The sequence below is a fragment of the Acidaminococcus hominis genome (genome assembly GCF_022484025.1).
Classification (GTDB): domain Bacteria; phylum Bacillota; class Negativicutes; order Acidaminococcales; family Acidaminococcaceae; genus Acidaminococcus; species Acidaminococcus hominis.
This window is the reverse complement of record NZ_JAKVMG010000001.1, coordinates 225,618-456,303: the sequence shown is the minus strand read 5'-3', so window position 1 is coordinate 456,303 and position 230,686 is coordinate 225,618. Positions and strand designations below refer to the sequence as shown.

219 protein-coding genes, 1 tRNA gene, 3 rRNA genes, 2 other RNA genes, 2 pseudogenes, 1 riboswitch and 1 other annotated feature (2 of these 229 only partly in view) are annotated in these 230,686 nt (G+C 52.3%); of the genes and pseudogenes, 58 read left to right on the top strand and 169 right to left on the bottom strand.

Annotated elements, in window-relative coordinates; all coding sequences use genetic code 11:
• The 4 genes in view from LKE88_RS02195 to LKE88_RS02180 are tightly spaced (at most 34 nt apart) and all read right to left on the bottom strand, a layout consistent with a single transcriptional unit that may run on beyond the window.
• Nucleotides 1-75: the 5' end (the start) of a helix-turn-helix domain-containing protein gene (locus LKE88_RS02195; RefSeq protein ID WP_276802578.1), read on the bottom strand. 135 nt of this gene lie to the left of the window's left edge; the window shows 75 of its 210 coding nt (coding positions 1-75); it begins with the start codon at nt 73-75; the stop codon falls past the left edge of the window.
• Nucleotides 76-109: 34 nt separating this feature from the next.
• Nucleotides 110-1,936: an AAA family ATPase gene (locus LKE88_RS02190; RefSeq protein ID WP_276802577.1), complete on the bottom strand. Its 1,827-nt coding sequence runs from the start codon at nt 1,934-1,936 to the stop codon at nt 110-112.
• A gap of 4 nt (nt 1,937-1,940) precedes the next feature.
• Nucleotides 1,941-2,384 (bottom strand): ABC-three component system middle component 2, encoded by a 444-nt coding sequence (locus tag LKE88_RS02185; protein ID WP_276802575.1) that lies wholly within the window; start codon nt 2,382-2,384, stop codon nt 1,941-1,943.
• Nucleotides 2,377-3,381, bottom strand: a complete 1,005-nt coding sequence (locus LKE88_RS02180; protein WP_276802574.1) for an ABC-three component system protein — start codon at nt 3,379-3,381, stop codon at nt 2,377-2,379. The genes LKE88_RS02185 and LKE88_RS02180 overlap by 8 nt, the downstream gene beginning before the upstream one ends.
• Before the next feature lie 442 nt (nt 3,382-3,823).
• Between LKE88_RS02180 and LKE88_RS02175 the strand changes: the two genes are divergently transcribed.
• From LKE88_RS02175 to LKE88_RS02050, 27 genes and pseudogenes are all read left to right on the top strand, one after another.
• Entirely contained in the window at nt 3,824-4,342 is a 519-nt protein-coding gene (locus tag LKE88_RS02175) for a helix-turn-helix transcriptional regulator (RefSeq protein WP_276802572.1), read from the top strand.
• A 148-nt stretch (nt 4,343-4,490) separates the two neighbouring features.
• Complete coding sequence (locus LKE88_RS02170) at nt 4,491-4,700, top strand: hypothetical protein (RefSeq protein ID WP_276802570.1); 210 nt, start codon at nt 4,491-4,493, stop codon at nt 4,698-4,700.
• The gene (locus LKE88_RS02165) at nt 4,636-4,947 is read left to right on the top strand and encodes an rRNA biogenesis protein rrp5 (RefSeq protein ID WP_276802569.1); all 312 of its coding nucleotides are present in this window, start codon (nt 4,636-4,638) and stop codon (nt 4,945-4,947) included. The genes LKE88_RS02170 and LKE88_RS02165 overlap by 65 nt, the downstream gene beginning before the upstream one ends.
• Nucleotides 4,937-6,064 (top strand): DUF2800 domain-containing protein, encoded by a 1,128-nt coding sequence (locus LKE88_RS02160; protein WP_276802568.1) that lies wholly within the window; start codon nt 4,937-4,939, stop codon nt 6,062-6,064. Before LKE88_RS02165 ends, LKE88_RS02160 begins: the two co-directional genes overlap by 11 nt.
• 13 nt (nt 6,065-6,077) lie before the next feature.
• Entirely contained in the window at nt 6,078-6,653 is a 576-nt protein-coding gene (locus LKE88_RS02155; protein WP_276802566.1) for a DUF2815 family protein, read from the top strand.
• Nucleotides 6,654-6,667: 14 nt separating this feature from the next.
• Complete coding sequence (locus LKE88_RS02150; RefSeq protein ID WP_168099475.1) at nt 6,668-6,907, top strand: hypothetical protein; 240 nt, start codon at nt 6,668-6,670, stop codon at nt 6,905-6,907.
• A 63-nt stretch (nt 6,908-6,970) separates the two neighbouring features.
• Nucleotides 6,971-7,498, top strand: a complete 528-nt coding sequence (locus LKE88_RS02145) for an NUMOD4 motif-containing HNH endonuclease (protein ID WP_276802564.1) — start codon at nt 6,971-6,973, stop codon at nt 7,496-7,498.
• The gene (locus tag LKE88_RS02140; RefSeq protein ID WP_338076937.1) at nt 7,495-9,435 is read left to right on the top strand and encodes a DNA polymerase; all 1,941 of its coding nucleotides are present in this window, start codon (nt 7,495-7,497) and stop codon (nt 9,433-9,435) included. The genes LKE88_RS02145 and LKE88_RS02140 overlap by 4 nt, the downstream gene beginning before the upstream one ends.
• Before the next feature lie 82 nt (nt 9,436-9,517).
• Complete coding sequence (locus LKE88_RS02135) at nt 9,518-9,955, top strand: DUF7768 domain-containing protein (protein ID WP_276802562.1); 438 nt, start codon at nt 9,518-9,520, stop codon at nt 9,953-9,955.
• Nucleotides 9,939-10,265, top strand: coding sequence for a hypothetical protein (locus LKE88_RS02130; protein ID WP_276802561.1), 327 nt, complete (start codon nt 9,939-9,941; stop codon nt 10,263-10,265). The genes LKE88_RS02135 and LKE88_RS02130 overlap by 17 nt, the downstream gene beginning before the upstream one ends.
• Complete coding sequence (locus tag LKE88_RS02125; protein WP_276802559.1) at nt 10,265-12,532, top strand: phage/plasmid primase, P4 family; 2,268 nt, start codon at nt 10,265-10,267, stop codon at nt 12,530-12,532. Before LKE88_RS02130 ends, LKE88_RS02125 begins: the two co-directional genes overlap by 1 nt.
• Nucleotides 12,533-12,668: 136 nt before the next feature.
• Nucleotides 12,669-12,950 (top strand): VRR-NUC domain-containing protein, encoded by a 282-nt coding sequence (locus tag LKE88_RS02120; protein ID WP_276802557.1) that lies wholly within the window; start codon nt 12,669-12,671, stop codon nt 12,948-12,950.
• Nucleotides 12,931-14,286, top strand: coding sequence for an SNF2-related protein (locus LKE88_RS02115; RefSeq protein ID WP_276802556.1), 1,356 nt, complete (start codon nt 12,931-12,933; stop codon nt 14,284-14,286). The genes LKE88_RS02120 and LKE88_RS02115 overlap by 20 nt, the downstream gene beginning before the upstream one ends.
• Complete coding sequence (locus LKE88_RS02110) at nt 14,283-14,741, top strand: hypothetical protein (RefSeq protein WP_276802554.1); 459 nt, start codon at nt 14,283-14,285, stop codon at nt 14,739-14,741. Before LKE88_RS02115 ends, LKE88_RS02110 begins: the two co-directional genes overlap by 4 nt.
• A gap of 121 nt (nt 14,742-14,862) precedes the next feature.
• Entirely contained in the window at nt 14,863-15,243 is a 381-nt protein-coding gene (locus LKE88_RS02105) for an HNH endonuclease (protein WP_276802553.1), read from the top strand.
• A gap of 129 nt (nt 15,244-15,372) precedes the next feature.
• Nucleotides 15,373-15,939: a P27 family phage terminase small subunit gene (locus tag LKE88_RS02100; RefSeq protein ID WP_048514392.1), complete on the top strand. Its 567-nt coding sequence runs from the start codon at nt 15,373-15,375 to the stop codon at nt 15,937-15,939.
• Between the two features lie 2 nt (nt 15,940-15,941).
• Nucleotides 15,942-17,171, top strand: coding sequence for a site-specific DNA-methyltransferase (locus LKE88_RS02095; RefSeq protein WP_276802548.1), 1,230 nt, complete (start codon nt 15,942-15,944; stop codon nt 17,169-17,171).
• A complete protein-coding gene (locus LKE88_RS02090) occupies nt 17,171-17,716 on the top strand; it encodes an N-acetylmuramoyl-L-alanine amidase family protein (protein WP_276802546.1) in 546 nt (181 codons plus the stop codon). The genes LKE88_RS02095 and LKE88_RS02090 overlap by 1 nt, the downstream gene beginning before the upstream one ends.
• A gap of 5 nt (nt 17,717-17,721) precedes the next feature.
• Entirely contained in the window at nt 17,722-17,997 is a 276-nt protein-coding gene (locus tag LKE88_RS02085; protein ID WP_276802544.1) for a hypothetical protein, read from the top strand.
• A gap of 89 nt (nt 17,998-18,086) precedes the next feature.
• The gene (locus LKE88_RS02080; protein ID WP_276802542.1) at nt 18,087-18,791 is read left to right on the top strand and encodes a virulence protein; all 705 of its coding nucleotides are present in this window, start codon (nt 18,087-18,089) and stop codon (nt 18,789-18,791) included.
• Nucleotides 18,775-19,002: a DUF4314 domain-containing protein gene (locus tag LKE88_RS02075; protein ID WP_276802540.1), complete on the top strand. Its 228-nt coding sequence runs from the start codon at nt 18,775-18,777 to the stop codon at nt 19,000-19,002. Before LKE88_RS02080 ends, LKE88_RS02075 begins: the two co-directional genes overlap by 17 nt.
• A gap of 69 nt (nt 19,003-19,071) precedes the next feature.
• A pseudogene (locus LKE88_RS02070) lies at nt 19,072-20,358 on the top strand (terminase large subunit); the annotation flags it as partial.
• Nucleotides 20,339-20,869: an N-acetylmuramoyl-L-alanine amidase gene (locus tag LKE88_RS02065; protein WP_276802538.1), complete on the top strand. Its 531-nt coding sequence runs from the start codon at nt 20,339-20,341 to the stop codon at nt 20,867-20,869. The pseudogene LKE88_RS02070 and the gene LKE88_RS02065, both read left to right, overlap by 20 nt.
• Before the next feature lie 140 nt (nt 20,870-21,009).
• Complete coding sequence (locus LKE88_RS02060; protein ID WP_276802536.1) at nt 21,010-21,429, top strand: RNA polymerase subunit sigma-70; 420 nt, start codon at nt 21,010-21,012, stop codon at nt 21,427-21,429.
• Complete coding sequence (locus LKE88_RS13115; RefSeq protein WP_338076929.1) at nt 21,426-21,602, top strand: SHOCT domain-containing protein; 177 nt, start codon at nt 21,426-21,428, stop codon at nt 21,600-21,602. The genes LKE88_RS02060 and LKE88_RS13115 overlap by 4 nt, the downstream gene beginning before the upstream one ends.
• A 46-nt stretch (nt 21,603-21,648) precedes the next feature.
• Nucleotides 21,649-23,943, top strand: coding sequence for a recombinase family protein (locus LKE88_RS02055; protein ID WP_276802534.1), 2,295 nt, complete (start codon nt 21,649-21,651; stop codon nt 23,941-23,943).
• A complete protein-coding gene (locus tag LKE88_RS02050; protein ID WP_105325363.1) occupies nt 23,940-24,857 on the top strand; it encodes an IS3 family transposase in 918 nt (305 codons plus the stop codon). Before LKE88_RS02055 ends, LKE88_RS02050 begins: the two co-directional genes overlap by 4 nt.
• A 685-nt stretch (nt 24,858-25,542) precedes the next feature.
• Here the strand turns inward: LKE88_RS02050 and rrf are convergent.
• The 19 genes from rrf to LKE88_RS01960 all read right to left on the bottom strand — a co-directional run bounded on the left by rrf (nt 25,543) and on the right by LKE88_RS01960 (nt 54,928).
• Nucleotides 25,543-25,659, bottom strand: a 5S ribosomal RNA gene (gene rrf, locus LKE88_RS02045).
• Between the two features lie 67 nt (nt 25,660-25,726).
• Nucleotides 25,727-28,632 (bottom strand): 23S ribosomal RNA (locus LKE88_RS02040).
• A gap of 391 nt (nt 28,633-29,023) precedes the next feature.
• Nucleotides 29,024-30,579, bottom strand: a 16S ribosomal RNA gene (locus LKE88_RS02035).
• The 16S, 23S and 5S rRNA genes sit together here, the layout of an rRNA operon.
• A gap of 948 nt (nt 30,580-31,527) precedes the next feature.
• Nucleotides 31,528-31,965: a DUF559 domain-containing protein gene (locus LKE88_RS02030; RefSeq protein WP_158572292.1), complete on the bottom strand. Its 438-nt coding sequence runs from the start codon at nt 31,963-31,965 to the stop codon at nt 31,528-31,530.
• 238 nt (nt 31,966-32,203) lie between these two features.
• Complete coding sequence (locus LKE88_RS13140) at nt 32,204-32,392, bottom strand: MBL fold metallo-hydrolase (protein ID WP_420837389.1); 189 nt, start codon at nt 32,390-32,392, stop codon at nt 32,204-32,206.
• 121 nt (nt 32,393-32,513) lie between these two features.
• On the bottom strand, nt 32,514-33,107 hold the full coding sequence (locus LKE88_RS02025) for a plasmid pRiA4b ORF-3 family protein (RefSeq protein ID WP_105325522.1): 594 nt from the start codon (nt 33,105-33,107) through the stop codon (nt 32,514-32,516).
• An 83-nt stretch (nt 33,108-33,190) separates the two neighbouring features.
• Nucleotides 33,191-33,757, bottom strand: a complete 567-nt coding sequence (locus LKE88_RS02020; RefSeq protein ID WP_276802532.1) for a hypothetical protein — start codon at nt 33,755-33,757, stop codon at nt 33,191-33,193.
• Between the two features lie 344 nt (nt 33,758-34,101).
• Entirely contained in the window at nt 34,102-34,722 is a 621-nt protein-coding gene (locus LKE88_RS02015; protein ID WP_158572295.1) for a plasmid pRiA4b ORF-3 family protein, read from the bottom strand.
• 200 nt (nt 34,723-34,922) lie between these two features.
• Nucleotides 34,923-35,129 (bottom strand): hypothetical protein, encoded by a 207-nt coding sequence (locus LKE88_RS02010; protein ID WP_276802531.1) that lies wholly within the window; start codon nt 35,127-35,129, stop codon nt 34,923-34,925.
• A 2,024-nt stretch (nt 35,130-37,153) separates the two neighbouring features.
• Nucleotides 37,154-41,791 carry a hypothetical protein gene (locus tag LKE88_RS02005; RefSeq protein ID WP_118286658.1) on the bottom strand — a complete coding sequence of 1,546 codons (4,638 nt, stop codon included), beginning with the start codon at nt 41,789-41,791 and terminating at the stop codon, nt 37,154-37,156.
• Between the two features lie 453 nt (nt 41,792-42,244).
• Nucleotides 42,245-43,348, bottom strand: a complete 1,104-nt coding sequence (locus tag LKE88_RS02000) for a tetratricopeptide repeat protein (protein ID WP_105325546.1) — start codon at nt 43,346-43,348, stop codon at nt 42,245-42,247.
• Between the two features lie 105 nt (nt 43,349-43,453).
• Nucleotides 43,454-43,864 carry an SEL1-like repeat protein gene (locus LKE88_RS01995; RefSeq protein ID WP_105325547.1) on the bottom strand — a complete coding sequence of 137 codons (411 nt, stop codon included), beginning with the start codon at nt 43,862-43,864 and terminating at the stop codon, nt 43,454-43,456.
• 160 nt (nt 43,865-44,024) lie between these two features.
• Nucleotides 44,025-48,350, bottom strand: coding sequence for a hypothetical protein (locus LKE88_RS01990; RefSeq protein WP_276802529.1), 4,326 nt, complete (start codon nt 48,348-48,350; stop codon nt 44,025-44,027).
• 278 nt (nt 48,351-48,628) lie between these two features.
• A complete protein-coding gene (locus tag LKE88_RS01985) occupies nt 48,629-49,075 on the bottom strand; it encodes a flavodoxin (protein WP_105325550.1) in 447 nt (148 codons plus the stop codon).
• 97 nt (nt 49,076-49,172) lie between these two features.
• Nucleotides 49,173-49,715: a flavin reductase family protein gene (locus LKE88_RS01980; RefSeq protein ID WP_105325551.1), complete on the bottom strand. Its 543-nt coding sequence runs from the start codon at nt 49,713-49,715 to the stop codon at nt 49,173-49,175.
• A gap of 13 nt (nt 49,716-49,728) precedes the next feature.
• Nucleotides 49,729-50,352, bottom strand: coding sequence for a TetR/AcrR family transcriptional regulator (locus tag LKE88_RS01975; protein ID WP_105325552.1), 624 nt, complete (start codon nt 50,350-50,352; stop codon nt 49,729-49,731).
• A gap of 648 nt (nt 50,353-51,000) precedes the next feature.
• A complete protein-coding gene (ygeX, locus tag LKE88_RS01970) occupies nt 51,001-52,203 on the bottom strand; it encodes a diaminopropionate ammonia-lyase (protein ID WP_105325553.1) in 1,203 nt (400 codons plus the stop codon).
• Nucleotides 52,204-52,215: 12 nt separating this feature from the next.
• Nucleotides 52,216-53,379 carry an amidohydrolase gene (locus LKE88_RS01965; RefSeq protein ID WP_276802526.1) on the bottom strand — a complete coding sequence of 388 codons (1,164 nt, stop codon included), beginning with the start codon at nt 53,377-53,379 and terminating at the stop codon, nt 52,216-52,218.
• 142 nt (nt 53,380-53,521) lie between these two features.
• The gene (locus LKE88_RS01960; protein ID WP_105325554.1) at nt 53,522-54,928 is read right to left on the bottom strand and encodes an alanine/glycine:cation symporter family protein; all 1,407 of its coding nucleotides are present in this window, start codon (nt 54,926-54,928) and stop codon (nt 53,522-53,524) included.
• 262 nt (nt 54,929-55,190) lie between these two features.
• On the opposite strand from LKE88_RS01960, the gene LKE88_RS01955 reads away from it, so the two are divergent.
• A complete protein-coding gene (locus LKE88_RS01955) occupies nt 55,191-56,156 on the top strand; it encodes an AraC family transcriptional regulator (RefSeq protein WP_105325555.1) in 966 nt (321 codons plus the stop codon).
• A gap of 80 nt (nt 56,157-56,236) precedes the next feature.
• Here the strand turns inward: LKE88_RS01955 and LKE88_RS01950 are convergent, their stop codons facing one another.
• The 4 genes from LKE88_RS01950 to LKE88_RS01935 form a co-directional block, all read right to left on the bottom strand.
• Nucleotides 56,237-56,524, bottom strand: coding sequence for a thioredoxin family protein (locus tag LKE88_RS01950; RefSeq protein ID WP_105325556.1), 288 nt, complete (start codon nt 56,522-56,524; stop codon nt 56,237-56,239).
• Between the two features lie 26 nt (nt 56,525-56,550).
• Nucleotides 56,551-57,549 (bottom strand): permease, encoded by a 999-nt coding sequence (locus LKE88_RS01945; protein ID WP_231085841.1) that lies wholly within the window; start codon nt 57,547-57,549, stop codon nt 56,551-56,553.
• Nucleotides 57,550-57,552: 3 nt separating this feature from the next.
• Entirely contained in the window at nt 57,553-57,852 is a 300-nt protein-coding gene (locus LKE88_RS01940; protein ID WP_105325558.1) for an ArsR/SmtB family transcription factor, read from the bottom strand.
• Nucleotides 57,853-58,691: 839 nt separating this feature from the next.
• Nucleotides 58,692-59,909: a Zn-dependent hydrolase gene (locus LKE88_RS01935; protein ID WP_105325560.1), complete on the bottom strand. Its 1,218-nt coding sequence runs from the start codon at nt 59,907-59,909 to the stop codon at nt 58,692-58,694.
• A 237-nt stretch (nt 59,910-60,146) separates the two neighbouring features.
• Between LKE88_RS01935 and LKE88_RS01930 the strand changes: the two genes are divergently transcribed.
• From LKE88_RS01930 to LKE88_RS01920, 3 genes are all read left to right on the top strand, one after another.
• Nucleotides 60,147-61,145, top strand: a complete 999-nt coding sequence (locus tag LKE88_RS01930) for an AraC family transcriptional regulator (RefSeq protein WP_105325561.1) — start codon at nt 60,147-60,149, stop codon at nt 61,143-61,145.
• The gene (locus LKE88_RS01925; protein ID WP_105325562.1) at nt 61,142-62,068 is read left to right on the top strand and encodes a DUF1848 domain-containing protein; all 927 of its coding nucleotides are present in this window, start codon (nt 61,142-61,144) and stop codon (nt 62,066-62,068) included. Before LKE88_RS01930 ends, LKE88_RS01925 begins: the two co-directional genes overlap by 4 nt.
• A 238-nt stretch (nt 62,069-62,306) precedes the next feature.
• A complete protein-coding gene (locus tag LKE88_RS01920; protein ID WP_105325563.1) occupies nt 62,307-63,050 on the top strand; it encodes a DUF554 domain-containing protein in 744 nt (247 codons plus the stop codon).
• Nucleotides 63,051-64,138: 1,088 nt separating this feature from the next.
• On the opposite strand, the gene LKE88_RS01915 is transcribed toward LKE88_RS01920, so the two are convergent.
• Both LKE88_RS01915 and LKE88_RS01910 read right to left on the bottom strand, forming a co-directional pair.
• Nucleotides 64,139-64,993, bottom strand: coding sequence for an aldo/keto reductase (locus LKE88_RS01915; protein WP_105325564.1), 855 nt, complete (start codon nt 64,991-64,993; stop codon nt 64,139-64,141).
• A gap of 68 nt (nt 64,994-65,061) precedes the next feature.
• Nucleotides 65,062-65,619 carry an HD domain-containing protein gene (locus LKE88_RS01910; RefSeq protein WP_105325565.1) on the bottom strand — a complete coding sequence of 186 codons (558 nt, stop codon included), beginning with the start codon at nt 65,617-65,619 and terminating at the stop codon, nt 65,062-65,064.
• Nucleotides 65,620-66,017: 398 nt separating this feature from the next.
• On the opposite strand from LKE88_RS01910, the gene LKE88_RS01905 reads away from it, so the two are divergent.
• Nucleotides 66,018-66,488: an Rrf2 family transcriptional regulator gene (locus LKE88_RS01905; protein ID WP_105325566.1), complete on the top strand. Its 471-nt coding sequence runs from the start codon at nt 66,018-66,020 to the stop codon at nt 66,486-66,488.
• 63 nt (nt 66,489-66,551) lie between these two features.
• Here the strand turns inward: LKE88_RS01905 and LKE88_RS01900 are convergent, their stop codons facing one another.
• A complete protein-coding gene (locus LKE88_RS01900; protein ID WP_105325567.1) occupies nt 66,552-67,385 on the bottom strand; it encodes an SIR2 family NAD-dependent protein deacylase in 834 nt (277 codons plus the stop codon).
• A gap of 126 nt (nt 67,386-67,511) precedes the next feature.
• On the opposite strand from LKE88_RS01900, the gene LKE88_RS01895 reads away from it, so the two are divergent.
• Complete coding sequence (locus tag LKE88_RS01895) at nt 67,512-67,820, top strand: MGMT family protein (RefSeq protein ID WP_105325568.1); 309 nt, start codon at nt 67,512-67,514, stop codon at nt 67,818-67,820.
• A 950-nt stretch (nt 67,821-68,770) separates the two neighbouring features.
• On the opposite strand, the gene tyrS is transcribed toward LKE88_RS01895, so the two are convergent.
• The 24 genes from tyrS to LKE88_RS01775 form a co-directional block, all read right to left on the bottom strand.
• The gene (gene tyrS / locus LKE88_RS01890; RefSeq protein ID WP_160101771.1) at nt 68,771-70,000 is read right to left on the bottom strand and encodes a tyrosine--tRNA ligase; all 1,230 of its coding nucleotides are present in this window, start codon (nt 69,998-70,000) and stop codon (nt 68,771-68,773) included.
• Between the two features lie 39 nt (nt 70,001-70,039).
• On the bottom strand, nt 70,040-70,486 hold the full coding sequence (gene mscL, locus LKE88_RS01885; RefSeq protein WP_105325570.1) for a large-conductance mechanosensitive channel protein MscL: 447 nt from the start codon (nt 70,484-70,486) through the stop codon (nt 70,040-70,042).
• Between the two features lie 209 nt (nt 70,487-70,695).
• Nucleotides 70,696-71,061 (bottom strand): VOC family protein, encoded by a 366-nt coding sequence (locus tag LKE88_RS01880; protein WP_105325571.1) that lies wholly within the window; start codon nt 71,059-71,061, stop codon nt 70,696-70,698.
• Between the two features lies 1 nt (nt 71,062).
• On the bottom strand, nt 71,063-72,031 hold the full coding sequence (locus LKE88_RS01875) for a DMT family transporter (RefSeq protein ID WP_105325572.1): 969 nt from the start codon (nt 72,029-72,031) through the stop codon (nt 71,063-71,065).
• Nucleotides 72,032-72,065: 34 nt separating this feature from the next.
• Nucleotides 72,066-72,983: a UDP-N-acetylmuramate dehydrogenase gene (murB, locus tag LKE88_RS01870; RefSeq protein WP_199614427.1), complete on the bottom strand. Its 918-nt coding sequence runs from the start codon at nt 72,981-72,983 to the stop codon at nt 72,066-72,068.
• Nucleotides 72,983-73,318, bottom strand: a complete 336-nt coding sequence (locus LKE88_RS01865) for a YlbF/YmcA family competence regulator (RefSeq protein ID WP_105325574.1) — start codon at nt 73,316-73,318, stop codon at nt 72,983-72,985. Before LKE88_RS01865 ends, murB begins: the two co-directional genes overlap by 1 nt.
• A gap of 91 nt (nt 73,319-73,409) precedes the next feature.
• Nucleotides 73,410-74,450, bottom strand: a complete 1,041-nt coding sequence (locus LKE88_RS01860; RefSeq protein WP_158572297.1) for a M15 family metallopeptidase — start codon at nt 74,448-74,450, stop codon at nt 73,410-73,412.
• A 13-nt stretch (nt 74,451-74,463) separates the two neighbouring features.
• A complete protein-coding gene (locus LKE88_RS01855) occupies nt 74,464-76,056 on the bottom strand; it encodes a sensor histidine kinase (RefSeq protein WP_276802516.1) in 1,593 nt (530 codons plus the stop codon).
• Nucleotides 76,057-76,079: 23 nt separating this feature from the next.
• The gene (locus LKE88_RS01850; protein WP_105325577.1) at nt 76,080-76,778 is read right to left on the bottom strand and encodes a response regulator transcription factor; all 699 of its coding nucleotides are present in this window, start codon (nt 76,776-76,778) and stop codon (nt 76,080-76,082) included.
• Between the two features lie 153 nt (nt 76,779-76,931).
• Complete coding sequence (locus LKE88_RS01845) at nt 76,932-77,348, bottom strand: GNAT family N-acetyltransferase (RefSeq protein WP_105325578.1); 417 nt, start codon at nt 77,346-77,348, stop codon at nt 76,932-76,934.
• Nucleotides 77,349-77,820: 472 nt separating this feature from the next.
• Complete coding sequence (locus LKE88_RS01840; protein ID WP_105325579.1) at nt 77,821-78,198, bottom strand: metal-dependent transcriptional regulator; 378 nt, start codon at nt 78,196-78,198, stop codon at nt 77,821-77,823.
• A 194-nt stretch (nt 78,199-78,392) separates the two neighbouring features.
• Complete coding sequence (locus tag LKE88_RS01835; protein WP_199614429.1) at nt 78,393-79,091, bottom strand: C40 family peptidase; 699 nt, start codon at nt 79,089-79,091, stop codon at nt 78,393-78,395.
• Between the two features lie 22 nt (nt 79,092-79,113).
• Nucleotides 79,114-79,235: riboswitch (cyclic di-AMP (ydaO/yuaA leader) on the bottom strand.
• 48 nt (nt 79,236-79,283) lie between these two features.
• Nucleotides 79,284-80,225: a glycosyltransferase family 2 protein gene (locus LKE88_RS01830; RefSeq protein WP_105325581.1), complete on the bottom strand. Its 942-nt coding sequence runs from the start codon at nt 80,223-80,225 to the stop codon at nt 79,284-79,286.
• Nucleotides 80,226-80,286: 61 nt separating this feature from the next.
• Complete coding sequence (gene trxA, locus LKE88_RS01825) at nt 80,287-80,604, bottom strand: thioredoxin (protein WP_118286667.1); 318 nt, start codon at nt 80,602-80,604, stop codon at nt 80,287-80,289.
• A 22-nt stretch (nt 80,605-80,626) separates the two neighbouring features.
• Nucleotides 80,627-80,965: RNase P RNA component class A (rnpB, locus tag LKE88_RS01820), an RNA gene on the bottom strand.
• Nucleotides 80,966-80,999: 34 nt separating this feature from the next.
• On the bottom strand, nt 81,000-81,923 hold the full coding sequence (locus LKE88_RS01815; protein WP_105325583.1) for a 3'-5' exoribonuclease YhaM family protein: 924 nt from the start codon (nt 81,921-81,923) through the stop codon (nt 81,000-81,002).
• Between the two features lie 11 nt (nt 81,924-81,934).
• Nucleotides 81,935-82,729, bottom strand: a complete 795-nt coding sequence (locus LKE88_RS01810; RefSeq protein ID WP_105325584.1) for a Nif3-like dinuclear metal center hexameric protein — start codon at nt 82,727-82,729, stop codon at nt 81,935-81,937.
• Nucleotides 82,710-83,414 (bottom strand): tRNA (adenine(22)-N(1))-methyltransferase, encoded by a 705-nt coding sequence (locus LKE88_RS01805; RefSeq protein ID WP_105325585.1) that lies wholly within the window; start codon nt 83,412-83,414, stop codon nt 82,710-82,712. The genes LKE88_RS01810 and LKE88_RS01805 overlap by 20 nt, the downstream gene beginning before the upstream one ends.
• A 19-nt stretch (nt 83,415-83,433) precedes the next feature.
• The gene (locus tag LKE88_RS01800) at nt 83,434-84,162 is read right to left on the bottom strand and encodes a BUD32 family EKC/KEOPS complex subunit (protein WP_270440807.1); all 729 of its coding nucleotides are present in this window, start codon (nt 84,160-84,162) and stop codon (nt 83,434-83,436) included.
• 11 nt (nt 84,163-84,173) lie between these two features.
• Nucleotides 84,174-85,757, bottom strand: a complete 1,584-nt coding sequence (gene ptsP, locus LKE88_RS01795) for a phosphoenolpyruvate--protein phosphotransferase (RefSeq protein ID WP_276802512.1) — start codon at nt 85,755-85,757, stop codon at nt 84,174-84,176.
• Between the two features lie 13 nt (nt 85,758-85,770).
• Entirely contained in the window at nt 85,771-86,028 is a 258-nt protein-coding gene (locus LKE88_RS01790; RefSeq protein WP_105325587.1) for an HPr family phosphocarrier protein, read from the bottom strand.
• Nucleotides 86,029-86,106: 78 nt separating this feature from the next.
• Nucleotides 86,107-88,038 (bottom strand): PTS fructose transporter subunit IIABC, encoded by a 1,932-nt coding sequence (locus LKE88_RS01785; RefSeq protein WP_118286670.1) that lies wholly within the window; start codon nt 88,036-88,038, stop codon nt 86,107-86,109.
• A 15-nt stretch (nt 88,039-88,053) separates the two neighbouring features.
• Entirely contained in the window at nt 88,054-88,959 is a 906-nt protein-coding gene (gene pfkB, locus LKE88_RS01780; RefSeq protein ID WP_105325589.1) for a 1-phosphofructokinase, read from the bottom strand.
• A 17-nt stretch (nt 88,960-88,976) separates the two neighbouring features.
• Complete coding sequence (locus tag LKE88_RS01775) at nt 88,977-89,828, bottom strand: ChbG/HpnK family deacetylase (RefSeq protein ID WP_105325590.1); 852 nt, start codon at nt 89,826-89,828, stop codon at nt 88,977-88,979.
• 495 nt (nt 89,829-90,323) lie between these two features.
• Between LKE88_RS01775 and LKE88_RS01770 the strand changes: the two genes are divergently transcribed.
• Complete coding sequence (locus LKE88_RS01770; RefSeq protein WP_105325591.1) at nt 90,324-90,935, top strand: ECF transporter S component; 612 nt, start codon at nt 90,324-90,326, stop codon at nt 90,933-90,935.
• Nucleotides 90,936-90,979: 44 nt separating this feature from the next.
• The gene (locus tag LKE88_RS01765) at nt 90,980-91,345 is read left to right on the top strand and encodes an ACT domain-containing protein (protein ID WP_105325752.1); all 366 of its coding nucleotides are present in this window, start codon (nt 90,980-90,982) and stop codon (nt 91,343-91,345) included.
• Between the two features lie 87 nt (nt 91,346-91,432).
• Here LKE88_RS01765 and LKE88_RS01760 read toward each other — a convergent pair whose 3' ends face one another.
• The 9 genes from LKE88_RS01760 to LKE88_RS01720 all read right to left on the bottom strand — a co-directional run bounded on the left by LKE88_RS01760 (nt 91,433) and on the right by LKE88_RS01720 (nt 97,406).
• Nucleotides 91,433-92,302: an aldo/keto reductase gene (locus tag LKE88_RS01760; protein ID WP_118286673.1), complete on the bottom strand. Its 870-nt coding sequence runs from the start codon at nt 92,300-92,302 to the stop codon at nt 91,433-91,435.
• Between the two features lie 15 nt (nt 92,303-92,317).
• The gene (locus LKE88_RS01755) at nt 92,318-92,836 is read right to left on the bottom strand and encodes a flavodoxin family protein (RefSeq protein WP_105325593.1); all 519 of its coding nucleotides are present in this window, start codon (nt 92,834-92,836) and stop codon (nt 92,318-92,320) included.
• Nucleotides 92,833-93,153: a carboxymuconolactone decarboxylase family protein gene (locus tag LKE88_RS01750; protein ID WP_105325594.1), complete on the bottom strand. Its 321-nt coding sequence runs from the start codon at nt 93,151-93,153 to the stop codon at nt 92,833-92,835. The genes LKE88_RS01755 and LKE88_RS01750 overlap by 4 nt, the downstream gene beginning before the upstream one ends.
• A gap of 12 nt (nt 93,154-93,165) precedes the next feature.
• On the bottom strand, nt 93,166-93,570 hold the full coding sequence (locus LKE88_RS01745; protein WP_105325595.1) for a cupin domain-containing protein: 405 nt from the start codon (nt 93,568-93,570) through the stop codon (nt 93,166-93,168).
• Between the two features lie 2 nt (nt 93,571-93,572).
• Nucleotides 93,573-93,941 carry a cyclophilin-like fold protein gene (locus tag LKE88_RS01740; RefSeq protein ID WP_105325596.1) on the bottom strand — a complete coding sequence of 123 codons (369 nt, stop codon included), beginning with the start codon at nt 93,939-93,941 and terminating at the stop codon, nt 93,573-93,575.
• Nucleotides 93,942-94,198: 257 nt separating this feature from the next.
• On the bottom strand, nt 94,199-94,663 hold the full coding sequence (locus tag LKE88_RS01735) for a pyridoxamine 5'-phosphate oxidase family protein (protein ID WP_118286674.1): 465 nt from the start codon (nt 94,661-94,663) through the stop codon (nt 94,199-94,201).
• Nucleotides 94,664-94,760: 97 nt separating this feature from the next.
• Complete coding sequence (locus LKE88_RS01730; RefSeq protein ID WP_105325597.1) at nt 94,761-95,243, bottom strand: methylated-DNA--[protein]-cysteine S-methyltransferase; 483 nt, start codon at nt 95,241-95,243, stop codon at nt 94,761-94,763.
• Nucleotides 95,243-95,896 carry a DNA-3-methyladenine glycosylase family protein gene (locus tag LKE88_RS01725; protein ID WP_105325598.1) on the bottom strand — a complete coding sequence of 218 codons (654 nt, stop codon included), beginning with the start codon at nt 95,894-95,896 and terminating at the stop codon, nt 95,243-95,245. The genes LKE88_RS01730 and LKE88_RS01725 overlap by 1 nt, the downstream gene beginning before the upstream one ends.
• A gap of 229 nt (nt 95,897-96,125) precedes the next feature.
• On the bottom strand, nt 96,126-97,406 hold the full coding sequence (locus LKE88_RS01720) for a M18 family aminopeptidase (protein ID WP_105325599.1): 1,281 nt from the start codon (nt 97,404-97,406) through the stop codon (nt 96,126-96,128).
• A gap of 161 nt (nt 97,407-97,567) precedes the next feature.
• On the opposite strand from LKE88_RS01720, the gene LKE88_RS01715 reads away from it, so the two are divergent.
• Nucleotides 97,568-99,022 (top strand): amino acid permease, encoded by a 1,455-nt coding sequence (locus tag LKE88_RS01715; RefSeq protein ID WP_231085822.1) that lies wholly within the window; start codon nt 97,568-97,570, stop codon nt 99,020-99,022.
• A 201-nt stretch (nt 99,023-99,223) separates the two neighbouring features.
• Here LKE88_RS01715 and LKE88_RS01710 read toward each other — a convergent pair whose 3' ends face one another.
• The 3 genes from LKE88_RS01710 to LKE88_RS01700 all read right to left on the bottom strand — a co-directional run bounded on the left by LKE88_RS01710 (nt 99,224) and on the right by LKE88_RS01700 (nt 104,151).
• Nucleotides 99,224-100,870, bottom strand: coding sequence for an ABC transporter ATP-binding protein (locus LKE88_RS01710; protein ID WP_105325600.1), 1,647 nt, complete (start codon nt 100,868-100,870; stop codon nt 99,224-99,226).
• Entirely contained in the window at nt 100,860-102,620 is a 1,761-nt protein-coding gene (locus tag LKE88_RS01705) for an ABC transporter ATP-binding protein (RefSeq protein ID WP_231085820.1), read from the bottom strand. Before LKE88_RS01705 ends, LKE88_RS01710 begins: the two co-directional genes overlap by 11 nt.
• Before the next feature lie 154 nt (nt 102,621-102,774).
• Complete coding sequence (locus LKE88_RS01700) at nt 102,775-104,151, bottom strand: MATE family efflux transporter (protein WP_420839279.1); 1,377 nt, start codon at nt 104,149-104,151, stop codon at nt 102,775-102,777.
• Between the two features lie 365 nt (nt 104,152-104,516).
• Here LKE88_RS01700 and LKE88_RS01695 point away from each other — a divergent pair, with 365 nt between their 5' ends.
• The 3 genes from LKE88_RS01695 to LKE88_RS01685 are packed head-to-tail and all read left to right on the top strand — an operon-like array spanning nt 104,517 to nt 108,575.
• On the top strand, nt 104,517-105,014 hold the full coding sequence (locus LKE88_RS01695; protein ID WP_105325602.1) for a MarR family winged helix-turn-helix transcriptional regulator: 498 nt from the start codon (nt 104,517-104,519) through the stop codon (nt 105,012-105,014).
• Complete coding sequence (locus tag LKE88_RS01690; protein WP_105325603.1) at nt 105,011-106,756, top strand: ABC transporter ATP-binding protein; 1,746 nt, start codon at nt 105,011-105,013, stop codon at nt 106,754-106,756. Before LKE88_RS01695 ends, LKE88_RS01690 begins: the two co-directional genes overlap by 4 nt.
• A complete protein-coding gene (locus LKE88_RS01685; RefSeq protein WP_231085816.1) occupies nt 106,731-108,575 on the top strand; it encodes an ABC transporter ATP-binding protein in 1,845 nt (614 codons plus the stop codon). The genes LKE88_RS01690 and LKE88_RS01685 overlap by 26 nt, the downstream gene beginning before the upstream one ends.
• Before the next feature lie 103 nt (nt 108,576-108,678).
• Here LKE88_RS01685 and LKE88_RS01680 read toward each other — a convergent pair whose 3' ends face one another.
• Together LKE88_RS01680 and LKE88_RS01675 are read right to left on the bottom strand one after the other, a co-directional pair.
• Nucleotides 108,679-109,179, bottom strand: a complete 501-nt coding sequence (locus LKE88_RS01680) for a DUF805 domain-containing protein (protein WP_105325605.1) — start codon at nt 109,177-109,179, stop codon at nt 108,679-108,681.
• A gap of 202 nt (nt 109,180-109,381) precedes the next feature.
• On the bottom strand, nt 109,382-109,882 hold the full coding sequence (locus LKE88_RS01675) for a nitroreductase family protein (protein WP_105325606.1): 501 nt from the start codon (nt 109,880-109,882) through the stop codon (nt 109,382-109,384).
• 245 nt (nt 109,883-110,127) lie between these two features.
• Here LKE88_RS01675 and bioD point away from each other — a divergent pair, with 245 nt between their 5' ends.
• The 3 genes from bioD to LKE88_RS01660 all read left to right on the top strand — a co-directional run bounded on the left by bioD (nt 110,128) and on the right by LKE88_RS01660 (nt 113,139).
• Nucleotides 110,128-110,814 carry a dethiobiotin synthase gene (bioD, locus tag LKE88_RS01670; RefSeq protein WP_105325607.1) on the top strand — a complete coding sequence of 229 codons (687 nt, stop codon included), beginning with the start codon at nt 110,128-110,130 and terminating at the stop codon, nt 110,812-110,814.
• A complete protein-coding gene (gene bioA, locus LKE88_RS01665) occupies nt 110,814-112,166 on the top strand; it encodes an adenosylmethionine--8-amino-7-oxononanoate transaminase (RefSeq protein WP_105325608.1) in 1,353 nt (450 codons plus the stop codon). Before bioD ends, bioA begins: the two co-directional genes overlap by 1 nt.
• A 67-nt stretch (nt 112,167-112,233) precedes the next feature.
• Complete coding sequence (locus tag LKE88_RS01660) at nt 112,234-113,139, top strand: radical SAM protein (RefSeq protein ID WP_105325609.1); 906 nt, start codon at nt 112,234-112,236, stop codon at nt 113,137-113,139.
• A 67-nt stretch (nt 113,140-113,206) separates the two neighbouring features.
• Here the strand turns inward: LKE88_RS01660 and LKE88_RS01655 are convergent, their stop codons facing one another.
• Nucleotides 113,207-113,503, bottom strand: a complete 297-nt coding sequence (locus LKE88_RS01655; protein WP_276802500.1) for a hypothetical protein — start codon at nt 113,501-113,503, stop codon at nt 113,207-113,209.
• A gap of 47 nt (nt 113,504-113,550) precedes the next feature.
• On the opposite strand from LKE88_RS01655, the gene LKE88_RS01650 reads away from it, so the two are divergent.
• A complete protein-coding gene (locus LKE88_RS01650) occupies nt 113,551-114,312 on the top strand; it encodes a helix-turn-helix domain-containing protein (RefSeq protein ID WP_105325742.1) in 762 nt (253 codons plus the stop codon).
• Complete coding sequence (locus tag LKE88_RS01645; protein ID WP_105325363.1) at nt 114,309-115,226, top strand: IS3 family transposase; 918 nt, start codon at nt 114,309-114,311, stop codon at nt 115,224-115,226. The genes LKE88_RS01650 and LKE88_RS01645 overlap by 4 nt, the downstream gene beginning before the upstream one ends.
• Before the next feature lie 4 nt (nt 115,227-115,230).
• On the opposite strand, the gene LKE88_RS01640 is transcribed toward LKE88_RS01645, so the two are convergent.
• On the bottom strand, nt 115,231-116,151 hold the full coding sequence (locus LKE88_RS01640; RefSeq protein ID WP_276802498.1) for a type III PLP-dependent enzyme domain-containing protein: 921 nt from the start codon (nt 116,149-116,151) through the stop codon (nt 115,231-115,233).
• A 181-nt stretch (nt 116,152-116,332) separates the two neighbouring features.
• On the opposite strand from LKE88_RS01640, the gene LKE88_RS01635 reads away from it, so the two are divergent.
• The gene (locus LKE88_RS01635) at nt 116,333-117,535 is read left to right on the top strand and encodes an MFS transporter (protein WP_105325611.1); all 1,203 of its coding nucleotides are present in this window, start codon (nt 116,333-116,335) and stop codon (nt 117,533-117,535) included.
• A gap of 69 nt (nt 117,536-117,604) precedes the next feature.
• On the opposite strand, the gene LKE88_RS01630 is transcribed toward LKE88_RS01635, so the two are convergent.
• From LKE88_RS01630 to LKE88_RS01620, 3 genes are all read right to left on the bottom strand, one after another.
• Nucleotides 117,605-118,792, bottom strand: a complete 1,188-nt coding sequence (locus LKE88_RS01630) for a MalY/PatB family protein (RefSeq protein WP_105325612.1) — start codon at nt 118,790-118,792, stop codon at nt 117,605-117,607.
• A 107-nt stretch (nt 118,793-118,899) separates the two neighbouring features.
• Nucleotides 118,900-119,565 carry a 3'-5' exonuclease gene (locus LKE88_RS01625; RefSeq protein WP_105325613.1) on the bottom strand — a complete coding sequence of 222 codons (666 nt, stop codon included), beginning with the start codon at nt 119,563-119,565 and terminating at the stop codon, nt 118,900-118,902.
• A gap of 38 nt (nt 119,566-119,603) precedes the next feature.
• The gene (locus tag LKE88_RS01620; protein ID WP_105325614.1) at nt 119,604-119,864 is read right to left on the bottom strand and encodes a heavy-metal-associated domain-containing protein; all 261 of its coding nucleotides are present in this window, start codon (nt 119,862-119,864) and stop codon (nt 119,604-119,606) included.
• A gap of 210 nt (nt 119,865-120,074) precedes the next feature.
• Here LKE88_RS01620 and LKE88_RS01615 point away from each other — a divergent pair, with 210 nt between their 5' ends.
• The 6 genes from LKE88_RS01615 (at nt 120,075) to LKE88_RS01590 (ending at nt 125,695) form a co-directional block, all read left to right on the top strand.
• Entirely contained in the window at nt 120,075-120,662 is a 588-nt protein-coding gene (locus LKE88_RS01615) for an HD domain-containing protein (protein ID WP_105325615.1), read from the top strand.
• Between the two features lie 278 nt (nt 120,663-120,940).
• Nucleotides 120,941-121,792 carry a pantoate--beta-alanine ligase gene (gene panC / locus LKE88_RS01610; protein WP_105325616.1) on the top strand — a complete coding sequence of 284 codons (852 nt, stop codon included), beginning with the start codon at nt 120,941-120,943 and terminating at the stop codon, nt 121,790-121,792.
• Between the two features lie 3 nt (nt 121,793-121,795).
• Nucleotides 121,796-122,179 carry an aspartate 1-decarboxylase gene (panD, locus tag LKE88_RS01605; protein ID WP_105325617.1) on the top strand — a complete coding sequence of 128 codons (384 nt, stop codon included), beginning with the start codon at nt 121,796-121,798 and terminating at the stop codon, nt 122,177-122,179.
• Between the two features lie 19 nt (nt 122,180-122,198).
• Nucleotides 122,199-123,164, top strand: coding sequence for a bile acid:sodium symporter family protein (locus tag LKE88_RS01600; RefSeq protein WP_105325618.1), 966 nt, complete (start codon nt 122,199-122,201; stop codon nt 123,162-123,164).
• 223 nt (nt 123,165-123,387) lie between these two features.
• Nucleotides 123,388-124,968: an SGNH/GDSL hydrolase family protein gene (locus tag LKE88_RS01595; protein ID WP_105325619.1), complete on the top strand. Its 1,581-nt coding sequence runs from the start codon at nt 123,388-123,390 to the stop codon at nt 124,966-124,968.
• A gap of 133 nt (nt 124,969-125,101) precedes the next feature.
• Nucleotides 125,102-125,695 (top strand): nitroreductase family protein, encoded by a 594-nt coding sequence (locus LKE88_RS01590; protein ID WP_276802493.1) that lies wholly within the window; start codon nt 125,102-125,104, stop codon nt 125,693-125,695.
• A 146-nt stretch (nt 125,696-125,841) separates the two neighbouring features.
• On the opposite strand, the gene rplT is transcribed toward LKE88_RS01590, so the two are convergent.
• The 4 genes from rplT to thrS all read right to left on the bottom strand — a co-directional run bounded on the left by rplT (nt 125,842) and on the right by thrS (nt 129,059).
• Nucleotides 125,842-126,195, bottom strand: a complete 354-nt coding sequence (gene rplT / locus LKE88_RS01585; protein ID WP_105325621.1) for a 50S ribosomal protein L20 — start codon at nt 126,193-126,195, stop codon at nt 125,842-125,844.
• Nucleotides 126,196-126,226: 31 nt separating this feature from the next.
• On the bottom strand, nt 126,227-126,424 hold the full coding sequence (gene rpmI / locus LKE88_RS01580; RefSeq protein ID WP_105325622.1) for a 50S ribosomal protein L35: 198 nt from the start codon (nt 126,422-126,424) through the stop codon (nt 126,227-126,229).
• Between the two features lie 18 nt (nt 126,425-126,442).
• Nucleotides 126,443-126,946, bottom strand: a complete 504-nt coding sequence (gene infC / locus LKE88_RS01575; protein WP_199614478.1) for a translation initiation factor IF-3 — start codon at nt 126,944-126,946, stop codon at nt 126,443-126,445.
• Nucleotides 126,947-127,154: 208 nt separating this feature from the next.
• Nucleotides 127,155-129,059, bottom strand: coding sequence for a threonine--tRNA ligase (thrS, locus tag LKE88_RS01570; protein ID WP_369125318.1), 1,905 nt, complete (start codon nt 129,057-129,059; stop codon nt 127,155-127,157).
• 57 nt (nt 129,060-129,116) lie between these two features.
• Nucleotides 129,117-129,327 (bottom strand) — a binding site (T-box leader).
• Nucleotides 129,328-129,545: 218 nt separating this feature from the next.
• Here thrS and LKE88_RS01565 point away from each other — a divergent pair.
• The gene (locus tag LKE88_RS01565; protein WP_105325625.1) at nt 129,546-130,190 is read left to right on the top strand and encodes a lactate utilization protein; all 645 of its coding nucleotides are present in this window, start codon (nt 129,546-129,548) and stop codon (nt 130,188-130,190) included.
• 129 nt (nt 130,191-130,319) lie between these two features.
• Here the strand turns inward: LKE88_RS01565 and LKE88_RS01560 are convergent, their stop codons facing one another.
• The 31 genes from LKE88_RS01560 to LKE88_RS01410 form a co-directional block, all read right to left on the bottom strand.
• Complete coding sequence (locus tag LKE88_RS01560; protein ID WP_105325626.1) at nt 130,320-130,589, bottom strand: hypothetical protein; 270 nt, start codon at nt 130,587-130,589, stop codon at nt 130,320-130,322.
• 155 nt (nt 130,590-130,744) lie between these two features.
• Entirely contained in the window at nt 130,745-131,617 is an 873-nt protein-coding gene (locus LKE88_RS01555; RefSeq protein ID WP_231085844.1) for an ATP-grasp domain-containing protein, read from the bottom strand.
• Between the two features lie 663 nt (nt 131,618-132,280).
• Nucleotides 132,281-132,478 (bottom strand): helix-turn-helix domain-containing protein, encoded by a 198-nt coding sequence (locus LKE88_RS01550; RefSeq protein WP_105325628.1) that lies wholly within the window; start codon nt 132,476-132,478, stop codon nt 132,281-132,283.
• A gap of 120 nt (nt 132,479-132,598) precedes the next feature.
• Nucleotides 132,599-132,982, bottom strand: a complete 384-nt coding sequence (locus LKE88_RS01545) for a hypothetical protein (RefSeq protein WP_105325629.1) — start codon at nt 132,980-132,982, stop codon at nt 132,599-132,601.
• Nucleotides 132,983-133,029: 47 nt separating this feature from the next.
• Complete coding sequence (locus tag LKE88_RS01540) at nt 133,030-133,338, bottom strand: hypothetical protein (RefSeq protein WP_270440619.1); 309 nt, start codon at nt 133,336-133,338, stop codon at nt 133,030-133,032.
• Between the two features lie 249 nt (nt 133,339-133,587).
• Entirely contained in the window at nt 133,588-133,851 is a 264-nt protein-coding gene (locus LKE88_RS01535; RefSeq protein ID WP_105325631.1) for a hypothetical protein, read from the bottom strand.
• A 127-nt stretch (nt 133,852-133,978) separates the two neighbouring features.
• Entirely contained in the window at nt 133,979-134,242 is a 264-nt protein-coding gene (locus LKE88_RS01530; protein ID WP_105325632.1) for a hypothetical protein, read from the bottom strand.
• A 361-nt stretch (nt 134,243-134,603) separates the two neighbouring features.
• Nucleotides 134,604-134,834: a hypothetical protein gene (locus tag LKE88_RS01525; RefSeq protein WP_105325633.1), complete on the bottom strand. Its 231-nt coding sequence runs from the start codon at nt 134,832-134,834 to the stop codon at nt 134,604-134,606.
• Between the two features lie 579 nt (nt 134,835-135,413).
• Nucleotides 135,414-135,760: a transfer-messenger RNA gene (gene ssrA / locus LKE88_RS01520) on the bottom strand.
• 121 nt (nt 135,761-135,881) lie between these two features.
• Entirely contained in the window at nt 135,882-138,266 is a 2,385-nt protein-coding gene (locus LKE88_RS01515) for a ribonucleoside triphosphate reductase (protein ID WP_118286684.1), read from the bottom strand.
• 384 nt (nt 138,267-138,650) lie between these two features.
• Nucleotides 138,651-139,361, bottom strand: coding sequence for an anaerobic ribonucleoside-triphosphate reductase activating protein (locus LKE88_RS01510; protein WP_270440612.1), 711 nt, complete (start codon nt 139,359-139,361; stop codon nt 138,651-138,653).
• Nucleotides 139,362-139,950: 589 nt separating this feature from the next.
• Entirely contained in the window at nt 139,951-141,171 is a 1,221-nt protein-coding gene (locus LKE88_RS01505) for a sodium/glutamate symporter (protein WP_276802489.1), read from the bottom strand.
• Nucleotides 141,172-141,344: 173 nt separating this feature from the next.
• Nucleotides 141,345-142,205 carry a zinc metalloprotease HtpX gene (gene htpX, locus LKE88_RS01500; RefSeq protein WP_276802488.1) on the bottom strand — a complete coding sequence of 287 codons (861 nt, stop codon included), beginning with the start codon at nt 142,203-142,205 and terminating at the stop codon, nt 141,345-141,347.
• A gap of 12 nt (nt 142,206-142,217) precedes the next feature.
• Complete coding sequence (locus LKE88_RS01495; RefSeq protein ID WP_105325638.1) at nt 142,218-143,189, bottom strand: divergent polysaccharide deacetylase family protein; 972 nt, start codon at nt 143,187-143,189, stop codon at nt 142,218-142,220.
• 10 nt (nt 143,190-143,199) lie between these two features.
• Nucleotides 143,200-144,105, bottom strand: coding sequence for a site-specific tyrosine recombinase XerD (xerD, locus tag LKE88_RS01490; protein WP_199614435.1), 906 nt, complete (start codon nt 144,103-144,105; stop codon nt 143,200-143,202).
• A complete protein-coding gene (gene hfq, locus LKE88_RS01485; RefSeq protein WP_105325640.1) occupies nt 144,098-144,349 on the bottom strand; it encodes an RNA chaperone Hfq in 252 nt (83 codons plus the stop codon). The genes xerD and hfq overlap by 8 nt, the downstream gene beginning before the upstream one ends.
• Nucleotides 144,350-144,364: 15 nt before the next feature.
• The gene (gene miaA / locus LKE88_RS01480) at nt 144,365-145,297 is read right to left on the bottom strand and encodes a tRNA (adenosine(37)-N6)-dimethylallyltransferase MiaA (RefSeq protein WP_270440601.1); all 933 of its coding nucleotides are present in this window, start codon (nt 145,295-145,297) and stop codon (nt 144,365-144,367) included.
• The gene (locus tag LKE88_RS01475; protein ID WP_276802485.1) at nt 145,287-146,069 is read right to left on the bottom strand and encodes a class I SAM-dependent methyltransferase; all 783 of its coding nucleotides are present in this window, start codon (nt 146,067-146,069) and stop codon (nt 145,287-145,289) included. Before LKE88_RS01475 ends, miaA begins: the two co-directional genes overlap by 11 nt.
• Nucleotides 146,070-146,079: 10 nt before the next feature.
• The gene (mutL, locus tag LKE88_RS01470) at nt 146,080-148,020 is read right to left on the bottom strand and encodes a DNA mismatch repair endonuclease MutL (protein WP_276802483.1); all 1,941 of its coding nucleotides are present in this window, start codon (nt 148,018-148,020) and stop codon (nt 146,080-146,082) included.
• On the bottom strand, nt 148,017-150,626 hold the full coding sequence (gene mutS, locus LKE88_RS01465) for a DNA mismatch repair protein MutS (protein WP_276802482.1): 2,610 nt from the start codon (nt 150,624-150,626) through the stop codon (nt 148,017-148,019). The genes mutL and mutS overlap by 4 nt, the downstream gene beginning before the upstream one ends.
• Nucleotides 150,623-151,951, bottom strand: coding sequence for a tRNA (N6-isopentenyl adenosine(37)-C2)-methylthiotransferase MiaB (gene miaB / locus LKE88_RS01460; protein WP_423767617.1), 1,329 nt, complete (start codon nt 151,949-151,951; stop codon nt 150,623-150,625). The genes mutS and miaB overlap by 4 nt, the downstream gene beginning before the upstream one ends.
• Before the next feature lie 160 nt (nt 151,952-152,111).
• A complete protein-coding gene (locus tag LKE88_RS01455; RefSeq protein ID WP_105325645.1) occupies nt 152,112-152,444 on the bottom strand; it encodes a 7(1) septoil knot domain-containing protein in 333 nt (110 codons plus the stop codon).
• Nucleotides 152,445-152,491: 47 nt separating this feature from the next.
• Nucleotides 152,492-153,721 carry a glycosyltransferase family 2 protein gene (locus tag LKE88_RS01450; RefSeq protein WP_105325646.1) on the bottom strand — a complete coding sequence of 410 codons (1,230 nt, stop codon included), beginning with the start codon at nt 153,719-153,721 and terminating at the stop codon, nt 152,492-152,494.
• Nucleotides 153,722-153,734: 13 nt separating this feature from the next.
• Entirely contained in the window at nt 153,735-154,460 is a 726-nt protein-coding gene (locus LKE88_RS01445; protein WP_105325647.1) for a hypothetical protein, read from the bottom strand.
• Nucleotides 154,445-154,966, bottom strand: coding sequence for a 2-amino-4-hydroxy-6-hydroxymethyldihydropteridine diphosphokinase (gene folK / locus LKE88_RS01440; protein WP_105325648.1), 522 nt, complete (start codon nt 154,964-154,966; stop codon nt 154,445-154,447). Before folK ends, LKE88_RS01445 begins: the two co-directional genes overlap by 16 nt.
• Nucleotides 154,957-156,153, bottom strand: coding sequence for a dihydropteroate synthase (folP, locus tag LKE88_RS01435; protein ID WP_105325649.1), 1,197 nt, complete (start codon nt 156,151-156,153; stop codon nt 154,957-154,959). Before folP ends, folK begins: the two co-directional genes overlap by 10 nt.
• Before the next feature lies 1 nt (nt 156,154).
• Nucleotides 156,155-156,925 carry a GTP cyclohydrolase FolE2 gene (gene folE2, locus LKE88_RS01430; protein ID WP_105325650.1) on the bottom strand — a complete coding sequence of 257 codons (771 nt, stop codon included), beginning with the start codon at nt 156,923-156,925 and terminating at the stop codon, nt 156,155-156,157.
• Nucleotides 156,919-157,281 carry a 6-carboxytetrahydropterin synthase QueD gene (gene queD, locus LKE88_RS01425; protein WP_118286693.1) on the bottom strand — a complete coding sequence of 121 codons (363 nt, stop codon included), beginning with the start codon at nt 157,279-157,281 and terminating at the stop codon, nt 156,919-156,921. Before queD ends, folE2 begins: the two co-directional genes overlap by 7 nt.
• Nucleotides 157,278-157,745: a tRNA (uridine(34)/cytosine(34)/5-carboxymethylaminomethyluridine(34)-2'-O)-methyltransferase TrmL gene (trmL, locus tag LKE88_RS01420; protein ID WP_105325756.1), complete on the bottom strand. Its 468-nt coding sequence runs from the start codon at nt 157,743-157,745 to the stop codon at nt 157,278-157,280. Before trmL ends, queD begins: the two co-directional genes overlap by 4 nt.
• Before the next feature lie 11 nt (nt 157,746-157,756).
• Nucleotides 157,757-158,944, bottom strand: a complete 1,188-nt coding sequence (locus tag LKE88_RS01415) for a glucosaminidase domain-containing protein (RefSeq protein WP_231085809.1) — start codon at nt 158,942-158,944, stop codon at nt 157,757-157,759.
• A 28-nt stretch (nt 158,945-158,972) separates the two neighbouring features.
• Entirely contained in the window at nt 158,973-160,394 is a 1,422-nt protein-coding gene (locus LKE88_RS01410) for a sodium:solute symporter family protein (protein WP_105325652.1), read from the bottom strand.
• A 246-nt stretch (nt 160,395-160,640) separates the two neighbouring features.
• Between LKE88_RS01410 and LKE88_RS01405 the strand changes: the two genes are divergently transcribed.
• The gene (locus LKE88_RS01405) at nt 160,641-161,315 is read left to right on the top strand and encodes a metal-dependent hydrolase (protein ID WP_276802474.1); all 675 of its coding nucleotides are present in this window, start codon (nt 160,641-160,643) and stop codon (nt 161,313-161,315) included.
• An 85-nt stretch (nt 161,316-161,400) separates the two neighbouring features.
• On the opposite strand, the gene LKE88_RS01400 is transcribed toward LKE88_RS01405, so the two are convergent.
• Nucleotides 161,401-164,739: a UvrD-helicase domain-containing protein gene (locus LKE88_RS01400; protein ID WP_276802472.1), complete on the bottom strand. Its 3,339-nt coding sequence runs from the start codon at nt 164,737-164,739 to the stop codon at nt 161,401-161,403.
• A gap of 5 nt (nt 164,740-164,744) precedes the next feature.
• Nucleotides 164,745-167,750, bottom strand: coding sequence for a PD-(D/E)XK nuclease family protein (locus tag LKE88_RS01395; protein WP_105325655.1), 3,006 nt, complete (start codon nt 167,748-167,750; stop codon nt 164,745-164,747).
• 221 nt (nt 167,751-167,971) lie between these two features.
• Between LKE88_RS01395 and LKE88_RS01390 the strand changes: the two genes are divergently transcribed.
• Nucleotides 167,972-169,492: a WG repeat-containing protein gene (locus LKE88_RS01390; protein ID WP_118286696.1), complete on the top strand. Its 1,521-nt coding sequence runs from the start codon at nt 167,972-167,974 to the stop codon at nt 169,490-169,492.
• 74 nt (nt 169,493-169,566) lie between these two features.
• On the opposite strand, the gene LKE88_RS01385 is transcribed toward LKE88_RS01390, so the two are convergent.
• The 3 genes from LKE88_RS01385 to LKE88_RS01375 all read right to left on the bottom strand — a co-directional run bounded on the left by LKE88_RS01385 (nt 169,567) and on the right by LKE88_RS01375 (nt 170,463).
• Complete coding sequence (locus tag LKE88_RS01385; protein WP_255419926.1) at nt 169,567-169,698, bottom strand: hypothetical protein; 132 nt, start codon at nt 169,696-169,698, stop codon at nt 169,567-169,569.
• Between the two features lie 82 nt (nt 169,699-169,780).
• Nucleotides 169,781-169,975 carry a hypothetical protein gene (locus LKE88_RS01380; protein WP_105325657.1) on the bottom strand — a complete coding sequence of 65 codons (195 nt, stop codon included), beginning with the start codon at nt 169,973-169,975 and terminating at the stop codon, nt 169,781-169,783.
• 74 nt (nt 169,976-170,049) lie between these two features.
• Nucleotides 170,050-170,463, bottom strand: coding sequence for a peptide deformylase (locus tag LKE88_RS01375; RefSeq protein WP_105325658.1), 414 nt, complete (start codon nt 170,461-170,463; stop codon nt 170,050-170,052).
• Nucleotides 170,464-170,581: 118 nt separating this feature from the next.
• Here LKE88_RS01375 and LKE88_RS01370 point away from each other — a divergent pair, with 118 nt between their 5' ends.
• Complete coding sequence (locus LKE88_RS01370; protein ID WP_105325659.1) at nt 170,582-171,136, top strand: NAD(P)H-dependent oxidoreductase; 555 nt, start codon at nt 170,582-170,584, stop codon at nt 171,134-171,136.
• Between the two features lie 228 nt (nt 171,137-171,364).
• On the top strand, nt 171,365-172,324 hold the full coding sequence (locus LKE88_RS01365) for a lactate/malate family dehydrogenase (protein ID WP_276802467.1): 960 nt from the start codon (nt 171,365-171,367) through the stop codon (nt 172,322-172,324).
• A 107-nt stretch (nt 172,325-172,431) separates the two neighbouring features.
• Here the strand turns inward: LKE88_RS01365 and LKE88_RS01355 are convergent.
• The 3 genes and pseudogenes from LKE88_RS01355 to LKE88_RS01345 all read right to left on the bottom strand — a co-directional run bounded on the left by LKE88_RS01355 (nt 172,432) and on the right by LKE88_RS01345 (nt 175,389).
• Nucleotides 172,432-173,225: pseudogene (locus LKE88_RS01355) on the bottom strand (SDR family oxidoreductase).
• A 43-nt stretch (nt 173,226-173,268) separates the two neighbouring features.
• The gene (locus LKE88_RS01350; protein WP_105325662.1) at nt 173,269-174,195 is read right to left on the bottom strand and encodes a fumarylacetoacetate hydrolase family protein; all 927 of its coding nucleotides are present in this window, start codon (nt 174,193-174,195) and stop codon (nt 173,269-173,271) included.
• A 12-nt stretch (nt 174,196-174,207) separates the two neighbouring features.
• Complete coding sequence (locus LKE88_RS01345; RefSeq protein ID WP_105325663.1) at nt 174,208-175,389, bottom strand: pyridoxal phosphate-dependent aminotransferase; 1,182 nt, start codon at nt 175,387-175,389, stop codon at nt 174,208-174,210.
• Nucleotides 175,390-175,539: 150 nt separating this feature from the next.
• Between LKE88_RS01345 and LKE88_RS01340 the strand changes: the two genes are divergently transcribed.
• Complete coding sequence (locus LKE88_RS01340) at nt 175,540-176,490, top strand: LysR family transcriptional regulator (RefSeq protein ID WP_105325664.1); 951 nt, start codon at nt 175,540-175,542, stop codon at nt 176,488-176,490.
• A gap of 93 nt (nt 176,491-176,583) precedes the next feature.
• Here LKE88_RS01340 and LKE88_RS01335 read toward each other — a convergent pair whose 3' ends face one another.
• From LKE88_RS01335 to LKE88_RS01140, 40 genes are all read right to left on the bottom strand, one after another.
• Nucleotides 176,584-177,513 (bottom strand): M14 family metallopeptidase, encoded by a 930-nt coding sequence (locus LKE88_RS01335; RefSeq protein WP_105325665.1) that lies wholly within the window; start codon nt 177,511-177,513, stop codon nt 176,584-176,586.
• Nucleotides 177,510-178,313 carry an ABC transporter ATP-binding protein gene (locus LKE88_RS01330; protein ID WP_105325666.1) on the bottom strand — a complete coding sequence of 268 codons (804 nt, stop codon included), beginning with the start codon at nt 178,311-178,313 and terminating at the stop codon, nt 177,510-177,512. Before LKE88_RS01330 ends, LKE88_RS01335 begins: the two co-directional genes overlap by 4 nt.
• The gene (locus LKE88_RS01325) at nt 178,306-179,145 is read right to left on the bottom strand and encodes an ABC transporter ATP-binding protein (RefSeq protein ID WP_105325667.1); all 840 of its coding nucleotides are present in this window, start codon (nt 179,143-179,145) and stop codon (nt 178,306-178,308) included. Before LKE88_RS01325 ends, LKE88_RS01330 begins: the two co-directional genes overlap by 8 nt.
• Nucleotides 179,142-179,966 (bottom strand): nickel/cobalt ABC transporter permease, encoded by an 825-nt coding sequence (gene opp1C, locus LKE88_RS01320; protein ID WP_105325668.1) that lies wholly within the window; start codon nt 179,964-179,966, stop codon nt 179,142-179,144. The genes LKE88_RS01325 and opp1C overlap by 4 nt, the downstream gene beginning before the upstream one ends.
• A gap of 2 nt (nt 179,967-179,968) precedes the next feature.
• Nucleotides 179,969-180,907, bottom strand: a complete 939-nt coding sequence (gene opp1B, locus LKE88_RS01315) for a nickel/cobalt ABC transporter permease (RefSeq protein ID WP_105325669.1) — start codon at nt 180,905-180,907, stop codon at nt 179,969-179,971.
• Between the two features lie 66 nt (nt 180,908-180,973).
• Entirely contained in the window at nt 180,974-182,563 is a 1,590-nt protein-coding gene (gene nikA, locus LKE88_RS01310; RefSeq protein ID WP_118286697.1) for a nickel ABC transporter substrate-binding protein, read from the bottom strand.
• Between the two features lie 113 nt (nt 182,564-182,676).
• Nucleotides 182,677-183,579 carry a LysR family transcriptional regulator gene (locus LKE88_RS01305; protein WP_105325670.1) on the bottom strand — a complete coding sequence of 301 codons (903 nt, stop codon included), beginning with the start codon at nt 183,577-183,579 and terminating at the stop codon, nt 182,677-182,679.
• A 448-nt stretch (nt 183,580-184,027) separates the two neighbouring features.
• On the bottom strand, nt 184,028-185,635 hold the full coding sequence (locus tag LKE88_RS01300; RefSeq protein WP_158572301.1) for a DUF4153 domain-containing protein: 1,608 nt from the start codon (nt 185,633-185,635) through the stop codon (nt 184,028-184,030).
• 61 nt (nt 185,636-185,696) lie between these two features.
• Entirely contained in the window at nt 185,697-185,936 is a 240-nt protein-coding gene (locus tag LKE88_RS01295; RefSeq protein WP_105325672.1) for a YdbC family protein, read from the bottom strand.
• A 99-nt stretch (nt 185,937-186,035) separates the two neighbouring features.
• Complete coding sequence (locus LKE88_RS01290) at nt 186,036-186,476, bottom strand: hypothetical protein (RefSeq protein ID WP_105325673.1); 441 nt, start codon at nt 186,474-186,476, stop codon at nt 186,036-186,038.
• Nucleotides 186,473-187,444: a DinB/UmuC family translesion DNA polymerase gene (locus tag LKE88_RS01285; RefSeq protein WP_276802461.1), complete on the bottom strand. Its 972-nt coding sequence runs from the start codon at nt 187,442-187,444 to the stop codon at nt 186,473-186,475. The genes LKE88_RS01290 and LKE88_RS01285 overlap by 4 nt, the downstream gene beginning before the upstream one ends.
• A 24-nt stretch (nt 187,445-187,468) precedes the next feature.
• Nucleotides 187,469-187,954, bottom strand: coding sequence for a Y-family DNA polymerase (locus LKE88_RS01280; protein WP_255419928.1), 486 nt, complete (start codon nt 187,952-187,954; stop codon nt 187,469-187,471).
• 174 nt (nt 187,955-188,128) lie between these two features.
• Nucleotides 188,129-188,578, bottom strand: a complete 450-nt coding sequence (locus LKE88_RS01275; protein WP_105325674.1) for a GatB/YqeY domain-containing protein — start codon at nt 188,576-188,578, stop codon at nt 188,129-188,131.
• 26 nt (nt 188,579-188,604) lie between these two features.
• Entirely contained in the window at nt 188,605-188,781 is a 177-nt protein-coding gene (gene rpsU, locus LKE88_RS01270; RefSeq protein ID WP_105325675.1) for a 30S ribosomal protein S21, read from the bottom strand.
• A gap of 92 nt (nt 188,782-188,873) precedes the next feature.
• Complete coding sequence (locus LKE88_RS01265; protein ID WP_105325676.1) at nt 188,874-189,209, bottom strand: histidine triad nucleotide-binding protein; 336 nt, start codon at nt 189,207-189,209, stop codon at nt 188,874-188,876.
• A gap of 34 nt (nt 189,210-189,243) precedes the next feature.
• Nucleotides 189,244-190,557, bottom strand: coding sequence for a tRNA (N(6)-L-threonylcarbamoyladenosine(37)-C(2))-methylthiotransferase MtaB (mtaB, locus tag LKE88_RS01260; RefSeq protein WP_105325677.1), 1,314 nt, complete (start codon nt 190,555-190,557; stop codon nt 189,244-189,246).
• A 5-nt stretch (nt 190,558-190,562) separates the two neighbouring features.
• On the bottom strand, nt 190,563-191,297 hold the full coding sequence (locus tag LKE88_RS01255; protein ID WP_105325678.1) for a 16S rRNA (uracil(1498)-N(3))-methyltransferase: 735 nt from the start codon (nt 191,295-191,297) through the stop codon (nt 190,563-190,565).
• Between the two features lie 4 nt (nt 191,298-191,301).
• A complete protein-coding gene (gene prmA, locus LKE88_RS01250; protein WP_105325679.1) occupies nt 191,302-192,243 on the bottom strand; it encodes a 50S ribosomal protein L11 methyltransferase in 942 nt (313 codons plus the stop codon).
• Nucleotides 192,244-192,427: 184 nt separating this feature from the next.
• Nucleotides 192,428-192,838 carry a hypothetical protein gene (locus LKE88_RS01245; RefSeq protein WP_105325680.1) on the bottom strand — a complete coding sequence of 137 codons (411 nt, stop codon included), beginning with the start codon at nt 192,836-192,838 and terminating at the stop codon, nt 192,428-192,430.
• 341 nt (nt 192,839-193,179) lie between these two features.
• A complete protein-coding gene (locus tag LKE88_RS01240; protein WP_105325681.1) occupies nt 193,180-193,665 on the bottom strand; it encodes an Asp23/Gls24 family envelope stress response protein in 486 nt (161 codons plus the stop codon).
• A gap of 78 nt (nt 193,666-193,743) precedes the next feature.
• Complete coding sequence (locus tag LKE88_RS01235; protein WP_231086251.1) at nt 193,744-194,577, bottom strand: nitroreductase family protein; 834 nt, start codon at nt 194,575-194,577, stop codon at nt 193,744-193,746.
• Between the two features lie 119 nt (nt 194,578-194,696).
• A tRNA-Asn gene (locus LKE88_RS01230) sits at nt 194,697-194,771 on the bottom strand.
• Between the two features lie 46 nt (nt 194,772-194,817).
• Complete coding sequence (locus LKE88_RS01225; RefSeq protein ID WP_118286699.1) at nt 194,818-195,480, bottom strand: histidine phosphatase family protein; 663 nt, start codon at nt 195,478-195,480, stop codon at nt 194,818-194,820.
• A 25-nt stretch (nt 195,481-195,505) separates the two neighbouring features.
• Nucleotides 195,506-196,291 (bottom strand): YlmH family RNA-binding protein, encoded by a 786-nt coding sequence (locus LKE88_RS01220; protein ID WP_105325684.1) that lies wholly within the window; start codon nt 196,289-196,291, stop codon nt 195,506-195,508.
• A 1-nt stretch (nt 196,292) separates the two neighbouring features.
• Nucleotides 196,293-197,114: a pyrroline-5-carboxylate reductase gene (gene proC, locus LKE88_RS01215; protein WP_105325685.1), complete on the bottom strand. Its 822-nt coding sequence runs from the start codon at nt 197,112-197,114 to the stop codon at nt 196,293-196,295.
• Entirely contained in the window at nt 197,102-197,605 is a 504-nt protein-coding gene (locus LKE88_RS01210) for a cell division protein SepF (protein WP_105325758.1), read from the bottom strand. The genes proC and LKE88_RS01210 overlap by 13 nt, the downstream gene beginning before the upstream one ends.
• Before the next feature lie 33 nt (nt 197,606-197,638).
• The gene (locus LKE88_RS01205) at nt 197,639-198,343 is read right to left on the bottom strand and encodes a YggS family pyridoxal phosphate-dependent enzyme (protein ID WP_105325686.1); all 705 of its coding nucleotides are present in this window, start codon (nt 198,341-198,343) and stop codon (nt 197,639-197,641) included.
• 17 nt (nt 198,344-198,360) lie between these two features.
• The gene (gene pgeF / locus LKE88_RS01200) at nt 198,361-199,164 is read right to left on the bottom strand and encodes a peptidoglycan editing factor PgeF (protein WP_105325687.1); all 804 of its coding nucleotides are present in this window, start codon (nt 199,162-199,164) and stop codon (nt 198,361-198,363) included.
• Nucleotides 199,165-199,312: 148 nt separating this feature from the next.
• Nucleotides 199,313-200,803, bottom strand: coding sequence for a polyphosphate:AMP phosphotransferase (gene pap / locus LKE88_RS01195; protein ID WP_105325688.1), 1,491 nt, complete (start codon nt 200,801-200,803; stop codon nt 199,313-199,315).
• Between the two features lie 249 nt (nt 200,804-201,052).
• Nucleotides 201,053-202,048 (bottom strand): 2-hydroxyacid dehydrogenase, encoded by a 996-nt coding sequence (locus tag LKE88_RS01190; protein ID WP_105325689.1) that lies wholly within the window; start codon nt 202,046-202,048, stop codon nt 201,053-201,055.
• 270 nt (nt 202,049-202,318) lie between these two features.
• On the bottom strand, nt 202,319-202,693 hold the full coding sequence (locus LKE88_RS01185; protein WP_105325690.1) for a desulfoferrodoxin family protein: 375 nt from the start codon (nt 202,691-202,693) through the stop codon (nt 202,319-202,321).
• Between the two features lie 147 nt (nt 202,694-202,840).
• Nucleotides 202,841-203,305 (bottom strand): SsrA-binding protein SmpB, encoded by a 465-nt coding sequence (smpB, locus tag LKE88_RS01180; protein WP_105325691.1) that lies wholly within the window; start codon nt 203,303-203,305, stop codon nt 202,841-202,843.
• A complete protein-coding gene (rnr, locus tag LKE88_RS01175) occupies nt 203,256-205,706 on the bottom strand; it encodes a ribonuclease R (RefSeq protein WP_105325692.1) in 2,451 nt (816 codons plus the stop codon). The genes smpB and rnr overlap by 50 nt, the downstream gene beginning before the upstream one ends.
• A complete protein-coding gene (locus LKE88_RS01170) occupies nt 205,699-206,115 on the bottom strand; it encodes a PaaI family thioesterase (RefSeq protein ID WP_105325693.1) in 417 nt (138 codons plus the stop codon). The genes rnr and LKE88_RS01170 overlap by 8 nt, the downstream gene beginning before the upstream one ends.
• Entirely contained in the window at nt 206,087-206,848 is a 762-nt protein-coding gene (locus LKE88_RS01165; RefSeq protein ID WP_231086255.1) for an alpha/beta hydrolase, read from the bottom strand. The genes LKE88_RS01170 and LKE88_RS01165 overlap by 29 nt, the downstream gene beginning before the upstream one ends.
• Nucleotides 206,849-206,950: 102 nt before the next feature.
• A complete protein-coding gene (gene secG, locus LKE88_RS01160; protein WP_231086256.1) occupies nt 206,951-207,175 on the bottom strand; it encodes a preprotein translocase subunit SecG in 225 nt (74 codons plus the stop codon).
• Nucleotides 207,176-207,280: 105 nt separating this feature from the next.
• Nucleotides 207,281-208,555, bottom strand: a complete 1,275-nt coding sequence (locus LKE88_RS01155) for a sensor histidine kinase (protein WP_105325694.1) — start codon at nt 208,553-208,555, stop codon at nt 207,281-207,283.
• 12 nt (nt 208,556-208,567) lie between these two features.
• The gene (locus tag LKE88_RS01150; RefSeq protein WP_105325695.1) at nt 208,568-209,251 is read right to left on the bottom strand and encodes a response regulator transcription factor; all 684 of its coding nucleotides are present in this window, start codon (nt 209,249-209,251) and stop codon (nt 208,568-208,570) included.
• Nucleotides 209,248-209,892 carry a GTP pyrophosphokinase gene (locus LKE88_RS01145; RefSeq protein WP_199614484.1) on the bottom strand — a complete coding sequence of 215 codons (645 nt, stop codon included), beginning with the start codon at nt 209,890-209,892 and terminating at the stop codon, nt 209,248-209,250. Before LKE88_RS01145 ends, LKE88_RS01150 begins: the two co-directional genes overlap by 4 nt.
• Nucleotides 209,893-210,130: 238 nt before the next feature.
• Entirely contained in the window at nt 210,131-215,170 is a 5,040-nt protein-coding gene (locus LKE88_RS01140) for a hypothetical protein (protein ID WP_276802450.1), read from the bottom strand.
• Nucleotides 215,171-215,753: 583 nt separating this feature from the next.
• On the opposite strand from LKE88_RS01140, the gene LKE88_RS01135 reads away from it, so the two are divergent.
• Complete coding sequence (locus LKE88_RS01135) at nt 215,754-216,464, top strand: LytR/AlgR family response regulator transcription factor (protein ID WP_158572303.1); 711 nt, start codon at nt 215,754-215,756, stop codon at nt 216,462-216,464.
• A gap of 700 nt (nt 216,465-217,164) precedes the next feature.
• On the opposite strand, the gene LKE88_RS01130 is transcribed toward LKE88_RS01135, so the two are convergent.
• The 13 genes from LKE88_RS01130 to LKE88_RS01070 all read right to left on the bottom strand — a co-directional run.
• A complete protein-coding gene (locus tag LKE88_RS01130) occupies nt 217,165-217,974 on the bottom strand; it encodes a hypothetical protein (protein WP_105325698.1) in 810 nt (269 codons plus the stop codon).
• Nucleotides 217,975-218,217: 243 nt separating this feature from the next.
• A complete protein-coding gene (gene rpsO / locus LKE88_RS01125; RefSeq protein WP_105325699.1) occupies nt 218,218-218,484 on the bottom strand; it encodes a 30S ribosomal protein S15 in 267 nt (88 codons plus the stop codon).
• 189 nt (nt 218,485-218,673) lie between these two features.
• Complete coding sequence (locus tag LKE88_RS01120) at nt 218,674-219,594, bottom strand: bifunctional riboflavin kinase/FAD synthetase (RefSeq protein WP_105325700.1); 921 nt, start codon at nt 219,592-219,594, stop codon at nt 218,674-218,676.
• Nucleotides 219,595-219,596: 2 nt separating this feature from the next.
• Nucleotides 219,597-220,484, bottom strand: coding sequence for a tRNA pseudouridine(55) synthase TruB (gene truB / locus LKE88_RS01115; protein ID WP_105325701.1), 888 nt, complete (start codon nt 220,482-220,484; stop codon nt 219,597-219,599).
• Complete coding sequence (locus tag LKE88_RS01110) at nt 220,484-221,440, bottom strand: DHH family phosphoesterase (RefSeq protein ID WP_105325702.1); 957 nt, start codon at nt 221,438-221,440, stop codon at nt 220,484-220,486. Before LKE88_RS01110 ends, truB begins: the two co-directional genes overlap by 1 nt.
• Nucleotides 221,433-221,792, bottom strand: coding sequence for a 30S ribosome-binding factor RbfA (gene rbfA, locus LKE88_RS01105; protein ID WP_105325703.1), 360 nt, complete (start codon nt 221,790-221,792; stop codon nt 221,433-221,435). The genes LKE88_RS01110 and rbfA overlap by 8 nt, the downstream gene beginning before the upstream one ends.
• 9 nt (nt 221,793-221,801) lie before the next feature.
• A complete protein-coding gene (gene infB, locus LKE88_RS01100) occupies nt 221,802-224,411 on the bottom strand; it encodes a translation initiation factor IF-2 (RefSeq protein WP_105325704.1) in 2,610 nt (869 codons plus the stop codon).
• Between the two features lie 18 nt (nt 224,412-224,429).
• Nucleotides 224,430-224,723 carry a L7Ae/L30e/S12e/Gadd45 family ribosomal protein gene (locus LKE88_RS01095; RefSeq protein ID WP_105325705.1) on the bottom strand — a complete coding sequence of 98 codons (294 nt, stop codon included), beginning with the start codon at nt 224,721-224,723 and terminating at the stop codon, nt 224,430-224,432.
• Nucleotides 224,710-224,982 (bottom strand): RNase P modulator RnpM, encoded by a 273-nt coding sequence (rnpM, locus tag LKE88_RS01090; RefSeq protein WP_105325706.1) that lies wholly within the window; start codon nt 224,980-224,982, stop codon nt 224,710-224,712. The genes LKE88_RS01095 and rnpM overlap by 14 nt, the downstream gene beginning before the upstream one ends.
• Before the next feature lie 2 nt (nt 224,983-224,984).
• The gene (nusA, locus tag LKE88_RS01085) at nt 224,985-226,061 is read right to left on the bottom strand and encodes a transcription termination factor NusA (RefSeq protein WP_105325707.1); all 1,077 of its coding nucleotides are present in this window, start codon (nt 226,059-226,061) and stop codon (nt 224,985-224,987) included.
• A 23-nt stretch (nt 226,062-226,084) separates the two neighbouring features.
• Nucleotides 226,085-226,546 carry a ribosome maturation factor RimP gene (gene rimP, locus LKE88_RS01080; RefSeq protein WP_105325708.1) on the bottom strand — a complete coding sequence of 154 codons (462 nt, stop codon included), beginning with the start codon at nt 226,544-226,546 and terminating at the stop codon, nt 226,085-226,087.
• A gap of 174 nt (nt 226,547-226,720) precedes the next feature.
• Nucleotides 226,721-230,341 (bottom strand): PolC-type DNA polymerase III, encoded by a 3,621-nt coding sequence (locus LKE88_RS01075; protein ID WP_105325709.1) that lies wholly within the window; start codon nt 230,339-230,341, stop codon nt 226,721-226,723.
• A 9-nt stretch (nt 230,342-230,350) separates the two neighbouring features.
• Nucleotides 230,351-230,686, bottom strand: partial view of an MgtC/SapB family protein gene (locus LKE88_RS01070; protein WP_231086261.1) — the 3' end only. 345 nt of this gene lie beyond the right edge of the window; the window shows 336 of its 681 coding nt (coding positions 346-681); its start codon lies beyond the right edge, outside the window — the gene reads right to left on this strand; its stop codon occupies nt 230,351-230,353.

Below are 230,686 nucleotides of genomic sequence, written 5' to 3'. Positions count from 1 at the left end.
CATTTCACGCAGGCTTTTTTTGTTGATACCTTTATCAATCATAAGTTTCCAAAGCTTGTTATAACTAAATTTCATGGGTTCGCCTCCTGCTTTGCTGTTGCTCACAAATTCATTTAACATCATTTAAAAAACCATACCTACCTGGTTCGCGTCCTTTTACAAATTTTGTTACTGTCGCGCCGGATTTTTCATACGGCAAATGGGGAATGTGATCCAAGTTTTCAATCACTATCAATTGTCCCTCATCCTGATGATTAATAAAGTACTGGAAAAGAGCTGTTCGCATACTTTCTGGTGCTGTTTCATCGATGCCCTCGTCGAAGCCATGTAGCGGGGTATCAATAATAAACATTCTTGGGTCGAACTTCGCGTATTTATAAAGATACTTTCTGAACATTAAGATTACGACTGAGTTCAAATATGCTCTATAGCCTTTTCCATTACTATTTTCCTTGCTTTCGCCATTGACTTCAATATCAAAAATACTCATATCGAAACGAGCGCTCGTAAGATTTTCGTAATTGCATTCACGGAGGATTTGCATGGCGTACTCAGTCATCACGCTTTGAAAGTCATCGTCAAAATACTCCCTGGGGTGATATTCAATCTCATTTTCATCTTCATCAGTAGAGTAGGTGTTGATATCAACAGCGAAATCCTGTGCAAAAGACGACACCAATTTTATTTCGTTAGAAATTTGTATATAAGCCTTATAAGATGCAATAGATTCGCTCAACTGGCTCGCCTTGGGTTGCAATTCCTCTTTTATTAATGCTTCAATATTATCGCGTTTCTGCCGAAGCTCCTTTAGTTTCTCTTCAATTTCCGACTTTTCAGCCAGAACATCCTGCTCAGAACTAATAAGTCCTTCCAGTTGTGCCGCAATTCTCTTTAGTTCTGCTTTAGAAGCATCTATATATGATTTTCTTCCGCGAGGTGCAATCTTACCATCGCAGAAAGGACAATTGGCAGGCTTGGGTACGTTGCTAAGCTCGTTTTCCCCATCTGCGATAAATGAAAGCCGCTTGATATCTGCCGAATACTGCCCCTTAAGTTGTTTAAACCTTGAAAGCAAAATATCACATTCAGCTTCGCGTTCTTCTGTCTCCATGATTGTACTTAATAATGTTTTACTCTCATTTAGAGCGGAGGAAATACCTTCCTCGGCAGTTTCCAAAGATTGCACCAACTCGGCGATCTTTTGCTCAACGTCAATTCCATCAAACAGTTCCAATTGTTTGCTAAGCAGCTCACGACGTTTTGTCGCTTCTTGTATCTTGCCGTTTGCATACTCCGTGATTGCCTTTTTTCGTGCTTGACGTATTTCCTTTTTTGCTTTTGCATCTGTTTCAGAAAAGTCGCGCCCGGTCAACAGATAAAGCAGAGCAGATAAAAAATATGTATTCTCATAATATCTGTGTTGAGGCACAATTATCGATTCTGAATCTCCGACCCGGTCCTCGTCCAAATAGAAGAGCCGGAGGAGACTCTTCCAAGTGAGCCTTTTCTTTTCAAACCGTGAATTAATAACTACCTGCGGCTCAGGATCGCAATTGATGCCCATGAGCATCAGCCAAATGGTGTTCAAGACAGGATGCTTCTGATTCTTCTTGGGTTCAAGATCATATGTATCGCTGCTGATGCCATCTATTTCACTTGTGACCATGGCCTGATTTTTACCAACGGTTCTATCTATAACGAGTTCTTTCCCATCGTAAGTTGAAACAGTCATGCACACCCGGTTAAACCCGGATGATTCTTTAAATGGATTCTTCGTTGACCCGCCGAATGCAAAATCTATGCACTTTGCAACGCAGGTCTTACCCGTATTGGAATGGCCCTCAATAATGTTTAACTTGGGGCAGAATTCGATTGTAGAGTCGCTTTTGGTAGAGCTCTTTGCTACGATTTGTTTAATATAGAATCCTTTTGCCATAGCGCTACCTCCTTAGCGATTGAGTTGACTCATGCGTAATTAAAGTCAACAGATCTACATCACTTTTGGTTTTTGTGCTTCTCACTGTAATTGCCGCAAGTTTACTATATTCTTTTGCATACTCGCTATTTAAGCTGCTGCAAAATTTTCTTCCAGATGGACTGAGCGAATATTGAAACCCCAACTCGTCTCTGCGAACAGCCATCAAGCCGTCAATAACCATGCTCTTTAGAGCTTTATTAACGAGTTCCCGGCGTGTAGCAAATTCGCTGAATCCGAAATCATTCTCGCCATTGATTGACTGTTGAGATAAATGGAATGCGCTGCTGTATACAGTTATAAAATCCAAGGCCGCCGCGCGATCCGCCGTTATGGCATTATCGCACGCAGAAAGCAGTAATACCATCCTGAGCGAAATCTCAAAAGGTGTATTAAAGACTTCATTCATCGGTATTTACCCAGGACTTGATGCGCCCATCATTCACCAAAACATGGCAAATGCCCTTTCTAACCATATTCCTGATCAAATTTGTAGTGCGTGCTAATGTAGACGCGCTAAGCGGCATGGTCAGCATTTTATCAATTACTGCTTGAAGGCGTTTATAGCCGTTCTCATAATCCTGAAGATATGTGTTTTCAACGCCGTCATATGCTTCTTTTTTTAAATTGTTGAATTGATCTTCCCCATCTGAATATACTTCGCGCACAGACCGCTGCAGACTTTCAGCCGCAAAATATGCCTCACGTTGTGAAACAAAATCCTTATGGTAGCGATTCGGCAATTTATCAATATCATCCGGCGTAATTATCATTGACAATGCATCGGCGTAAGCATCACATAAAGCATTGATATATGGCAACTCATATGGTGCAAACTCCTCTTCTGGCGTGAGCTGGATCGGGAGTTCTATTTTTTCGTCCGCGATATGAATAACTCCATCCTCGACATAGACAGAAGTCAAAGGAGCCTCTGCCAGACGCTGACCATATCTATCAACATGAGGAATGTCGCTGGAAGAAATATAATTTCTGCCGGTGGCCATTGCTTCAATTAGTCTGTAGAAAATTTCGGCGCATACCTCATCAACAGTTTCTGCCGTTGATGTAATTTCATGTTTTTTTAGAGCCCCCACCAGGTTCTCCCTGGCTTCCATGTCTACGCTTATAAATTCATCTACAAATTTTGTTTTGGAAAAAAGACTTAGCAGGCGACGGGCATCGTTGACTGCAATCTTTCTGTTACTCTCGCCGTTGTATATCTTGCTTAACAGGTTCGGCGATTTTCCTGACATCGGATTATAATTATCGGCTTCGTCTGCAGCCTCCTCAGATTCGCTTGATGGCTCCCGAATGATTAGGTTGGTGATATACAAGACATAGTCTTGCTGAGTAACGCCGCATCCAATATATGAATGCATCAGCTTTAAAAACTCACTGAATGTCATTACCGCGCCTCCTCTATTTGTACATCACTTGTACATTCATGTCCACGGACGTCAAGTTCGTGGACATTCTATTTTTGTACAATACAAGTGTAAAAGAAGCCGTAAGAGAGCCACCAAGGTGCTTGTTACGAGCCGCTTTTATACATTATACCACCAAATTTCGCAAAGAACAACATTATTTTGTGAACGCGAAAGGAGTTTCTTCAAAGCACACGATATTTTGCGAAATTGATGTGGTCGTCGCCTCAAAGTACATCCGCCGATCACGGATGGTTCAGTGCGATGAGGTGGACAACAGAATAACGTACAGCTGACTACTGAGCAGGAAGCTGCAATCCGAAACGGAGTAATCCGTTAGGACTGCGGACGGCATACTATTGCCATTTTTAGGTCAGCTCTGCAGATTCCTCCGTTTCGAGAAACGACAAACGGAGGAATCTCTATGAAAATCAATGACAACGAATCTACAGAACGCAAAATCTACCTCAAGGACTTGCATCAGTGGGTGCCGGTCAGCAAAACAGATTTTGATAATTACTACCGCGATATCAATGCCTATCGCCGCAGGCAACAGGAACACGGCCGTTGTGTCTGTCCGGCCAGCAAGCGCTATCTCTGCGATATGGACTGCTGCACCTGCCGTTTTCACAAGGGCGGCGATGAGCTTTCCCTTGATTACACTGTCACCGACGAGGATAGCAACGAAAAAAGCTGGCTTGAAGATCTTCCGGATGACAGGCCCAGCGCTCAATTCGTGATGGAGGACCGCGAACTGCTGGACACACTTCTTCATAAGTTGGACGAGCTTGATCCAGAAGGTCGCCGAATCTGTGAGCTTGTGATGGAGGGCCGCTCCGAACGCGACTGCGGCAAGGAAATGGGGATGGCCCGGAATACTTTCGTCTATAAAAGGGACAAGCTGTTTGCCGCACTTGCCGATTATCTGAAGGATTTCATCTAAACTTCAACGCCTCTCTCTGGTTTCTGCTGGAGAGAGGCATCTTTTTTTCAAAAACTTTCTGAGCTTTTCGGCCAAACGGCACTTTGACCTCCATTGGGTAGTGGAAAGAGCAAAAACGACAACCGCTCCTTCCAAGGAGGTGAACGAAATGTACGAAACCAATACCCGGACCAGTGCTGCAGACGAGGAGCTCATTGAAGTTCTGACCACGATCAGCGTCGTGTCCAAACGTCTGGCAAGAAAACTGACCGTACTTGCCAACCAGAGTCAACACAAGGAAGGAGGAAATTCCGATGAGCAAAATGGGCGATATGGCTACTATCATCGAAGAACTGCGGAATGCCGCTGCCGCTATTAACAGCGTGGCAGACTGGCTGAACGGGGCGTTTAGCGCCGCAGAGCCTTCCGAAGAAACACCGGTGACGGAGCCGGCACTAACGCTTGAAGAAGTGAGAGCCGTTCTCGCGGAGAAATCCCGCAAGGGTCATACCGTTGAGATTCGCTCGCTGCTTCAAAAGTACGGTGCAGATAAACTTTCGAAGATTGATCCCGCGAACTACAAGGCGCTGCTTGCTGATGCGGAGGTACTGGACGATGCCACCTAAAGGACATGCAGTGCTCTCAGCATCAAGCTCCGACCGCTGGCTCCACTGCCCGCCGTCCGCACGGCTGTGCGAGAGTTACGAGGACAAGGGCAGTGATTACGCCGCCGAAGGGACCGACGCCCACGCACTTTGCGAATACAAACTTCGTAAGGCGCTGGGGCTGGAAGCTGAGGACCCGACCGAAAACCTGACCTGGTTCAATAAGGAAATGAATGACTGTGCCACTGGCTACGCCGCTTATGTACTCGAACAGGTCGAGGCCGCCAAGCATGTCTGCGCCGATCCGGTAGTGCTCATCGAACAGCGCGTCGACTTCTCCCGCTGGGTGGAGGGTGGCTTCGGAACGGCGGATGCCCTCATCATCGCAGACGGCACCCTCAAAATCTGCGATTACAAGCATGGACTCGGCGTGCTCGTCCGGGCGGAGGAAAATCCGCAGCTCATGTGTTACGCGCTCGGCGCGCTGGAACTCTTCGACAAAATCTACGACATTGAAACGGTCAGCATGACCATCTACCAGCCGCGCCGGGACAACGTCAGCACCTACGAGGTTTCCAAAGATGACCTGTACCGCTGGGCAGATGAAGTTCTGAAGCCTACCGCCGAACTCGCGTTTGCCGGTGACGGTAATTTCCTCTGCGGCGAATGGTGCGGTTTCTGCAAGGCGAAGAACGACTGCCGTGCCCGTGCCGAAGCGAATCTCGCTCTGGCTCAGTATGAGTTCAAACTTCCACCGCTGCTCACGGATGAGGATATCGAAGATATTCTCGCCAAGGTGGATGAGCTTGTCGCATGGGCATCCGACATAAAGAAATACGCCCTGCAGCAGGCGATCAGCGGCAAGTCGTGGAGCGGCTGGAAGTTAGTCGAAGGTAGGTCCAATCGGAAGTACGTCAATGACTCGGTTGTCGCCGACGTTGTTGAGCACGCGGGCTTTGACCCGTATGAACGCAAGGTGCTTGGCATCACCGCCATGCAAAAAATGCTCGGCAAATCCCGCTTTGACGAACTTCTGAGCCCTTACATCGAAAAACCGCAAGGCAAACCAACGCTCGTGCCGGAGAGCGATAAACGACCGGCGATGTCTACGGCAACAGCCGATTTTAATGAAAATTAAGGAGGACAATCTTATGTCTAATAATACGAACAAAGTCAAAAACCCCATGAAGGTCATCACCGGTCCCGACACCCGTTGGAGCTACGCAAACGTCTGGGAGCCCAAAAGCATCAACGGCGGCACTCCGAAATACAGTGTCAGCCTGATTATCCCAAAATCTGATACCAAGACTGTCGCCAAGCTGAAGGCCGCCATTGAAGCTGCCTACCACGAGGGCGAATCCAAACTCAAGGGCAACGGCAAGACCGTACCGCCGTTGGCCGCAATCAAGAATCCACTGCGCAATGGTGATGCCGAGCGTCCGGACGATCCCGCTTATGCCAATGCCTACTTCATCAATGCCAACTCCGCTACGGCACCCGGCATCGTGGATGCAGACCTCAATCCGGTCCTGACCCGTTCTGAGGTCTACTCCGGTGTCTACGGCCGCGCCAGCATCAACCTGTATGCCTTCAACAGCAACGGCAACAAGGGTATCGCCTGCGGCCTCAACAATCTGCAACTTATCCGCGCTGGGGAACCTCTCGGCGGCAAAATGAGCGCAGAGGACGACTTTGCTACTGACAACGATGACGACTTTTTGAACTAAGGAGGGAAACAACTATGACTACATTGCAGACAATTTTGGTAACCGTGCTTATCGCCATTTGGCTTATCTTCAGCGTTGTGTTCCTGATCACCGCAATTCAGAGCTGGATCTACGACCGCAAGCGTGAAAAGCGTGAGCAGGAATCCGCCGCCCGCGATATCGAGTACCGTAAGGAACGCGACAAACGTGAGCAGGAACAGGCTGCCCGTGATGAGGAATACCACCAGAAGCGTATGGAGCAGTTAAATAAGTAAGGTCTGACCCGTGGGTGGTGGGAGCAATCTTGCCACCCTTTCGAGTTATGAAAGGACGATTATATGAAAAACGAAATATGGAAAGACATACCCGGCTATGAGGGTGAATATCAGGCAAGCACTATGGGCCGCATTAAAAGCCTTAAGCGCATGGCCGTCAGCAAGAATTGGTATACAGGAAAGCCATTCTACCGTACTATTCCAGAACGAATTCTAAAACCCGGTCGCTATTGTAAGTGTGGTCATGTTTCTGTAATTCTTCGCAAAGGCACCAATGGTAAACCTGTACACCAGCTCGTTATGAAAACTTTTGTTGGAGAGCCTCCAAAGCGTATGGAGGTTCTTCATTTAAATGGTATACCGACTGATAATCGTTTATCTAATCTTCGCTATGGTACCAGAACCGACAACATCCTTGATGTTTATAGACAAGGGAAGCTATGGAGAAAGCTGTCTGTTGATGATGTTGGAGCGATTCGATTTGGAATTTGGTGTGGCATACGCGGCTCGGACCTTGCTGCCATGTATGGTGTGTCACAGTCGATTATCAGCGCCATAAAACACGGGAGGATATTTTCATGGCTACCATAACATCATTGTCCGTGGACTTGGAGACTTTCAGTAGCATCAACCTCTCAAAATCAGGCGTTTACCGCTATGTGGAGGCTCCTGACTTTGAGATTCTGCTCTTTGGCTACAGCGCCGACAACGGCCCTGTACAAACCATCGACCTTGCCTGCGGTGAAAAGCTGCCGGATGAAATCAGAGCCGCACTCACGGATGAATCCGTAACGAAGTGGGCCTTCAACGCCAGCTTTGAACGGATCTGCCTATCCCGGTATCTTGGCTTACCGACCGGCGAATATCTCGAGCCCGCCCAATGGCACTGCTCCATGATATGGGCTGCCACAATGGGCCTGCCGCTTTCGCTGGAAGGCGTCGGCACGGTCCTCGGTCTTGAAAAGCAGAAGCTGACGGAAGGAAAAGACCTCGTCAAGTTTTTCTGTCGGCCCTGCGCACCGACAAAAGTGAACGGCCAGCGTATCCGAAACTACCCGTACCATGCACCGGAGAAATGGTCCATGTTCAAAAAATACAACGTTCGGGATGTCGAAACGGAAATGGCGATTCAGGCCAAGCTCGCAAACTTCCCGGTGCCGGAATCCGTGTGGGATGAATACCATCTGGATCAGGAAATCAATGACCATGGCGTTGCCTTGGATATGACACTGGTCAGACAGGCAATCGACATGGACGGCCGGTCCCGCGAAAAGCTCACTGCCGCGATGAAAAAACTGACGAAGCTGGATAATCCGAACTCAGTGCAGCAGATGAAGCAATGGCTCTCCGACAATGGGCTGGAAACCGATACGCTCGGCAAAAAAGCCGTCGCCGAACTTCTGAAGATCGCGCCGGAGCCGCTCGGCGAGGCGCTTTCCCTCCGGCAGCAGCTTGCCAAATCGTCCGTGAAAAAATACCAGACGATGGAGACTGCTGTTTGCGCCGATGGCCGCGCCCGTGGGATGTTCCAGTTTTATGGCGCGAATCGGACCGGCCGCTGGGCAGGCAGGCTGATTCAGATGCAAAACCTGCCTCAGAACCATCTTCCCGATCTGAAACAGGCCCGTGCCCTTGTGCGTTGCGGAGATTTTGACGCGCTGGAACTTCTCTATGAAGATATCCCGGACACGCTTTCGCAGCTCATCCGCACAGCCTTTGTGCCGAGAGTCGGTACAAAGTTCATTGTATCGGACTTTAGCGCCATCGAAGCCCGCGTGATCGCGTGGCTGGCCGGAGAAAACTGGCGAACCGAAGTATTCAAGAAAGGCGGCGACATCTACTGCGCCAGCGCCAGTCAGATGTTCAAGATCCCTGTCGAAAAGCACGGCATCAACGGTCACCTGCGGCAAAAAGGAAAAATCGCGGAATTGGCGCTCGGCTACGGCGGCTCGGTCGGGGCGCTCAAAGCGATGGGAGCTTTGGAAATGGGACTCACAGAGGAGGAACTTCCTCCGTTGGTTGACGCATGGCGGCAGTCCAATCCAAACATCGTAAAACTCTGGTGGGATGTGGACCGTGCCGCAATGGAGGCTGTTCGCAATAAACATACCAATACAACGCACGGCATTATCTTCTCCTGCCAGAGCGGCATGCTTTTTATCACGCTGCCCTCCGGCCGAAAGCTCGTCTACGTCAAACCGCATATCGGCGAGAACAAATTCGGCGGCAGTTGCATCACCTACGAAGGTGTCGGCGGCACAAAGAAATGGGAACGACTCGATTCCTATGGTCCAAAATTTGTGGAAAATATCGTGCAGGCGACCAGCCGGGATATCCTGTGCTATGCCATGCAGACGCTTCGGAACTGCTCCATTGTCATGCATATCCACGATGAACTGGTCATTGAGGCTGATCCGCGTATGTCTCTGCAGGCGGTCTGCGATCAGATGGGTCGGACGCCGCCGTGGGCAAAGGGCCTTCTGCTACGGGCGGATGGCTATGAAACGGATTTTTATAAAAAAGACTGAGAAATTTTCGGCCAAGGCGGGTTTTCGGCTCCATTGGGTAACAGAGGTGGACTAAAAGCCTGCCCGGAAAGGAGGCTCATAAATGAGTATCGATAAACGTAACGCTGAGGGCTACCATGACCCAACTGCCTATGAAGCCCTTACGCTGATTGAAAAAGAGAAACACGCGCTCCGCGCTTTCCGGCCAATCGTATATATCTGTTCTCCCTATGCGGGAGTCATCGAAAAGAACGTAAAGGCTGCGCGAGGTTACAGCCGGTTTGCTGTGGACAAGGGTTTCATCCCGATCGCGCCGCATCTGCTGTTTCCGCAGTTTCTGAATGACGCCGATCCGAACGAACGTGAACTTGGGCTGTTCTTCGGAAATGCGCTCATGAGCAAATGTTCAGAGGTCTGGGTGTTCGGCAGCAATATCTCGGCTGGCATGCAGGCAGAGATCAAACGAGCCAGGTGGAAAGACTACCGCCTGCGTTATTTCACAGAAGAATTGGAGGAGGTACAAGATGTTTGCAATCACTGAAGGTACGCGCCGCATAGGCGGCATTGAAATTCCTACTTATAAGCGCGAGGTCGTGAGCGCCAATATTCTCGAAGTAGAGGCGGGCACAAATGGTTATCAGGGTGGCGACGGTGGACACGGCAGCCGCACCTATTTTCGCATCAAAGATCTGGCCTCCACAGAGATGGATGTCCATGTGACGCGGGACAAGTTTGGCAGCGAGGGTTTCGAAGTTACCCTCGGCGGCGACTGTGAGCTTGAAACGATCATCACGGCGCTCAAATTCATCACCAAGGTTCTGGAGGACGGTTCGAAAGAGGTGCATGACTGATGTTCACCCTGTATAGTTCCGACATCATCGGCAATCCCGGCAACTGCTCCTATCCCAATAAGACCGTGATTACGGATGAAGACAGCCTGCGGGCGGCGGTCTGCCACGACTACGTCTGCGCTGAGTACAAAAACAGCTACCGAAGCGGTGACAATTTTCTCGGCGCGGATTGTCTCCCGGTCGACTGTGACAACGACCACTCTGAAAACCCGGAGGATTGGGTACTGCCTGCGGACGTCGCCGCTGCCTTTCCAGACGTCTGCTTTGCGGTCCACTACAGCCGCTACAATATGCGCGAGAAAAACGGAAAGTCCGCCCGGCCGAAGTTTCATATCCTTTTTGCGATCACACGCATGACAGACGCGGCCGCTTACGGCGGCATGAAGAAGCTGGTCAACTCTATCTTTCCATATTTTGATATACAGGCGCTGGATGCCGCACGTTTCTTCTTTGGCACGGCTTCGACCGACGTTGAAATTTTCCCCGGCAGCATAAATTTGACCGAGTTTCTGGAGGATGACGACTTTGATGCAAATATGGCAGGAGGCCATCAAGCCAGTCTGGTTATACCGGAAGGCAGCCGCAACGCAACCATGTCCCGTTTTGCCGGGCGGGTCATCAAGAAATACGGCGACAGCGAAGAAGCTTACCAGTGCTTCCTCGACGAGGCTGCGAAATGCATACCCCCTCTGGAAGATTCCGAGCTTTCGACCATCTGGCACAGCGCCCAGCGGTTTTACGCCAGAGTCCAGCAACAGTCCGGGTACGTTTCACCGGAGGTTTACAACGACGACACCTCCTATAAACCGGCAGATTTCTCCGACGTCGGACAGGCCGAGGTGCTTGCCAAGCATTTCTCTGGTGAACTGCGATACTCGCCAGCCACCCATTTCATCCGGTACACAGAACACTACTGGAAGGAAACTGAACCCGGAGCACAGGCCGTCGCTCATGAACTGACCCGCCGCCAATTGGAGGAAGCCGCGAAGGATATGCACGAGGCGATGAAAGCCCTGACGGACTGCGGCGCTCAGGGAATCCTCGATACAACTTCAAAGGCCAAGGCCCTGTTCAATGATACGCAGACTGAAGCCTACACTGCCTTCCTCGCAGCAAAGGCATATCAGTCCTTTGCAATCCGCCGCCGTGATTCCAAGAATATTACCGCGACGCTGAAGGAAGCGCACCCCATGTTGGAGATTTCGCCTCGTGATCTGGATGCGGACTGCTTTGCCCTCTGTACCCCGACCGCAACCTATGATCTCCGCAAAGGTATCGCTGGAGCGAGGGAACATTCCCCGGAGGACTATATCACCAAGATCACGTCCGTTTCACCCAGCAGTAAAGGCGAACAGCTCTGGCATGACAGCCTGAACCTAATCTTCTGCAAGAATCAAGAGCTCATCAACTATGTCCAAATGATCTGCGGACTGGCCGCTATCGGGAAGGTCTTTGTGGAAGCTCTCATCATCTCTTACGGCTGCGGGCGGAACGGCAAATCGACCTTTTGGAATGCTGTCTCCCGTGTGCTGGGCCTTTACAGCGGCAACATCTCTGCCGATACGCTGACGGTCGGCTGCCGAAGGAATATCAAGCCAGAAATGGCGGAGGTCAAAGGCAAGCGTCTGCTGATCGCGGCGGAAATGCAGGAAGGCGCAAGGCTCAACGACTCTACCGTCAAACAGCTCTGCTCCACCGACGATGTATTTGCGGAGAAAAAGTACAAGGACCCGTTCAGCTTCACGCCCTGCCATACATTGGTGCTCTACACCAACCATCTGCCGAAGGTCAGCGCTTCCGATGACGGTATCTGGCGCAGGCTGATCGTCATCCCGTTCGACGCCAAGATCGAAGGTACCAGCGACATCAAGAATTACGGCGAGTATCTTTACAACAACGCCGGTGAAAGTATCCTCACTTGGATCATCGAAGGTGCCCGGAAGGTCATCGCACTTGACTACAAAATCCCAGTCCCGGCATGCGTGAAGAAAGCGATTGCAGAGTACCGGGCGCAGAACGACTGGTTTGGCCATTTTCTTGAAGACAAATGCGAGCTTGATGCTGGTTTCCGTGAAAGCTCCGGTGCCTTATATCAGGCATACCGTAATTACAGCATTGACACAAACGAATATGTCCGCAGCACTGCAGATTTCTATTTTGCACTGGAGAATGCAGGCTTTAAGAGAACTAACCCCAGAGGGAAGCGATTTTTTATTGGTTTGCGGCTAAAAACGGATGATGGAGATTTTGAAGATTTTCTGAAATAACTACCAAATGTTGACCTCGACGACCTCTTTTACAGGAACTTTTCTTAGGGACATAAAAATTGATATAAAAAAAGTCTGTATATCGAGGTCGTCGAGGTCAACACCCCAGTTAAAAATCCTGATGGAGGACCTGAAAATGAGAGAAAAACAGATTGAAGCAAAATTAACACAGGCGGCAAAGATGTTGGGCGGTATTGCGCCAAAGTTCGTAAGTCCCGGGTGTGATGGCATGCCGGACCGGATTGTGCTTCTCCCCGGAGGCCACATGGCCTTCGTGGAAGTCAAGGCTCCAGGCAAGGTGCCGCACCCGCTACAGACAGCAAGACACGAACTGCTTCGTCGGCTGGACTTCAAAGTCTATGTGCTTGACCGACCAGAGCAGATTGGAGGGATGCTGGATGAAATACAAACCTCATGAATACCAGCGATATGCCATCGACTACATCGAAACGCATCCGATATCCGCCGTTCTGCTTGATATGGGCTTGGGCAAAACATCCATTGCCCTGATGGCCATGAACGATCTGCTGTTTGACAGCTTCAAGGCACACCGCGTTCTGGTCATCGCGCCTCTCCGGGTAGCACGGGACACATGGCCAGCAGAAATCCAGAAATGGGACCATCTGCATAACTTAACGTATGCCGTTGCTATTGGTACGGCTACGGAACGAAAAGCCGCACTCTTGCAGCAGGTCAATATCCACATTATCAATCGCGAGAATGTGCCTTGGTTGATAGAAGATTCCGGCATCCCCTTTCATTATGACATGCTGGTAATTGATGAACTCTCCTCTTTTAAATCATATCAAGCAAAACGGTTTCGGAGTCTATTAAAAGTTCGTCCCAAGGTAAAACGCATCGTAGGACTGACAGGTACGCCTTCTTCAAATGGCCTGATGGATCTATGGGCAGAGTTTCGCCTGTTGGATATGGGACAGCGACTTGGTCGTTTTATCACCCATTACCGGAGTGAATTTTTCCAACCGGATAAACGGAACCAACAGATGATCTTTTCTTATAAGCCAAAACCCGGTGCGGAAGAAGAAATCTATCGGCGTATCGCAGACATCACCATTTCCATGAAAAGCAAGGAGTATCTGACTATGCCAGCAGTAGTACGAAATGAAATCAGTGTACAACTCTCGAAGCGGGAACGAAACATGTATGATACCTTGTGTTCCCAGCTTGTGCTTTCACTAGATGGGAAAGAAATTGATGCCGTAAACGCGGCTGCCTTATCAAACAAGCTATGCCAGATGGCAAATGGTGCCGTCTACGATGCGGAAAAGCGAATCATTCCCATTCATGACCGAAAGCTCGATGCCCTGGAGGATATTCTTGAAGGTGCCAATGGCAAACCCGTATTGATTGCGTATTGGTTCAAGCATGATCTGATACGGATTCAGCAACGGTTTACGGTGCGAGAAATCAAGACTTCACAAGATATAACAGATTGGAACGCTGGTGTTATTCCTGTTGCTATTCTCCACCCCGCCTCTGCCGGACATGGTCTAAACCTGCAACAAGGCGGATCCACTCTCGTCTGGTTTGGACTAACCTGGAGCTTGGAATTATACCAACAAACGAATGCCAGACTCTGGCGGCAAGGACAAACGGATACGGTCGTCATTCATCACATTCTGACTGCCGGAACCATAGATGAAACCATTATGAAATCATTGAAAGAAAAAAACAAAACCCAGGCTGCACTGATTGATGCAGTCCGGGCCAGCTTGCAAGGAGGCAGCCTATGAGTGTTATCTGGAAGTATCTGAATAAACGAAGCGGTGCTATTGATGCCATCCGGGATTACGACAGCACGCAGTTCATCATCGAAAATACCAGCGAGGATATCAAGCAGGCATATGCTGCCATGACCAGCCTGCATCCGTCCGGTTTCGATGGGATGCCGCACTCCAGCAACCCGCATGCCGTAGAAGATCATATCATCTCCGGTCTGGCAGACATCGATATCCTGAAGGAACGTTACCGGCAGGCGTTGGAGTACATGGCATGGTTTCAGCCCGCATGGGAGAAACTAAGCAGTGACGAGCAATATGTACTGCAAACCTTCTATGCTGATGAGGATGCACAAACGAGCGCTGTCTATGCCATCGCTGATCATTTCCACATCGAACGGTCGTCTGCCTACAAAAGGAAGAATCGTGCATTAGCTAAGTTTGCTATTCTTTTATTTGGAAAGACATGATGTCCAAAATCGCGGACGCATTTATTCATTTGACGTGGCATACTAATAGCATGAAAGTGTGAGAGAGGCCTTCGAGGGAGCGATCCTTTGAAGGCTTTTGCTATGTCTGGAGATGAACATTGTGCCTTGGAAACCAAAGAAACCGTGTGCCTACCCTGGTTGCAGGGAGCTGACCGTGAACCGGTACTGCGAGCAGCACCAAAAATTAATGGACAAACGTTATGACGCGTACGAGCGCAGTCCTGTCAGCAAGAAACGGTACGGCAGAGCGTGGAAGCGCATCCGGGACCGGTACATCGGAAAACATCCTCTGTGTGAGATGTGCCTGAAGAACCACAAAACCACAGCGGCAACGGAGGTGCACCATATCCGTCCCCTCTCCCGCGGCGGCACTCACGACGAGGATAACCTTATGGCGCTGTGCAAGCCGTGCCACTCAATGATAACCGCCGAGATGGATGACCGTTGGCATCATGCCAGAAAGGAATACCGTTACGAATGACTACGCTTCGCCAGGAGGGGCGGTCCAAATCTCTGGCGCGCCCAAATGCTAGACCGGTGCTGGGGTCACACGCACAAAAATTGCAGTTCAAACGGGGGATTTACCGCATGGGAAAGGAGTTGAACAACCATGGCCAAGGACGGAACCAATCGCGGCGGCAGACGGATCCGCGCCGGGGACAAGCCGGAGGCGCTGGCCGATAAAATCGACAAGGGAAAAGCAGCCACCATTATCGACCTGCCGACGCCTGCCTTAGAAGGTGCCGAGTTAAACGATGCCGCAGATCTCACCGGCGAGGATATGCCGAATCCCAGTGACTATTTGTCTGCCCGGCAGCGGGACGGCAAGCCGCTCGGTGCGGACGACTTGTTCCGTCAGACCTGGCAATGGCTGAAGGACCGCGGCTGCGAACGGCTCGTCAATCCCCGGCTGCTGGAAGCCTATGCCCAGGCATTCGCCCGGTATATCCAGTGCGAAGAAGCCATCAGCACCTATGGACTGCTCGGCAAGCACCCCACGACCGGCGGTGCGATTACCAGTCCATTTGTGCAGATGAGCCAGTCATTCCAGAAGCAGGCGAACCTGCTCTGGTATGAGATTTTCGATATCGTCAAGCAAAACTGTACCACAGCATTTGTAGGAAGTCCGCAGGATACGATGATGGAACACCTGTTGCAGGCACGGAAAGGAAAATAATTATGGAACTGATCAAAAAGAACATACAAGACCTCGTCCCGGCAGCCTATAACCCGAGAAAGGATTTGCAGCCGGGAGATCCGGAGTACGAAAAACTGAAACGCTCGCTGGATGAGTTCGGCTACGTCGAGCCTGTCATTTGGAACAAGCACACCGGCAACGTGGTCGGCGGGCACCAGCGCTTGAAGGTGCTCCAGCAGGAGGGCATCTCGGAAATCGACTGCATCGTCATCGACATGGACACCGAAAAGGAAAAAGCCCTAAACATCGCCCTTAATAAAATCAGCGGCGATTGGGATACGGATAAATTAGCGCTGCTCATTACCGACCTGCAGGGCAGCGACTTTGATGTATCGCTTACCGGGTTTGATCCGGCGGAACTGGACGACCTGTTCAAGGACGATATAAAGGATGGTGTACATGATGATGATTTTGATGTGGATGCCGAGCTTCAAAAACCGGTATTCTCCAAGACCGGTGATGTGTGGCAGTTGGGAATCCATCGCCTGCTCTGCGGCGACAGCACCCAGCCGGAAACATACCAGCGATTACTGCAGGGAACACCGGTCAATCTGGTGGTCACTGATCCGCCATATAATGTCAACTACGAAGGCCGGGCCGGAAAAATCAAGAATGACCATCTGCAGGACGACAAATTCTACCAATTCTTATATGATGCGTTCACCTGCATGCACACCGTCATGGCAGACGATGCCAGTATCTATGTATTCCACGCCGACACCGAGGGACTTAACTTTAGAAAAGCCTTCTCGGATGCCGGTTTTTATTTGTCCGGCTGCTGCATCTGGAAGAAGCAGTCGCTGGTGCTGGGACGCTCTCCCTACCAGTGGCAGCACGAGCCGGTGCTTTACGGCTGGAAGAAGAAAGGAAAGCATGAATGGTACACCGGACGGAAGGAATCCACTATATGGGAGTTTGACAAGCCTAGGAAAAATGCGGACCATCCCACCATGAAACCAATACCGCTTTTAGCCTATCCCCTCCTAAATTCCAGCATGACCGGCTGCACCGTGCTGGATCCATTTGGCGGCAGCGGCTCAACGCTGCTGGCTTGCGAGCAGACGAAACGATGCTGCTATATGATAGAACTCGATGAAAAGTTCTGTGATGTGATTGTAAAACGGTATATCGAGCAGATCGGCTCAAGCGAACAGGTAACTGTAACGCGGAATGGAAAAACGTATACCTATACTGAAATGGAGGCAACATAATGCGTGTATGTATCAACCCCGGGCATGACCGGGAACGGGACAGCGGCGCGGTGAACCCAAACACCGGACTGCGGGAATGTGATGTGGCTGCTACGATTGGCAGTCTCGTCCAAACATATTTGGAGACGGCAGGCTGCGAGGTGCAGCTCCTGCAAAGTGATAATCTGGCTGGGGAAACACCGGATCTGCCCTGTGTGGTGGATACAGCAAATACATGGCCTGCTGATGTATTCGTCAGTTTGCATTGCAATGCCGACAGCGGCTGCGCCAGCGGTACAGAAACGCTTATCTATGCCAACAACAGCGGTTCGTCCCCGCAGCTTGCCGCCTGCATCCAGTCGCAGATTGTGCAGAGCCTCGGCACGGTAGATCGCGGCCTAAAGGAACGGCCCAACCTCATCGTGTTGAAAGATACCACGATGCCCGCCGTTCTGGTGGAAACAGCTTTTATTGATAACGAGGATGATGCCGCGCTGCTTACGAATAACGCGGATGATTTCGCCCGGGCCATTGCCCGCGGCATAACAGATTTTGAAGGGAGATAGAAAAAATGGATATTGAAACGATTAAAAATGAAATTAAGGAACATATTTTGGATTCAGTGCAGGAGGATGCCAAGAACGCCACTATTTCCTGGCTCCATACAACGGTGCTTCCGGCAGCCAAGGAAGTAGCGGATGCCTACACCGCTGCGTTGCAGGCATCCGCTGACAAGGAAACCGGTTGGAACAAGTTCCGCGACCAATGCTTCCTGCCGACACTGATTGACGGTGGCCTGTGGCTAATCGGAAAGCTGCTCGGTAAAATGGTGGCAGTACAAGAATAATCTGTACAAATTATGGTACAAACCCCTTGCTATAATTGCCGGTTAGAGTGATATATGTACATGACAAAAAACGAAAGGGGTTTACTACCATGAAGATTATGTACCATGCACAAGGAAAAACACGTAAGGAACTGGCGAATGCCATCAGCACCATTACCGGAGCCGCCAAAGTATATCAGGGGATTCCCAGCTATGCCTATGAGATTGACTGCTTCACGGTCGACCGCGACGGCAATCTTAATTTTGATGACAGTACAGACATTAAGAATTTACTCGAGAAACTCGACAGCATGGGATTCCATGTCGATCCAGCCGAACCAATAGAGAAAGAACCTGACGATTCGGCGTCTAAGCAGGAGAATATAGACGACTTGGTGATTGCCATGCCGCGCTCTTTCTTCACCGATACGGCACTGGAAAATCTCAAGAAACTGATTCAGGCCAAGAGCAATCTCATGTTAAAAGTTTTCCAAACTGATGTGCTGTGTATGCAGGTAACAGAGGATAAAGTGTTATTCCCCTGGTTCACCGGCTGCCCGGATGCCGATACGGTCAAAACCTGCACCCATTTCATTACGGCGCTCTGCCATCTGGCAAAGAAGCAGAAACGGGTGCTGGCAACGGAGCACCCATCCACCAACGAGAAATACGACTTCCGCTGCTTTCTGCTTCGCCTTGGCTTTATCGGTACGAAATACAAGGACGAACGGAAGCTGCTCCTGCAGCACCTTTCCGGCTCCTCGGCCTTTAAAAATGGCAGAAAGGAAGAACACCCTGATGAGATATCCGAATAAGGAAAGGCTGGAGCAACTGCGCAGCACATATCCCGCCGGGACGCGGATTGTACTGGTGCAAATGGACGACGCCCAGGCTCCGCCGATCGGCACCAAGGGAACAGTCGTCGGTGTGGATGACACCGGCAGTCTGCTGGTGCATTGGGATAACGGCAGTACGTTGACTGTGCTGTACGGCATAGACCGCTGCCTTACAATCAGAAAGAAATAATCCATATCATCATTACCAAGACTGCCCACTTCGGCGGTCTTTTTGTTGCCGCAAAGGAGGTGACGCTGCTTGCGAAAATTGAAACGCTATCGATCTACAAAATTCAAGGCCAAGGATTCCAAATACAACAAAACCATGGCGGACTATGCCGTGTCCTTTATCGAATGCCTCTGCCATACCAAGGGAACCTGGGCCGGAAAGCCGTTTGAGCTGATCGACTGGCAGGAGCAGATTATCCGCGATGTGTTCGGCATCTTAAAGCCGAACGGCTATCGGCAGTTCAATACCGCCTACATCGAGATTCCCAAAAAGCAGGGCAAGTCGGAACTGGCGGCAGCGGTAGCACTCCTCTTATGCTGCGGCGACGGAGAACAGCGTGCCGAAGTGTATGGCTGCGCTGCCGACCGCCAGCAGGCATCCATTGTCTTTGAAGTGGCGGCGGATATGGTGCGGATGTGTCCGGCCTTATCCAAACGGGTGAAACTGCTGGCTTCGCAGAAGCGGATCATCTACCTTCCCACGCACAGCTTTTATCAGGTCTTGTCTGCTGATGCCTATAGCAAGCATGGCTTTAATGTAAGCGGCGTGATCTTTGACGAACTGCACACGCAGCCGAACCGGAAGCTGTTTGATGTCATGACTAAAGGCTCCGGCGATGCCCGGACGCAGCCGTTGTATTTCCTTATTACGACAGCCGGAACGGACACCCATTCCATTTGCTATGAAACCCATCAAAAGGCACTGGATATTATCGCAGGCCGGAAGATAGATGCCACCTTCTATCCGGTGATATATGGTGCCAAGGATACCGACGACTGGACAGATGTCAAGGTGTGGAAGAAAGCCAATCCGTCGCTCGGCATTACGGTCGGCATGGATAAGGTCAAGGCGGCCTGCGAATCTGCCAGACAGAATCCCGCCGAGGAGAATGCCTTCCGGCAGCTTCGCCTGAACCAATGGGTCAAGCAGGCGATCCGCTGGATGCCGATGGAAAAGTGGGATGCCTGCGCCTTTCCCGTACAGCCGGATGAACTGAAGGGGCGCGTCTGCTACGGCGGCCTGGACTTATCTTCCACGACGGATATTACGGCTTTTGTGCTGGTGTTTCCGCCGCAGGATGAAACAGACAACTATGTTGTGCTGCCCTATTTCTGGATACCGGAGGAAAACGTATCACTGCGTGTCCGGCGGGATCATGTCCCTTATGACGTATGGCAGAAGCAGGGATTCCTGCACACGACGGAAGGGAACGTCGTCCATTACGGCTACATCGAAAAGTTCATCGAAACCATGGGCGAGCAGTACAACATCCGGGAGATCGCCTTCGACCGTTGGGGTGCGGTGCAGATGGTGCAGTTCCAACAGCGCCAATGACAACCGCGCCGTCACCATCGAGGTCGCAAATGACGAGGTCGGCGGGGACTGGCACGTCAGCGATACGGCGCTTGCCAAGCTCATCACGCTCTGCTCGGATATCTGCAAGCGCAACAACATCGCAAAGCTCAACTACACCAGCGACAAGTCCGGCAACCTCACCATGCACAAGTGGTTCGCTGCGACCGCCTGTCCCGGCCCATATCTGGAGAGTAAGTTCCCATACATCGCGGAGCAGGTCAACGCTCTGCTCGGTTCGTCTTCTGATACCGCCGAGACACCGACCACATTTCAGCCTTACCGGGTGCGGGTGACGATCCCAAACTTGAACATCCGCAAAGGCCCTGGCACCAACTATGGTACGATTGGACATTACACCGGCAAGGGTGTGTTCACCATTGTCGAGGAAGCCAGCGGCGAGGGTGCTTCCAAGTGGGGCAGGCTCAAAAGCAATGCCGGATGGATATCGCTCGACTATGCGGCAAAGCTCTGACACATCGTTTTAAGGCTCGGCGGGAAAAATCCTGCCGGGCCTTATTTTTTGTTTCTATTTTTTCTCTCATTTTTCGGCCAAACGGCACTTTGACCTCCATTGGGTAATGAGGACAGATGTTCTCAGACTGGAGGAAAAAGATGACGACTGAACAGAAGCAACGGATAACCGCCATGCGGCAGGATGGTTGTGGGTATACGACCATCGCCAAGACGGTCGGTCTGACAAAAGATAGTGTAAAGGCTTACTGCCGTGTGCACGACCTTGGAGGAATAAAAGCAGAAAGCAATGCCCGCGTCGCACCGGAGCAGGGCTTCTGCCTGTGCTGTGGAAAGCCGCTGCAACAGGCTCCGGGCAAGAAAAAAGTAAAGTTCTGCTCCGCTGAATGCCGCCAGCGCTGGTGGAACGCCCACCCGGAGGCGGTGCGACAGAAAGCTGTTTATACATTCACCTGTGCCCATTGCGGACGCTCTTTTACAGCCTACGGCAATTCCCGCAGAAAATATTGCTCCCACGCCTGCTATATCGCGGCCCGTTTCAAAGACGGTGATCCGGCATGAGCAAAGAACAATTCGAGGCCGAGAAGGACTATCAGGCTTCTATTCATCTGGCAAAAATACTCCTTCAAAAGGGCCTTCTGACTGCGGAGGAATATGCCATAATTGATACAAAACTGCAGGAGAAATATCGACCGTTATTCGGCACATTATTGTCCGAGAATTGCTTGCTATAAAGCCGTTTTAGAGTGATGTATGTGTACTGGAAAGGAGTGATTTCTCTTGAAAACAGTAACAAAAATTGAGCCTACAGTACCTCAAATGCCGGAACGCAAGAAAGTCGCTGCCTACGCCAGAGTTTCTATGGAAACCGAGCGGCTGCAGCATTCCTTGTCAGCTCAGATCAGCTACTACAGCGAGTTGATTCAAAAGCATCCTGATTGGCAATACGCCGGTGTTTATGCGGACGACGGCATCAGCGGTACTGGCACCAGCAAGCGTGACGAGTTCCGGCGCATGGTTGAGGATTGCGAGGCTGGGAAAATTGACATTGTTCTTACAAAGTCGATTTCTCGTTTCGCCAGAAATACGGTGGACCTGCTGAAAACGGTCCGCCACCTGAAGGAGCTCGGCATTTCCGTCCGCTTTGAACAGGAGCATATTGATTCGCTCTCTGAGGATGGCGAACTGATGCTTACGCTGCTGGCTTCCTTCGCACAGGAGGAAAGCCGCAGCATTTCGGATAACGTCAAATGGGGTACGATCAAGCGCTTCCAGCAGGGTATCCCCAACGGGCAGATGCGTGTGTTCGGTTATAAATGGGTTGACGGGCGGCTCACAATTCTCCCAGAGGAAGCCGAAATTGTCCGGTACATGTACCAAGAATACATGAACGGCGCATCGCGGATCGAGATTGGCCGGTCGCTTAACGAAAAAGGCATCTACACACGTCAAGGCAAAGAATGGGTGGATTCCAACGTCAAGGTTGTCCTCACCAACGTCACCTATACCGGGAATATGCTTTTCCAGAAGGAATATGTTGCAGACCCGATTGCCAAGCATCGTAAAAAGAATCACGGTGAGCTTCCCCAGTATTTTGTTGAGGACACGCACGAAGCCATCATCCCGATGGATGAATTTCAGGCTGTCCAAGGCGAATTCAAGCGCAGGCGTGACCTTGGGCCTTTCGGAAATAAGTCCCTGCATCTGACGGCTTTTTCCACGAAGATCACCTGCGGCATCTGCGGCAAACATTATCGCCGGAGCGGAAAGCGGAATACAGCCGGTGAGGTTTACTACATCTGGACCTGCCAGACAAAAAGCCAAAAAGGCGCTGGTGCCTGCGGCTCTAAGAATATCCCTGAAAAGACGCTTCAGAATGTTGCCGCCGAGGTTATGGGCCTTGAGGAATTTGATGAAGCGGCCTTTGCCGAGCAGGTCGAAGAAATACTTGTAGTTTCCGAGGACACGTTGCGCTTCCAGTTTTACGATGGACGCGAGGTCACAACTACATGGGAATCCACTGCCAAGACGGACTGGTGGACACCGGAGCGCAGACGCCTTTGGGGCGAGCGCCACAAGCGGAAGGATACCAACCCAAACAAGTCCACGTACTACGAATTCACAGGCTTCATCAAATGTGGCTGCTGCGGTGCAAATTACCGCTGCCAGTCCAACGTTCGCAAGGACGGCACACGCACACGTTCCTGGTATTGCACCGGGCCAAAGGACAAGTGCCAGAATACAGCAATTCGGGATGAAACCATGAAAGCTCTGGTTACCGAGGCACTTGACCTCCCAGCTTTCTGGTATGCTATGAATAAAGTAGACTGGCATATAGTTAAACCTCCTGGATTCGTTGAAAGGAGAGTATGTAAAATGTCTATATCGAAAGTCAGTGCAGAGGATAAATTAAAGGCTGTCAAAGCTGTTCTTGCTCATGAAGAATCACCAATGGTTTCTGCAAAAAGGTTAGGGGTTCACTGGAAAGCAGTACAGTATTGGGTAGATGAATATATAGGAAATGGTCCTGAGGTATTTAACAAAAGACAGGTTAAAAGTTATTCTGCTGATCTTAAGATCCAATGCGTAGAGGAATATCTTAAGGGCGAAACGACTATGTCCCAGCTGGTACAAAAATACGGATTAAAAAGTTCTCGTCAAATCAGAGACTGGTTAAAGAAGTATAATAGTCATGAGGAACTAAAAAGTTCGGGTACTGGAGGTGCCAAGATCATGACTAAAGCTAGACAAACGACCTTTGACGAGCGCGTTGAAATCGTAAAATACTGCATTGAAAACGGGAATGCTTACCATGAAACCGCTGAAAAGTTTAAGGTTTCCTACCAGCAAGTCAGAAATTACGTCTTAAAATATAATAAGTACAATACCGAAGGACTCATAGATGGGCGCGGACACAGGAAGCCAGTAGAAGTCCCTGAAGAAGCCCCTACAGAATATGAGTGTATGAAAGCTGAACTCAAACTGGCTAATGCAAAACTCAAAGCCAAGGATATGGAGATTGATTTCCTAAAAAAACTCGATATTGTGGAAAGGAGGCGGGATTCACACAAATAAGATATGGAGCCATTTATGAAGCCATTAAAGAACTGCACGCTGAAAAGAATTACCCTATTCTTGGCCTGTGCAAATTGGGAAAAGTGTCCCGGGCCGGCTACTACAAATGGCTTCATAGAGAGCCTTCAGCACGCGAAATTGACGACAAGGAAATTGCTAAAAGAATAGAAGAGATATACAAGGCTGACCCAGCTAAAGGGTACAGACGAATAGCTGATGACTTACGAGCCCCAAATAAGAAGATCTATCCTGACACGAAACCAATAGCAATTGGTGACGGTCGCGTTCTTCATCTTTGTCGAGTGATAAATATAAAGTCTACGATTAAATATGCCCCTAAGGGCTGCACCCAGCGTGCAATAGATCCTGCATACATTGCAGAAAATATCTTGAATAGGGAATTTAAAGCCGATGCCCCTAACCAGAAATGGTGTACTGACGTCTCAGAATTTCACTACTATGAGGGGGTAGTTGTGCATAAGGTATATCTGAGCGCGATTATTGACCTGTATGACAGACGAATTGTTTCCTATGTGATAAGCAACCGGAACGATAAAAATTTGGTATTCAATACCTTCAATAAGGCATTGTTGAAAAACCCTGGCGCGCATCCCCTGTTTCACTCTGACCGGGGATTCCAATACACCTGCAGGGATTTCCGCAAGATGATTCTAGATGCTGGTATGACGCAGAGTATGTCACGGATAGGAAAATGCATTGATAATGGCCCGATGGAAGGCTTCTGGGGCATGCTGAAAAGAGAACGGTACTATACTCGTGACTTCGACAGCCGTAAAGCTTTGGTAACGATGATTAATAACTACATGGAGTATTACAACAGTGGCCGTTTGCAGCGGAATTTGGGCCGTTTGACCCCTATGCAAAAACATAATAGCTACCAAATGGCGGCGTAGAGGTTTATATTATTAGGAACTGTCTACTTGACGGGGAGCACACCACCTTGCACCACTGTGGGGCGGAGAAGGCAAGCGGCCGGTGGCCGCTAAAATCCGCTGAAAAGAATTAGTAACTGGTTTAAACCAGGCGTTATGACCTGAATCTGTACTGACCAATTGATAATCATAATACCTGAATAAGAAACGCAAAAGCAAATATCAAGCGGACCTCTCCCTGGATTTCGGCCGAAGGCCGCTGCCTTCCACTTAACAGTGCGCTGCTTGGCACGCACTGTAGAAGGGGAAGGAACGTTCCGCCCCCCAGTGCAAAAGCGGAACAAGGTTGGGGTTCAACACCAGGATTAGATGCAAACTGAGAAATGTAAAACGCTTGGCTGGCCCCAACCGCCTTCCCTTGAACACGCCCCATCTGCGCCTTTGGAATTCTTATGCTAGGCGCATCTTCCCCATTTCAGCTGTTCCACAGCTGAAACGGAGAAGACAATGGGTGGAGAAGGCAAGCGGGCGGTGGCCGCAGCATCCCATTTGGCCGCACCTTCAGTGAATCGCTAGCAGTACGTTTAACCACCGCCCCCAGATAATAGACAACCCAGCCCCATCCCCGGGCTCTCTCCGGGAAGGGCTGGGTTATTGTTTTTCAAATAAGAAAAGACCCGAGTGAATCATCACTCGGGTCTTGCCTAACCGGCAGCGTCCTATCCTCCCGGACCGTTTCCAGTCGAGTACTTTCGGCGTATGAAGGCTTAACTACTGTGTTCGGCATGGGAACAGGTGGATCCCTTCAGCCATAACCACCGGATTTTCAATTGAAGGCATGAGCCTTCAAAACTTCATGAAGAGACGTTTTACTTCTTGGACTTGCGGTTTAAGTCAAGCCCTCGACATATTAGTACAGGTCAGCTGAACACATTGCTGTGCTTACACATCCTGCCTATCAACCTTGTGTTCTTCAAGGTGTCTTACCGGATTACTCCGTGAGAGATCTCATCTTAAGGATGGCTTCACGCTTAGATGCTTTCAGCGTTTATCCGTTCCAGACGTAGCTACCCAACTATACCCTTGGCAGGATAATTGGTACACCAGCGGTCTGTCCACTCCGGTCCTCTCGTACTAGGAGCAGCCCCCTTCAAATCTCTTACGCCCGCGATGGATAGGGACCGAACTGTCTCACGACGTTCTGAACCCAGCTCACGTACCACTTTAATGGGCGAACAGCCCAGCCCTTGGGACCGACTTCAGCCCCAGGATGTGATGAGCCGACATCGAGGTGCCAAACCTCCCCGTCGATATGGACTCTTGGGAGAGATTAGCCTGTTATCCCCAGGGTAGCTTTTATCCGTTGAGCGATGGCCCTTCCACTTGGATGCCACCGGATCACTAAGCCCTACTTTCGTACCTGCTCGCCGTGTTTGGCTCGCAGTCAAGCTCCCTTCTGCCTTTACACTCCGCGCGCGGTTTCCGTCCGCGCTGAGGGAACCTTTGGGCGCCTCCGTTACTCTTTAGGAGGCGACCGCCCCAGTCAAACTGCCCGCCTAACAATGTCCCGGCGATCGTTACTCGCTCGGTTAGAATCCCGATAGTTGAAGGGTGGTATCCCAACGGCGGCTCCGGTAATCCCAAAGGACTACCATCTCTGCCTCCCACCTATCCTGTGCATCAAATATCAGAACCCAATATTAGGTTACAGTAAAGCTCCATGGGGTCTTTCTGTCCAGTCGCGGGTAACCTGCATCTTCACAGGTATTTCAATTTCACCGGGTCCCTCGTTGAGACAGTGCCCAAATCGTTACACCTTTCGTGCGGGTCGGAACTTACCCGACAAGGAATTTCGCTACCTTAGGACCGTTATAGTTACGGCCGCCGTTCACTGGGGCTTCAGTCGAATGCTTTGGGTCGAACCCGGACATCCTTCTTTAACCTTCCAGCACTGGGCAGGTGTCAGCACCTATACATCAGATTTCTCTTTCGCAGGCACCTGTGTTTCTGGTTAACAGTCGCTTGGGCCTCTTCTCTGCGACCATCCTAGGCTCCAGGAGCTAGTCCCTTCACCACGATGGCTACCCTTATCCCGAAGTTACGGGTACATTTTGCCGAGTTCCTTAACGAGGGTTCTCCCGCGCACCTTAGGATTCTCTCCCCGCATACCTGTGTCGGTTTACGGTACGGGCGGCAGCTTTCTCACTAGAAGCTTTTCTCGGCAGCGTAGGCTCAATCCCTTCGGGAACAAGTTCCCTCCGCGTCACACCTCAGCCTCAGTGTACGGATTTGCCTGTACACCAGCCTGCATGCTTGCACACGAACTTCCAATCTCGTGCGGACCTGCCTTCCTGCGTCACTCCATTGTTCAAACGATTGCTGCCGGTACTGGAATATCAACCAGTTGTCCATCTCCTACGCTCTTTGCCTCGGATTAGGTCCCGACTTACCCTGAGACGACGATCGTTGCTCAGGAATCCTTATGCTTTCGGTGGAAAGGATTCTCACCTTTCTTTTCGCTACTCATGCCAACATTCTCACTTCCCACCAGTCCACCGTACCTTACAGTACGACTTCAACCCGATGGGAACGCTCCTCTACCACGCAAGCCTAAGCTTGCATCCATAGCTTCGGTTCCATACTTTAGCCCCGGGAATCTTCGGCGCAGGGCCTCTCGACCAGTGAGCTATTACGCACTCTTTAAATGGTGGCTGCTTCTGAGCCAACATCCTGGTTGTTTATGAGACCCCACATCCTTTTCCACTTAGTATGGCATTGGGGACCTTAGCTGATGGTCTGGGCTGTTTCCCTTTTGACAACGGGACTTATCTCTCGTAGTCTGACTCCCAAGCTCTGCAGCATAACCATTCGTAGTTTGACAGGGTTCGGTAACCATTACGGTCCCTATCCCGATCAGTGCTCTACCGCCTATGCTTACTGCTTGAGGCTAGCCCTAAAGCTATTTCGAGGAGAACCAGCTATCTCTGCGTTCGATTGGAATTTCACCGCTACCCACGATTCATCCGAAAGTTTTTCAACACTCACCGGTTCGGTCCTCCACACAATTTTACCTGTGCTTCAACCTGATCATGGGTAGATCACTACAGTTTCGGGTCTGCGAACACTAACTCATCGCCCTTTTCAGACTCGGTTTCCCTACGGCTTCGCATTTCCTGCTTAACCTCGCTAGTGCCCGCAACTCGTTGGCTCATTCTTCAATAGGCACGCCGTCGCTTGCGCTCCGACTGCTTGTAGACATACGGTTTCAGGTTCTCTTTCACTCCGCTCCCGCGGTTCTTTTCACCTTTCCCTCACGGTACTATGCGCTATCGGTCACTAAGTAGTGTTTAGCCTTGGAGGGTGGTCCCCCCGACTTCCCACAAAATTCCTCGTGCTTCGTGGTACTCTGGATACTCACCATCTCGCTCGTCCTTTAACCTACGCAGCTTTTATGCTCTGTGGCTTACCTTTCCAGGTAATTCGGCTAGGATAAACTTGAATTATGTGAGTCCGTAACCCCGGAAAGCCGAAGCTTCCCGGTTTAGGCTCTGCCCTCTTCGCTCGCCGCTACTGTGGGCATCTCGTTTGATTTCTCTTCCTCCGGCTACTTAGATGTTTCAGTTCACCGGGTTCCCTTCCCTAAGGATACCAGCCCATTACGGCTGGTGGGTTTCCCCATTCGGACATCTACGGATCAAAACCTGCTTGCGGTTCCCCGTAGCTTTTCGCAGCTTACCGCGTCCTTCATCGGCTCTTAGTGCCTAGGCATTCGCCGTATGCCCTTAGTAGCTTGACTTATAAGTTTTCGCCGATAATCGTTTTCTTCTGCGTCACTCGTCGTGTTTTGTCCTCGATATACCTTGTAGTATTATCTGCGGCAAAACACTCCTCGTTCCTTGAATAAAATCGATTCTTGACGAAAACAACTAGTTCTACTAAGGAACTAACGTTCCTAGTTTTCTCGTTACTCGTCTCTAAATTCGCATTTAGATTAGAGGTTTGTATATGTTCATCACAACATACACATTTTTTAATCTCGATATAATCGAAATTAAATTTTTGTCTCTTCTATGAAGTTTTCAAGGTTCATGGTTCAGGGACGAGCCCTGAAAACCAAATATTGATTATGACAGATGTGCGTCGACGAGAATAGTTGATGTACCGTAGTACCCAACGGTTCTCCATAGAAAGGAGGTGATCCAGCCGCTCGTTCTCGAACGGCTACCTTGTTACGACTTCACCCCAATCATCGGCCCCACCTTAGACAGCTGACTCCTTACGGTTATCTCACCGGCTTCGGGTGTTACCAACTTTCGTGGTGTGACGGGCGGTGTGTACAAGGCCCGGGAACGTATTCACCGCAGTATGCTGACCTGCGATTACTAGCGATTCCAACTTCACGCAGGCGGGTTGCAGCCTGCGATCCGAACTGGGGTCGGGTTTATGGGATTTGCTCTGCCTCGCGGCTTTGCTGCCCTTTGTTGCCGACCATTGTAGTACGTGTGTAGCCCAAGACATAAGGGGCATGATGACTTGACGTCATCCCCGCCTTCCTCCAGGTTATCCCTGGCAGTCTCCTATGAGTCCCCGCCATTACGCGCTGGTAACATAGGATAAGGGTTGCGCTCGTTGCGGGACTTAACCCAACATCTCACGACACGAGCTGACGACAGCCATGCACCACCTGTTTTCGTGCCTCCGAAGAGGGGGACCTATCTCTAGGTCTTTCACTCAATGTCAAGCCTTGGTAAGGTTCTTCGCGTTGCGTCGAATTAAACCACATACTCCACCGCTTGTGCGGGCCCCCGTCAATTCCTTTGAGTTTCAATCTTGCGATCGTAGTCCCCAGGCGGGGTACTTATTGCGTTAACTCCGGCACAGAAGGGGTCGATACCTCCTACACCTAGTACCCATCGTTTACGGCCAGGACTACCGGGGTATCTAATCCCGTTTGCTACCCTGGCTTTCGCATCTCAGCGTCAGACACAGTCCAGAAAGGCGCCTTCGCCACTGGTGTTCCTCCCAATATCTACGCATTTCACCGCTACACTGGGAATTCCCCTTTCCTCTCCTGCACTCAAGACTTCCAGTATCCAACGCCATACGGGGTTAAGCCCCGCATTTTCACGTCGGACTTAAAAGCCCGCCTACATGCTCTTTACGCCCAATAATTCCGGACAACGCTTGCCACCTACGTATTACCGCGGCTGCTGGCACGTAGTTAGCCGTGGCTTCCTCGTCAGGTACCGTCAATACAAACGCTTATTCAACATTCGCACATTCGTCCCTGACAACAGAGTTTTACAATCCGAAGACCTTCATCACTCACGCGGCGTTGCTCCGTCAGACTTTCGTCCATTGCGGAAGATTCCCCACTGCTGCCTCCCGTAGGAGTTTGGGCCGTGTCTCAGTCCCAATGTGGCCGTTCATCCTCTCAGACCGGCTACTGATCATCGCCTTGGTGAGCCGTTACCCCACCAACTAGCTAATCAGACGCAGGCCCATCTTCCAGCGATAGCTTATAAATAGAGGCCATCTTTCATCCCTTCTCCATGCGGAAAAGGGATCACATTCGGTATTAGCATTCCTTTCGGAATGTTGTCCCCAACTGGAGGGCAGGTTGCCTACGCGTTACTCACCCGTTCGCCACTAAGAATTTACCGAAATAAATTCTCCGTTCGACTTGCATGTGTTAAGCACGCCGCCAGCGTTCGTCCTGAGCCAGGATCAAACTCTCCAAAATAGAATTATTTTGAAAAGCCGCTTGGCTCTTGAAAATACTAGCTTCGATTTTTTTACTTCGTTGTCTCGAAGTGACTCGATCTCATCACCGTAAAGGTGACTTGACCCGCACATCTGTCAATCAATATTCAGTTTTCAAAGTTCGTCGGCTGCCTCAATGACAGCTCATTTATAATAACAAACTTTAGGAGAGTTGTCAATACTTTTTTTATTTTGGAAAGTTGAGGACTTACTACAGTTTTCTGCGAAAACTGTAGAGGTGTTTTTTAGAATATATTAAAACCGAGGTTCGCTTGGTGCAGCATTGCTGCTGTTCGCGGAAGGTTGGTTTCAATATCATTCTTTGGCCTTGCTAAAAAGCTAAGCCAGACACCTGTCATTTGCTTCCCTAAATTGCATTGGGTGAAGGCTAATTCAATAGCTCATCCAAGGCGATTGAAGTACTTGACTTTCTGCCTGCTGTTAGCTGCTCGTTTGTTTCCGTACGAGACAGCTTGTATATAATAGCACAGGAAGTTATGGTCGTCAACACATTTATCGAAAAAAGTTTTGAAAAGGCAAATGCTCACATCTAGGTGGCTGCAGCAGCTAGGCTGCTGGCCGTTTTAGAGGTTAAGCAAATATGCTTATATCAGTATTGATTATGTAAAATAGCTGGCTTAAATGATTCGGGCACACTTAGGCCTTGTTTACAGTACTGGCAAGCAAGATAATGGAGCAGGACATCAGGTACGGCGTATTCAATTATCCAAACGCAGTTTTTACCACTTCACCGATAAGCTGCGAGCGTTTTGAAAACGCCCAAATTAATTTTCGGGGACGAGAAATTCCCAGTGGAATCACAGGTCCCAGTTCTATTGTACCTAATGTCCTGCTCCTAAAAGCAAACAATGGTTCAGACTTTTGTACATCGAGAAATGTTGGATACTATTTTTGCCTAGTTTTAAATTCAGGGCCACGGAATCGTGGAATAGATACAATAATCTGCGTGGTATTGGGACCTTCTGGCAGGATTTTCCTGGATCCGGCTTTGTACCTTATTGTCGATTTCATAGCAGATGGTATCAAAGTACTGAAGAACATCTTTCTCGGAAAAACGCACTTCTTCCAGGCCCCATTGTTTGAGGAATTCGGTCCGTGCCTGGATATAAGCCAAGGTTTCTTCATCCGCTTCCTGCCCGTCAATCACATTGATGACCAATTGGGCTTTGACGCAGTAAAAGGTGACGATATAATCGTCAAAGACCTTGAATCTGCGCCACTTGACGGAATGGTGACGAAGGAAGGCGAACCAGAGTCGTTTTTCCGCTCTGGACATGTTCTTGCGAAGTTCTTTTGCCTTTTGCTGTAATTTTTGGTGTTTTACGTAGGGATTGGATTCGTTCATCATGATCTTTCCTTTGCTGCAGATAGTTGGTGGAATAAAGTCATTGTAAGTGGATAGCGAAAACTAGGCCCTGAAAATATGTAATTGTATCCGTGGTATTTCTCGTTAGAAAAAGTATATCATGCGAACATGTGTTTCTCAATATGCAAATTTAATAAAATATAGTTCTTGTTAAATGGATTCAGTGAAATTATGTTTGATGCAGGAAATGGGCATCCGTATTTCTTTTCCTGCACCTTCAGCTTAGTTCCAATCCTACCCGGAGCTTTTCCTGTCCCACAGTGGTGGGACCAGTATGGCCAGGATACAGCACGGTTTCTTCCGGGAGGCGGAAAAGCTGATACAAAATGCTGTGAAGCAGGGCGCGGGCATTTCCGCCATAGTACTCCGTGTTGCCAAAACTGCCGTCAAAGATGGTGTCACCCACAAAAGCGGCGTGAGCAGCAGCGCTGTAGTAGGCAACTACAAATAGGCGTCATGATGACAAACCCTCAGCCAAGTGATCTCACAGATCACCCGACTGAGGGTTTCTTGTCGCTTACTGTAGTTTACCAGCGGCTGTCTTTAGTGTGCTCGTAGGCAGCCTTTACCCATCGTACATCCCAGGTCAGTCCATAATTTATATGCTCCAAATCAAAATTTTTATAGGACCGTTGGTATTCCTGGCCGAGTGCGTTTACTAAAGTTTCCGGTTTCCACGTTTGATCTTCCTTTTGGATGTATTCCAGGTATTCCTGCGGGAACATATTTTCCTTAATGCCAATCCCTGCACCAGCTGTCACATTGGGATAATGGTTTCCTTTGCCTTTTTCCATGGGCCGCGAACCCTGGAAGGTAATCCTGAATTCCCATTCAGAACCATAATCATAGATCATGGTCAGCTCGTCCCCTGGTTCAAGCTTCATTTTTTCCAGGTGTACCCGATTGGGTCGGATTGACTTGGGTGCATCCGGATCAAAGCGAAGCTCATACCTTTTTCCCTTATAGTACAAGCAGAATAGATGATTATACTCTGTGTTGAAGACTACCAGGATTGCGTACGACAGTTGGGCCAGTGTGGACTTAGAAGAAATATCGATATCCCGCCAAATCTTATTCTCCATTTCTTTCACGGCAACGTGAAAAGTATAGACTTCTGCCATTTCAAATACACCTCCAGATATACAAAGACTTTACCACGCAAAAGCAGCGTCTGTAACCCCCGCCGAATTGTTGCTTAAAAAGCTTAATTGGGCCAAATGGCATAAAACAGCTTTTCATCCATGGACCCAGGCAAAATGGGAATCACCTCATTAGGGAAAGCTTCTGTATCGATATATTCATGGCCTGCAGAGCCTCGAAGGGTATACGATTTCCAAATCGTCAGCGTTTTTTCATTTCTTCTGATGATGCGGTATTGTATGGAATAATGGCCGTTGGGGTCATTCTCTTTCGTCCATACCCGGGCCGTCTGAGCATCTTTCCTAACGCTCAAGTTATCTACAAAGAAAGTGGCTCCGTCCGACCACTTTCCCAAATAATACCAACGATTGGCCGTGCCTGCAGCCGCAGGCCAAAGCCAGTTATAAATTTCTTCCATAAAGGATTCCGGAACAATGGCCTCGTACTTCCACTCCGACCGGGGTTTATTAGAATACGTCTTCTTGTAGTCCCCATATTTGTCAAGCAAATACGAGGCTGCCACCGCTACGGTCCGGTCATAGCGGTTAAAGGCCAATTTCTTCAGGTAGCTGTCTCCCTTTGGTCCTGTGTTTTTCCACCAAACAATAGCCTGGTAATCATTTTTCTCCAAGGAAGCAGTATCTACAAATCTGGAGTTATAAGAATCTGACCCCAACCAATACCACTCCGCCGCATACGCTGGAGCCACTGCAAGGCAGGCCAAAAGGGCCAAGCTTACTATTTTCTTTTTGATGCGCAAAACTTTCATCCCCTAATCACCAAATTAAGCTTCCTTAAATGCCGGTTTCCAGTTGTTCTAGGCTTCCCCCAGAGTGTCAAGCATTCCTTTCAGCAGGCCATCATTTCCAAGATAAATTCCCGCCAGGCCCTTCAATTATCGAATAGGGAACAAAGAAAGCTTACTCCAGCCGCTTTTCCCTCTGGTCCTGAGGTTTGACACTATCCTCTTTCTGCCTATTCCGAGAAATCCGGTTCAAAATCATCCTCAAAAGGAATTTCGTACAACGCCCTGAGATACCGGGCTTTTTCTTTGAGCACTAGATTCTCCGAAGCCAAATCGAACCGGGTATAATCCCAATACATCGGTATGCCCTGAAATTCACTAATGATATAGTCCTCGCCTTTTTCGTCCTTGTTCTGGACAATTTCTTCAAGACCATCTCTGCCGATATCTTCTATGATACCTTGTCCGGCACCGTCCGTTATCAGGGGATAACGGGGCCAGGTATTGCGCTCCATAGGCGCCTTTCCCTGATATTCCAGTTGGAAGGTCCATTCGTCACCGTAGTCATAAACCACCGTCAGTGTATCCCCAGGAGCCAGTTTCAACTGCCGCAGTTTCACCGCAGAAGGGTCTACGGAAGGCGGTAGTTCATCATCAAAATCATCAATAGGAAATTCGTAATGGACTCCTTTACAGTCTACGCAAAATAAGTGTTCTCCCTGGGCTTGATAGGATCCCAACACTGTATAGGCCAAAAAGGCCACAGTAGCATTAGAAGAAATTTGAAAATCCCGCCAAAATTTGCTTTCAAATTCCTGCAGAGCTACGTGGAAAGAGTATACATCCGTCATAGAATTCTCCTTAGTAAAATTGTTAATCACCTTGGTATTGGCAGCACAGACCCCGCCGGGCTTAGGCTGTTCCGTACACCTTTCCTTGAACAATAGCAAGTGGGATTTCATCAGTGGATTGATTCACGTTTGAGGGTTTTAGCATTCCAAGTGAATACGCCTAGGTTTTCTGCTCCCATAGCATACACTTATTATAATAATTATAGCAACCTCAAACTCGGAAAGCTATAAGACAAGCCCAAGAACAAGCAGAAAAAAGCACATAGCTGCCGCTTGCCGCAAATATTGCTGCAAACAAAAAAATCCCCAGCATAGAAGGAATCTTCCATGGTGAGGTTTTTTACATTAACCGGGGCTTCAGCATTAACCGGGGCTTCAGCATTAACCGGGGCTTCAGCATTAGCCAAGGACACACTCCTACAGCAAAACTTCTTGGCAGAAAAAACGTCCGATATCCGAAACCCCATCAGGCCTTTTTACCAAGTTCCAGTGCCAGCTTCACTTACAGCAAAGAGTTTAATAAGGCTGAGCCAATGCCGGTATGGCGCTCGTTTTTTTACCGCAAATCCGCAATTTTTGGCAGGGCTGAAGAGGAATGTACTTGTTTTGCATTGCAGTTAGTCCTTATGGTGCGGACATTTTAAGACTTGTGGATATTTTGCAACAGTTCGCAGTTATCCACAGGATGCGGCGTAACCCCCTAGTAAGTTACTTTGGCAATAGTAAATTTTTAGTACTAAGAAGAACTATCGCTATGGGAACTATAGGGTACTACTTCGATCCATGGCTAACTGGGGTTTTTGTTCGATCAGGGGCTAATACTGTGATCACAAACCATACCGGTTTTTTGGATTTTTCTGGTTTGGTCTAGCCTATACTTACCTACCCTATTCTGCCCTTACCTTCGCATACAGACCGGCAAAAGGGCGCACTTATACAAGGACCTGTAAAACCCTGAAAAATTTGAGGTCTGGCAGCTCCCGGAAAGCTGACCAAGGCCTGTTTCGTCCGCGGTACAGGTACTATTATACAGAAAAAACAGAGAATGTAAAGTGTCACTTGTGACCACTTTATTCGTGCGGTCTGCGGAGTGTGGTGCAGGCATCCTACTTTTGAACTCCATCCCGGCTGCGTTTTACTCTTGGGCGCAATACGTTAATAAACTTCCTCAGTCAGTCCTGCGGACTGACGGCCCCTTCACGCTTTGCGCTCATATCCAATTCTCAAGGCTATATGCCGCAGAGAGTTGGTTAATATGAGCCATGTGATAGCGGGATTGGTCTGGCCCCTTCAAACGTGAAGGGGCTGTCAGCTCTATGAGCTGACTGGGGAAGTTCCAAGGTGAAACTGCGCAGCGAGCCGCGAACCACTCTGGATAGCAGCGAACCAATGTAGGAAGTGGCGCCGCAGGCGTCGATAGAAGTTTGGTTCTTGCATATGCGGTGCTAGCGCCGCAGAAAACAATATTTTTTTCGAATGTAATATAACAATTTCGCTATTTAATCATTAATCAAACTCTCTTCGTCGCCTACCGGCGCCACTTCCCTCATTCTTGATGAAAGTCAACAGTTATGCACCACCACGTTTCTAAAATTACTTATTTTTGGAAACAATGTGGGGGTAGCTAAGCAGGATAAAGTACATTATTATTGCGAATTTTCTCTAGAAGCTGACCTCGCGCGCACGCGGGCGCAGGTGTCGCCGTCCCTTCCCGTCGCACGTTGTGTGACACCCTCCCCGTGAACGTTGAGGGTTATAAGACGGAGAGTGCTCCTACTGCGGCCAAGGGCCGCGAATAATTGATTAAAAGACGATACCTGGATTAAACTTCTATCGTAGCCAGATTCCTGGAAAAACTTCTTCCGTCAGCCTATCGGCTGCCACCCCCTTCACGCTTGAAGGGGGCTTTAAAGGAAAATGCGACACTTCCTGAGCGGTTCGCCGTATTCCAAGCAGCTGCGTCCTGACGGACTTGCTCCTTGGACGGCTATCGCATGGGCCTTATTAACCAAACATCCTCTGGGATATTTTTGGGGATGTTTGGATGCGGCCGCAACGCTTGCAGGAAGCATTCTATAACCACTACTGGTCAATTGTTAATCGTTAATATAGCATTACCACTACATTCACTATCAAAAATACCTACAGAACCGGCCAGCACGTCCTCTGCCCTCCCCGCCTTTAGGAAGGGGAGGGACGGGCCACACCAAGAATCCAAGGGCCCTGGGTGGGGAAAGCTCCTTCTGCGGTGCTGGTGCCGCCATATATTCTGAAAAACACCTCTACAGTTTCGTAGAAACTGTAGCACGTCGTCAGCTTTCTTCAGCACTACCTGTTAGTCCCCTACCCATTCCCCCGATTTCACACAAAAAAGCATTCCTACAGAAAATCTGTGCTTCCGTAGGAATGCTTTTTTTACCTTAGTTCACATTTACATACGTCTTGTTATCGTTACACCATATGTGAAGCCCTGCTTCACGCCGTGCCAGCCGGTGATTCTTACGTCGGCGCCCCAAGGGTTCTCTTTGGTTACTTTGCTCTGCCAGCCCAGTTCCAAAAATTCGCTGGAGCCTTTCATGCTGGCGTCAGGGGTTGTATAGTCTCTATAGCGTGCAGTGGCTTTACCGTCAAATTCGTAATCCCAGCCCAGGCCGGCGTAGAAACTGGTGGTGTCTTCATCCAAGTGTTTGGTCCACCGGAAGCCCAGACGGGTCCAGTAGGAATTTACGCTGCTCAAGCTGTAGTCAGCGCTGCCCAAACTGCTGCGTAAGGTAACGCTGTCGCCGCCCAGGTGGGAATAGAAGAACTTCCCATAGAGATTATAATCGTTGCTGTCCTGACGGAAAATCTTACCCAAGCCAGCATGGGCGGCAAAGTAGTTGGCACTGGAGTTATAGGTAGTGCGATAGCCACCGATGCTGCCGGCGTAGTCGCCCATAAGGCGGCCAACCCGGACCAAGCCTTCGTAATGAAGGCCGTTATCGTGATCTCTGCGAAGGAGAATGCCTGCGCCTACGTAGCGCTGGCTGCCGTCACCTCTGCTGCCGTTCTTATAGCTGGTATAGCTGCCAGTGCCGTATTCGATGAAGGGCATGATGGTGTCAGCATAGTCTTTCTTAAAAACCCGCTTTACAAAGCCCAGTTCGCCGTTAAAGCCATTGGTATCTACGGTGGAACTGCTGTTGTACCGGAGGTTGTGCCCACCCAGCATGACATAAGGGGTAAACTTGGCTTCCACTTCCCGTTCTTCCCGGGCTGCCAGGTCTTCTTCCTGGCTCAGGGTAACGTTGGCGTTCTTGGCGTCTGCTGCATCAAGGGGCGAAGAAGCCGCCATAACAGGGCCCTGTCTCAGGCTCATGCCTGCGGGGCTGGAAATGTAGGGACTGCCGACCATACTCAGAGCCCCATGGGCATCTTCCCGCAGCGGAGCAGCTTCGTGGCTTTCAGCCCAGGCGGTCAGGGCTGCCTGGAGGCCATCGGTAACAGCTGCATCGGAGCCGTTGGACACTACAGCGGCAGCATTGGTCTGGCCATCTGCAATGACTTCCGTACCCGGGTTCAAATCGGGTTTGCTCTCTCCCGGCAGGTACAATACGATGGTATTGGGATCCTGCTTTTTAATCAGGACAGTCCGCTGTACAAAGCCAGCATCGGTAACCTTGTCCAAACCGTCCATGACGCTATAGGTGGTAGCAGCGTTGGTAGTAACGCCTTTGGGGGCATAAATCAGGTTGATGACCTGCCCCGCGGAGAGCTTGGTGGTATCCTGTACCCCGGCGTTGATGGCTGCGCCGCTGACGTCGGCCTGATCCGTTACGGTCAGCATGGTCTCGCCGGCCCCGGTACCTTCAGGGACGTAGAAATTCAAAGTCTGGAAGTAGCCCAGGTTCTTAACGGTATTGTCTTTGGCATAAAGGTTCAGGGTATTGCCCGTGCTTTCGGTGGTACTGCGGCCGCCGTACAGGCTCATCATGGAGCCCAGGTGCCCTGCGTACACGTTGACGGTGTTATCATTGGCCGCACCGTTATCCGTATAGCCGCCAGCAATCAGGTTGCTGTCTGCGGCACTATTTGCGGTGGTGCCAAGGGTTCCGCCGTTAATGTCCAGGGTGTTGCCGGAAGCGCTTCCTGCAGCTGCTTTACCAGCTGCCACAGAGGTGGTAATGGTGCCGGCGTTAATGATAAGAATGTTATTATCCGCAGCTCCTGCTGTGCTGTTGCCGCCGATCAAGGTACCCACTTGGCCCTGGTTCATTTCTACAACATTGCTGGAAGCACTGGTGCTGCCGCTGCCGGCAACAGCCGCAGCAACGGTACCGCCAGAAATGGTCAGCTGGTTGCCATCTGCTGCGCCGGCAGGTGCATAGCCAGCGTACAGGGTGTTTGCCGAGCCGCTGGTAACTTCCACCAGGTTGGTATTGGCCGCGCCAGCTTCTGCATAACCGGCATAGCCGGTTCCGGTCAGCGTCCCGCCGCTTACGTACAGTTTGTTGCCCGAAGCCCCAGCCTCAGTGGACTGCCCAGCCATAGCCGTTTGCACGGTGCCCTGGGTCAGGGTAATGGTATTTTCGTTGGCAGCGCCATTGGCTGCCCCAGCAATCAGGGTTCCCACTGCGGCGGCTGCGCTATTCACGGTAATCTTGTTTCCCGCTGCGGTTCCGTCCGCCGTTTTTCCAGCGTACAGGATATTCTCCTGGGAAGCTTCCGTCCCCCCGTTCAGGGTAATGGTATTCTCATTGGCATTGCCGCTTTCCGTATACCCGGCAATCACTGTTGCTCCCAGAGTACCTTCCGTTACGGTAACCCCGTTGCCGGAAGCTTCACCCTTCTTAGTGTAGCCCGCATAGCCTTGGATGCCGGTACCTTTTGTAATAATCAGCTGGTTGCTGTTAGCCGTGCCAGTTTCAGAATACCCTGCATACAAAAGTTCCCGGGTATCCGCATTATTCTGCACGGTAATGGTGTTTTCATTGGCATTGCCCGTAGCGGTATAGCCGCCGTACACCGAAGCAAAAGTAGCCTTATCTTTACCGTCCAGGATAACCTGGTTATTTATTGCATCGCCGCTATTGGTGTAACCGCCTGTGACCTTACTGTAGCTGCTATTCCCGGCCAACGTTACAACATTGCCTAGGAAACCCCAGGTATTGGTCAAAGCCCTGGCATTGCCCTGATAAGTATAACCGCCAACAATTACAAGACCGCTCTGCCCTGCCATACTATCCACTGTCACCGTGTTACCGTCTACATTGCCCAGATTTGTATAGCCCCCTACAATATTTCCCAGAGATGCCTTGTTGGTATTTTCCACCTTGGCTTCCCCCGTTACGGTTACTTTGTTGCCAGAAGCCATTTCTCTAGTAACGTCCGATTCTCTATTCTTTGCGAGACCGCCGTAAACAGTCTGTTTTACATCTGTACTACCATCCAGGATAATCTTATTCCCGCTGGTTGAACCATCATTTAGTGTATATCCGCCGTAAACACTATACTTTATATCAGCATCCGTAATATGGATGCTGTTCCCACTAGCACTACCAGAATTCATCTGGGTATAGCCGCCATATACTGAGCCATTTACCGCAGTGCGGGTTGTGCCGTCCCACTTGCTGCTAGTAGCTTCGCCACTAAGAAGTGCGCTACCGCTTTCATCCTTGGCAACACCCGAAGCAATGATAAGGGTGTTATACGAGGCACTGCCCTGGTAGTTCATGCTGCCGTAAATGCTCTTAGCTGAGCTGCCTTTTTCCAGAATTACTGTATTATATTCCGCATTGGGACTGCGGTTATAGCTGCCGTAAATTTCACTGCCTGTAACTTGGGAATTACTCAGTGTCACCAGATTGTGGTTGGTAGTTACGCCGGCTCCCGACAGAGCGCCGTACAAATTAGCAGAAGAAGTAGAATCCACCATGGTTATCGTATTATAGTTGGCATTGGCACTACGGTTCGAAACCCAGCCATTCGCATAACCGCCATACACATTTTCACCGATAGAGGAACCATTGAGAATCTTTACCGTATTATGATCGGCCCCGCCATTTTCTCCATAACCGCCATACACGAAGGAGCGGAACGGTTCTCCACTGTAGTAATGTTTCAGCGTACTGGCATCAAAAGTAATGGTATTGTAGCTCGCATTACCCTTAGTGGCGTAACCCCCATAGACCTTGCCGTCTGTAACACTACCAGATTTCAAGTTGACTACATTGTAAGTGGCGTCACCCTTGGCGTTATAGCCCCCATAGGTATTACCTGCTTTATAGGACGAACTTCCCTCTTTGTTAACGTAATTGTATTGGGTAACGCTACTGGCATTTTGCATTGTCACTGTATTCGTTGTTACCGTGCCCCCCGCTGCATAGCCACCATAGTAGCTTCCGCCCTTACTGGTCGTACCATCTACAATAATACTGTTACCGCTGACCGTGCCAGTTGTACCGGCAGAATAACCACCATACACATCACTGCGGCTTTCATAAGTACCGTTCACAATGGCACTGTTTGTTAAATTCACTGTGTTGTTAGTGGCATCCCCAGAACCGGTATAGCCGCTGTAAATGGCAGAATTTATGGTAGTTCCTGTTACTGTTACCTGGTTATTGCTTGCCACTCCGCTACCCGTATAGCCGCCGTATACGCTAACCGCATCTGATTTAGCTCCCGGTCCGAAGGTCAGACCACTGTCAACTACTTTAGTGCCTTCTGTACCAATCATCACCGTATTTTTAGAAACATTACCAGATGTTGTATAGCCGCCATAACCGTAAATGGTGCTGCCGCCGGTAATGGACAGGGTATTGTTTTGGGCGTTGCCGCCCTTCACCGCATAGCCGCCATAGGCATGTTCCAAGGCTGCTGTGCCCGAAATCTGCAAAATTCCGCCTTCTGCAGCAGTTCCATCTGTAGTCTGTACCGCATAGGCATCACCAGTGCCTTCCGTGATGCTCTTTGCCTGGACAGGTGCTGCGTACAGTCCCATGCCCAAGATGCTGCTAAGCACCAATACCGTTAAAAGCTGTTTCTGTTGTCCGTTTTTGTTCTGCATCGTATGATTGCGTTTCCCCATAATTTGCGCCAGTGCCCCCTAGGCACCGGCATTCCCCCTTTCGTAAGGCGGCAGATAGATTCCCCCTGGAATATTAGCAATGGGATCAATAGAAGTTAGGTTCTTGTAACTGTAATAATTACTTTTTACAATTTTCATTATAATATTGTTATTAAAAAAAGTCTAAGTGTTATTGAGTTCTTTACCTAACGTAAAATTGTTTATGCAGAATACTGTTAAAAACAATACGAAATATATTTCGCTATCGTTTTTTTAATTTTGTAAATCTAAATTTCTTTCGCTTGGACAGATGTACATTTCCATTGTATAAACGCATTGTACAATGAACAAGCATGAATGCCCCGCTGCTGGAGACCTGGCGTTGGGCAGACCAAAAGGCCGGCGGCAATCTCTGTGAGATTACCACCAGCCTTTTTGCTCTTTCTTCAATTTTTCCCTAAGTGAAAAGTGGTTTTAGGCTTTGCCGCCTTTTTGATACCACTTTTCGGCTTCTTCCAGTTGGCCCATTTTCCAATACCAATTGCCGATGAGTTCGGCAGCCTGGGCTTGGGTTTCACCCCCTTGGGCGTAAATTTCCTGGCATATGGCTAGGGCTTTTTTTGGGTCTTTCGTGATGCCGCAGCCTTCTTGGAGGTTTCTCGCCAGGGCCAGGGCTGCCCAGGGGCTTCCGGCCTCCTGGCCTTTTTGGAACCACCCATTGGCCTGGGACAGGCGGTCTTCCTGGGCATAGCAGAGACCCAGAAAATATGCGGCATCGGCAGCTGCTTCGCCGCCTTGGTTGTAAAGGTCTTTATAAATCCGGCAGGCTTCCTGAGGATTGGCCTTACAGCCTTTGCCGTCCTGAAGGTTGACGGCCAGGTTGAACCAGCCCCAGTCGTACCCGGCTTTGCCGGAGCGTTTCAGCCAAAGGTTGGCCATTTTATATTCTTCCTGGAGGTTATAGATAAGGCCAAGCTGATTGGCAGAGGGGCCTGCGGCCTCTCCGTTCAAGTTATAGGCTTTGACGAAATACGTCAAGGCGTTGTTCAGATTGGGGACCGTGTGTTCTTCCAGCCAATAGGTTTGGCCCAGGTTGTGCCAACCCCAGTCAAAGCCAGCTTCTCCGGACTTTTGGTACCAGCTGCGGGCTTCTTTTACAGCTCCCTGCCGGGCATACAGGAGCCCCAATTGGTTGGCAGCTTCTCCTGCTGCATAATCCTGGAGGGCAAAGGCTTTCAGGTAGCATTTCTTGGCCTTCTTCAGGTCCACGGGAACGCCTTCTCCCAGGCGATAGGCATCGCCCAGATTGTGCCAGCCCCAATCACAGCCGGCTTCGCCGGCCAGACGGCTCCATTTGACGGCCTCCTGGTAATTGCCGCGTTTGGCCTGAATCCGGCCGATGGCATTGGCAGACCCACCGGCGGCGGGACCGGCCAGGGCGTAGGATTTGGTGTAGCACTCCAGGGCTTTGTCAATATCCACCGGGGTTCCCCGTCCGTTTTCCAGGTCATCTCCCAGGTTGTCCCAGCCCCAATCACAGCCGGCTTCGCCGGCCTTTTGGTACCAGCGATTGGCCAAGGGATACCTTTTCTCCCGGTAATAAAGATTTCCCTGGGCATTCAGGGCCTGGGCAAAGTCCGGGGTCAGGGCTTTGCTGAGCCAGTATTCCGCTGCCTGGTGGTCCTAGTTTTCTTCCCAGTTGTACAGAAAGAGGCAGCCCAGTTCGTAGGCAGCAAAAATATCTCCCTTTTGGGCCAATTTAGCCATGCCTGGAAACAGACTCCGCAGCTTTTTTTGCAGGGTCTTGGGCGGCAGGTCCTGGATTTGGACCAGATTAAATTGGCAAAGCAGGTCGCCGGCTTGGGCACCTTTTTCGTACCAAGCGGCACCTTTTGTTTTGTCGGGCCACTGGGGCTTGGTCCCCTGGGAATAGATTTCTCCCAGAAAGTACATAGCCCGGGGGTTGACAGCAGCAGCGGAAAGGAACAGAGGTTCGGCTTTGGCATATTGGCAGTGTTTGAAATAGGTCACCGCTTCAGAAAAAACGGCAGTCTGGGTGTCTGCGGCTTTAGGAGTAGGTTTTGCTTTGGGCATCTGTATCGTTCCTCCACATAGGGAATTGTTGCGTGTGCAGCTAGGTTATAGTATAGCATTCAACTGGAAAAACTAAAACCACACACAAAACAGCCCTCCAGAGGTTCCAGGCTCCTGGAGGACTGCTTTTGCTGTATTTGCTGTATTTGCTGTATTTTCTTTACAGTCTTCTGGTAACAGTAGCGTTAAATACCACGCCTCTCTGCTTGCCGGCCCAACCGGTGAGCCGCAGGTCTGCGCCCCAGGGATTATCCTTAGTGGAGTCGCTCTTCCAGCCCAGTTCCAGCAGGGCACTGGAGCCTTTGCTCTCAGGCGACGGGGTGCTGAAGGTCAGGTAGGTGGCCCTGGCGGTGCTGTCGAACTCGTAATCCCAGCCCAGGCCTGCGTAGTAGGACTGGTTCTCCTGGTAATTATGGGTCCAGCGGGCACCCAATCTGGTGCGGTAGGAATCGGCGGCGTCCAGATTAAAGACGGCATCGCCGATGGTGTTGTGCAGGGTAACGGTATCGCTGGCTAAATGGGTATAGTTGAAGCGGCCGTACACGTCCAGGCTGTCTTTATCGGTTTGCTGGTAGATCCGGCCCAGCCACAGGCTGGCCCCGGCGTACCGGGCGTTGGTATCGTAGGTAGAGCGATAGCCTTCCAATACACCCCGGAAGTCTCCGTCCAGGACACCCACTCTGGCGCTGGCCTGGTAGTACACGCCGTTGTTCAGGTCTCTGCGCAGCAGCAGGCCCACGCCGCCATAGTGCTGGGTGCCGTCGCCTCTGGCGCCGTTCTCCAGATGGCTGGTGTAGTTGCCTTTGCCATATTCTGCAAAGGGAATGATGGTGTCAATGGAATTGGCGTTGGGGATTCTCCGTACTAAGCCCAGGTTCCCTGCCCAGCCATTGCTGTCTACGTAGGAACCTGTGTCAAAGCGCAAATTCTGCCCGCCAACGGTCACGTAGGGAGTAAAGCTCTTTTTGCTTTCGCTGTCTGCAGCAGCCTGGGTGGCAGCCCTAAAGCCGGCGTCCAGGGTGGTGTCGGCCCCTGCGGCAATAAAGTTCAGGGCTGCAGCACGGGCTTCGGGAATGAGTTTGGTATCCTGGGAAATGGTACCGATTTTGGCGTCCACAGGGGTCACCACCAAAGAAGTGGTGCCTTGCTGCTTCACTTCCGCTGGCCGGGTAACCAAGCCAGCATCAATGGTCTGGGCAGTGTCAGCCGCCATACCATAGGTGGTGCCACTCAGCTGAAGGCCGTTGGGATTGGTAACCAGGGTGATGAATTCTCCTGGATTCAAAGGGGTACGGGCCAGGAGTTTGGCGGTGACGGGAACGTTGGTCAGGTTGGCCGTGCCGGTGACCGTCAGCAGAGTATCCCCTTTCACGCTGCCCTCTGGCACGTTGTAGTTCATGACCTGGAAGTAGTCCAGATTTCCTACGCGGTTGTCCAGGCTGGAAACGTTCAGGGTATTTCCGGTGCTGGTCTGCCCCAGACCGCCGAACAGGCTGTAGGTAGTTTGCAGGGGGCTGCCTTCCAGGTTCACCGTATTATTGGAAGCCTCGCCCGTTACCGCAGAACCGCCGGCAAGGTAATTGGACAGGGTGGTTAAATCCGTGGCCGTACCTTGGCTCAGGGCACTTGCTGCAGCAGAGGCCGCGCCAAATTTGCCGCCGGAAAGAATCAAGGTGTTGCCGTTGGCATTGCCGGCCGCAGAATACCCGCTGGCTACATAGGCGGTAGTGCCGCTGACGGCGGCGATTTCACCCCCGGAGATGGTCAGGGTATTCTCATTGGCATCGCCGCCCTTGGCGGTATAGCCGCCAGCCACGTAGGTCGTGCCGCCGGTTAGGCTGCCCAGGCTGCCGCCGGAAATGGCGGCGCGGTTGCCTGAGGCATTGCCGCTTTCCGTATGTCCGCCAGTTATATAGGCAATGCCGCTGGGCTCTTCTTCATCTTCTTCATCACCGGGAGCTGTGGCAATACTGCCTCCGGCAAGATTCAACGTATTGCCAGTGGCATCGCCTTTTTTGGTATAGCCGCCGGCCACATAGGGCTGGCTGTCAGCAACCATGCCGACAGTGCCGCTGAGGAAATTCAGCGTGTTGCCGCTGGCAGTTCCGCTCTTATCTGCCCAGCCGCCCGCTATGTAAGCTTTGGCGCCGCTGGCTCCAGCCATAGTGTTGGCGGAGAACGTTAACGTATTGTCCGTAACATTACCCTGACTGGCGAATCCGCCGGCCACATAGGCCTTGTTACCGGTGCCAAATTTCGTACCGGAGAGTGTCAGGGTATTGCCCTCAGCATTGCCTTTTTTATCCGAGTACCCGCCGGCTACGTAGACTTTGGCGCCCTCATCCGTGCCAAGGGTGGCCCCGGTAATGGTGGCGGTATTTTGCGATGCATTGCCTGTTACAGCATAACCACCAGCAACGTAAGTTTTGCTGCCGCCTAAGGTGCCAATGGTGACAGCTGAAATGGTCAGGGTATTGGAATCGGCATTGCCTTTTTCTATAGACATGCCGCCAGTTACGTAGGATTTGTTGCCCTCGATGGTACCGCCGGTTATGGTCAGGGTATTGGACTCCGCATCGCCGTCCACGGTAACCATACCGCCGGCGACATAGTTATTGTCAGCTGTGTTGGTGCCAATGGTGTTATTGGTAAGGGTGGCTGTATTGCCGGTAGCTTTGACGGGGACGAGGGTCTTATCATTGTCATCAGCCTGACCTACAGCAATGCCACCGGCGATGTAGTTTTTGGAGCCTGTTTCATCGTCTGCATCTGCCACTGTGCCCACTGTATTTCCAGTCATCGTCAAGGTGTTGCTGTCTGCGTTTTTCGTCCCATACCAGGCCTTACCGTATGACGCATTGATGCCGCCTGCCAGGATGATTTGCCCGCCATAGTTCGTCACAATCTTGTTATTCTGCAGATTCGCCGTATTACCAGAGACAATTCCTGAAAGTGATTCATCTACGTAATCATATAGGGCATTGGCCCCAGCCATCGCAATGGTAGAGACGGACCCGTCTGTTGGGATTTCGCTATTCGATACGGTTAAGGTATTATTTTGCAGGGCATAATAATCGGAACGGCCCCCTAGCAGTTCCACATAATCCACGATGGAACTGCCTAATGTACTATCGTCAATCGTAACGGTATTATTTTTTACGGTAACGTTGTTGCCTTCTCCCCCGTTCGCATAGCCACCATAGACATGGACCGCATCAGCATAGGTGCTTCCACTCAAGGTACCCTTCGTCAGGGTAACGCTGTTGTTGGCTACAGTGCCTGTGCCGGTGTACGTACCTGATGAGACACTCAAGTACGCGCCATATACAGAATCCCCTATAGTCCCACCATCTACGGTGACGCTGTTATTTTCCAGGTCCGCGACAGTGGTGCCGTTTATGGCATAGTACCCGCCGGCGACAACCTCACCATAGCCGCCATCTAAAATATCCACATGGTTATAGGTTACCGAACCCATTTGGAGCGCATCACCGTTTTCGCTGCTGGACGTTATAAACGCGCCGCCATAGACCTTGTTAGCCATGCCTGTGCCGGAGATGGTTACGGTGTTATCATACACGTTGCCAAACTTTGTAGTATTTCCAGCAGTGGGGAGATTTGCCTCAATGAGGCCGCCATAAACCGTGCCGTTGTTGCCAAATTGTGACTGATTGCCGCCAGCCGTGATAAAGACTTTATTATTCTTTACATCGCCGGTGGATGTAAACGAAAGGCCTTCTGCATACTGTGAGAAATAATCGTTCATAGATTGCGGTAAGTTATATTGATTATTCAACACCCCTTGGGCTCCGCCATAAATGGTACCGCCAAACTTGCCTCCATTTATATTTACCGTATTGTCAGAGACAGTACCCGTATAGGAATAACCGCCGTAAAAATTTTGTGCGACATGGTCATCATTGTCTCCCCCAAGGCTCGAAACTCCCGTAAGGGTAGCAATATTGTTCGTGGCATCCCCTGTAACGGTAAAGCCGCCAAAAACATCGTTTGTAATTCCTACCGGATAGGAAACCCTCTGAGCATTGGGCAGGTTAACATTCACCTGGTTTTGGTTCACTGTTTTGGTCATGGCTAACCCGCCTGCAAGCCAATTTGAAACAAGCGGACTGCTTCCTTCCTTTGTATTATTCAAGGTCAGAGTATTGCCTGTCACGGTTCCTGTCGTACCCGTTTCGATGGTTTCAGCATCTGAACTGGTAATGGCTGTACCCGCACTGAGCATTTCCTCAGGAATGGTAGAGCCTGCTACGGCGCCGCCTGCGACACTGTTATTGATAGTCAGGGTATTGCCGCTGGCAGTTTTCGTTTTATTCCCTACATAGATAGCGGTGGTATTCGTCTTATCGCTTACCACTTCTTCTGCCCTGGCCGGCTGGGCCGGCAGACACAGAGCCAGCAGGGCGGACAGGCCCCACAGGGTGACGCAGCCATAGCGCAGTTTTTTGCCGACGTTTCTCCTTTTCATTATTGCAGCCTCCTCTGTATGATCCCACTTCCGCTGCCCCTTGCAGTAAGTGAACTCCCCGTTGAAGCCCGGTGAAAAGGGCAGAAAACAACATATATATTGTATTATATCATGTTAGGATTGTTTAATTAGAACAGTTTATATACACTATTTAATGATACAGTTAAATGGTGCAGTGCCTGTTTTGCCGCCGCTTCCCTGGCAAGGCCTTTCCTCCATACAAAAAGACCCTGGACCGAGGTTTTTCCTTGGTTCAGGGTGTTTCGTTTCTATTTGCCTTAGGCCAGGTCGGTAACTTTGCCGTTGAGCATTTTGCCGCCCACAATGTTTAGGTTTTTGTACTGGGCCTTCAAATCTTTAATGGATTTGTCGATGCCGCTGCCGCCGGAGGTGGCAAACAGGTAGATTTTCTTGCCGGTCAGGTTGGCTGCCTCGATAAAGGTGTTGATGATTTTCGGGGCGGTGTACCACCAGATGGGGAAGCCGATATAGACAGTATCGTATTTGTCCAGGTTGGGTTTCTTGTCGGCCAGTGCAGGACGGGAGCTGGGGTCCTGGGATTCCAGGGTGCTTCTGCTCTTTTTGTCCATCCAGTTCAGGTCGGCACTGGTGTAGGCCACGGCGGGCTTGATTTCATACAGGTCGGCTTTGGCCACTTTGGCCAGTTGCTGAGCCTTATTGCGGGTAACACCGCTGGCAGAAAAATAGGTTACTACAGTACTCATGCTAAAATCTCCTTCCAATGACTAAGAATGTAGGACACAAATTGAGAAATAGATTCAAGGGAAGCCGGCGCTGGCTGGCTCCCCCGCTCCAGGCGGTCTACTGATTCATTTTGCGGCAGTGGCCCACCACTTTGCCGGTGGACAAGTACTGGTAGTTGGGGAACTCAAAGAGTACGGGGCTGATTTTGGCGTAATCAGGCTTGCCGTTTTCGTTCAGCATATCTTCTTCCACGTAGGTGTGGAGGATTTTCAGGATAAAGGTTTCAAAATTGGGGGTGTTGTACACGTCGTCCACCTGACATTCCAGCACCAGGGGGGAAGCGTCAATGACGGGGGCACCGGCCTGGCCCTTGCTCCAGGCAAAGACCTGGGATTTATCCGTATCTTTGCCGCTGACGGTGCCTACGTAGTCAGCTTTTTGCAGCAGGTCCTGGTTTACCAGGTTCAGGGTGCAAAGGCCAGCTGCATGGATACCCTTGTTGGTATAGTGGCTGGTGACGCAGGAAATGGTTACCCGGTCGTGGCCGATGATGCCCACGTGGGCCACTTCCATCCAGTTGGGTTTGCCGTCCACCAGGGCGCCGACAATGGTCACGGGAGTGGGATACAGGGCCAAGAGATTGCCTAAATCTTTTTTCATGGAAAGTTCCTCCTTAATTGGGAAGCAGTTTCAGCAGGCACAGCGCAGCCAAATCCGATACTTTCTGGGGAGAGAGCTGGATGTGGGCGCGTTCCATGGCTTCTTGCTGCTGGGTTGTAGGATACACATAGGGATACAGGCCGTATAAGAACGGAAAGAACAGATACAGGAAGTTCTCCCGGTCCTGAGGAGTCATGGCAGGAAAGAATTTTTCCAGGCTCTTCTCTACCGTGCTCAGGGTATGCTGATAGGATTTTTTGAATTCCACCAGGCATTCCAACCGGCTGTGCTCCTCGATTTCGTACAGATTCATGCACTGGATTTTAAGCAGGGTAATGCGCTTTTCCAGGGATTGGCCTACCAGTGCGGCGTATTCCTGGGCTGTCAAAGCAGGGTGCTTGGCAAAGCTTTGGGTAAGATCTGCGGTCCACAATTCATATTCTTCCTGGAGCAGGGCCAGGAAAATTTCTTCTTTGGAATGGAAATAGTTGTAGATAGAAGGCCGGGAGATGCTGGTCTCCTTGCTGATTTCTCCCAGGGTGATTTCTTGGAAGCTCAGCCGCTGGTATAGTTTCCGGCAGGCTGCTACGATTTCCTGGGGCCGCTGTTCACAGATGCTGCGGGGCATCCTGGCCATGGTACTCGCCTCCTTGAAGTTTATTTGACGTTTTGTCAGTATGAGTATAATACCATATTGACATCTTGTCAATATAAGAATAAGTGAAAACTTTAAACTAGATCAGGTAATGAAGGCTTGCTAAAAAAGTAAGGGAGAAGTTGCTGAATAAGGAAGAATTACCACACTTTTCGTTGAAAAGTGTGGAGGTGTTTTTGGTAATATATGCCCCTGCGGGGAAACCGGTGAAGTGCTTTTGGGAATATCCAGGCTCCCTTCGAATAAATTGTAGTGGTGTTTTGGGGAATATATGCCCCTTCGGGGGAAACCATGGAGATGCTTTTGGAATATCCGGGCCCTCTTCGAATAAATTGTAGTGGTGTCTTGGGGAGGAATATCTGAGCCCTTCGGGGAAACTTGGGAAGGCCTGCTGCCAGGCTTTTCGACAGCGTTCAGCAGGGCCTGGGGGCCAGAGAATTCTTTTCTCCCAACAAAAAACGGCTTGTTCAGCCTGGCTGGGTGAACAAGTCGTTTTTTGGACTTTATAGCCTTTTGTATGAGGGTGTATTTGGGGGAAAGTCACGAGAAGCTGCTGCGGGCAGGGTTCCGGCTGGCTTTCCCCCGGTTTGGCTAATAAAATTTGCGTCTGGGGCAACACAAGAATTGCTTTTAGAAGCTGGGGTGTGTGCCGTCCCAGACAATGCGGCGATAGTTTTCTTTGTCGGTATCCCCTTCTGTGGAGAAGCACAGGATGCGGGAGTCTTTGGTGATGCCCAATTTGTCCCGAAGTTCATTAAGAGACGCGTTATCCAAAAGTTCAAAAACGAAGCCGCTGGTGGCAGCGCCGCTTTCGCCGGAGATGACTTTTTCGTCCCCGGGCAGAGGATTCCCCAGGATACGCATGCCTTTGGCAGCCACGTAGTCGGGCATGGAGATAAAGTGTTCGGCGTGGGCTTCCAGTTCGGCCCAGCCAATGCCGCAGGGTTCTCCGCAGGCCAGGCCAGCCATAATGGTGCTGAGACTGCCGGTCACGTTATGGAGCTTGCCGTCGTGGGCCAAAGCGGTGCGATAGATGCAGTCGGCTTTATTGGGCTCCACGATGGTGATGATGGGTTTCTGGCCCTTGTAGTAGTCGGCAAAGAAGCCGGTCAGGGCGCCGGACATGGCCCCTACCCCTGCTTGCAGGAAGATATGGGTAGGTGCCTGGGGCAGGGCTTCGGCAGCTTCCAAAGCCATGGTCAGGTATCCCTGCATGATCCAGGTGGGAATGGTTTCGTAGCCGGGCCAGGAGGTGTCCTGGACCAGGGGCCAGCCATGTTCTTCCGCCACTTTGGAAGCGTGGCGCACTGTATCGTCGTAATTCATATCGGTAATGGAAGCATCGCTGCCCAGGGCCTGGATATTATGGAGGCGTTCGGGAGCGCTGCCCTTGGGCATAAAGACTAGGCTTTTGACGCCCAGGGCGTGGGCGGTCCAAGCGATACCCCGGCCGTGGTTGCCGTCGGTAGCGGTCACAAAGGTTAAGTCCTTGATTTTGTCATGAATAGCAGGCTGCTGCAGGGTCTCGAAGGTAAGTTCTTCAATATTCAGGCCCAGTTTGTCCGCCAGGTAGCTGGCAATGCAGAAGCTGCCGCCCAGGCCCTTAAAGGCGTTGAGGCCAAAGCGTTTGCTTTCGTCCTTGACATAAAGGGCGGCGATGCCAAAATGCTGGGCTGCGGCCTTGAGCTCCACCAGGGGCGTGGGGGCGTAGCCGGGAATGCTTTGGTGAAAGTGCCGGGAGATTCTGGCCTTGTCAGCTGCGAAGGCGGCGTCATAGGCACCGGTTTCCTTGCCAGTATGGAGCAGGGTTGTTTCTTTGATGGTTTCTTGCATGGGTGGTCCTCCTTATTTAGCCAGGCGTTCCTTGACCAGTTCAGCCCAAAATTCGGCGCCGGTGGTCAGGATATCGTCGTTATAATCGAAGATGTTTTGGTGCAGGGATACATTGCCCGCGGCATTTTTACCGCTGCCCAGAAGCAGGAAGCAGCCGGGAACCTTCTTCAAAAAAGCGGCAAAGTCTTCACTGGCCATCCAGGGGTCGCAATTGCCGTTGACCTTGTCCTCCCCTACAGCAGCTTGAGCAGCCTTTACGGCGGCAGCTACGCAGGCCGGGTCATTGACCACAGGGTAGAATTCGTGGGTATAGAGAAATTCGCAGCCGGCGTGGTTCATGGCGCAGACGCCTTCCACGATTTCCCGCATCCGGCGTTCCACCAGGGCCTGGTCCTCGGGCGTGGTGGTCCGGGCATCACCGCGGACTTCAACGTGGGTGGGAATGGCGTTGTGGGCACCGTCGGTTTCGATTTCCGTGCAGGAAACCACCACGGGCCGCACAGGTGTGGCATTCCGGGACACGATGGTCTGAAGCGCCAGGTAAATTTCTGCAAAGGAGGCCAGGGGGTCATTGCCCTCGTGGGGGCTGGAAGCGTGTCCGCCCTTGCCGGTAATCTTGAAGGTGAAATCATCTTCGCTGGCGGCCATACCCCCTACCCGGGTATGCAGGGTACCGGCAGGCAGGAACGGAGCGTTGTGGAGACCGTAGATTTCTTGGATGGGAAAACGCTCGAACAGCCCGTCGTCAAGCATGGCCTGGGCGCCGTGCCCCGGTTCTTCAGCAGGCTGGAAAATGAAACGGACGGCGCCGTTGAAATTTTTCCGTTCACTGAGGAGCTTGGCGGCTCCCAGGAGAGTGACGGTGTGGCCATCGTGGCCGCAGCCGTGCATTTTGCCAGGATTCTGGGACACGTGGTCGTGCTGGCTGCACTCCTGGATGTTCAGGGCGTCCATATCGGCCCGGATGCCGATGCAGCCGGTGCCGTCCCCTACTTTCAGGGTACCTACCACGCCGGTGCCGCCAATGCCCTCTGCTACGTCAATGCCCATTCCCCGCATTTCCTCGGCCACCAGTTTGGAGGCGGTCTTTTCCTCAAAGGCGGTTTCCGGATGCTGATGGAGGTAATGCCGCCAGGCAATCAGTTGATCACGAAAAGAAAGCTTGTTGTTTGGCATAGAATCAAGTCCTTTCATTCACGTTATAAGACACAATTTTCCTCATTTTTTCTGCGAGGCTCAGCGGTGTTTAGCTAGTTGATCCACTGGGATAACCAGTGTATTCTCCTCCACTCTTCGGCTAAAATGCTTTTTATTCCTGCTATTGCTCGTCAGAACTTCTGGTCAGGTCCATTTGGGAGATGTCCCGGTCTGGCTGCCAGTAGGGTTTCTTGCCCTTGGCCCACTGGGCAGCGTAGTCCTTCAGGATATAAACCACGTACTTGGACAAGCCAATCAGAGCGATGACGTTAAAGAAAACCAGGAAGGCGCTGACAAAGTCCACCAGTTCCCAAACTACAGGCACGGGAGCTACGGCGCCTACGATAATCAGAACGCAGCACAGGAGGCGGTAGGCTTGGATGGCTTTGGGAGATTTGATCAGGTGCATCAGGTTCACTTCACCGTAGTAGATGTCGGCCAAAAGGGTGGTAAAGCCAAACAGGAACATGGCCAGGAACACAATCCAGCGGCCCACGGTGCCCAGATTGCTTTCAAAGGCTACCTGGGTCAGGGCGATACCGGTTTCGCCGGTGCCCAATTGCCCGGACAGGAGAATGCAGAAAGCAGTGCAGCTGCAAATGATGATGGTGGTGATAAAGGTGCCCAGCATGGCGGCAAAGCCCTGGTTCACAGGATGGGGCACCACGGCGGTGGCGTGCATACTGGGAGCGGTGCCGTTGCCGGCGTCATTGGAGAACAGTCCCCGGGCTACGCCATAGCGGAAGGCTTCTTTCATGGTATAGCCGGCCACGCCGCCTGCTGCAGAGTGCAGGCTGAAGGCGGATTTAAATATAGTTTCAAGCATGCCGGGCAGCATGGAAAAGTGGGTCAATACTACGTACAGGGCCATGGCCAAATAGCCCAGGGCCATAAAAGGTACAATCAGGGAAGCCACTTCGGCCAGGCGTTTGATGCCGCCAAAGATAACCAAGGCTACCAGAATCAGGAGGCAGACGCCGGCAAAAAACGGGGATACGTCCACCACGCCGGTAAGGGCTGCGGAGATGGAGTTGCTCTGGATCATGCAGTAGAAAATGCCGATGCCTATCAGGATGCTGATGGAAAACAGCACGGACAGCAGGTGATTGTGCAAACCCTTTTCCATATAATAGGCGGGACCGCCCCGGTAGGTGCCGTCGGGATTCTTTTCCCGGAACAGCTGAGCCAGTACCGCTTCGGTAAAGCTGATGGGCATACCCAGGACGGCGGTCATCCACATCCAGAAAATGGCGCCGGGACCGCCGGAAGCCAGGGCTGTGGCTACGCCTACCAGGGAACCGGTGCCCACCTGGCCGCCTACCGCTGCGCACAGGGCGCTGAAGCCGGTGACGCTGCCAGGTTCTTTGGACCCACTGGTCATGCTTTCCTTCAGATTTCCGAACAATCTAGTAAAATAACGAACTTGTGGAAAGTGAAGCTTCAAGGTGAAAAATACTCCGGTGCAAAGCAGGATGCCGGCCACCAGCCAGCCCCAGAAAATGCTGTTCAAGAAACGAATAAATTCCATAATGCTCTCTCCCCTTGCTTTTAAATAGGTTTAGCTTGGTACAAAGCGATTCTTGACTAATGCCGTATTTCACAAAACTCTTCCGGAAGTTTTCTTACAGCTTGATTATAGCCAATTATCAGAAAAAGATATACCAATCCATTGTGGCAAAATATCATTGTATTGTGCTCAAGCAGATATCATTTCCGCTATTCAATTTTAGAACATTATGTAGTATAATCATTTAAACGTTCGTTAATATAACTTGCAGGAGGTCATCTCTATGGAAGAAGATTGGTTGGTTCAGCAGCAGATTGTGGATGTGGCAGTGGATCACTCCCAACGGGAGCTGACGTCCCACGGCAGTTTTTCGTTTCCTTTTGCAGCCTACTATGACATCCTGCACAAAAAGACCCTGGGCTTTGTGAACTGGCATTGGCACAACGAATTGCAGTACTGCCTGGTGCTGGAGGGGCCAGTGACCTTTTCAGTGGATCACAGTGAGTACACTCTGGCAGCGGGCAGCGGCATTCTTATCAACGCCCGTCGTCTGCATATGGCAAGATCCCGCCGCCCGGGAAAAGGGGTTTATCTTTGTTTTGACTTCTCTCCCCGGCTGTTGAGCCTATTTAGGGGTTCGCAGCTGGAGAAAAAATACGTAAAGCCGCTGCTAGAGAATCCGGATTTTACAGCTCTGCCCCTGGAGCCAGAAATACCCTGGCAGAAGGCTATCTTGGACAAACTGCGGGTGCTGTATGCTGCCTACCGGGACCAACGCTCGGGCTATGAGCTGTCAGTGGTAAGCCTGCTGCTCCAGTGCTGGTCGCAGCTGGTAGAAAATACCCAAACTCCGGCAGTGCAAAAAACGTCCGTGCAGCGGCACCAGCTGGTAGTACGGGAAATCCTGGATTATATTGCGAAGCATTATAGCGAAAACTTCACCATGGACGATATTGGGGCAGCAGTAAACTACAGCGGGGCGGAATGCTGCCGGATGTTTAAAAGTGCCCTGAACGAAACCATTTACCAGTATTTGAATGTGTACCGGCTGGAACGAGCAGCAGAACTGCTGCGCCAAGGGAACCACAGCATCAGCCAGGTGGCCTATGAAACCGGGTTCTGCTCGGCCAGCTATTTTATCAAGTGCTTCAAAAGTCTGCTGGGGCAGACGCCTTTGCAGTACCGAAAAAACTGGGAACTGGGCGCCAGCAAGGACGGCTGCCCTCAAGAATTGGAAAAAGCGGTATAGGAAGAACAAAAAGAAGACTTACGGGCTCCTAAAGGGGAGTTCGCAAGTCTTCTTTATTTTATGACCTATTTTCCTGAATTTTATTTTTGCAGAAGTTTCTTCACTTCATCAGTGGTAAGAACCCGGCCGCTGCTGACGACTTTTTCATCCACCACCAGGGCGGGGGTGCTCATTACCCCGTAGCTGGCAATCTTGGCAAAATCGGTCACGTGCTCTACCCCATCTTGGATATGCAGGGCGTTCAGGGCTTCTTGGGTATGGTCTGCCAGTTCATGGCATTTGGCGCAGCCGCTGCCCAGAACCTTGATGCGCCCTGATGCGGGGCTAGCTGCCTTAGTTTCAGTCTTTTTTCTGGAAAATAATCCCATGGTATTGCCTCCTCCAATTTCTTTATTTATAAAATCCAGCCGTGCAGGAAGTTGAAGATGTACCCTACGGCGATGATGCCAGTGGTGCAGATGGCGGTAAAGACGCCCAGGAGCTTGGGCTTTACGGCTTTGCGCAAGAGAATCAGGGACGGCACGGACAAGGTGGTAACGCCCATCATGAAACTCAGGACGGCCCCCAGTCTGGCGCCTTTGGACAGCAGGGCTTCAGCGATGGGTATGGTGCCAAAGATGTCCGCATACATGGGGACGCCCACCAGGGTGGACAGGACCACGCCAAAGGGGTTGTCGCTGCCCAGGACGCCGGCCACCAGGTGGGCAGGAATCCAGTTGTGGATCACTGCACCGATGCCCACGCCCACTAGAATATAGGGAAAGACTTTGCGAAAGGTGCCGCTGACCTGTTCCTGTGCGTACTGGAGACGGTCCCGGGTGGTCAAGGCGGGTGCGTCTGCACCGACGCCCAGTTGGGCCTGACGGATAAAGTCTTCCACCTGGTCCTCCAGGTGCAGCCGTTCTATCAGGCTGCCGCCCAGTACGGCCACCACCAATCCCAGACCCACGTAGATTACGGCTACTTTAGGACCAAAGATGCTCGTCAGAAGCACCAGACTGCCCAGATCCACCATGGGAGAGGAAATCAGGAAGGAAAAGGTCACGCCCAGAGGCAAGCCTGCGCTGGTAAAGCCCATGAACAATGGAATGGACGAGCAGGAACAAAAGGGTGTGACGGTACCCAAAAGAGCGGCGGCGCAGTTGGCCCAGACACCGTGGAACCGGGTCATGATGTTCCGGCTGCGTTCAGGGGGAAAGAAGCTCTGAATGTAGGAAATACTGAAAATCAGTACGCACAGCAGAAGGGTGATTTTGGTTACATCAAACAGAAAGAACAATAGGCTGCCGCCCAGTCGACTGTCCACCGGAACGCCGGCCTGCACCAAAAGGAGTTTGTACAGCTCCTGGAGCCAAGCCATGCCCAGGACTTGATTTTGCAGAAAAGCCCACATGGTCTACCCCTCCGTGGGTTCAGTGCCGCAAGTACAGCAGGATAACTGGGCAATGAAGGCCTGGAAATTGCGCAGGGTGGCGCAGTTCAGGGAATAGTGCTGCCACTTCCCTTCTTTCCTGGCCTGGACCAAGCCGCATTCGCACAAGATGCGCATATGGTGGGACAGGGTGGGCTGGGTAATGGAAAAGGCTTCCAGCAGCTTGCAGCCGCATTTTTCGCCGTCGGCCAGCATTTGGACAATTTGGAGCCGGTTGCTGTCGGACAGGGCTTTGCAGATTAGTGCTACGTCTATGGAATTCATAATAGTCTCCTTATACAGATTGATGATTATCTATGTGTAGGATACAGCATAGATTGATGAATGTCAATGTGTAATTAGGGCAGCGTAAGGAGCATATACGGACCCGTGTTGGAATTCGTGACCAATTTTAGGCGGAGTTTTTCGGAAGACTTGGTGCATATAAAAAACGAGGTTGTGAAAAAATAAAACTTCTATCGTCGCCTTTGGCGACACTTCCTGAGCGGTTCGCTGTTAGCCAGTCATTTTCGCCTTGCAGGCTCAATTCCTGGGCAGCTATCGCATGGGCCTTATTGACCAAACAGCCACTTGCAGAATTTGTCGGGCTGTTTGGATGCGGCCGCAAAGCGTTGAAGGAGCTGTCAGTCCGCAGGCCTGACTGAGGAAGTTTGTTAAAATGTAGCCGTAAATGTGGGGTTTAAACCTCATCCGTCGCCTTCCGGCGACACCTTCTCCACGCTTGCAGAAGGCTTTCGAACCGCTACTGGTCAGCTACTAACTAATCTGTAGCATTAGTATTGGGGAGAAGTGAAACCGCTTGGACATGACCGACCCCTTCAAAGCGTTGCGCTCACATCCAAGAGCATGTCCGTGGTTCAAAATGCTCTTGGTTCATGTGAGCCATGTGATAGCATTCCAAGAAGCGAGCTCAAGGAGCGAAGCTGATTGGCACAATGCGAACCACTAAGGGGCTGTCAGCACGTAGGGCTGACTGAGGAAGTTTTGAGACATAGATACAGCTATACCGAACAATAAAAATGGCTTACGAACTAGTTTGAATTCGCAAGCCATTTTTTCACAGCCGTTTTTGCTGCTGGTTTTCCAGCGTTTGGGAGGACAGGTTATTTGGTATACTGTTCGATGACGTCCAGGAAGACGTTGGCACCGTTTTCCACGTCCTGGTCCGGCGTATATTCTTTGGGGTTATGACTAATACCATTGATGCTGGGGACGAAAATCATGGCGGTAGGACAGATTCTGGCCATCATTTGGGCGTCTTGGCCAGCGCCGGAGGTCATGCGTTTAACGGTAAGGCCGCGTTTTTTGGCTGCGGCTTCGATGGTATTGCAGATTTCTTTATCGAAGGGCACCGGGTCAAAGCAGGTCATGCGGCGGGTGGTAATTTTCACGCCGTCAGTTTGTTCCAGTTCTTTCAGATAGTTAGCCAGGGTGATTTCATCCTGATCCAGTTTGGCTTTATCGGGGTTGCGCAGGTCAACGGTGAAAACAGCCTTGGAGGGAATGACGTTTACGGCGTTGGGGCTGAAGGCAATGGTGCCTACAGTGCACACACCACCGGATTTCTCTACCAGCTGCCGGGCAAAGACGTTGACTTTGGCGGCTGCCAGGCCTGCATCCTTCCGCAGTTTGGTAGGTGTAGTACCGGCATGGTTGGCAGCACCTTCAATGGTGACCTGCTGCCAATGGATACCCTGAAGGTTTTCTACGGCGCCAATGTTGATGCCTTCTACGTCCAGAATGGGTCCTTGTTCAATGTGGAGTTCCACAAAAGCACAGGGGGTAACGAAACCGGGTTCAACGGTGCCGGCATAGCCAATGCGTTTCAGTTCGTCCCCCAGGATGGTGCCGTCAGTGCCTACGGCAGCCAGGGCTTCTTTGGCGCTCATGCCACCGGCGTACACCAAAGATCCCATCATATCCGGGGTATAGCGGACACCTTCTTCGTTGGTGAAGACGCCTACAATCAGGGGGCGTTTGGTCTTTACATTATTTTCTTTCAGGGTACGGATGGCTTCCAGGCCGGAGAGTACGCCCAGGCAGCCGTCATATTGGCCGGCGTTGATGACGGTATCAATATGGGAGCCTACCATAAAGGGCTGCTCTGTTTTGTTTTCGGGGGTTTCCCAAATGCCAAAGATGTTCCCGATGTGGTCCACCACTACTTTCAGGTCCAGTTCCTTCATCAGGGAAACCACATAGTCCCTGCCTGCTTTGTTGGTGTCCGAGGCTGCCAGGCGGGTACGCTTGCCTTCCGCATCGATGCCGATCTTGCCCAGGGTGAAAATTGTGTCTAAAAGCCGTTTGCCATTGATATTCATAGTATTTTCCTCCTTGTACTGCAAGCTTGTTTGTTGCCTTTATTATAGGTTTTCGGCGGGGTTAGAGATACCCGGATTTCAGCGAAAAATATCGCTATTTTGCGTTATGCCCTGTACAGGCAGGCGATGGTTTGTTATACTGAAAGCAAGCAGACAGCGAATTAATGCTGTAAAGTACTGCGCAATGGTTCATAAATTATCAAAATATACAGTCTGCAATGCCTTGGAGGTGATCCCATGCAGATTTATGATATCCCTTTGGATGCCGGGCAGCGGGAGATAACGCGGCCGGGTACTCCGGATTTTCCCCTGGCCATCTACTATTCGGTGCTGAGCCAGAATGTGCTTGGCTACACGCCTCTCCACTGGAACGAGGAACTTCAGTTCTGTCTGGTGGTACGGGGTCAGGTATTGTTTTTTGTCAATGAAGAACGGTTTGTACTGAGCAAGGGGGAAGGCCTTTTCATCAACTCGGGCTATCTGCACATGGCCCGGCCGGTGAAGGACCCGGACAGTTCCTACATTTGCCTGGATATTGCGCCCCAGCTGCTCAGCGGTTTTGCCGGCTCGGTGATGGAGCAGAAATACCTGCTGCCTGCGCTGGCCGACCCCACACTGGTTTACCAGGTGCTGCAGCGGCAGGTGCCCTGGGAACGGGAACTGCTGGACCAGATTGAGCAGGTGTATCAGCTCAGCGAGGAAAAGCCCGAAGCCTATGAGCTGCTGATTTTGTCCCGGCTGTACGTTCTGGTGGCGGGGATTTTGGCACACCGGACGGCACGACAGAATGGGCTGCGCCGCACCCACGCCAATGGGGCCATCCAGAAGATGCTCAGCTACATGGCAGCCCACTACGGGGAAAAGGTGACACTGGCGGAGCTGTCGGATTATGCATCCTATACGGAAAGTGAGTGCTGCCGGATTTTCAAGCGCTTCACCGGAGAATCGATTTTCTCCTACCTGCGCAATTTCCGGCTGGAACAAAGCATTCCCCGACTGCTGAATACGGATGAACCCATCAGCGATATTGCCTATGGCTGCGGTTTCAGTTCCACCAGCTACTATATTGATATATTCAAGAAGCAGTTTGGCATCACGCCCCTGCAATACCGGAAAAATCCTCCGGAGGCGCAGCTGGTAACAGTGTCCGGTCACAAGGAAAATCCGGGCAAAGGACCTGGAACCGGCGAGAAAGCCCCCTCCCCTGCCGCAGCTGCCCCTAAGGAGGAGGTATGATTCTCAATACGGGCAGCCGGACTGATATTCCAGCATTCTACAGCAATTGGTTCTACAACCGGCTGGAAGCAGGCTATGTGCTGGCCCGAAATCCCTACAATCCCAGCCAGATTACCCGGTACGAACTGCGGCCGGAGCTGATTGACTGTATTGTGTTCTGCACCAAGAATCCTCGGCCCATGTTTGAGCGCTGGAAGGAACTAGAAGCGTACAAGACCTTTTGGCACGTGACGCTGACTCCCTATGGCCGGGAAATAGAGCCTCGGCTGCCGGACAAGAAGCAGATTATGCTGAGCTTCCGGGAATTGTCCAAGCGGGTAGGACCGGACTGCATTGGCTGGCGGTATGATCCGATTTTCCTTTTGGGGCGTTACACCCCAGAGTTCCATCTGAAGGCGTTCAAGTTTATGGCAGAGCGTTTCAAGGGGTATACCCACCAGGTGGTAATCAGTTTTATCGACCTATATGAAAAGACCAAGCGGAACTTTCCCCAGGTCCAGGCAGTGCCTGCGGCCCAGCAGCAAGAGCTGACCCGGGCCCTGGCGGCCATTGCCAAGGATAATGGAATGAAGCTGTACCTGTGTCTGGAGTCCCCTGCCCTGGCTGGAGACAATGTGGACACCACTGGCTGTTTGTCCCAGGCAGTGCTGGAGCGAGCCCTGGGCTGCCGGTTAAATGTACCCAAGGGCAAGCCGGCCCGGGAAGGGTGCAATTGTCTTTTGGGTGCCGATATTGGGGCGTACAACACCTGCCCCCATTGCTGCATCTATTGTTATGCCAATTACGACCGGGAAGGCGTGCTGCGAAATTGGAAGCGGCACGACCCCTACTCTGCCCTGCTGATTGGTCACAAGGAGGAAGGGGACCGGGTGCACCAGGCGGAACAGAAAAGCTGGCTGGATACAGAAATCAGTTTGTTTTAAGCAAAGAAATTGGAAAAGGCAGTCCCCCAGTGGAGAATTTGCACTGGGGGGCTGCCTTTTTGCCAGAAAGCTTTCTGAAAATATCTAAACTGCTGTATTTGTATGCTAATTTGTATTCATAAATAAACTTAAATATGGTAAAATTAAGTATTGTCTGTTTTCAAGTCGGTATCCGTAAAAAAGCGGCAGGAACAGGCATTGATTTATCTATATTTTACGGTAGAGGGGAAATGTTGTTATGCCAATTGGAGTTATTATCAATGCGCTGGCGGTGGTCATCGGGGGCCTTTTGGGCAATGTGGCGGGCCAGCGGCTCAGCGACACGTTCAAGGAAAAGCTGACCACGATTTTTGGTGCCTGTGCCATGACCATGGGCATCGGTTCCATGATGAAGATGCAGAATATGCCGGTGGTAATCCTGGCGGTAATTGCCGGAACCATTATTGGCCTGAATATCCGGCTGGACGGAAAAATTACGGCAGGAGCCCGGCAGCTGGAGAAGATGATTACGAAAATTACGGGACCTCGGACCCAGGACAGCGACAGTGACCTGAGCCGCAGCGATTATGAAAGTATGCTGATTACCATGATTGTACTGTTTTGTGCCAGCGGAACGGGCATCTACGGCAGCATGGTATCCGGGATGACCGGGGACCACAGCATTCTCATTGCCAAATCCATTATGGACCTGCCCACGTCCATGCTGTTTGCCTGTGAACTGGGAATTATCGTCAGCTTTATCGCCATTCCCCAGTGCTTGATTTTTCTTTGCCTGTTCTTTATGGCCAACGCCATTTTCCCCTACTGTACACCTACCATGATTGGGGATTTTACCGCCTGCGGCGGAGTGCTGCTACTGGCAACAGGCTTTAGAATGATCAACGTAAAACAGTTCCCCATTGCGGATATGATTCCGGCAATGGTAGTGGTAATGCCCATTTCGGCCTTTTGGACCAGTGTGGTGCTGCAATACGTGAAATAAAAACGAATTAAAAAACGGAACTGTAAAAAAACGGCTTGCGAGCTCAAAAGAGTTCGCAAGCCGTTTTTGATTGTTATGGCCGTATCCAAGGCTCAAAACTTCCTCAGTCAGTCCTGCGGACTGACAGCCCCTCCACGCTTGGATGGGCCGGTCTTAGGCCTATACTGGTCATGTGCAAAACGGGTTTTGAGATGAAATCACGGTATGTAAAGACTAGCATTACCCTTCTCTGTCACTTTGACCAGTAGAGGCATAGAATGCTTCCTGAGTGGTTCGCCGTACCCCGTTCCCCTTCACCCTGCGGGTTCGGCTCACGGACGGCTATCACATAGGTCGCATATACCAAATGTCCTCGGGGAACTGCATTGACATTTGGATGCGACCGTAAAGCGTGTAGGAAGTGTCGCCGCAGGCGACGATAGAAGTTTCATTTTTTTCATACCCCCGCAAACAAACTTTCCCAGCACAATCGCCAAGTCACGCTGCACCTGCCAAGTCGCCCAAAGGGTTCGTATATTCTAAAAAAGCACCGCACATTTTCGCAGAAAGTGTAGGACGTCCTCAAATTTCATTAGCACCTACAGTTTCTGCCCCGCCTACAGCAGCTTTTCATTTCTAGAGAAATTCTCCCAGCCCAATTATTCGCTGTCTTTCGCAGAAAGTGTAGGATGCACTTGTGCCTTTCGCAGTACTAACTCCAGTTTGCAGAGTGACTCTTTTGGCGGCTTGGCCGCCCTTCTATTCCCAAAAACACCCCTACACTTTCGTAGAAAGTGTAGGACGTTCCCAAATTTCGTTAACACCTACAGTTTTTGCCTCTCCTGCGGCAGCTGTTCATTTCTAGAGAAATTCTCACAGCCCAATTATTCGCTGTCTTTCGCAGAAAGTGTAGGGTGCACTTGTGCCTTTCGCAGTACTAACTCCAGTTTGCAGAGTGACTCTTTTGGCGGCTTGGCCGCCCATATATTCTTAAAAACACCTCTACACTTTCGTAGAAAGTGTAGGAAGTCATCAATTCCCATTAACAACTACAGTTTCTGCCTTGCCTACAGCAGCTTTTCATTTCTATGGAAAAGTCTACTCTACAGTTATTCACTGAAGTGTGCTACCCAGGTCTTACAGGAATGCAGGACTTTATTGGGGTCATCGGGGGTGCCGATCATGGGATGGTTTTTGTCCAGAGCTCTCAGGCTTTCCATTTCTTCCGGGGTAAGGGCAAAGTCAAAGAGGGCAAAGTTCTCCCGGATGCGCTCTGCGTGGGTGGATTTGGGGATAACAATGACGTCATTTTGGATCAGGTACCGGAGGGCAATCTGGGCGGGGCTTTTATGGTATTTGGCGGCCAGGGCTGCAACAGCAGGCTCGGTGAACATTTCCTTGGCCCGCTGCTGGCCCAGGGGTGCGTAGGCCATATGGGCTACACCGTACTGGTCTTCCCATTTATGGTGCTCCTGGCGCTGGCAGTACAGGTGGGTTTCAATCTGGTTCACGGCGGGGACTACCTTGTTGTAGGAAATCAGGTCCACCAGTCGGTCAGGGTTAAAATTGGAAACGCCAATGGCCCGGATTACGCCAACCTGATACAGTTTTTCCAGATCCTGCCAGGCTTTGTAGTAGTTGGCAAAGGGCCAGTGCAGCAGCACCAGGTCCAGGTAATCGGTGCCCAATTTCTTCAGGGAAGCAGCTACGGAGTCCACGGTGTGTTCGTAGTCTTTGAAACTGATTTTGGTCACCAGGAAAATCTCCTGCCGATTCACCCCGCTTTTGCGGATGGCCTCTCCCACCTGGTCTTCATTTTCGTAAAGGGTAGCGGTATCGATGAGCCGATAGCCGCACTGGAGAGCAGTTTCTACGGAACGGGCACATTCGTCCCCAGCGGTTTGATAAGTGCCAAAGCCCAACAGAGGCATTTCAACGCCATTATTTAATGTACATGTTTTCATTATAATCACCTGTCTTGGCATAACACTGAAACTTTTGTAATATAATTTAATCTATATATACTTTATTTTCATACCCGCCCATTCATGCGCTTGGCCAAGGGGACCAAGCTGGGAGATACGGTGGTCCGGAGGTACTTGACATCCAAACCGTGGGGAGCCAGCCGGTACCGATCCAAGCCATCGGCATCTTTGAAAATTTGGTACAGCAGCACGGCATTTTTCAGGCCGCTTTTTTTCGCCTGGGCAATGCCTTCTGCATCGGGATGGTCATGATAGGCCATTACGAGAGCTGTCCTAGGGTCGTAGTCCAGGTGATGTTCCTGGCAGAATTCTTTATAATGAACTGCTGCCCGTCCACCGTGGCCTACGTCGTAGGAATCATCGTGACGCCGGGTATCATGAAAAATAGCAGCATGGCACAGGGCTTCCCGGTCCTTTTTATCCAGGCCCAGTTTGTGGGCCATAAGCAGGGCAAAGAGAAGCACCCTTTCGGCATGCTCTTTGGTATGTATAACGCTGGTGGTCAGGGCAAAGTCTACATGATCCCACATATATTTTTCCCAAACCGTAAATTCTGGCTCAATGGCGGGCCAGTCTTTCAGATTTCTTACCCATTTTCTATCCATGCAAAATCCACCTTCATTCAAATTCTATTGAATCAACGGTCTTTCCGGTAAAATTTTACCATAGCCGCTGCGTGCTATGCACTTTTTTATTGTACCGCAGGGAATATTCTAGTGCAAGCTTAGGGGGCAGTACCACTAGATATTCTGTATTTCACCATTTTATGTTAACTTAGCACTAACATTTAGGTGTGTCTAATCTTTTAGCACCTTTCAAGTTTTGCATACAAATTAATATATGTTTAATGACTGAATCCCCTTCTCCGGGCTTGTATCAGCGATTTTACTATGCCAAACTTGTTATTATCTCAGATAAAATTTACACAAAAGGTTAAATTGGTGCTAAGATACACATAAGGAATTGGAATCAATACAAGTTCTAAGAAAGAAGGGTTCTTACCATGAAATACTCTACTCGTCTAAGTGATGCAATCCACATTTTAGCCTTTATCGTAATCCACAGAGAACAATTACCTGGCAACATGGGTATGCGCCTTGCCAGCAGCGACATTGCGGCAAGCATTCACACTAACCCATCCTTCGTACGGCAATTGATGATGAAATTGAAACACGGCGGCCTGCTGCTGGGTGAACAAGGGGTTGCCAACCCCAGATTGACCCGTGCTCCCCAAGACATTACCCTGCATGACATTTACAAAGCAGTGGAAGGCGAAAAGCCCCTGCTCCACCTGAACAAGGACATCAATGCAGAATGCCAAGTGGGTACCAAGATTCAGATGGCTCTCCAAGATGCTTACGATGAAGTGCAAAACGCAGCTGAAGCCAAGATGAAAAACATTTCCTTGCAGGATATTTTGGACAGCTACAGTATGTATGCTACCAATTCTGAATCCAAGGAAATGATTTCCTGAGACTGACCCCACCGTAACCAAATAAACTGTACCAATCAGGGAGAAGTTCTTCCCCACCTGCAATTATAGGGCGAAACAGAGCTGGGACAAAATGTCACCCAGCGCGCCATCCAGACCGATAGACTTATCGGCCAAGGCAGGGGGCAGGAAGATTTCTCCCTGATTTATTGCTATGTAAACGGCTTTGTCCTCGTTTTGGGCCAGCTGCATCAGGGGACCTTTCAGCAGCTGATCCTGCCAGCCGATACCCAGCTCTAAGATGACCAGCCGGGTGCCGCTGAAATTGTGGATAAAGCGGCTGAGGCCCAGGGACCCGCTGGTGTTGGGAATAAAGTATTCGTCCCTATTCATATGTACCTGCATAGGAGCGCCGCACCGGGGACACCGAGGCAGCAGTTCCTGGGGCAGGGTACCATCCGGAGAACTGGCGGCCAGCAGCTTGTCCACCAGGGGCGGCGTGGGGTATAATTCCTCATGACAGGCCCGGGAGCACTGCATGGTCAGCCAGTTCCCTTCTATTTCGTCAAGATTCTTGGGGAAAAAGCCGGCTTTTTCCAGGTGTCCGTCCCCATTGGTGGTCATAATAAAGTGGTCTTGGTAGCCCACCAGGTCTTTCAGATCCTTCATCAGGGTACTGGGGCTGTACTGGTTGTAGTACAGGTCAATCAAACGGCACCAGAACTGCCACTTGGCCTGCTCATTGGGCCAGGGATAGTTCATACCCTGGGAAAGGTTCCCAATGCCATACTTCTTCTGGAAATCGCCAAAATGGTGCTGAAATTCTTTGTCCGCAGCGTACAGGTGCAGACCTTCTGCTTCGGCAAAGCCGCTGGAGATGCCCACCAATACGCCGTCGGCGTTTTTGATGGCCTGGGCGGCCCTTTGCAGTTTATCCATAGGTTCACCCTCTTTCCAAATTGGGAAAAACATAAAAAAATTTTAACCTGTTACTTCTATTTGGACCTTTCAAAGGTTCGTAATCTGTATGGTCTATTTTATCATCTAAAGGGATGGAAGGATACCATGTCCCGGGTTTTGGACGAAGCTTTGATCTATGAAATCCTGTCGGTGGTGTCAGAAATTCCGGAGGGACGGGTGGCTACCTATGGACAGATAGCGGCCCTGATTGGCCGGGAGAAAAATGCCCGGCTGGTAGGCAAAGTGCTATCCCGGGCAGAGTACTACGGCCATTATCCCTGCCACCGGGTGGTCAATGCAGCAGGACGCACGGCTCCCCATTTTACCGAGCAGCGCTCGCGGCTGGAAGCAGAAGGCGTGGAGTTCAAAAGCAACGGCTGCGTGGATATGAAGCGTTTTCGTTGGGACGAATAGGAATTTACATAACTCTGTGAAACAACGCTCTAAACGCAAATTTGGGGCTGTGGAAAGGTGTTTTTGTGTACCGCTCAGAGTTCCATGGGTTTTTATGTTTGTTATGCGCTGAATGGATAGCAAAATTGGCAGCTGAGAAATGTACTCTCCCCTGCTCTATCTGGAAGTACACAGGAAGAAAGTGAAACAAGGAGCTGTCAGCCTATAGTGCTGACTGAGGAAGTTCCGAGGTTCGAATATTACTACACAAACAACGTTAAGAACGGCTTGCGAACTCAAACAAGTTCGCAAGCCGTTTTTCACACTCCCTTGTTTTATTATCGTCAGCTTGAGAGTCTTGACTGTGGTGCCAAAAGCTTCTCAGAAGGCGTAAGGGGAACAGAAGAATGCAAAATTTGTTGTAAAGTTATGTATACATTTTCCGTATACGGGTTAACAAATGGTGTGTTTTTAGGGCTCTCGAAGTGAAAAAGCAAAGGATTTAATATGTGTCAAATATGTGAATTAACTGGTTTTGAGAAAAACTTAGGCAGGTCATTGCAAATCGATATGTAGATGAAAATGGACAAATTGGGGAACAAACCAGCAATTTAAGTTATCGAATTTTTGTAATTACAAGATTATTTACTGGAAATTTTGTAAATTAATATAAAACTTCTATAGAATGGATATTTTATACGTTGTATATGGCTGAAGGTTAATTTTTGCTTTTTGTCGTGAATTTAACAAGCATTTGTTAAATTCACATTTAGGTATAGTACGTGAATGGAAGCGGTCAAAATAGTTTACCGTATAATGCCGGACCAAGCTGCAAACGCTGGCCGGGTGCCAGGCTTCGCCCCTGCTGCGTTCTTTGGCCCCACAGGCAGAGATGCAGCAGCCGCTTTTTTGCATAAATTTAACGGGAAGTGCACCAGGCACTTCCCGTTTCGCTTTTTATATACTGGCTCCTACTCTCTTTGGAGTCTGTAGTATTTTTTCTTGCCTTTGCGCAGGAGGACGCTGTCTTTGCCGGCAAAGAGCTCAGGGGTAACCTGGGTTTCTACGTCGGTAATTTTCACGTCGTCAATGCTCAGACCGTTTTGCTGCATCAGCCGGCGGCCTTCACTCTTGGTGGCGATGACTTTGCGTTCTGCCAAAAGGTCCAGGAGTTTGGTGCCCAGGAGGTCATCGGTAACGGTGATGGTGGGTACGTTGTCCATATTGCCGCCGTTGCTGAACAGGGCTTCTGCAGCACTCTTGGCTTTCTTGGCTTCTTCTTCACCGTGGACCAGTTTGGTCACTTCGTAGGCCAGGACCACTTTGGCTTCGTTAATGGCGGAGCCTTCCAGGTGGCTCAGGCGGCGTACTTCGTCCATGGGCAGGAAGGTAAGCAGGCTCAGGCACTTCTCTACATCGGCGTCGTCGATGTTTCTCCAGTATTGGTAGAAATCGTAGGGGGAGAATTTCTCCGGATCCAACCATACGGCGCCGCCTACGGTCTTACCCATTTTCTGGCCCTGGCTGTTGGTCAGCAGGGTGTTGGTCATGCAGTAGGCCGGCTGACGGTCCTTCCGGCGGATCAGTTCCACGCCGGCAATCATGTTGGACCATTGGTCGTCGCCGCCCAGTTCCATGACACAGTTATATTTCTTGTGCAGGGTATAGAAGTCATAGGCCTGCATAATCATGTAGTTCATTTCAAAGAAGGACAGTCCGGTGTCGCTGGCCAGTCTGTTCTTGTAGCAGTCAGCTGCCAGCATACGGTTTACGGAGAAATGGACGCCCACGGAACGCAGCATATCCACGTAGTTTAACTTCAGCAGCCAGTCGGCATTATTGGCCACAATGGCTTTACCGTCGGACAGGTCAATAAACCGGGCAATTTGCTTTTTGAAACATTCAATGTTGTGCTGAATGAATTCGGGGGTCAGCATCTTACGCATTTCGTTCTTGCCGCTGGGGTCCCCTACCATTCCGGTACCGCCGCCCAACAGGACGATGGGACGATGGCCAGCCCGCTGCATATGTGCCATTACCATCAAGGCAATAAAATGACCTACGTGCAGGCTATCTGCGGTGGGGTCAAAACCAATATAGAATGTGATTTTTTCCTTTTCCAGCAGTTCCCGGATTTCATCTTCATGGGACATCTGTTTCAGATATCCCCGTTCCTTCAATACGTCTAAAACGCTCACCAAACTTCCTCCTTATTGTTTCGCGCCAATTGCGCTTGGTAATTATTTTCCCTGAGGAGGGATTTCAGAGGTGCAGTGCGGGCAGCGGGTTGCTGCGGGATCCACTGGCATCTTGCAGAAAGGACACAGGGTTTCGGGTGCCTTGGGTGTTTCTTTCTTGAATTTGTTCAGTACAGAGATCAGGCAGAAAATAACGAAAGCCATAATGACAAAGTCGATGACGTTGGTCAGGAATTTGCCATAGGCGATAACCGGCAGTTTGGCTGCAGTTGCTTCGGCCAAGGTGTCCACTTTCTTGCTGGACAGATTAATAAAAAGATTGCTGAAATCCACCCCGCCAATCAACATACCCAAAGGAGGCATAATGATATCAGAAACGGCAGAAGCCACAATCTTACCGAAAGCGCCGCCGATGATAACGCCGACTGCCATGTCAACTACGTTGCCTCTTAATGCAAATGCTTTAAACTCTTTTAAAAATTCTCCCATTGTATCCCTTCTTTCTCAATTTTCCATGGCAATTCACGGAGTTATAACAAATTAATATCTGTTATTTACCTGTTATTATACTATACATTTTTTCCGTTCTCAAGCCTGGAAAACCAAAAAGTGTAAAAGGGCTATGTATAAATTCCTCAGGTTAGTAAAAGGCCTCCCCGCCGGACAAATCCGGCTGGGGAGGTCAGGTTTGCCTATGGTTATTTCTTAGGCGGCAGGATTTCCAGCCAGTAATTGTCCGGGTCCGTAATAAAATAAATTCCCATAGCCGGGTTTTCGAAGCAGATGCACCCCATTTTCTCATGCTTGGCATGGGCAGCGGCAAAATCATCGGTTTCAAAAGCCAGGTGGAATTCGTTATCTCCCAGATTATAGGGCTCTTTCCGGTCTTTGAGCCAGGTGAGTTCCAGCAGGTGGCTGGTAGTATGGTCACCCAGATAAACGATGGTGAAATCCGGGGCTTCAATCCGCCGGGCTTCTTCCAGGCCCAGGGCTTCCTTATAGAAGGCCAGGCTCTTTTGCAAATCCAGCACATTCAGATTGTTATGCACAAATTTAAAGTTCATGTTACACCTCATTTTCCGTATTCATCGCTGCCTTTTTAGCGGCCAGGCTTTGTTTCCGCTTGGAAGCCAGGGAGAAGCAGGAGCCCAACAGAATCAGACCGATGCCCACCTGCATATTCAGGGTGATGGGTTCACCGATGAACAGCCAGGCCATAAAAGAGGTCAGAATGGGTTTAATGTAGAAGGCCAGGGAGGCCGTAGCCGGGTTGGTATATTCCATGGCCAGGAAATAGCTGGCGTAGCCTACACCGGTTACCATCACGGCAATATAGGCCAGGGGCGGAATATGGGCCCAGGTCAGGCCTGCAATAATGGGAATGTGGGTAAAGACCTTCAGGCCGGTATCCAGCAGCAAATCCCGCACTGCGGGCAATTCCGTCAGGTAAATCAGCACAAACATTTCCAGGCTGCCGCACAGGAAACTGAAGCTGGTCATGGCAATGCCGCCAAACCGCTGGCTCTTTTTCCGGCCGGCAATACCATACAAAGCAAAAAATACGGCAGAAAGCAGAATCAGGATAATGCTCAGTTCGTTGCCTGCCAGGTTGGTAGGATCAGCAATGCAGACAATCCCGGCAAAACTGGCAATCAGGGACAACACGGTAAGCTTGTCAATGGGCTCTCCCAGCAGAAAGTAGGCAAACAGCACCACAAATACCGGGTTGCAGCTGAAAATAACGCCGGCAACGGAAGCTTTGCCATAGACCACGGCCAATTGGTAGAGGATCATGCTGACCACAACACCCAAGAAGCCGGTAAAGCAGAAAAAGCCCATATCCTGCTTATTCAGGGTCACATTGCGTTTTTTCAGGGCCTTCAGGGCCATGGGCAAAAGCACCAAGCCGCCAATCAGGAAGCGTAAGAAGGTGATCTGCACAGGATGGAATACTCCGGCATAGAATTTCAGAACCGTTTCCATGGTTCCAAACAATACGGCCGTTACCAATACGAAAAAATATCCCTTATTCACTTGTTAGATTCCCCTCTATTTGTATTGGCTGGGATTATTCTTCTCCAAGAATGCGGACTTCGGGCTCCAGCCATACGCCGCTGACCGCAAACACTTTCTCCCGGATCTGGGCCATCAGCTCCAAAATTTCGGAAGCGGTAGCGTGACCACAGTTGATCACAAATCCAGTATGTTTTTCAGACACTTGTGCGTCCCCTACCCGGTAGCCCCGGAGACCGGCCTGATCAATCAGGGCGGCGGCAAAGTGGCCCGGAGGACGCTTGAAGGTGCTTCCCGCACTGGGGAAGTTCAGAGGCTGCTTGGTCAGGCGCTTCTGGGTAAAAGTATCCATGGCGGCGCAGATTTCCGGGGTATTGCCCGGCTTCAGCGCCAATTCGGCTTCCAACAGCATATCGCCGCTGTCCTGGAGGGCCGTATGACGATAGCTGAAGGCCAATTCTTCGTGGGACAGGGTCTTCAGATTACCAGCCGCATCAATAACGGTGGCAGAAGTCACCAGCTCCCCGATTTCTCCGCCGTAGGCACCTGCGTTCATCACCACAGCACCGCCCAGAGAGCCGGGAATGCCAATGGCAAATTCCAAACCGCTGAGACCATATTCTGCAGCTCGGGCAGCCAGGGTGCTTAAAGAAACCCCTGCCTGGCAGCGGATGGTGTTGGAAGAATCCACCCGGGACAGTTCCCGAAGGCTATTGCCCAATTTAATGACCACGCCGCGAATGCCTTTATCCCGCACCAGCAGGTTGGACCCGTTGCCCATCACTACCAGGGGCAGGGCTTCGGCCTGGATGGCCTTCAGCAGCTCCGGCAGGCCATCAATGGTATCGGGGGTAATGAGTACGTCCGCCGGTCCGCCCACCCGAAAGGAGGTGTGCCGGGCCATAGGAGCATTCAATTGATACTTCCCCGGAAAATTTCTTTCCAAGTAGGAAAGGAAAGGCTGCATTCCCATTATTCAACAGCTTCCTTAATGGTGTCGCCCAGAGTTTTGGACAAATCGCCAATCATCATTTGAAAACGGATGTAGTTTTGGATGTATTCGCTGGCTACAGGATTGAGCTGCAACACGCCGTACAGCTTCTGCATCTTTTCGATTTGTTCTTTTGGGGGTTCTTTGCCTTGGTATTGGAGCAGTTCAATTTCAGATTTTTGTTTCAGAAAGTCTTTTACCAAGGGTTCGGCACTGCTGTCACCCTTCAGTTTGGCTTTCACGTCCTGCATCATTTTGTACTCGTGGGATTCTTTGATGGCTTTGCAAAGGTTATTCATTTCATCATATACGTTCATAGGGTCTTCCTCCTAATATATAGTAGATATTCTGTTTGTATTGTACCATACACCGCACAAACAGCCAAATTATTATAGCACGTCTGTATTTTTATTGCACCTGTACATTGAGAATTTGATAGCGGCTGCCGGCATCGTAGTCAAAATGCCACCATTCCATATCGCTGCCGGTAAAGCCGGCCAGGGTCATCTGCTGCCGCAAAAGATCCCGGAGCCAGCGCTGCTTTTGGGTGCCGCCGGGGAACTGGGCGTATTGGGCCGGGGAGAGCTCGTCAAAGTCGGAAATCATCGGTACTTCCGCGCCAGAGCTCAGGTCGTACAGGCTCACGTCCACCGAACGGCCGGAATTGTGGGAATAGCCTTCTTCGGCCTTGGGCAGCATGGCGGCATTTTTGGTGCCAAGAGCAAGGGTGGCGGTCTTAAAGTCGCTCCAGGAGCGGTAGGCTTCCCAGATAACCAAGCCATAGCCGTAGGGTTTCAGGGCCGTCTGCACCCGTCCCAGGGCCTGGGCTGCATTCCGGTCCAAATAGGCATGGGTGCTGGTGACCAGCGGCGTACCAAACAGGTTGTTGTCCGTGGTATAGCGCAGGTCGTACTGCAGACCGGGAACTACGGAGCTCAGCTCCACCAGGTCAGCGGTCTTGTCGTAGGGCAGGTTGGGCGGCGCAGCCTTTTGGGCTTCCTGCCGCAGCTGGTCCATAGGGGCCGCTGGGGTAATCCGGATGGGCTTGCCGTTTTCACCGCCGGCAAAGTACCGGGTGTAGCTTCTTTGGCCAATGACCAGGCTGATGCCCTGCCCCCGGGAGTCCCGGTCAAAGCGTATGTCGTTTTCCGCATCGGTATTGGGCCCCACTTCCCGCAGGGCATAGGAATCGTAATGGTTCTTGGTCAGGGCAAATTCGTTGCTTTGGGTGAAGTCCTTATCTCCCTGCTGGAACCGATACAGGATTTCCAGGTGGCCGTCCCGCTCCCGTACCGCCAGAGATTCCCCGCCTGAACGGTAGAAGCCAATCAGGGCGGCTTCATCCTGGGGCAGTTCTTCCGGCTGCCAGACGGCAGCCAGGGCGGTGCAGGAAAGGCTCAGGCTAAGGCACAGGGCCCCAGCCAGGGCAGTGAGTTTCGTATGCTTCATGGAGATTCCTCCTTTACTTCTCGATGGTATCGTCGTCCGGCAGAGGGTGAACATTTTCCACCACTTCTGCCTCCCGGGTGGTGCCGGGCTGGGGCGCATGCTGGTCACAGGGCGGGAAAGTAATGACAAAGCTGGTTCCCTTCCCCACCTGGCTTTGGACTTGGACCTTGGCCTTGTGGATCCGGATGATTTCCCGGCCGATGGCAAGGCCCAGGCCGGTACCCGGAATATGCCGGGAATGGGATTTGTCCGCCTTGTAGAACCGTTCCCAAATGTAGGGAATGTCCTCCTCGGGGATGCCATAGCCCTGATCGCTGACAGTGAGCTCGGTGCTTTGGTCCGGATTTTGGGTGACCTTGAAGGTAATCACCGAGCTGTCCGGAGAGTACTTCATGGCGTTGTCCCCCAGGATCATCACCAGCTGGTATAGCCGGTCTCCGTTGCCATAGACGTACAGGCTGTCGTCCAGGTACCGGTCCAGGCGGATGTCCCGCTGATGGGCTCGGCCTTCCAGCATATTTACCACGGCTTCCACTACCTGGGCCAAGGGAATGGGTTCCATTTCTTCCCCTTCTCCCTTCTGCAGCCGGCTGATATCCAGCAGTTCGTTAATCAGCCGCTCCAGGCGCAGGGTTTCATCGTTGATCAGCTTGCGGTATTTTTTGATGTCTTCGGGATCCGTAATGGTTCCGTCAGAAATGGCTTCATTATAGCCTTGGATAATGGTAATGGGAGTCCGAAGCTCGTGGGATACGTTAGCCACAAAGTCCCGGCGCATCTTTTCCATTTTTTTCGTTTTCAGTACGAACTGTTCCAGGTCCCGGCTCAGAGAGTTCAGGGAGCGGCCCAGGTCAGCAATTTCGTCGTCCCCGTCTACAATGACCTTCAGGGAATAATCCCCAGAAGCTATGGCCTTGGCGCTGTTTTTCATGGAAATCAGGGGCTGGACCATGCGTTTGGTCAGGCTGCGGACGATAACCATGCTGATAATCAGGGCGATAATCCCCACGCCAATGGTGTACAGGTAAATATCCTTTAGAACCTTATTCAGGCCCCCAATGGGAGAGGCCAAGAGAATGGCGCCGGTCTGAAGGCCGTGGGAATCGGTAAGGGGCAAACCCACCATCAGCACCTGTTCCTTATAATAGGGGTGGAAAATCCGGGCGTTCACCCGGTCACCATGGTATACCTGGGTGATGATGTCCTTCACCTGGTCGCTTAGGGGCCCGCCGTCCCGGAGCTGCTGGTCGATGGCGGTAATGGACTTCTGCCATTTTTCCCGGCACTTGGCTTCCCGCTCCAGGTTGGAGGGAGAGGCTGCTTCGCCATCTTCGGACGAAGATTCGGAGGCACCAATGAGCTCGTACTGGGTATTGAACAACCAGATCCGGGCACCAATCAGCTGGTCCATAGAGGTCAGGTACTGGCGCAGGTTGGTCTTGTCCATGTCCATGGCATTGAAATACCGGACCATCATGGCCACCTGGCTGCCCTTGTCGTTCAGTTCGGCTTCCTTGGCCCTGAAGAAATAGTCGGTAATCAGATAAGACAGGCCAATGGAAATGCCCACGATAATAACCACAATAAGGCCCATGTAACTGTACATGAGCCTGGTTGATAATGACTTTTTCACTTTTTGACCTCGAACTTGTAGCCAACGCCCCAAACGGTCATGATATCCCAGCTAGAATCCGGGGGAATATCCAGTTTGTGACGCACCCGTTTGATATGGGTGTCTACGGTACGGGTATCGCCATAGTAGGTGTAGCCCCAAATCTTTTCCAGGAGCTGGTTCCGGGAGAACACGATGCCGGGGTTGGAGGCCAGGCACCACAGCAGTTCCATTTCCTTGGCGGTGAAGGTAATTTCCCGACCGAAAGCAACGACTCTGTATTCACTCAAGTTGATCATCAGGTTGGGATACTCCAGGACCTGCTTGTTGGAGCTGGAGATGGACTGGCTGGTACGCCGCAGCACAGCCTTGACCCGAGCCACCACCTCACGGGTATTGAAGGGTTTGGAGATGTAATCGTCCGCACCAATTTCCAGACCCAGGATGCGGTCATCGTCGGAATCTTTGGCGGTGAGCATGATAATAGGCACATCAGAAATCTTCCGGACCTGTTTGCATACTTCCAGGCCGTCCAGCACGGGCATCATAATATCCAGCAGGATAATGTCGGGTTTACCGGCCTGTACCTGCACCAGAGCTTCTGCTCCATCTGCTGCTTCAATGACTTTAAAGCCTTCTTTTTTGAAATACAGGCTCAAAATCTCACGAATCTGAGCCTCATCATCGGCAATCAATACGGTTTGTTGTCTTTCCATAGTTAATACCCCTCTGTTCTGGCAGAAAACTGCCGGATTGATGGGCCGCCTTTTACGGCTGTCCAAGGGCCCTAAAGGAAAACCTCAGGGCGGAACATTCCCCTTATTATACCTGTTTTTAGCAAAAAGGGACGTGTTTTTTAGAAAAATACTTTAGATTTTTTTGCGCATCCACTGATGAGGTACGCCTTCCTCGTCTTCAACGGGCCCGTACTCCTGGTAACCCAGGGTATGGTAAAAATGCTGGGCCCGGCATTGGGCGTGGAGAATCACGGACTGACCGCCCAGGGCAGCAACGGCCTTTTCGCTTTCTTCCACTACGACAGAGCCTAATCCGGTTCCCCGGCGGCTTTTGTCCACACAGATGCGGCCCAGAATATACTTCTGAGGTGCGTCTCCAGGAAAGAAGCGGCTGCAGGCCACAGGCTGGTCTCCGTCAAAAAGCACTCCATGGGTGCAGGTCTTGTCTACATCATCGAATTCCACCTGAAAGCCCTGTTCTTTGACGAAAACGGCTTCCCGCAGGGCCTTGGCCTCTGGAGGAAGGAAAGCATAGGTTTTAAATTCCATATGGGTAAGTCTCTCCTTTGCGAATGGGCAGCGTGCTAAACAGCACTCCCGTAGTAATTATTCGAGCTAATAGATGGGATTCCTTTTCCTGCTGGAGCAGGATTTTTTATACAAAATACATTTTGCATAGGATACTGCAAAAAGATGAAAATTGTGTGAAGATATGGGAAAAAGTTTTCAGCTTTGGAAACTGCTTGTGAAACTCCGTCAGTCAACAGCTGGAAAAAAGTTGGTTGAACCTCCTCAGTCAGCCCCGCAACGCTTTGCGGTCGCATCCAAATATCCTTACAAGTTGACCAGGGATATTTGGAACATGCGACCCATGTGATAGCAGCCCAAGAAGCAAGCCCGTAGGGCGCAGCTGATTGGAGAGCGGCGAACCACTAAGGAGACCAATAAGCAAAAAGTAAAAAGGCATCAGATCAGCAGAGCTGCTTTACCTCTGCCAATCTGATGCCCGCATTCCTTGTGCCTATTTTTTCTGCCTCAGCCGTAAATATTCCTTCTTCAGGGCTGCAAAGGTTTCATCGCTGATATCATGTTCGATTTTACAGGCATCTTCTTCTGCGTGGTCCTGGGATACCCCCAGGGACACCAGAATGTGGGTCAGGACCTGATGCCTTTCGTAAATTCTCTCGGCAATATCACGTCCAGCTTCCGTCAAATTGATAAAGCCGGATTCATCCACCGTAACCAGACCTTCTTGACGAAATTTTTTCATAGCAATGCTGATGGTAGGTTTGGAATAGCCCATTTCGTTGGCCACGTCAATGGAGCGCACCAATCCCAGGCGATTCTTCAGTACAAGGATGGTTTCCAGATACATTTCTGCTGCTTCATGTACTTCCATGGTTTCACCTAATTTCTTGTCAAGAATTGCACATAGATAATCTTCTATGCATTACCAATATTATAGCCTATTTATCCACGGGACGCAAACCTGCGTTCATAAACATTCTATAAACAATGGAAAATAAAGGAAAAAGCAGTGTTTGTTCAGGGATTTATGATCAATCTCATGAATAAACACTGCTTTGTGTTCTTTTAGAGGACTCGGCAGGCTCCGATATAGCGGGCACCGAAATACCCGGAAAATACATTGGACACTGTCACGCCCGTACTGCTTCCGGCTTGGAGCATTTGTCCGTTGCCAATATAAATGCCGCAGTGGGAAGGCCCCGGTTCGTAGGTCTCAAAGAAGACCAGGTCGCCCGGCTGCAGGTTGCTGGCAGAAACTTTCGGATAGCTGTAGTACTGTGCATCAGCCGTTCTGGGGATATCCACCCCGATTTGGCGGAACACGTACTGGGTGTACCCGGAGCAGTCAAACCCCCAAGGGGTCGTACCACCGAATACATAGGGTACGCCAACGTAATCATAGGCGGTGGAAATCAAAGACCGCACCATGCCCGTATTGGCACCATACCCATAACCATAGCCCCGGCTGACACCGTAGTCAGACCGTCTGGAGGGCATCCGTTTTCCCATCAGCTTGGAGTAGGTGTAATCGCCTACCACCCCGTCAGCTTCCAAACCCATGCTGGCCTGGTATTTTTTAACGGCGGCTGCCGTATCGGCCCCATACACCCCGTCGGGAATACCATTATAATAGCCCAGGTCGGAAAGCTCGTTCTGAATCTCGGCTACATCAGGTCCTGATGTACCCACATTGTAACTGGCAAAAACGCTTTGCGCCGGTAATGCCACGGCCATTGTTGTGGCTGCGAGCATCACTCCCAGCATCATCCTCCTAAAAATGATAAACACATCCTCTCGATTCGCCTACGAGGTTAGCTGCCGGGTGCGGGTCGAGATACCCTATTCCGAAGAAATTAACCCCACTTTGGTTCCCCCGCTCGTATCACTACGATTCGGCGTTTTGTATATTCTGTTGTTTTCACCGAACTCCATTATAGCAATTCTGCCGTGGACTGTCTATTCTTTGTCCTTATTTTTCACTAGATGTTCACGAACTATATATAGAGGTCTTTGTTTAACTTCATCAAAAATGCGTCCCACGTATTCCCCTACAATGCCGATGCCCAGGAGCTCTGTACCACCTAAAAAGAACTCTGCAGCGGCCAGTGTGGTCCATCCAGGGACAGCGTCTTGAATAATGTATTTTACGTACAATACGTGTAACAAAAGTAACAGCGAACCCAGGCCAAAAATCAATCCCGCATATAGTGCCCACCGTAGAGGGACACGGGAGAAACCAGTGATACCATCTAGGGCAAAGCGGAGCATTTTTCGCAGATTAAATTTGGAATGTCCTGCAAACCGGGGCGGTGCCACAAAATCAATGGTGGTGACCTTAAAGCCCAGGTTATTGACCATGCCCCGAATAAAACGGGCCCTCTCCCGGTAGAGCCGGAAGGCCTGTACGGCCTTTTTGTCCATCAGGCGGAAGTCGGAGCCGCCGGGGGTAATACGGACTTCGGACATGGTATTGATGAGTTTGTAGTACATCTTAGAGGTAAACCGCTTAAAAAAGCTGGCGTCTTCGGTGGTGAGGCGTACGGTCTGGACAATTTCCCAGCCTTCTTCCCATAGCTTCAGAAGCTGGGGAATCATTTCCGGCGGGTGCTGCAGATCTCCGTCCATAGAAATCACCGCATCTCCGGAGGCATGGTCCAGGCCGCAGGTAAGAGCCAGCTGGTGGCCAAAGTTCCGGGCAAACAGGTAGGCTTGGACATGGGAGTCCTTGTCCACCAGTTCCTGGAGCAAAATGGGGCTCCGGTCTGAGGAACCATCGTCAATGAACAAAAGCTCGTAGTCATAAGGAAAAGGCGCCATTACTTTCGTAATGCGCCTGTAGAATTCCCCGATATTCTCTTGTTCGTTAAAGACCGGAACTACAAAGGAAACCTTCTTCATTCTTGTCTTTCTCCTTTAGAATACCTTGTGCAGCTGCCGTTGGCAGCCGCGTTATTGCAAATTATAAAGTTCTCAGGGTCTGTTCAAAGACTTCCTTGGGCTGTACGCCAACAAAGCGCTGCACCGTTTGGCCGCCTTTAAAGACGATGACGGTAGGAATGGCGGAAACGCCAAATTCCTGGGCCACTTCCGGCACCTGATCCACGTCCAGTTTGGCAACCTGGACCTCAGGATAGTCGTTGGCCAATTCTTCGATTACAGGAGCCAGCATCCGGCAAGGACCGCACCAGGTAGCCCAAAAGTCCACCATCACGGGTTTCTCGCTTTTTTGGATCAGCACATCAAAACCAGCTTTATCACCAATATGCAGTAATTCCATGGTTATAACCTCCTTAAAATAGGATGTGAGTGCTCACTAAGCCGAGTTCTGTATGTGATAATCATTTATCTAGTCCTGCAGTTGCCTGCAGGCTCAAGCGACACACCCGGAAGGATCAGCGGGCCGCTTCATCCCTTCCCTATTTGGTCTTGCTCCGAATGGGGTTTACCAAGCCAGCCAATCACTTGACTGCTGGTGCGCTCTTACCGCACCGTTTCATCCTTACCGGCAAGCCGGCGGTTTGTTTTCTGTGGCACTTTCCTTAGGGTCGCCCCCACTGGACGTTATCCAGCATTCTGCCCTGCGGAGCTCGGACTTTCCTCATCAGCTGTTACGCTGCCGCGATTATCTTTCACACTCACATTAGAACACTGTACCATAGGTACCGATTTCCGTCAAGCTTTGTACAGATACCGCTGTAACATTTTGTCGAACTCCCAGCTGTCCGGGCGTTCTTTTTGGTGAAATTGATTCATTACAGAATCCACTTCGTCTGCGTAGTGAACAATGAAGGCTTCCTTGGTGGCGCAGGGCACCGGGGAACCTTTTTCCTGATCTCCATGGTGGGAAAGCAGAATGTGGAGCAGCTTCTGGCGCAGCTCCGGGCTGATTTCCGGAATCTTCCGGGCGGCCCGGTCCACGGCCATGGCGCCAATGGAGATGTGCCCCATCAGGCGGCCTTCGGTGGTGTACGGGAAGCCAATTTCCCCAGAGATTTCCCGGATTTTGCCCACGTCGTGGAGCAGGGCTCCGGCAATAATCAGGTCCATATCCACGTCCCCAATGGTGCTGCCCATGGCGGCAGCCAGTTTGGTCATGGAAACCGTGTGGTGCAGCAGACCGCCCACATAGGCGTGGTGCAGCCGGGTACCGGCTGGGTTGCGCAGGAAACGGGTCAGGGTATCCCCGGAAAGAATGGTGTGCACCAGTTTTTCCAGGCCCGGGTGCTGAATCCGTCGCATCCAGGTCTTTAGCTCCAGGGTGAGCTGGTCCAGGTCGATATTCCCGCTGGGCAGCAGCACGGACAGGTCCATATCGGGGCTCACGGAGGCTGCCTCGTGGACGATGACCTGAAGACCCATCTGGTTGGAATATTTGTTGATATCCACCTTCCCTGAGATTTGGCAGGGGGACGGAGCGGTCAGACTCCGCAGCCGGCTGATGGGACCGGCTTCAAAACAGATAAAGGGAACAGAGCCGCTGTTGTCTTCCAGCACGCCCTTGGCATAGGCCTTGCCATTGGAGGAAGTGCCAATCTTTTGCAGGCGGACCAGACAAGGCTGTTCCATGGCATTTCCCAATTGCAGATCCTTAATCATGGGCGCACCCCTTACACGTTCTGAAGCAGCCGGTCTTCGTGAGCCCGGATGACTTCAAAATGGCGGTCGTTTTCAGCGCCCCAGGCTTTCAGCCGTTCTTCCAGGGCATCGATTACGGGCATTTCCGTCAGCTGGTGGGTGCCGTCGACAATGTTCAGGCCCAGGTTTACAGCCTTTTGGGCCACGTGGTACTTCACATCGCCGGTAACCAGGGTATCAGCGCCGGCTGCCAGGGCATCTTCCATGAAGTCACTGCCGCTGCCGCCTACTACGGCTACCTTGAAGACGGGTTCGTCCCCACCGGCAAAGGTCAGGTGCTCGGCACCCAGGTTGTCCCGCACCAGGGCGACAAAGTCAGCCAGTTCCATAGGCTGGGGCAGCACGCCGATCCGGGCCAGGCCCTGTTCGGGGCAGTCCTTGCGGGGAATTTCCTGGACATCTTCCAGGCCCAGCTTGGCAGCCAGCACGTCGTTAACCCCGCCTTTGGCTGCATCCAGGTTGGTATGGGCAGCGTATACAGCGATATCGTGTTTAATCAGTTCGTACAGTACTTCCATTTTGGTGTCCGTAACCGCCAAGGTTTTGGGCAGATGGAAGTAGAAGGGATGGTGGGTGATAATCAGGTCCACTTCTTCTTCAATGGCTTGTTCGGCCACTTCGGGCATCAGGTCCAGGGCAACCAGAATCTTGTGCACAGGGGCAGGCAGGTGACCCAAGAGCAGGCCAGGGTTATCCCAGCTTTCGGCATAATGGACCGGTGCCAATTCGTTCATGAGAATACAAATGTCAGTTACCGTTGTTTCCACGTAAAATCTCCTCCAATTGTTTTGCTGTTTCTTGATATTCCCGGTATTGGGGCGTATGGATGGCCCGAGGGCTTTTTTCCATGCTGGCAAGCAGCTTGAGATACTTGTCCTGCAGCTGGGTCACAAAGGGCTCCAGCAGGGGATGGTGCTGGTCAACCAGGTCCTGACCCACCAGATAGCAGGTGCCGGGATACTTCCAGCCGGGCTGGGGTTTCAGTACCAGAATCTCGTACAGACGCTCCCCTTCCTGGGCCAGGTCTTCGTGCGCTATGGCCCAGCCATGCTGCTCGCACCAGTGCCGCAAAAGGGCGCTGTCGCTCATGGGCTGGAGTACCAGAGCCTGGCAGCTGGGATGCTGCCACACCTGGGGGGACTCGTCCAAAATCTGGACCATGGTCCCCGCCCCCATGCCGCAGATGGCAAACACCTGGCACTCCCCAGGCTGCACCACAGTGAGGCCGGAGCCCAGGCGAACGTCAAGCTTGCCAGTGAAGCCAAAGCTATGGACGGTTTTCCGGGCAGCCTCGCAGGGCCCGGGCACCACGTCCCCGGCCACGGCTTTTTCAATTTTGCACTGCTGGAGCAGAAGCACCGGCAGGTAGGCATGATCCGTACCAATGTCGGCAAAGCTGCTGCAGGGCGGGATATTGCGGGCGACTGTTTCCAGCCGTGCACCAAAATGCATAGGGTTCTCCTTTTCCTGGCTAGGCCAGGGGTATCTCTTCCAGGTATTTCCGGGTATCGTCCAGGCTGGTTACGTCCCGCCAGCCAAAGACCCGGAGTTTCTTGCACAGGGAAAAAGCTTTGGGGTGGCTTTTAATCAGGGCTTTGGCACCCCGCACCATTTCCCGGCCGGTAGGACTGGCCGTATAGCCCTTGAGGGCTTCATCTAGCAAATGGTTGTCCGGCCAATGTTCTCTCAGGCAGCTGTGGACGAACAGAATCAGGTCCAGCACCCGGGGGTCTGCTTCGATGAAGCGCTTTTCATTTTCCCAATCCAGAAAGGTAATGGTATCCGTTTCTTTATTGTAGGCAATGTCCCGGAGTGCCGGCCGGCCGTGGTGCAGCCCCACTTCGTGGAGTTTTGCCAGGGAAATGCCGGCCAGTTTGTAGGCCCGGTCCCGGCAGTCCTGCCAGGGGGCTTCCTTGGCCACGCCCTGCATGGTCTTGCCCACTGCCTTCATGACGAAATAGTCGTCCTGCAGCAGGGCAATTTCCGGTGCCAGGGGAAAATACTGGTTCACCGTCATAATTTTATAAACCTCGCACCAGAAGGCGCCTTCCACACTTTGTTTGGCAAAGGCATTCCGGTGGTTGGAAATTTTTCGTTTGATAAAGTAGTCCTGTCCTTCATAAGAAAAGGACAGCACCCGTTTATCCTTGTGGGCGGCAATGGCCTGGTCCACGGCTTTCTTGAAATCCAGATTGATCATGCCGCGCCTCACTACTCAACGGTCAGGGAGCAGATCAGTTTCCGGGCAGGAAGAATCCGGCCAGGAGCCATGCTCAGCTCGTCCACACCCATGGTGATAAACAGCGGAATCAGGTCGGGGTTGGCTGCGGCTTCCCCGCAGATGCCCACCCAGATGCCGGCTTTGTGACCGTTGTAGATGGTGGCCTGGATCAGCTTTAAAACGGCTTTATGGGCCGGATTGGCCAAGTCTTCCAGGGCCGCGTTCTGCCGGTCCACCGCCAGGGTGTACTGCACCAGGTCGTTGGTGCCAATGCTGAAGAAATCCACCAGGGGCGCCAGGTCTTCACTGATCAGGGCTGCAGCAGGGGTCTCAATCATGACGCCCACTTCCAGGTCAGGGTTAAAAGGAATCCCTTCCTGGGCCAGTTTGATTTTCGTTGCTTCCAGCAGTTCCTTAGAGGCCTGGACTTCGTCCACGGAGGTAATCATGGGGAACATGACAGCTACCTGGCCGTAGGCAGACGCCCGGAGAATGGCCCGCAGCTGGGTGTAGAAAATATCCGGCCGTTTCAGGCAAATCCGGATGGCCCGGAAGCCCAGGGCAGGGTTGGCTTCTTCCGGCAGGTCAAAATAGCCCGCCTTCTTGTCAGCGCCGATATCCAGGGTACGGATAATCAGCCGGCGGCCTTCCATGGCCACCGCCGCATCCCGGTAGGCAGTGAACAGTTCTTCCTCCGTGGGGAAGGTATCCCGGCCCAGGTACAGGAATTCGCTGCGGAACAGGCCAACGCCTTCGGCATCGTTTTCCCGGACCAGGGGCATATCTTCCGGTCCCCCTACGTTGGCGTACAGGGCGATGCCCTTGCCGCTGGCGGTCATGGTGGGCCGGCCCCGGAACTGATCCAGCTCGTGGGCCTTGCCGGAAAGGATTTCCGCCTTTTCCTTAAAGGTTTTCAGAATGCCTTCGTCAGGCTCCAGGAACAGGGCGCCACTGCCCCCGTCCATGGCGGCCAAAATTCCATTCTGCTCCTCCGTCAGGTTCTGCCCGGTGTGGGCAATGGCCGGAATCTTCATAGTCCGAGCCAAAATGGAGGTATGGGAATTGCTGCTGCCTTCGCTGGGGGTCAGGTCATCGGCGTAGATGATGGACGGCCGGGTCAGCAGGCTGGTCCAATCCTTGCCACTGGTCAGCAGTTCGTCCAGTTGGCCGCCGATATCCCGCACGTCCGCAGCCCGTCCCTGCATATATTCGTCGTCCATGGATTCCAGCATGGCCGCAAATTGGGCCGTGGCTTCCCGGGTGGCTGCTTCGGCAGTCAGATGGTCCTGGACCATCAGGGCTTCGCAGGCATCGTTCAGGTCCGGATCCTGGAGCATCAGTTGGTGCACTTCAAAAATGGCGGCTTCTTCTTCCCCGGCTTCCGCCTGGGCTTTCACCCGCAGCTTTTCCAGATTGGTCAGAACCTGCTGCCGGGCGGCCTGAAACCGGGCCACTTCCTGCTCCGGCGCCAGGGTGCTGATAGGAGAAGCGGAGCTTTGGGCCTTGGCGGGTTTTACCAGCAGAGGACCTACGGCAATACCTTCCGAAGCGCCTTTTCCCTCGATTAAGAACATGGGCTGCACCCCCTTAGAGATTGGCACGAATGCAGGTTTCCAGTGCGTGGGCGGCTTCCTTTTCGTCCGGACCTTCCACAGCGATGGTCACTTCCATGCCGGCTTTGATGCCAAGGCCCATAACGGCGAAAATCCGTTTCAGGTCACCGGTTTTGCCGTTGCCGGTCATGGTGCTCTTAGACTGGAATTTAGCAGCTTCCTTCACAAGAAGACCTGCCGGTCTTGCATGAATCCCCTGAGGATCTTGAATCGTATACGTAAATTGAACCATAATCTCCACTCCTTGCTCCGGCTGGGCCGGAAATAATTATTAGCTTTTGCGTTCTCTGTTATTGCTATTATACCATTACTAGACGTTTTTCTTCAGGAAACCTAACAGAACGGCGCCCGCTGCCGTACCAGCAGCCAGGGAAACCAGGTACATGGGCCAGTTCTGTACAACCCCCAGAACGAAAATGCCGCCGTGGGGTGCAGGCAGGGTGCAGCCAAAGAACATGGACAGGGCACCTGCCAGGGCTGCTCCGATGGCGCAGGCAGGAATTACCCGCACCGGGTCTTCGGCAGCAAAGGGAATGGCCCCTTCGGTAATGAAGGAAAGTCCCATGATAAAGTTCGACACAGCACCGCTCCGTTCCTTCTCTGTAAATTTCTTAGGGAACAGCAGGCAGGCCACGGCAATGGCCAAAGGAGGCACCATGCCCCCTACCATGACGGAAGCCATAAAGGGAGAAGACACAGCCGCGCCGTTGGCACCCGCCAGGGAAGCCGTACCAAAAACGTAGGCCGCCTTGTTCAGGGGACCGCCAAAGTCGATGGACATCATGCCGCCCAGAATCAGCCCCATAAGAATCTTGCTGGAGCCGCTCATGGCGCTTAGGGTACCGTTGACCCAGGTGTTTACCAGACCCATGACAGGATTGATGGCCAGCACCATAAGACCGCCCATGATAATCAGGCCCAGCACCGGGTACAGCAGAATGGGTTTGATATTTTCCAGGGATTCCGGCAGGAAACCCAGGCATTTTTTCAGGGCCAGAATCAGATAGCCGGCCACGAAACCGCCAGCCAGGGCGCCAAAGAAGCCGCTGCCCCCGGTAGAAGCCATGGCGCCAGCCACAAAGCCTACCAAAAGGCCGGGACGGTCAGCAATACTGGCGGCAATGAAACCGGCCAGCATGGGCATCATAAAGCTGAAGGCCAGGCCGCCCACTTGCTTGAAGAAGGCTGCCAGGGGCGTGCTGCTGCCGAATTGGGCCGTACCTGCGGCGCCCATATCAAACAAGAAAGCCAGGGCAATCAAGATGCCGCCGCCAATGACGAAGGGCAGCATATGGGAAACACCGTTCATCAGGTGCTTGTACACCCGTCTGGCGCCGCTTTCTTCCTGGGTGCCTTCGGCCTCGGGACCGCCGGTCTCCCCTTCAAAAACAGGGGCAGTGCCGGACAGGGCCCGGTCCAACAGCTCGTCAGCCTTGTTGATGCCGTCGGCTACTTTCACGATGACCACCCGTTTGCCCTTGAAGCGGTTCATGGGCACGTATTTGTCCGCTGCTACGATGATGCCCTGGGCAGCGGCAATTTCCTCGGCGGTCAGGGCGTGCTTGACGCCGCTTTGGCCGTTGGTTTCTACTTTAATGGAAATGCCCCGTTTTTTGGCGTGCTGTTCCAGGCTTTCGGCAGCCATGTAGGTATGGGCAATGCCGGTGGGACAGGCAGTCACTGCCAGAATCTGGAGTGCCGGGGTTTCTGGGGCTGGGCTTTCGTCTGGAGCAGCTTCAGGACTGGCAGCAGGGGCTTCCGGCTCTGCCTTTTCTTCCGGGAATTTCTCAGCTTCTGCCTTGGCAATCAGGGCGTAGAGCGCGTCCACATCCTGCACTGCCAGCAGGGCGTCAATAAAATCCGGGTCCATTAAAAGGGTGGACAGCCGGCTCAGCACTTCCAGATGCACATTGTCTTCGGTATCCGGAGCAGCAATCAGGAAAAACAGTTTGGCCGGCTGGCCGTCCAGAGAGTCAAATTCCACTCCGTCCAGACAGCGCAGGAAGGCCAGGCCGGGCCGGGTCACTGCCGGGGTCTTGGCATGGGGAATGGCTACCCCTTCCCCTACGCCGGTGCTTCCTTCTTCTTCCCGGGCGAACACCTTGCGGGTGTATTCGGCAGGGTCGGCAATATTTCCCTGTTTCACCATTAGGGCGATCACTTGTTCCAATACGTCTTTTTTGGAAGCGGCGCTTCCGTTTAATTCTACACTTTCCCGTTTCAGTAAATCAGTAATTTGCATGCTGGTTTCCTTTCGTTACTGCAATTCCTGCATCAGTTGTTCAATGGCGTCGCCTGTGGCAAGGCCCATGGCAAAAGCCGTAGCCGAGCCTGCACAAATCCCCAGGCGCAGGGCATAGGTGTAATCTTGGGTCTTCTGGTAGCCAGCCAAAAAACCAGCTACCATGCTGTCCCCGGCCCCCACGGTGTTTACGGGAGTGCCGGCGGGAGCGGCGCTGGTATGCACCACGCCCTGTGCATCCACCAGGAGGGCACCGCCAGCTCCCAGGGAAATCAAAACGTTTCTGGCTCCCAGCCGCTGGAGTTCCAGGGCCGCGTCAACCAAGTCCTGCCGGGTTGGCAGGGGCCGCTGGAGCAGTTCTTCCAGTTCTTCCCGGTTGGGCTTAATCAGGAAGGGACCGGCGGGCAGGGCTGCTTTCAGCAGCTCACCTGTGGCGTCCACTACGCAGGGGACCTGCTTTGCCGCCATTTTGGCAGTCAGGTCCCAGTACAGGGTATCGGCCCCGCCGCTGGGCTTGGCCCCGGAAAGCACCAGCATATCCTCTGGGGTCAGTTGGTCCAGCTGGGCTTCCAACCGGGACAGATCCTCTGGGGACACCTGGGGCCCCTGGCCGTTGATGGCCGTTTCCTTGCTGCCCCGCACCTTGACGTTTATCCGGGAAAAGCCGCTGCTTACCGGCAGCAGCTCTGCGGGAATGCCGTACTGTGCCAAAAGGCGTTCAATCTCGTCCCCGGTAAAGCCGGCCTTAAAGCCCAGGGCTTTGGTAGAAACTCCCAGGTGGGTAAGAATAATGGACACGTTGATGCCCTTGCCCCCGGGGAAAATTTCCTCGGCCTGGGTCCGGTTGATGTTCCCCACCTGAAACTGGGGCACGGTCACCACATAATCCAGGCTGGGATTAAAGGTTACGGTATAAATCATAAAAGTTCCTCGCGTTCTTATAAATCGGTGAAATTAATTACGGAAATCCCCTGGCTTTTCACCAGGTCCAGGTTTTGGGGCGCTGTTACTGCGGTCAGTTCGGCTTCAAAATCGTGGTCCCACTGGATAGCTGGCTGGAGCACTGCGTTGTCCGTGCCCGGGTGCAGCATCACTTCCGTGGTGCCTTCCTGAAGCTGCAGCAGAATGGTCCGGAAATTGCTCAGGTCCACCGCCTCCCCGGCCACAATGCCGCCAAAGTAATCGGGGGTAAGAAAGCCCCTGGCCTTGGCCTTGGACCGGGCCCGCTCTGCCAGCAGATGAAGGCCCATACGGCCCACCTGCTCACCCAGGTTGCTTTTCCGGGTGGCCAGCAGGGACACAGGAATGGCGGGAATCCGCACCCGTTTTACCCCGCAGCCTTCGCAGAGGCTCAGGATAATGTCGATGATTCCCGGCAGCACGTGCATATGCTGGTGGCTGTCAGCGTGGGTGGGACGCAGGCCGGTGGCCAAAAAAGCTTCCAGCTGGGCCTTGCATTCTTTTTTCACGTCACTTCTGCGGACCTTGCCGCTGAGATACTGCTTCACAAACTCCTTGTGGCTGGGGAAGAATTCACCGGTCTTGGGGTCAATCAGGGACGGAATCTCCCTAATTGGCAGCACCGGTTTGCCGTTTACCAGGGTGAAATGGATGCCCAGTCCCAGTTCCGGGTGGGTTTTGGCAATATCCACCGCTTCCTGGAAGGCTTCCCCGGTAACCATTACCGTGGCAGAACGGATAAGCCCCTGCTCCACCCCTTGGCGCACCGCCGCATTAATATAGGAATGCCGGCCAAAATCGTCGGCATTAACAATCAACTTTTTGGTCATAATCTAAGCCTGCCCTTATTTGAATACTTGATATTCTATTGTATCGTAAAATGAGGAGCTTGTCACTTATGAAACGAAAAGCCGATGCAGGCTTTCCAGCAAATTGGTCAATTTTGTTAGTAGCTTGACAGGAACGTGCTTGTTTTGTAATATTTCTATTAATAGAAGAAGACTGGACCCTGATGAGGACCTGTTGACCAGCAGCTTGTTGGGGAGTACTCTCTTCTTCATGGCCAGAAGGGCGCAGGGCTTGCTGCGTTCTTTTTTTGTGGGAAAATAGGCACCTGGCTGGGACGGTACCGAAAGGCTGGTCAGGCAAAAGTGTTGCAGCTGGCCATTCGTTTCTTAGTAAAAGCTCCCCTAACAGCAGTTTTTCTCCGTTGTTCCTGGTTTCCCTACAACCGCAGCCAATTTAGCAGAAATCTGTGCTATAATGATTCCATATCAGTACTCTGGGATAGGAGCACTGAGAAAACGCACCAAGGAGCGCTACGCATGATCAACGAATACAAAACCCGTTCCCGGGTCTTTATAGGGGTGCTGGGGGCTTTGTCCTCCCTGCTTATGGCTTTCGAGTTTCCGCTGCCCTTTGCCCCGGCGTATATGAAATTTGAGATTTCCGATGTGGCGGCGATTATGGCGGGCTTTTTTCTGCGGCCCGGTGCAGCTGCTCTGACAGCCCTGATCAAGATTCTCATCAAGGTGTTTCTCACCGGCAGCAGTACGGCTTTTGTGGGAGAATGGATGGCCCTGTTCTGCAGCCTGGCCTATGTGCTGCCGGCGTCCTATTTCTACCACCAGTTCCGCACCACCCAAAGTGCCATTCCTGCGCTGCTGTTGGGTACGGGCTTTGCCAGCTTGTTTGCGGTGCTGGCCAACCGGTACGTGGCCCTGCCCCTGTACGTCAAGATGTTTGGGATTTCCCTAGATACCATTGTGAAAATGGGCTCCGCCACCAACCCTTTCGTGCACTCTCTCAATGGGTTTCTGCTGCTGACGGTATTTCCCTTTAACCTGATTAAATACGGAATTGTATCCCTGGTGAGCTTCCTGCTGTTCAAAAAATCCAGCAAAGCCCTGGCGGACCTGATCAACAAAAATCGCTAACGATAAACCTGAATGAAGAAAGGATGCTGAGTATGACTGTGGCTTTGGAACTAAAACCCCTGCCCTACGACCTGACGGTCTGCAAGGTGGCTTCTCCCAAGGAGCTGCCTTTGTCCAGTGATTTTTATTTTGTGGGGAAAACGGACGAGGAACTGTCCCTGGTCTGTCTGACTAAAGATGTACCGGCAGCAGCGGAACCCCGGGATGATGGCTGGAAGGCTTTCCGCATCCAGGGAGTCCTGGATTTTTCCCTGATGGGCATTTTGTCCAAACTGTCCGGAATTCTGGCCGAAAATCACATTGGCATTTTCGCCGTATCCACCTACAATACGGATTATATCCTGGTTAAGAAGGAAAACTTTACGAAGGCCCTGGACGTTTTGGCGGGGGCAGGCTACCTGATTCTGTAGCCAGCCGCCTATGGTCAACAAAAAAGGAAGAACAGCTTGAGGAGTACCTGAAGCCGTTCTTCCTTTTTATTTTTTCAAGGCCAATTCTTAGCCTTTATATTTCCCGCCAAAAACGGGGAATTTGCCGGCAGCGCCGTAATCGTCATAATGGACGTTTTTCAAGGTTTCCATATCGGCGTCACTGATGGTAAAGTCCACCGCGGCATTGCTCTTCATATGGTCGGGGTTTGCCGTCTTGGGCAACACCACCGTACCCAGCTGCAGGTCATAGCGCAGGCAGAGCTGGGGCACGGTTACGTTGTACTTGTGGGAAATTTCCTGCACGGCGCCAATGTTCATGGCTGCTCCGTGGGCAATGGGGGCGTAGGCTTCCACCTGGATGCCCTGGGTCTTGCAGTAGTCCAGGAGGGCTGCCGGGGTATGGCCCACATGGCACAGGACCTGGTCCACCATAGGTTTGGTGCCGCAATGCTTGATAATATTGTCCAGGTCTTCCTGAAGGAAGTTGGACACGCCAATGGCCCGGAGTTTCCCTGCCAGATAAGCATCTTCCAGGGCTTTCCAGACTTCTACGTTTTCTGCAAAATAACGGTTTTCCGACTGGTTTACCACTTTCCAGGGCTGGGGGCTATGGATAATCATCAAATCCAGGTAGTCCAGACCCATTTTTTCCAGGGTGGCGTCAATGGACGCTTTGGCGCTTTGGTAATCCTTGTGTTCTGCGGCCACCTTGCTGGTCACAAACAGCTTATCCCGGCTAATGCCGCAGGTGCGGATGCCTTCCCCTACCCCGGCTTCATTGCCGTAGGCCTGGGCCGTATCAAACAGGCGGTAGCCGATTTGCGCAGCGGCCCGGACGGCGTCTGCTGCGTCTTTGTCTTCAATAAACCAGGTACCCAAACCAAATACGGGAATGTGTACCCCATTGGCTAGCTGTAAGGTTTCGTCAAAAATCATCGTAATTCCTTCTTTCTATAAGTTCCGGCCGAAGTCATACAGCTTCTGCCGCATTTTCTCAGTTTTGTTCTGGCTGCCGGCGGCGGTAAAAATGCCCCGGTTCCGACACCCCAGATAGTCGATAAATACGTTTTTGTACCAGGTTTCTACCGCAGCGTACACCCCGGGAGAACCGGAGCTAAGAAGCAGTGCGCTGTCCCGGATGGTACGGGGCATACCGGTGGCGTGCATCCGCTGGATGGCTGCCAGCAGCTGGGCCGAAGCCTCAAAAAAATAGATGGGACTGGCCAGCACCAGCAGCTCCGCCTGCCCTAGGGCTGCGATAACCTGGGGGTGGTCGTCCTTTTGGATGCACTTGCCCTGGCCCCTGCCGTGGCAGTACTCACAGCCCAAGCACCCGGCAATTTTCATAGAGGCCACCGGCAGCACGGTCACGGTATGACCGGCTTCTTGGGCTCCTTCTCTAAAGGCGTCCACCAGGAAGGCGGTATTGCCGTGGGGCCGGGGACTGCCGTTAAGCACCACGATATTCACTTGGCATAGACCTCCTTGGCATAGCGGAAGGCGGCCCAGGCTTTGGGCCACCCAGCGTAGAAAGCAGCCTGGGTGAGGATTTCCGCCATTTCTTCTTTGGTTACGCCGTTTTCCCTGGCTTTGGCAATATGGAATTTCAGGGAGCTGTCCAGCACACCGCTGGCCATAAGCGCCGTTACCGTAACAATGCTCCGGGTCTTCAGGGGCAGTTCTTTTTCCCGGGCCCAAACTTCCCCAAACAGAACGTCATCATTCAAATGGGCGAACTCCGGTGCAAAGTCTCCCAATTGATCTTTGCCTGCAGTGACTTTTGCCATGATTGCTTCCTCCTATTTCAACTTGTTATAGTCTTCAGCGGCTACGGGTTCCAGCCACTCGGTGGAACTGTTTTCGCCGGGAACGCCAATGGACAGGTGCTGGAACCATTCATTTTGGGCAGCGCCGTGCCAGTGTTTCACTCCTTCGGGGATATTCACCACATCGCCGGGCTTCAGTTCCCGGGCAGGTTTGCCCCATTCCTGGTACCAGCCCCGGCCGGCGGTGACAATGAGAATCTGGCCGCCGCCCTTGGACGCATGGTGAATATGCCAGTTGTTCCGGCAGCCCGGTTCAAAGGTTACGTTGGAAATATGCACCTGCTCCTTGGAAATGGGATACAGGTAGCTTTGTCCTACAAAATATTTGGCATAGGCATCATTGGTCTTGCCAATAGGAAATACGCTGAGTTCTTTCATGATTATTCCTCCACCCTTTCAAATTTGATTTTGGTATCGCCCAGGTTTTTGAAAAACGTTACGTCATCAGCAATGTGCCCGATGGGCTGCTGTTCAAAGATTTCCCCATTCTGGGCATAGAGAATCACCAGGCTGCCCCGGGGCGGCCAATAGGAAATATCGCCAATTTTGTAGCCGGTATACTTGGCTTCTTTGGCAGGCAGGCTGCCCTTGCCCATCCGGAAGCACATTTCCCGTTCATATAAATTCTGCATGGAATAGGTCTGGGGCAATTTGTTCCACAGCGCCCGGACAGCTTCGTTTTCCTGCAATTTGGCAACGAGAACGTGTTTCCCTGCCGTTATTTTGATTTTGCGTTCTTTTTCGGTCATGCTGCATCCCGCTTTCTTGAGGATTTGCCAGAAAGAAAGGAGCCTGACAGGCTTCCTTTTCCTTACAAGTACACTATAATCCTTTTGCAGGCGTATGTAAAAGGCCTATATTTTATAAAGCGTTATACAATTTATGCATGGAAGTTTCAGCGGACTCCCTGCCAAAAACGCCATTTTTCAGCGCAAAAAAGCCAGGCAAAAGGAGGCTTCCTTCTGTCTGGCTCTGCTGCGGTTCCAGCCGTATTTTTTCTGCTGTCTTAGCGTCTGGCCTTACCGGTAAGCTGCTCTACCTGCATCTCATAGACCCGGGTTCTGTCTTTAGCGGCCTGGGTATATTTGGCGCCCTTTTCCAGAAATTGGGGTGCGTACTTGGTGCCAAACTTCAAAAGGCCCTGAACCTTTTCTTCCCCGGTGAGTTCCCGCAGGGTACCAAAACAAATGGCGGAAATATACCGGGTGCTGAATTGCTCCGGCAGAGGCTCGGTAGGGCCTACGACCGTAAAGCAGGCCTTGGAGCAATAGGCCAGGTTGTCGATTTTATGCCCTTCCACAGCACAATGGAAGGTGATCAGGCCGGGATCCTCGTACACAAAGGAAATGGGCACGCCGTAGGGATACCCGTCCCTGCCCATGGTGGACAGGACGCCATACTGCTGTTGTTTCAACAAAGCAATGGCTTCCTCGTTGGGAATCTGCCGATCTTTCCGTCGCATTTCGTACATAAGTTTTACTCTCCTTAAACTTTCTTTCTAATATATAGTAATCCTACTGTCTTAGTATTATACTCCTTGCGAATTTCCTGACAAGGGGTCCTGGGAATTATTTCAGGGCTCCTTCCAGCTTCAGCAAAGCCGTTTTCCGTTCAAGGCCCCCGGCGTAGCCGGTCAGGCTTCCGTCCGTGCCAATAACCCGGTGGCAGGGCACTACCAGGGAAATGGGATTGCTGCCCACGGCACCCCCGATGGCCCGGGCGGCTTTGGGTTTCCCCAAGGCTTTGGCCAGTTGACCATAGGTAACGGTGCTGCCGTAAGGAATTTGCAGAAGCTGCTCCCAGACTTTTTTCTGAAACGCCGTGCCTATAAATTCCAGAGCCGGTGTTGTTTTTGGCTGCTTGCCGGCAAAATACGTATTCAGCCAGGTACAGGTTTCCTGCAGCACGGGCACCAGTTTTTCCTCCCGGTTTTCTGCCAAAGTACTGCCAAAAGCCTTTTGGCCGCTGAACCACAGGCCCACCAGTTTGTCCCCATTGGCGGCCAGCACCACTTCCCCCAGGGGAGAGGAATAGTTCCAGGTATATTGCATTATTTCTTCGCCTCTTTCTTTTTCTTGGGTGCCGGATCGGTCAGCCCCGGAATGGCGCCCCCGGCCACTTCCCAAAAGTACAGGCTGGCTACGGAGCCGTAGGGGGACAAACGCCTTTGAATCCGGGCAAACTGCTTCTTATCGATGCGGCGGTGGCGGTAGACCATGCGCAGCCCCCGCTGGATGCCCAGGTCGTCAAAGCTCAGCACATTGGGCCGCAGCAGGGTAAAAAGCAGCAGCATTTCCGCGGTCCACCGGCCAATACCCTTCAGGGAGCTAAGCCGTGCAATGACTTCTTCGTCGGGAAGCTCCGTCAAGGCTTCCAGGTCAAATTCTCCGCTGAGCACCTTTTGAGTAAATTCCAAAATGTAGGTGGCTTTCCGGGAGGAGACCCCCTGGGCCTGGAGGTTCTCCTGCCCCAGGGCCGCCACGTTTTCCGGGGTGACAGTACCAGCGGCTGCCGAGAGCCGGCCCCAAATGGCAGCCTGGGCCTTGCCGGAAATCTGCTGCCCCACAATGTGATGGACCACAGCGCTGTACAAGCCGGGCATCACTTCCCATTCCAAATGGCCCAGCTGGTCGATGACCGCCCCCAGTTTCTTGTCCTTGCTTTTCAGATAGCTGATTTCTTTTTCGCCGTAAGGATATAACATGGCCATCCCTCCCGTTTCTCTATGCTTTTATTCTAGCATAAAGCCCTGAAAAACATAGCTTGGAATCAGGGAAAAATAAGAGGAAATTGCCAAAAAATATCCCCACTGCCAGGCCGAAGCCTTACAATGGGGATATTGTCATTTTTCCCAGTGTTCAGGTGGGTATTCTTTTGCACAGTTGGTAAAAATTTACCCAGCTGCTATGGAGTCCCTCTCCGCTTTGCCGTTCTCAGCCGTTATAGAAAGCGGTAAGCAATGCGTTGATGGCATCCTGGTCATCAGCGCCCATGGTTTCTCTGGCAGAATGCATAGCCAACAGAGCCACGCCGATATCCATGGTGCGGATGGGGGTCAGGGCAGAGGCCATGGAGCCCAAGGTGGAGCCGCCCTTCACATCACTGCGGTTCACAAACAGCTGGCAGGGAATGTGGTTGGCTTCGCACAGGCCCTTTACAATAGCAACAGCTTCAGCGTCACCGGCGTAGGACTGGGAGCAGGCTTGTTTCAGTACCAGACCGCCGTTCAGCACAGGTTTGTTAGTGATGTCGCATTTGTCCACATGGTTGGGATGCAGGGCATGGGCCACGTCCACGGACAGCATAAAGCCGGAAGCCAGGTCCTCGAACAGGTCTTCCTCATTAAAGCCCAAAGCCTTGTACACCCGGCGCAGCAGGTGGTCCAGTACCAGGGAATCGGCACCCTGTTTGGTCTTGGAACCAACTTCTTCGTTGTCAAACAGGGCAGCCACCCGGATGCCGCTGCCTTCGTTGTTGATGATGCCGGTCAGGCAGGCGAAGCAGGAGGTCAGGTTGTCCAGGCGGGCGGAAGAGATGAACTCGTCCTTCAAGCCGAAGGTGCAGCCTTGTTCAAAGGGATAGGTGGACAGTTCGAAGCTCAGAATGTCTTCGGCTTTGCAGCCCAGTTCCCCGGCCAGGAAGTTCACGAAGAAATGGGGATCCTTTTCGTCCTGACCCAGCATGGTAGCCAGGGGCAGCACGTCCTTTTGCTTATTCCATTTGTAGCCGTCGTTGACTTCCCGGTTCATATGGATGGCCAGGTTGGCCATGGTGAGCAGCGGCCGTTTGAAGTCCACCAGGTGTACCTTGGGAGCAAAGGGTTTGTCCGTACGGGTCACAATCTTGCCGGCCAAGCCCAGAGGACGATCCAGCCAGGTGCTGACAATCATGCCGCCGTAGCCTTCTACGTTCAGGGTCCCGTAGCCGTTGGTGTTGATTTCCGCAGCCGGTTTCAGCCGGAAGCAGGGGAAGTCCGTATGGGCAGCCGCCATCTTCAGGCCCCGTTCCCCGGCTTTGCCGGTACGAAAGGCAATGAGGGCGGAATCAAAAATCTTTACGTAATACTTGCCGTCATCGGCCAGTTTCCAGTCTTCAGTCAGGGACAGGCCTTCAAAGCCGTTGTCCTGCAGCAGCTTTTCGCTGGTTTGTACCGTATGATAAGGGGACGTGCTGGTTTGGATGAAGTCAAGCAGAGCTTTTGTACTTTGTTTCATGGGAATTCCTCCTTGAATTGGCTCGAAATAATAACTATTCCGAAATGTTGTACAAACTGAACAAATATATTATAAAATAGTTCGGCAAAGTATTCAAGAAGATTGAAAAATATGATAAGATATTATCAACCGTATTATATTTTACAAAGGAGGCAATTCAATTGGACAACAAAAATGAATCCAGCAACACATCGAACAAGTACCTATCTTGGAAATCCCTAGCGCTGATGACCTTCACAGCCGTATGGGGCTTCGGCAACGTGGTGAACGGCTACGCAAACCAGGGCTTAAAGGCTGTGGTATCGTGGATCCTGATGTTCACCCTGTACTTTGTTCCCTACGCTTTGATGGTAGGCGAAATGGGGTCTACCTTCAAGGAAAGCAAAGGCGGCGTTTCTTCCTGGATCCGTTCCACCACCACGACCAAGCTGGCCTACTTCGCAGGCTGGACCTACTGGATCGTACACATGCCTTATCTGGCACAGAAACCTCAGAACATCATCATCGCCTGCGGCTGGGCAACCTTAGGCAACGGCACGCTCACCAAAATGATTGCGCCCCTGCCTCTGCAGCTGACCGCTCTTGTTATTTTCTTCTTCTTCCTGTGGTATGCATCTCGGGGCATTGGAGCCTTAAAGCGCATCGGCGCTTTGGCCGGTTCCTCCATGTTCGTCATGTCCCTGCTGTATATCGTCCTTGCCCTGGCCGCACCGCATCTGACCACCGCCAAGACCTTTACCTACAGCCTGGATTGGAATACCCTGATGCCCACCTTCGACTTTGACTACATGACCACCCTGGCCATTCTGGTCTTTGCCGTAGGCGGCTGCGAAAAGTTGTCTCCTTATGTAAACAACCTGGAAAAACCTTCTTCTGAATTCCCCAAGGCCATGATTTTCATGGCTGCCATGGTAGCTATCACTGCACTCCTGGGAACCTTTGCCATGGGCCTGATGTTCGACCCCAACAACATTCCCAAGGACCTGATGATGAACGGTGCTTACTACAGCTTCCTGAAGCTGGGTGAATACTATGGTGTGGGCAGAACCTTCCTGGTTATCTATGCTATCTGCAACGTGCTGGGCCAGTCCGCCACCCTGGCCATCTCCATCGATGCGCCCATCAAGATTCTGCTGGGCGACGTAGATCCGCAGTTCGTTCCCAAATCTTTCACCAAAATCAATGCCAACGGCGTGCCTGTAACCGGCTACAAACTGACTGCCGTACTGGTCAGCATTCTGCTGATTGTTCCGGCTCTGGGCATCGGCGATATGACCACCCTGTACAACTGGCTGATCCGTCTGAACGCTGTGTGCATGCCCCTGCGGTATCTGTGGGTATTTGTTGCCTACATCATGCTGAAGAAACACTCCGACAAATTTGCCGCTACCTACCAATTTGTAAAGAGCAAAGGCGTAGGTATGGTATTCGGCGGCTGGTGCTTCTTCTTCACCGCTTACGCCTGCATCATGGGGATGTTCCCCCGCGGCGTCCAAAGCGGTACCAGCGGCTGGTACTTCCAGTTTGCCATGAACATCATCACCCCTGTGGTGCTGCTGGGCATCGGCCTGATTTTGCCTGAACTGGCTAAAAAAGAACGGGAACAGGGCAAATAAGCCTTCCCATGAGTTCTCGTTCCTAAAAAAATACCGTCCATTGCGCGTCCAATCGCAGTGGGCGGTATTTTTTATGGCTTTCCAACCAACGGGCCGGGCCTGGGCCAGAAGAGTAAGGCAGTTCAGCCAACTGGCGGCAAGTATGTGAGAAGAAACGACTCCCCCAGCCCGTCAGGACTGAGGGAGTTTTTTCGCAAAGCGTCAATTCAAATGGATTTTCCGTTTGTCGTTCATAACGGCAGACAGCCGGTGGGAAATGGACAGAACGGTTCTGCCTTCAGCGGCAGCTTCCAGGGCTTCCAGGATATTCTGCTCGGTTTCGCTGTCCAAGTTGGCGGTGATTTCGTCCAGCAGCAAGAGCCTGGGAGACGTAACCACAGCCCGGGCAATGGACAGCAGCTGGAGCTGACCTCGGGAGAAAAGACCGCTGGACATAGGTGTATCCAGCTGCTCCGGCAGGGCCCGAACCACCGCTTCCAGCCGGGAAAGGCGCAGGGCAGCCCAGATTTCCTCATCTGTAATGGCTGGGTCAAACAGGGCAATCTGGTCTCTCAGGTTTCCCTGTATAGCCTGGAAATCCTGCTCCACACAGCCGTACACTCGGCGTTTGGCCGCATCCGGAATAGCCTGGGGATTTTCCCCAAAAAGCCGGATGGCGCCGCCCTGGGGTTGGTACAGACCCAGCAGCAGCTTAAAAATGGTGCTTTTCCCGGCGCCGCTGCGGCCCAGGATGAATACGTGTTCCCCAGGAGCAATGGTAAAGGACAGCTGTTTTAAAATGGGCAAACTGGGGTCGTAGCCAAAGGTCACCTGGTCAAACACCACGGCAGGGGCGTTCTCCTCTGGTTTTTCCGCCTCCGGCACCACCCGGTCGGGCACGTTTAAAAAGTCGCTGATATGCCGTATACCTGCAATGGCGGTCTGGATATTCTGGAGCTCCATGCCGATGTTCTCAATCGGCGCAAAGAGCTTGCCCACGTAGGAAATCACGGCTACCGCAGACCCTACGCTGAGGCCAAACAGTCCCTGCAGCTCCAGCCCGGACACGGCGGCAACCATCATGACTGCCACCACGGCAGCCTGGACGATTTGGATAATGGGAGAATAAATTCCATCGTAGAAATTGGAACGGTTTACGGCGTTATAGCTGTCGCTGATGTAAGCGTCGTAGCGGGATTCCATGTACTTTTCCTTCCCCAGCACGTGGATCATGCGGATGTTCCGGATGGTTTCCGGTACGTGGTTGCTGACCCGGCCGATGGCCTGCCGGTTGTCCCGCTGGGCCACCAGGGTTGCCCGCTGAAAATGCCTGGTCAGAAGGAACAGGAAGGGCGTAAGAATCACCAGCAGGATTGCCAGGCCCGGACATTCGGTAAAGATGATGCCCAGGATGCCGATGAGCTTAAAGCTGTCGGCCAGCATCCCCACAATGCCATCGGAATACAGGGTATCAATGGTGTCGGCATCGTTGACGAAAACACTGGTAATCTGACCGGCAGGGTGTTTGGTAAAGTAGTCGGCGGGCAGCCGGTCCAGCTTGGCGCACAGCACGGAACGGATGCCGTGGGTAATTTTCTGGCCGAAGATGGTAATGGCGCTGTTCTGAGCCGTTTCAAACAGGTCGGAAACAATTACCAGCAGCAAATAGCCGGCGGACAGGCGGAAAGAAATCCCCTTCCCCGCCGTCAGTTCGTTGATTACCCGTTTCAGCACCAGGGGCGGCAGCAGGCTGGTTACTACGGAAGCCACTATCAGGGCTACCAGCAACAGTACGGCCCCAGGATGGGTCTTTAAGGAAGTTTTTACGGAAGCAATCACGGGAGCGTAGGTGCTTTGCTTATTTTGCATCTAAATCCACCCCCTCTGCCTGTTTCTGGTACAGCTCCGCATACTCCGGCTGGGAATCCAGCAGCTCCTGATGGGTGCCGAAGGTGCCGGTGCCATCATGAAGAAACAGTACGTGGTCAAACTCCGGAAAATGGAGCAGCCGATGGGAAATCAGCAGGATAACTGCCTCCGGGCACAGGGTCCGAAGATTGTTCAAAATGCGGCTTTCCCCCTTGGGGTCCACGGCAGAAAAGGGGTCGTCCAGCACCAGCAGGGGCCTGGCATGGGCCAGGGTCCGGGCCAGGGCGATTCTTGCCTGCTGGCCGCCAGAAAGCTGGGTGCCGCTGCTGCCGGCCAGGGAATTTTCCTTATCCGGCAGGGCGGCCACTTCCTGGTCCAGGCACACGGCCCGCAGATAGGACCAAACGTCGATTGGGTCGCCCAACGTGATGTTTTCCGCAATGGAAGCGGTCATCAGCTCCGGTTCGTGGCCCATATAGGAAATCAGGGCCTTCCGTTTCTCCGGGGACAGGGCGCGAAAATCCGTGCCGTTTAAGGTAATAGTCCCCACCCAGGGCACCTCCCCAATAAAGATTTTCCCCAGCATACTCTTGCCGCAGGCCACCCTGCCGGTAATACCCACAATATCCCCGGGCTGGGCAGTAAGACAAATCTGGCGCAGTACGGGAGAAGACTCATCGTACTGGCAGCTGACCTGGTCCAGTACCAGGGTTACCGGCCGGGCTTTTTCCAGCTTGCTGCTTTCCCGCTCTGTTACCTGAAGCTGGAGCAGCGGCTTTAACCGTACCCAGGAAACCTGGGCTTTCTGCACGGCGTTAAACAGCTTGGCCGCATGGCTGGTTTTTACCGCCAGTTTAGTAAAGCAGGCCACATAGGTGGTAAAGCCGGCAATGTCCCACTGGACCCAGCCCGTTCCCAACACGTTTCGGGAACCGAAATAGAAGATGATCAGCATCCCGCACATGGCAATGGCATCGTAGATGGGCATCATACTGCCTTCAAAAATATTGGCCCGGGCGCTGGCCCGTTCATAGGCCGCCAACTGGGCCTCGTAACCCGTATCCCGATTCTTTTCCCGGCCAGTAATCCGGTAGGTCAGGGCATGGCTCACCCGGTCCATGGTCAGTTGGTTCAGCTGGGCTTCGCAGGCCTTGTAGGCACTGTTGGTTTCGCTGACAATTTTCTTCAGCCAATTGGCCATGGCGTAAGCAACGGGAATCACCAGGCAGGCCAGAAGCGTCAGCCGCCAGTCGTAACCCAGCAGCAGGGCCAGATACACCACCATCACCACTCCGGTATCAAAAACTTCAGTGGTAAATTTCCGCATGCCCTCGGAACAGGCGTCCACATCGGACACGGCCTTGGTCATCATATTCCCCAAATTCTCCCGGCGCAGCTCCTTGCTGTCCATATGCACCAGGCTGTGGTACAGGGTGTGGCGCATGAGCCAACCAATCTGGGCGGAAAAAATCCGGACGCTGTAGCGCTTCCCTGCCCGCATGACCTGGACCAGCGCCAGCACTGCCACATAGCTGAGTGCCAGTTTCACCATGTCCAGGGGGACAGCCCGGTGCTGGAGAATGTCGTACAGGCACTGGGCCATTTGACCTTCAAAATAGGGTCCCGCCCCCATACCCACGTTATAAAGAATCCCGGTAATGGTCACAATGACCAAAATGGGTGCCTCTGCCTTAAAATAGGAGAGGATTTTGGCCGGCTCTTCCACCCGGCGTTCCTTATGGTTTTTCACGCTGCTCAGCTCCCCTGCCAACTGTTTGTTATCGCTCTAATACAGAGTAGTATACTCCTTTCCCTGCCAAAAGAGGTTCCAGCATTTATAAATTTTTCGTGAAAAAAGCTGTGAAAAGCAAAAGCGCTTCTCACAGCTCCAGACAGTTATTCTCTTATTTCACTCCGTATTTCCGTTTCAGCCTGCTGAAATAGCGGTAAAACATGGGACCGGTGGTGCAAACCGCTACAGTATCCGCAATGGGTTCCGCCAAGAACACCCCTGTAACAGGTTCTGCCACCAGATGGGGCAGAATGAAAATCAAGGGAATCAGCAGAATGATTTTCCGCCAAATGGTTAGGAAAATGGCAGTAGGGGCCTGGTCCAAGGCCACAAAGCTATATTGGCAGGCCACCTGGACCCCATACAGGAACAGCATGGACAGGTAGATACGGATAGCCCCTGAAGAGTACTGGATCAGCTGGGCATTGTCCGTAAAGATGGCTGCCACCCAGTCCGGCCGCAGCATGCACAGCGCCCAGATGAGGCAGGAGCCGGCAACACAGGATACCAACAGGTCGCGAAAACAGTCCCGAACCCTGTCAATTTTCTCCGCGCCCAGATTATAACTGAGAATGGGCTGTGCTCCCTGAACCAGTCCGGGCAGCAGCAGCATGACAAACTGCATAATGGAATTCATGATGCTCATGGAACTGACGGCCATATCCCCACCAAAACGCTGGAGGGAAGTATTAAAGGAAATGGCTACCATATTTTCCGTCAGCTGCATCAGGGCAGGACTGGTCCCCAGGAGGATGCAGGGCAGCAGCAAATCCCGGCGAAAAACAATATTCTTTAACCGCAGCTTTAGGGTGCTGTGCCGAGACAGAAGAAAGCCTACCACGCAAAGGGCAGAAACTCCCTGGGACAGTATGGTAGCCAGAGCTGCCCCCTCTACGCCCCAGTGCAGCAAATTAATTATGACATAGTCCAAAACCACGTTGCAGACGGCTCCCACAGCCACATTCAGCATACTGATTTTTGTAAAGCCTTCTGCGGTGATAAAGGCATTGAGCCCCAGGGTCAGCTGAATCAGCACCGTCCCCAGACAGTAAATATTCATATAGTCCAAGGCATAGCCAATGGTACCGGAGCTGGCCCCAAAAAGCAGCAGCACCGGACGGCCGCACAAACGCATGAACACCGTGAGCAGCAGGGACAGCACCAAAATCATCCAGGTACAGGTCCCCAGGATTTCCTCTGCAGCCGGGTAATTCTGCCGTCCCATCATAATGGAGGCTTTGGGGGCACCGCCCATACTGACCAAGGCTGCCAGGGCGGATATGGCCAGAATCACCGGGGTGGTAATCCCCACCCCAGCCAGGGCCAGCGGTCCTTCCACGGGGATATGGCCGATAAACATCTTGTCCACCAGATTGTAGAGGATATTGATCATTTGGGCCAAAATAGCGGGTACGGCCAGGGAGAAAAAGAGACGATGGATGGGTCCGGTGCCTAAAAGGCTTTCCTGTTCTCCCTTCCTGTTTCCCAGGGTAAGCTTCTGCTCCTGCTTTTCCATAACCATCCCGTCCTTCATAACTCCTGCCGTTTGCGGTAAAACACCGCAGCGCCTTGGCAGGAGCATTAGATTTCTGCGGCCTGCCAGGCTGCCAGCACCCGCAATATTCGTTATTTTCATTCAAACAGTTTTGCAGTGCAAAAGTCAATACTCATTCTTTTCAGAGTAAGAAAGACCAAGCTAACGGCAAAAAATACCCTGCAAAAGGCAAAAATCACAGCAGCTATTGCCGGCATCCTCCCCAGCAGGTAAAAATGCGGGTTGATTATAATCCGATTTCGTACTATAATCTAATACAGGTTTAAAATACGATTTCGGATTATAAGGAGGCTTCCAAAGTGGAACAAGACCGTAAAGCTATGCGCCGGCTGATTATCGCCATAAATAATATTGACGAGCTCTATTACAACGATACCGCCAAAATTGGCATCAAGGAATCCCTGCTGTGGCTGCTGTATGCCCTGGATAACGGCCAGGCCCATTCCCAAAAGGAAATTTGTGCAGAATGGGGTTTTCCCAAAAGTACGCTGAACACCACCATTAAGCAGGCAGAGTCAGAAGGTTATCTGACGCTGTCCCCCATTCCCGGCAAACGGCGGGAATGCCATATTGAACTGACCCCCCTGGGACAAGCCTACACCCGAAAGGTACTGGCGCCGATTTATCAGGCGGAAGCCCAGGCTTTTACGGAAACGGTAGAAAAATACTCTACTTCCTTTATTGATGCCCTAGCTTTCCTCAGTGACCGGCTGAAGCTGGCATTCCAGACCCATGTGGAGAAACTGGAGGAAACCTCGCAGACAGGCCAAAAGGGGAAAGGGAGGACTACGCCATGAGGGTTCTGCTGCATTTTCTCAAGCCCTACAAATGTCTCTGCTTTTTCACCGTACTGGTGACTTTGATAGATGTGGCAGGCACCCTGTATATTCCCACCCTGGCAGCGGAAATGATCAACATTGGCCTGGAAACAGGCAATTGGCCGGAAGTGGTCCATAAAGGTGTCTGTATGCTGGGAGCGGTACTGCTCTCTGCCCTAGGAACGCTGGTGGGCAGTTTTCTCTGCGCCCGGCTGTCGGCCAGGCTGGGACGGGACCTGCGCAATGCTCTGTACGACCACGTCCTTGCCTTTTCGGAGACCGATTTTGACCAGTTTGGCACCGGTTCCCTGATTACCCGTACCCTGACAGATGTCAGCGTGGTCCAACAGGCTTTTACCTGGTCCATTCAGATGATTTTGCCAGTACCTGCCCTGTGCCTCATGGGGATGGGGCTGGCCTACTCCCTGAACCCGGAAATGGGAAAGCTGATGATTGGGGTCACCACGGTAATTTTGGGCGGGGCCGTGCTGATTACCCGGAAAGCGGCAGTCATTTTTGAAAAGCTGCAAACCCTGCTGGATAAAATCAATGTGCTGATTCGGGAAAATCTCACCGGGGTGCGGGTTATCCGTGCCTTCAACAAGGAAGCCTACGAAGAAAAACGGCTGCACCGGTCCTTTGCAGACTATGCAGAATCAGCCATTCATGCCAATGGACTGTTTTTCGGCCTGGAAAGCCTGGCCATCTTTGTCATGAACCTATGCATCTGTACCATTTTGTGGCTGGGAGCGGACCAGATTGGCGCAAGGCAGCTGGAGATTGGGGACCTGACTGCTCTCACGGAATACGCCATTCTGATTTTGTTCTACGTGATTTTGGCCCAAATGGTGGTGATTCTCCTGCCCCGGGCCAAAGTATGCCTAAACCGGATTGGTGCTGTTTTGGCAAAGCAGCCGGAAATTACTGATGGGAAGGCAAAAGCACTGCCTGCGGCTGCACCCGAAGTGTTCCGGCTGCATAACGTTACTTTCCGTTTTGCCAACGCGGCGGAGGCTGCTCTGCAAAACCTGGACTTTGCCCTGTGCCGGGGAAAAACCACCGCCATTATTGGCAGCACCGGCAGCGGAAAATCCACCCTGGCCAAGCTCCTGCTCCGCTTTCACGATGTAACGGAAGGAGCCATTACCCTGGAGGGAATGGATATTCGCCAGCTGACCCAGGAACAGCTGCGCAAACATATTTCCTATGTACCCCAAAAGGCTTGGCTGTTTTCCGGCACCCTGGCCGAAAACCTGCGGGTGGGCTGGAAAGAAGCTTCCCAGGAGGACCTGAAAAAGGCCCTTTCCATTGCCCAGGCGGACTTTGTGAAGGACCTGCCGGAAGGACTGGAAACCCAGGTATCCCAAGGGGGAACCAATTTTTCTGGTGGGCAGCGGCAGCGGCTGGCCATTGCTCGGGCGCTGCTCAAAAAAGCAGATTTGTACATTTTTGATGACAGCTTTTCTGCCTTGGATTTCAAAACGGATGCGGCCCTGCGGCGGGCCCTTAAAAACACCCTGGCAGGGAGTTCGGTTCTGATTATTGCCCAACGGGTCAGCACCATTGAAACAGCGGACCAGATTATTGTGCTGGAAGACGGCCGGACCGTGGGGGTGGGCACCCATCAGGAATTGCTGAAAGGCTGCCCAGCATACCAACAGATTGTGGAATCCCAAACGAAAGGAGGCAGCTGCCATGGCACAGGACAACCGGCAAACTGAACACCAACAGGACACTTCCCTGGCCTATGAACTGTCCTTTGAAAAGCCCCAGGCTGCCTGGAAAACCCTGAAACGACTGTGGCAAACAGCCCGGGCCTTCCACCAAAGGCTTATTCTGGTGCTGCTGTCCGTAACCTTCTACACCATTTTGATGATTGCAGCACCCTGGTACAGTGCCGGGGTCATTGACCATCTGTGGAACGACATTCAGATAAGCCAAACCCTGGGACAGGCATTTCACGTAACCTGGCAGCAGGGCGGCCGGGAAATCGGAATTTTGTTTCTGCTATATCTGGGAGCCTGGCTGTTCTATAGTCTGCAAAGCTATGCCATGCTCTCCTTTGCGGAGACCCTGTCCCTGCACTTGCGGACAGAACTAAGCCAGAAATTAAACCGGCTGCCCCTGTCGTATTTTGACCATCAGCCCACGGGAGACAGCCTCAGCCGCTTTACCAACGACCTGGACAAAATGTCCGAAGCCCTGCAAAATGGGGTGCTAGAGCTGTTTACTTCGGTCGGCATGGTGCTGGGGGCACTGGTTATGATGTTCCATTTCCAGCCCCGGCTGACCCTGCTGTTCGGGCTCTTTACCCTGCTGGCGCTGGGAGTTACCAAACTGTTTTCCCAGGCCACCCTGAACCAAGCCTCCGCCCGGCAGCAAGCTATGGGCAGGGTCACCAGCCTGATAGAGGAATACAACAGCGGCCGGGTAATTCTCAAAGCCTTCAGCCGGGAAGCGGACAGTTCCCAGCATATTCATACTGCCAACGAAGCCTTGGCCCGGTCTTCTGAAAAGGTAGATTTTCTCATTAATGTAGTGAATCCAGCCATCCGTCTGGTAAATCGGCTTGGACAAGTGGGCATCGCCCTTTGGGCCAGCAGTCTGCTGATTCAGGGACGCCTCAGTGTGGGGGCCTTCCAGGCCTTTCTCCAGTATATGAACCAGGCTGCGGAGCCGCTGACAGATGCTTCCTACGTAATTACCTCCATGCAGTCTGCCCTGGCCTCTGCGGAGCGAGTCTACCAACTGCTGGACGAGCCGGAACTGAGCCCGGAGCCGGCGCAGCCCCCGGTGCTTCCTACTATACGGGGCAAAGTGGAATTTCGTCAGGTACGGTTTGGCTACAGTCCGGACAAGGAAATTATGAAAGGAGTCAGCTTTACCGTACAGCCCGGCCAAAAGGTGGCCATTGTAGGGGAAACCGGTGCCGGGAAGACCACCCTGATCAATCTCTTGATGCGCTTCTACGAAGTTCAGGGCGGGAAGATTCTCCTGGACGATGTGGATATTGCCGACCTGTCCCGGCAGCAGCTCCGTTCCTATTTTGGCATGGTACTCCAGGATACCTGGCTGTTTGAAGGCACCATTGGTGAAAACATTGCCTATGGCAGGCCGGACGCTTCCCCAGAAGAAATCCGCAAGGCAGCACAGGCAGCCCGGGTGGACTTCTTTGTACGAACCCTGCCCCAGGGCTATGATACCCGGCTGGAAAATGACAGCGAAGCCATTTCCGTAGGCCAGCGCCAGCTGCTGACCATTGCCCGGGTCATTCTCTGCAACCCTCCCCTTTTGATTTTGGACGAGGCCACCTCCAGCGTGGATACCCAGACGGAAATGGAAATCAACCGGGCTATGAAGACCCTGATGCAGGACAGGACTAGCTTTGTCATTGCCCACCGGCTGTCCACCATTGTGGACGCAGACCTGATTCTGGTTATGGCCGGCGGCAATATTGTGGAACAGGGCACCCATCAGGAACTGCTGCAGCAGGGCGGCGCCTATGCGGACCTATACAACAGCCAGTTTGCCGGGGCATAATTTCGTTGGTACAGCAAAAAAGTCAGTTTCCCTTGTTTCGGTTTTGGGAAACTGACCTTTCTTTTTATCTGTAATTTGTGCAGCGGCTTGGCAAAAGCCTGCCCTACCATACCTCCGGGTAGTTGGTGGGGTCCAAGGGATCCGGGCCGTACCGGTTGTTCCCTTTGTCTCCTGGAATCAGTGCCAAACCGGCAAAGATAATCAGGTTCAAAGCATCTTTCATGTCCGGCCCGCTGGGCAGCAGGCGAAACATCACAAAAAGGGCCAAACACCACCAGGCAGATTGGCCAAAGTCGTGCAGCCGTCTGGCAGCCAGGGAGTAGAAAAAAATAAAACTGACCACGGCAAGAATCAGTCCCACATCCATAACGGCGGACATGCTCTGCGCTTCTCCCCAAAAGGCCAGGAGCATACCCACCATCAGCAGGGCAAAATCCCCCAAACCATAGAGAAAATATTTTTTCCGGCTTAACCTGCCGCTAAAGGACAGGATGCTCCCCGGGGCAAAGGCCGAAACAATAAGAACAAGGATTCCCACCAGAATTGGCAGTCCGAATTGAAAAAATAGCCCCAACTTGATTAAACCCATAAAAAAATCACCCATTTGCAAAACCTCCTCTGCTGGCTTGCCGGGTACCAGGGCACACCGGCTGACGGGCAGGACAGCTTGCCTCAACGCAGACTGCTAGGGCATTTGCTAGGCTAATCCTTCCGCTAACCTTAGTATAGCAAAAGGGTTGGGTGATAAAACTCCCACAAAAAGCAAGACACCCTGCGCTTTTGCAGAGTGTCTCTTTTTACGCGGTTTATTCCACCACGTGGATTCTCTTGGGATCCCAACGGTCCCGCTGCTGCCGTTCCTTGTCCGGATAGCCATAGGCCAAAATGGCAAAGGGCTGCAGGGTATCGGGAAGGTTCAGGATTTCCTTTACCTTGGCAATGCGGTCTTCAAAGGGAGCTACCCCAATCCAAACGCCGCCCAAACCTACTTCACTGCAAGCCAGCCACATATTTTCCATGCAGATGCTCATATCCACAGGAGCAACCGGCTGGAAGGGCAGTCCTTCGGTGCGCATTACGCTCAAAATGGCAATGGGTGCACGGCCTACGGCGCCGGAATATTCGCTGATTCGGGCCAGTTTGGCCAAAATAATGGGGTTCTTGATTACGTAAAATTCCCAGGGCTGCTGGTCCCCGGCGGAAGGTGCCTGCATGGCGGCCTTCAATAAGTAATCGGTTTTTTCCTGTTCTACAGGACGGTCCTCATACCGTCTTACGCTGACACGGGTAAAAATACTGCTAGTCATACAATTCCCTCCTAATACTGGCAAACGCCTGAAGCGCGGACTCCCCGGGGGGTACTCCAAACCGTGCTTCCTATATTTTGTCTCAATTGTAACACGAACGTACACAGTTATCAATACCTAATATATACAATTTATCGTTAACTTTTTACCGTTAACCTTGATTGTAATTTTGGTTTACGTTATCATAAATAAAGTTAACCGCGGCTCAACTAGAGCCGCACCAATCTGTTTAGGGGGAATATATGATGTCAAACGGACTTTTCATTACCGGTACAGACACGGATATCGGCAAAACGTATGTTACAGCGCTGCTGATCAAGACCCTGCGTCAGGGCGGTTATGACACGGGCTACTACAAGGCGGCTATCAGCGGAGCGGACTCGGTGGCGGAGTCGGATGCGGGTTTCGTCAACCGTTTTGCCCAAATTGGGGAACCGGAAGACCTGCTGCTTTCCTATCTGTACAAAACAGCGGTATCCCCGCACCTGGCGGCCCAGCTGGAGGGCAATCCGGTGGACCTTGCGGTGATTCACCGGGATTTTCAAAAGGCTGCGGCCCGCTATCCCTATCTGGTAATGGAAGGTTCCGGGGGCATCGCCTGCCCCCTCCGCCGGGATGCAAAGGCCCATATCGACCTAACGGATATTATCCGGCTGCTGGAGCTGCCGGTCCTGCTTGTGGCCAAGGCCGGCCTGGGCACCCTGAACCATATTGTCACCACTGCTGCCTACTGTGAAAAGCTGGGGATTCCCGTAAAGGGCGTGCTGCTGAACCATTGGCAGGGTGGTGTCCTGGAAGAGGATAACCTCAAAATGATTCCCGCAATGACCGGGGTACCGGTGCTGGCCAAAATTCCTACAGGAGCTGCATCGCTGGACTGCGACCCCAAAACCCTGGCAGCCTGCTTTGCGCCTTTGGAGGTGAAGAACTAATGGAAAAATCCTGGGAACAACTGGACAAGGAGCTCATCTGGCACCCTGCCCAGCAAATGAAGGACAATGAGATTTTCCCGCCGGTGGTCATCGACCATGCCAAGGGCGTATACCTGTACGACAGCCAGGGCAAGGCTTATTTGGACATTATTTCTTCCTGGTGGTGCAATCTGCTGGGCCACTGCAATCCAGAACTTAACGCAGCGGTCAAGGAGCAGGTGGACACCCTGGAGCACGTGATTTTCACCAATTTCACCCATAAGCCGGCTATTGAACTGGCCCAGCGGCTCCAGCCCCTGCTGCCCAAAGGGCTCACCAAATTTACCTTCCACGACAACGGTTCTTCTGCTGTAGAAGCGGCCATGAAAATGGCCTTTCAATACCAGGTGCAGACGGGACACCCGGAACGAAAGCGCTTTATGTGCCTGCCCTGCTCCTACCACGGAGAGACCATCGGCGCCCTTTCCGTAGGTTCCCTGGACCACTATGCAGCCCTGTTCCACCCCATGCTCATGGATAATATACATTTTGAAGGGCTGGACTGCTTCCGCTGCCCTTACGGGGAAAACCGGCAAACCTGTCACACGGACTGCTTCGAAGCAGCGGAGCGGGCCTTTGCCCAGTACGGGCACGAAACGGCGGCCTGTCTGGTGGAGCCCATTCTCCAGGGAGCAGCCGGTATGCGGATCTATCCCCCGGCCTACCTGATCAAGCTGCGTAAATTGTGCGATGCCTACGGAGTCCTGCTGATCGACGACGAAATCGCCGCCGGTTTTGGCCGGACGGGAAAGCTCTTTGCCATTGAGCATGCCGGGGTCAGCCCGGACCTGCTGTGCACCTCCAAAGGTCTGACTGCCGGGTATCTGCCCATGTCCCTTACCATTACCACGGACCAGGTGTACAACGCTTTCTATGATGACTACGGCACCCAAAAGGCCTTTGTCCACAGCCACACCTATGCGGGCAATCCTCTGGCCTGCTCCATTGCCCTGAAGGTACTGGACATTTTGGAACGGGACAACCTGCTGGAGCGGGTCCGGGAAAATGGGGCCTACCTCCACGCCAGACTCCAGGAAGCGGTGGGCAATCACCCCAACGTAGGGGAAATCCGCCATATTGGCCTGATCAACGCCCTGGAACTGGTTCTCAATAAACAAACCAAGGAGCCCTTCCCCAGCAAATGCCGGCTGGGCTGGCAAATTTTCCGCAAAGCCATGGACAAGGGCCTGGTGCTGCGAAACATGGGGGACGTACTGTACTTTAACCCGCCCCTTACCATTGAGCGAAAGGATCTGGACAAGGCGGTGGCCATTCTCCGGGACGCCCTGTACGACCAGCTGCCGGTCAGCTAACCGGACCTGACGCCAAGTGCCGGGTTGTGCTATAATAGCCCTACACGCTAACGGAAGAAGGGTCTTTATGTATATCTGCAATTTATGTCCCCACAACTGCGGGGTCAACCGTCCGGAATATGAAGGAGCACCGGGACAGCTGGGCTACTGCCGCTGCGCCCTGCGGCCTAAGGCAGCCCGAGCCGCCCTCCACCTGTGGGAGGAGCCGTGCCTCAGCGGTACCCGGGGCAGCGGTGCAGTATTTTTCTCCGGCTGCACCCTCCAGTGCGAGTTCTGCCAGAACAGTGAAATCAGCCGGGAGGGCAAGGGCTGGGAGGTTACCCCGGAGGACCTGCGGAAAATCTACAGTTCTCTCATTGACCAAGGGGCCCACAACATTGATTTGATTACAGCCACCCAGTTTGTGCCGCTGCTTTTGGAATCTTTGGAGCCCAAACTGCCAGTGCCGGTGGTCTTTAACTGCGGCGGCTACGAAAAGGTGGAAACCCTGCGGCTGCTGGAAGGCAAGGTCCAGATCTACCTGCCGGACCTGAAGTATTACCGGGAAGCAACAGCCATCCGCTACAGCAACGCTCCGCAGTATTTCCAATTTGCCACCCAGGCCATTCAAGAAATGTACCGCCAGGTAGGCCCCTATCAGCTGGATGAGGACGGCATTTTACAGCAAGGGGTGGTGATCCGCCACCTGATCCTGCCAGGCCAGACGGAAGACAGCAAGCGGATTATTGACTGGGTTACGGACACCTTTGGGCCGGGACAGGTGCTGTTTAGCCTGATGCGACAGTACGTGCCCTGCGGTCAGGCAGACCAGTTCCCGGAAATCAACCGGACCCTGACGGATGAAGAATACGCAGACGTGGAGAATTATCTGATGGACAGTCCCCTGGAAGACGGGTACGTCCAGGAAGCGGCCTCCGCCGATGAAAACTTCATTCCCCTGTTTGACGGCACGGGAATTCGCAGCCACAAATAAAAGACAAAATAAAAGGGACCTTCTGCACCAAGCCCTCAGGTTTGGCACAGAAGGTTCCTTTTTTGCTTTATAACAGTACTTCGTGAAGGTCAGCCACGCTGGCAAATTGGTCCGGGGACAGAACCCGGCCATAGGCACCGGCGTTGGTGATGCCCACCACATCCCCAATTTCCAGCCGGGGCAGTTCCAAATCCTCAGCCACCACATCGGCCGCCGTGCACAGGTTCCCAACCAGGGTAACCGTTTCCAGGGCACCCGGCTTCTCCCGCAGGGTAAAGAACTGGAAGGCGCCGGCCTCGCTGTAGAGAGGTTCGCAGGCTGCCGGTTCCGGATTGGGGGAATAGTTCTGGACCAATTGGCCCAAGGACGGCCGGATAAAGCCGTTTAAGGTATTGCTGAGAATGGTATGCTATGAATAAAGTAGACTGGCATATAGTTAAACCTCCTGGATTCGTTGAAAGGAGAGTATGTAAAATGTCTATATCGAAAGTCAGTGCAGAGGATAAATTAAAGGCTGTCAAAGCTGTTCTTGCTCATGAAGAATCACCAATGGTTTCTGCAAAAAGGTTAGGGGTTCACTGGAAAGCAGTACAGTATTGGGTAGATGAATATATAGGAAATGGTCCTGAGGTATTTAACAAAAGACAGGTTAAAAGTTATTCTGCTGATCTTAAGATCCAATGCGTAGAGGAATATCTTAAGGGCGAAACGACTATGTCCCAGCTGGTACAAAAATACGGATTAAAAAGTTCTCGTCAAATCAGAGACTGGTTAAAGAAGTATAATAGTCATGAGGAACTAAAAAGTTCGGGTACTGGAGGTGCCAAGATCATGACTAAAGCTAGACAAACGACCTTTGACGAGCGCGTTGAAATCGTAAAATACTGCATTGAAAACGGGAATGCTTACCATGAAACCGCTGAAAAGTTTAAGGTTTCCTACCAGCAAGTCAGAAATTACGTCTTAAAATATAATAAGTACAATACCGAAGGACTCATAGATGGGCGCGGACACAGGAAGCCAGTAGAAGTCCCTGAAGAAGCCCCTACAGAATATGAGTGTATGAAAGCTGAACTCAAACTGGCTAATGCAAAACTCAAAGCCAAGGATATGGAGATTGATTTCCTAAAAAAACTCGATATTGTGGAAAGGAGGCGGGATTCACACAAATAAGATATGGAGCCATTTATGAAGCCATTAAAGAACTGCACGCTGAAAAGAATTACCCTATTCTTGGCCTGTGCAAATTGGGAAAAGTGTCCCGGGCCGGCTACTACAAATGGCTTCATAGAGAGCCTTCAGCACGCGAAATTGACGACAAGGAAATTGCTAAAAGAATAGAAGAGATATACAAGGCTGACCCAGCTAAAGGGTACAGACGAATAGCTGATGACTTACGAGCCCCAAATAAGAAGATCTATCCTGACACGAAACCAATAGCAATTGGTGACGGTCGCGTTCTTCATCTTTGTCGAGTGATAAATATAAAGTCTACGATTAAATATGCCCCTAAGGGCTGCACCCAGCGTGCAATAGATCCTGCATACATTGCAGAAAATATCTTGAATAGGGAATTTAAAGCCGATGCCCCTAACCAGAAATGGTGTACTGACGTCTCAGAATTTCACTACTATGAGGGGGTAGTTGTGCATAAGGTATATCTGAGCGCGATTATTGACCTGTATGACAGACGAATTGTTTCCTATGTGATAAGCAACCGGAACGATAAAAATTTGGTATTCAATACCTTCAATAAGGCATTGTTGAAAAACCCTGGCGCGCATCCCCTGTTTCACTCTGACCGGGGATTCCAATACACCTGCAGGGATTTCCGCAAGATGATTCTAGATGCTGGTATGACGCAGAGTATGTCACGGATAGGAAAATGCATTGATAATGGCCCGATGGAAGGCTTCTGGGGCATGCTGAAAAGAGAACGGTACTATACTCGTGACTTCGACAGCCGTAAAGCTTTGGTAACGATGATTAATAACTACATGGAGTATTACAACAGTGGCCGTTTGCAGCGGAATTTGGGCCGTTTGACCCCTATGCAAAAACATAATAGCTACCAAATGGCGGCGTAGAGGTTTATATTATTAGGAACTGTCTACTTGACGGGGAGCACACCAGAATCAGGAAGGTTTTCCCGTGGGATTCCTTCCGATCCAGCACCCGGGTCAGATACACCCCGGCCTGGCCTACGGCGTAACGGCCGGTTTCAATGAGCACCTTGGTCTGGGGCATAGCCTTGGCAAAGGCTTCTTCCTGGGGTGCCAGCCCCTTGGCCAAGGCGTCCAGGTCCAGGGGCTTTTCCGACAGGTTATAGGGAATGCCAATGCCGGACCCCAGATTCACAAAAGCCAGGGGGCGACCCAGCGTTTTGGCGGTCTCCTGGGCCAATTCCAGTACGTGGCCATAGTAGGCTGCCAACAGCTTCGGATCCAGTTCCTGGCTACGAAGATGGACGTGGATGCCTTGAACGGAAATCCGGCCGGGCTTCCGATTTTTCAGGTATGCCAAAGCTTGGTCCTGATCCACCCCAAACTTGGAGGCCACCCCAGGGCCTCCGGTAAAAGCAAAGTTGGGGTTGATGCGGAGCCCCACTTCATAGGTGGTGCTGCGCTCTGCGGCCACTGCTTCCAAAAGCTCCAGCTCGTGCAGACTGTCTGCGATGATGACGGCCTTGCCCAGGGTCCGTTCCAAATCCTCCCAGGTTTTTCCCGGGGCGGAATAATAGATTTGGGAAGGCGGCATTCCCGCTGCTGCGGCCAGTTCCACTTCCCGGGCGCTGGCAGCGTCTGCTCCCACCCCTTGGCTGGCAATGGCCTTCACCAGGGGCGGAAAAGGGTTGGCCTTCAGGGAATACAGAAAGCCAAAACGGGGAAAATGCTGCTGCAGGTTATCCAGTTGGGTCAAGATGGTATCCCGGTGGTACACATAGACGCTGGGATACTTCTTGCCAATATCCCGCAGTTTTTCTCTTTGTTCCATAATCCAAAATGGTTCCATAAGAATTTTCCCTCTTTCTCGATAAGCCTAAAGAAACAGGTGCGATTTTCCCTTCAGCCTGCTACAATAAAAGAAATACCGCCTGCTTTAGGCTTGCGTTTCTAGGATGATTCCCCCTAAGGGGCTATATACTCTATTATAAGATAAAATAATCAAAATTGCATGAAGGGAAGCTAAAATTATGTCCACACTTACGGCGGCAGCACCGCCCTCCTCTGCTGAGAACCCCACCTCCAAGGCCCGCTACGTACTGGCCCTGGGGCATCTTTGTTCCGATATCAACCAGGGCTCCCTGGCAGCCCTGCTGCCCTTTCTCATTGCCGCCCACCATTACAGCTACACCACGGCAGCCACCCTGGTCATGGTTTCCAACCTGGCCGGCTCCATTATCCAGCCGGTGTTTGGCCATATGTCTGACAAGAAGAACCGGCCAGGCTTTATGCTGCTGGGAGTCTCCCTGGCAGCAGGCGGCATGGCCCTGACCGGTTACGTTACCAATTTTGCCGGCCTGTGCCTGGCGGTAATGGTCAGCGGTATTGGGGTAGCCCTGTTCCATCCCCAGGCGGCCAAGCTGGTAAACGCCACCAGCCGCACCGGCAAAAAGGGCGTCAGCATGGGCATCTTTTCCTTTGGGGGCAATTTGGGCTTTACCCTGGGCCCCATTCTCACCACCCTGGCCATGTCCCTGTGGGGACTGAAGGGAACCCTGCTCTACCTGCTGGGTCCCCTCCTTTTCGGCACGGCCCTGCACCTGTTCTTCCCCAAAGAAGCCGCAGACGCCAGAACCGGGACGGCTGCAGCCCGGGGACAGGACCAGGCACCCCAGCAGGACGATGTGAAGAGCTTTGCCAAACTCAGCGTGCTGGTAACCCTGCGCTCCATCGTGTACAGCGGGGTCAGCACCTTCCTGGTGCTGTATTTCATCCACGTGCTGGGCCAGACAGACACCTTCAGCAGCACCCTGCTAAGCATCTACTACGCCGTGACTGCTGCCTCTTCCCTCCTGGGAGGCAAATTGGCGGACCTGTGGGGCGAAAAGAAAACCATTGTGTTTTCCTGCACCCTGCTGGCACTGGGGCTGATGCTGTTTCCCCGGGTACACAGCGTTCTCGCCGCAGGGCTGCTGCTGGTACCCATGGGCATGGGCATCAGCCTGTGCTACAGCTCCCTGGTGCTCTCCGGCCAGCGTTACCTGCCCAACCATATGGGTCTGGCTTCCGGCGTAACCCTAGGCCTGGCGGTCAGCATCGGCGGCATTGTAGCACCGCTTTTGGGTAAAATCGCCGATACACGGGGCCTGACGGACACCTACTCCATTATCGGCCTTCTGGCCGTCGTCATCTGGGTCCTGGCCCTGTGGCAGACGCCGCTGAAAAAAGCCTGAAAAAACTCCCTTCCCCAGTCCTATTGTGCAGGAACTGACGGAAGGGAGCATTTTTATTTACTGGCCCTTTTACAGCCCTTTGGCCGTAAAGGCGTTTTTCAGCTGGGTAAAAGCCTGTTCCACCACCACTTTGGGGCAAGCCAGGTTGAACCGTTCAAACTGGGCAGTTGCAGGTCCGAAGATTTTCCCGGAGTCCAGCCACAGTTTGGCATCGTCCACCACCAGCTGTTCCAGTTCCTCATCGGTAAGGCCATAGCCAGAGAAATCAATCCAAACCAAGTAGGTGCCTTCGGGCTCCACAAAGGTGGCCTTGGGGAAGTTTTCTTGCACAAAGTTCCGGACAAATACCATGTTCTGGTAAATGTACTGGTTCAGTTCCCGCACCCACTGGGCGCCTTTGGTATAGCAGGCTTTCACGGCTACCTGACCCATGATGCTGCCCTGGCTGTAGCCGGCAGCAGCGTTGGCCTTTTTGTAGGCCTGCCGCAGGGTTTCATCGGGAATGATGATATTGGCAGGCTGGAAACCGGCCACGTTGAAGGTTTTGCTGGGAGAAGTAAAGACCACCAGGTTCTTGTGGAATTTTTTGTCCAGGGTAAAAAAGCTGGTGAAATGGAAACCCGGATAAATAAAATCGCAATGGATTTCGTCATCCAGGATAATCACGTGATGGGCCAGGCAGATTTCTCCCAGGCGCTGGAGTTCTTCCGCAGACCACACCCGGCCTACCGGGTTATGGGGATTGCACAGCAGGAATACCTTTACGTTGTGGTCAATAATTTTCTGTTCAAAATCCGCAAAGTCTATGGTGTAGCGGCCGTTCTCATAATGAAGCTGGTTGTTCACAAACACCCGGCCATTGTCCTCAATGACTTCTTTAAAGGGATAGTACACCGGCTGCTGGATCAGGATGGCGTCCCCGGGCTGGGAAAAGGCCTTCACCGCCGTAGCCAGGCCGTACACCACCCCGCAGCCCAGGGTCACCCACTGGGGTTCAACGGTGTAGCCGTGCTGGGTGGAGAACCAATGGTTCAGGGCTGCAAAGTATTCTGCGTCCGGGTCCGTATAACCAAAAATTCCATGGTCAATCCGTTGGTGGAAGTTTGCCAGAATTTCCTCAGGCAGGGCGAAGTCCATATCTGCCACCCACATGGGCAGCAGGTCCGTGCGGCCCTTGCGCTGCAGGCCAAAGTCGTATTTCAGGCAGCTGGTGCCTTTGCGGTCAATGATCTGGTCAAAATTATATTTGTTTGCCATAACAAGCCCTCTTTTCCCAGTAAATCCTAGAATTTCAATATAATATAGGTATTCTAACATAAAAAGTCCGGCTGATGCAAAATGATTTTGCATCGCCGGACCATTTCTTACCACAAAGACAATTGTTCTTCTTCCGCATGATACCCGGCCCGGCAGACTTCCTTGAAAAAGGCTTCTTCCGTGCCAAATTTGGCCAGGGCTTCCGCCCGCAGGCGGCCATACACCAGCCGGGTGGCATCTACGTCGCTAAGGGCCCGGTGGGCATTCTCGTTGGTGAGCCCATAGAGCCGGACCATGTCGGCCAGCCTGTGCCCCTGCTCCTCCGGGTGAAGGGTCTGGGCATAAATCAGGATATCCACGTAGTCATTTAAAATGGGCGTTCCCAAAAGGGCCTGGGACCGGGCTGCCAGGAATTGGGCGTCAAAGCCCACATTGTAGCCGAGAAGCAGCCCGTCTCCGACAAACTGGGTGAACTGCCCAAGCACGTCCTGGGCAGCCGGAGCCTCCTGGAGCATGGCGTTGGTAATCCCCGTAAGCCGGGTAATAAAGGGGGAAACGAACTGGCCTGTAAAATGGGCCTTAGGCTGGAGCAGGGAAGAAAAGGTATCCACCACTTCTCCCTGAACCACCTTCTCCGCCCCTATTTCAATAAGCCGGTCCCGGTCAGGGTAAAGACCGGTAGTTTCCACGTCCACTACAATATAATTGTCAGGAAAGGCCAATTGGCTTTTGCCCGTGCTGACAGCAGGCGCCCTGCGGCGTTCTTTGTACATACTGCACCTCTTTCTGACCAACGGGCAGCGGGCAGGGATTATCCGAACAAACGAGCCAGGAATCCCTTCTTTTGTTCATACGGTACGGTCTTGATGTCCGTCACCTGATACCCGGTAGCGTCGATAACCTTACGGACCGCTGCCTCGTCCAGTGCTTGTTCTGAGACGATTTCTGTCTGTTTCTTCGTGTGGGAAGACGAAACGCTTTTAACCTTAAAGTGATTGCGAATGGCGTCGTTGATATGGCTTTCGCACATACTGCAAGCCATACCCTCCACACCTACGATACATTTTACCATGGGAAATCCTCCTTGTGTGACCCAAAGGCCAAACTATTTGGTACCCTATACCATCCCGGGGTATCTGTATTTATTATAGTAGGTTCCTGGGAAATGTCAACGAAAAAGTTAGTTTTAGATAACTCAATAATAATTTCCGCCGGAGCTTGTTCATTTGCCCAGGCTGGCTTATACTTAACCTAGATATTTTCCCTAGGAGGCTATTTTTTCATGAAACCCGAAGTATTATTGGAGATTCTTGCCCAGGCAGGCAAATTGAAAACCACCACCCGCCACTGCTTTACAGCACCTGGCCGCAAGGAAAGCGTGGCGGACCACAGCTGGCGCATGGCGCTGATGGCTCTTTTGCTGGCCCAGGACCCGCCGTATAGCTCACTCAATATGAACAAAGTCATAGCCATGTGCCTGATCCACGACCTGGGAGAAAGTTTTACCGGAGATATTCCCACCTTTGTAAAGACAGAGCAGGACCGGACCGAGGAAACCTTTGCCCTGACTAACTGGGTGCAGGAACTGCCTCAGGCCCAGCGCCTCCTATTTACGGAACTCTTTGCAGAAATGGAGCAGAAACAAACGCAGGAAGCCAAAATTTATAAGGCCCTGGACCGGCTGGAGGCGGTAATCAGCCACAACGAGTCGGACCTGGATACCTGGCTTCCCCAGGAATATGACCTGCAATACACCTATGGGGCCGAAGACGTAAAGTTTTCCCCCCAGCTGACCCAGCTCAAAAAAGCCATCGATGCCCAGACCACCGCAAAGATTCAAGCCCAGCGCCAGGGAAAAGATAAAATTTGATTATAATGTTCGGAAAAAAATTGAAAATCAATCGTAGAAGCCCTATACCAGGGCTCCTTTTGTATTAATTTTAGTTATGTAAACTACAACTGCATGGTTAACCCGAACTACTGTCTTGACAACCTGTTTTTTTGTTGTACAATAGCACCCGTGAATGTGTATTTCTAAAGCAGCGTTCCCGAAATGCACAAATAAAACTGAGGCCTGGACCGGCAGCCACAATGACTCTGATCGGCAGGCTCGCCCCCAGGCCGTCCCAACCAGAAAGGATGTTTGAAATGCAGCTGATTCGAACGGTAAAGGAAATTCAGGAATTCGTCAAGACCTGTAAGGCAGAGGGGAAATCCATTGGCCTGGTACCCACCATGGGTGCCCTCCACGAAGGCCATGCATCTCTGATTGCAGCGGCCCACAAGGAAAACCAGGTGGTTATCGTCAGTGACTTCGTAAATCCCACCCAGTTTGGGCCCAACGAAGACTACGATGCCTATCCTCGGAAACTGGAAGCGGACAGCAAGGTTGCAGAAGCAGCCGGTGCCACGGTGCTGTTTGCTCCCTCCCCCGCTGAAATGTACCCCCATAAGGATATGACCTGGGTAGAGGTCACCGGCAATGTCACCAAGGTGCTGTGCGGCCGTACCCGTCCCATCCATTTCCGGGGCGTTACCACGGTGGTTTCCAAACTGATGCATCTGTCCCAGGCAGACCGGGCTTACTTCGGCCTGAAAGACGCCCAGCAGACGGAAGTGCTGCGGCGCATGGTAGAAGATTTGTTTATGCCGGTAGAACTGCGGATTATGCCCATTATCCGGGAAGCCGACGGACTGGCCAAGAGCTCCCGGAACGTGTACCTGTCTCCGGAAGAACGGAAGGCCGCTTTGGTCCTGTCCCGGAGCCTGAAACACGCCAAAGAAGCCTTTGACAAGGGAGAACGCAGCAGCGCTGCTCTCCTAAAGCAGGTAAAAGACGAAATCTCCGCTGAACCCCTGAGCAATATTGACTATGTGGAAATGTACGGTATGCCCGGCCTGACCGAAGTGGAAGAAACCATTTCCGGCCGTGTGCTGCTGGCTGTTGCCGTGAAATTTGGCACCACCCGTCTGATTGATAACGTAGTATTGGAGGCCTAAGTCATGCTGTATCAAATGTTCCATGGCAAAATCCACCGTGCTACCGTGACGGAGGCCAACCTGAACTATATGGGCAGCATTACCATTGACCAGAATCTCCTGGACGCTGCCGGCATTCTCCCCGGAGAACGGGTGCAGATTGTCAACAACAACAATGGGGCCCGTCTGGAAACCTACACCATCCCCGGCGCCCGGGGCACCGGCGTCATCTGCCTGAATGGGGCTGCGGCCCGGCTGACCCAGGTAGGTGATACGGTAATCATTATCGCCTATGCCCAAATGGAAGAAGCCGAAGCCCGGAGCTTTGTGCCCAAAGTGGTGATGGTGGACGAAAACAATCACCCGGTAAAGGTCCGGGGCCAGGAAGCCGAACGGGAAATCAGCTGAGCCCGGAAGGAGGACCCCTATGCTGGATAAACTCGTTCATTTTTGTACCCGTTATATGTCCGCTGGCGTTATCCTCATTGGGATCTTGGGCATTGTAGAGCCGGCTTTGCTGAAGCCTTTGGCTCCCCGGATTCCCCTGTTCCTGGGCATTATCATGTTCGGTATGGGCATGAGCCTGACCCCCAGCGACTTTAAGGCAGTGCTGTCCCGGCCCAAAAGCGTGGCCATCGGCTCCCTGCTGCAATTTACCATTATGCCCCTGGTAGCCTATGTCCTGATTCACCTGTTCCAGCTGCCCCCAGCCATTGCCATTGGCGTGGTACTGGTCGGCTGCTGCCCCGGCGGTACAGCTTCCAACGTAATCAGCTACATTGCCCATGCAGATGTGGCCCTGTCCGTATCCATGACCATGGTCAATACCCTGCTGGCTCCTGTGGTAACGCCCTTTTTGGTGTGGCTGATAGCCGGCACCTGGGTGCAGATCAGCTTTGTCTCCATGATGCTTTCCATCGTGCAGATGGTGCTGCTGCCCTTAATTCTGGGGGTAGCCCTGAATACCCTGTTCCCTGCCAAGGTCCAGAAGGTCATCCGGATTATGCCCATGCTGTCCGCGCTGGTGGTTATTCTCACCGTGGGCTGCGTGGTATCCCTGTCCGGCAAAGCCATTGTAGAAAATGGCCTGGTAATCCTGGCAGTGGTAATTCTCCACAACCTGTGCGGGATGCTGCTGGGCGGTTTCTTCGCCAAGCGCTTTGGTCTGAATACGGCCCAATGCCGGGCTATGACCATTGAAGTTGGCATGCAGAATTCTGGTCTGGCCTCCACCCTGGCCCTGATGTATTTCACCGCAGTGGGCGGTATTGCCGGTGCCATCTTCTCGGTGTGGCACAATGTCAGCGGTTCCCTGTATGCTTCCTACTGTATTGGCAAGGACGAAGAAGAAGACCTGGCCTACCAGGAAGCAGACGCTGAAGTCAATAAATAAGTTTTTGCCAAAAGGCTTTGGAGGCTTTTCTCCAGCCCCTTTTCCAGGCAGCTGGCCTTGTGCCGCTGCCTGTTTTTTTGTCTCCTTTTGCCCATTTTGTGACAATTTGGGGAGAACTTTGCTTTTTCCCGGTAAATTTCCTACAATATATTAAGCAGTACTTGACGCACACGTCTTACAAACACTGCCCGCAATTTCTAAAAAAGTTGAGGTATAAGATACTATGACCTATCATAAACGAAAATTGATTCCCACGCTTGTACTGGCTTCTCTGCTCCAAACAGGATTCCTTCTGCCCTCCATTGTCCACGCAGCGGTAACGGATGCACCGTCCCAAGCGGCAGACGGGGTGCTGCCCCCTGCCAAGGAAAAACCGGGGGAGGTTCAGCCAGAAGCTGCCAGTACCTCCAAAGAACAGCCCCAGGCTAACCCAAAGACGGCTCCAGAAGCGGCTGCGGCGCCAACTGACACTCAGGCTGCCCCGCAGACAGCTGTTGCCCCCTTACAGCCTGCTGGAGATTCTGACAATAATGAGGACGTGCCCACGGACGCGGACAGCACCCTGCAGCCCGCTGCCAAAGTGGACCCGGCTACGGGTCTGCCCATTCCCGCCATCCTGTCCCACTACACCCAGACGGATCCCGCCTCCCTGCGGCCCTTCCTGACCTGGAACAAGGTAGTTGGCGCCGTTTACTACGACCTTACCATTACCCTGCCCAACAACACCCAAATGCCCACCCAAAGGGCCTACGTGGAAGGCCTGAACGTAATCCTGCCCCCGGGTACCCAAGGGAATATCCGCTGGACCGTACAGGGCTTTGACCTGGATGACAACCCGGTATCCGCCCCGTCCAAAACAGAGGTTTCCTTTGTAAATCCCAAGGAGGAGCCGGACCTGACCCCGGTGCCCCTGACCCGTTTCAACACCGGCAACGGCACCACCCTGCTCTACCCGGTATACAACTGGATTCCCGTGGACGGCGCTGCCCACTACCAGATTGAAGTTCTGAAAACCAACAAAGTAAGCCCTACCTTGCCGGCTTTGGACAAGCAGCTGCTTGAGCGGGGCCGCTCCACCGGCTTTGACTGGTACGATGACAGCTCCCACTACGCCCCCTATACCATGTACTGGCGGGTCCGGGCCATGGACGACAACGACAAGCCCCTGGGGCCCTTTACCGACCCTCTCCCCCTGCGCACCAATCCCAATGACAATTGGGAAATCGGTACCCTGGGCGACAGTATCTCCCACGGGGGCGGCGACCTGTCCTACTCCCCTTCCGACTGGGAATACAGCTACCAGTACTACCTGGACTTTGACTCCATCAATCTGTCGGAAAGCGGCGATACCAGCGCAGCTACCCTGGACCGTTTTGACAAGGACGTACTGCCCTTCCACGTAAAATACCTGATTATCATGACCGGCAGCAACAGCCTTCGGGGCTGGGTCAGCGGCAATTCCGTGATCAGCGACCTGGATGCCCTCCGGCAAAAATGTGCGGATAATGGGATTGTTCCCATCTTCATGACCTTGCCGCCCATCAACCCGGCCAATATCAAGCAGGCCTTTGATGAGCCTACGGCGGACAACTGGCAAAGCCAATTCAAGCTTGTTAACGACTGGATCCGCAGCCAGCCCTACCACATTGACCTGTCCGGAGTTATCGACGAAAATCAGGAGCTGCCCACCAGTCTGGCTGCCGATGGGCTGCATCTGAACTTCCGGGGCAAGCAGCTGATGGCCCAAGCCATCAACAGCCAATGGCCCGGCATCATGGCCGCCCTCCAGCAAAACCATAACTAAACTGCATAGTGACTAGCAAAAAACCAGAAGGTGTAGGGAAATACAAGATAATTTCCCTACACCCTTGTTTTTTATAAATATACCCTATATAATTAAAGAAGGATAATTATTAACTACGAAAGGTGGAATATATATGAGAAACTTTGTAGAGGCCATTGCCAATCGCCGTACCAATTACGCGCTGGGCAAAAATATCCCTGTCAGCAAGGAACAAGTTGTAGAAACCGTGCAGAAACTGGTCCATGAAGTACCTTCTGCCTTCAATATGCAGTCCGGCCGGATTATCATTGCCACCGGCGAAAATCACGACAAAATCTGGAACATTACAATGGAAACCCTGCGGAAAATCGTGCCGGCAGAAGCTTTTGGCCGCACAGAAGACAAAATCAAAGGCTTTGCCGCTGTCTATGGTACCATTCTGTACTTTGACGAAACAGCTACCGTAAAGAATATGCAGGAACAATTCCCTGCCTATGCAGACAACTTCCCCATCTGGGCCCAACAAGCCAACGGGATGATGCAGTTCGCCATTTGGACGGCCCTGACCGATTTGGGCTTGGGTGTCAACATCCAGCATTACAATCCTCTGATTGATGAAGAAGTGAAAAAGACCTTTGGGGTTCCCGATTCCTGGCAGCTGATTGCCGAAATGCCCTTTGGGGAAGCCCTGCAGGCCCCCAATGCCATTACCAAATTGCCCATTGATGAACGGGTAAAGGTATTCTAATTCCAGGCACCTCCTAACCATGGCCTCCAGTCCCTACGGGGATCTGGGGGCCGTTTTTTTTGCGTCCCCAGCGCTTCTGCCCCTTTCTCCGACTTTTTGGGCATAAAAAAAGATACTGTAGGATTTCCCACAGTATCTTGTGTGTCTTACAGGGCAGCTTTAGCAGTTTCAACCAGCTTTGCGAAAGCAGCAGCATCGTTGACAGCCAGGTCAGCCAGAACTTTACGATCCAGTTCAACCCCAGCTTTGGTCAGGCCGCAGATGAAACGGCTGTAGCTCAGGCCGTTGGCACGAGTAGCAGCATTGATACGAGCGATCCACAATTGACGGAATTCGCGTTTCTTTGCTCTTCTGTCCCGACGAGCGTACATCAGGCCTTTCATTACGGTTTCATTAGCTTTTCTGAACAGCTTGCTCTTGGAACCTCTGTAGCCTTTAGCCAGCTTCAGAATGTGTTTATGACGTCTATGAGCAGTTACACCAACTTTAATTCTTGCCATTCTCTTACTCCTCCTTGGATTCTAATCGTGCTTATGCGTAAGGCAGCATTCTTGCTACGCGTTCATGGTCAGTCTTATGAACCAGCGTGGCTTTACGCAGATTTCTCTTCCGGGCAGGAGATTTGTGCTCCAGAATGTGGCTCTTGAAGGCTTTTGCGCGTTTGAATTCACCGGAACCAGTGACTTTAAAACGTTTCGCAGCGGATCTGCGGGTTTTCATTTTCGGCATAATTTGACTTCCTCCTTGTTATTTGGCGCTTTTAGGTGCCACAATCATAATCATGTTGCGGCCCTCGAGTTTGGGTTTTCTTTCAACCACAGCAATTTCCTGCAGTTTATCCGCCATTTTATTCAGTAATTCTTCACCCAGTTCAGGGTGGGTCAATTCCCGGCCTCTGAACATAATGGTCACTTTTACCTTGTCACCGCTTTCCAGGAAGCGGACGGCGTTTTTGGTTTTAACGTCAAAATCGTGGTCTTCGATGCGGATACGCAGTTTAACTTCCTTTACATCGATCACTCTCTGGCGCTTACGGGCTTCTTTTTCCCGTTTTTGCTGTTCATACTGGTACTTACCATAATCCATAATCCGGCATACCGGCGGTTTTGCTTTCGGAGCAATTTCCACCAGGTCCAGATGCCGTTGTTCAGCCAGATTCAGGGCCTCACTCAAGGACATAATACCCAGCTGTTCACCATCAGCAGAGTTCACGCGGACTTCTCTAGCACGAATCTCTTCATTAATTCGCAGTTCTTCTTTCGCTATGACTGCTCACCTCCATCAGTTAATCACAACTTCTCAAATTCTCAAAAATAAAAAACGGGCGAACCAAAGTCCACCCGTTCAAAATACGTATCAATGACCCTGTCGAGCGTTGCCGCAAGGTGAGAAGCAGGTGGCCTCTACTTGGTTACTTGATTATAATACCACAGAGGCCCCCCACTGTCAACCGTATTTCTTATTTTTTGTTTTTGATTTCATCCAACAGTTTGGCCGTGAAAGCATCTACGTCCATAGCCCCTTGGTCCCCTTCGCTGCGGCTGCGGACGGAAACCGTGTTGCTTTCCACTTCCTTCTCGCCGATAACCAGCATATAAGGAACCTTCTTGACCTGGGCTTCCCGGATCTTGTAGCCAATCTTTTCATTCCGGTCATCCAGATGTACCCGTACGTTCAGGGCCAGCAGCTTGTCCGTTACCTTCTTGGCGTAGTCATTGTACTTGTCCGTAATGGGCATTACCCGAACCTGTTCCGGAGCCAGCCAAGCCGGGAAAGCACCGGCATAGTTTTCAATCAGGATACCAATGAAGCGTTCAATGGACCCATACACCACTCTGTGGATCATAACCGGACGATGTTTTTGCCCGTCTTCGCCAGTATAGGTCAGATCGAATTTTTCCGGCAGCAGCATATCCAGCTGGATGGTGCCGCACTGCCAGGTCCGGCCAATGGAATCCTTCAGATGGAAGTCGATCTTGGGGCCGTAGAAAGCGCCGTCGCCTTCATTGATGGTGTACTTCAGGCCGAAGTCGTCCATGGCTTTTTTCAGGGCGCCGGTGGTCATTTCCCAGGTAGCGTCGTCACCCATGGAGTTGTCCGGACGGGTGGACAGTTCTGCATGGTAGGTCAGGCCGAAGGTAGCGTATACTTCGTCAAACAGCCGGATGGTTTCTTGGATAACGCTTTCAATCTGGCTGGGCATCATGAAGATATGGGCATCATCCTGGGTGAAGCAGCGTACCCGGAACAGGCCGTGCAGGGCACCGGACAGTTCATGGCGGTGTACCAGGCCCAATTCGCCCACCCGCAGGGGCAGTTCCTTGTAGGAGTGGGGCGTGTTGGCGTAAACCAGCATGCCGCCGGGGCAGTTCATGGGTTTAATGGCGTAATCCTGGTCATCAATCTTGGTGAAATACATATTTTCCTTGTAATGATCCCAGTGACCGGAGGTTTCCCACAGCTGCCGGTTCATGATCATAGGAGTCATAACTTCCTGATAGCCATATTTTCTATGAACTTCTCTCCAGTAATCAATCAGCGTATTGCGGATGATCATGCCGTTGGGCAGGAAGAACGGGAAGCCGGGGCCGTAATCGCTGAGCATGAAGATACCCAGTTCCTTGCCCAGTTTCCGGTGGTCGCGCTTGGCAGCTTCTTCCATCATATGCAGGTATTCTTCCAGTTCTTCTTTGGTGGCAAAAGCCGTACCATAAATACGCTGGAGCATCTTGTTGTGTTCATCGCCGCGCCAGTAGGCACCAGCAATGCTCATAAGCTTGAACGCCTTTACACGGCCCGTGGAGGGGCAATGCGGGCCGGCACACAGGTCGGTGAAGTCGCCCTGGGTATAGGTGCTGATAACGGCATCTTTCGGCAGGTCTTCAATCAGTTCCACCTTGTAGGGTTCATCTTCTGCCTTGAATTTGGCCAAAGCTTCTTCCCGGGGCAATTCATTGCGCACCAGAGGATAGTTGGCTTTGATGATTTTGCCCATTTCTTTTTCAATGGCAGCCAAATCTTCCGGCGTAAAAACGTGTTCACTGTCCAGGTCATAGTAGAAGCCTTTGTCAATGGCAGGGCCAATGGCAAACTTCGTGCCCGGGAACAGATGCTGAATGGCCTGGGCCATGACATGGGAAGCCGTATGGCGAATGGCATGGAGGCCTTCTTCAGAATCCGGAGTAACGAATTCCACCTGGGCATCGTGGTCCAGGGTATCGCTCAAATCTTTGTTGACACCGTCAACCTTGGCCAGCAGGGCTTGTTTGCCCAGTTTCTGGGACAGGCTCTTGGCAATGGACAGCAAGCTGCTGCCTGCTTCAACTTCTTTTACACTGCCATCCAGCAGTTTTACTTGAATCATTGACATGATAGTTCCTCCTCTATTCTTAGCCAGGCAAAACAAAAAACCCGTCCCTGTAATAGGGACGGGCCTAAGCTCGCGGTTCCACCCTGATTGGTTCGACAATACGAACCCTCTCGGACCCTTTAACGCAGGATTACGATCTGGCTTACTATTGGTTCAGCAGATGGTTTGAAGGTGGTTACCTGCCACTTATCCGGGTCGGTTCTCAGCATTCCGACTTCTCTGTACAGCATCTATGACAGCTTGTCCTTCGCATTACCTTTGGCTTTTGAAATTGGCTTAATTATACCACGGGAGAAAATATTGTCAACCCCGGAGAACCATTTTCCAAAAATAATCCCCTACGGGAAGCTTTTTGGAATAAAATGTAACATTTCATACATAGAAAGTACAATCTAAAAAAATGCTGAAAATTCTACTGCCTTCCAGTTGCCCCTACGCCCCCCACTCTGCTACAATCCATCTTATAAAGGGGGAGTTCAAATGGATCGTTCTGATACTATGCATACCATGTATGACAAAAAGGGCCCTGTGGTGGCCAAGAATTTTGAAAAACGGGGCTTTGCAGCCTATTACTGTCCCACCCAGGAAGAAGCTCTGTCCAAGGCCATTTCTCTGATTCCAGCCACGGATGTGGTTTCCTGGGGCGGCACCGTTTCTGCCACCCAAATCGGCCTGCTTGACTACGTAAAGGCCCACAACAAGGTGATTGACCGGGATACCGCCAAAAATCCTGCGGAAAAATGGGAGCTGATGCGCCAGGCCCTGCTCTGCGACACCTACATTATGGGCAGCAACGCCGCCACCGAAGACGGCCAGCTGTTTAACGTGGACAACAACGGCAACCGGGTAGCCGCCCTGTGTTTTGGTCCCAACCAGGTTCTGGTCATTTTGGGCATGAATAAATTTGCCCCCACCCTGGAAGCCGCCATTGCCCGGGCCCGTTCTGTGGCTGCCCCCATCAACACCCAGCGCTTTGCCATCAAAACACCCTGTCTGGTCAATGGCATGTGTGCCGATTGCCTGAGCCCCGACAGCATCTGCAACCAGTTGGTCCACACCCGCCGCAACGGCGGCCCCAAAGGCCGGATCAAAGTGATTCTGGTAGGAGAAAATCTGGGCTATTGAAGCCAAAATCCTATAAAAGGCTGTCCGTACTTGGGCAGCCTTTTTTGATTTTCCAGCTTGGTGAATTGGAGACTTCCTGATTTTCCGCTTTTTCCCGGGGTCTCACAAGGCGCCGGCTTTTACCCAAAATTAGCCCCTCAGAAGGCTGTTTATCTCTTCGTTGGCCAGTTCTTGCGCCTGCTGCCGTCTCCAATTCAGTTCCCGCGCATACTCCTGCTCGTCCAGCCCTTCCGGAATGTCCCGTTTCAGGATTTCCAGGGTCTCCTGTTCCCGTTCTTCCACATCGTCAAGGAATTTCTCCAGACTGGCCTGGGGATGTTTCAGCTCTTTTAAGAGTCTCGGATTATAATCCTTCAGGTCCTCAATCAACGCTTTCGCTCTGCTGCTGTTTTTACCCATTTCTCTCGCCTCCAAATTGTCTAAAATACCATTTCGTTTATTTCAAGCCTGGAAATTTCAGGTTTAAAATAAATTTTTATAGAAAAAGCCGATTCCCCAATCCCCATACCTACCCTACATCCACATTTCTTTTTGAAGCAATCACATGTTCCACCTTATGTAGAGCAGCCATTAAGACACTCATATAGCGTCTTGTAATATGTTTCATAGTCTACAGAATCCGGTAGTCCGGAAACGCCGCCGTCCCCAGTCTCAAGAATTTTCCAATTTCCATCTTCTAACTCGGCATAATCCACGGTGTAGTAATTGCTGCCCAGCCTGCGATAGTGGTCAATCAGCTTCTGCGGAGGCCTTGGGGTAGCTGTTCCTTGGCCCGAATTGCGACTGATTGATGCCGGTATATGGTTGATGTAAAACACTCGATATTCGTTTGTATGATTTTCATACCGTTTTAGCGGGAGGTACTCTTTAATACAGATACCGCCTGTCAGCAGGTCTCCCCGGTACTTGTAAAATTCTCCCATCCAATAATCAAACTCCTGCTGAGTTACCGCTGCATCAAAATATTTGGGGAACTTTGTTCCCTTAACTGACTTCACATAGTCTTTCACCATGAAGCGGGAGAACTGTTTCTGAAGCTCAGCCACTGGAATCTCCGCATGAAGTGGATAAATCAGCATTTTCGCTGTATCTGCCTCCACGTATGGATACACATTGGGAAAAGTATGCAGCAACTTATATTGTTCCGGACTGGTAATTAATTGGATATTCTCCTTCAGCAGCAGGTTATAAAATTTTTCATATTGCTCCGGTTTCATCATCCACCCCCTGTAAACCGCCCTTGTAAGCTCTGCGGGAGCAGTGGATAGAATCAGTCTGCCTTCCTCAAACCAGGCATCATACCCAAATAAAGTCGCTCGAAACAATCCAGTACCCAATGCTGCCAGGTACTCCTCTCGCAATTCCTCATCTACTTTCTTAGGGTCAAAATAACTGGAAGGAAAAATAAGCATACTCACCAACGCCATCACTACCTTTTTTCTTATATAAAACCTCCTGCATTCGGTGCCTGCGCTATACAGATTTTGTCGCTTCTTGGCAAAGTATCAAATCCCTCCTGTCTTTACTTCAAAATTGCCAAAGCCAGTGCAATCAGAGATATTGCCAGTGCCAGATAAGAAATATATTTGTCCATGTTTCTCCCCCCTCCTCATACGATTCATACCACAGCCCGTAATCACCCTAAGCCCTATTGCCATTACGCTTTTGCCGTGTATATTCATAAGCAGCATCATACCGCAAGCCATTATCACCAGGATACGGCTTATCGTGCTTTATTTCTTCCCACCAAATTTTCTTAGGGATTCCCTCAGGAAAAGCATCACAATAAGGACGGCCTATCATGTCTTCCCTTGGATAAACAGCATAATGTTTGCACGTCATACATTTACATATTGGAAACATAAACAAGACCTTGCCTCTTGAATAAGATCTGATTCTTTCACAGCTAGCCACACTGTAAAACGTTTGCAGTTTTTAAAATCCCTCCAGTTTTTCTTCTCCCTTCAGTATAGCAGATGTCCTGGTCAAAAAAGCTCCCAGAAGTTTTGCTGTCGTTTTCTTCCCGGCTGCCCAGTACAATTTGAACCAAACAAAAAAGGAGCCCCTCGCAGGGACTCCCTTCTTGTTGCTTATTTCTTCGGTTCACCATACAGCCGGTTCATTCCTTCCCGGGTCACCAGCCAAATCCGGCCAGCCTTTCTGGCTTCGGTTGGCAAAAACCGGGGAGCATTTCCTTTATACCCCGTACATGCCTGCTGCACCGTAACAGGAGATTTTCCCCAAATTTCCGCTGCTTCCGCAGCTGTCATCACCTCATCCAGCAACATTCCATTCACCCCCAAAATGTATCTATGCTCTTATTATGCCCGTTTGCAGGCATATCGTCAAATGGTTCCCGCGCAGTATAAGCAACAACAGCTACTGCAACAATTACCCGAAATAGGGGCTTAATCAAGCTCTCTTATTGATTTTATTTCAGAAGGGTAAAAAGTGAATCCCTTATTTTCAATTCCTGGTACGTCTAAAACTATAAATTCATCTTCATCATCTTCTATTTCACCAGCTGGATAGTAACCGGACACGTGACCTTTCCAACTCTTTTCGTCCACGTCGATTATTTCCACGTTTCGGCCTAAATATTCATATATGTTTTTCATTATCGTTCCACCCGCCTTGATACGACATGAGTTTCTGTCTTTGGGTAGTAAATTGTAAACCCTTTTGTTCCTGCTTCTCGTTGTTATGTAAGGCAAACTACCTACTACCGTGTCTTCTATAACCTCTTCGATTCTATCCTCCGTTATTACTATGCAAAATTTATTCAATTCCATGGAAATTATTAACTAATTTTTATACTTCATCTATAAAAATCGTCAGCTTATTTTTCTTCTCTCACTAAAGGCGGGTGCGTTTTCAAATACTCTTTTTTTATTTTTTCTTGTCTAGCCATTGCCTCTGCAAGTAGTCCGTCTTCATCTTCCACGATTTCAAATTTCCCGTACAGTCCTTCTTTATCAAGGGATTGCGGCCTTAACATGTAGTAAAGATAATCTTCCTCTGACTCATCAATTACGCGAATGAAAGGTGGTTCAATTCCTACCACATCATAAATCACATTAGATTTTAATAAAGTAACACCTAAATCCGGACCTACATAACGCACTTTTCCAACAATTTTTTTCTTCACGGCACATCACCTTCTCTTAATACTTTTGATTTAAATCAAACATTGAATTTCATATTAGCATTTCTGTACCAATGAAGGGCAAATAAATAGGCATCAGATTTTATTACTCCAATACATGCAGAATCAATGAAACACAATCTTTTTCGCCTGCGGTATTAAAAAGTACTCTGCCAAAACAGAAGAGCTTTTAGCTGCCTGGCAACAACGCTGCCGCCGAGATAACGATTATGGCACACGTTAAATCCGTTCTTAGTCTTCATCGTCATAGCCCAAAGTTTTCTGCGTATACTCGGTCTGCTCAAAAGTCAACGCATCACCCTGACTTATAACAATCAAGGCAATAGGCAGGGGGGCATTCAGATCGTAATTTGGAGGGGTATCAGCAAGAACGAAATAATCATCTGGTCCAAAACTCTTTCTTGCTGCTCTAAATTTTTTGACGGAAAGATGATGTTCGGCACAATATTTTTCAATCTCCGGTATTCGTTTTTCCCAATACTTAACATCTGACATCGAAATCATCCCTTCTCATAAATTTTATACAGGCATAAAGCGTACCCTGCCAAAACAGAAGTGCTTTTACCTGCCCAGCAGCGACGCTGCCGCCGAAATAATGGTTGCAGCACCCTTCACTCCATTTTTAGTCTTCATCATCATTGCCCAAAGTTTTCTGCGTATACTCGGTCTGCTCAAAAGTCAACGCATCACCTTGACTTCTAACAATCAATGCAGGAGGCAGGGGAGCATTCACATCGTAATTGGGAGGAGTATCAGCAAGAACGCAATAATCATCTGGCCCAAAACACTTTCTTGCGGCTCTAAATTTTTTGACGGAAAGATGATGTTCGGCACAATATTTTTCAATCTCCGGTATTCGTTTATTCCAATACTTCAGTACAGACATCGAAATCCCTCCTTCCAATAAAGATTATATCGGCCTTGTGAACTATAGCTGATGCCACTTCATTGATAAATCGAGTTCTAATATGTAAAACAGCCCCTGCTGGTCAACTACTGACTGAACTATAGTGCTATTATTGATAAACACTGGAAACCTTATGGGTACGAATTGGCCCCTTCAGTATTTCGCTCACATCCTAGAGCATAACAGGGGACTACAAGGCTCTTGTCTAATGTGAGCCATACAACAGCCGTCCAAAGAGAAATTACCTTGGTGCGTAGCTGCTTTGGATACGGTGAACTGCTAAGGAGTTATCAGCCAGCACGGCTGACTGAGGAAGTTTATTTTCATTTTTTCACAGCCTCTATAACTCAACATTTTCTATTTCTGAAGATATTTCCGACAGGCTTTTACCATCAAAAAATGGTTTGTTCATAACTTCCTCAATGCTTTTCATTGTTTCGTATTTATCACCATACCACACGTCGAATTCATGTGCTGAAAATGGGTCTACCCCACAATGAATACCCTTGTAATCAAAGAGTACGTGTGTAAATAAAGAACTGATTCTATCTTTTAAGATTTGGCTGTTCATAATATATCCACACCCTCCTTTCTTTCCTCATCGGCCAATTATCTTGTTGTTTTTCCAACAATTTCTTTATTCTCATTGCCGATATATCTCACCCTTTTGGAAGCAGTCTTTCTTGTGTTGTTCTATTGTCACTTTTATGGTCTTCAATTTCTTCTTTAGTATATTCATCTCTTGAATTCAAAAAACCGTGTTCCTAAACATCGACTCCTGTCGATCTTTTAAATTTTTCCAGTTGGCATCAGCTCCTTTACAGAGATTATATTCTGCCTTTGACTGCTCCTCAGTTGATTGCTGTGCCCTGGTTGTTGCAGTGCTAGTGAACTTATAAACTTTCTTCTCTTTGCTCTTCTAATATCAGTATAGCAGAAAGTATGGGTAAAAGAACGGTCAGTTCCTGCAGCAAGCTGTGTGCAATTCCACTTTTTGAGGGAAACCTGAAATGGCCTGTGTGCAAAATATGTGCACTTTTGGCAGGATACTCCTCCGCGCCCCTTTTCCGCAAACAAAAAAGAACCGCAGCCAGCCTTATTCAGGCTTGCTGCGGTTCTTGCTAAACCGTCACGGTTTCAATCCGAAAGATGGTGGAGATGAGGGGAGTCGAACCCCTGTCCGAAAGCATTGTCATGCAACTTTCTCCGAGCGCATCCGTCATACTTTATTTCGCAGCCTCATCGCCTAACGGCGGGCTAATCAGCTGCTATCTCGATGGGTTTCCCCACAGGCCTCCGAGAATTGGTCCATGGGTATCCTGCAAGTGTCGTCTGCTCTTCTTCAGCAGGAATGAAGAAGGGAGACGTTAGCATTTAAGCTGCTAAAGCGTAAGAATCGTCTGCGTTTATAACGCGTTTCCACCGTTTAATGGGGTTGATGGAATCCCAGCTCGCTTATCACACCACATCTACCCCCGTCGAAACCGGTACATCCCCAAGGGTATTTGTAACAATTTATTATAGCAGGGAATTTCCTATTTTGTAAAGCTGATAAAATTCCCTGCCCAGTCTAAAAGAAGACCTGCCGCAGCAGGTCTTCTTCCATTCCTAGTTAAGTTTACTGGCTTTGTTTTTGCAGGAATGCCCGAATGGGGCCAAAGCCTTCAATCTTGGACAGTTCCTCGCCGCTCTTTACCAGCAAGGTGGGTGCGCTTTGCACCTGGTATTTCTCTGCCAGTTCAGGATGTTCTTCCGCGAAGATTTCCCGGAAATCAGCTCCCTTGGCTTTCAGTTCCTGTACCGCCCGCTTGCAGTTGGGGCAGGTATGGGTACCAAAGAGAATCCAGTTGCTTTGGGCCGTGCTGGGAGCCTGTTCTTCCTTTACCATAAATACAGGGCGTTCTGCCTTACTGGGTTCTGCTTTGTGCAGGTAGGAATGGGCCAGGTCATAAACCTTCCGGTCCTTGAATTCCTGTACCTTGCCGTCGTTCCAGTTCTGAATCGGCCGATAGTACCCGGTGATCCGGCTGTAGACTTCGGTTTTTCCGCCGCAGTACGGGCAGGTGTATTGCTCGCCGTCCAAATAGCCGTGCTCCTTGCAGATGGAATAGGTAGGAGACAGGGTGAAATAGGGCAGCTTGTAGTTTTCGGCAATCTTCTTCACAAGGGCGGCAGAGGATTTCCAATCCGGCAGTTTCTCGCCCAAGAAGGCGTGGAAAACGGTACCGGAAGTGTACAGGGTCTGCAGTTCATCCTGGACGTCCAGGGCGGAGAAGATATCTTCGGTGTAGCCCACAGGCAGGTGGGAAGAGTTGGTATAGTACGGGGTACCGTGTTCGTTGGCGGTAATGATGTCAGGATATTGTTCCTTGTCATGCTTGGCCAGCCGATAGGTGGTGGATTCTGCCGGGGTTGCTTCCAGGTTGTACAGGTCGCCGTACTGTTCCTGGTAGTCTCTCAGGCGCTCCCGCATGTGCAGCAGCACTTCCTTGGCAAACTTCTGGGTTTCCGGATGGGTCAGGTCTTTCCGGAGCCAGTTGGCGTTCAGGCCTACTTCGTTCATACCAATCAGGCCAATGGTGGAGAAGTGGTTGTTGAAGGTGCCCAGGTACCGTTTGGTATAGGGGTACAGGCCGGCCTCCAGGAGTTTGGTGATGACCGTTCTCTTGGTTTTCAGGCTCCGGGCGGCAATATCCATCATATGGTCCAGACGGCCATAGAAGTCCTTTTCGTCCTTGGCCAGGTAGGCAATCCGGGGCAGGTTGATGGTGACAACCCCTACGGAACCGGTGGATTCCCCGGAACCGAAGAAGCCGCCGGACTTCTTTCTCAGTTCCCGCAGGTCCAGGCGCAGACGGCAGCACATGCTGCGGACGTCGCTGGGTTTCATGTCGGAGTTGATATAGTTGGAGAAGTACGGGGTACCGTATTTGGCGGTCATTTCAAACAGCAGCCGGTTGTTTTCCGTGTCGCTCCAGTCAAAGTCCTTGGTGATGGAGTACGTGGGAATGGGATACTGGAAGCCGCGGCCGTTGGCGTCCCCTTCAATCATGTTTTCGATAAAGGCCTTGTTGACCATATCCATTTCGGCTTTGCAGTCGCCGTAGGTAAAGTCGCATTCTTTGCCGCCTACAATGGCCGGCACGTCCTTCAGGTCCTCGGGAACCGTCCAGTCCAGAGTAATGTTGGAGAACGGTGACTGGGTGCCCCACCGGGAGGGAGTGTTCACGCCGTAAATAAAGGATTGGATGCATTGCTTCACTTCTTTGTAGGACAGGTGGTCCACTTTTACAAAGGGTGCCAGGTAGGTGTCAAAGGAAGAGAACGCCTGGGCTCCTGCCCATTCATTCTGCATAATCCCCAGGAAGTTTACCATCTGGTTGCACAGGGTGGACAGGTGGCTGGCCGGGGAAGAAGTAATCTTGCCGGGGATGCCGCCCAGGCCTTCCTGGATCAGCTGTTTCAGGCTCCAGCCGGCGCAGTAGCCGGTGAGCATGGACAGGTCGTGGATGTGCATGGCAGCGCTCTTGTGGGCATCCGCCACTTCCTTGTCATAAATTTCGTTGAGCCAATAGTTGGCTGTAATGGCACCGGAGTTGGACAGGATCAGACCGCCTACAGAATAGGTCACAGTGGAATTTTCCTTTACCCGCCAGTCGTTGACTTTCAGGTAGTTGTCCACCAGGTCCTTGTAGTTCAGCAAAGCGGAGTTCACGTTGCGAACCTGTTCTCTTTGTTTCCGGTACAGGATATACGCCTTGGCCACATCAGCATAGCCCGCATCGGACAGGATTTTTTCCACGCTGTCCTGGATGCTTTCCACACCAATCAGGTCGTTTTTGATCTTAGGGTCAAAGTCAGCTGTCACCTGCAGAGCCATCATATTGATAATACTGGGATGATAGTTCTTATGCAGTGCCTCAAAGGCCTTTGTAATTGCCTTACTGATTTTGGCAATTTCGAAGTCTACGATTTTGCCATCCCTTTTTACCACCGAATACATGGCTGATTCCCTCTTTCATTTCGATTTCGCAATTTCTGTGTGCTTGTTTATTCTACCCCGTTTCCCGGGTGTTGTCAATATGATGTATTGTTTATTTTAATAAATACTATATATAGTATGTTTACGCTTTTTAACAATTTTTCACGGAAATCTCCCAAAGCCCCAGTACATGGGTTCTCTCCCGTTCTGAGTGTAAGGTCAGGTCCCTGGAAAAAAGAAATTTTGCGTTCCTCTTGACCTGTATCTTGTGTCAAGAGGAAAATTTTCCGAATTTTTTCAAAAACACCTGTCCAAGCAGCATAAACAAATATTCGCTGTCTAAAAATAATTTCACAAAAGTCAAGCAGCCAGCGGTTGTCCGCCAGCTGCTCCGCCAGGTTCCTGCTAAACGCCCCGGAGTGCCACCTTGTCCGCCACCGGCCGCAGCAATTGCGCATAGGCTTCCAGTTCTTCTTTGGTGGGAGCAGAAAGGCCGGCAAAGGGTACCGTATCCCGGTCCTGGAAGGCCTGGAGGTAGTAGGCGGGAATCTTCCTGCCGTAGGCCTCTACCAGGGGCAAAAACGCCTTCTGCAGTTCCTGAAACCGTTCCTTGGTATGCAGCTGTGCCACAGTGGTGGTACGCAGCTCAAAGGCCGTTTTATGAGAAAAGAGCAGCCGCAGGCTCTGCCAAATCAGGTCCAAGGGCACCTGCTCCACCCCACTGGCTGCAGCATAGCCCTGGGGAGAATTCTTGATGTCCATGGCCACGTAGTCTACCAGCTTTTTGTCCAGCAGTTCCTGCAGCACCGCTGGATAGCAGCCATTGGTATCCAGTTTGGTCAGATACCCCAGTTGTTTCAGCTCTCCCAAAAAATCTGCCAGGTCCGGCTGCATACAGGGTTCTCCCCCGGAAACCACCACACCGTCCAAAATGCCCTGTCGCTTTCTTAAATACTCCAGGATATCTGGGATATGAAGGGCCGGGATTTGGGCGTCCAGAAGCTCACTATTGTGGCAATAGGGGCATCTCAGGTTGCAGCCGCCGGTAAACAGGGTGCAAGCCACCTTATCCGGATAATCCACCAGACTGAGTTTTTGCCAGCCCGCAATGAACATATGCCATGCCTCCTTCAAAATTTCCTGCTGCGTGTCAGACGGGCCTAAGTCCAGCCCAGCCTGCCGCGCTGCTTTGGCAAAAGGCTCCTGCCCAGACAGGAAAGCCCTTCGCCCGTTGTTTAATACTGTGCCGGACCACATTGCCAGTTCCGGCACATAACCTTCCCTATGATACCACAAATCGGACCCTTTGCTGCAGCTTTTCCGAAATCCTCAGTTTTTCTTATAGTTCTACAAGCTAGCAATCTTGTGTACATAATACAATATGCATAATTATTTTTCTATGTCGGTATTTTTGGAATATTCATTCATTAAGTAATTCAATCATAATTTGTGGTTTGCAAAAAAGCCGCGCGGGTCACCTGCCAGGCACTCCCGCAGCCCAGCCAAACGTCTCCCATTCCCGGCCCCGCGAAAGTACCTGGCGCGCCCCCGGGGAACCCTCCAGACAAATACCCAGCCTGTGCAGTTTACTGCCGGCTTCCCCTTCTCCCCAGGTTCCAACGTAAAAAAGCAGCCATTCCGGAAAACCGGAATGGCTGCTTGGCAGGCCTTCTGGAGCAAACCCAAGACTGCGAAACTGGCCAGATTACATCAGGCCGTGAGCAAAGTTCAGGAACCAGGTGATGATCACTGCGTTGGTGATATTGCTCAAGAAACCGCCGATAACGGGCACTACGAAGAATGCCAGTTTGGAGTATCTGTAGGTATCGCAGACGGTGGTCATGGTGGTCATGGATACAGGCACAGCGCCCAGACCGAAACCAGTATGGCCAACGGAGATGATAGCTGCATCGTAATCCTTGCCCATCAGCGGGAAGTCTACCAGGTAGCAGTAGAAGATGATGAACACAGCTTGTGCCATGCACAGGATGAACAGCTGCAGGCCCAAACCGGACAGCTGCCACAGTTTCATGGAGATGATGGACATAGCTACGAACAGACCCAGGGAGAAGTCGCTGACGGTGTCAATGCCTTCGTACAGACGGTCATGGTTGCCAGGTTTGGAATCGTAGTACAGACGTACCAGAATACCACCCAACATGCAGCATACGTGAATCGGGAAGTTGATGGAGAAGTGTTTCAGGATTACCATGAAAACGTCACCAACGCCCAGAGCCAGCATCATCAGGAACATAGCTTGAATAACGTCCCCTTTGTAGATGGCTAAACCAGTAGCATTACCAGTTTCTTCAGCAGACAGGCCCTTACCATCTTGGGAAGGATCTTCCAGGTGATGTCTTCTGATAATGAAACGGCCGAACGGACCACCGATGATGGAACCGGAAATCAGGCCGAAGGTAGCAGCTGCAATAGCTACTTCCAGGGCAGCCGGAGCGCCCATGTTAACAGCTACCGGAGCAAAAGCAGCAGCGTTGCCGTGACCACCGGTCATAGGAATGGAACCGGTCATCATAGAAATCAGCGGCGGAACGTGCAGAACTTGGCCCAGGCCAATGGCCAGAGCGTTCTGCAGGGCTGCCAGGACGGCTGCGGAAATGCAGAACAGGACAACATACTTACCACCGGTTTTCAGCAGGGACAAGCTTGCTGCAGCACCGGAAGCCGCGAAGAAGATACAGTAGAACAGGTTGTTGGCTACTTTGTAATCGAAGTTCAGTTCACAAACGCCAAATTCATACAGTGCCAAAGAAATGATTGCAAAAATCGTACCGCCTACTACAGCACCGGGCAGACAATATTTCTTCAGGATGGAGAACTTGCTTCTCAGCCAGTTACCAAACCAGATAGACAATACAGCCAAAGCCAGTGTGTGGAACATGGATAATTTGATTACCATAGGTCCCATAAAATAATACCCCCTCTAATAATAAAAACCCTCTTTGGAAAATCATGTAGCGCTCCAGTTGCATGACTTTCTCTTGAGGGTTATTGTATCATGTTGCATATGAAATTTCAATGCAATTATCAGAAGATTTGCACCTATAATTTTTTCTTAATGATTCTGTAATGGTGTACTTTTCAAACAATGGGATCAATCTGGCCCTTTTGTTTCATTTCTTCCGCTTCTGCCCGCAGCCGCTGGATTCTTTGCTCCGTGGACGGATGGGTGCTGAACAGGGCCTTGGCATCCCGGGCACTAAAAGGCGAGATAATAAACATATGGGCTGTAGCTTCCGTAGCCCGGGGCATGGTACGCATATAGGCGTAGCCGTCAATCTTTTCCAGGGCGTCCGCCAGGGCGTCAGGATCTCCGCAGAGCTCACCCCCGGTATGGTCCGCCATATATTCCCGGGTCCGGGAAATGGCCAGTTGGATAATGGCTGCTGCCAAAGGTGTCAGCACCAGAATCAGGATGGCCCCCAGCGGGTTTCTCCGGTCATCGTCCCGGCTGCCGCCGAACCAATAGGCAAAACGGGCCAGCAGGGAAATCACCCCGGCCATGCCGGCCGCAATGGTGCTGATCAGGATATCGTTGTGTTTGACATGGCTCATTTCGTGGCCCAGAACGCCGGCGATTTCCCGGGGTTCCAGGGTTTCCATTAGGCCCGTGGTCACGCAGACCGCTGCGTGTTCCGGGTTTCGGCCGGTAGCAAAGGCGTTGGGCAGAGCCGTATCCACCACGTACACTTTGGGCATGGGCAGTCCAGCCCGCTCAGCCAAACGGGCTACAATGCCGTAGAGCATGGGGGCACTTTGGGCGTCCACCGGTTTGGCCCGATACTGGGCAATGACCATTTTGTCACTGAACCAATACATCAGTACGTTGGACAACAGGGAAAAAGCCAGCATAAAGGTCATGCCGCTGGTTCCTCCCACATAATCACCAATCAAAAGCATCAGGGCTGTCAGAAAGCCCATGAGCAGGGTCGTTTTCAGCATTGCAGATTCCTCCTATTGCAAAAGGTCCGTTACCGGGACCAGGGTAATGCCGGAAGTCTTTACTGCGGCTTCGCTGCGCCGCCAGGCCTCCGCCGTGTTGGGGCGGGCGTGGCAGATGACAATCATGGCTCCGTAGCGGTCCGCGTCTTTGATGGCTTCCGCAATTCGCTCCTGAATGGCCGCAATATCGCTGCTGTTATCCAGGAACATACTATTATGCCCCGTAAGAATCCCTTCCTGCCGGGCAATTTTTTCTGCCACCGAAGTACTGATGGTCCGGCTGTCCACAAAGAACAGGCCGTCCCCGCCAATAACCTTCAGCGCCGCCCGAATGGTAGGCCCATCGGAGGTGGCTTTGGAACCCTGGTGGTTGTTGACCCCCTGGATTCCTGGCAGGCTGTCGATGGCTTCGCGGGTATAATTTTGGATTTGTTCAGCGGTCATCCCCACCCGTACAGCCCGGGTCTCAGAACTGCCGCCGCTGACAGGTTCCATGGGCAGGTGCAGCATGGCAATGTGCCCGCTGCCCTTAATGATGGACAGGGCCTCACTGCTGTTGGGTTTAAAGGGAATCACGGCATAACTAAACGGAAAAGGCAGGCTGGTCAGGGTCCGTACCGGATCCAGGGCGTAGCCGCAGTCGTCGATAATGACGGCCAGTTTCCCGTGATATTTTTGACCGGACAGCGCTGCCAGGGGACCTTCCTCCCTTGTAGCGGAAGAAGGCGAAGCCTTTTGCTGGGGCTCCGTCTTCTTGGCCGGTGGTTTTTCGGTTTTGGTTTCCGGGGTTTTCTCTGACGGGTGCAGATTCTTTTTCACGGTATCGGTAATGGTTTTGGCCGCAGAGCCAGGAACCGTCTCCGTTCCTCGCCCTGTGGCTGCATACACCATTCCCACCAGGACGGCACATACGGCCAGTCCCAGCAGCCAGCGGAAGGGACCCCGTTTCCCCCGCTGGCTTCTTCTGGTGGCTCTTTTTTTCATAATCTGTCCTTTACGCTCTGGGGTGTGCCTTGTCGTACACAGCCTTCAGGCGGTTGTTGGTCAAATGGGTATAAATCTGGGTAGTGGAAATATCCGCATGTCCCAGAAGTTCCTGCACCGTACGCAGATCCGCTCCGTTGTCCAGCATATGGGTGGCAAAGGAGTGGCGCAGGATATGGGGCGTCAGGGACTTGTTGATGCCAGCCTGCTGCCCGTAGGTTTTGATGATCTGCCAGAAACGCTGCCGCGTCATGCCGGTACCCCGCACCGTCAGAAACAGCAGATCACATTCCCGGCCCGCCTTCAGAAAATGAGGACGCACCCGGTTGATGTACTCTTCCAAATAGGACACAGCATATTTCCCCAAAGGAATAAGCCGTTCCTTAGAGCCCTTGCCATAGGCAATGACGTAATGGGTCTGCAGATTTACGCTGGAGACCGTCAGGCTCAGCAATTCTGTGACCCGCATGCCGGTGGCGTACATGACCTCCAGCATGGTCCGGTCCCGAAAGCCCTCGTTTTGGCTCAGGTTGGGCTGGGCAAACAAACGCTTTACTTCGTCCAGGCTCAGGACCTTGGGCAGCAACATACCGCGGCTGCCAGCCTCTACCACTTCCGACGGGTCATCCTTGATGTAGCCTTCCGTTACCATAAAACGGAAAAACGACTTCAGGGCGGCCAGTTTCCGGGCGGAAGAAGTAGCTGCATAGTTTTCAGCTTTCAGCACCTGCAAATATTGGACGATATCATCCCGGGTAATTTCCGAGAGGCTTTTCTTGGTCCAGGTTGCAAACAGGCGCAAATCTCTGCCGTAGGACTCTCTGGTATTTACCGAGAGCCCCAACTCTACGGTCAGATAGTCCAGAAAGGTTTCGATCTCTTTTTCCAGCTTGTTTTTTAGTGTCACCCTAATCATTTCCTTTTTTTAGGACTAAGACAGGTTCTGCCTCCAAGGGTGCGATGGTAGAAATAGCGTGCTTATAGATCAGCTGCTGTTTTCCCTCGGACTCCATGATGACAGTAAAGTTGTCAAATCCCCATACTTTTCCTCTTACTTGAAAGCCGTTCAGCAGATAGATCACAATGGACCGTTTCTCACTTCTGACTTTGTTCAAAAAGCTGTCCTGTAAATTTAGCGGTTTGCTGGTGGTTGTTGTCATAATTCTTTACTCCCCTTAGTAAAAGTTCTTTTGGTGCAAGTCCTCCATCATTTCTTTGATGCAAGCCTCATAACAGGGTGGTTCTGTCAGTTCAAACCAATGGATATAGGGCATTTTCTTGTACCAGGTAATCTGCCGTTTGGCAAAGTTGCGGGTGGCCTGCTTGATTTTGTCAATGCATTCCTGCCTGCTCCACTCCCCATCAAAATAGCGCAGGACCTGTCTGTAGCCAATGCTCTTCATAGATTGGGCATCCCCCTCGACGCCTTCCTCCAGAAGTGCCTTGGTTTCCTCAAACAAACCCTGTTCCACCATGATGTCAACCCGGCGGTTAATCCGCTGGTACAAAATTTCCCTGGGCATAATCAAGCCATAGACAGCGGCTTCATAGGGGCTTTCCGGGGCCCTTTCCACCGAAACCCTGTCTCCGCCCAGTATGGTTTCTACACTTCTTATTATACGCCTTCTGTCGTTAATCTTCAATTGTGCAGCGGCTTGTGGATCAAGTTCTTTTAAGCGCTGGTAAAGGGCTGCATTGCCGTTATGTTCGGCAAACTCCTCTAATTCCCGGCGTAGCTTGGCAGATTCATCCACCGAAGAAAATTCGTACTTCTCCAGCAGTGCCTTGATGTAGAGCCCAGTTCCCCCTACAATAATGGGCATCTTGCCCCTGGCCTGGCAATCTCTAATCAGGGCATCGGCCTGCTGCTGAAAATCCACCACCGAATATTTTTCATTGGGTTCCAAAATATCAATAAGATGGTGGGGCACCAGGGCCAGTTCTTCCGGCGTAGGCTTAGCCGTAGCTACATTCATCCGGTGGAAAACGCACATGGAATCCCCGGAAATGATTTCTCCATCCAGCTCCTGGGCTAAACGGATGCCACAGTGGCTTTTGCCGGTAGCCGTAGGGCCGGTGATAACAATCACCTTGGGTTTAGTTTCCATGATTCCTCCTGACAATTCCGTATTTTACCTTGCTGTAGCGGCCGCCCTGGATTTCCTGGGCACCCAGGTTTTCCAATACTTCCCGGAAGCGCTCCTTGATCACTACCCGAGGTGCCACCCGCAGAGCCTCCTCCACGATTTCCCGGTCCAAAGGGTGCTTGTAGGAAGCTGGCCGCAGGGAAGTCATGCTGGAGGAACCCTCCACCGGCCGCTGGAACATGGGGTCCAGGTACACCACCGTAAAAGAATTGTCCGGCAGCTGCCGCAAAAGTTCTTTCGTAATACCGTGACGTACCTCTATCCGCCGCAGGGCTGCCAAAAAGTCAGATTCTCCTTCACTGTAGTTTTTAAGACCCAGGGAGGTCATTTTGTAGATAACCGGGGAAGCCTCCGTTCCCAGCACATACCCGGTAGGTCCTACCAAAAAGGACGCCACCGCTGCGTCCGCCCCCAGGCCCAGAGTCCCATCAAAGAACCGATCTCCGGGCTTTAACTGGCAGGCTCGCGCCAGATGGTCCGGCTCCCCTCTTTTAATCACTTTGATGCGGAGCATGGCCATGCCGGGATGGTAGCGCATAACCCCCTGCTCCGTATACACCTGGGGTCCCAGCCGGGTGGCTGCCAATAAGGCCTTCAGCCCGTACCGGCGGAGCATTTCTTCCAGGCCCCCTTCCCTCTCCAGGAAGGGCAGGTGCAGCTCTTTGGCCCAGGCCTGGGCTTCCAGCACCTGGTCCGTGCCGCCTTTGCGGCCCACTGTTACTGCATAGTCCACAGCTGCCTCCTTACGTCCGTTTGAACATATGGTACAGCTCCTGGCTGGTCAGTTTGATCATGCAGGGCCGTCCATGGGGACAGGTAAAGGGGTGCTCCGTATTGAGCAGTTCCAGGATTACCTGGCGCATCTGCCGGATATTCAGGATTTCTCCCGCCCGGATGGCGCTGTGGCAGGCGGCGTAATGCAGCACTTCCTCCCGCAGGTCGCTGGGCCGGATGGTTTTGTTTTCCGACAGAAGCTTCAAAATATCGTCGATAAAGCCCTCCGCCTGGCTGCCTTCCACATCGGCGGGCAGGGCGGACACCCGGAGTACCGTTTCCCCAGCGGGCTCCGCATCCACCCCCAGCTTCAGAAATTCTTCCCGGTATTCTTCCACTGCATCCACATCCTGTTTGGTAACGTTGAGAAACAGGGGAATCAGGAGCTGCTGGCTGGGAATTTCCTGCTGCTGCCGAATAAACCGGTCGTACATAATCCGCTCATGGGCAGCGTGCTGGTCAATCAGGTACAAAGCCGTTTCCGACTGGGCGATGATAAATACCCGGTCCACCTGGCCCAGGGGCCAGATGACGTCCACGCCGGAAGTCCCTTGGGGCAGTGCTTCCCCGGGCTCTCCCTGGCTTTGGGCCAAAGGTGCTTCGTAGGCGCTGGGAAGGGGCTGGCTGCTATTGGTTGCATACTCGTCCCGACGCTGGGCCGCATAAAGATTTTCCCGTTCCTCCTGGGTCACGTCCGGCGTTTTCCACACCTGCTGGCCAAAAGCCGGGTTCTTGGGGAAGGAACTAGAAGCAAAGGTGCTGCTGCCAAAGGACTGGTTCCGGCCTTCCCGTCCCCGGTCTCCCCCGGTAAACAGCGGAGCTTCTTCCTTCACCAGGCCCACATGGGCTGGCTGGGGTTCCTCGGCTAACGCCGGCATGGCTGCCGCCAGGGTATTTCCTGCTTCCGGCCGTCCGGCCATGGGCTGGGTCAGCGCCTTGCACAGGGCATGGTATACGGCCCGGTACACCGCCGACTCGTCCCCAAACTTGATTTCACTTTTTTGGGGATGGACGTTGATATCGATACTATGGGTATCCACCAGGATATTCAGCACGGCAAACGGAAAGCCTGCCTTGGGAATTTGGGACTGGTAGGCGTGGTCAATGGCCTTGCTGACCATCCGGTTGTTGATGGAGCGGCCGTTGACAAACAGGGTCTGCCAGGTCCGGGTTCCTTTAAGCAGCGTAGGCCGGCTGATATAGCCCTTTACCTGGATGCCGTCCTGCTCATGGTCCACGGTCAGCAGCTGCTTGGTCACTTCCCCACCGTACAGGGCACTGATGGTATCTGCCACGTCCCCGCTGCCCGGGGTGTTGATCACTTCCTTGTCATTATGGGTCAAGGTAAAATGCACATCCGGCCGGGACAGGGCCATGTGGGTAATCACTTCGGAGATATAGCGGCCTTCGGTGTTTACCGTCCGGAGGAATTTCCGCCGAGCGGGCACATTGTAGAACAGGTCCTTTACCGTTATGGTGGTGCCCACATCACAGCCCATGGGCTCTACCTCCATATTTTCTCCTCCGTCCAGGGTCAGCGAGGTGCCAAATTCGGCACCGGGCTCCCGGGTGAGCAGAGAAAAATGGGAAACGGACGCAATGCTGGGCAGGGCTTCCCCCCGAAAGCCCAAGGTATGCAGGGTCAGCAAATCATCCGCTTTGAGAATTTTACTGGTAGCATGACGCAACACAGCCATCCGGGCATTTTCCTCGTCCATGCCGGAGCCATTGTCCTTGACCCGGATAAATTCCGTGCCGCCAGCAAATATGGTCACGTCAATCTGGTCCGCCCCAGCGTCCAGTGCGTTTTCCACCAGTTCCTTTACTACCGAAGCCGGCTTTTCTACTACTTCACCGGCAGCAATCTGGTTGGAAGTGGTTTGGTCCAACAGATTTATTTTTTTGCTCAATAGGTTTTACCTCCCTCCCGTTTGGCTTCTTCCTGAAGCTTATAGAGTGTATTAAGCGCCTCCAGGGGCGTCATGGTCATTACATCCAGGCTGCACAGGGTTTCCCGCAGGGCGTCCCCAAACAAACTGGGCTCCGCCGCCTGCTGGGCAGGGGCAGGCTCAGGGGCTGCTTTGGTCTTACTGGGAGCAGGCGCCGCCGTGGGCAGCCCGCTCTTGGCGTATTCTGCCAGCAGTTCATCCGCCCGCTTTACCACCGCATCCGGCAGCCCTGCCAGCTTGGCTACATGAATCCCGTAGCTCCGGTCCGTGCCCCCCGGCACAATCCGGCGCAGGAACAGGACCTCCCGGCCCTTTTCCTTTACCGCTACGGAGTAGTTCTTGATGCCCGCTTCCTGGTCTTCCAGTTCAATCAGTTCGTGGTAATGGGTGGCGAACAAGGTTTTGGCCTTAATCTTTTCGTTAATGAATTCCACCACCGCCCGGGCAATGCTCATGCCGTCGTAGGTGCTGGTACCCCGGCCTACTTCGTCCAGGATAATCAGGCTGCGGCTGGTAGCGTACTTCAGAATATTGGCCACTTCGTTCATTTCCACCATAAAGGTGCTCTGGCCGGTGGCCAGGTCGTCGCTGGCCCCTACCCGGGTAAAGATACGGTCCACCGGGCAGATATCCGCCTCCCGGGCGGGAATAAAGCTGCCCATTTGGGCCATCAAAGTCAGCAGTGCCACCTGGCGCATATAGGTGGATTTACCGGCCATGTTGGGGCCCGTCAGGATAATCAGCCGCTCATCGGTGTTGTTCAGGTGCACGTCGTTGGGCACAAACAGCTCCCGTTCCAGCAGTTTTTCCACCACCGGATGCCGGCCGTCCTTAATCTGGATTTCCTGCCGGTCGTTGAGCCGGGGGCACACATAGCTGCCCTTAAAGGCTGCCATGGCAAGGGAATACAGCACGTCCAGTTCCCCAATGGCCCGGGCCGTTTCCTGGATTTCCACCAGGTGGTCCCGAATCTCCTGGCGAATCTCGTTGAACAGGTAGTATTCCAGCTGCTGGATTTTTTCCTTGGCGCTGAGAATCTTGTTTTCAAATTCCTTCAGCTCCGGCACAATGTACCGTTCCCCGTTGACCAGGGTCTGCTTCCGGACGAAGTTGTCCGGCACCTGGGAAACCATGCCCTTGGACACTTCGATATAGTAGCCGAACACCTTGTTGAACCCTACCTTCAGTGTCCGGATGCCGGTTTCTTCCTTGATTTTCTGCTCGAAATTCTGCATCCAGGCATTGTTGTTTTCCGCAATGTCGTGGAGTTCGTCCAGCTCAGCATTAAAACCCGTACGGATCATGCCGCCGTCCCGCAGGGAAAAAGGCGGCTCGTCCACAATGCCCCGTTCCAGTACGTCCAGAATATCGCTGTGGAGAGCAATGCGCCGGTTCAGGACCCTCAAAAGGCCGTCCGGGTGGGTTCCCAGCCATTTTTTAATTTGGGGCAATTCCCTAAGGGCCGCTCTCAGCGCCGCCATATCCCGGGCATTGGCAGAACCCACTTCCAGCCGGGAAAGAATCCGTTCCAGGTCGGTGATTTCCTTCAGGCTATCCCCCAACCCGTTCCGGAACTTCACATCTTCCACCAGGGTGCCGATGGCCTGCTGGCGCTGGCGGATTTTTGCCACGTCAAGAAGGGGAGCTTCCACCCACTGGCGCAGCTGCCGGGCTCCCATGGCAGTCTGGGTATAGTCCAGCACATCCAAAAGGGTCCCATGCCGGGAGCCGTCCCGCATATTCTTCACCAGTTCCAGGTTACGGATGGCAGTGGCATCAAGCGCCATCACCTGGTCCGTGGTAATCTCCTGAAGCTGGTTGATTTGGGCCAGGTCGCTTTTTACATTTCCGTGGATATATTGCAGCATGGCTTCCACGGTCCGGTGCACCAAGGGGCGCTTCAGGGCCGGGTTGTCGCTGCCGAAATGCTGACTGAAATAATCCAGCCCCGGCGCCGGGTCAAAATGGTTCAGCATACAGTCCGGCAGCTTCTGCTGGAGCTTGTCCAGCAGGGACTGGAAGGCTTCATTGTCTTCCGTCAGCACCAGTTCAGCCGGCTGCAGCCGGTACAGCTGGTCCAGCACCGCTTCCTCCCGGTTCTTGCCCCCGGCAATATACCAGGCACATTCCCCAGTGGAAACGTCTGCAAAGGCCAAACAATAGTTGTCCTGGTCCTGGGTCAGGCAGGCCAGGTATTGGTTATGATTTTCTTCCAGCACCGCATCACTGAGCACCGTTCCCGGTGTCAGAATCTTGGTGACCTCCCGTTTTACAATGCCAACGGCTTTTTTCGGGTCTTCCATCTGGTCGCAAATGGCAATCTTGTAGCCTTTTTTGATCAATTTGGCCAGGTAGCTGTCCACGGAATGGAAAGGCACGCCGCACATGGGCATGGCATCACTGCCCCCGGCCCGTTTGGTCAGGGTCAGGTTCAGTTCCCGGGACGCCGTAATGGCATCGTCAAAAAACAGTTCGTAAAAGTCACCCAGGCGGAAGAACAGCAGCTCGCCCTGATGTTCTTCCTTGATTTTCAGATACTGCTGGACCATGGGTGTATAAGTGGTCATAATTCTGCACGTCCTTTGAGCAGCCAGGTTTGGGCTTTTTCAATGGTCACCGGCACCACGTCCCCGGGGTTGAAAATTCTATCCCCTACGGGCCACAGCACCAGCTTGTTGCCGTCCGTACGGCCGCTCCACATTTGTTTGTTGTTATGGCTTAGACCCTCCACCATAATGGGCAGGGTCTTCCCCACCAGTTCTTGGTTGTGTTTCAGTCTGTGTTTGTTTTGCAGCTCCATCAGCCGGTTCAGCCGGTCCTTCTTCACCGCTTCCGGCACCTGGTCTTCCATGGCAGCAGCCGGCGTTCCGGACCGCTTGGAATAGATGAAGGTGTAGGCTGCATCGTAGCGGACTTCGTCAAAGAGGCTCATAGTCTGGGCAAAGTCCTCTTCCGTTTCCCCGGGGAACCCCACAATAATGTCCGTGGTCAGCACCGCATTGGGTACATAGCTGCGGATGCGCCGCACCAGTTCCAGGTAGGATTCCCGGGTATAGCCCCGGTTCATGGCCTGCATAATCCGGGTGCTGCCGCTTTGCACGGGAATATGGAAATGCTTGCACACGTGGCGGCTTTCGGCCACAGCCTTGATCAGTTCCTCGCTCATATCACGGGGATGGCTGGTCATATAGCGGACCCGTTCCACTCCGGGAATCCGGTCCACCTGGCGCAGCAGCTGGGCAAAGGCATTGGCCTCACCCCGGTCCTTGCCATAGGAGTTTACGTTCTGGCCCAAAAGGGTAAATTCCCTGTAGCCCAGGGCTACGGCCTTTCTGATTTCCTCACAGATGGCTTCCGCACTGCGGCTCCGTTCCCGGCCCCGAACATAAGGTACGATGCAGTAGGTGCAGAAGTTGTTGCAGCCGTACATAATGGGCACCCAGGCCGCGTATTCGCTTTTCCGGACAAAATGGCCTTCAAACTCCTGGGGCATAATAGTCAGGTCGTTGTAGATACCTGCTTTCCGGTTCTTTTCCGCCAGATATTCCTGCAAAATGGCCTTGAATTTGTTCACATGGGCCGTGCCGATGAGCAGGTCCACCTGGGGATAGGTCTTGAGAAAGTCTTCCCCATCCTTTTGGGCCATGCAGCCTGTGACGCAGAGCACCTTGTGGGGATCCTTGGCCTTTACGGCCTTCATCTCGCCGATTTTTCCCAGGATCTTCTTCTCTGCACTTTCCCGGACACAGCAGGTGTTGATCAGAATCACGTCTGCTTCATGAAAGTCTTCTGTATAATGATAGCCCAGGTCGGACAATTGCCCGGCGTAATGCTCAGAATCGCTTTCATTCATCTGGCAGCCGTAATTGAGAATGGTATACGTTTTATTCATGGTCATGCAGGTTCTCCTCTAATTTAATCGTGATATTTTATTGTACCATGTTTGCTGGTTCCGGGGCAAACGGTTGACCTGCCGTCCCAACGGAAAAAGGACCGACTGGAACCAATTTTGTTCCAGCGATCCTTTGTTTTTGCGTATTGCTCGCAGCATATTATTGTACTCCCGGGAAAGCAGTCACGTACTGGATCCGGATGTCCGGAAAACTGGTAACGAACTGAACGGTAAAATCCTCCCCGTATTCCACAAACTGCCATTCTCCAACTTCCGAAGGAAAATGGTCCACTACTTTTACTTTCAGGTCCGGGAAACTGGTAACCACCTGGACTTTTACATCCGGGTTGTATTCCACAATCCGCACCTTGCCCATCAGTTTAATGCCATTGAAATAGCCGCCTGCATTAATGGGTGACGATGCCAGCGCAGAAGCAAAAGGCACCAGCACCAGCAAAAGAATCAGCCAAACACGCCCCAAGGTTTTCTTCACGGTACATCCCTCCCTTTCCTCTATTATAACAGAATTCCTGTATTTTTTCAGTTAGGGGAGTCGGGAAAATCCGTGGGAAAGTCTTTATGCCGGTGGGCAATGGGAATCCAGGCCCGCTGGGGCTTAAACAGGGAATATACAGCCACCAGGCTGATCAAAAGGCAGTACAGCCCGCTGGTCAGAATCCCCGGCAGCATCTTGGTCAGGCTCAGCCCACCCTTTGCTGCAGAGTAGGTGCCAATGCCCAGGCTCAGCAGGTAGAGAAAAATCCACCACAGTACGTCCTTGGGAGCAAACAGCGGCAGCCCCGAAACAGCGTTGTACAGCAGCCAAAACACATTGGAAATGAAATAGAAGCCGAACACCGTGCACATCAGCATGGGCACAAAGTTATCAATCAGCCGGGCATCCGGTTTGGCCCGAAAATGCCGGAACCAGACAGTACGATAGTGCTGGGCAATCTCAAAATTTCCCGTGCACCACCGGCGCAGCTGCTTGATCATGGTGCCAAAGCCTGTAGGCTGCTCGTCATAGAACCGGGCCTCCTCCTGATAATCGGAAAAAACGCCCTTAAAGTTCTGCTGCATGGAAAATTCCATGTCCTCGGTAATGGTCACCGTATGCCACCCCTCCGGCTCCAACAGGGACAGGTCAAAGCCAAACCCCGTACCGGAAATAATGGCGGATAGGTTCATGCTGTGGTGGGGCTTGCAAAGCAGGTTATCCACCGTCAGCCAGTACATGCTGTACCATTCACTGATGATATTATCATAGGGATTGAGCGGGAGCCGGTTGCCCATAATCAGGCGGCCGCCCCGGTCAAAGCTCTGGTTCAAGGCGGACAAAAAGCCCGTATCCGCCACATTATCCGCATCAAAAATAACCATATGGGTAAAACGCCCGGGATTTTTCTCCAGGATCAGCGGAATGCCCCAGGTGAGTACGGCGCCCTTCCCCGTCCGGGGGCCGCTGCTCCGTTCATACACTGTCACCTGTTCAAAGGTCCGGCCCACCGCTGCGGTGCGGTCAGAACAATGATCCGCCAGCAAAAACACGTGGAATTTATCCCGGGGATAATCCTGCTCCGCCAAACTCTGGAGCAGTTTCCCCACCACTGCTTCCTCATTATGTGCGCAGACAACTACTGCCATAGAGCAATAGGCTCCGCTTCCTGGTTTGTCTTTTTTGGGGTGCAGCAGGCCCATGAGGGTGGTGCCTGCAACCCAGAGAAAGGTAATCAGCAGCAGAAGCTGCACAAGTAAGGTGATCGTGTACATGGTAACCATCCTTTTAGAAACCGGTCATGACCAATAGCAGGAGGGCAAAAACCCCCATGGTATATTCCACCACCTTGGAATGGAATTCCGGCGGCACCATCAGTGCCAGGCCTGCTGCCAGAAACAACCCGGTAAGAGTAATCCGCAGCATAGCCACCGCCATATTCCGGGTAGTGGTTTTCTTATCTTCCAGGCGTCGCCACAGGGCTTCGCCCTTTCCTGCAAAGAAATAGGCCGAGGCCTTTCTGTACAGGAGGAAACCGCCTGCCAGGGTAAAAAGCAAGGTAGGCAGCAGAATTTTGAAAAAGGAGGCTGAAAAAGGAACCACTTGGTAGATTTCCGCACCCACCGCCGGATAAACCGCCATGGGAGCCACGGCCAAAAGGCCCAAAATCACAAACATGGTAACGGTCCGCTGGTCATACAGTGCCAGCCGGGGTTCCTGGGGACTTTTCATTCCCTGCCAGACCCGGAAGGGCAGATAAGCAGAAATCAGGGCTGCCAGAAATTCCAAAGGAATCTGGTTTAGATTGGCTCCCACAAGAAAAAGCGCCAGGGCACTGCCAAAGGCTGCACTAATAGCGCCCAGCCGGCCAAAAATCAGGCCGTAGGGCAGCGACAGCATGGCTTCCAGCCGCAGCCCGGACACCTGGGGCACCACCCTTACCGCACTGGAGATCAGTGTAAATACTGCATAAAGAAGAACCAGGCAGCAGCCTGTTTTCAATCGTTTCTGCATGAAAATCCCTGCTTTCCGTCTGATTCAGAATTTGTCGTTTTTTGGGCCCTGGCCCGGAGTTCCTGTTTCAGGGCGCCAATGGTTTTGTGCAGCACCGGGTGCACCACGTCCCCGGCAATATCCGCTAAAGGATCCAGCACAAAAGCCCGGTTCTGCATATCCGGGTGGGGCAGCACCAGGTCATCCGAATGGACCACTTCCTGGTCAAAAAGCAGCAGATCCAGGTCAATGTTCCTCTCCCCCCAGTGCCGCTTCCGCTCCCGGCCCATATCCAGCTCAATGGAGAGCAGGGTGTGAAGCAAGGCCTCACAATCCCCCTGCCACTCCACCTTGGCGGCTCCGTTTAAGAATACCGGCTGGTCCGTTACCCCGTAGGGCTCCGTCTGGTAAAAAGGAGAAACGGCCAAGACCTTGATGCCCTGCTCTTCCATCCGCCGGAGCGCTTCCCGCAGGTTTCCTTCCTTGTCCCCCAGGTTGCTGCCCAGGGCCACGTAGGCTATTGACATGCGCGAATCGCCTCCAGCATCCGGATCAGCCGGACATTTTCTTTCACATCGTGGACCCGCACCAGGTTGGTACCGGCGTACACGGCCGCAGCCGTTACCGCCAGGGTCCCTTCCAGCCGTTCTTCTGCCGGCAGGTCTCCCAGTGCCTTGCCGATAAAGCCCTTCCGGGAGGCGGCCACCAGCACCGGCAGGCCGTGACCCGTCAGTTCTTCCAGGGAATTGCACACTTCCAGGGATTGGGGGGGATTCTTGGCAAAGCCCAGACCCGAGTCCAGAATGACTTTATCCCGGCCCAAACCGGCTTCGGCGCAGACCTTGGCCCGTTCCAGCAGGTACTGGGTCACATCGGAAGTGATATTTTCGTAGACTTTGTTGCTTTGGAGCACCATGGTCTTGGGGGTGCCCCGCATATGCATAAGAATCAGCGGGGCCTTGGCAGCCGCTGCCACCTCCACCATAGCAGGGTCTCCAGTGCCGGCGGTCACGTCGTTAATCATATCCGCACCAGCTTCCAGGGCCGCCTTGGCCGTGGGCGCATGGTAGGTATCCACGCTGAGAATGGCCCCGGGATAGGCTTTCCGCAGCTGGCCAAGGGCCGTGGTCACCCGGCGGATTTCCTCCTCCGGGGGCACGGTTTCCGCCCCAGGCCGGGTGGATTCCCCGCCGATATCCAAAATATCCGCTCCGTCCTCCAGCATTTTGCCGGCCGTGTGAAGCAGGGTTTCCTCCTGGATTACCCGGGACCCGGCATAAAAGGAGTCAGGGGTTACGTTGAGAATCCCCATCACCCGCATTTTTTCGTAGGTCAGCTGCCGGCCGTCCGCCAAGGTGGTCACAAGCGGCGTTTCGTCCAAATAGGCTTTCAGGTCAGCAATAACCTCTGCAAAGCCAAACCAGGCCCGCATGGTTTCCAGTTTTTCCACCAGATGGCGGTACTGGTTCTTATTGCCCAGGAGCAGCACATCCCCCACGGGCACGCTGCAATTGATGGCCCCCTTTACGGTGACGCATTCGCAGCCCATGGACAGCATTTCCTGCTTGATAATATTGGCCGCCGGGGACTTTACCTGGAACAATTTCACTGGGCAAAGCTCCGCCTTGGGGGCCATAATCTGGATGCCCACTGGGTGGACAGCCATTTTCTCCATTTCGTGGAGCACCAGCCGGGAAGGCACAGGAATAAACATATTATTCCTCCCCCTTCTCCACGGTGGCAAAGGCGTTGTGGTTGTGAATGCTTTCCTGGCTTTCCACGGTGACGCTGTACCAGTCAATCCGGCTGTCGGCGTTCAGCTGCAGGGCAATATCCCGCACTGCATCTTCCACAAAGCGGGGATTTTCGTAGGCTTCTTCCGTAACAAATTTTTCGTCCGGCCGCTTCAGCAGGGAGAACAACGGCGAAGAAGCGCCTTTTTCTGCCATTTCCACCAATTCTTCAATCCAGATGGGTTTTTGGCTCCGGACCGTCATTCTGGCCCAGGCCCGCTGGTTGTGGGCGCCGTATTTGCTGATTTCCTTGGAGCAGGGGCACAGGGTGTGCACGGGCACATCCACGCCCAGGTCCAGGACGAATTTTTCGCCTTTTTCCGCCCGGAAATGGCATTCCACGTCCAGGTAGCTTTCAATGCCGCTGACCGGGGCCTTTTTCGTTACAAAGTACGGGAAATCCAGCTTCACCATGGCGGAGCGGGCTCCCAATTTCTCTTTCAGGTTATCCAGGAATTTCTCCAGGTCGCTGGGACGCACGCCCCCCAGCTCCTTCAGGCATTCCACAAACCGGCTCATATGGGTGCCCCGCTGTTCCTTAGGCAGATCTACGGACAGCTGCACCACGGCCACGGAGTGCTGCTCGCCCCGTTTGGGGTCCTTCAGCACCAGGGGCCACTTCAGGTCTTTGATTCCCACGTGTTTCAGGGGAATATGACGCACATCCTGCTGTGCCTGTACATCTTTTAACATGTTTCACCTCTGTAGACTATACCGCTGGTTTTGGTTTCCCAAACTTCCACTTCTGCCAAATGGTAGTTGGGGCCCGTCAGAGGCTTCTCCAGCTGCTGCCAAACCCATACCGAAATATGTTCGGCGGAAGGCTGGGGCAGCAGGTCGTTCAGGCAGGTGTGGTCCAGTTTGTCCACCACCAGTTCCTTGACCGTTCTCTTAAACTGGACGAAATCCAGGACCATGCCTTCCTGATCCGGGGTGCCTTCTACTTTTACCACCAGCTTATACGTATGTCCGTGAAGATGCTCGCACTTACCATGATAATTGGGCAGATAATGGGCTGCGTCAAACTCAAATTCTTTTATGCAAATCATATGGTTCCCTCCTGAAGGTCAAAATCATTTTGGCGTAAGGCTTCATACAAAACGACGGCCACGGAGTTGGCCAGATTCAGGGAGCGGGCTTCACTCACCATAGGAATCCGGACGCACTCACTTGCATGGGCTTCACGGAAGCTTTTCGGCAGACCTGCGGACTCTTTTCCAAAAATCAGCAGGGAATCCGGAGCGTAATGGACCCTGGTATAGGACTGATGGGCATGGGTGGTCAGTAAAAAGCGGGGGCTGTCAGGATAGGCTGCCAACACCTCCTCCACGCTGTCGTAGTAGTGGATGTCCACCAGATGCCAATAATCCAGTCCTGCCCGTTTCAAGTACTTATCGTCCACGGAGAACCCCAAAGGGCGCACCAGATGCAGGGAGGCCCCTGTAGCGGCGCACAGCCGGGCGATGTTGCCCGTATTGCCCGGGATTTCCGGTTCTACCAGAACAATATGCATAGGCAATTTGCTCACCTCGTTTCCTTGGGCCAGTCAGCACCAGAGACGGTAATCAAGGATTTCATCTGTTCGTGGATGTTCATGATTTTCTCTGCATAATTGCTGCCTGTAGCCCATTTTCCATTTAGCTGGGACCAGCGATCGAAAAACCCGTTTCGTACCTTACCATCATAAACCAACTGATAGCGTGGGTCAACAATGGGCGTGGAAGGTTTCCGGCTGGTGCTGTAGGCCATCAAATGCTGGATGTGGGCCCGCACCCCCAGGTCCGGGGTAGCAAAATAGGCGCCCCGCACCTGGCTGCTGGTGGTTCCCAGGCCGCAGAAGTTATTCTGGGCCGGCACCACCGTGCCTCCAAAGTGGAAGAAACCTGTTTCCAAAAGTGCTTGGCAGAAGGCCAAATCCCAACGGATGCCCTCTTTTCCTGCCTCATTGTAATACATTTCCACCAGTTGTTCCGGGGTAGCCTTAATGGGCAGCCGGTTATTGTACAGCTTCAGCAAAGCCACAGCCTGGTCCCGGGTGGCTTCTGCCTCCCCGGCAATGGTCACCTGGTCATAGTCCTTGGGAATGTTCCACAGCTGGGATTTGGTCATCACCCGGTTGAGAATCAGCTGCAGGCTGGGGTCCTTTACCGCCCGGTCCTTAAAGGAACGCTGGCGGCTTTCTTCAAAATTGATGGGCTCGGTCAGAACCAGCTTTTTGCCCTCAATTTCCAGGGACGGCCGCAGGGTAAGTCCAGCCAGCTCGGAAGCGCTGAAATGGCCCGGATTCACCGGGGTGTTGTCCTCAGCCTGTGTTTCAGCCTCTGCCGCTTGGTTCCGCGGAGAAGTTTTGGCTTCCTTTTGGGGCTTTTCCGGTTTTTGCCGTTTGGCCTCTTTAGCCGATTTCGTTTCCTTTTGGGAAGCGTCCTCTTTAGGCGTTTCTTTTTTTACCGCTGTTTTATTTTTTTCTTCCTCAGGCTGCTGTTTCTCCTCTGCCTGGGTTTGGGGCTTATCCCCCCGGCGCTTTGCCCGGATTTCCTCGCTTTTTAGGGCAAAATCCTCTTTCCGGGCGTTGGCAATCGCCTGCACCCGTTCCTTAAAAGACAGCTGCTTTGTTTCTTCTGCAGCCTGTACCGGCCGGCTTAGGGGCAAAACGCCCAGCACCATAGCCGCAAGACCGATTTGCACCGCTTGTTTCAGCTTATATTTGTTCACGCAGGATTTCCTTTCTCTAACAATGATATTAGACCTTCTTCTTTTGGGGAAACAGCCACAGGCTCAGGAGCATTACCACCGCAGCCGTAAGAATTCCCAGGGAAGTGGCATTCAAGATACCAAAGCCCTTGCCCCCATGAAACAGCTGGAGTCCCAGTACCAGGGCCACCCCAAGGCCTGCGGACAGGAAAGCGCCCTTGGTGGAAGCCCGTTGGGTAAACAGGCCAAACAGGAAGGGGGCTGCCAGGCTTACAGTCATTAGGCTATAGAAAATAGCCAGAGCCGTAATGATGTTGGCCATAAAGAGAGCCACAAAAATTCCCACAATGCCGCAGAGCACGGAGATTTTCCGGCTGACGCTAAGCAGCTGCTGGTCGGTAGCCTGGGGCCGGAAGAAGGTCTTGTACAGGTCCTTGCTTAAAGACGTGGCCAGCATATACAGCACCGTGTCGCAGGTGCTGACTTCTGCGGCAAAAATAGCCGACAGGGCCAGGGCCGAAATGCCAAAGGGCAGCATTTCCTTCATAACCTTGGGCAAAGCCAGTTCCTGGTTGCCCAAATTGGGGAACGCCGCATAGGCGCACATCCCAATCAGCATGGGCAGGAAAGCAAAAAGCAGCTGGACAATGCCGTTCAGCAGCGTGCCCACCTTTACGGCGTGTTCGTCCCTAGCACTGTACACCTTGCCAATAAGGCCCGGAGAAATACAGAAGGCCGGGGTCAGCATCAAAAAGTATCCCAAAATGGCCTGGTTCCCCATCCCGTTCCAGCTAAAGTAGGAGGCCGTTTTGGCCGCACTGCCGGTATTTTGGCTGACGGCCTGGACCAGGCCCTGCCAGCCCCCTACGTAAGCCAGGGCATAGGGTACCGCAATGCAGAAGCCCAAAAGGATTACCGCCAGCTCAATGATATTCACGATGGCTGCGGATTTCAGGCCTCCGGCGGAGAAGTACAGGGTCACCACCACGGACGCGATGATAATACCCAGGGTCCGGTCCACGCCGGCTGCCACGTTGAGAATCCAGGCGATGCCCAGCAGCTGGCCGGAAAACAGGGCCAGGGTGCCAATGGCCATCAGGGTGGAGGTTACCCCCCGGAAAGCCGGAGAATACCGCAGGTCCAGGTAATCCCCCATGGTAAACAGATTGTGCTTTTTGGCCTGCCGCCACACCGCAGGGCCCACCACGTAGGCCAGAATCAGGGACCCCAGGCCGCTGCAGCCAATCCACCACCAGCTGGAGGCGCCAAAATGGTAAGCCAGGCCCGTCACCCCTACGGTGGAACCGGCGCCAATATTGGCCGCAATCAGCGTAGTAAAAAGCAGCCCGGAGCCAAAGTTTCGGCCGCCTACAAAAAAGTCGGAAGCACCTTTTACGTGCTTGCCAATCCAATACCCCAACAAAATCAATAGTGCAGCATACCCAACGATTACTGCCAAATACCAATTCACTGTAGCCACCTCACCAAATTCTGGAATATTCCCAGTCCATCTTTCACAGCTTCAAAATTCAACAAACTTCATTGTACTTTACTTGCCGGAAGTTGTAAAGAAAGGTTACCCAGCGAAAGCCAGTTTTCCCGGCAAAATTCGAATATTTTTCAGAAATTTTGATTTTTCCCCGCACGGGACTAGTTGTCAAAACGCACACTTTGGTTGATAATAAAGAAGACGAATACTTTAAAGGAGGCAAATTTTATGCTGCAATTTCATTATATCCACCATTCCTGCTTTACCCTGTCCGATGGTACCACCACCCTGCTGTTCGACCCCTATCTGGAAGGCAACCCCGAAGGCCTGACCCCCAAGGACATCAAGGCTGACTACATTCTAGTAAGCCACGCCCACGGGGACCATCTGGGCTCCGCCTACGAAATCGCCAAGAACAAAGATGCCCTGATTATCTCCACCGCTGAAATCGCCCACGCTGCGGCGGACCAGGGCTGCCGTTCCCACGGTATGCATATTGGCGGCACTCATGAATTTCCTTTTGGCCACGTACGGATTACCTCTGCTTTCCACGGCAGCGGCATTGCCGGCGGCCACGCTGCGGGCTTTATCGTCACCTTCGGCGGCAAGACCGTCTACTTTGCCGGAGATACCGGGGTCTTCTCCGATATGCAGCTGCTGGCCCGGCTGGAGCAAATCGACTACGCCCTGCTGCCCATCGGTGACAATTTCACCATGGGACCCCGAGATGCCCGGGTAGCTGCCCAGTTCCTGGAAGTCCCCTATGTCATTCCCATCCACTATAACACCTGGCCCCTGATTGCCCAGGACCCTGAAAAGTTCAAGAAATCCGTAGAACTGAAGACCGAAGGCAAAACCCAGGTCATCATTGTTCCCTTTGGCACCACCCGGGAACTGGACTAAGAAAACAGGAACCATACAAAGCTAAACATTCAAAAAAAACGACCTGCGAATCAACCTGATTCGCAAGTCGTTTTTTTATGGCACTTTAGGCTTTGGTGCAAAAATACTGATAGGGACAATAGGAGCAGGCCTCGGTCCGCACCGGGAACGCCGTCTCCTCATCCCATTCACTGAGGTTCTTCAGGAGAGCCCGAAGTTTTTCCGTCTCGGCTTCCCTATCCTTCAATTCCCAAATACTGTTGTTTTGGAGAAAATGGAGCTGGGCCCAGGCCACGGTATAACCTTTGTACAGGGTTTCTGCCGCCAGGGCGTAGATGGCCAGCTGACGGGTATACCCCTGCCGTTCCTCCCCGTCCACTGGGGGATGGCCGGTCTTGTAGTCCACAATCCCCAGCTTTTGGTCCGGCAGGAATACCAGCTTGTCGATGCTTCCCTGGAACCAGATTTCTGTCTGCCCCAGCGTAAACAGGTTCAGGTCGAAATCCCGTTCTGCCTGAGCTTCATAACCTTCCAGATTGGTATACAGCGGACTGGCGCAGTAGCTGCCAAGCAGTGCTCCTCCGTCTTCCCGCATATACCGGCGCTTTTCTTCCGACCAGTTCTCGTTTTCTGCCAGAGCCAGTTCCAAAGCTTCTTCCTGGGGCAGGGTATTCATCAGCTGGAGCACCCGGTGGACAAAGGTCCCCAGATCCATGGCGGACACCCGGTGCTTGCCGGTTCCCGTCATTTCCACTTCCACCGGGGGCATATGCCGCTGGTAGTGATAGTAATAGCTTCTGGGACAGGTATCATACTCCAAAAGGGCCGAAGCACTGAGCCGCAGGGCCTTGGGAAAGGCCACCGGGGCAGCCTGCTGGTAAACCTTGGCGGGCACCTGAGGCGCAGAATGCGGCACCTGCCGCTTTGCCAAAATGCCTTCCTCCGTGAGGATACCCACGGACTCCACCGGGCATTCATCATAGGCGACCTTGCCGGCTGCAGGCCCCTGGGGGCCAAATACCCGGAGTAGGGCACTTCCCCATTTTTCCTGGGTGGCTTCCTTTACAGGCTTTTTCTTTATTTCTTCAATACTTACCATATACAGGTATTTTTCTGCCCGGGTCATGGCCACATACAGCTGGCGTTTCTTTTCATTGAATTCCAGGGCTGATTTTTCCCTGCTCAGCAGGGTATAGATACCGGTATTCTCCAGCACTCCTTCTGCATTGGGTACCCGCACCCCAAAGGCCGCCTGGGGAATGAACTGGATTCCCAGCTTATCTGCCGGTGCATTCTGATCCAGGTCCGGCAGGATAACCGCCGGGAATTCCAGGCCTTTGGACTTGTGTATGGTCATAATCTTCACGGCCTCCGGATCCGCTTCCTGGTTGGCATCACTTTCCCGTGCCCCCAGCGCCCGCATCAGCTGCAGCCGCTGGAGGAAATCCTGGACACTGCTGCCCTGGTTCATGGCTGCTTCCGTGCCCAGGGTCCGCAGCTTACGGTAGTTGGCCAGCTTTTCCCGGCCCCCCCGCTGGGAAAGCAGCAGGGGTTCCGCCTGAAACTCCTGATTCAGGCAGTCAAAGAATTCCGGCAGGGACTGGTACAGCGCCATTTGCCGCAGGGTGTGCAAGCTAGCGGCCAGTTTTACCTGCCGGGGTTCCAGGGCTTGCTGGAGAGCTTCCCACAGGGTTAACTCCGGGTAATCCTTTACCAGTTCCCCGATTTCCGGGTCGGACAAGCCGCCCCAGGGGGAACGCAGGAATCCCGCCAGGGCCCAGTCCTTCCGAGGATTGAGCAGACAGGTCAGCAAATTGATGACGTCCACAATTTCCTGCCGGTCGTAGAAGCCCTTGCCGTCGCTGACCTGGCTTTTGATACCCAGAGCATCCAGCGCTTCTTCATACTGCCGGGACAAACGGATTGCCGGCAGCAAAATGGCCACGTCCCCATACTTTAATTCCGGGTGGGAAGCCACCAGCTCCTGGATGGCGGCTGCCACCCACTGGGCTTTGACCCGCTGGGCAGCCCCCTTGTCCGTTTCGGATTGCTTCTTCAGTACCATAAAGCGGGGCAGCTCTGTAGGAGCCTGGTGGGGCGTCAGGGACTGGGCCTGGACGTCCGCCGTCTCGTCGGTACCCAAAAGGTCCTCAAACAACACATTGCAGGCTTGGATAATCTCTGGAGCTGAACGGAAATTGTCGTCCATAATGATGTCTTTGCCGCCGGAAGCCACAATGGCATCCCGCACCTGCTTAAAGACGCTGACATCGGCACCCCGGAACCGGTAGATGGACTGCTTGGCATCCCCTACCACAAACAGATTGTTTCCCCGCAGCACCTTGGCGTCCCCACCGGACACCAGGTAAACCAGACGCTTTTGTTCCTCGTTGGTATCCTGGAACTCGTCCACCATCAGAAACTTGAATTTATTCCGGTAGGTGCGCAATAGTTCCGGATCTGTGCCCAGCAGCTTCACTGCCTTGGCGGAAATATAGGAAAAGCTGTACATCTCCTGCTGCTCCGCTGCAGTAAACAGGTACTGGTCCAGCCGCTCCAGTACGGTCTGCCACTGGGCCGCTTGGGCAAGGCCCGCCCGGTTCAGGTCCAGGTCCAACAGGGTACTCACCGTCTCTTTCAGCTTTGCGGCAAAGTCTTTGATTGCGCCTGCCGCCCGAAGACCTCCCACAGCCTCTGCCAGCGTTTCGTAATCGCCTTTGGCAATGGCCTCATGAAGGGAGTCCCGCTGTTCTTCCAGCCGCAGGATAAGTTCCTTGCCCTTGGGGCCTGCTGTGTCCTTGACGGCAATAAGGTCGTCCAAGGCAGACTCCGCCTCAAGCTTCAGGTCTTCTTCCTTGTCCAATTCTTCCTGATAGGGCCGGGACAGGTCTCCCAGCGCCAGAATATCCGGCAGCGCGTCAATCAGCAGCACCAGCATTTCTTCCAGCCGCCGGGGACCATATATATCCAATAGGCCGAAAAAGTCTTCGTTTTCCCCTTTCAGCTCCTGATCCATAAAGGTATGGACGGCCTCTTGCCTAAAATCTGCAATTTCATATTCTTCCCGCACGGCAAAGCCAGGGTCCATTCCCGCTTCCACCGGATTTTCCCGGATAATCCGGGCACAGAAACTGTCGATGGTGGTAATGGACGCATGGTCCAGCTGATTCAGCTGCTCCTGCCAGTACTGCTGCCGCTGGGGGTCTGTGGCTTCCGCCAACCGGTCCAAAATTCCCTTCTGTACCCGCTCCCGCATTTCCCGGGCGGCCTTCCGGGTAAATGTAATGGCCAAAATTTCCTGGGCAGAGGCTTTCTCCTCCTCCAATATTTTCAAAAACCGTTCCACCAGCACCCGGGTCTTTCCGGAGCCGGCCCCGGCAGAAACGGATACGTTCCGGTCCAGGGTGGAAATGGCTTCCTGTTGTTGTCTGGTAAAATCTGCCATGGTTTTCACTCCTGTTCCTGTTCACTGCTTTTGGGATTTTCCGAAATCCGGCACACATCCTTGGCCGGACAATAGGGCGGACAGCTGCCGTAAGGGGCTGCCGGGAAAGCTCCCTGCCGCAGGGCCCGCACAGCCTTGTCGATTTCTGCAAAAGCCTTTTCCATACTTTCCTCCAGCTTGGGAGCCCGGGACCTGGCCAGATAGTCCAGGTACTTCTTGGCCTCTGGCGACCAGGTTCCCCCTTCCCGCTTGCCGGAACGCAGGGAGCAGTAGCCCCCGCCCAAAATATTCTGCGGGTCAACAGGCCCCAGTTCCATCAGGGCTCTTGCATAGAGGGGCAGCTGAACGGCTTTCCCGTCCTTGATCTGGCTCCCGCTGGGGTGCTGCCCGGTTTTATAGTCCAAAATGGCGTAAGTTGTTCCGTTGGTATCAATCCGGTCAACCTGGCCGGAAAAGTATACGGGCTTGTCGTCCACATACCGGCACAGGGCACGCCAAGGGCTGTCCTTGCGGCCGAAACTCCATTCCAGCTTGGAAGGCAGCAGGCTGCTGGTTTGCTCGTATTCACATTCCTGCTTCAGCCAGTTGCTCAGCCAGCTGCCATAGACCTTGCGCAAATGGGGCAGTAGACTGGATTGGGAAATCTTGCCGCTTTGCACCAGCGCCTCAAATTGGTCCGCAAAAACCTGCTGCAGTTCGTCCCGCAGCTGGGGCAGGTCGCTGAAGCTCAGGGCCTTGCTCAGATGCCGACTCAAGAACTCCGCCAGTACCGCATGGAGCAGGCTTCCCACCACATCAGGACCGGGGTAGCCCGTCTGTTCCTCCCAGGGTTCCATTTTCCACACATTGCCAAACAGATAGGCAAAGGGACACTGAAGATACACATCAAGCCCCGAAGCGCTGAGCCGCAGGGGCTCCTTCAAGATTCCCGGCACCGTGCCGTTCCAGGGACTTTCCGGGTCCTCCCAGCGTTTTTTCCCGGTGGCCGCCCGCTGGGCATAATCGCTGCCCAGCCGCTTAGCCAAAAAGGCCTGTTCCTTGAGAGCCAAAGCTTCCTGCTGCATCAGCAGCTGTTCCAGCAGGGCCTCGCTGGCGCAATTGTCCAGACTGTCGTAAAAAGTCTGGGGCACCAGGGAGCCTTCGGCGTACAAATTTAGCAGTTCCTGGATATAGGGAGAGGGACCCCCTTCCTCGTCCCGGTACCAGCTCAGATACAGGTCCTGGGCAGCAATAGCAGCCGCTGAGGCAAAGAAGAACCGGTCCGCTTCCAGGCTGCGGCCGGACACCGCCAGTTCCACCCCCAGGCCGTTGAGTTCCGTGCGTTCCCCGTCGTTGTACAGCCAGCTTTCCCGCTTTACGGAAGGAAAGAGCCCGTCCCGCAGGCCCATAATGAACACATAGGGATAGGAAACCCCCTGAATATCCCCGGCTTCCATGACGCTAATGCCCTGAGGATTGCCTTCCTTGAGAATCAGGGTGGCTCCCTTTAGGGAATCCTGCCAGAATTCCAGAAGCTGGGCTGGGGTTACGGCGGCAGCCTTTTGACCGCAGTCTTCCCAGGTCCGCTCCAGCATTTCAAAGGTATGCTTCACCAGCTCCACGGCATTTCCCATCAGCTTTACCTGGGCCAGATCCACTTTGCCAGCCTGGTGCAGGCTTCCCCACCGGCCCATCAGGTTCCACCGGTCCAGCAGGTCCTGCATGCCCTCCTGCCATTCTTTGGCCGTATGGTCTGCCTGGAAAAAAGCCAGGTCCGTCCAAAACTCATCATTAATCCGCCGTTCCCGCTTTACATGGGAACGCAGTGCCCCAGCCCGTTCAAAATACAGCTGGGTATAGTCCTGCTCCAGGGCATCCCGCTGGCAGTCCCACAATAGAGGCAGCAGGGTGCAGCGAAACAGGTTCTGCCAGGCTCCCAGGTCCTGAGGTTGGCTGACAGCCTGGAGCAGCTTGGTAATCAGGTCCGGCAGGGGTTGGCTGGCCGCGCCAGTAACCGTAGGCATGGTGGTTTCCAGGCCGTACAGGGCAAAGGCCCGGGCAAGGCCGGGATAATCACTGGTGCTCCGCATCAGGAGCAGGATATCCTGGGGCGCTGTGCCGGACTGAAGTTTTTTCTTGATTTGGGTCAGCACCAGGCGCATTTCCTGCTCTGGAGTCCCTGCCTCTGCCAAATGGATATGCTCTGCTTCCGGCCGGGAGTAGTCGCTGCCCCGCCAGTTCTGGGCAAAAAAGTCCAAATCCGCTGGCCGCTGAATTTGGGGGGCTTCCTTTAGGTCTGCAAAACCTGCTCCCACCAGCTGGGCATGGATATTTTCCGTTACGGCGCTGAGTTCGGGCCGGGAAGGGTCATAAAAGAGCCCTATTTCCACGTCACACAAATCTCCCAACGCTTCAACCAGTTCCAATTGCACAGAGGAAAGCTGGTTGAATTCGCTGATATAGCATTTCTGCCAGGGCACCGTACCTCCCTGCTGCAAAGCTTCTACCGCCAATTGGTAACGGCCGGACAGGTCGGTAACCTGCTGCTCCCGGAGCTTGTTCACAAAAAGCAGGTAGATCAAAGCCATTTCCCGGTCCTTTTTGCCCAGTTTTCCAGGCCGTCCCCAGCTGACCAGAATCTGGTTAAACTGTTCCGGGGCCAGGCTGTTTTGGGCAAATTCGTTGAACAGATTCAAAAGACTGTCCAAAAAGCCTTTTTTCTTCACCAGCTGGGCAAAATAGGACACCTGTCCCCCTTCTACCGCCACTGCCAGGGCTTCTTCCAGAATTTTCTTCTGGGCCTGCCGGGAAATGCGGCGCAGAGGAGTTCCTTGGGTATTTTCTTTCAAGATTTCTCCGGCCAGGGCATCCAGGGACAGGGTTTTCACCACACCCCGGGCCTTTACCAGATGCTCCAAAATCCGGTTGGGCACTAAATACAGTACCTCCCCATAGGGATATTGGGCGGCGTCCGCCAAAAACTGTTCCCGCAGGGTTTCCCCCAGGGACAGCGAATACAAGCGTTTGGTCATAACATTTTCCTTTCTGCTTGAGTGCAAATAAATTCAGATACAGCAGGATCATCAGGTTTCCGTTCTATTGTACCCAAATTAGCCTAGGGGAACAAGTCCGGGGGCAGAATTGTACGTATTGTGTTAACCTCTATTTACGAGGAGTTTACTATTTTGCTATAATCATTCTAAAATTCTCATCAATCAATCTATTTTTACCATGATTCTAAAGGAGGCTTTCTATGCACCATCACCCCAAACCCCATACCGTTTGCAGCGCCGCTGCCCTGCTGACCTGTCTTCTTCTGTCCCCACCGGCCTTTGCCGAGACAGGAGCCCACGTGTACTCCCATGAGCATCGGGAGGTTCGTACCACCACCCAAAGCTCCAGCCGCGAAGTTACCCGGGAGACCACCCGCAGCAGCGGCACCCATACCAGCACCACGGTCCGCAAGGACCGGCTGGGCCCAACTTTGGGCACGATATTGTTCCCCCGTTTGGGGTCTTCAGGAACCAAGGGCCGTTCCTCCGTTCTAGAAAAAATCACCGATACCATTCCTCTGGAGTCCCGGGAAAAGGGCATTTTGGCCGCTTTCCAGGGGGATAACGGCAAATGGGGGCTGTTAGACCTCAAGGGCCAGGAAGCCGTGCCGCCCCAGTACAAAAGCATTGGTCTAGGCAATAACGGCACCTTTGCGGTCACCGGCAAAAAGGCTGTGACCGCCATTACGGCTGACGGCCAGCCCTTAGCGGCAGACAGTCCCGAGCTTCAGCAAACAAAACCTCCTGGACTCTATTCCTTCAAAAAAGACGGCAAATACGGGTTTCAGGATGAAACCGGAAAAACCGTTCTGGCACCGATTTATAAGGACGTAATTGCTGGTTTTCAGGCAGGCATTGCCTTTGTCAAAATGCCCGACGGCAAAAAAGCGGCCATCAATTCCCAGGGCCAGCTATTGTATCTCTTGCCCTACGACCGGGTATTCCCCTTCCAAAATGGACTGGCAGAATACCAGCGGGACGTCAGCGGGTTTAACTGGGCTTCCGTCCTTGGTATTGTCGGCGCCGTTCATTTTGGCCTGGGCTACGACCCCCAGACCAACGGTCCCCTGACCCGGGACGGGGTAAAGCGGGGCTATATCGACCGTTCCGGCCAGATTGTCATTGACAGCCACAACGATTTCGTTTACCCCATGACCCCCTTTGGCACTTTTGTGGAAGACAAGGGCCAAACCATTTTCGTAGACCGGACCGGAAAGCTGCTGTACGGCCCCGGCAAATTCCATATTGCCGAAGATACTGCCTGCCAGACCGAAGCCCTGGCAAATGGCCAATTGTCCCTGGTGGACGAAAAGAGCAAAAAGATGGGGGTGTTGGACCTACGCAGCGGACAGCTGATTATTCCTTACACCTTTGAGGAAGCTTACTTCCTAGGCAGTGACCGGTACCTGATCCGGGATGGGCAAAGCACCCTACTGGTCAGTGGTACGGACGGCAAAGTCCTGGCCTCCTACCCAAAGAAAGCCAAGCTCCTGCCCTACGGCACCAGCCAGGTAACCTGGCTGATTCAGGACAAACAGTACTCCCTGGTGGATGCCAATGGTCAGGTGGTCTACACTGCCCCCAAGGACTCCATCACCACGGCCGGCACCTTTCTGAAGATCTTTTCCCTTGCCAAAAGCGGCGGCCGGTACGGCATAATAGACACGGCTGGAAAATGGCTAGTCCCGCCCCAATACAAAAACCTCACCTGGGTTTGGTAAACCAGTAAATAAAAAAAGGACTGTGAAAAATGAACTTCATCTTTCACAGTCCTTTTTGCAGTTTGTGTCATTCTCTACTGCCGATGGGCCAGCCGCATCAGGGTGCAGCTCAGGGCAATCATACCGACGCCTAAAACCAGCTGCCGGTTCAAAAGGGCCAGGCAGCCAAAGCCCAGGGCCAGCTTGGCCAAATTTTCTACCTTCATAGGACCATCTCCCTCACGGCAAAACCAGACCATATCTCTAAGGTTACTTTTCGCCGTCTGACAGGGGAAATCCTGCTGAAAATCAGTACACGCCCAGTTTTTCCAGGCCCATGCCAATGCCAAACACCACTACCAGGGCAATGATGCACACCTGGGTCAGCTTTTCTTCCCGGGGCGGCGGCAAAAAGAATGCGAAAGTATCTGGACGCTTTTGGGCCAGCAGGTACCAAATGCAGATAATCAGTTCTATTACGCCAATAATTTGGGGTATGCTCATGAAAGTCCCTCCTCCAATTGTTCAGAAGTATACACTAAGCGTATTTCTTCCCGTTGTCAAGGCATTTCTTGGGGCTAGATCAGGATACCCTGGAGATGGTCCAGTTCATGCTGGATAATTTCCGCCGTGAACCCCTGAAAGGTCTTTTTCTTCTTTTTGAACTGAGCATCCCGATAGGTCACTTCCAGGGTTTCGTACCGCTTGCAGGGCCGGACCCCGGACAGGGAAAGGCAGCCCTCTTCTGTGTCGTAGGCCTTGGGGGAATGCTTCACAATTTCCGGATTGTACATGACCACCGTATGGTTCCCCTCCCGAAAAACAATAATGGCCTTATTTACGCCAATCATGTTGGCTGCGAGGCCTACACAGTGGTCCAGATGGGCTTCCAGGGTATCCTTCAGGTCCTGGGCTACAGCTGCGTCTTCCTTGACGGCCGGAACGGCCTTTTGCTGCAAAAAAATAATATCCCGGATAATTTCTCGTACCATAATTTACTCCTTACGCAGAAATGCGGTATTTTTGCCATTTATCATGATATAATAATACTATCAAGATAAACCTGGCAAGTTTCCTCTATTATAAGCTAAGAAAGAAGGTTTGCAAATCATGGCACATATTTTATGCATTGCAGGTCATCCCCATCCGGAACAATCCCTGGCCAATGCCGCCATTTTGGCAGAAGTAGAAAAGGCCGGTCTGGACCTTACCGTAGAAAATCTGGCAGAAACGGGCGGCCAGTGGGACATTGCCGCCGAACAGGAAAAGGTCAAGGCCGCAGACGTACTGGTCTTCCAGTTTCCCTTTTATTGGTACTCCTACCCTGCCCTTTTGAAAAAGTGGGTGGAGGAAGTATTGGCTCACGGGTTTGCCTACGGCAGCACGGGAACGGCCCTAAAGGGAAAGGATTTCTTCCTGTCCTTTACCACCGGCGGCGCCAAGGATACCTACCGCCCCGGAGGCGTCCAAAACCGGCCGGTAGAAGAATATCTGTATAATTTTGATCAGTTGGCGCTCTTTACCGGCATGAAGGCTCACGCTCCCTTTGTGACCTACGGCTGTATGTACGTTCCTGGGGTCAGTGCTGAAGCCGACAAGGAACGGATTCTCAAGGACTGCCAGGCCAGTGCCCAGAAGTTAATTGCCGCCCTGGAAAAATGCTGAAGGAATTTTCTCTTTGACGCCCCTTTGCGGGCGTCTTTTTTTCCAGTTTCTTACCGGCTGCCAATACCCAAAATGTTCCAGCTCTAACGAATTGCCCACAATTTCGGACAAATGTTTGAAATTTCCGGGAAAAAGCAGATTCCTGCTTTACACAGTGCTGGAATCATGTTACATTTTAAATTATACGTTACATAAAACAGTATTCTTTTGCTTAAGGGAGGCAATACTATGATAAAGAAACGTGTTGTAGGTGTAGTTGGGGTGGGCCATGTAGGTGCCCATGTAGCATTCTGTCTGGGCATGATGGGTGTAGCCGACGAAGTTCTGCTGTGTGATGTAGAAGAAAAGAAAGTAGGCGCTGAAGCCAACGACCTGATGGACGCCATGATGTTCATGCTCAACCACACTACCTACCGGGTAGTGGATTATGCCGGCCTGAAAGACTGCGACGTGATTGTCAATGCCGTAGGCGATATTACCATCTGCCGTTCCTTCAACCGGGACGATGAACTCTCCAACAGTGTCCGTCAAGTGGCTGACTATGTACCCAAAGTCATGGCTGCCGGCTTTGATGGGATCTTTGTCAATATCACCAATCCCTGCGATGTAATCACCCGGCTGATTGCCCGGAAATCCGGCCTGCCCAAGGGCAGAGTCCTGGGCACCGGCACCATGCTGGATACCTCCCGCCTGGTTCATCAGCTGTCCGAAATCACCGGTTGGGACAGCAGAGGCTTCTTTGGCTTCATGATGGGCGAACACGGCAATGCCCAGTTCACGCCCTGGTCCCAGGTTACCTTCTTCGGCCAAAGCGTAGATCAAATTGCCGCCACCGAAAAGTTTGCCTTTGACCATGAGAAAATCCAGCACGATGCCATTCAAGGCGGCTGGATTACCATGTCCGGCAAGTGGTGCACCGAATATGGCATCGCTTCTGCAGCGGCCACCCTGGTACGCACCATTTTCCACGATGACAAGCGGATTCTCCCCTGCTCCGTAGAACTGGACGGGGAATACGGTGAACGGGATATCTTCACCGGTGTGCCCGCAGTAATCGGAAAGAACGGCGTAGAAAAGGTGCTGGAATTCCAGCTGCCCGAAGCAGAAATGCAGACCTTCAAGAAATGCGTAGCTACCATCCGGCAAAATATTGCCAAAGGCAACGCCATTTTGGACGAACTGCACTAAATACAGCAACAAACAAGCCCCTGGAGCCTAATGCCTCCAGGGGCTTGTTTGCGTTAAAAAGGACCGCACCAAACGGTACGGTCCTTTTGCAGTTTAGCGGTTGGCTCTTAATAAGCTTTGGTCATGGCGCCATCCAGCAGAATGGTCTGGCCGGATACGTAGCTGTTGGCTTCGCTGCACAGGAAGGCAGCCAGCCGGCCGTATTCGTCCAAATGGCCATAGCGGCCCAGAGGGAAGCTCTTCAGGTCGATTTTTTCGTAATCTTCCACGGATACCCTGCCTTTTCGGCTCTCATTGCATTGAGTTTCAGAATCCGGTCGGTACCAATCCGGCCCGGTCCGATGACGTTGACCAGGATATTGTCGGGACCTACTTCCCGGGCCAGGGTCTTGCTCATGCCCACCACGCCCATACGCATGGTATTGGACAGAATCAGGTTATCCAGGCAGTCCTTGACGGAAGAAGATGTGCTGTTGACAATGCGGCCGCCGCCCAGTTTTTTCATAGAAGGCAGTACCGCACGGATAGTGCGCACATATGACAGCAGGCACATGCCAAAAGCCTTTTCCCAGTCTTCGTCAGAGAAGTTCACGAAGGGGCCGGGTTTGGGGCCGGGGCACATATTCACCAAAGCCCAGATGTCACCCAGGGTGGCGATGGTGTGTGCTACCAGTTTGTCGATATCTTCAGCTTTATTTACATCGCACAGGTAGGCTTCCGGACGGTTGCCGGTTTCCTTTTCAATTTCATCCTGGGCAGCGTACAGCTGTTCCTTAAAGGGTTCTGCGGTGCAGATCATCACCTTGGCGCCTTCCCGGGCCATTTCCGTAGCAATACCCTTGCCCAGGCCGGCAGCAGAAGCCATACACAAAACAACTTTTCCTTTTAATCCTAAATCCATAGTTATCCTCCTATTAATTCAACAGTTCGTTTATTCGTTTCCGTTATTCTTTTTCCGGATGGATTTTCAAGTCCACAACAGGGTTCACCAGGGCTCTCATTGCAAAGCCCTTGGGTCCGTAAATCCGGCATTCTGCCTGATCCCCATCCACAATGTGGAAAGCTCTGGGGGTACCGGTGGACAGCACGTCCCCAGCATACCAGCCCTGAATCTTGCTGTGCAGGGAAATCAGTTCATCCGGCTGATGCATCATATGGTCCACTGTGTTCTTGGCGTGGATTTCGCCATTATGGACGCTTTGGATTTCCAGCTTCAGCACATCGGGTACTTCGTCCGGCGTAACCAGTTCAGGCCCAAAGGAGAAGAACGTAGGGAAGTTTTTCACGATGGTCAGGTAACGGGGGTTGCCTGCCAGGAAATCATTGCCCTTCAAAATGGATTCTTCCGTCATGTCCAAAATGGTGGTGTAGCCCACAATAGCGTCCTGCCAATCGGCCTTTTCCACATCCCGGCAGTCCTTACCCAGGATAATGCCCAGTTCGGCTTCTGCCGTGGTCTTTTGGGCTTCCTTCAGTTTGGGAAGCTTAATCTCATCGGCAGGTCCCACCAGGGTATCTGCCTGTTTGAAGAAGCTGCCAGGGAAACCGGTAGGAGGCGCACTGCCAATATCACCAGCGTGATCCCGATAGTTCAGGCCAATGCCGAAAATCCGTTTGGGATTCCGGTACAGAGGGCCGTACACCACCTGGTCTTGGGGAATGACCCCAGGAATGGTTTCCAGTTCGGCAGCACCGCCGGCATTATACCATTTGGTCAAGCCGGGAATCTGACCGGCCTGAATCAGACCCATCAGATCTTCCTTCCAGGCAGTCCCCTTGGCTGCATTCAATTTAGCAACGGGCAGAACGCCTGTCTTGGTTACAATCCCGGCCACTTCCTGGCCTTTTACTTTCACAGTTGCAAAACGCATGGAAATTCCTCCTTAGTTTTTCTGCAGAGCAGCCACAGCTTCTTTGAGCTTCTGGCAGCCCTCCACAATGGAATCATAACTGGCGGCAAAGGACAGCCGCAGGTACCCTTCCCCGCCGGGGCCGAACACGTCACCGGGAACCAGGGCGATCTTGGCATTTTCCAGCAGATAGGCAGAAAGCTCTGCGGATTTCATGCCCAGAGACTTGCAGTTGATAAAGATGTAGAAAGCGCCTTTAGGGCATTGGCAGCTAATTCCGGGAATGGCATTGATGGCTTTCACCGCATAATCCCGGCGGCGCTTGTACTCTTTCACCATTTCTTCTACTTCGTCTCCTTCCTGATTCAGGGCGGCGGCGCCGGCCACCTGAACGAAGTTGGGGGCACAGGTTGTATTATGTTGATGGAATTTGTTCATGGCAAGAATATATTCTTCCGGGGCGGCCACGTAGCCCAGCCGCCAGCCGTCCATGGCATAGGCCTTGGACATGCCGTTCAGGGTAAAGGTGTGTTCCTTCATGCCCGGCAGGGAAGCAATGCTCACATGTTCGGCGTCATCGTAGAGCAGCCGTTCGTACACTTCATCGGCTACTACCATCAGATCATTTTGGATGGCAATGTCCGCCAGCTGCTGCAGCACATCCCGGGTCAGCACGCCGCCCGTAGGATTGTTGGGAGTAACAATGACAATGGCTTTGGTCTTTGCCGTCACTTTGGAATGGATTTCCTCAATGTCCAGCTGATAGCCATTTTCTTCCTTCAGACTATAGGTTACCGGTTTTGCGCCCAAAAGATTGGGTACGTTGATGTAATTTAACCAAACCGGATCCGGCACCAAAATTTCATCTCCCGGATTCAGCAGGGTGGCCAGCACGGCCATTACGGCCTCGGACAGGCCTACCGTCACCAGCACTTCGGTGGGTTTATAGCTCACCTGGTTTTCCCGAAGCAGCTTGGCTGCAATGGCTTCCCGCAGTTCCATCAGTCCAAAGTTGGACGTATAGTGGACTTTGCCGGCTTCCAGGGCTTCCCAGGCAGCCTTTTTGATATATTCCGGCGTATCAAAATCCGGGCGGCCCAATTCAAAATGGAGCACCCGTTCCCCAGCCCGTTCCATGGCCAGGGCTTTTTCATTTACCTTACGAATTCCGGAAGGAGCCATCCGGTTCATACGTTCTGCAATCTTCACAGTCATCTTGATTCCTCCACTCAAACACCAGATTCGGACAGCTCACAATTGCGCCGGTTTTGGTTTGATGGTATGATTATAAAATTGATGACAGGGTTTTGTGAAATACGTAAATGTATATCAGCCTATAGGTAAATTTGTATAAGGGGGACAAAAATGGCCGATTATAAAGAATATGTACACGCCGTGTACCAGGAAAAAAGTTTTTCCAATGCCGCCAAGAAACTATTTGTTTCCCAGCCCTGGCTTAGCGCCACCGTCAAAAAGGTGGAGCAGGAAATTGGCTTTCCCATCTTCAACCGGAGTACCAATCCCATTTCCCTGACGGAAGAAGGCCGGTATTATATCCGTCATATCGAACAAATTATGGCCCTTGAAAAAGAAATGGCCCAGCATTTCAAGGAGCTGCGGGAGGGGCAGAACCTGCGGCTGCACATTGGCAGCTCCATGTTTTTCTGTACCTATGTGCTCCCCAGCCTGCTGGCCGAATTTCAGGCCCAATATCCCCAGGCAGTGCTGTCCTTTACAGAAGGAACCACTGCCAACCTGGCCAAACGGCTGTTAGACGGGAAACTGGACTTTTTCCTGGAGGCAGAGGATCCGGCCGATCCCCAAATCACCACCCAATCCTGGGCCACGGAAGAAATCGTCCTGGCAGTCCCTGCCCAGAATCCCCTGAACCAGGAGCTGCGGCCTTACGCCTATTCCTTTACGGACTTTCTCCAGCGGGAAAAGCCCCAGGTAAAAAGGCCTCCGGTCCCCCTCCGGGCTTTTCAGAACGAAAGCTTTCTGATGCTGAAATCCGGCCATGACATCCATACCCGCAGCGTGACCCTGTGCCGGAACGCCGGTTTTAACCCAAAGGTATCCATGTACCTGGCCCAGATGATGACTGCCTACTACCTGGTCTGCGAAGGCCAGGGCATTACCTTCCTCCGCTCCACCATCCCGGAATACGTAACACCCACGGACTCCGTGGTATTCTACCAGCTGGAGGACCCGGCTGCCCTTAGGACCATCTATCTGTCCTACCTGTCCCAAGGCACCAGTACCCTTGGCCGAAAACTTATCGATTACGTTTGGAGCCGGAACCTTCTGGGCAAATAAAACTGTCTGCAAAATGAGAAAAGACTTGCCGCCCCGCTTTGGGGGCCGGCAAGTCTTTTTGGTTTCTGAAGCACAAAATAGCTGCGGTTTGCGTTATTGGCCGTAGGCAAGCAGGGACTCTCCTTTGCGTACGCCTAAGGCAACAGTTTGGTACAAAATCACCCCGTCATACTGGGCCCGCACTTCCTGGAGGAGGCTGCCGGTCAGGGTTTCCAGCTTTCCCAACAGTTCTCCCTGGGAGATGGTTGCGCCCGGGCTTTTTACCGGCTGCCAAAAGCCTGGAGCCTCTGCTTCCACATAGGAGGCCCTGCACAATTTTCGCTGAATCTGGGGCTGTACCCTGCCAGGTAAAATAGCCAGGTGCTGCAGCAGTGCCCGTACGTCCCGGCAGGCGTCCTGCACCTCCCCTTCCGACCAGGCTCCCCTGCCGCCCCGTTCCAAAAGCAGGGAAGGGATATTTTGCTGCACGGCCCAGCTGTACAGCCCATTCCGGGCCTGGGAGGGTACTTGGTACGGGACCGCCAACACCTGGGCGGCTTTTTCTGCCGCCTGATTTACAGCTGGCGTTCCTCCGGCCGGAACAAACACCAGGGGTTCCAGTGCTTCGTTCCAGTCTCCTCCGTGCAAATCCAAAAGGAAGTCGGCTGCCGGATACAAAGCGGCCTCCAGGGCCCAGGCCAGCCGGGCTGAAAGGGAGCCCTCCGGATTTCCCGGAAAGGCCCTGTTCAGGTTGAGGCCGTCCTCCGGCACCACCTGCTTGCTGCCTGCATAAAAGGCACTGGGATTCGCCAGCGGCAGCAAAACAACACTGCCGGACAGGGTTTCCGGGTCCAGCTCCTGGGCCAGCCTGCGCAGGGCCTGGATGCCCACATACTCGCAGCCGTGAACTCCGGCTGTTACCACAAGGGTTTTTCCTGGCTTTTTCCCACAAAAGCAAAAAGCGGTTAACGGCGCAGCTCCCGGTACCGGAACCGCCGCTGGTTTCTGCTCTCCGGGCAAAAGTTGGGTTCCGCAAAAAATCATACGGCCTCCTCCGCAGCCCGGTCTTCCAACGGAATAATGGCTTCCAGCAACTTCCTAGCATAGGGGTCCCGGGTACTGCCCAGTTGTTCCACCGACAGATATTCCGTTACCCGGCCCCGGTACAGAAAGAGGACCTCATCGCACAGATAGGTAACGGACGTCAAATCATGGGTAATAAACACATAGGTCAGGCCCAGTTTCCGTTTCAATTTCTGCAGCAGGTCCATTATCTGCACCTGGGTATGGGCATCCAGGGAAGAAATGGCCTCATCAAAGAGAATCACTTCCGGCTGGCAGGCCACAGCCCGGGCAATGCACACTCGCTGCAGCTGTCCCCCAGAAAGCTCATGGGGGAACCGGTCCGCCAGGGCGGCGGGCAGCCCGGCCAGCTCCAGCAGCTTGGCCGTTTCCTCCTCCCGCGCGACCTTATGGCCTTCCCGGCGCTCCCGGACCCTCAAACCTTCCCCGATAATATCTTTTACCCGAAAGCGCGGATTGGCCGAGGTGGTATAATCCTGGAACACTATGCTCAGCTTATTCTGCAAATTTTTCCTCCCTGCCCGGGATTCGTAGACCGACAAATCGTCCCACAGTACTTTTCCCTGATCCGGCTGCAAAAGGCCGCAGAGCACCCGTCCCAGGGTGGATTTCCCGCTTCCGGATTCGCCCAAAATCCCCAGGCAGGTTCCTTTCTGCACCTTTAGGGACACATCAAACAACACCTGCTGCCGGCTATGCCCAAACAGCGTATTTTGCCGTTCCCGGCGAAAACTTACGGATATATTTTTTAGCTCAAGCATATCCCTGCTCCTTTCCTTTACCCTGCAGCACCCTTTGGTACCGTTCCATAACCTCTGCCCTTTTTCCCACCAAAAGCCGCGTGTAGGGATCTTTGGCGTGGTGAAGAATCTGATAGAAACTGCCCCGGTCCACCACCTGGCCCTGGCTGAGCACCACCAGCCGGTCTGCTACCCGGGAAATGGCGTTCAGGTCATGGGAAACAAAGACCAGGGCCGTTCCCTTCTCCTCCTTGATTTTCAGCAGCTCAGCCAAAATTTCCACCTGGGTTATGGCATCAATGGCGGTAGTGGGCTCGTCGGCAATCAGAAGCGCCGGCTCCAGGGCCGCTGCAATGCCGATCATAATCCGCTGCAGCATTCCTCCGGACAGTTGGTGGAGATATTTTTCCAGCACTTCTTCCGGCTGGTGGATGCGCATTTTTTCCAATACTGTCAGGGAGCGCTCCCGAATCTCTCCCTTTCTCCAGTTTCCGTGGGCCGCAAAGGTTTCAGCCAGCTGGCTGCCAATCCTGTACAGCGGGTCAAAACAGGTCATGGGGTTTTGCAAAATAATCCCCACCTTGCCGCCCCGCAGACGGCGCAGCTCTTCACTGGACTTGGTAAGCAGCTCTTGCCCCTGAAACTGGACGCTGCCCGTTACCTGAAAGCTGCTGTCCAAAAGGCCCATGGCAGCTTTCAGGGTCAGGGACTTGCCGCTGCCGGATTCCCCCAGAATGCCCAGGCATTCCCCAGGCGCCACAGAAAAGGAAACGTTTCTTACCAAGGGAACCAGCAGCCCCTTCCGGCCTTTTAGCTGCACCTCCAGGTTTTCCACCTGAAATAGGGGTTTCATGATTCCACCTCCTTTGGATCCAGCACATCCCGCAGGGCATCTCCCATGAGATTGAAACAGCATACCAAGGAAACCAGGGCAACGCCCGGCGCCAGCATCTGGATGGGATTCCGAGTCAATACATCTTTGGCCTCATTGAGCATGGCACCCCATTCAGGAACCGGTGCCTGCACTCCCAGCCCTAAAAAGGACAGGGTGGAAATATTGATAATCGCCCAGCCCACGTCCAAGGAAGCCAGCACCGCCAGGTCGGAAGTAATGGAGGGCAGCAGGTGGCGGAAAAGGATAAAACGCTCCGGCATACCCACACAGCGGGAAAACTGCACAAAATTCATATCCCGATACTGCATAACCCCAGTGCGGATCATCCGGGCATACCAGGCCCATTTGATGAAGATATTGGCAATAATCACATTCTGGACGTTAATACCCAAAAGCCCGACCACTGCAAAAACCATAATCTGGCTGGGAAAGGACAGCATCACGTCCACCACCCGCATAATGACCTCTTCCACCACACCCCGGAAATAACCGGCCATAATGCCCAGCACAGCTCCCAAGCTGATGGTTCCCAGCATGGTCAAAAGGGCCAGGCCCAGGGTGGGCCGAATGCCGTAAATCAGCCGGGAGAGGACGCAGCGGCCCAAATGATCGGTACCCAGCGGATAGGTCAGGCTATAGGGCCGAAACTTTTGTAGGATATTGGTGACATAGGGGTCATGGGGCGCCAAAACCGGAGCCAATAAGCCAATCAGGGCAATAAGCAGTACAAAAGCCACGGTCAGCACCGCTGCCCGATTGTTCCAAAACCGTTTTCCCATGGTTAGACCTCCCTTCTGAGTCTGGGATCCGATACCGTTTGCAGCACGTCGAATACCAGATTAAAGACCACAAATAAAATTCCAATAAACAGCACATAGGTTTGAATTACCGGCAAATCCCGGTTAAAGATGGAGCTGATGCACAACGTACCCAGCCCCGGCCAGGAAAACACATTTTCCACCACAATGGTTCCGGCAATCATCTGGGGAATGCTCATTCCCATGGCCACAATGCAGGTATGCATGGAATTTTTCAGGATATGCTTCACCAAAATGGCCCGCTGGGGCAATCCCCGAACCTGGGCATAGAGTACGTAGTCCCGCTTCATATTTTCCAGCATATTGTTGCGAATCAGCCGGATGTAGGTGGAAATATAGCTCAGGGCTACCGTAAAGGCCGGCAGAACCAAATGCTGCCAGGTACCATTCCCATTAGTAGGCAGCAGCCGCAGCTTGACGCTGACGCCCCACATCAGCAGCAGCCCCACCCAATAGGCGGGCATGGCAGTGGAGATAAAGACCAGGGCCCGCATGCCCCGGTCGAACCAGCCATCCTTGTACACCGCACACAGGAACCCAATGGGAATGCTCAGCACCAGTACAATCACAAAAGACGCCGCCGCCAATTGGAGGGTGGCCGGCAGGCAGCGGGCCAGTTCCCCAGCCACCGTCCGGGCCGGGTTTACATAGCTGACGCCAAAGTCCCCTTGCAGGCAGCCCAGTACCCAGTCGGTATAACGCACCAAAAAGGGTTTGTTCAGGCCCAGTTCGGCTTCTGCCTTGGCAATGGCCTCAGGGGTAATGATGGGGGTCTGCTGGATGCGCAGCACCACCTCCGCCGGATTGGAGGGGATCAGGTTGATAAATACGAAACAGACAAAAGAAATGGCCAAAAGCAGCGGAATGGCCATCAGCAGCCTGTGGATTACGTAACGTTTCATGGTATTTTCACTTCTCTTTCTCTCCTTACAGCAAGAAAGCCGCTCCTTGCGAAGCGGCCCCCTGGATTACTCAAAATACATACTGGCAAAATCTACGTCGTATTGGTCGATGCCAAAGTGGACACCCTTCAATTTGGACGTATAGAGTGCCTTGTTGGTTTCATAGGTCAGCGGCAGGTAGACCGCGTCCTCGTGCAGCCGGGTCAGCACAAACTTGTACAATTCCTGCCGCTTGGCTTCATCGGTGGACGTGAGAATATCCGTAATGGCCTGGTCAATCTCTGCCTTATCTGCCAGCCCCTGCTGGGTTGCAAAGTCCCCGTACACCGGAGCCCGCATGGCCGCCAGAGAAGACTGGGGATCATAGGGCATGCCCCAGCAGATATTAAAGACCATATCGAAATTCCCGGCCTTCATATTATCCCGGTAGGACTGTTCTTCCTCCCCATGGATATTAAGAGCAATGCCCAGTTTCCGATACTCACTTTGGAGATACTCGGCAATGGTTTTCTCCGTTACACTGTCACTGTTGTAGAGCAGATCCAGTTCCAGTTTCTGGCCGTCCTTGGCCCGCAGCCCATCGCTGGCCATAACCCAGCCAGCCTGGTCCAGCAGCTGGCCCGCCGCTGCGGTATTATAGGCATAGGGCTCCAGCCCCACATTGCAGTAAGGAACGGTAGGGGAATACAAGGTATCCGCCGCCGGTTCCAGTCCGTAAAAAATACCCTCTGAAATGGCCTTCCGGTTGGTGGCGTGCTGAAGGGCTTTCCGAACCGCACTTTCCCCTAAGATTTCATGGGTGGTATTGAAGACAATGTGCCGGGTAGAGGTGGGATTGGACAGCTGGGTGGTAAATTTATCGCTTTTCACATACTGGCTGATGGCATCTGCATCCAACATATTCTTGCCAAAAATCAGGTCAATTTCCCCATTTTCCAGCGCCATGATCCGGGTTTGGTTATCCGGAATGACCTTTACAGTAATTTTCTTCAGGGCCGGCTTCTTACCCCAGTATTTTTCGTTCCGTTCAAATACAGCGTATTCGTCAGTGACAAAGTCTTTCAGTACATAGGGCCCCGTCCCAATATAACTGGTTACCCCATCCTTGGTGCTGCCGTTTTTCATGCTTTTGGGGGAAATCATGGCAAAGGGCCGGATGCAGGCCAATTCCGTCAGCATGGGATAATAGGGCTCGCTCATTTCAATAACAAAGGTATCCTTGTCCGGAGCAGAAACACTGGTGAGCAAATTCATCATTTCCAGCCAGGTATGCCGTTCCCGGTTTTCCAAAATAGCATTAAAGTTGGCCAAAATGGCGTTGGCATCACAGGGCGTTCCATCGGAGAAGGTAACCCCCGGACGAATCTTAAAGGTGTAGGTCCGCCCGTCCGGACTGATAGTCCAGCTTTCCGCCAGACAGCCCACATACCCCTTTTCCGTATTGGTCACCAGGGTATCGTACAGCATGGACTGGGCGTACATCTCCCCAGCGTACAAATGGGGATTCAGGTTCCGGATATCCCGGTAATTGACGTACACCAATTCATCTTTCTTTCCGCCTGCCGTTTTGCCTGCCCCGCCATCGGCACCACAACCCGTAAATGCGGTCAGCAGCAGGACGCCGCCCAGCAGCGCCACCAAAATTTGTTTTTTCATAAGGACCTCCTGACAAATGTTGCGTACATATCATACTTTGTCAGAATACACTGGTTAGTCGAAACTTACTAGGCCCGAATTTTTTATAGAAATCTATAACGAATCGTTATACCCTATAAAATCTTTGCCAATTCCTGGATCAGCCACTGGGCTTGGGGAGACAAGGGCCGCTCAGGGTCCTGCACATACCCCAGCTGAAGAAAAGGCTCACAGTTCTCGATGGCAAGGGGCTTGATGGCATACTGCTCATAGGGCTCGTGCATAAAATTAAGCCCCAGACTGCAAACATCGGTGTGCAGCAGCATATCAATCAGCAAATGGTCACTATTGGTATAAACCACGTTCTGCAGCAATTTAGGGTCAATGACCCCCATGCTCACATGCTCCAAATGGTGCTCCATGGAGAAAAAGTCCCGCACGCCCCGCATAAACTTCAGCTTGTGCAGGTCCGCAAAATCCACACTGTTTTCCTGGTACAAGGGATGCTTGGGCCCCACATAGACGCAGATGCTTTTTACGCTCAGCGGGATAAATTCCAGCTTCTTGTGGGACAAAATATGCTGGAAGGCCGCTGCCTGCTTTTGGGCCACATAGACAATCCCCACTTCGGAAATCCCCTGCTGTACCTGCTCCGTAATTTCTTCCACCGTTCCTTCGTGGTGTTCAATATGAATGTCCGCCCCCCAGGTTTTGTAGAAATCCACCAAAAGCCGGGCCACCATATTGCTGGGATAGGTGGATACCCTGAGGCTTTCCTGCTCATCAGGAATGGCCAGGGAAGCAATGGTAGCCGTGGTTTTCAAAATCAGCCGGGCATATTCCAGCACGGTCTTGCCATACACCGTAGGCTGCACCCCTTTGCCGCTGCGAATCAGCAGGTTTCTCCCCAGCTCATGCTCCAAAGTACGTATGGTCTTGCTTACATTGGGCTGGGTCGTATACATACAGGCCGCAGCCTGGGATAAACTGCCTCGCTCACAGGCAGTGACAAAAATCTCCAGTTGTTTGATGTCCATAGGTCACGCTCCTTGTATTCCGGGAGTTTGTTTGTGCTAATCCGTTTTACTATACCGTTTCCTATAGATAATTGCAAGTTGCCTAAACGTTATAGGAATGGCCGCAAGCAAAACAGCCCAAAAAAGCCTGACCGCAGGTTCTCCCCCGCAATCAGGCTTGATACTTTCGGCACCTAAAATGGGCTGCCTTATCCTTTCGGACAGGCAGCCCATAGGGTCCCTATTTCTAATTGGAATGTAAGCGCAGCCCAGCCTTTGTCTTTTGAGGTGCCGGTCCATTTCGACCTAATGGGGCCCGGCGTTATAAATCGACTAGATGAAATAATAAAGGAGACTCAAAGCAACAGGGGCATGAACTGCAGGCTATAACACTTGCTGCGTGGGACTTGCAAACGGAATCCGGGGCTTCCTGCTGGAAGTTCCGTTTTCCGAAATTGCCAAGGTGTAGCTATCTTTCTAAAACTAGACCTCGTACGGCGATTACTCCCGGCTTGGTGCCGGTAAAGGATTTCTCCTGACCGCCCACAAAGGTAAAGTAAAACATATGATGTTCGTCAATCATCCAGGTCATATCCTTCAGCGGGATCTCTCCCCCATTGGGATACAGCTGGTAGAGTCTATCTACAAAAGCTGTCACGTCATAGGTTGCCAGCTGACCATTTTCCTGGGTATAGGTCAATTTCCCGTCTTGGATTTTGGCCGGATCCAGAATATATACCCGGCTGTAATCCTTTACCGGAAAGCTGCCTGCATTATAGGCATAACGCAGATGCGTTTGCTGCCGGTTATTGGGCAGGGAAGCCAACAGGCCGGAGGCTTCTACTTCTTTTACCAGCGGATACCGCCAGCTGCCGGGATTTCCTTTCAGATATTCCCAAGCGCTGTAAATCCGGTCGGCCCGCTGGACGGAAATAGCCGGATTGGCCTGGAGCTGGCCGTCCACCAGCATTTGGCCCTGCAGCAGGTTTTCCCGCAGCTGACTATACTGGAGCTGGGCCGGGAAATCAATGGCATTCAGCGGGGTCACTGTAACCAGCAGGGCCAGCACAGCGCCCAGGCCAAAGAGTTTCCGGGGTTTCATTCCCACCAGCCCCGCTGCCAGGATGCAGACCCCGTAGGCACTGCATACCAGGGACAAATACCGCAGGGACGTGGCCCCGTAGGCGCTCCAGCGCATCTGCACCCCGATGCCCTGCACCAGCAGTACAGGAATCAGCAGCAGCCCGCCCAAGAGGAATACCTTGCGAAACCAGCGCTGGGACAAATCTCCAAAGCTGAAGTACAGCAGGGCGTATACCGCCGTGGCAGCGGAAGCAAACCAGTTCATGGTGCCCACAGGCATGGCTCTTACCCAGGCAATCTTTCCCATATACAGATACAGGATCAGCAGCAAAAGTCCAAAAAAGGGGAGCAGGACCCGCCGCCACAGGGTGGTAAACCCCGGCACTTCCGGAATTTCTTCTTCCGGAAGGGGAATGTAGGAAAGAAAGGTGAGAAAGCCCACTACTCCAAAGGCAAAGACGAAGATACAGCCCAGCCATTGGATGCCTACGGGCATGACCAGAAACTGGAAGCCCAGGTAGCAGATGGACAGCAGGACCAGAATCAGCAGCCCTATGCCCAAGCTTTTCACCAGGGACAGGAACAGCCAGGGAAAAACCCGGTCCCTGCCCTCTGGGACATCACAGTAATACAGGGTGGCGGTAGCTGAAGCTGCCAGAATGCCTCCCGCCGCCATAAAGCAGTACGGAGTCAGCGGCAGTCCTTCCAAAAGCCGCCAGCCAATAATAAAGATCAGGAAACCCAGGGCATCCCGCCGGGGACCTACTTTGTCCGCCCGTTCATTGTACAGCCGCCAGGGAATGGACAGGGCAGTCACACAAAGCATCACCAGGATGCCCCGCTGCCAAATGTCCCCCTCCCCGCCAGGAGGCAGGTTCAGCTTGGTTTCCACCAGGCTGGCGGCGAAAATATACAGGCTGCCAAACACGGCCAGTTTAAACCGTCTGCTGCGCTGGAAAAGCGCAGCAGCAAATTCTCGTATGCGCTGCAGCATTTGCATCATCTCCCATGCTATGAACTTACCTGTTCATTATACCATGGAAGCGGAGAAGCGGTTATTTCCCTGGATGGTTTTTGAAGTAGTTGTACAGCAATCTGCCCAGTTCCCGGGCTTCTGCTTCGTTCAGGGTAATCCCCCTGTACATTTTTTCCCGTCTGGGGGCCCATTCCCGCAGATCAAACTTGGCGGGAGTATTGTTGTAAGAAATCCGGTTCAATTCCTTGGTATTACCAGTTTTGGTATTTTCCGACAAGATTCCTAGTTCTTCTTCTACTTCGTAACTGAATTCAGCCATTGTAATCCTCCTTACAAGATGAGCCTTTGGCCATCCGCTTGATGATTTTATTATAACGGATTTTATTTTTTTGCCTACCCCTTTTGGGCCATCGGGTATTTAAAGCGTACCATCGGGTATTTTTTCGTTTAAAGCACCCAGTTTTAGTTCCAAAATCCGTTTTATGGGGACCCATTTCCCACTTTTCAGCAAAATTCTTTTCCGAAAAGTATCCAATTTCACCGCCTGCTCCTGAAGTACCAGCTCCCGCCCGCCTTCCTTATGGGCATCCGGCTGAAAGTACGTAAGCAGCAGCAGGGGCTGCCGGCCCTGCTGCAATTCCAAGCCCACCCATTGGAGCTGCCGGTCCAGCCGTTCCTTTTCAGTCTCGTCCAGCTCCCGCTGGGCCTGGGTAAGCCGGGCCTCCTCGGCCACCAGTTCTTCGTACCCGGTAAGGGCTGCAAAGGGCATAAACTGGGCCGCCCGCTGGGAGCGGGACAGCTTGCGGCGTCTGGGGCTCTCCGGATGGGGCAGCGCAAGCATATCCTGATACCGTTTCATGCCCGATGCCCCCCTACCTGCTGGTTGCGTTCTATGGTCATGCCGCCGGCACACAGATTGCTGCCCTTTAAAATGGAGTTTTTGCCAAACCGCTCCTTTAAAGCCAGTACCGTTTCCTGGAGCCGGTATTCCTTAAAGGGATCCTGCCAGGCGGATTCCTCCTGGGCAAACAAATCCGCTTCCTGGGGCCGGCTGCGCTCCTGGGAAACTGGCAGCACCCGTTCTGCCGTAAGGCTCACCTTGCGGAGCAGCAGCTGGGGATCCATAATTTTCCGATACAGCGCCAGGGCTTCCTGGGTAAGCACCTGCCCGGAGGCCGTGTATTGGAGCAGTGCCTGGGTGCCCCGGGCCGGAAAGGGCACCAGCCGGCCATAATGGTCCTGGGCCACCCGCCCCCGGTAGGAGCGCAGCCTTTCCAAGTCCTCCAGGTTGGACCGGTCATAGCCCAAATGCAGCACCAGCCGGTCCGTTACAAGGCCCTTGCGTACCAGGTCCAGGGCCAACTGATCCGCCATTTCCCAAACAATCAGCCCCGCCTGCTCTGCTGTATAGGCATGCTGGAGCACCTGCCCTGACCCCAGGCTGGAGCTTTGGGGGGTGTATTTTTTGATGTCCTCCAGGGTGCAGGGTTCCCAACCCCAGGCATGGTCAATGAGCAGCTCCCCATTGACCCCAAACAGCCGGTACAGCAGGTCCTCGTCCACAAGGGACATCCTGGCCACATCCCCCAGGGTATACATCCCGTACTGGGCCAGCTTCCGGGCAATCCCCGGACCAATCCGCCAAAAATCGGTAAGCGGCCGATGCTCCCACAGCTTTTCCCGGTAACTTTCCTCCGTCAGGGCCGCAATGCGCACCCCGTCCTTTCCTGCGGGCAGATGCTTGGCTACAATATCCATGGCCACCTTGCACAGGTACAGGTTGGTACCAATGCCGGCCGTAGCCGTAATCCCCGTTTCCTGAAGCACCGCCTGGACCAGCTTCCGGGTCAGCTAATAGGGCGTCAGCCCATAGGTTTCCAAATAAGGGGTCAAGTCCAGCAGCACCTCATCCACCGAATACACGTGGATATCTTCCGGAGCCAAAAAGCGCAGATATACGCCGTAGACCCGGACACTGTACTCCATATAAAGCGCCATCCGGGGCATCGCCGTAATATAGGTCAATTTCTGGGAAGGATCCGCCTTCAGTACCCGGTCGGAAGCCGATTCTCCCTGGAAGTGCCGCCCCGGCGCCATGGCCCGCCGGTCCGCATTGATTTCCCCCACCTGCCGGATTACCTCGAACAAACGGGGCCGTCCAGGTACCCCACGGGCCTTGAGAGCCGGGGAAACCGCCAAGCAGATGGTTTTATCCGTCCGGGACTGATCCGCCACCACCAGGCACGCATCCAAGGGATTCAGCCCCCGTTCCACACATTCCACCGAAGCATAAAAAGATTTTAAGTCAATGGCCGCATAGACCTTTCCTTTCGCCATAGTACTCCCTCACTCTTTGTTCGTTTATTATAACTTATTCGAACATTTGTTCGTTTATACTATAGCATAAACCCCCAGGGTAAGACAAGCCCCCTTTGCAGCTGCTTTCCCGCAGCAGCCCAAAAGGGCACAAAAAAAGAGCCGTGACCTAAGCCACGACCCTTTGTTTTGCGCTTATTGCAGGAGAGCTTTGACAATGGCATTTACCCGCTGGCCAGAAGCCCGGCCTTGGGTCTGGGCCATTACCGTACCCATTACCTTCCCCATATCCTTCATGGATTTGGCACCCGTCTTGGCAATGGCGGCTTGAACGATTTCTTTCAGTTCGTCGTCGCTTAATTGCTGGGGCAGATACTTTTTCAAAATGGCAATTTCCTGCTCATTTTTCTCTACCATTTCAGGACGATTGGCATCCTTGATTTCTTGGATGGTATCTTCTCTCTGCTTAATTTCTTTCATAATGACAGCCATGACAGCGTCATCTTTCAGCTCTGTCTTTTCGTCAATTTCCTTATTCCGAATGGCAGCCCATACCATACGCAGAACGGTCAACTGCAATTTGCCGTTTTCCCGATCCTTCATGGCGTGCTTCATATCGGTTTGTAAGATTTCTCGTAAAGACACCTTAAAGCCCCCAAATCATAAAATGATTATCTGGATTTGCGTTTTCTGGCAGCTTCAGACTTTTTCTTGCGTCTTACGCTGGGCTTTTCGTAGTGTTCGCGCTTTCTTACTTCGGACAGAACGCCAGCTTTCTGCGTAGCACGTTTGAAACGACGCAGTGCGCTGTCCAAAGATTCAGTTTTGCCAACTTTAATCTCAGTCATCTATATCCCTCCCTCCACGATCTCTTTCGGGAAGTGTTTTAACATTAACACCTAGCCATTATACATTAAACCAGGCGTCTCTGTCAACAACATTAGCAGGGAGGCCAGCCTAATTCCTTTCCTCCCAAGACATGGAAATGCAGATGGGGAACCGTTTGTCCGCCTTCTGCGCCAGTGTTCACCACAACACGGAACCCTTTTTCCAAAATACCCAATTTCTTGGTAATCTCAGGAAGAATCTTTTGAACATGAGTCAGCACCTCGGGGGATGCCGTCAAAATGTTTTCCGAATGTTCCTTGGGGATAATCAGGACATGAACGGGCGCACCCGGGTTCAAGTCATTGATTACGATGACCTTGTCATCTTCATAGACCCGCTCGCTGGGAATTTCACCTGCAACAATCTTGCAAAAAATACAATCTGACATAATTTCACCCCCTGCCGACTAAAATTTGGTACTTTTATATTATAACACCGTTCATGCCGTCTTCAAATAGAGAATCCAGCCGAACTGGGGTTATTTTTCCTTCCAGATCCTGGTCACTGTGGGTATACACCCGAATATAGCCAGGGGTCAAGCCTTCCCAGTACCCTTCCTTGTTCACCTGCTCCCACAGGACAGAGGATTCCGCCCCCAGCAGGGTTTTCCGGAAGGCTTCGTGACCTTCGGCGTCAATCACTTCCAGCCGGTGCACCCGTTCCTGTTTCTCCTTGTTGGAGAGCTGGCCGGGCATCACCGCTGCCGGCGTTCCCTTTCTTTGGGAATAGGGAAAAATGTGGATCTTGCTGAACTGGCAGCTGCGGATAAAGTCCAAGGAGGCCTGGAAATCTTCTTCCGTTTCTCCCGGGAAGCCTACAATGACGTCGGTGGTAATGGCTACCCCCGGCACCAGGCTGCGAATCCGCTCCAGGAGACCTGCAAAGTCTGCGGTGGTATAGGGACGATGCATCCGTTTTAACGTAGCGTCACAGCCCGCCTGCAAGGGCAGATGGAGATGGGCACACAGCCGGGAATCTTCCTGCATCACCTGAAGCAATGCGTCTTCCACCTCCACGGATTCCAAAGAGCCCAGGCGTACCCGGCGCACCTCCGGTACGGAAAGGGCGGCCTTTACCGCATCGGACAGCCGGTAGCCCTGGCCGTCTTCCTTGCCGTAGCAGCCCAGATGGATGCCCAGCAACACGATTTCCTTAAAGCCCTGATCCACCAGCCGCTGGGTTTCTTCACGGATGCTTTCCAGGGAACGGGAACGGAGATGACCTCTGGCGTAGGGAATGATGCAATAGGAGCAGTATTGGTCGCAGCCTTCCTGGATTTTCAGGAACGCCCGGTCCCGGCTTTCGTCCACGGCCGCTTCCATAGCCTCAAAGCTCCGGCCAATGGGCAGCTCGTGAACAGCGTTTAAGGGTACAGCTTGCTCCGCTTCATCCTCCTGCAGCCGCTGCTGCACCAGCTCCACCACCTTGCTCCGGTCCTGGTTGCCAATGAGCAGGTCCACTCCGTCAATATGGGCTACCTCGTCAGGGGAAGTCTGGGGATAGCAGCCCGTTACCACGATAAGCGGCTTGGGGTCCCGTTTGGCTGCCCGGCGGATCATCTTCCGGGACTTGCTCTGACCCATATTGGTCACCACGCAGGTATTGATCAGATAGATGTCCGCAGGCTGCTCAAAATCCACAATCGTAAAGCCGGCTTCCCGGAACAATTTCTCCATGGATGCAGTATCCGATTGGTTTACCTTGCAGCCCAAGGTATAAAAAGCTATTTTTTTCATCTATCTTATCCTCCCAAATTTCCTGTTTCGTACATGATGGCCGTAAGGGCCGCCAGGGCGGCGGTCTCCGTGCGCATAATCCGGGGCCCCAGGCTGACGGACGCCCAGCCCAGCTTCTGGCTCAGGGCGAACTCGTCCTTGCTGATGCCCCCCTCGGGGCCAATAATCAGGGCCGCCGTCTTGGCCTCCTGCTGTACCTGAAGAGCCTGGCGAATGCCCTGCCCGTCCTCTACTTCGTAAGCAATGATTTTCAGTTCTGCCGTACAGCCCTGGAGTACTTCTTTAAAAGCTCTCACCGGCAGCACCTGGGGAATGATATCCCGCTTGCTTTGTTTGGCCGCTGCCTCGGCAATTTTCTGCCACCGTTCCAGCTTCTTTTCGACCTTAACAGGGTCCAGCTTTACCACCGAATGGTCCATCACAGCCGGCTGGATGGCCGTCACCCCCAGCTCAATGGCCTTTTGGATAACCCATTCCAGCTTGTCCTGCTTGGGCAGGCCCTGGATCAGGGTTACCTGCACCGAGGGTTCGTGGCAGCGTTCAATTTTTTCTACCAGGGACAGCGCCACCTGATGCTCCGTAAAGCCGGTAATTTCCATCAGGGCCGTTACCTGGTCCAGGCTGACAATCTGCACCTGATCCCCAGCCTTCATCCGCAGCACGTGGGAAATGTGGTGGGCATCCTGCCCGTCAATAACCATTTCCGGTGCAAAATTCCGGGGTACAAAAAAACGATACACAGCCTTATGCCTCCCTGCCCATGGTAATGGCGGTCCAGCCAGCTTTCCGGCTGACCTGAAGAATCTGGAAGCCCTGCTCCTTAGCAGCTGCTTCCACATCCGGGAACCGTTCTTCAATGACGCCACTGGCCAGGAACTTACCGCCAGGAGCCAGTTTGGCAGCTACCTCCGGCAGCACCAGAATGATGATGTCCGCAATAATGTTGGCGATGATAATATCCGCCTGACCATTGGTATCGTCCAGCAGGTTCCCCTGCTTTACGTCAATTCTGTCGGAAAGGCCGTTTAGGGCAATATTTTCCTTGGCCACTTCTACAGCCTTGGCGTCGATGTCCACCGCTTCCACAGTTTTGGCACCCAAAAGGGCGGCCGTCATGGCCAAAATCCCGCTGCCGGTACCTACGTCAAATACCGTGCAATCCGGGTTCACCAGCTCTTCCAGCCGCTGGATGCACATACTGGTGGTGGCGTGGGTGCCGGTACCGAAGGCCATCCCCGGATCCAGGGAGATGACCAAATCCCCTTCCTGGGGTTCATAGGTTTCCCAGGTGGGTTTAATCACCGTTCTCTTCCCTACCCGTTTGGTGTGGAAGAATTGCTTCCACTGATTGGCCCAGTCCTTTTCGCTAATCTGCCGGAACAAGGTGGCCCCAAACCGGCACTTGCCCAGCCGAGCTTCAATTTCCTGCATACCGTTTTCAATGGCCTCCAGGCGCTGCTGAAGCTCCTGGTTTTCCGGATAGTAGGCCGTTACCGTCACCACTTCCGTATTTTCCTGGGCAGGAATATCGCACAGTTCCCAGGTGGCGTGTTCCCGCAGCTCATTGAGCAGCAGGGGGTCTTCAATTTCCACGCCATTTCTGGCGCCCACTTCCCGCAGCAGTTCGGCTACCGCTTCCACCGCTTCGTGAGTGACTTTCAAGCTGACTTGCAGCCAAGTTTCCATTTGCATTCTCCTTTGTCTTCCAAACAAACTTCTCAGCAGCTTTCCAGACCTTTCTGGAGCTGCTGTCTATTTATGCGCAATTATTATATTATACCTTATTTTTCCCCGTCCGTCACGGACCCCGCCCCTAAGGGACACGAAAGCCCCCGCACCGCAGATTGCTCCGCAGCCCGAGGGCCTGATTTTACGCTGATTTTTCCTGCATAGCCTGTGCCAGTTTCTCTTCCTTTTTGGTCAGCTGCTTTAACCGCTTGAGGGCCAACAGGAACCAGGGCAGGTTCTTGTCATCCAGGACGTATTCGCTGAGAGAATGCTCCGTCACCTGAAGCCAGCGGGAGTAGATGCCGCTGCCCAGGAGAAGGGGATCCTCTATCTGAAAAATCACCTGTTCCAGGGTTTCCCAATCCTGGTAAGCTCCTTTGGAATACGCCTTGCTAAAGCCCTTTCCCTGGTCCGCTTTGAAGCCCAGGGCAGTGCATTCCTCTCCAAAGACGCTTTCCTCCACCACATCAATGGGGGTCATGGGGTCCTTGTACAGGATCAGATATTTTTTGGCGAATTTATGAATGTCTTTCCGGTTCTTTAAAGCCTTCATGCTGTTCTCCTCCACTGCCGCACTTCCTGGAGAAAAGCAGCAGCGCTATACCTTTTATGCATAAACAAATCCATTTTCCCAGCTTCTAACGTCTTCTAGTATAGCAGAGATTTAACATTTTGCAATGTTTTTCTTTTCACAGTCAATTCTTTACTAACCACAGGCTTTTTGCAAGAAAACATTCCCATTTCGTATCAATTTATACACAAAATAGGGATCCGTACCTGCCTTTGTCCCCCGCTTTGCCAATTGCAAACTTTTGGGCTTCCCTTTTAAAGCAGCGGACCGCATACCCCCAGGACGCCAAAAAGGATGCGCCTTGGCGCATCCTTTTCCCGCACTTATTCTTCTGCAGTTTCCGCAGCCGGCTGTTCTTCCGCAGTTTCTTCCACAGTTTCAGCCGCCGCTTCTTCCCCTTCTGCCGGCACTTCCTCTGCTTCTACAGCTTCCGGTTCGGGTTGGGGCTGAACTAGCCTCACCACCACTACATCCACGGCATCTACGGCGTAGTCGGTAATGGCAACCGTTTCCCGCACTACTGCTTCCCGCAGGGCTTCCACCACTTCAGGGATATTGGCCCCGTATTCCACGCTGACCTTCACCTCAAAGCTCACATGGCCTTTTTTCACCGTGCCGCTTTCTTCCACGGACGCATCCGTTTTCTTTACGGCAATCTGGGACGTAATCTTGTCCGTCATCCGTTTGGCCAGGGAAAAGAAAGAGCCGCCTTCATTTAAGGTCAAAGATACGTGCTCCACCTTACCTACAGCAATCCGCACAAGTTCCGTAAAGACTTCTTCACTGATGATGGTTTTGCCTTGAATCATACCAATCCCTCCTTACAATACAGAAAGGGAGAAGGACAATGGTTTGCGTCCTCCTCCCTTCTTACAGCGCCGCAGCGCTTAACGGAATTCCACTTTCAAATGCTGCCGATTGGGCAAACGATTGTATTTATACTTGGGATACCCTACCAAAAGGGTGCCCACCACCACCTGTTTGGCCGGAACGTTCAACAGTTCCCGCAGCGGCTGGTAATCAGCCTGGGCACAGGTCTGAATGAAGCCCATAATGGTGGTACCCAGACCCAGGGTGGGTGCATACAATTCAGCGTAGGCCCATGCCTGTTCGCAGTTGCTGATGCCGGTCATGTTCAGTCTCCGGGCCAGGGCGAAAATCAGCTGCTTGGCATTGCGGCCAATAATGTCGATTTTCCGCTCCCGGTATACTTCCAGCACCTTCAGATAGTACCGGCGCTGGGGAGCTTTTCTGTCGATTTCTTCCTGCATCCAATCAGCCACGCAGTCGGTAATCTTTTGGATCAATTCCCGGTCAGATACCACAATGTAGTACAAACCTTGGGAATTGGCAGCAGTAGGAGCGTACCGGGCAATATCCAGCAGCTCGGTAATCTTTTCTTCGCTGACCAGTTCATCCTTAAAATTCCGGATGCTTCTGCGCATACGCATAAAATCATAGGCGGATTTTTTATCTAGTACTGACGTAGGAACCGGATCCGTTTCCTCGTAGGGGCAGCGGGAGTTGTCCAGGGCGCCCGTAGGGCAAACAGAAACACAATGGCCGCAGGACATACAGGACATATCATTGATGCAAACCGGGCCTTTTTTGCCTTCGCTTTGGTTCATTTCCAAAATGCAGCTGGGGCAAACGTTGGAACATATCCCGCAATTAATGCACTTGTCTTGATCGACCGTTATTATACCAACCAAATATAACACCTCAAATTCTTACTGTCAGCGCAGTACTCATTTAACTATACTGCGAATTGTTTTAAAAATGATTTCAATTTGCTTATAAATCCAAAAAAAGCCGGACATCCGTCCGGCATATTTTTAAATGGCTCCCCGAGTAAGACTCGAACTTACAACAACTCGATTAACAGTCGAGTGCTCTACCATTGAGCTATCGGGGAATCTCTCAACGAAGATTATTCTACACGAAAGTGCCTATCCTGTCAACTACTTTTTTAAAAAAGGATAAGAAAAAAGTTGGAACATACCCTGGTCATGAAGATAGCCGGTATCATTCAAGGCAAAGAGCGTTCTTTCCCCCCATTTATTGATGCCCAACACCGTTAAGGATGCCGGAAGAATATCAAAGGAAATCTGTTTATCGGCCACCTCCTGGATATCCAGGCCCAGCCAATAAAAAATCATGTTCTGGATGGTTCCCTTATGGGATACAATAATCAGGTCCCCAGGCTCCTCCATAAGCTTCTTGAAGCCTTCCACCGTGCGCTGGTAAAACTGCCGGCGGGTTTCTCCACCCTCGTAATTGATATGGTCCAGCTCCCGGCCGGTTACCGGCGGGTGGTAAAAGGCCTTGGATTCCTTGAGAGAAAGGCCAGCTGCCCGGCCATTGTTCTTCTCCCGAAGGAAGGCATAGGACTCCACCCCTGAAGCACCCAGTCTTTCTGCAATCATTTCGCCGCCCATTCGGGCCCGCTTCAGGTCGCTGGTCACAATCCTAGGGGGCGTATGGCCGGCAAAGTCCCGGGCCAGGCAGTCCGCCAGTTTCTTGAACTGGCCGCAGCCTTTTTCAGTCAGGGCCGAGTCGGTCCAGCCCCCGGTCAATGCCTGCACATGATGATCTGCTTCCCCATGCCGAATCAGGATAATCATGGTGTTCCTCCCTCGCTGCTGACGGTTAGATATACCGTTTCAGGGTAATGGCAAAACGGCCCTTCTTGGTGGTGCCCCGTACTTCGGACAGTTCCACCCTGCCCCGGGACCGGAAGGAAATAATATCCCCTTCTTTGACGGTCTGGGACGGACTTTTGGCGTCCTGCCAATTCAGCCGCACATTCTGACCCTTGATTTCATCTGCCATCCGGGAACGGGAAACCCCATAGCCCGCAGCAGCCACGGCGTCCAGCCGCAAAGCGGCTACCGTAGACGAAATCAATTTGATTTTTTGTTCCTTTTCCTGCAAGTCCGCAAAAGCAATTTCCCGGACTTCTACAGTGGCGGCACCGATTTTGGTCAGATTGGTCACCACGAAATTGCTCATGGCCGTATCCACCACTATCTGCCCGCCTTCTTCGTTAAATACAATGTCACCCATGATTTCCCGCTTGCACCCCAGGCCCATAAAGGCGCCCAGCACGTCCCGGTGACCGATATCGTAATACCGCTTGTCCCAGGTGATTTGCAGGGGAGTAATGGCGAAATCCGGCTGGCCGTAGAACTCTTCACTGACAAAAGCAGCCCGCAGGCGTTCCGCATTCTGGAACCCGCCGTTTAATTCCACCCGGATATTGGGAAAGTTGGCAGCAATAATTTCTGCCACATTCTGTTCATGGGGATCCAAAAAGCCGGTTACCTTATAACGGCGGCTTTTCCGGGCCCCCTCAGCCAAATCCAGCAGCTGGCTGGCCAATTCGGCGTCTCCGCCGGCCTTAAAGTAGCGTAAAATTTTCTCTCGATCTGCCATCTTATTTTTTGAGTGCAGCGCTGCGGTCAAGGACGGCCTGCACTGCATCGTAGAACGCTCCTCTCACTCCATGATTTTCCAGTGCCTTGATGCCGGCAATGGTAGTGCCGCCAGGGGACGTTACCTGATCCCGGAGCTGGGCCGGATGCACGCCGGTTTTCAGGGCCATCACCCCGCTGCCTGCCATGGTGGCAGCTGCCAGCTGAATGGACAAAGCCCGGGGCAGCCCTGCCATCACCCCGGCATCTGCCAGGGCATCCATGACCACAAAGAAATAGCCGGGGCCGCAGCCGCTGATGGCCGTAATGGCCTCCATGGCTTTTTCGTCCACCCGGACCACCTGGCCGCAGGAGGCAAAAATAGCTTCCGTCAGCTCCAAGTCCTCTGCCGAAGCCTTGTCATCGCCGGTAATGGCAGTCATACCCATGCCCACCGCAAGGGGCGTATTGGGCATACAGCGGATTACCCGGTGGCCGGGCACCAGGTCGTGGAGCATGGCAATATCATAGCTGCCCATAATGGACACCACCAGGGCCTCCGGGGCCATTGCCTTGCGCAGGTCGTCCGTTACAGCCGCTTTTGCCATTTGGGGCTTTACGGCCAGGATCACCAAATCCGCCCCCTGGACAGCTGCTGCATTATCCCCTACAGCCGTAATACCGTAGGTGTTTTGCAGATATTCCTGACGGGCTGCCGTAGGTACGCCAGCCGCCACTTGTCCCTTCTTTACCAAACCGCCCTGGAGCAGCCCCTTTAAAATAGCCTCACCCATGGCGCCGCAGCCAATAAAGGCAATTTTGGCGATAGTATTTATTGTTCCCAAGGAGAATTCCCTTCTTCCTCTACGTAATTGGTATTTTCCGTATCGATGTCAATATTAGGAGGCGCGCAGACCAGGATATTCCGGCCAATTTTCTTGACGGTGCCGTCCAAGGCATAAATGGTGCCGCTGACAAAGTCCACAATGCGCTTGCGCACGTCGGGATCCGTATCTTCGAAATTGATGACCACCGGCTGGTTTTTGCACAGATAGTCCGCCATTTTTTGGGAATCATTGAAGTCAATGGGTTCAATTACCACCACACTGACCGGATTGCGGTTTACAGGCATGGACATGACCTTGTCCGCATCGTTATTGCGATTTTCCACAGGGGGTACCTCCCGTCTGCTTTCTTCATAACTGGTTTCCGGCTGGCTGTGTCTGCCAAAAATGGGAACCACCTTGCTGTCCTCATCCCGCAGTTCTTCCCCGCCGTCCATTTCCGGTTTGTCTTCTTCCTTATAAAAGCCAAGGGATTCCGTAATTTTTCTCATAAAGTCGAAATTCATGCAGTCCACCGCTCCATCTTAAAATTTTAGTGAGTAATCCCGGGCGCCAAACAGTGCGGAACCTACCCGGATTTCATTGGCTCCTTCTTCGATTGCTACCCAGTAGTCGTGGGTCATGCCCATGGACAAGGTGTCACAGGCAGGGGATTGCAGCTGGTTTTTCAGGTACAGGAAATCCTGATAGCCTGCCGCAAAGACAGGACGGGTTTCTTCCACCTGGTCCGTTGCCTGGGCAATCACCATAACGCCCCGGACCCGGAGGTGGGGATAGTTCCCCAGCTTGGGAATAACGGCCCGGAATTCCTCCGGTGCAAAGCCGCTCTTTTGTTCTTCCCCAGCTTCGTTGATCTGGAGCAGCACATCCTGAACCTTGCCCAGGGCGGCCGCTTCCTTATCCAGATGCTGCATAATCTTTTCGCTGTCCACCGATTCAATGATGGCAAAATGCTCCACCGCATGCTTGGCCTTGTTGGTCTGCAGGTGGCCGATCAAATGCCAAACACCACCAGGAGGCAGTACCTCCTGCTTGTGCATGGCTTCCTGGACCCGGTTTTCCCCCACATCCGTCAGCCCTGCCGCCAGTGCTTCCGTTACAATCTCCGGAGGATGATTTTTGGTCACCGCCAAAATGGTCACCTTATCCCCCGTTGCTTTCTTTTCCTTGCGATTGGCAAGAGCCTCCTGAACCTTGGCCTGTACCTTCGCCAAATTTTCCTGTAACATAGGCTCTCTCTCCCTTCCTATTTTCTAAACAAAATGCCCGCCAGTCTCCCGGTCTTGCCATGCTCGCCACGGTAGGAGAAAAAGTCTCCCTGATGGCAGCAGGTACAATAATCGGACCGGAAAATCATCTCCTGAGGCACGCCGGCCTCCAGCAGCTGCAGGGTATTCATTTTCCACAGATCCAGCTGGTAGTGTCCTTCCCGACCCGGTGTAAAACAGGAGGCATAGGCTTCTGCCTGGGACCGTACGGCCTCGTCCACTTCGTAGCAGCAGGGACCGATGGAAGGCCCGATGCCCACAGCTAGATTATGGGGCTGGCAGCCAAAGGCTTCTGCCAGCTGTTCTACTGCTTTCTTAGCAATACCTGCCACGCTGCCCCGCCACCCGGCATGAACTAGGCCGATGGCATTGCTGCAGGTATCCACCAGTAGAATAGGGACACAGTCGGCAAATACCAATAAAAGAGGCAGGTTCCGGCAGTCCGTAATGAGACCGTCCGTTTGGGGCAGGGTATCTTCATAGGTAAACGCCCCTTTGCCTGCATCCGCCTCTGTCACACGCACAATGTGGGTGCTGTGCACCTGGTTGCAGGTGACCGTCCGGTTCAGGTCAAAGCCCAGTGCCTTGGCCACTTTCTGCCGGTTGCGGACCACCTTCTCCGGGTTATCCCCTGAGTGCAGGCCCATATTCAAAATGCCTTCCAAATTATCGCTTTCCCCGCCTGTACGGCAGGTAAAAGCATGGCCAACGCCCAGTTTTTCCCAGGCTGGGAAATAGCCAAAGCGCAAGCCGTCTTTTTCTCGTATTGCAAATGGAGCCACGCTCCCACCTCGTTTCCCCTTGGAGTTATATAAAAATGGAAGTTACCGAAAACTTGCTTTCAGTAACTTCCATTGTACTGTTTTTTTTGGCGTTTGTAAAACGAAAAGCCAGAAAATCCCGTCCAAAACCACGGGGTTCCAAAGAAATTTACGCCTTTTGTCCCGCCTTGGCCAGAGCCGCTTCCATCCGGGCAATCACCGTTTCCAACACCTTGATCCGGGCGTACAGTTTGTTGTTGGCTTCCACCACCGTCCAGGGTGCCTCAGGGGTATCCGTCCGGTAGATCATTTCGTTTACCGCATCCACGTAGGCATCCCATTTGGACCGGTTCCGCCAATCGTCCGGGGTAATCTTCCAGGTCTTGTTGGGATCATTCTCCCGGTCCTGGAACCGCTTTAACTGCTCATCCTGGTCAATGTGCATCCAAAATTTCTGCACAATAATGCCCTGCTTCACCCATTGGGCTTCCATGTCCTGGATTTCCCCATAGGCCCGGCGCCATTCTGGATTGGTGGCAAAATGCTCAATTCTCTCCACCAGCACCCGACCATACCAGGTACGGTCAAAGATGGCAATCTCGCCTGGGCGGGGAATCTTGGTCCAGAACCGCCACAGATAGTGGAACTGGTTCTCCCACTCGTTGGGAGCGCTTACAGGATTCACCTGGTAGCCCAGGGGATCAAAGGATTCCGACAAGCGCTTGATGGCGCCGCCCTTGCCGCCGGCATCCTGCCCTTCAAAGGCAATAATGGTGCTGATTTTCCGTTTGGCCAGCTCCACCTGCAATTCACCCAGACGCTTGTGGCATTTCTTCAGTTTCTTGTCATATTCGTCCGAATCCATGGGCTGGTTGGGATCAAAAGTAGCCAAAATATCCGGCACCGAAGGATCCTTCACCGGGGCAATATCCCGCTGCACCTTCAGCTGGCTCTGCCGCAGGGCCTTTTCCATACAAGCAATCAGCACCTGGAATACAGCTTCCGTCCCGGTCTTTTTGTCTTCCATGGGAATAATGTGCCAAGGAGCCACGCTGGTATCCGTAGCCGCCAGCATCTTCTCGTATACCTCCCGGTAGGCATTGTAGTCGATGCCCTCAATGCCGGAAGGCGTCAGCTTTTCCCACAAGCTGCTATCGGAAGGTCCCTTTTCCAGGTTTTCCTTCTGCTGCTTTTTGGAGATATGGGTAAATATCTTGATGATGGTATAACCGCCATCGGTAAGTTCTTTTTCAAAGGTATTGATTTCCTCGTAGGAAACATTGTACCAGGAAGCCGCTTCGTCCGGGTCCCCTACCAAATGCTCATTGCACAGAAAATACCAGGCCCTGTGATGAATGGCAATATGCCCCTTGGCCGGCAGTTCATTCCAGAATTGGGTAAAGAAAGGACTTTCCTTTTGGGCGTCCGTGGTCTTAGAAGCAGAAAATACCCGAAAACCACGAGGGTCCAATGCAGAAATCACCTTGCTGATCAGCTCGCTGCGGAAGGTCCCCCGAAAGCCTTCGAACAGAATAATCACAGGTACCCCTGCATCCCGCAGAGACCGCTGCAAAAACCCCAGCCGATTGGTTTCTTCCTCCATTTTATCCGTATACTCTTTTTTAGAAATCTTAGTGTCCAAATCAATCTTGTCCAGCATGAGCATTCCTCCCTCCGGCAGGGAATCAGGCGGTGCGTGTAATTCCTATGCCATGTATCTTTATATTATACCATGCTTTTGGTTTTTCAGGACCAAACTTTATTACAAATACTTCCATGTTTCTTCCTATTTACTCCGAAATTGTACGGTTTTCTATGGAAAGTGAGCAGGAATTTTTCTGGGTTCCATAAAAAAGGAGCCGTGAAAAATGATTGCTCATTTTTCGCAGCTCCTTTAAGCGAGGCAAAATTATTTGATTTTGTTCTTGCAATCGCCAGTTTCCACGTAATCTTTCAGGTTCTGATAGCTGGTTTCCACCATGTTCTTCACGGCTTCATCAGTGTAGGAACCCAGATGCGGGGAGATCAGGACTTTCGGGTACAGGCTTACCAGTTTGGCAAATTGCGCATTGGGGATTTCTTTGTCGCCAAAGTTCTTGCCGAACAGTTCAGCTTCGCCATCCAGGGTATCAGCAGCAAAGCCGCCCAGTTTACCGCTTTCAATGGCTTCGATGACAGCATCGGTATCTACCAGCTGGCCGCGGGCTGCGTTAACCAGGATAGCGCCGTCTTTCATCTTGCTGATGAATTCTTTGGTAACAACCTTGCCGTTTTCCTTGATGTAAGGAGCATGCAGGGAAATGATATCGGATTTAGCCAACAGTTCGTCCATGGAAACCTGGGTAGCATAGTCATCGATGCCTTTGATTTGGAAGACATCTTCGCCGATTACGGTAGCACCCATGCCGTGGAAAATCTGAGCGCAGACACGGCCGATACGGCCCAGGCCTACGATACCAACGGTGCAGTTGCGGATTTCCTTGGAGAACATTTCGCTGTCAACAACGAAGTTCTTTTTGGCGGATTGGCTGGTAGTGTATGCCAGATGTCTCAGCAGCATCATAGCATGGGTAACGGCCAATTCAGCAATGGCGTTGGGGGAATAGCCAGGAACAAAGGCCATCTTGAAGCCCAGTTCTTTAGCATAGGGAATATCGATATGATCGGTACCAACAGTTCTGGTCAGAAGATATTTAACACCCAGTTCTTTGTAGATGTCCAGGTTCTGTTTGTTGGCAAAGCAGTTGCCGCGCAGGATAACAGCTTCGTAGCCCTTAGCTTTTTCAGCAGATTCTTTCGTATTCAGATATTCAGGAATACAAGTGATTTCATAATTGAAATCTTTGTTGCAAGCCTCAAAAATCGGTAATTCTACGTCTCTAACTCCATAACATAAAACTTTCATACCATTACCTCCTGTAGATGCACTTATTGCTGGACTGTTTTACCAGTCCGCCCCTCAGTATCATTTTATCATGGAAAAATTTATTTTCAATATAATTTCCGTATTTTGTATACATTTATAGAAAAGTTAAATAATTACTTTTGATTATGTATACTTTATTAGCCAAAAATGGTCTGTACCATAAACAGGTCAGCAGACTGCTGCTCTGCTGAAAAAAGAAGCTGTGCAAAATGGATTTCCTTTTTGCACAGCTTCTCCAATTACACGGTCTTAGGCTTTCCACAGACCATGCAGGTTGCAGTAAGCGTAAACGCCTTCGACTTCATCCCCTGCTACCAGAGCAAAAGCTGCTTTCGGAGCATCGCCCGGTTTCAGGTCTTTTCTTTGTACGCCATTCTTGGTGGCCAAAACGATGAATTCAATATAATGTTCTGCAGTCATAGGATGTTCCACAGAGCCAACGGTAACATTCACTACGCCGTCCTTCACTTCATAAACAGGTACGTGTTTTTCTTTGGCAGCGTCAACCGTATTGGGGACCAATTCACCCATTTTTTCGCCGCAGCAGATTACGGGAACACCGGTAGCTTTTACCAAAGTAATGATTTGACCACAATGGGCACATTTAAAGAATTTAGGTTCCATAATAAAGCCTCCTCATAGATAACCATAACCAATTGAATGTCTGTCTTCAACATCTATTGATGTTACCTATATAGTAACACAAAATGAAGGTTTTTACCACAGATTTCTATTTCTTAATAAATGTTCTTATTTATACACAACTATATATTACCGGTTCCGATCCTTCATGGCCCGGTCAATATCCCGCTTGGCAGCCCGCTCCGCCATGTCCCGGCGCTTGTCATAGATTTTTTTACCGGTAGCCAGGGCCAGCTTGCATTTCACCAGGCCATGGGAAAAGTACAGCTGCAGGGGGACCAAGGTAAACCCTCTTTCCTTGGTCTTGCCAATGAGCTTTTGGATTTCCCGCTTGTGCATGAGCAGCTTCCGGTCCCGCAGGGGTTCATGGTTAAAGATGTTCCCGTGGTCATAGGGGCTAATATGCAGATTATACAAATAGACCTCGCAGGTTTTGGTAATGGCCGCGTAAGCGTCCTTCAGATTGGCTTTCCCCTGGCGCAGGGATTTCACCTCTGTGCCGGTCAGGACAATGCCTGTTTCATAGGTCTCGTGGATATTGTAATCATGCCTTGCTTTTCTGTTTTCGGCTATGACCTTCACCGTTTTTTCCATGTCGATTCCTCCGTCTTCTTCTGCCGCCGTTGGTGGATTTACCCTGCTCTAGCGGGGCCTTGGTACTGGTGGGGCTATTGGACGTATTTTGACCCTGGGCTGCATTGCCGCCCTTCTTCTTGCGTCTTCTCTTTCTCTTGTGCTTCTTGTCTCCGGCGGGAGCCTCTCCGGCAATCAGGTCCTTCTTATCCAGCGCACCGCCGGTCTGGCGTTTTTCCTTCTTCTTGCTCTGCCGGGTCAGGTCCTGACGCATCCGGGACAGCTGGTATTCCGGCATCCCGGCCAGTACAAAGTCGATTTTCCGTTCGGCCACGTTCACCTGGAGCACCTGAATCTTTACAGTATCCCCCAAACGGTACCGATGGCCCAAATGCTCACCAATCAGGGCATACTGCCCTTCCAGATATTCATAGTAATCATCGGTCAGACTGGAAATATGCACCAGTCCTTCCACCCCATTGGCCAATTCCACAAAGAAGCCAAAGGAGGAAACCCCGGAAATGGTTCCTTCAAATTCCTGGTCCACAAACTGGAGCATATATTCCGCCATTTTAAGATCTACCGTCTGGCGTTCCGCTTCAATGGCCGCCCGCTCCCGGGTGGAGCAATGGGTGGAAATCAGCGCCAGCTTGGCCGTTCTTTCTTCCGCTTCTTCCCGGGACAGACGCTTGCCGGACAGCTGCTCCCGCAGCAGCCGGTGCACCATCAAGTCCGGATAACGGCGGATGGGCGAAGTAAAGTGGGTATAGTAGGTAGCAGCCAGGCCAAAGTGCCCAATGTTTTCCGGCTGGTACACGGCCTGTTTCATGCTCCGGAGAGCTACCGTAGAAATCAGCCGTTCTTCCGGCTTGCCTGCCACCTTTTCCAAAGCCTTGGCCAAGGTCTTGGGTTTGATATCGTCTTCGTCAATTTTCAGGGTGACCCCAAAGACGCTCATCAGCTTGGCCAGGTCCGTAATCTTGTCCCGGTCCGGCACATCGTGCACCCGGTAGATAAAAGGCCGTTTCTTTTTGGCCATATGGGCAGCCACCGTTTCGTTGGCCGCCAGCATGAATTCCTCAATCATCATTTCCGCAATGGAGCGGATCCGCTGCTTGATTTCAATGGGGTGCTTCTTTTCGTCCAGGATCACCTTTTGTTCCGGCAGCTCAAAGTTGATGGAGCCCCGTTTTTCCCGGCGCTTCTTGAGTACCTTGCTGAGTTCTGCCATGGTTTCCAGCATGGGAACGATATCCTGGTACTTTTTCCGCAGTTCAGGATCCTGTTCCACCAGAATATCCCGGACATCATCGTAGTTCATCCGGTGCAGGGAATTGATGACCGCAGGGGCAATCTCATAGCTCAGAAGCTTACCGGTTTTCCCGTCCAGGAGCATTTCGCAGCTCATGGTCAGCCGGTCTTCCCCTTCGTTCAGGCTGCAAATGCCATTGGAAAGTTCCACCGGCAGCATGGGCAGTACCCGGTCCACCAGGTATACGCTGGTACCCCGCTCGTAGGCTTCGTTGTCCAGGGCCGTATGGGGATGAACGTAATAGCTGACGTCGGCAATGTAGACCCCCAGGAAGTAGTTGTCCCCCTGTTTTTCCACGTACACAGCGTCATCCAGGTCCTTGGCATCTACCCCGTCAATGGTGATGATGCTCCAGTCTCGGCGGTCCTTCCGGTTTTCAATTTCCTTGGGTTTGATTTTCTTTTCCACCTGCTGGGCGGCTTCCTGGACCTTGGCTGGGAATTCCGTGGGCAGGTCGTTGTCCTTGATAATGGACAGGATTTCCAGCCCGATGTCCCCCTGCTTGCCCAGGATTTCTACAATCTTACCCTCAGCATTCCGACGTTCATCCGGCCAGGTAGTAATTTCCACCACTACTTTTTCCTTATCCTTGGCACCGTTAAAATCTCTCCGGCGCACATAGATATCCCGGGAAATCCGTTTGTTGTCCGGAATTACAAAGGCAAATTCCTTGGACTTGGAGAAGGTTCCTACCAGCTTGTGGTGGGCCCGCTTCAAAATCCGGATAACCTTCCCTTCCAGGCGTCCGTCAAAGCTGCTTTTGGACACCCGGGCCATGACCGTATCGCCGTCCATGGCCCCGGACAGGGAATTGGCCGGAACAAACAGGTCCGGGTCCCCATTTTTCACCAGGGGCACCACAAAGCCAAAGCCCTTGCTGGTAACCTGGCAGCGGCCCGTAACCAGGCCCATAGCCTGAGGCAGCCCGAAGGTATCAAAACGGGTGCGTACAATTACCCCGTTTTCTTCCAGGTCCTTCATGACCTCCTCATACAGGTCCTGATCCTTGTCCGAAAGGGCAATGGCACCTTGCAGGTCGTCCGCCGACAGGGGGGCAGGGTTGGCGGTCATATACGCAGTAATTTGTTCTTCCAGTTCTTTTCTATTCATGCTTCTCCTCATACATCAGCTTGGCATCAGCCTCGGCGGCAATGGTCCCGTCCTCCCGGACCACCTGCCCCGTCATTTCCAGCAGAATGCCCTTGCGCTTCTTGACTTTGGTGATGATGGAGATTTTTTCCCCAATCAGAACCGGCTGACGGAAGCGCACCTCCAGCCGTGCCGTATAGGCCACCCGATGTTCATATAAATAAGGGTAATTCCCCATGGTTTCGTCCAGCAGCGTGGAAATAAGGCCTCCATGCATCCGGCCATCATAGCTTTGGTGCACCGGCTGGGGAACAAAGCTGGCATAGCAGCCTTCCTCGTCCACCTTGAAATGCATATGCAGGCCAATGGGGTTGTCCTTGCCGCAGCCAAAACACAGGGTATCACGATCTGCGAGATTCATATTTTTTATCCTCCAAAAAATGCAAAATGCTTTGATAAATTTTTTCCCGGCCCTTGTAGAGGGTCATTACGTGCCGGGCCTTGGGCACCCACAGCAGCTTTTTCTTCCGGGAAGAAACGTGTGCATACAGGTAGCGGGCACTCTCCGGCCGCACCGTGTGGTCCGTGCGGGACTGGATAATGAGCAGCGGCACCTGGACCTTCCGGAGCCAGCGCCCCTTGCACAGGAGCAGCAGCCATTCCAGCTGGTGAATGCCAAAAAGGGGCATACAGGAATAGGCCACATTGTACCGTTCCGGGGCATCAATTTCCCGAGGGTGCTTGGGCAACGCCCAGGCCTTCTGCCGGTCCGCCAGCCACAAAAAGTGGATGCGCCAGTCGTAGAGATAAATAGGGGTGGAAATCAGCACCAGCCGGTCCACCTGGGGCAGGGTACCGGCGTACACAGCCAAAAGCCCGCCCATGGACAGTCCAATGACCGTTACCTCCCGGCATTGGTGCTTCAGCTTTTCTACTGCTTCCCGCACCTGGTCCAGCCACTCCGGATACGTTACTTTTGTCAGCTCCCGGGGATCCGTACCATGGCCGGCCAGCCGCAGGCCATACACCGTATAGCCGTGCTGGTGCAGGGTCTCTCCCAGTTCCCGCAGCTCCGCAGGGGTTCCGGTAAACCCATGGACCAAAAGTACGGCCCGCTGGTTATTTCCTTCCCAGTAGTAGCTTTCTGCTCCGGGCATCACCATGCCGCCACACCTCCCGTTCCCTATTTTGGTACACAAAAAGGGCATTACCTGCAAAAGGCAATGCCACAGTGCGCTCTCATATACAAATTCAGTCGCCGTAAATTACTGGATACGGGCAATGACCACATTGATAATGGCAAAAGCCAAACCCAGACCTACTGTAAAACGGGACAGTGCTTCGTCCATGTCTGTCGGTTTGCCGCCAAACAGGGATTCGCCGCCGCCCAGGCCGCTGAAACCTGCACTTTTCCCAGACTGCAATAAAATAGAAATCATCATAAGAACGCTGACGATGACATCCAGTACCATCAAAATATTTAAAGCCACAGGTATTCCCTCCACACTCTAGATTGTATTATTGTAACATAAAGGAGCACCAGTGACAACCATTCCCGGCACATTTACCCAAGCTTTACCTAAAAAAGCTTCTCGTTAGGAGAATTGCACCGTGAAGGTAATGACGCCCTTGTCAAAGGTCACCTTCAGTTGGCCGCCCAACAGATTCATCACTTCTTCTGCCATGGAAAGCCCAATGCCGTAGCCGGCCTTCTTGGAATTATGGGACTCGTCTCCCCGGTAGAACCGCTCGAAGAAATGGTTGTAGTCCACCCCTTCTCCTTCCTTGTAACTGTTGGAAACAGCGGCCTTAAAGCCATGCTTGCCGTTTCGGGTCAGCACAGCCCAAATGGTCCCCTCATCATCACAGTACTTGGCCGCGTTGTCCATGAGAATGGTGAACACCTCATAGAGATATTTTTCCTCTGAGAGGGCCCGAATATCCGGGGGGATATCCAGCACCAGCTTTTTCTTTTCCCCTTCCACCAGGGGCGAAAAGGCCTTCACTGCATCTGTAAAAAGGGCGGACACGTCCACATCTTTCAGGGTCAAACTGGACTGGCTCTTTTCCCCCATTTTGGCCAGCATGATCAGCTCGTTGATCAGCCGGGTCAGCCGCTTGACCTGCATCAGGATGTTGTCCGTCCACTGGCTTTTCCCGTTGAGCAGTTCCATGGCCTCTGCATTGGCAGAAATAATGGCAATGGGGGTTTTTAGCTCATGCCCGGCATTGGTGATAAACCGCTTTTGGTTCTCCATATTTTCCACAAAGGGCTGAATGGCAAAATTGCACAAAAAGCTCAGCACCAAGATGTACAGCAGCACGCAGATAAGCCCAAAGCGCACCGAGTAGCGCATAAAGGCTTCCACCGCAGCCACATCCCGGGTGCAGTCCATCACTACTACCATATAGTCCCCGCCAGGCTGGGGGGAAACCAAAAAGGCATAGCTGGCCCGTTCTTTTTTAAACACGCCCTGCTTTTGTTGGTTCTCCAGCACCTTGTCAATGACTTCCAGGGCTTCCTGCTGGTCAAAGGCAGAAATGTTGGTCAGGTTCAGCTGGGTGACCTTGCCGTTGGTTTCATCCACAAAGGCGCTGAAATATCGGGTCTGGTGGGCAAATTCCGGGGTATTGTTGTACCATTCCGGGTCATTGAGCCAGCTGCTCCAGCTTTCCGAAGGCAGCGGAATCTGGTGGGCCGGCATCATACCGCCGTTTTGGGCAATGACGTTCAGGAGGGTGGTCACTTCTGATTCCATCTTCATATAGCTGATGACGTTGATGAGGCCCAGAGCTCCTGTCAGGATAATCACCACGGCAATCAGCGCCATGAGAATGAATTTCCGCCGCAGCCGGTGCACCATATTCATTGCAGCACCTCCTTAGCTGGCCTGGGACACGGGTTTCAGGGTAAAGGAGCCGCCCTGACTTCCGTCAATTTCCAAATTGCCCCCAATGGCCTTCAGTTTTTCCCGCAGATAGGAAATGTAGATCCACACAATCCCCGGATCTTCCTGCTTTTCTTCTTGCCACACGTGCTCCAGCAGCTGCTGGGTGGGACAGGGCTTTCCCGCATGGACCATCAGGTACCGCATCAGCTGGGTTTCCTTGGGTGACAGCCGGACCGCACTGCGGCTGGACAGTTCCCCTTCCCCGCAGTTTAGGGTCACGGACCCAGCAGTTAGTTTTTCCGGATTGAATTCACTCTGGCGGCGGGTCAAAGAACGGATCCGGGCCAGCAGTTCGCCCATAGCAAAGGGTTTCGTCAGATAATCATCTGCCCCGGCATCCAGGCCCAGAATCTTGTCGTCCACTTCCGCCTTGGCCGTCAGCATAATTACCGGGGTGGTATCCCCCGTGGCCCGGATTTCCTCCAGGGCCGTAATGCCATCTTTTACCGGCATCATAATATCAAAAACCATGCAATCGTATAAATTTTTGCTGGCCTTGTCCACCGCTTCCTGTCCGTTGGCCGCCAAATCCACCTCATGACCCTGATGGGTCAAAATGGCCTGGACCGCCATGGACATGGCCTTCTCGTCTTCTGCCAATAAGATTTTGCTCACTGGTTTTCTTCCTCTCCTTCCGGTTCTTCCTGAAGCAGGTTCCGGATGGTCTGCATGGCCAGGTCGCAGGCCGCCAGTTCATCCGCGCAGCGCTTCAGTTCTTGTCCAATCAGGGCTGCATTTTTAATGTGATGCTTGTATTTCATCTGGTGTTCCAGGCTGGCCCAGGAATCCATGGCAATGGTGCGCAGCTGGATTTCCGCATAAAACTTCCCAGGCTGGTTGCCGTCCACATCCCGGAACGGCTCCTCCAATTCCAGAATCATATGGTAGGACCGGTATCCATTGGGTTTTACATTGTGGATATAATCCTTTTCCTGGATCACCTTGCAGCCAGGAATCTGCTTGATGTAGTCAATATTTAACTTGATATCGTGCAAAAAGCGGCACACAATCCGGAGCCCAATGGCATCCCGAAGCTCCACCAGGGCAGAATGCGCATTCACCGGCAGCCCTTTCCGCCGGCATTTTTCTTCCATACTGTCCACGCTTTTGATCCGGTAGATCAGGTGCTCATAGGCCATCTCTCCGCTGCGCTGCTTTTCCACTTGGTTATACTTTTCAATCTGGTGGACCAAGTCCGTCTGGACCGTTTCCAGGACAGGAAGCCAGTCCCCGTAGGCATCTCCACTTGCTGTGATCACCTTTCGTTTCCTCCTTCAGGGGTACAAACCGTAACCTATTCTTTTACTATTGTAACATATTTGCCATGAAGGAAAAATGAAAAATCCGTGTGTGGGAAGAGGAAGCGTCAAGGGGCGTTTGGTTTCTTCAACACTAACGTTCAGGTCCCCACCCATTCCCCAGATTTCACACAAAAAAGCATTTCTCCAGAACCTGTCTGATCTGGAGAAATGCTTTTTTCACCTTAGTTCACATTTACATACGTCTTGTAATCGTTACTCCATATGTGAAGCCCTGCTTTACCCCGTGCCAGCCCGTAACGCGTACGTCGGCGCCCCAGGGATTCTCTTTGGTCACTTTGCTCTGCCAGCCGAGCTCCAGGAATTCGCTGGAGCCTTTCATGCTGGCGTCGGGGGTGGTGTAGTCTCTGTACCGTTCCGTGGCTTTGCCGTCAAATTCGTAATCCCAGCCAAGGCCTGCATAGAAGGTGGTGGTAGCTTCGTCCAGGTGTTTGGTCCATCTAAAGCCCAAACGGGTCCAGATGGAATCCACCCCATCCAAATCGTAGTCAGCGCTGCCCAAACTGCTGTGCAGAGTCACGCTGTCACCGCCCAAATGGGAATAGAAGAATTTGCCGTAGACATTATAGTCGTTGGTAGCCTGACGGTAAATCCGCCCCAGACCGGCGTGGGCAGCAATATAACCAGCCCCAGAGTTATAGGTGGTACGGTAGCCGGCAATGCGTCCAGCATAGTCACCGTTTAGGCGGCCGGCCCGTACCAGGCCTTCGTAGTGGACGCCGTTGACCTGGTCTCTGCGGAGCAGGATACCAGCGCCTACATACCGCTGACTGCCGTCGCCCCGGGTGCCGTTCTTATAGCTGGTATAGTTTCCGGTACCGTATTCGATGAAAGGCATAATGGTGTCGGCGTAGTCTTTCTTAAAAACCCGCTTTACGAAGCCCAATTCACCATTGAACCCATTGGTATCCACCGTGGAACTGCTGTTATAGCGGAGGTTGTGGCCGCCCAGCATGACATAGGGGGTAAACTTGGCCTCCACTTCCCGTTCTTTCCTTTGGGCAATTTCTTCTGCACTAAGGGTCACATTCGCGTTCTTGGCATCTGCGGCGTCAAGAGGAGAAGCAGCTGCCATAACGGGTCCCTGTCTCAGGCTCATGCCGGCAGGGGAAGAAATATAGGGAGTGCCCAGCATATCCATAACGTTATGGTCATCATCCCGGAGCCGGGCCGCCTCATGGCTTTCGGCCCAGGCGGTTAGAGCTGCCTGGAGGCCATCGGTGACGGCTGCGTCGGAGCCGTTGGCTACCGTGCTGGCAGCATTGGCTTGGCCGTCGGCGATAACCTCCGTATCCGGGTGCAGGATGGGTTGGCTGTCGATGGGCACGTAGAGAACGATGGTATTGGCGTCCTGGGGCTTAATGTAGACCTTGCGCTGGAGGAAGGCTGCGTCGGTGACGATATCCTTACCGTCCATCATGGCGTAGCTGGTACCTGTGGTGTTGATTTCGTTGTTGGCGTCGTGGATCAGGTTGATCACTTCACCCGGATTCAGCTGGGTGGTATCCTCCACCCCGGCGTTAATGGCTGCCCCATGGACATCCGCAGTATCCGTCACTTCCAGCATGGTATCCCCGGCCTTGGCATCCGCCGGCACGTAGAAATTCAGGTTCTGGAAATAACCCAGGTTCTTAACTGTATTGCCCTTGGTGGAAAGATTCAGGGTGTTGCCGGTGCTCTCGGTGGTGCTATAGCCGCCGTAGAGGCTCATCATGGAGCCCAGTAGGCCGCCGGTAATGTTCACCGTGTTGTCTGTAGCCGGGCCCTCCTCGTTCACCCCGGCAGCAATCAGGTTCCCGCTCATAAGGGGGTTCTCTTCTTCGTCCGCAGCAATCGTGGTACCAATAGTACCGCCCTTGATATTCAGGATGTTGCCAGAAGCAATTCCTCCTGTGGTTTGACCGCCCACCAGATTCTTCTGGATTGTGCCGCCCTCAACGGTCACCGTATTGCGTTGTGCGTAACTGCGCAGCGGGCTATAGGCGCCATAGACGTTTCCTGCAGTCACCCCGCTGCCAAGCGTTACCTGGTTGTCATACATCGGACAAGAGGAATCCTTCAGCAGGTCGTCTGACGTGGCAATGGTGGTCAAATACCCGCCATAAATGGCGTCTGCCGTGACGTTGCCGCCGCTGATGGCCACTTGGTTGGCATAAGCGCCGGGATTGCTTAGAAGTTTTAACTGATAAAACGTATCGTACGTCCGATAATAGGTTGTACCGTTGGATTTCCCGCCTGCGATAACCGAAGCCCCGGAAATCGTGGCATCCTGAAGCTTCAGGATATTCTCTAGAGCTTGGTTGGCACCAGCCCCTGCATAGATTTCCTGGGCTCCGTTTACCTTGACATTCGTAAGTGCAAGGCTGTTTTTATAGGCTGAAGCACCTGCATAGGCTGCTGCCAGCGTAGGTTTGCTTGGATAACCACCATCAGAGTCCAGGACCCCATCGGTGAAGCTAAGGGAACCACCTGTAATAGCTGCAGTATTACCAACTGCTTTCCCACTTACCGTATCCTCGCCCATAGCCTGCACGCCAATCAGGCAGCTTAACCCACTTACTTCCGCATTCGTCAACTGCAGCTGGTTCTCGGAAGCATTCTGCTCAGCTTTTACCCCTTCCAATACGCTCAGGTTATACACCTTGCTATTTTCCACCGTAAGGCTGTTGCCCTGGGCAAGTCCCGTTGCGTCGGCCCCTATTAGACTGGTGCCGCTTACTGGGAGAAAAGTGATTTCACTATTTCCGGTAATCTTCAGCTGGTTCTCACGGGTAAGAGTTGTATAAACTGCATCATCGTCTCCCTCATAAACCGTACCATAAACTCCACGCACTTCGGCCAGATTATCTATTTTGGTGTCTTCAATAGACATTGTATTTTTATACGGAGCTACGCCATATGCACCAACGATATACGAGGCATTGCCAGAAATGGTAGAAGCAGTAAAAGTTACCTTATTCTCAGAAACACGGCCATAGGGAGAATAACCACCCCATAAATAACGAAGACCTGAAACCGTACTCTGATTTAGTTTCACAGCATTAGCTGCAACCGTTCCCTTTTCACTTAACCCACCACAAATCATATAAGCACCGTCAGCAGCTGCCTGATTCAATTCTAGAGAATTGTTTGAAGCACTGACTAACCCTAATCCGCCAAAAATCGTAGTTCCGTCCTCATTCGAATCCTGTGTCGTATAGCTTACTTTGGCACCCGTAATGGAAACCTGGTTCTGGTCTGCACAGCCCGCATCGTTTGAATCATCGCCCGAGGCCCAAGCAAGTCCACCGCCAATTGCCGCTGCATTTTGCAGCTCCGTCTTCTGGCCGCTGATACTCACCTGGTTTCCAGAGGCCGGTCCTTCATTTGCTACCCTGCCAAGGATCCAGCCCCCTGATCCAGTTTCAGCCTCTCCAAACATGCTGGAATTTCCCAGGGTCACTGCCGTATTGTCCAGAGTTACCTTGTTGTCCTTGGCACTGGTAGTACCCAAACCGCCATAGATATCCGTAATCCCGTTCTTGATGGTGCTTTGGTAAATCTGCACTTCATTGGAATCTGCAGCGCTTGCCAAACCAGATTCCGACACATGGCGATGATTATAGCCCCCAGCCAATACACCTACAGGAAGGTCATATACATTTAGGCCCAGTAAATCAACATATGTATCCTGACTTGCCTCGTTTCCCAAGGTCGCGCCATAAGCGGTCACCTTATTTCCCACGGCACTGCCATATTCAGAAAAGCCTCCCAGTAGGGAATTGCCCAGGACAGGCTGGGTGGAATAATCTTCCTTTCCCAGGGTAACCGTATTATCGTTTGCGTCATAATAAGCGTAACCACCGCCCACCTTAGCTGCATACCCGCTGAGGAACTGCACTTCGTTCTGGCTGGCATATTTGTGGGCTGCGCCTCCGTAAACCCCTCCGCTGATAGTGGTAGCACCGGATGAGGTTTCTCTAATATACACCTTGTTGCCAATGGCACTGGCTGGAAGGAAACTGTGTTGGAAGTCAAAAATATGGAAGGAGCTGGTACGTGAATAATCCAGCAGTCCATCCTCCATATCGCCAGCAATGCCGCCTGCTGCCGTGGCAAGTCTGCTGTCAGTGATATAGACCGTATTATAGGAAGCATCCCCCTCTTCCTGGGTGGAAAGCGTTCCTCCTGTCAAACCCCCTGCCACATCAACATGTCTGTCACTTTCTATTTCGTTGACCCGGGTCAAGGTCAACGTATTATAGCAAGCTCCATTATGCAGGCTGAAACCGCCCACCAGATCCAGTTCGTCATCATAGTAGTCTGCAGTCTTGGCACTCACCGTAATATCGGACAGCGTCACCTGGTTTTCATTGGCATCCAATTTTGCCGTGTAGCCGCCGGCAGCCAGCAGGGTAAGCGTGCTGTTCCGGACCACCACCTGGTTGTTCGAGGTAGTGCCTTTGCCGGAGTAGCCCCCTATCACCGCGGTGTAGGTTCCCTGATTTTCGGAGTCTGGCTGCGTACCGCTGGCCTCTGCCTCTGCACTGGTGCCAATGTATACGCGGTTATTGCTGGCATCAGCTGTGGCCGTCACATCTAGAGGAGACAGATATGACCAGTCGGTATAATTGCCTGCCTCATCACGATAAACGCCATAATAATCACTATATCCCTTTACATTGGCAGCTCCGCCATACACAGCAACAGGAGTTCCGTCATGCACAGTGACCTTTTCCAGCGTCACTGTATTGCCGGACACGTCAAACTGCTCAGTGGATACTAAATGGTTCTCATTCTCTTCCTCCGAGCCCAAATACTCTTTTGTATAGTCATATAAATAGCCGCCAAAAATGGATACCCCATCGTACTCTGTGGCACCAGAACCCAGGGTGGTGCTGCCAAGGGTCACCGTGTTGCCATTTACCTGATCTTCTGTGGAGGTTGTAGTATTGTCCTCATGAATGATCACGCCCCCAAAAATATTGGAACCGGGATTTTCTGACGTTACCGTCCCTCCTGTAACCTGCAAGGTGTTACCGGAAGCGGTTCCGGTATCCTTGTTGCCAATGGCTCCATTTGATAAATTGATAGATTCTTCCGTGTTCAAGCCGCTCCCATACTCGTTCCCTTCCTCAGCCTTCACATCTTCCCCGCTAATGGTGATTGGTTCCGCCTGAGCCCTGGGGACATACGCCCCCAGTCCCAAAATGCTGGTGAGCACCAATACTGTCAATAATTGCTTCTGTTGTCCATTCCTGGTTTCCTTCTGATGCTTGTGTTTCCCCATAACTTGTGCCAGCGCCTCCCGCAGCCGCCAGCTTCCCCCTTTCGTCAAACAGGCAAAGGCCTTTAAGTACATTAAGTTTTATGTTATTATTATTCAAACATCTCTACGAATATATTATAGCGTTGTTTGTTTATAAAGTCTAAGAAATCGTTTATAAAAATAGTTTCACAACTATTAGCCGCAGCCAACTGTATAAATGGATACAAACGTTATTTCAGAAGAAAACAAGTTTATTTGAAAGCTGTTTTTCATTCAGCAACAGTGCCAATTCACCGTGAATAGTTTGTAACATATTCTTGTTCTTGTAGTATTTTAAATACGTTTATGTTATGTTTTTTACGATTCTTATCAATAATTATCCCAAGTTTGGTTCCACTTTTAGCAGTAAATAATTATGTTTATTTTTGCAATTCAAAATAATCTATTTTTTAGTTGCATTATTTACCGTTGATATGCTATACTATCGATGTTCATCAACCGTATACATTGTATTTTGTATACGAAATTATCCAGATTGGAGGCACATCCTATGTTTCGCATAGCTATTTGCGACGAAGATTCTCTCAGTACTGAAAACATTATCGCCTGTATCCAGGCCATGCCCAGCCCTTTCGACATTCCAGAAATTTCTGTGTTTGCCGATTTGCGGTCTCTCCTAGTCAAGTGTACAAGCAATACACGTTACGAACTGATCATCCTGGATCCGGCAAATGTCTTTCGCGATAACCTGGAAGCCGGCCGCGTTTTACGTGAGCTGGACAAAACTGTCCCCATTATGTTTACATCCAAAGACAAAAATTGTTTCTCTGGCAAGAAAACCCTGCCCAATCAGCAATATTTTCTGCCCAAACCCGTTATTCCAGAGGTTCTGTATAAGCTGATGGACAACCTGATGCGAAATACTCTGTATGACCAGCACTACCGGTTTCCCATGGTCTGTGAAGAAAGCCGCTTTGATTTGGGCATTGATAAAATTTTATATGTAGAGGCTAAGGGCCCCCAGGTTCTGGTGCATACCAGAAAAAAGTCCTACCCTAAAAGCGCAACCATGAAATCCATGGAGCGCTGGCTGTGCCGGCACCAGTTTGTCAGAATCCATAAGAGCTTCCTGGTCAACGTGCATCAGATTGAAACTTTTAAGCGGTATAAGGCCGTTTTGAAAAACAAGGTGGAATTGGATATCTCCAAAAACCGTTATAAAGAAATCGCTGACAAAATTGAAGCCCTGCTCCGCCCCTAATGAGAATAGGGACCAGCTTGTGCTGTCCCTGCAATGAAAAGGTGGTGTGAAATAATACTTATCCCCGAAAAAAACGGCTTGCGAACTCAAAAAAGTTCGCAAGCCGTTTTCTGTTTTTTATAACAGTATCTAATAAACTTCCTCAGTCAGTCCTACGGACTGCCAGCCCCTACAACGCTTTGCGGCCGCATCCAAACATCCACAAGTTTTCCTATGGATGTTTGGTCAATAAGGCCCATGCGATAGCTGCCTGCAAAGCAAGTCCGGAGGACGCAGCTGCGCAGCTAGCAGCGAACCGCTCAGGGGCTGGTCTTAGGCCTATGCGAGTCATGTGCAAAACGGGTATAGGAAAGGAATCTATGGCATGTAGATAAATTTCTACTTCTATTACCCTCTAGAACTTGACCAGTATCGGCATAGAATGCTTCCTGAGTGGTTCGCCGTGTTCCGTTCCCCTTCACCCTGCGGGTTCGGCTCACGGACGGCTATCACATAGGTCGCATAATACCAAATGTCCTCGGGGAACTGCATTGACATTTGGATGCGACCGTAAAGCGTGTAGGAAGTGTCGCCGAAGGCGACGATAGAAGTTTCATTATTTCACACCCCCTTTTTGCTGCGCCAATATTCCTCCAAAATACATTGAACAGCAGCGCCCAGTGCAAGACGCTGTGCAGCCACTTCAGGTCTGTTTCCCTGCCTATTTCGTCAGTTCTTCCAAACGCTGAAAAAGCAGGAGAAAACACTGTTGACTGTTTTCTGACCAAGAAACGCTGCCATCAAAGGACTCCCAATGGGTTTTATACCGCCACAGGGAATAGATGGCGGACCCCAGGAGTTCGATATCAATGACCGTGGGAAGCACTTTCGCAAAAGCCTCACTTCTCATGGCTGCACATTCTGGATAGCGTTTGACAAATCCAGTCCCCGAGTCCATACGGAAGCCAAGCTTCGAGCAGGCATCGCCCAGTTTGTCAAACTGAAGCCAAAATTTTTCCGGGTCCTTTTCCCTCTGAAGGAGCAACTTGACCCACTTTGCCGCAAATTGGTGCATCCGTTTCTTCCCGTTCCGCTTAGGAAGCTGTTGGCACCTGCCAAAAGCCCAGATATCGTCAAAGGGAAGAACCCGCTGGTACATTTCCGTCAAATCCACTTTCCCAGTGCCGGGGAAATCCACATAAACGCCCGTCTGCTGCCCAACAACAACCGCAGCTCCCGCGGCCTCCTCATACCGTATCAGCCTATAGGAACCAGTTCCCGCAATCCTTTCTTTTTTCTGTTTTACCCGGTCTGTGAGAGAAAGAAGCAGCTCTGCCTTCTCTTCCCCAATGTTCGCCAGCTTTGCTTCATGATAACTTCTTCCTGTTTTTCTCTGCCGGGCCGTGCGGGTGACAAGACTGGCAAGGCCGCTAGCCGCCAGCTTTAAGGTCTGTTCCACAATAGCTCCGGGTTTCCCGTGCACGGAAGGCTTCTCCGAAACCAGGACGAAATACGCTTTCTCTTTATCCATTCTCCTACCTCCGCTGGAAATTCAGACTTGTTCATATCTGAATTCTAATAAAAAATAAAGCAAAGGACAATTAAAGCATGGGAAAACAGAAAAGTCCTGCAAGCCGCTGAAGCTGAAGAAACTCTTGCGGTCTTGCGGGCCCGGCAGCCCCCAAACGCATTCTTGCCCATAATCGAAAAAGGGATTTCCCGCCAAAAGCGGAAAATCCCTTTGCCTAAGCGTATTGCCAGTCCAGAGCTGCGATTATTTACGCAGGCCCAGTCTTTCAACGATGCTTCTGTATCTTTCGATGTTTTTCTTCATCAGGTAGTTCAGCAGGCCACGACGTTGACCAACCATTTTCAGCAGACCACGGCGAGAATGATGGTCCTTCTTGTTGGCCTTCAGATGTTCAGTCAAATAGGTGATCCGTTCAGTCAGGATGGCAATCTGAACTTCCGGAGATCCGGTATCAGCTTCGTTGATGCGGTAGGTTTCGATCAGTTCTTTCTTTCTTGCAGGTGTTAACATAGTTTTTTCCTCCTTAGTCATGGAAAAGCCATAGCTGTAGCCGGCGTCGGAGTGTCGCACAGCAACGCTAAGGTTTAGTTTCTTGGCCCTTTAGGCACTGAGAAAGTATATCATAGATTGGTCCAAATGACCAGGCAAATCCGGTCATTTGCCAAGATTTTTCTTGTAAAAACAAAACAGCCCGGTTCCTTAGAGGAAGTTCCGGACTGTTTTTTCATCTTCCTGGATTTGCTTGAGCAGCGCTTCCAGGGAGTCAAATTTAAGTTCTTCCCGAATCCGATGCAGCAGCCGTACCCGGATTTCCTGCCCATACAAATCGCCGGAAAAGGCAAACAGGTAGGCTTCCAGCCGGAAATCTGCATCGGTAAAGGTGGGATTATCCCCCACATTGATCATGGAGCCGTAGAGGTTCTTTTCCACCACTACCTGCCCGGCGTACACGCCGCTCTTAGGCATGGCGATGTTCCGGCCCAGGAGCTGGACGTTGGCCGTAGGATAGCCCAGCAGCCGCCCCCTGCCCTCACCGTGGATAACCTTGCCCCGGATTTCGTAGGGCCGTCCCAGCATCTTATTGGCCAGGTCCAGGTCGCCCCGGTTAATGGCCCGGCGGATATTGGTGCTGCTGACAATCTGCCCGTCCAGGGTCAGGAGCGGCCGGGCAAGCACGGTAAGCCCATACTTTTCGTGCTGAGCCCGCAGGTATTGGGCATTACCCTTGCCGCCGGCCCCAAAGCTGAAATTGTCCCCAATGCCCACGGCCTTGACCCCGGCGGCCGTCAGCAGCTGCAAAAAGTCTTCTGCGCTGATTTGGGCCAGCTCAGGGGTAAAAGGCAGGTTTACCAGGATATCCACACCCAGGCTCTGCATAATCTGGATTTTCGAACGGTTGTCCAAAAGCCGCTGGGGTTCCAATTCCGGCATCAGGCTGGCCATGGGATGGGTACTGAAGGTAAAAACCATCAGCTTTAGCCCATAGGCCTTGGCATAACGGCCGGTGGCCGCTATGACTTCCTGGTGGCCCAAATGGACCCCGTCAAAGGTGCCCAGGGCCGCTGCCGAAGGAACCGGCGTCATTTTTTTCAGTTCGCTAAGATTCTCAATCAGCTTCATAACTATTCCCTGTCCTGTACTTCCGGAATGCGGATAATTTTATGGGCGTACAGCCTTTGGTCCTTGACCTTGGCCAGGCCCACCAAAAGGCCCTCCCCGGTAAACACCTGTACCAGCTGCCCTTCGTAGGGTTTTGCATGGGGCACCGTAGTAGCCACTCCCTGGGCAATCCGCCGCCCTTGCAGGGCGTTGACCTCTACCCGGGGAAACTGAGCCAGCACGCAGTCCACATCCAGGCAGTACCGAGCCGGAGCTTCTGCAATTTCTTCCAGGGTATGGGCGTCTTCCAGGGTAAATACCCCGGCCTGCCGGCGGAGGAGGAAACTCATGGTTCCCTTCATCCCCAGCTTATCCGCCAGGTCTTCCGTCAAGGTCCGGATAAAGGTTCCCTTGGAGCAAGTCACGTCAAACACCAGGGTCCGGCCGGTGTAGGCCACCCGACGCAGCTGCCGGATGGTAATGGGCCGGGGCTCCCGTTTGATTTCGATGCCCTGCCGGGCCAGCTTGTACAGCTTGGTCCCTTTTACACTAATGGCCGAATACATGGGCGGAATCTGAAAGCCGTCCCCCAAAAAGGATTCCAGGGCCCGGTCGATTTCTTCTTCCGTTAGGCGCAGTACAGGACTTTCGGCAATGATTTTGCCTTCCGTATCCCCCGTATCCGTCTGAAACCCGAAGGTCATTTCGGCCCGATAGGTCTTTTCCTCATGGCTGGCGTATTCCAAAAACCGGGTAGCCTGGCCAGTAAATACCGGCAGCACCCCAGCCGCCGAGGGATCCAGGGTTCCCCCATGGCCAATTTTCTTCATGTTGAGGATTTTCCGCATCGCGCCCACCACATCGTGGCTGGTCATCCCCGGGGGTTTGAGTACGTTGAAAATCCCATCCATTACAATTCCTCCAGCGCCTTTTCCAGCGCTTCCACCACCTGCTTTTTGGCGTCTTCCAGGCTGGCACCCACGGTGCAGCCTGCGGCTTTAGCATGGCCGCCGCCGTTAAACAGCAGGGCTACCTTGCTGACGTCCACATGCTTGGAGCGCATGCTGACCCGTACCTGATTCTTTTCCACAGCCTTAAACATCACGGCCACCTCTACCCCATCAATGTAACGGGGATAGTAGATGAAGCTTTCCGTGGAAACGTTCTTGTTGTACAGCTCGTGGGGCACTTCCAGGGTGGCAATCCGGTTATCGGCGTAGAAGGTCATGCCGGGCAGTACCTTGCCCAACAGTTCCACGGACTCCCGGGATTTCATTTCCAAAAGGTCAGAAATCTCGTTGGGGTCCACGCCGATTTCCACCAGGTCCGCTGCTGCACGCATACAGCTGGGAGTGGTATTGGCATATTTGAAATACCCGCAGTCGGTAACAATGGCCGTATACAGGCACACTGCCGTCTTTTCCGAAATGGGTACCTGATTGGCCTGGAGCATCCGGTACATGATTTCCCCGGTGGCTGCGGCCTGGGTATCCAGGAGCAGGGTATCTGCATAATGGGTATTGGAAATATGATGGTCAATATTCAAGATAGGTGCGGAAAGGCACTGCTCTGCAGCACCCATTCTGTCCTTGGAGCTGGCATCCACCACTACCGTCAGGTCACAGGCAAGCTTTTCCTCCGCCTTCGGGTGCTGATAGTCCGTTAGGCCCGGCAGGAAATGGTACAGCCGGGGCAGCTGGTCGTCCACCAGAAGAATCACCTTTTTGCCGGCTTCCCGGAGAGCGTGACAGAGCCCCAGTGCCGACCCCAGCGTATCACCGTCAGGGCCCACATGACTGACCAATGCCAGGGTATTCGCCCCCATCATCAGCTGCCAGGCACCGCGATAATCCACTTCTTTACTCATGCTTGCCTTCTTCCTTTTTCAGGTCCCGAATCAGGGATTCAATATGGGCACTGTATTCCATGGACGTGTCCTTATGGAAGCTGATCTGGGGTGCCACCCTAAGGTCAATGCGTTTGGCAATTTCACTGCGGAAAAAGCCCACAGCACGCTGCAGGCCCGTCCAGGCCTGCTCCTGCTGTTCCTGGCTGCCGTACAGGCTCACATACACCTTGGCATAGCTTAAATCGTTGCTTACTTCCACCCCGGTGATGGTCACAAACTTCACTCGGGGATCTTTTACATCATGAATCAGCATATTGCTTAGTTCATGCTGAATCAAAGCCTGCAATTTTTCTGCACGCAGTTTGGTCATAGTTTCTCCTTATTCAGGGGCAACTTCTTCCATTACGTAAACTTCCAGCTGATCGCCTACTTTGATATCCCGGTAGTCGGCCAGAGTCAGCCCGCATTCGAAGTTGGCTGCCACTTCTTTCACATCATCTTTGAACCGGCGCAGGGAGTCCAGTTCCCCTTCGTGGATGACAATGCCATCCCGAACCAGGCGAACCTTGGAACTGCGGGTAATCTTGCCGTCCTTTACATAGGCACCGGCAATCAGAACCTTGTTGATGGGGATTACCTGACGGATTTCCACATGGCCGATAATCTTTTCTTTGAATTTCGGTGCCAGCATACCCTTGATGGCAGCTTCCACATCGTTGACGGCATCGTAGATGACGCGGTAGGTGCGGATATCCACCTTTTCGGTATCGGCGGCCTTCCGGGCGTTGGCATCCGGACGGACGTTGAAGCCGATAATCAGGGCGTTGGCAGCAGAAGCCAGCATAACGTCGGATTCGTTGATGGCACCCACGCCGGAGTGCACCACAACCACCTTCACTTCGCTGTTCTTGATGTTGCCCAGGGCGTGTTCCAAAGCCTGGATGGTGCCCTGTACGTCTGCCTTGACTACAATGTTCAGTTCCTTCAGTTCCCCTTCCTGAATCCGGTTGAAGATATCGTCCAGGGATACTTTGGCCTGCTTTTGTTCTTCCATCTTCATTTTGGCCAGACGTTTTTCTGCAACGCTTCTGGCAGTATGCTCATCAGTGGCATCCATGATATCACCGGCGGCAGGCACATCATTAAGGCCCAGTACTTCTACAGGGGTGGAAGGCAGTGCTTTCTTTACCTTTTCGCCCCGGTCGTTGACCATGGCCCGGACCTTGCCGTAGGTAGTGCCGGCCAGGATGCAGTCCCCAATATGCAGGGTGCCCCGGTCAATCAGCACAGTGGCTACAGGGCCTCTGCCCTTATCCAGTTTGGCTTCGATCACAGTACCGTGAGCCGGCAGTTTGGGGTTGGCCTTCAGTTCCAGCATATCAGCTACCAGCAGAATCATTTCCAGAATATCGGAAATACCGGTCTTCTGACGGGCAGAAACGGGAACCATAATGGTGTCGCCGCCCCAGGCTTCAGGAATCAGCCCGTGCTCGGACAGCTGCTGCATAACGAATTCCGGGTTAGCCCCTTCTTTATCGATTTTGTTGATGGCCACAATAATGGGCACCTTGGCAGCTTTGGCGTGGTTGATGGCTTCCAGGGTCTGGGGCATCACACCATCGTCGGCAGCCACTACCAGAACGGCAATATCCGTTACCTGGGCGCCTCTGGCACGCATAGCTGTAAAGGCTTCGTGGCCCGGCGTATCCAGGAAGACAATAGGACGGCCCTGGCAGATTACCCGGTAAGCACCGATGTGCTGGGTAATACCGCCGGCTTCCCGTGCCGTTACGTTGGTTTTCCGGATGGCATCCAAAAGGGAAGTCTTGCCGTGGTCAACGTGGCCCATAACCGTTACAACAGGCGGTCTGGGTACCCGCAGAGCCGGATCGTCCTCCACTTCGGGCACTTCCGTAGGATCGGCCTCAGGCGGCGGTTCCTTTACTTCGCAATTGTAGTCCAGGGCAACCAGTTCAGCCGTTTCATGGTCGATTTCCTGGTTGATGGTTACCATCTTGCCCAGCATAAACAGCTTCTTGATAATTTCGCTGGCTTCGCGGCCCAATTGGGCGGCAAATTCTTTCACGCTGATGCTTTCCCCTACTTCAATACTGGTAGGTCTTACCACTTCAGCGGCTTTCTTCGGCGCATTATTATTGTTGTTGTTTTTATGTTTATGGTTATGCATCATATGATCGGCGCTGCGCGTAGGCCGGTTTTCCCGGGTCGCGTACGAACCCTTAATCTTATCCTTTTTCTCGTGTTGATGGAAGTTGGAATTCCGTTTGCCCATTTCCTTGCCGGCATGGGCACTGTTCATTCCCACCGGAGCTGCCGGTTTAGCTGCATGATCCTTGGGACCATTGCCCGGTTTCCGGTGCTGGTTATTGCCGTTCTTGTTGTAACCGCCCTCCCGGTCGTTCTTTTGGAAGCCCCGGTTATTGCCGCCAGTATGGCCATTGCTGCCCTGACGGTCGTTAAAACGGGAACCATTGCTGGGACGGGAGCCATTATTTTGGCCCGGACGGTTATCCCGATTGCCCCCAGCCGTATGCTGGCGGGGTGCACCCGTACGATCGCTGTGGGAGCGGTCGTTATTCCGGTCATTGTTGCGGAAACCGCCCCGGTTTCCGTCACTGCGGTTTTGGGAGCCGGCAGGACGGTTGTTGTTATGGTGGTCCTGACGGTTTCCCCGGTCCACGGTGGACGCATCCCGCTTGACTTCAGCGGCGGGAGCGGCCGGTCTCGGGTTCTGGGCGGGTCTTACAGCAGCCGGTTTTACCGGAGCTGCACTCTTTTCTGCGGGTTTCGGGGCTGCCGTTTTGGCAGCGTGGTCTTTCAAATTATTAATGATCAATGAATGTACATCCTCTTCTACGGAGCTCAATTGACTTTTCACGGTAATCTTATGCTCCGATAAGAAGTTCATGACTTTTTTACTATCCGTGTTCAGTTCTTTAGCAATCTCGTATATTCTATATTTTGCCATCCGCACACCTCCATGCTGCTATAACATCAGTTTCAAAAAGTGGCTGTCCAGAATGGCCACAGCGGCCCGGGGAGACTTACCAATTGCAGCCCCCAAGGTGGCCATATCCGGCCCATTTCCATAGGGGACGTGGCTGCTTTGGCATCCAAATTCCAGTTTTTCCCTGGAACGGGGGGAGGTATCAGCGGCAATCAGCACATAACGGACCTTCCCCTTTTTCAGGCCGTCCGAGATGCCCTGATCGCCGGATACCAGTTTCCCAGCCTTCTGTGCCAATCCCAAGGCGAAGCAAATCTGCTCAGTGCTTTTCATGTGACAGCTCCACCAACAAGGTATCTTTCATTTCCGGGCTGATTTTCACCTGCAAAGCCTTTTCCAGACTTTTGCTCTGGATGGCCTTGGTAATGCAGGCAGCCTCAGGGCACACATAGGCGCCCCTGCCCGGCTTTTTCCCAGAACGGTCCAGGCTCACCGCTCCCTCCGGGGAGCGGACGATCCGGATCAGTTCTTTTTTATCTTTCACCTGTCCGCAGCCGATACAGGTCCGCTGCGGAATCTTCTTCATTTTCATGCTCATTCTCCTGCTTCTTCAGCAGCTTTCTTTTCTGCCCGCAGTTGGGCAGCTTGGGTTTCACTCTTGATATCGATTTTCCAGCCGGTCAGCTTGGCAGCCAGACGGGCGTTCTGTCCTTCCTTGCCAATGGCCAGGCTCAGCTTGTCATCCGGTACGATAACCCGGCAGATTTTTTCTGCGGGATCGGCAATGGCTTCCACCACCTTGGAAGGAGACAGGGCATTGGCCACGTATTCTTCCGGATTTTCGCTGTATTTTACAATATCAATCTTTTCGCCCCGGAGCTCGTCCACAATATTGCGTACCCGCAGGCCCTTGGGACCTACGCAGGCACCCACCGGATCCACGCTGGGATTGGTGCTGTGCACGGCAATTTTGGAACGCATCCCCGGTTCCCGGGCAACACTGTCGATGATGACAGTACCATCCTGGATTTCAGAAACCTCCAGTTCGAACAGTCTCTTCAACAGGCCGGGATGGGTCCGGGACAGAATAATCTGAGGGCCTTTGGTGGTTTTCTTGACTTCCACCACATAGCATTTCAGACGATCATGATAATCATAGGTTTCCCCAGGAATCTGTTCGTTGGGCAGCAGCAGACCTTCTGCCGTTCCCAGGTTTACGAACACGTTGTGGCCTTCAATCCGCTGGATGGTACCGGTTACAATGTCGTTTTCCCGGTCGGAATACCGTTCATAGACCATGCCCCGTTCTGCTTCCCGAATCCGCTGCACAATCACCTGCTTGGCATTTTGGGCAGCAATCCGGCCAAAATTCTTGGGAGTCACTTCTTCTTCCATAATATCGCCGGCCTGGTACTTGTGGTCAATTTTCTGAGCCGTTTCCAGGTCCAGCTCCGTTGCCGGATCCGTAACCTCATCTACGATATTTTTCCGGGCATACACATGAATCTCACCCGTTTCCTTGTTCAGGGAAACCCGTACATTTTGCGCAGAACCAAAATTTTTCTTATAGGCGCTGATCATGGCTTCCTCCACTGCACTGTAAAGGATATCGGGAGCAATCCCCTTCTCCTTTGCCAGTTCTGCAATGGCTTTTACGAAATCCGCATTCACTTCTTGACTCCTCCTTAAACTCGTTAAAAATCAATATGGGGCCGAACCGAAGCCACAAGCTTCCGTTCGATGGTCATAGGTTTGTTTTTGGCATCCGTCACCTGCAAATTGTCTGCATCGTGACCCGTCAGGACAACGGTCAGCTGCTTGGACCCGTTAAAGGGTACGTAGAAGGCCAGGTCCACCTTGGTGCCATAGTGGGCTTCCAGTTCCTTATCCTTTTTCAGGGGCCGGTCAATGCCGGGGGAAGAAACCTCCAGATAGTACTGATCCTTGATGAAGTCCTTTTCATCAAGAAGTTTGGCCAGGGCATTGCTGACCGCCGAGCAGTCATCAATGTCGATGCCGCCCTCCTTGTCGATGAAGACCCGCAGGAACCAATCCCGTTCCCGCACGTATTCTACATCCACCAGTTCCAGACCGGCTGCTTCCACAATGGGCAGCACCAGTTCGGTAACCTGCTCTGTGATCTTTTTCTTGTCCATTCGTAAGACACCTGCTTCTTTCCTAGTAAACGAAAGAGCGGGTATAAATACCCACTCTCTAAAGTCTGCCTCAGTTTTCTTAAACCATTATAACACTGGAACACGGTTTTATCAACACAAGGCGATAAGTATTTTACACTTTGGCCTAAATCGGATGGAAACTTCCGGCCCGGATCAGAACAGTTCAATCTGGTCCGTAGCCGGCATTCCTTCCAAAATCCCCAGGTCCGCCAGCACTTCCACATTGGATTTGCTGATTTTGGCCCGGTTCTTCAGGTCTTCCTGGGAGATGAACTCGCCCTTCTTGCGGGCCTCCACAATGTCTTCGGCCGCTACCCCGCCGATGCCCCCAATGGAGCCCAGGGGCGGCAAAAGGCCCTTTTCCGTAACAATAAATTTATGGGCGTCGGACCGGTACAGGTCCACATCCTCAAACACAAAGCCCCGTTCCAGCATCTCTACGCACATTTCCATATACGTGGCCGTATCCTTGTCGTTGACCTTGGCCTTGTTGCCCTGGGCGTACACGTCCTTGATGAATTTCTTCATGTATTCTTCGCCTTTATGGACCTGGGCATAGTCAAACTTGGGCGCCCGGATGGAAAAATAAGCGGCGTAGAATTCCTTGGGATGGTGCACCTTGCAGTAGGCAATCCGGTAGGCCGACAATACGTAGGCCACGGCATGGGCCTTAGGGAACAGGTACTGCACCGTCCGGCAGGACCGGATGTAGAAGTCCGGAATATTGGCCTTCTGCAAAGCTTCCGCCTGCTTGTCGGAAAAGCCGTTCTTGTGGGCCTTCCCTTTCCGGCAGGTTTCCATAATGCTGAAGGCAATGCTGGGCTCCACCCCTTTGTTGATCAGGTAGGTCATGATATCGTCACGGGTGGAAATGGTTTCGTCCGTGGGGTGACCTTCCTTAATCAGGTCCTGGGCATTTTCCAGCCACACGCCGGTACCATGGGAATACCCGGAAATACGCAATAGGTCGGAGAAGTTCTTGGGCTTTACGTCCGCAATCATCTGCCGCACAAAATGGGTGCCGCATTCCGGAACCCCCAGGGTCCCTACTTCACTGCCAATGGCCTCCGGAGTTACCCCCAGGGACTTGGTGCTCAGGTACAGTTCCATGGTCTCCGGATCGCCAATGGGAATGGACTTGCAGTAGCCGTCCTGCCCCATCAGGGTATCCAGCATCTTGATCATGGTGGGATCATCGTGACCCAGAATATCCAGCTTCACCAACCGGTCGTTGATGGAGTGGTAATCGTAGTGGGTGGTAATGGTGCCGCAGTTTTCGTCATCTGCCGGGTACTGGACGGGCGTAATATAGTGCACATCCAGGTCCCGGGGGATAACCATGATGCCGCCCGGATGCTGGCCGGTGGTCCGCTTGACCCCAGCCAGTTTGGGAATCAGCCCTTCCACAAAGGCGTTCCGTTTGGGCTCTCCCCGGCTTTCGTAATACTTTTTGATGTAGCCGTAGGCCGTCTTGTCCGCAATGGTACCCAAGGTACCAGCCCGGAATACGTTATCCCGGCCAAACAGTTCTTCCGTATATTTATGGGCCCGGGGCTGGTATTCCCCGGAGAAGTTCAGATCGATATCGGGCACCTTGTCCCCGTGGAAACCCAAGAATACGGCAAAAGGAATATTGTGTCCGTCCCGGATCATCATGGTGCCGCATTCCGGGCAGGCCTTTTCCGGCAGGTCAAAGCCGGAACCCACGGAACCGTCCTCAAAGAACTCCGTATGGAAGCAGTGGGGACAGCGGTAATGGGGCACCAGGGGATTTACTTCCGTAATGTCCAGCATGGTGGCCACAAAGGAGGAACCAACACTGCCCCGGGAGCCTACCATGTACCCATCGTCGTTGGATTTCTTTACCAGCAGATGGGCAATGTAGTACAGCACGGAGAAGCCGTTGCCGATAATGGAAGACAATTCCAGATTCAGCCGGTCCTCTACAATCTTGGGCAGGTTGGGGCCGTACAGCTCGTGGGCCTTGGCGTAGGACATGGATTCCACTTTTTCCTTGGCCCCAGGAATGGTGGGAGAATACAGTTGGTCCCGGTCGGGAACCGGCTTAAAGGTTTCCACCTGTTCACTGATCTTGTTGGAGTTGGTCACCACCACCTCGTAGGCCCGTTCCTTGCCCAGGTAGGAGAATTCTTCCAGCATTTCATCGGTGGTCCGCAGGTATAGCGGCGGCTGCTCCTCATCGGGATACCCTATGCCGGCCTGGAGGATTCTCCGGGCCAGGGCATCTTCCGGATTCAGGAAGTGGACGTCGCAGGTAGCCACCGTCAGTTTCCCCAGTTCGTCAGCCAGGGCCAGAATCTTCTTGTTGATGGCCTGCAAATCTTCCACCGTGGTAATTTCCGGGAACCGTTCGTCCCGGATCAGGTAATTATTGTTGCCCGTGGGCTGAATTTCCAGGTAATCATAGTAGGACGCAATGTCTAACAGTTCCTGATGGTCCGCCCCGGCCAGCACCGCCCGGTACACTTCCCCGGCAGCGCAGGCGGAGCCAATAATCAGCCCTTCCCGGTATTGGTCCAAAAGGCCCTTGGTCATCCGGGGCCGTTTGGGCCGGCCGCCAAAGTACTGCAAATGGGACAGGGAAACCAGCCGGTACAGGTTCCGCAGCCCCTCTGCATTTTTGGCCAGCAGGATAATATGGTAATTCTTCTTATCTTTCAGGTGATGGCACAGATAGCCTTCCAGCCCGAAAATCAGCTTCAGGTCCGACCCTGCGGCCGCATCGTAGGCAAAGGGAAAGGCCTGGACCACCCCGTGGTCCGTAATGGCCAGGGCCTTGTGCCCCCAGCGGATGGCAGTCTTTACCAGTTCTTCAATGGGGGTCAGGCCGTCCATCTTGCTCATTTTCGTATGGCAGTGGAGTTCCACCCGCTTGACTTCCGCCTTGTCTTCCCGCTTTTGCGCAGGCTCCATCATGATGTTCTTGACCCGGAGCATAACGATTTCGAAGTTCTCGTATTTGTCCGGTGCCACATCTCCCTGGATTTTCACCCGGCAGCCCACCGGCAGTTTGGCCTTCAGGTCTGCACATTCCTTCTGGTTCTTTTTCAGGTCATTTTTGCCGCCAGGATCCGCAAAGCGCATTTTGCAGGTCAGACCATCGGTCTCATCGGCCACCAAAATGCTCAGTATGATGGCATCGGTTTTCAGCTCCCGTTCATTAAAGCCCATGAGCTGGCCTTCCACCACCACGTTGTTTTCTTCCTCCAGCACCTCCGCCATGGGGCGGGCCGCCTTTTTGATTTTGCGGCCCAGCACCACCCCATCTTCCCGGCTGGAAGAGCCGCCCCCCTGGATTGCCCGGAGAGCGGCTTGGTAATCTTCACTAGCAAAAATTTCCTGGTTGGGGTCAAAAGCATTTACCTCAGGTTCAGGTTCGCAGGGAGCCTCTTCCGGCCAGCCTGCGTCCGGTTCTTCCGGCCACCAGGTGGGCGGTTCCTGGTCCTGGGCCAGATCCCGGTCCTCCTGACAGGGAGGCAGCACCGGGTTCTGGTCGCATTTCACAAAGACCACCTGGCCCACGGAACAGGCGTCCGCCACCTTATGGCCAACTTCCGCCAGTTCCTGTTCTTCCAGAGGGGTGCATTTTCCTTCGTAAGCAATCTCCCACAGGTTCCGCTGCTCGTATACTTCCACCGTGGCAGCGGAAATTCGCTGGACACAGGCCAGCTGTTCCGGAGATAGCTCCAGGGAAGAAAGGAAGCTCAAAAAAACCTTTGGATCAGGTATGATTTTATAACATTCAGATTGCATGCCAACCTCTTACTTTTCTACCATCGTGACACTCTCCACTTCAGGACGCTTTTTCAGTCCTTCCAGGAGGGCTCCGGCGTCCAGATGCTTGCCGATTTTCACCGACAGGTTCACCTGAATCACGCTTTTGGCCGGATCGTTTTTGATGCCCAAAATCCGGGTCTTCACATTCCGCTGCTGCAGGTAGTCCATGACCTCCATCATGCTTTCCGGATGCTTGTCCAGGGTTACCTGGAGTCGGCATTTCAGGGACTTCCCGGCAGGAATTACCTTTTTCTCCAGGCCCCGGATCATAATCAGGGTGACCAGGGTCAAAAGGGTCACCAGAATGCTGAGATACAGCAT

What these genes read in the sequence shown, in the direction of transcription:
- LKE88_RS01155 (WP_105325694.1), bottom strand. Translation starts at nt 208,555, where the DNA reads ATGAATATGGTGCACCGGCTGCGGCGGAAATTCATTCTCATGGCGCTG.
- LKE88_RS01395 (WP_105325655.1), bottom strand. Translation starts at nt 167,750, where the DNA reads ATGACCAAACGCTTGTATTCGCTGTCCCTGGGGGAAACCCTGCGGGAA.
- LKE88_RS01595 (WP_105325619.1), top strand. Translation starts at nt 123,388, where the DNA reads ATGACCTATCATAAACGAAAATTGATTCCCACGCTTGTACTGGCTTCT.
- ptsP (WP_276802512.1), bottom strand. Translation starts at nt 85,757, where the DNA reads ATGTTCTTAATCGAGGGAAAAGGCGCTTCGGAAGGTATTGCCGTAGGT.
- LKE88_RS01975 (WP_105325552.1), bottom strand. Translation starts at nt 50,352, where the DNA reads ATGGCCAGGATGCCCCGCAGCATCTGTGAACAGCGGCCCCAGGAAATC.
- LKE88_RS01095 (WP_105325705.1), bottom strand. Translation starts at nt 224,723, where the DNA reads ATGAAAAGCACTGAGCAGATTTGCTTCGCCTTGGGATTGGCACAGAAG.
- LKE88_RS01350 (WP_105325662.1), bottom strand. Translation starts at nt 174,195, where the DNA reads ATGCGTTTTGCAACTGTGAAAGTAAAAGGCCAGGAAGTGGCCGGGATT.
- trxA (WP_118286667.1), bottom strand. Translation starts at nt 80,604, where the DNA reads ATGGAATTACTGCATATTGGTGATAAAGCTGGTTTTGATGTGCTGATC.
- LKE88_RS01685 (WP_231085816.1), top strand. Translation starts at nt 106,731, where the DNA reads ATGGCACAGGACAACCGGCAAACTGAACACCAACAGGACACTTCCCTG.
- LKE88_RS01210 (WP_105325758.1), bottom strand. Translation starts at nt 197,605, where the DNA reads ATGAGAAAAATTACGGAATCCCTTGGCTTTTATAAGGAAGAAGACAAA.
- LKE88_RS01240 (WP_105325681.1), bottom strand. Translation starts at nt 193,665, where the DNA reads ATGATTCAAGGCAAAACCATCATCAGTGAAGAAGTCTTTACGGAACTT.
- LKE88_RS02175 (WP_276802572.1), top strand. Translation starts at nt 3,824, where the DNA reads ATGAAAATCAATGACAACGAATCTACAGAACGCAAAATCTACCTCAAG.
- rpmI (WP_105325622.1), bottom strand. Translation starts at nt 126,424, where the DNA reads ATGCCGAAAATGAAAACCCGCAGATCCGCTGCGAAACGTTTTAAAGTC.
- LKE88_RS01615 (WP_105325615.1), top strand. Translation starts at nt 120,075, where the DNA reads ATGAAACCCGAAGTATTATTGGAGATTCTTGCCCAGGCAGGCAAATTG.
- LKE88_RS01865 (WP_105325574.1), bottom strand. Translation starts at nt 73,318, where the DNA reads ATGAACGTATATGATGAAATGAATAACCTTTGCAAAGCCATCAAAGAA.
- LKE88_RS02150 (WP_168099475.1), top strand. Translation starts at nt 6,668, where the DNA reads ATGACTACATTGCAGACAATTTTGGTAACCGTGCTTATCGCCATTTGG.
- LKE88_RS01075 (WP_105325709.1), bottom strand. Translation starts at nt 230,341, where the DNA reads ATGCAATCTGAATGTTATAAAATCATACCTGATCCAAAGGTTTTTTTG.
- LKE88_RS01980 (WP_105325551.1), bottom strand. Translation starts at nt 49,715, where the DNA reads ATGAAAAAAGATTTAGGCAATCTCTTGGCCCTGTATCCCACTCCCGTG.
- LKE88_RS01915 (WP_105325564.1), bottom strand. Translation starts at nt 64,993, where the DNA reads ATGAAAACATGTACATTAAATAATGGCGTTGAAATGCCTCTGTTGGGC.
- hfq (WP_105325640.1), bottom strand. Translation starts at nt 144,349, where the DNA reads ATGACAACAACCACCAGCAAACCGCTAAATTTACAGGACAGCTTTTTG.
- LKE88_RS01205 (WP_105325686.1), bottom strand. Translation starts at nt 198,343, where the DNA reads ATGTTACAGGAAAATTTGGCGAAGGTACAGGCCAAGGTTCAGGAGGCT.
- infB (WP_105325704.1), bottom strand. Translation starts at nt 224,411, where the DNA reads ATGGCAAAATATAGAATATACGAGATTGCTAAAGAACTGAACACGGAT.
- LKE88_RS01905 (WP_105325566.1), top strand. Translation starts at nt 66,018, where the DNA reads ATGAAATACTCTACTCGTCTAAGTGATGCAATCCACATTTTAGCCTTT.
- LKE88_RS01330 (WP_105325666.1), bottom strand. Translation starts at nt 178,313, where the DNA reads ATGCTTGAGCTAAAAAATATATCCGTAAGTTTTCGCCGGGAACGGCAA.
- folK (WP_105325648.1), bottom strand. Translation starts at nt 154,966, where the DNA reads ATGTCAATAGCCTACGTGGCCCTGGGCAGCAACCTGGGGGACAAGGAA.
- LKE88_RS01770 (WP_105325591.1), top strand. Translation starts at nt 90,324, where the DNA reads ATGATCAACGAATACAAAACCCGTTCCCGGGTCTTTATAGGGGTGCTG.
- LKE88_RS01365 (WP_276802467.1), top strand. Translation starts at nt 171,365, where the DNA reads ATGATAAAGAAACGTGTTGTAGGTGTAGTTGGGGTGGGCCATGTAGGT.
- LKE88_RS01760 (WP_118286673.1), bottom strand. Translation starts at nt 92,302, where the DNA reads ATGATTTTTGACGAAACCTTACAGCTAGCCAATGGGGTACACATTCCC.
- LKE88_RS01560 (WP_105325626.1), bottom strand. Translation starts at nt 130,589, where the DNA reads ATGGGTAAAAACAGCAGCAGAGCGAAAGCGTTGATTGAGGACCTGAAG.
- LKE88_RS01625 (WP_105325613.1), bottom strand. Translation starts at nt 119,565, where the DNA reads ATGTACAAAGAACGCCGCAGGGCGCCTGCTGTCAGCACGGGCAAAAGC.
- LKE88_RS01660 (WP_105325609.1), top strand. Translation starts at nt 112,234, where the DNA reads ATGTATATCTGCAATTTATGTCCCCACAACTGCGGGGTCAACCGTCCG.
- LKE88_RS01220 (WP_105325684.1), bottom strand. Translation starts at nt 196,291, where the DNA reads ATGGCAGATCGAGAGAAAATTTTACGCTACTTTAAGGCCGGCGGAGAC.
- miaA (WP_270440601.1), bottom strand. Translation starts at nt 145,297, where the DNA reads ATGGAAACTAAACCCAAGGTGATTGTTATCACCGGCCCTACGGCTACC.
- LKE88_RS01920 (WP_105325563.1), top strand. Translation starts at nt 62,307, where the DNA reads ATGCCAATTGGAGTTATTATCAATGCGCTGGCGGTGGTCATCGGGGGC.
- LKE88_RS01775 (WP_105325590.1), bottom strand. Translation starts at nt 89,828, where the DNA reads ATGACCAAAAAGTTGATTGTTAATGCCGACGATTTTGGCCGGCATTCC.
- bioA (WP_105325608.1), top strand. Translation starts at nt 110,814, where the DNA reads ATGGAAAAATCCTGGGAACAACTGGACAAGGAGCTCATCTGGCACCCT.
- LKE88_RS01860 (WP_158572297.1), bottom strand. Translation starts at nt 74,450, where the DNA reads ATGAAGCATACGAAACTCACTGCCCTGGCTGGGGCCCTGTGCCTTAGC.
- LKE88_RS02155 (WP_276802566.1), top strand. Translation starts at nt 6,078, where the DNA reads ATGTCTAATAATACGAACAAAGTCAAAAACCCCATGAAGGTCATCACC.
- thrS (WP_369125318.1), bottom strand. Translation starts at nt 129,059, where the DNA reads ATGATTCAAGTAAAACTGCTGGATGGCAGTGTAAAAGAAGTTGAAGCA.
- LKE88_RS01995 (WP_105325547.1), bottom strand. Translation starts at nt 43,864, where the DNA reads ATGCCCAAAGCAAAACCTACTCCTAAAGCCGCAGACACCCAGACTGCC.
- miaB (WP_423767617.1), bottom strand. Translation starts at nt 151,951, where the DNA reads ATGAATAAAACGTATACCATTCTCAATTACGGCTGCCAGATGAATGAA.
- LKE88_RS01110 (WP_105325702.1), bottom strand. Translation starts at nt 221,440, where the DNA reads ATGAGTAAAGAAGTGGATTATCGCGGTGCCTGGCAGCTGATGATGGGG.
- panD (WP_105325617.1), top strand. Translation starts at nt 121,796, where the DNA reads ATGCTGTATCAAATGTTCCATGGCAAAATCCACCGTGCTACCGTGACG.
- LKE88_RS01750 (WP_105325594.1), bottom strand. Translation starts at nt 93,153, where the DNA reads ATGGCAAAAGTCACTGCAGGCAAAGATCAATTGGGAGACTTTGCACCG.
- LKE88_RS01930 (WP_105325561.1), top strand. Translation starts at nt 60,147, where the DNA reads ATGCAGATTTATGATATCCCTTTGGATGCCGGGCAGCGGGAGATAACG.
- LKE88_RS02085 (WP_276802544.1), top strand. Translation starts at nt 17,722, where the DNA reads ATGGATATTGAAACGATTAAAAATGAAATTAAGGAACATATTTTGGAT.
- LKE88_RS01620 (WP_105325614.1), bottom strand. Translation starts at nt 119,864, where the DNA reads ATGGTAAAATGTATCGTAGGTGTGGAGGGTATGGCTTGCAGTATGTGC.
- LKE88_RS01960 (WP_105325554.1), bottom strand. Translation starts at nt 54,928, where the DNA reads ATGGAATTTATTCGTTTCTTGAACAGCATTTTCTGGGGCTGGCTGGTG.
- LKE88_RS01630 (WP_105325612.1), bottom strand. Translation starts at nt 118,792, where the DNA reads ATGGCAAACAAATATAATTTTGACCAGATCATTGACCGCAAAGGCACC.
- LKE88_RS02060 (WP_276802536.1), top strand. Translation starts at nt 21,010, where the DNA reads ATGACGACTGAACAGAAGCAACGGATAACCGCCATGCGGCAGGATGGT.
- pap (WP_105325688.1), bottom strand. Translation starts at nt 200,803, where the DNA reads ATGCTGGACAAGATTGATTTGGACACTAAGATTTCTAAAAAAGAGTAT.
- LKE88_RS01345 (WP_105325663.1), bottom strand. Translation starts at nt 175,389, where the DNA reads ATGACTGTGAAGATTGCAGAACGTATGAACCGGATGGCTCCTTCCGGA.
- rnpM (WP_105325706.1), bottom strand. Translation starts at nt 224,982, where the DNA reads ATGAAAATGAAGAAGATTCCGCAGCGGACCTGTATCGGCTGCGGACAG.
- LKE88_RS01445 (WP_105325647.1), bottom strand. Translation starts at nt 154,460, where the DNA reads ATGCAGAAACGATTGAAAACAGGCTGCTGCCTGGTTCTTCTTTATGCA.
- ygeX (WP_105325553.1), bottom strand. Translation starts at nt 52,203, where the DNA reads ATGCAAGAAACCATCAAAGAAACAACCCTGCTCCATACTGGCAAGGAA.
- mtaB (WP_105325677.1), bottom strand. Translation starts at nt 190,557, where the DNA reads ATGAAAAAAATAGCTTTTTATACCTTGGGCTGCAAGGTAAACCAATCG.
- LKE88_RS01835 (WP_199614429.1), bottom strand. Translation starts at nt 79,091, where the DNA reads ATGCTGGGAGTGATGCTCGCAGCCACAACAATGGCCGTGGCATTACCG.
- LKE88_RS01375 (WP_105325658.1), bottom strand. Translation starts at nt 170,463, where the DNA reads ATGGTACGAGAAATTATCCGGGATATTATTTTTTTGCAGCAAAAGGCC.
- LKE88_RS01295 (WP_105325672.1), bottom strand. Translation starts at nt 185,936, where the DNA reads ATGGCTGAATTCAGTTACGAAGTAGAAGAAGAACTAGGAATCTTGTCG.
- htpX (WP_276802488.1), bottom strand. Translation starts at nt 142,205, where the DNA reads ATGCTGAAAACGACCCTGCTCATGGGCTTTCTGACAGCCCTGATGCTT.
- LKE88_RS02170 (WP_276802570.1), top strand. Translation starts at nt 4,491, where the DNA reads ATGTACGAAACCAATACCCGGACCAGTGCTGCAGACGAGGAGCTCATT.
- LKE88_RS01335 (WP_105325665.1), bottom strand. Translation starts at nt 177,513, where the DNA reads ATGATTTTTTGCGGAACCCAACTTTTGCCCGGAGAGCAGAAACCAGCG.
- LKE88_RS01850 (WP_105325577.1), bottom strand. Translation starts at nt 76,778, where the DNA reads ATGGAAAGACAACAAACCGTATTGATTGCCGATGATGAGGCTCAGATT.
- rpsO (WP_105325699.1), bottom strand. Translation starts at nt 218,484, where the DNA reads ATGTTAACACCTGCAAGAAAGAAAGAACTGATCGAAACCTACCGCATC.
- LKE88_RS02190 (WP_276802577.1), bottom strand. Translation starts at nt 1,936, where the DNA reads ATGGCAAAAGGATTCTATATTAAACAAATCGTAGCAAAGAGCTCTACC.
- LKE88_RS01450 (WP_105325646.1), bottom strand. Translation starts at nt 153,721, where the DNA reads ATGTACACGATCACCTTACTTGTGCAGCTTCTGCTGCTGATTACCTTT.
- LKE88_RS01650 (WP_105325742.1), top strand. Translation starts at nt 113,551, where the DNA reads ATGAATAAAGTAGACTGGCATATAGTTAAACCTCCTGGATTCGTTGAA.
- LKE88_RS02080 (WP_276802542.1), top strand. Translation starts at nt 18,087, where the DNA reads ATGAAGATTATGTACCATGCACAAGGAAAAACACGTAAGGAACTGGCG.
- LKE88_RS01950 (WP_105325556.1), bottom strand. Translation starts at nt 56,524, where the DNA reads ATGGGATTATTTTCCAGAAAAAAGACTGAAACTAAGGCAGCTAGCCCC.
- smpB (WP_105325691.1), bottom strand. Translation starts at nt 203,305, where the DNA reads ATGGAAAAAACGGTGAAGGTCATAGCCGAAAACAGAAAAGCAAGGCAT.
- LKE88_RS01735 (WP_118286674.1), bottom strand. Translation starts at nt 94,663, where the DNA reads ATGTACGAAATGCGACGGAAAGATCGGCAGATTCCCAACGAGGAAGCC.
- LKE88_RS02100 (WP_048514392.1), top strand. Translation starts at nt 15,373, where the DNA reads ATGGCCAAGGACGGAACCAATCGCGGCGGCAGACGGATCCGCGCCGGG.
- LKE88_RS01910 (WP_105325565.1), bottom strand. Translation starts at nt 65,619, where the DNA reads ATGGATAGAAAATGGGTAAGAAATCTGAAAGACTGGCCCGCCATTGAG.
- LKE88_RS01505 (WP_276802489.1), bottom strand. Translation starts at nt 141,171, where the DNA reads ATGGGACCTATGGTAATCAAATTATCCATGTTCCACACACTGGCTTTG.
- LKE88_RS01925 (WP_105325562.1), top strand. Translation starts at nt 61,142, where the DNA reads ATGATTCTCAATACGGGCAGCCGGACTGATATTCCAGCATTCTACAGC.
- queD (WP_118286693.1), bottom strand. Translation starts at nt 157,281, where the DNA reads ATGATTTGCATAAAAGAATTTGAGTTTGACGCAGCCCATTATCTGCCC.
- LKE88_RS01785 (WP_118286670.1), bottom strand. Translation starts at nt 88,038, where the DNA reads ATGCAAATTACTGATTTACTGAAACGGGAAAGTGTAGAATTAAACGGA.
- LKE88_RS01590 (WP_276802493.1), top strand. Translation starts at nt 125,102, where the DNA reads ATGAGAAACTTTGTAGAGGCCATTGCCAATCGCCGTACCAATTACGCG.
- xerD (WP_199614435.1), bottom strand. Translation starts at nt 144,105, where the DNA reads ATGATTAGGGTGACACTAAAAAACAAGCTGGAAAAAGAGATCGAAACC.
- LKE88_RS01985 (WP_105325550.1), bottom strand. Translation starts at nt 49,075, where the DNA reads ATGAGTACTGTAGTAACCTATTTTTCTGCCAGCGGTGTTACCCGCAAT.
- LKE88_RS01565 (WP_105325625.1), top strand. Translation starts at nt 129,546, where the DNA reads ATGGATCGTTCTGATACTATGCATACCATGTATGACAAAAAGGGCCCT.
- LKE88_RS01845 (WP_105325578.1), bottom strand. Translation starts at nt 77,348, where the DNA reads ATGGAATTTAAAACCTATGCTTTCCTTCCTCCAGAGGCCAAGGCCCTG.
- truB (WP_105325701.1), bottom strand. Translation starts at nt 220,484, where the DNA reads ATGGATGGGATTTTCAACGTACTCAAACCCCCGGGGATGACCAGCCAC.
- rplT (WP_105325621.1), bottom strand. Translation starts at nt 126,195, where the DNA reads ATGGCAAGAATTAAAGTTGGTGTAACTGCTCATAGACGTCATAAACAC.
- LKE88_RS01675 (WP_105325606.1), bottom strand. Translation starts at nt 109,882, where the DNA reads ATGACTAGCAGTATTTTTACCCGTGTCAGCGTAAGACGGTATGAGGAC.
- rimP (WP_105325708.1), bottom strand. Translation starts at nt 226,546, where the DNA reads ATGGACAAGAAAAAGATCACAGAGCAGGTTACCGAACTGGTGCTGCCC.
- LKE88_RS01225 (WP_118286699.1), bottom strand. Translation starts at nt 195,480, where the DNA reads ATGATTATCCTGATTCGGCATGGGGAAGCAGATCATCATGTGCAGGCA.
- LKE88_RS01400 (WP_276802472.1), bottom strand. Translation starts at nt 164,739, where the DNA reads ATGGCAGATTTTACCAGACAACAACAGGAAGCCATTTCCACCCTGGAC.
- LKE88_RS01135 (WP_158572303.1), top strand. Translation starts at nt 215,754, where the DNA reads ATGTTTCGCATAGCTATTTGCGACGAAGATTCTCTCAGTACTGAAAAC.
- LKE88_RS02095 (WP_276802548.1), top strand. Translation starts at nt 15,942, where the DNA reads ATGGAACTGATCAAAAAGAACATACAAGACCTCGTCCCGGCAGCCTAT.
- folP (WP_105325649.1), bottom strand. Translation starts at nt 156,153, where the DNA reads ATGTTTATTCCTGTGCCTTCCCGGCTGGTGCTCCACGAAATGGAGAAA.
- LKE88_RS02030 (WP_158572292.1), bottom strand. Translation starts at nt 31,965, where the DNA reads ATGAACGAATCCAATCCCTACGTAAAACACCAAAAATTACAGCAAAAG.
- LKE88_RS01325 (WP_105325667.1), bottom strand. Translation starts at nt 179,145, where the DNA reads ATGAAACCCCTATTTCAGGTGGAAAACCTGGAGGTGCAGCTAAAAGGC.
- LKE88_RS02110 (WP_276802554.1), top strand. Translation starts at nt 14,283, where the DNA reads ATGAGTGTTATCTGGAAGTATCTGAATAAACGAAGCGGTGCTATTGAT.
- LKE88_RS01790 (WP_105325587.1), bottom strand. Translation starts at nt 86,028, where the DNA reads ATGGTTCAATTTACGTATACGATTCAAGATCCTCAGGGGATTCATGCA.
- LKE88_RS13115 (WP_338076929.1), top strand. Translation starts at nt 21,426, where the DNA reads ATGAGCAAAGAACAATTCGAGGCCGAGAAGGACTATCAGGCTTCTATT.
- LKE88_RS02185 (WP_276802575.1), bottom strand. Translation starts at nt 2,384, where the DNA reads ATGAATGAAGTCTTTAATACACCTTTTGAGATTTCGCTCAGGATGGTA.
- LKE88_RS01840 (WP_105325579.1), bottom strand. Translation starts at nt 78,198, where the DNA reads ATGGAAGTACATGAAGCAGCAGAAATGTATCTGGAAACCATCCTTGTA.
- LKE88_RS01740 (WP_105325596.1), bottom strand. Translation starts at nt 93,941, where the DNA reads ATGACCGAAAAAGAACGCAAAATCAAAATAACGGCAGGGAAACACGTT.
- LKE88_RS01900 (WP_105325567.1), bottom strand. Translation starts at nt 67,385, where the DNA reads ATGGATAAACTGCAAAGGGCCGCCCAGGCCATCAAAAACGCCGACGGC.
- murB (WP_199614427.1), bottom strand. Translation starts at nt 72,983, where the DNA reads ATGGGAATGCAGCCTTTCCTTTCCTACTTGGAAAGAAATTTTCCGGGG.
- LKE88_RS01380 (WP_105325657.1), bottom strand. Translation starts at nt 169,975, where the DNA reads ATGAGCATACCCCAAATTATTGGCGTAATAGAACTGATTATCTGCATT.
- panC (WP_105325616.1), top strand. Translation starts at nt 120,941, where the DNA reads ATGCAGCTGATTCGAACGGTAAAGGAAATTCAGGAATTCGTCAAGACC.
- folE2 (WP_105325650.1), bottom strand. Translation starts at nt 156,925, where the DNA reads ATGTTAAAAGATGTACAGGCACAGCAGGATGTGCGTCATATTCCCCTG.
- LKE88_RS01510 (WP_270440612.1), bottom strand. Translation starts at nt 139,361, where the DNA reads ATGTTCATTGCGGGCTGGCAAAAACTCAGTCTGGTGGATTATCCGGAT.
- LKE88_RS01525 (WP_105325633.1), bottom strand. Translation starts at nt 134,834, where the DNA reads ATGAACAGCCAAATCTTAAAAGATAGAATCAGTTCTTTATTTACACAC.
- LKE88_RS01280 (WP_255419928.1), bottom strand. Translation starts at nt 187,954, where the DNA reads ATGGCGAAAGGAAAGGTCTATGCGGCCATTGACTTAAAATCTTTTTAT.
- LKE88_RS01800 (WP_270440807.1), bottom strand. Translation starts at nt 84,162, where the DNA reads ATGATCAATCTGGATTTCAAGAAAGCCGTGGACCAGGCCATTGCCGCC.
- LKE88_RS01530 (WP_105325632.1), bottom strand. Translation starts at nt 134,242, where the DNA reads ATGTCTGTACTGAAGTATTGGAATAAACGAATACCGGAGATTGAAAAA.
- prmA (WP_105325679.1), bottom strand. Translation starts at nt 192,243, where the DNA reads ATGGAAACTTGGCTGCAAGTCAGCTTGAAAGTCACTCACGAAGCGGTG.
- LKE88_RS01990 (WP_276802529.1), bottom strand. Translation starts at nt 48,350, where the DNA reads ATGAAAAGGAGAAACGTCGGCAAAAAACTGCGCTATGGCTGCGTCACC.
- LKE88_RS01720 (WP_105325599.1), bottom strand. Translation starts at nt 97,406, where the DNA reads ATGAAACAAAGTACAAAAGCTCTGCTTGACTTCATCCAAACCAGCACG.
- rnr (WP_105325692.1), bottom strand. Translation starts at nt 205,706, where the DNA reads ATGAATAGAAAAGAACTGGAAGAACAAATTACTGCGTATATGACCGCC.
- LKE88_RS01680 (WP_105325605.1), bottom strand. Translation starts at nt 109,179, where the DNA reads ATGGGTGATTTTTTTATGGGTTTAATCAAGTTGGGGCTATTTTTTCAA.
- LKE88_RS02160 (WP_276802568.1), top strand. Translation starts at nt 4,937, where the DNA reads ATGCCACCTAAAGGACATGCAGTGCTCTCAGCATCAAGCTCCGACCGC.
- LKE88_RS02015 (WP_158572295.1), bottom strand. Translation starts at nt 34,722, where the DNA reads ATGACGGATGTATACTCTTTCCACGTAGCTCTGCAGGAATTTGAAAGC.
- LKE88_RS01120 (WP_105325700.1), bottom strand. Translation starts at nt 219,594, where the DNA reads ATGAAGCTGATTGAGAATCTTAGCGAACTGAAAAAAATGACGCCGGTT.
- nikA (WP_118286697.1), bottom strand. Translation starts at nt 182,563, where the DNA reads ATGAAAAAACAAATTTTGGTGGCGCTGCTGGGCGGCGTCCTGCTGCTG.
- mscL (WP_105325570.1), bottom strand. Translation starts at nt 70,486, where the DNA reads ATGGGAGAATTTTTAAAAGAGTTTAAAGCATTTGCATTAAGAGGCAAC.
- LKE88_RS01895 (WP_105325568.1), top strand. Translation starts at nt 67,512, where the DNA reads ATGTCCCGGGTTTTGGACGAAGCTTTGATCTATGAAATCCTGTCGGTG.
- LKE88_RS02025 (WP_105325522.1), bottom strand. Translation starts at nt 33,107, where the DNA reads ATGGCAGAAGTCTATACTTTTCACGTTGCCGTGAAAGAAATGGAGAAT.
- LKE88_RS02115 (WP_276802556.1), top strand. Translation starts at nt 12,931, where the DNA reads ATGAAATACAAACCTCATGAATACCAGCGATATGCCATCGACTACATC.
- LKE88_RS01165 (WP_231086255.1), bottom strand. Translation starts at nt 206,848, where the DNA reads ATGGTGATGCCCGGAGCAGAAAGCTACTACTGGGAAGGAAATAACCAG.
- LKE88_RS01290 (WP_105325673.1), bottom strand. Translation starts at nt 186,476, where the DNA reads ATGAAACGGTATCAGGATATGCTTGCGCTGCCCCATCCGGAGAGCCCC.
- LKE88_RS01965 (WP_276802526.1), bottom strand. Translation starts at nt 53,379, where the DNA reads ATGCCAAACAACAAGCTTTCTTTTCGTGATCAACTGATTGCCTGGCGG.
- LKE88_RS02125 (WP_276802559.1), top strand. Translation starts at nt 10,265, where the DNA reads ATGTTCACCCTGTATAGTTCCGACATCATCGGCAATCCCGGCAACTGC.
- pfkB (WP_105325589.1), bottom strand. Translation starts at nt 88,959, where the DNA reads ATGATTTATACCGTAACCTTTAATCCCAGCCTGGATTATGTGGTGACC.
- opp1B (WP_105325669.1), bottom strand. Translation starts at nt 180,907, where the DNA reads ATGAAACGTTACGTAATCCACAGGCTGCTGATGGCCATTCCGCTGCTT.
- LKE88_RS02005 (WP_118286658.1), bottom strand. Translation starts at nt 41,791, where the DNA reads ATGGGGAAACGCAATCATACGATGCAGAACAAAAACGGACAACAGAAA.
- LKE88_RS01935 (WP_105325560.1), bottom strand. Translation starts at nt 59,909, where the DNA reads ATGAATATCAATGGCAAACGGCTTTTAGACACAATTTTCACCCTGGGC.
- LKE88_RS02145 (WP_276802564.1), top strand. Translation starts at nt 6,971, where the DNA reads ATGAAAAACGAAATATGGAAAGACATACCCGGCTATGAGGGTGAATAT.
- rpsU (WP_105325675.1), bottom strand. Translation starts at nt 188,781, where the DNA reads ATGACTGAGATTAAAGTTGGCAAAACTGAATCTTTGGACAGCGCACTG.
- LKE88_RS01955 (WP_105325555.1), top strand. Translation starts at nt 55,191, where the DNA reads ATGGAAGAAGATTGGTTGGTTCAGCAGCAGATTGTGGATGTGGCAGTG.
- LKE88_RS01830 (WP_105325581.1), bottom strand. Translation starts at nt 80,225, where the DNA reads ATGAAGAAGGTTTCCTTTGTAGTTCCGGTCTTTAACGAACAAGAGAAT.
- LKE88_RS01495 (WP_105325638.1), bottom strand. Translation starts at nt 143,189, where the DNA reads ATGAAAAAAAGAGCCACCAGAAGAAGCCAGCGGGGGAAACGGGGTCCC.
- LKE88_RS01190 (WP_105325689.1), bottom strand. Translation starts at nt 202,048, where the DNA reads ATGAAAGTTTTATGTTATGGAGTTAGAGACGTAGAATTACCGATTTTT.
- LKE88_RS01745 (WP_105325595.1), bottom strand. Translation starts at nt 93,570, where the DNA reads ATGAAAGAACTCAGCGTATTTCCTATTGGCAAGACCAATGATGCCTAT.
- LKE88_RS01550 (WP_105325628.1), bottom strand. Translation starts at nt 132,478, where the DNA reads ATGTTGCTGGATGAGGTGATGACAGCTGCGGAAGCAGCGGAAATTTGG.
- LKE88_RS01370 (WP_105325659.1), top strand. Translation starts at nt 170,582, where the DNA reads ATGGCACATATTTTATGCATTGCAGGTCATCCCCATCCGGAACAATCC.
- LKE88_RS01385 (WP_255419926.1), bottom strand. Translation starts at nt 169,698, where the DNA reads ATGAAGGTAGAAAATTTGGCCAAGCTGGCCCTGGGCTTTGGCTGCCTG.
- LKE88_RS01815 (WP_105325583.1), bottom strand. Translation starts at nt 81,923, where the DNA reads ATGATTAAGGATCTGCAATTGGGAAATGCCATGGAACAGCCTTGTCTG.
- LKE88_RS01340 (WP_105325664.1), top strand. Translation starts at nt 175,540, where the DNA reads ATGGCCGATTATAAAGAATATGTACACGCCGTGTACCAGGAAAAAAGT.
- LKE88_RS01710 (WP_105325600.1), bottom strand. Translation starts at nt 100,870, where the DNA reads ATGCAAAATAAGCAAAGCACCTACGCTCCCGTGATTGCTTCCGTAAAA.
- LKE88_RS01855 (WP_276802516.1), bottom strand. Translation starts at nt 76,056, where the DNA reads ATGTACAGTTACATGGGCCTTATTGTGGTTATTATCGTGGGCATTTCC.
- LKE88_RS01725 (WP_105325598.1), bottom strand. Translation starts at nt 95,896, where the DNA reads ATGTTATATCCTTACGGCGAAAAAGAAATCAGCTATCTGAAAAGCAAG.
- mutS (WP_276802482.1), bottom strand. Translation starts at nt 150,626, where the DNA reads ATGACCACTTATACACCCATGGTCCAGCAGTATCTGAAAATCAAGGAA.
- LKE88_RS02130 (WP_276802561.1), top strand. Translation starts at nt 9,939, where the DNA reads ATGTTTGCAATCACTGAAGGTACGCGCCGCATAGGCGGCATTGAAATT.
- LKE88_RS01535 (WP_105325631.1), bottom strand. Translation starts at nt 133,851, where the DNA reads ATGTCAGATGTTAAGTATTGGGAAAAACGAATACCGGAGATTGAAAAA.
- LKE88_RS01515 (WP_118286684.1), bottom strand. Translation starts at nt 138,266, where the DNA reads ATGTATTCGGTGGTAAAAAGGGATGGCAAAATCGTAGACTTCGAAATT.
- LKE88_RS01805 (WP_105325585.1), bottom strand. Translation starts at nt 83,414, where the DNA reads ATGCATTTTGGTGCACGGCTGGAAACAGTCGCCCGCAATATCCCGCCC.
- LKE88_RS01730 (WP_105325597.1), bottom strand. Translation starts at nt 95,243, where the DNA reads ATGCAATATACCTGGAACTATTCCTCTCCCCTGGGGGAAGTGGTGCTG.
- LKE88_RS02075 (WP_276802540.1), top strand. Translation starts at nt 18,775, where the DNA reads ATGAGATATCCGAATAAGGAAAGGCTGGAGCAACTGCGCAGCACATAT.
- LKE88_RS01545 (WP_105325629.1), bottom strand. Translation starts at nt 132,982, where the DNA reads ATGGAATTGAATAAATTTTGCATAGTAATAACGGAGGATAGAATCGAA.
- LKE88_RS02135 (WP_276802562.1), top strand. Translation starts at nt 9,518, where the DNA reads ATGAGTATCGATAAACGTAACGCTGAGGGCTACCATGACCCAACTGCC.
- LKE88_RS01405 (WP_276802474.1), top strand. Translation starts at nt 160,641, where the DNA reads ATGCTGCAATTTCATTATATCCACCATTCCTGCTTTACCCTGTCCGAT.
- trmL (WP_105325756.1), bottom strand. Translation starts at nt 157,745, where the DNA reads ATGCATATTGTTCTGGTAGAACCGGAAATCCCGGGCAATACGGGCAAC.
- LKE88_RS01690 (WP_105325603.1), top strand. Translation starts at nt 105,011, where the DNA reads ATGAGGGTTCTGCTGCATTTTCTCAAGCCCTACAAATGTCTCTGCTTT.
- LKE88_RS01600 (WP_105325618.1), top strand. Translation starts at nt 122,199, where the DNA reads ATGCTGGATAAACTCGTTCATTTTTGTACCCGTTATATGTCCGCTGGC.
- bioD (WP_105325607.1), top strand. Translation starts at nt 110,128, where the DNA reads ATGTCAAACGGACTTTTCATTACCGGTACAGACACGGATATCGGCAAA.
- LKE88_RS02180 (WP_276802574.1), bottom strand. Translation starts at nt 3,381, where the DNA reads ATGACATTCAGTGAGTTTTTAAAGCTGATGCATTCATATATTGGATGC.
- LKE88_RS01555 (WP_231085844.1), bottom strand. Translation starts at nt 131,617, where the DNA reads ATGGCGTTGGTGAGTATGCTTATTTTTCCTTCCAGTTATTTTGACCCT.
- LKE88_RS01635 (WP_105325611.1), top strand. Translation starts at nt 116,333, where the DNA reads ATGTCCACACTTACGGCGGCAGCACCGCCCTCCTCTGCTGAGAACCCC.
- LKE88_RS02090 (WP_276802546.1), top strand. Translation starts at nt 17,171, where the DNA reads ATGCGTGTATGTATCAACCCCGGGCATGACCGGGAACGGGACAGCGGC.
- LKE88_RS01880 (WP_105325571.1), bottom strand. Translation starts at nt 71,061, where the DNA reads ATGAACTTTAAATTTGTGCATAACAATCTGAATGTGCTGGATTTGCAA.
- LKE88_RS01390 (WP_118286696.1), top strand. Translation starts at nt 167,972, where the DNA reads ATGCACCATCACCCCAAACCCCATACCGTTTGCAGCGCCGCTGCCCTG.
- LKE88_RS01945 (WP_231085841.1), bottom strand. Translation starts at nt 57,549, where the DNA reads ATGTGGGCTTTTCTGCAAAATCAAGTCCTGGGCATGGCTTGGCTCCAG.
- LKE88_RS01245 (WP_105325680.1), bottom strand. Translation starts at nt 192,838, where the DNA reads ATGAAGGCTTTAAAGAACCGGAAAGACATTCATAAATTCGCCAAAAAA.
- LKE88_RS02165 (WP_276802569.1), top strand. Translation starts at nt 4,636, where the DNA reads ATGAGCAAAATGGGCGATATGGCTACTATCATCGAAGAACTGCGGAAT.
- opp1C (WP_105325668.1), bottom strand. Translation starts at nt 179,966, where the DNA reads ATGGGAAAACGGTTTTGGAACAATCGGGCAGCGGTGCTGACCGTGGCT.
- rbfA (WP_105325703.1), bottom strand. Translation starts at nt 221,792, where the DNA reads ATGACCAAACTGCGTGCAGAAAAATTGCAGGCTTTGATTCAGCATGAA.
- LKE88_RS02120 (WP_276802557.1), top strand. Translation starts at nt 12,669, where the DNA reads ATGAGAGAAAAACAGATTGAAGCAAAATTAACACAGGCGGCAAAGATG.
- LKE88_RS01130 (WP_105325698.1), bottom strand. Translation starts at nt 217,974, where the DNA reads ATGGATAAAGAGAAAGCGTATTTCGTCCTGGTTTCGGAGAAGCCTTCC.
- LKE88_RS01640 (WP_276802498.1), bottom strand. Translation starts at nt 116,151, where the DNA reads ATGGAACCATTTTGGATTATGGAACAAAGAGAAAAACTGCGGGATATT.
- LKE88_RS01305 (WP_105325670.1), bottom strand. Translation starts at nt 183,579, where the DNA reads ATGGACATCAAACAACTGGAGATTTTTGTCACTGCCTGTGAGCGAGGC.
- LKE88_RS01300 (WP_158572301.1), bottom strand. Translation starts at nt 185,635, where the DNA reads ATGCTGCAGCGCATACGAGAATTTGCTGCTGCGCTTTTCCAGCGCAGC.
- LKE88_RS01185 (WP_105325690.1), bottom strand. Translation starts at nt 202,693, where the DNA reads ATGGAACCTAAATTCTTTAAATGTGCCCATTGTGGTCAAATCATTACT.
- LKE88_RS01265 (WP_105325676.1), bottom strand. Translation starts at nt 189,209, where the DNA reads ATGTCAGATTGTATTTTTTGCAAGATTGTTGCAGGTGAAATTCCCAGC.
- LKE88_RS01940 (WP_105325558.1), bottom strand. Translation starts at nt 57,852, where the DNA reads ATGAATTCCATAGACGTAGCACTAATCTGCAAAGCCCTGTCCGACAGC.